We start from the raw sequence: 230,686 nt of genomic DNA on the forward strand, positions 1-230,686 counted from the left end.
GGTTTTTAAAATACCCTCCCAACAAGAAATTCCAACTTCCGAAAATATTTGCAAACTCACCTTCGTAATTTATATCAAAACTATTTGTGGCAAAATAATAGCCTGCACTTATGCGGTGCTGCTGCGAGAAGGGGTTTCTTTGGAAGCCATTAAAGGTTAGTAAATACGAAGGACCAATTTTAAAACCATCATCTGGATTGTACCCTACCGTTGGAAGAAACAAATGAATGCTTTGTTTTTGTTTTTTATAATCGTAAGTGTTAAAATCATAATTATCGGTAAACTTAAATGTAGCGCCACCTTTTTCCTCTATTGTATTTTTCTTGCTTTTTTGGTCATAAATTTTCACTTTTCGGCCATTTGCAATTTTATAGGTGTCATTATTTTGCCCTCCTATGATTCTTAAAAATATAGGGCGATCGCCTTTTCCTTTTACTTCGAAAACGTCATCATCATCCAATCCATACACCCAAATTGAATTGGTTTCGTCTGCATAAAAAGTTCTGTCAACCATTAGACCGTCCTTTTTTCCGTCTTTAATACGGTAAGTCTTTATATTGGTTTTTCCCTCTGGCAAACGGGTTATTTCAAAGTAATCATCTTTATCTGTTCCGGTAATTGTTTGGAGTTTTGCAAGATATTCATAATACTCTTCCGCTATTTCAACAAGGTTGTTCCGCCTCCCTTTCAGTTTTTTTATTATTTCCGCAGCAGTTTCATCCTGTACTTCCTTAGGAAGATCGCTGAAAGCCTCTGCAATTACTTCATCGGTAATACTTTGCTGTACAATTGCTGCCTCTTCCAGCCACGCTTGCTTTCCATTGTTCTGAATTAAGGCGTGATCCAGTTTTATACCGGCAGCATTAAACCATTTCGTGTGTTTCAATTCCTCATCGTAAACCTGAAATTGACGTGAAGTACTAAAAACAGTCCTTGCCAAATCAAACAGCCCACCGTCAAAATATGAATAAACCTGATCGCGATCGCGAGGGATAGGTTCAAAAGTCACCGTTCCGTCTTCATTGTCGTGTTGTGTAAAACGCCACTGATCGTTATGACGGTCCCAATCGCCTACAAGCATATCAAAAACACGCGCGCGTATGTACGCCTTTTCGTTTAGTTTGTATTTTTCATCCTCTCGCAATTTTGCCAATAAATCGTCAGTACTTTCCATATCATCGGGATAATTGAAAATAGGTCCCGTAAAAGTTTCATCGGGCCTTTCCACAATCATATAAAGTTCATCTCCATAATCAGCATTAAAATTTCCTAGAGCCTTTTGCTTTGGAACATAAAAAAGCTTTGGTTTGGTATGCAATATAGCTGCGGCTTCTGCCAGCTTAGGTATCGTAAAGGCTCCGTAGGGATGTGCAGCCGTATAAAAGTCGAGAATTAAATCTTCGGGGATGGTATTCAAGAAATCATTTTCTATTTCCTTATCCTTAATAATAACTGTTTGTAAAAATTGTACGGCGCTCTTTTTTAAAGCTCTCATATTATAGGTTCTGCCCTCCTTATCTTCCAAACGCAAAGAGCGGGTTTGATGGCCTCCCCCTGCTCTAATTACCTTTAATCCTCCGTAAAGTGTATCGAGCAGCACTGTTTTTGCCGTAACTCCGGTGCCATACAATTCTCTGTAATGCTCGCCCCATAAAGCTTTGTAAAAACCCGTTTTATCTACCATTTCATCCGTATATACCTGCGATTTTACGGTTTCGGGAAACTTTTCATGCAGGGTTGAAAAATCGTACGTTTCAATAGCGGGGAAAATTTCCTTTTGAAACATCAATTGGTAATTTCCATCGTCTTCAGATTTAAAAAATTCTACTTGGGAAGCGCCATTTTTGCCAACCTCCAGCTTTGCGAAACCTTCGTGTCCATATACAAATTGTCCATACTGACCAAGAGCGGCAGCAGTAGCGCCAGAACCGGCACCAGATACAATTTGTTTTACCGTGCCGTCATCATTGTATTGTAGTGACTCATCATGACCAGAAACAAATACAAGACGATCCAAATCTTTGGTGAGCACTTTCAGACGGCTCATTAAGACGTTATACCGCTCGTTGTATCGGTCTTGCTTAGAGATTGCGCCTTGGATTTTCACTTGTTTTATTAAGGTGCTAAAAAAATCTTTGTGGATTGCGGGATATTTACCGCCGTGCTCGCCATACGTAATCAAAGGGTGGTACATTGCAAAAACAATTGTCTTTGTAGCGTTCTTCTTCAATTCACCTTCTATTTCAATAAACAATTTCTCACGGGTTTTGATATCGCACTTATCGTTCATTTTAGAATTGTTATCCCAATCTTCCAAAAACCATTGGGTATCTAAGACAATCAGATGCACATTATCATTAATATCGATACTTTCCAGAGGACAACCGTTATTTGGCTGTAACACATCGGCATCGTTAAAACGTGCTTTAAGAAAATCCTCTTCAAGTTCTAAGCCGTCCACACCACCTATCCAGTCACGATTACCGGGCAGTACCACAACCTTTCCCTTAAAGTCTTTCAATGCGTCAACCTGCATTTGCATTCCCTTAGTTGCCCGTGCTTTTGCAGCTTCATCCTTTGGCGGCATTCCTGAGGGATAAAAACTATTCCCCAAAAACAATACATAGCTATCTTCAGAATTGTTTTCTGCTATATAATTTTTTAAGGATTGAAGTGATTTCGAAGTATTTTCACTTGATTTTCCAACATTACCTATAAGATAAAAAGTCTTATCTATATTGTTTTTGGAAAGTGGTTTCGGAACTTCTGAATTGGGGTTCTTAAATTGTGGATTGTAGCTTGCACAAGCTGAAAAAAGCGCAGCGGCAACAAAAGTTATAAAGATGTTAATTTTATTCATATTTATTTATGTGCGTTGATTTTTTACTACTTTGGATATCTAAAAAAAATTTATGAGCAAGATTGTTGAAGCTGCAGATAATTTTATCTTTCAACTGTTTAAGGACAAGCTTCCAAGCACTTTCGTTTATCACAATTATACCCATTCAAAACGTGTTTATAAAAGTATAAATGAAATTATTGAAAACTCCCAATTTGATGTTAAAGATGCTACAATACTGCGTTTGGCGGCTTTGCTGCATGATACGGGCTATATAATTGGACGGGAAAACCACGAAGAGGAAAGTGTAAAAATTGCGCGTAAATTTTTAAAGGAGCACAATGTTGATGATGATATAATAAATGGGGTAGAAAAGTGTATTCTTGCCACAAAATTTAAGGATACAACTCCACAATCAAAACTTGAAAAAGCAATTCGAGATGCTGATTCATCACATTTTGGCAAGGACTATTTTGAGGAAGCCAGCGAGTTTTTAAGACAAGAGTATTTGTTCCAAAAAGTCCATAACTATACCTCACGGGAATGGTTGGATGAAAATATAAAAGTTTTGGTAGAGAACCATCAATTTTATACCGAATATGCCCTAAAGGAATGGCAACCCGTAAAGGAGGAAAATCTTGCCGATCTGCTAAACAAACGAAAAAAAAGAAAGGAAAAAATCCAAAAAGAACGTGTAAAGGCAAAGCTAAAGGCACAGTATAAAAATGATAGCCCAGAAAGGGGTATTCAAACTTTCTACAGAACAGCTTTAAGAAACCACATGAAATTGAGCGATATTGCTGATACAAAAGCGAATATTATGCTCTCGGTAAATGCAATTATCATTTCGTTGGTACTTTCCAATCTTATCTCAAAATTGGACAATAACAATTACTTGATTATTCCTACCGCCATTTTTGTACTCTTCAGTGCCATAACTATGATTTTAGCGGTAATCGCTACCCGCCCAAACGTTACCCGCGGAGAGTTTACCAAAGAAGATGTGGCTAATAGAAGTGTGAATCTAACCTTCTTCGGAAATTTTCATAAAATGGAATTGGAACAATACGAATGGGCCATTGAAGAACTACTAAAGGATAGAAACTATGTGTACAAATCACTCACAAAAGATTTGTATTTCTTAGGAAAGGTACTGGATAGAAAATACCGGATTTTAAGGCTTACCTACACAATTTTTGTAGCCGGAACTATTATTTCGTTGATTTCCTTTGCGGTTTTCTTTTATTTGGAAGTATAATTACTCCTCGATCTGTGAAATTAGATCCTCATAGGTGTAATATTCTTTAACCTTGTCGTTATTTTTGCTGTACAGCACCTTTACGCGCAAAGCCTTTAAACCAGTTACCCCTTGTAGATCTTCAAGTTCAAGAATTTCGATTTCTGTATCTATCATTTTTTGATGTTGCAGAAAACTCAAATATTTCAAATACTCTTCCTCGTCTTCTTTTTGGGAATAGATAATTGCTATTTTTCCAGGTTCAGTAATACGATCTTCAGTGCCTTTAATATTTGCTTTATCTACGCGCTTTTTTACAACTTCATAACGTGCATTGTATGTTCCATCAACGTCAAAACGTTTTTCATCCATTCGAAAACGAAGTGATAATGAGCCATTGAAAACCAAAATCATTGAAGCTACGCTTAGGCTCATGGGCAGTGAGTCCTTAAAACGATAAAAACTATTCTCCATTTCGCACATAACCTGGAGCTGCCACAGTTTTAAGTTTTTAAGGTATATTTTATTGAACGACCGTTCTTTTGTAATAGCTTCACCAATATATAAATTATGCTCTACCCCATCGGTTTTGAAACGCTCAAAATAATGTGGATACATTTTTTGGGCCTCCTGTTGCTTGCGGTCTAAAATGGCGGCAAGCCTTTTATTTATTTGCATTACAGACTCATCATAATCTTTTCTGAATTTATAAACAAAGCCAGTGTTTATGTCTATTAGCTTGTAATATTCATCTACCCATTCCTTATAGATATCATTTTTCTGTCTAATATGTTTTAACAAAGGGATGATTTCGGAAGAAATAAAATTCATAATCTTCCGCTCGGTATCTACCTGCAAATTTTCTTCAATTTCTTTTGAAAAATTTGCAATACTAAACATCATCTGATCAAATATTGGAAGGGAAGTTTGATTGGAAAGTTTCTTTAAAAGCCCATCAATATAACTTAACTGAAGTATAAGATCCTGCTTTGTGGCCTCGTTTCGAGCCTCTGAAGATCCTTTTATATCTGTTTGCCCATACAAGGGATAAATATCCTCAAAAACTATTTCCTTAAAAAAGGTAGGGTTTCCTTCAGTTATAGTATTTAAATAACGTTTTGCTTCTTTGCGGAATTTCCAATGCACACTGCTGTGGATGGCAGTACATTCCTCTTGAATTATAAGTTCAAGCTCATTCTCAAGGTTTTCTTTTGAGCGTACAACAGAGTCAACCAAAAAAGGCATAATATCGCGCAGCTTATTGGCATTAATTGTATTTAAGTCATTGGCATTGGGCGAAACCAATTCCAAAACTCCTAAAATTTTATCATCGTGTACAATAGAAGCAAAAATGGCGCTTCTCATACCCTGATCCAGCATTTTTTTATAGAGTAGGTTTTCCGGATACATTTCGTGATACCGTTGTGCATCGGTTATGCAATAAAATTCCTTCTGCTTAAAAAGGGTATAATAGGAAGCACTACAAAGTGCGTCCTTGCTTAATTGAGACTTGTTATTATTGAGAATAAAACTGGTAATTTCCTTAAACAAAGTTCTTTCAAAAGATTCGGTTTCCTCATTATAGTCCGTAAAACCGATCATCAATTCTTTCAAATCAAATATGGAACGGAAAATACGACTGAATTCCGTATTCTCAAAACCACCGTTTTTTTCCAATCGCAATAGATTCGACTTAAAATCTGAAATAGAAACATTTAGTGTAACATCTGTCAAGGACGCAATTACAAAGCCATTGAAAATCCAACTTTCTGGAGGAAATTTTTCTTTCCAAACAGAAACATCCTCAAAACTTTCCAAAAGTTCATTAATATCCTCCTCGGTTATATCTTTAGCCTTATCGGTTTTTTGAATTTCTACAAAATCTGCATTATAGAGCAACCTATAGTTTTTAATCATTCCACGCTCATCTGGAATGTTGTAATAGTAGGAACGTCTAAAATCAACTTTCCTATCATAATAAGCCCCTAGAATAATACTGCAGCCCATGATATAAAATTGATCTTCATCAAAATTTATGATGTCAAGTTTAAAATCAGAACCGGCGGCTTCAATTATATTTTTATAGCGTTGTGTACTTTTAAAGGCTACGTCTTGGAATGGAATGGTTGCAAATTTAATTTCATTTTGGCCCAATGCCGATGGAAACAATGGGTTCATAATTATATTTATCTGCTTTGTATATTCTGATAGCTTATTAAAATCGCTAATACCCTCAGATAACTGTGGAAATTTTTCTTCAACTGAAAGAATTTCAGCAGCAAGATTTTTCTCTCCTTCAGTTTCGGGCGTGTTTTTCTTGTAGGCATCAAAAACTTTTTTGAAACCTATTTTTAATTTTAATGGAAAATCCCTTTTCAATTTCTTCATAAGAAGTTATTTATTGGATAAAAGTAAAGGTTAATACCGCCATAATATGTTAATAAATAATAAAAAAATAGCTCATTTCGCACATTGAGAGAATAAACAGCTATTTTTGCCACAATCTTAAAAAAGACAAATTTATGAGACTGATTTTAGCTTTACTTTTAACAATTTCATTAATCTCCTGCAATAAAGATACCAATTCATATAAGCTGGAAGGCGACGCGATTGGCTTTGCCGATGGTACTGAAATGTATCTTTACACGCTGGAAAACAAGCAACCTAAATTACTGGATACCATTACAATCAATCAAGGAAAGTTTTCTGCAACCTATCCCAACAAAGAAAACTCAAGTCTTAATTTCTTAAGAGTTAACGAAGTACAAGGCTCTGTCCTATTTTTTCCTGAAAATGTAGATATGAAGGCAACTATTTACAAAGATAGTATTCAGGCTTCACGCGTATCTGGTGGTAAACAAAATGAAGCTTATACTGAATTTGTGAATAAAATGACTGCTTTCAATAAAAGAAAACAAGAAAGCATGGAGCGTTTTCGCGCCGCAAAACAGACAAATGACACTGGGGCAATTGCTCAGATTCAAAGCCAAAATCTAAACATCCTGGCAGAAGAGACAGAATACAAAAAAGAATTCCTAGAAAACAACAATAACACTTTGTTTGCAGCAATGCTTATTTCCGAAATGGTTGGCAGGCAAGATCTTACTCCGGCGGAAGCCTCTGCTTATCTTGAAAAGATGGACGCTAAGGTAGCTTCAACCGAAATTGTAAAAGATTTAAAAACTAATCTTGAAGCAATGAAAAAAGCAGAAGTTGGGAACGCAGCTCCCAATTTCAGTGCTCCAACCCCTACGGGTGAAATGATGTCTTTAAAAGATGCGCTGGGTAAATACACCATTATTGACTTCTGGGCATCTTGGTGCCGCCCTTGTAGAATAGAAAATCCAAATGTGGTAAAGGTTTACAACCAATATCACGATAAAGGTTTAAATATTATAAGTGTCTCTTTAGATAAAGAGGGACAAAAAGACAAATGGCTACAAGCAATACAAGATGACAAAATGGATTGGTACCATGTATCCAATCTTCAATTTTGGCAAGATCCTATTGCGCAACAGTACAGCGTTAGGTCTATACCCGCAACCTTCCTTTTGGATGAAAACGGAATCATTATAGACAAAAACCTTCGTGGCGAAGCTTTGGAAGCAAAAATTGCTACGCTTTTAGGCGGAGAATAACCAGTAAAATTTAAAACTTTAAAAGCCTCAGTTTAAAATTAAACTGAGGCTTTTTATTTGGAAAAAATATTTCTTAATTCAAAAGAAAGCTAACATTCACCGTTGTTTTGATTTCCATTTCTCCAAGGGCAATCGTTTGGTCTCCGCCGCCCGATGAAGAATCCATCATTGCCATTTTGTACATAGGCTGCGGTCCGCCAGAATTACTGAATTCACTAATTGAAACTGCTTTCCCAACTGTTTGGTTTAAAACTGAAACATATTCCTGTGCTTTCATTTTAGCGTTTTCAACCGCTTTTTTTCGTGCTTCGCTTTTTAAGGACGCTTCTTTTGAAGAAGAAAAGCTCACACCGTCAATCCTGTTAATTCCAGTATCAATCAAGCCTTTCATTACTGCCTCATATTTTTTAAGATCGCGCAGCTTTACCGAAAGCGATTGATTGGCGGCAAAGGTGTAGGTTTTGCTGTTATGGTCATAGTTTTTGTTGAGGTTCATATATTCGGTGCGTACATCTTTATCGGCTATGTCCATTTTCTTCAGAAATTTTAAAACCTCGCTGATGGTTGCATCGTTTTGTTCTTTGAGTATTTTGGTGTTTTCTCCGGTGTTTTCCACACGAATGTTGATGGTAACTTCATCTGGAACCACGCGAACAATCCCTTCGCCAGTAACGTCAATTGTGGGTGGTGGTAGCGTGTTTTGTGCCATAATGGTAGTTGTTGTTATTGCTAAGATTAAAAGTGTTTGTAAGGTTTTCATAGTTTTTTAATTTTCAAATTTTTCCTAATTTATGAAGAATGAATAAAAGAATTAACGGGATGGCCAACAAAACCACAATCCATAAGCTTGTTTGAAACAAATAGGGTGCAAAAACAAGTGTTAACACATAACCGCCAATTGCCCCACCAATGTGGGCGTCGTGGCCAATATTTCCCAATCTTTTTTTCATTCCGTAGATTGAATACAACAAATATGCCATTCCAAAAAGCCAAGCTGGGATTGGGATTGGGATAAAGAAAAGATAAAGTCCCATATCAGGAAAAAACAAAATAGCAGAATACAATACGCCCATTACCGCACCACTCGCCCCTATTGCGCTGTAATGGTATTCGTCTTTGTGGAAGTAAAAAGAGAGCAGATTTCCAATCAGCAGACTCGCTACATAGATTATCACAAAATAAGTTACCCCAACACTCATGATAACCACAGGTGCAAAAAAGTAAAGCGTAAGCATATTGAACAGCAAGTGAGAAAAATCTGCGTGTAGAAAAGCAGAGCTAAACATACGTATCTGCTCGCCACGACGTATTCCCGCAATGTTGAATTTATATTTTTCAAAAAATGAAAAATCATTGAAGCCTTTCATAGAAATAATTACATTGGCGGCAATGATTACGATTGTTGCTATATCTAAGTTTTGCATTGAGGAATAGAGGTTATTGGATTATTATTTTATAATGAATTTTGAATTCTAATTCTTGCAATAAAATTAGTTAGTTTTGTGCTAATATTTTCTATGCAAAGATTGCTTTATATACTGGCTTATCCAATTCTTTGGCTTCTTTCCATCATGCCGATGCGCATTTTGTACATAAAATCCACCGCCCTGTATGTCTTGGCTTATTACATTATTGGCTATCGCAAAAAAGTAGTGAAGGATAATCTGGCGTTGGTTTTTCCCGAAAAAACACAACAAGAAAGAGACCGGATCGCACAGCAATTCTTTAAACATCTTTGCGATATAATTTTTGAGACCATAAAGGCCTTTACCATTTCCGAAAAGGAAATCCGCAAACGTTTTGTGGTTACCAATGCCGAAATACTCGACCAATACTACCAAAACGACCGAAGCATCCTTCTAATGGCAGGTCATTATGGCAATTGGGAATGGAGCGGAATTCTCAACAAATTGATGCAGCATCAAGCCCACGCCGTTTACAAGCCTTTGGGCAGCAAGCAATTTGATGCGCTTGTGAAAAAAACGCGGGAACACTTTGGTGGCATCATTGTGAGCAATAAAAAGATTGTAGCCGTCCTTTTCCGAAAGTGGAAAAAAGGCATAAAAACGCTCACCTACATTCTTTCCGACCAAACCCCAAAAAAGGGTGCTTTTAAACACCGCGACACGTTTATGGGAATTGATGTGCCCGTGTTTACCGGAACCGAGGAACTGGCAAAAAAGCTCGACTTTTCAGTACTTTATCTAAAAGTTGAAAAAGTGAAACGTGGGTATTACACCGCCACTTTTGTTCCTTTGGTTGACAATCCAAAAGAATATCCAGACTTTCAAATTACCCGTATGTTTTTTGATGCTTTGGAAGCACAGATTCGCGAAAAACCCGAGTATTATTTATGGTCGCATAAACGTTGGAAGCTGAGGAATGTTTAAGGATATTGGAAATAAATTATCTTTATGGGATAACGATGATAAAAAACTATCGATATCATAGCTATTTATCCGTATATCGACGATAAAATAGTTTATATAACAAGTTAGCAAAAAATTTTACCGACATTTATAATAAATAGATTGTGACTATTATTTATCATGTTAATAAATTACTAATATGGCATTAGAAAAGATGAAAACTAGATTTCTGATTACAGTTGTTTTACTATTAATATCAGTTTTATATGTTCAAAGTCAACATGTATATATTAATGCAGAATTTATTTCCATTGATGAGAATGATAAGAAAGTTACGCATATTGAAATGGTAAAGACTAAATATAAAGTTTTAAATGTCATAGAGGGAAGTTATGACAAAGACACAATATCTTTTTATGCTCATCCTTCCTCTATTCCCAAAGCTAAAAGCGTGTTATTATATTTGAACCAGGAAAAAAATGGTGAGTACTCCTTTTTATTATCCACTGATTTGAAAACCAAAGAACAAGTTAAATTTTATGTGTTCGTGGGTGAAAAAGTATCACTAGAACCTTTCGAGCCTCAATCATTCATTCGCGACAATGCTTTTAAAGCTAAATACAGAATTATTGAAAACGTATACGGATCATATCCATCGGAATTAATAGAATTTGAGGTATACGACCATTATGGTAAACCCGCATTTGGTCATTTCGATTATGTTTTATTATATGTAAGTGAAGGTGAAGATGGTAAACTATATCATGAAAAGTATCAATATTCAGCTGTTTACAAGACAGTTGATGGAAGATGGGCTGGACCTCTTGATAGTGAGTATAAGCATGCATATAATTCTGAGACTAAAATTAAGCCTGAGAAAATTAAATTTCTAAAAGAAGTAAAGTTCTCAATTAGTAATTATAGTAAAGAACAAGTAAATACTTTTTTCCCAGAGCCATTTTTTGAGATTGACACTTCGACATCTAAGGCTACAGCAGTGATGGGTAATTATGTTGATGAATTGTTTATTCTTAAACTTAACGGTACATTGAAAGCAAGGGGTTTCACTGATCTTTTAGAAAAATGATGCATAAAAACTTTTGCTAATACGCGTATAAAACATATAAATTATACTGTAAGAAAATTTCACCTGTAAACTTATTTAATACAATTCGGCAACCGCTTTAATCTCCCCAATAATCATATCAGCCAAAGCATCTGCTTCTTCTTGGCTTTTTGCTTCGGTATAAATTCTTATTATAGGTTCCGTGTTTGATTTTCGAAGGTGCACCCAGTTTTCGGGGAAATCTATTTTTACGCCGTCAATCGTGTTTATTTCCTCCGCAGCATACTTTGCTTCCATCGCTTTTAAAATGGCATCAACGTCCAACTGTGGGGTTAATTCAATCTTCTTTTTGCTCATAAAATAAGCTGTGTATTTTTTCCGAAGTTCGCTAACGGCAATTTTTTCTTCCGCCAAAAAGCTTAAAAATAAAGCTATTCCCACCAAACTATCGCGACCGTAATGCAGCTCTGGATAAATAATTCCGCCATTTCCCTCACCTCCTATCACGGCATTGGTTTCCTTCATCAATTCAACCACGTTTACTTCGCCCACAGCACTGGCAGTATAAATTCCGCCGTGCTTTTCGGTAACATCGCGCAACGCACGGGAGGATGACATATTTGAAACGGTGTTCCCGGGATTGTTTTGCAAAACATAATCGGCAACCACTACCAACGTATATTCCTCGCCAAACATTTCACCTTTTTCATCTACAAAAGCAAGTCGGTCCACATCGGGATCGACCACTATTCCAAAGTCGGCGTGGTTTTTTACAACACTATCCATCAAATCGCCCAAATGTTCTTTCAACGGTTCGGGATTATGCGGAAATTGTCCGTTTGGAGTGCAGTGCAATTTTACGGGTTCAACGCCCAAAGCTTCCAAAAGCAAAGGCACGGCAATTCCACCCGTTGAATTCACGGCATCCACAACCACTTTAAATTTGCTTCGCTTAATGGCATCGACTTTCACCAAAGGAAGATTCAAAATTTCATCAATATGTAAATCTATATATGCATCATTTTTATGGATTTCACCCAGATTATCTACTTCAGCGAATTCAATGTTTCCATTTTCGGCAATATTAAGGATTTGTTGTCCGGATTCGGCATTTAAAAACTCGCCTTTATTGTTCAGTAATTTAAGGGCATTCCACTGTTTTGGGTTATGACTTGCCGTTAAAACTATTCCGCCATCGGCGTGCTCCAAAGCCACCGCCATTTCAACCGTTGGCGTGGTTGAAAGGTTTAAATCAACAACCGTAATGCCCATTCCCACGAGGGTATTCATCACCAATTGCTGGATCATTTCGCCAGAAATACGGGCGTCACGGCCCACGACAACTTTATAGCTTTCTTTATTACGTTGCTGTTTTACCCAAGTTCCATAGGCCGCGGCATATTTTACGGCATCAATTGGAGTTAGGTTTTCGCCCTGCGTTCCGCCAATAGTTCCACGGATTCCAGATATAGATTTAATTAATGTCATTTTCTGAATTTATTTTTCAATTTTAAAAAGTAAAGCTCAAAGTAGGTGTAAGATAAATGAGCTATCAAAAGTGTGCCTGCGAAGGTAAGCAGGTGCAATAAAAATATGGTTAAAGTTTCATTAAGGTTTTGAAGAAATTCCAGTTTTAGGAACAAAAATACAACAGCGTTTAAAACAATGGCGTGAAACATATAGATTCCGTAGGAAATACTTCCGAAGTGATGCAATATTTTATTGTTTACTTCCACTCCCCGATTGTTGAAAGCCAATGAATGGATAAAAAATCCGAAAAGGAAACAAGTGAACAATGCTCGAAGCCACATTGGTTCAAACATAAACCAATCGGTTGCAAAATAAAGTAATGAAGCAATACTGATTATTATAGGGAAAACTGCAGAACGTTTCAAAAACTCCAACTTTTTCTTTTCTTCCAGAATAGCAATCACCCCACCTGAAAAGAGATAGAAAAATACAAAAGTGTATTTCCGTAGCACTTCAAAAACATCGGACCAATAAAGGATAAAATAGCCAAGCAGCAAAAGGCTTAAAACGCGTAAAATCCATTTCACATTTATAAAAAATAATAAAGGTGCAATCACGAGGTAAAATTGTTCCTCAATCCCGATGGACCAGAGAATCTCAAGTATTCCACCCGGTTCGTAGATTTTTGCAAATACATTGGGAAGGAAAAAAACATTATAAAAAAATGCTTCTTTCCAAGCATAATTTATTTCGAAAGGAATATTCAAATAAGGCAAAAACACGTTATAAAAAAACAATCCGAAGCCCAAAACGAGATAATATAGCGGAAAAATCCGCAGAATTCTTCGAACGTAAAAATCTTTGATTGAGAACGCATCCCGGATTTTTGCGCGATAAATTAACCTGATTATCAAAAATCCACTCAATACAAAAAACATATAAACCGCCTCAAGACCGCGATGATAAATAGGAAGCCCATCAAAATATGGCAATCCCTGATTGACGGAAAGTTGTGGCAAGTGAAAGAGCAACACGAAGGATGCGAGAAAAAACCGCAGTGGGTCCAAATTGGGTAATCGGTTCAATTTTCAGTTTTTACAGTCCAAAAATACATATATTTATTGAATGAATTTTTTAGCCCACATCTATCTTTCCGGCAATGATGAAGAAGTTATAATCGGTAATTTTATTGCCGACGGCATCAAAGGAAAACGGTACCAAAAATTCCCTCCTTTAATTGCAAAGGGAATTTTACTGCACCGTGCCATTGATACTTTTACCGATGCCCATCCTACCGTACATCAAAGCACGGCGCGGCTTCACAAAAACTACAGCCACTACAGCGGGGTGATTGTGGATATTCTTTACGATCATTTTTTGGCGAAAAACTGGAGCAACTATTCTGATGAGCCATTAGCAGATTATGTAGAGAATTTTTATACCTTGCTTAGGAAAAACTTCACAATTCTTCCTGCGCGTATCCAAAAAATGATGCCCTATATGATTGCTGATAATTGGTTGCTGAGCTATGCTACCGTGGAAGGTATCAGTAAAATTTTGGCACAAATGAACGTGCGTACCAAAGGCATTTCAAAAATGAACTTGGCCGTTGTGGAACTTGAAGAATATTACGAAGAATTTGAAGCTGAATTCACCTCTTTTTTTGAAGAATTGATTGTCTTTTCCCACGAAACACTTGACAGCCTATGAAACCCACCCACCTTATATTGATCGCATTACTGTTTTTCGCCTGCAAAGAAAAACCGAAAGCCCAAGCCAATATTGAAAAACCAAAAACCGAAAAAGCAGCAGTAATTGCAGACAGCGCGATGGTAGTTTCAGCACGGGCGGAAGCTTCACAAATCGGTACTGAAATACTTAAAATGGGCGGAAATGCATTTGATGCAATGATCGCTACACAAATGGCACTTGCCCTAACCTACCCCAATGCTGGCAATCTTGGTGGTGGCGGATTTATGGTTTACAGAAGCCAATACGGCGAAATTGGCACCCTCGATTTTCGGGAAAAAGCCCCGTTGGCGGCCACTAGAGATATGTATTTGGACAAAGAGGGCAATGTAATTGCTGAAAAAAGTACGGATGGTGCCCTGGCGGTAGGTGTTCCCGGAACTATTGCGGGGATATTTGCTGTTCATGAAAAGTTTGGGTCCCTTCCCATGGAAATTCTCCTAAAACCCGTAATAGACCTTGCTAATAAAGGATATTCAATAACCCCCAAACAAAAAGCCCGTTTTGATGAATTTAAAGAGCAATTTAAAAAAATAAATGGGGAACCTTCCATTTTCACTGAAGTTTATGAAGAGGCAGATACACTAAAAAATATAGCGCTTGCAAATACACTTTCGCGAATAGCGAAAAATGGACGTGCAGAGTTTTACGCAGGAGAGACCGGAAAAAAGATGATCGATTATATTCAAAAAAAAGGAGGAATAATAACACAGGAGGATTTAGATGCATATGAGGCTATTTGGAGAGAACCTCTAGTTTTTGAGTATAAAGATGTTAAGCTCATTTCCATGGCACCACCCTCTAGCGGAGGCATTTGTTTGGCGCAAATCTTAAAAATGATTGAGCCTTACCCAATTTCTGAATATGGGCACAATTCCACAAAATATATACAACTTTTGGTTGAGGCCGAAAAAAGGGCTTATGCTGATAGAAGTGAATATTTGGGCGACCCTGATTTTATCGATATTCCTGTGGATTCGCTATTGTCTGAAAATTATCTCTTAAAACGAATGGAAACCTTTTCACTTGAAAAAGCAACTCCTTCCGAAGAAATTAAGCCAGGAAAAATAGGTACCGCCGAAAGTATGGAAACCACTCATTATTCCATCGTGGATAAATTTGGAAATGCGGTTTCAGTCACTACAACACTTAATGCTTCGTACGGTTCAAAGCTCTATATTTCGGAACTAGGCTTCTTTTTGAATAACGAAATGGACGATTTCAGCGCCAAGCCCGGTGTTCCAAATATGTTTGGGCTTATAGGAGGAGAGGCAAATGCCATAGCTCCACAAAAAAGAATGCTAAGCTCAATGACCCCTACCATTGTTGAAAAAGACGGAAAATTACTAATGATTTTGGGCACTCCGGGCGGTTCTACGATAATTACTTCGGTGCTACAAACATTTCTTAATGTTCATGAATTTAAAATGAATATGCAGCAAGCTGTGGATGCGCCAAGATTTCACCATCAGTGGTTGCCGGATGTGATTTTGTTTGAAGAGTTGGGTTTTTCCAATGAAACCATAAGTAATCTTGAGGCAAAAGGATATTCTTCCTCCACAGAAATATTGCCACAAATAGGCTACGTAGATGCTATACTGGTATTACCAAACGGAAAACTAGAAGGCGGAGCTGATAGTCGAGGCGATGATACAGCTGTAGGCTATTAATTTAACTTATTATTCACGCTTAATCGAAATGTTGTGCATTATATCGAAAGGTGTATATTTGGGAAATAAAAAAGGTTAGATTTGAGGGAATTAACCAAGGATTTTTAAAAATTTAGATTGAGACTTTTTGAAAAAACTATTTATTTCTTCTACTGTAGAAACCTATATAATCTTTTCTTTATCTCTTGTTGCAGAAATTAATCGTTTCACATTTCTGAAATAATTCTCTTGTTTTAAAAATCCTCGTTTTATTATCTTTTCGCCGTTTGGCGCTTTGTAGCCTATGAAAAGTAAATCTTTTTTAAAGGATTTGTACTCCATTATCGCTTTTGTGATAAGTGGGGCAATCTGTGCAGGGCTTATTTTTCTACTTTATGATAAATACCTAAACACACTGGGTTTTGAAGAAAATTTAAAAAAACTTACGTCAATTTATATAGGCATCAGTGGTTTTTTATCGGCGATTTTAATGGTTTTTTTGGCGGCCTCTGCCATGAGACAAAAGTCATATAAAGCCAAAATTATCCATAAAATAAGCAAGACAACACAGAAAATGCACAATTTCCGCAATATTGCTGAAATTTTGTTCAACTCAAATATTTGGCTTCCAGGACTGAAGGAATATATGGAAAAAGACTATGCCGATCTTACTTATTTTGACGTTAAGGAATTTTACAAAGGAAAATCAAAACTGGCTATTGAATTTCTACAGGAAACGCATCATTACGGCGAAACCGAAAACCTTTATTTGGAATTGAAGTCATTGTTGATGACCAATCCAAAAGAAAAACACATTCCCGAAACCATAAATTACCCTATGTTTTATGACAATGGTATCATCGAAAAATGGGTGGAACACAAATGCGGTTCAGGGCTGTGGTATGTTTTTGGTTATAAATTCGGAAATTATAAAGAGGCTTTAAACTTGGAAGCTGTTTTTGAACGTCATAGAGAAAAAATTCTAACTCTTGCCAACACCATAAATCACGAAATGTTTGAGAATTCTTCATTTAATGAAGTTTTCTTTTCAAAACTTTGGGAGCATTTAACGAAAGATGTGATACCCAAACTTTCGCAATTCCAAAACCACATAGATAAAAGGACTCCGCGTTTAATATATTACTTATACATAGTCTTTTTGCTGTTAACTGTCTTCGGCGTTTTGCTTCCACTTACTTATTTAATGCTCAGTTTTTCAGTAGTGGCCATAATAGTTGGCTTTTCCATTGTAATAAGCACTATATTCTATGTTGCCGTTACATTTCATATTTTTCTTTCCAAAGAGGTAAACCGTTAATAAACCGTCCATTTATTTATTAAAAATTAACACCTCCGTGATGCCATGCATTCTTTATTTTCCATTCTATTGAGTACCTTTGCAAGCTATGCTGAAAAATGAGGATTTTATTGAAGTTTTGGGCGCCCGCGTCCACAACTTAAAGAACATTGACGTTCGCATTCCAAGAGAAAAATTAGTAGTAATCACAGGGCTTTCCGGCAGCGGGAAATCCTCATTGGCGTTTGATACTATTTATGCCGAAGGGCAGCGCCGTTATATTGAAACTTTTTCGGCTTATGCACGCCAATTTCTCGGTAGTTTGGAACGCCCCGATGTAGATAAAATTGAAGGGCTTTCGCCCGTAATTGCCATTGAGCAAAAAACCACGAGTAAAAGCCCGCGTTCCACAGTAGGCACTATTACTGAAATTTATGATTTTCTTCGCCTTTTTTACGCGCGCGCAAGTGATGCATACAGTTACAATACCGGCGAAAAGATGGTCAGCTACAGTGATGAGCATATAAAGCAACTTATACTCGAAGATTTTTCCAATAAAAAGGTAAGCATCTTGGCTCCAGTCATTCGTTCCCGTAAAGGGCATTACCGCGAACTTTTTGAGCAGATCGCAAAGCAAGGTTTCCTAAAAGTACGTGTGGACGGCGAAGTGCGCGATATTGTAAAGGGAATGAAGGTGGACCGGTACAAAACCCACGATATTGAAATAGTAATTGACCGCTTAAAAGTTTCCTCAGAAAGTGATAACAACAAACGCCTCTCTGAAACCATAAATACCGCGATGTACCACGGCGATGATGTGCTGATGGTTTTGGATAACGATACAAATGAAGCCCGCTATTTCAGTCGTTCCTTGATGTGTCCGTCATCGGGTATATCATATCCAAACCCAGAGCCGAATAACTTTTCGTTCAATTCCCCAAAAGGAATGTGCCCCAACTGCAAAGGCCTTGGGAAGCTTTATGAGGTAAATTTAAACAAGCTTGTTCCGAACAAAAAGCTTTCCATAAAACAAGGTGCCTTGGCCGCGCACGGACCGCAAAAAAACAATTGGGTTTTTAAGCAGCTTGAACTGATTGCCGAACGCTTTAAATTTAAATTGAGTGATCCTTTTGAAAGTATTCCTCAAGAGGCTAAGGACGTTATCTTTTTCGGCGGAAATGAAAAGTTTGATGTTGCATCAAAAGAACTTGGTATCACCCGTAGCTACAAAATAGACTTTGAAGGCGTTGCCACCTTTATCCAAAATACTTTTGACGCAAACGAAACCACTTCCCTAAAACGTTGGGCAAAGGAATACATGGACAAAATTCCGTGTCCGGAATGCGACGGCTCACGGCTTCGGAAAGAATCGCTTTACTTTAAAGTAAACGGAAAAAACATTGCTGAACTTGCCAATATGGATGTGGTTGAACTTGCGGAATGGTTTGCCAATCTGGAAAAAAACCTTTCGGAAACACAACTTAAAATCGCTTCGGAAATTATAAAGGAAGTGCGCTCCAGACTTCAGTTTTTGGTTGATGTGGGCTTAACCTATTTAGCTTTGGACCGAAGTTCCAAATCACTTTCGGGCGGTGAGGCACAGCGTATCCGTTTGGCAACGCAGATTGGCTCACAATTGGTGGGCGTTCTTTATATTTTGGATGAACCTAGTATTGGGCTTCATCAGCGTGACAACGAACGCTTGATCTATTCCTTGAAGCAATTAAAGGAAATCGGCAACTCAGTAATCGTGGTAGAGCACGATAAAGATATGATTGAAAGCGCCGATTATGTAATTGATATTGGCCCCGCTGCAGGAAGGCACGGTGGCGAAATAGTTTCGGAAGGCACTCCTGAGGAAATTGAAAAACACGATACCCTTACGGCCGCGTATTTAAACGGAAAAAAAGAAATTGAAATTCCCAAAAAACGCCGAAAAGGAAACGGAAAAAAACTGATCTTAAAAGGCGCTACGGGCAACAATTTAAAAAACATTACGGTTGAGTTTCCTTTGGGAAAAATGATTGGGGTAACGGGCGTTTCCGGCAGCGGAAAAAGTACGCTCATCAACGAAACCCTCTACCCTATTCTCAACGCACATTTTTTCAACGGCGTAAAAAAACCGATGCCCTATAAAAAGATTGAAGGTCTCGAAAATATTGATAAAGTAATCGACATTAACCAATCACCCATAGGTAGGACGCCGCGAAGCAACCCGGCGACCTACACGGGTGTTTTTTCTGAAATACGCAATCTATTCGCCAAAACACCCGAAGCGATGATTCGTGGCTATAAACCGGGCCGTTTTAGTTTCAACGTTGCCGGTGGGCGTTGCGAAACCTGTAAAGGAGCTGGTTTACGTGTTATTGAAATGAATTTTCTACCCGATGTTTATGTGGAATGTGAAACCTGCCAGGGCAAACGTTTCAACCGCGAAACTTTGGAGATTCGTTATAAGGGAAAATCTATTTATGATGTTTTGGAAATGACAATCAACGAAGCTGATAGTTTCTTTGAAAACATTCCAAAAATCCACCGAAAAATTAAAACCATAAAGGATGTTGGCTTGGGGTATATTACCTTGGGGCAACAATCCACCACGCTTTCAGGAGGAGAAGCACAACGAATTAAATTGGCCACAGAGCTTTCAAAGAGAGATACCGGCAATACCTTTTATATTTTGGACGAACCCACTACTGGCCTTCATTTTGAAGACATTCGCGTGCTGATGCTTGTTTTGAACAAATTGGTTGGTAAAGGAAACACGGTTTTGATAATTGAGCACAATCTAGACGTAATCAAAACCGTTGATTATATTATAGACATAGGCCCTGAAGGCGGTAAACAAGGTGGAAAGGTAATGGCCTTGGGAACCCCCGAAGAAGTAGCCAAGGACAAAAAAAGCTATACAGCACAATTTCTTAAAAAAGAATTACATTGAGCCCTAAAAGGAACTTGAAATTTTAAGTACATAAAACTAAAACTGCAAGAAATACTGAATATTAAATAAATGAGAGACGAACAAATACCTAAAAACTGGAATCAAGTAAAAACAAATGACTCTTGGGCCATCTTTAAAATCATGGGAGAGTTTGTGGGCGGATATGAAAAAATGAGTCGTATTGGGCCGTGTGTTTCCATTTTTGGATCTGCCCGTACCAAACCAGACCATAAATACTACAAACTTGCAGAAAGCATTGCTAAAAAGATTACTGAAAATGGTTACGGCGTTATAACCGGCGGAGGACCGGGAATAATGGAAGCGGGAAATAAAGGCGCCCATTTAGCCGGTGGGACCTCGGTGGGATTAAATATTACACTTCCTTTTGAACAACACGACAACCCTTACATTGACAGCGATAAAAGTATCGATTTTGATTACTTTTTTGTAAGAAAGGTTATGTTTGTAAAATACTCCCAGGGCTTTGTTGTAATGCCCGGAGGCTTTGGAACCTTGGATGAATTTTTTGAAGCCTTAACCCTTATCCAAACACACAAAATTGATAAATTCCCGCTAATACTTGTTGGAACAGAATTTTGGGGAGGTCTTTTTGAATGGATAAAAACAACCCTTCTGGAAGCCAATAACAACGTAAGCGCAGAAGATTTGGATTTGGTGCATTTAGTTGATTCGGAAGACGAAGTGCTTCAAATTTTAAATGATTTTTACAACGAGTACAATTTAAGTCCGAACTTCTAATTTTTTAAAATTTCAGAATGCTTAAAAATATATTGACATTGGTTTTTTTTATTGTTTCGCTCTGCGTTAGCGCGCAAGGAACCATTAAAACAATGTTTTACAACTTACTTGAATTTCCCTCTGCACAACCCAACAATAGGGAACAGATTTTAATGGAAATCCTTAACGAATATGAACCAGACCTTTTTATGATTTGCGAGCTGGAAAGTGAGTATGGCGCCGATTTAATTTTGAATACTTCCCTAAACGATGAAGGTGCTAATTATTTAAGGGCTCCTTTTGAACCTAGCCACTCTGGCGATCCAGACCACCAACAAATTTTGTTTTACAGAAAAGGTATGTTTTCTTTGGAAGCTTCCGCAGTTATTCCCACGCAAGTGCGCGATATAAATCATTATACACTAAAGCTCAGTACTGCAGATCAACAATCAGACCCTATTTTTATTGAAGTTTTTGTAACGCACCTTAAGTCGAGCCAAGGAAGCAGTAATCAAACATTGCGGTTAGATATGGTGAACCAGTTTACCAATAGATTGGAAACTTTGGATCCCAATTCATTTGTAATTTTTAGTGGTGACTTTAATTTTTATACCGCAAGCGAACCAGGATACCAAGAATTATTGGACCCTACAAACGCTATTGTGATGGTTGACCCCATTGACCGTCCGGGCTCTTGGAACAATAACATTAATTTTCAGGATATACATTCACAAAGTACGCGAATAAGTTCTGGTCCATTTGGTGCAGGAGCTGGCGGCGGACTTGATGACAGGTTCGATTTTATTACCGTTTCAGAAAACATGCTCAGCGACCCGAAATTAAAATACATAGAAGATACTTATAAGTCTTTCGGAAACAACGGCAATTGTTTTGACAACAGTATAAATAGCCCAGACTGCACGGGAGATTTTAGTCAAGCATTGCGCGAAAATCTTTACAATATGAGCGATCACTTGCCTATTGTGATGAATCTGGAAACAAATAAGGAAATTGTTTTAAGCAACGATGACTTTTTAACCCAAACTTCTATTTTTATTGAAAATACAATGGTTTCTAAACATCTCAATATTCAAGTGGGGCCAAACTTTCCGAAAAATATTACGTTTGAAATTTATAACACGCTTGGACAGAAACTTTTGGTATTTAATTCAGAAACATCCCAGCATCTTTCAATTGACGTTAGCCAACTCACCAATGGAGTGTATTATTTAAAAACAGACCTTCCAGCCTCACGAATGCTAAAATTCCTCAAAACTTCTTGATGCCCAAAAGGATACTATATTTACTCTTTCTTTGTTTGGCAATCCAAGCAGCGGCGCAGCACACTGTAAATATTGACGCTACACTGGTGCCGATAAAAAAAACGCTTTCAATTAAGCAGGAAATAACCTATAAAAATACATCAGCAGATACCTTAAAAGAACTCTACCTCTTTGATTGGGCCAACAGTTTTTCGACAAAAACGAGTCCTCTGGGGCAGCGGTTTGCAGAAAACTACAACAGCTCCTTTCACTTTGAAAAAGATGAGGATAGAGGAAAAACAACCATAGAAAAAATATATGGAAATACTCAAGTTCCGTTACAATGGCAGCGCGGCGATGATGTAGATATTTTAAAAATTATTCCAGAAAAACCATTGCTGCCAAACGATAGTTATACTTTCAGTTTAGAGTATGCGGTTAAACTTCCCGATAGTAAATTTACGCGGTATGGAGTAGATAAAAATGGTGATTACAAGCTTAAATATTGGTACATATCACCTGCGGTTTATAATGGTGAATGGCAGGTTTACAGTAATAAAAATACAGACGATTTATTTTTAACACCATCGGAGTTTTCGGTAAAACTACATCTTCCAAAGAATTATACGATTGTTTCAGATTTGAATATAATTGAGGAGAACATTTCACAAAACACAAAATCAATTACTCTCTCGGCCGAGAAACGAACTAACATAACTGTTTACCTCGAAAAGAATTCAACATTTGAAACTATCGAGACAGACAAACTGAAAGTAATTACCAACTTGCAGAATAGTAAGGTGAACCCACCGGTACAAGCTTTAATGATTGATAGGATCGTGCATTTTTTGGACGAAAGGCTTGGCCCTTATCCTTTCGAGAAAATGGTTATCAGTGAAACCGATTATAAAACCAATCCAGTTTACGGCCTAAACCAACTGCCGCGTTTCATCAGCCCATTTCCCGATGGTTTTGAGTATGATATGGAACAGCTTAAAACCATCACAAGACGCTATATTGACAATACGCTGATAATGGACTCCCGCGATGATTATTGGCTTCAGGATGCATTGCAGATTTATTTGATGATGGAATATGTGGATACCTATTATCCTAAAATGAAGATAATAGGCAATCTTAGCAATTGGTGGATAATCCGTTGGGCGCATGCAGCAGAACTTGAATTCAATGACCAATACCCTATTCTGTATTTGAATATGGCGCGTAACAATATTCACCAAGCATTGACTACGCCCAAGGATTCTTTGCTGAAATTCAATATGAATATTGCCAATGGTTATTATGGCGCAACGGGTTTACGATATTTAAACGATTATTTGGGCGCTGGTATTTTGAACAGCAGTATAAAAGAGTTTTATGCTGAAAATAAATTGAAATCCATTAAATCATCTGATTTTGAAAGCTTTCTTTCAGAAAAAACCGAACTTCCCATAAATTGGTTTTTTGAAGATTTTGCCGATACCCGCACTACAATTGATTTCAAAATAAAAAGGGTAGTAAAGCAAGGAGATTCTTTAAAGGTATTCATAAAGAATAATAGAGAAAATGAATTGCCCATATCGCTTTACGGTCTTAACAAAGATGAAATTGTCTATAAAACCTGGACAAAACCTGTAGACAGCATAAGCACGGTAACCATTCCTGCAAAAAACATTCGAAAATTAGCCCTCAACTATGAAGGCAGAATTCCCGAATACAACAGAAGAAACAATTTTAAAACCGTTAATGGCCTTTTAAACAAACCGTTGCAATTCCGGCTTTTCCAAGATGTGGAGGATCCAAATTATACCCAGTTTTTCTTTATGCCAATTTTTGAGTATAATCTTTACGACGGTATTTCGGCAGGATTGCGGCTATACAATAAAACAGTATTGCCCAAGGCAGTGCATTATAGTTTGGAACCACAATTCGGTTTTAGATCAAAAACCCTTGTGGGGAGTGCTTCCATAAGCTATACCCAAACTATGGACCAAGGAAATCTGTATGCCATGCGCTATGGTTTTTCCGGAAACTACTATTCCTATGATCGCGGTCTTTTTTACAAACGCTTTACACCCTACATCACTTTCGCTTTCAGAAATGATGATTTAAGAGACAACGAAAAACAATTCATCAACCTTCGGAATGTGAATGTATACAGAGATGAAAACCCCAATGACCCAGACCAAGAGCCCAATTACAGCGTTTTCAACATGCAGTATGTATATTCCAACCCCAATCTTATCAACTATTTTAGGGGCGTTGCTGATTATGAGATTTCCTCAAAATTCAGTAAACTTTCCGTAGATCTAGAATATCGTAAGCTTTTTTTGAGCAACCGTCAATTGAACCTTCGCTTCTATGCAGGAGTTTTTCTGTTTAATGATACCCGTGAAGACGAAGATTTTTTCAGCTTTGCTCTGGACCGTCCAAATGATTATCTTTTTGACTATAATTATTACGGAAGAAGTGAGGACTCCGGACTTTTCAGTCAACAGCTCATCATAGCCGAAGGCGGTTTTAAATCTCAATTGGAACCGGCCTATGCCAATAGTTGGATAACTACCGTGAATGCAAGCACCAATATTTGGAAATGGATTTATGCCTATGGCGATGTAGGTCTTGTTGGGAACAAAGACCGTGGAGTCAATGCTGTTTTTGACAGCGGAATCCGCGTAAGTTTGGTAGCCGATTATTTTGAGGTTTATTTCCCGATCTACTCAAACTTAGGTTTTGAACCAAATCTGCCACATTACGATGAAAAGGTAAGATTCATTATTACTTTAAGCCCGAAGACCTTACTGGGCCTTTTCACACGAAGGTGGTACTAATGATTAAACCAATTTATAATATACTATTTCAACAACTCCACGACTATAAAAATGCAATTACTAAACAACTGGCGCATCATTATACTTCTCTGTCTAACTTTGGGTCTTGCCCCTTTTCTACCTGAACCACACATTTGGGGCAAAATAAAATGGATTGCAGGCGGTGCCGAAGGAATGCAGGGAGCCGACTGGTTTGATGTTTTATTGCACGGTTTTCCATTTATTCTATTGCTTAGGTTGTTGATTATTAACGTAGTTCCCTCAAAAAAAGATTAAACTGAAAATCCATCGGTCTCCAAAAACCAGCTGTGGATAACTAAGCATTGCGAAACACCCTCAATTTCGCTATTTTTGAAAAACTAAAACCCATTGAAATGCAGACAGACCCAAAGACCAACGGCGAGATTTCCTTTGACGATTTCAAAGAAACAGTTTTAAACGATTACAAAATAGCTGTAACCAGCCGTGAGTGTAGTCTGTTGGGGCGCCGTGAAGTACTTACCGGAAAAGCAAAGTTTGGAATTTTTGGCGACGGAAAGGAAGTGCCGCAACTAGCTTGGGCAAAGGCGTTTCAAAATGGAGATTGGCGCAGTGGTTACTACCGCGACCAAACCTTTATGATGGCTATTGGCAAACTTACCATCGAGCAGTTTTTTGCAGGGCTCTACGCCCACACAGATTTAAAAGCTGACCCCATGAGCGCCGGCAGACAAATGGGCGGCCACTTTGCAACCCACAGTTTAAACGAGGACGGCAGTTGGAAAAACCTTACCCAACAAAAAAATAGCAGTGCCGATATTTCTCCCACAGCAGGACAAATGCCCCGTTTATTGGGCTTGGCACAGGCTTCCAAAATTTTCAGGAACGTAAATGGCATTGAAAACAAAACCAATTTCTCAATCAATGGTAACGAAGTTGCTTGGGGAACTATAGGAAATGCCAGCACCAGTGAAGGTCTTTTCTGGGAAACCATTAATGCTGCGGGCGTATTGCAAGTTCCAATGGTAATGAGCGTTTGGGACGATGAATACGGAATCTCTGTTCACGCGAAATACCAAACTACCAAAGAGAACATTTCAGAAATATTAAAAGGATTCCAGCGCACCGAAGAAGAAGATGGCTATGAAATTATCCGGGTAAAAGGATGGGATTACCCAGAACTTATTGAGGTTTACAACCGTGCATCAAAAATTGCGCGTGAAGAGCACGTTCCTGTTTTAATTCACGTACAGCAATTAACTCAACCACAGGGCCACAGTACCAGCGGCTCCCACGAACGTTACAAAAGTAAGGAACGCTTGGAATGGGAAGCAAAGTACGATTGCAATCTTAAAATGCGTGAGTGGATGATAGCAAGCGATATTGCAACCGAAGAACAACTTGCTGAAATAGAAAAAGATATTAAAAAGAAGGTGCGCGACGGAAAGAAAGCTGCTTGGGAAGCTTTCGTAGCTCCTCAAAAAAAAGAGCAGGAAGAGGCAGTTTTATTACTGGGGAATTTAGCCGAAAATAGTGCAAACAAAAATTTCATTGTAAAAATAAAGAATGAACTGGCATCTGAAAAAGAGCCTCTACGTAGAAATATCCTCGCTTCAGCACGTAAAGCATTGCGCTATGTAGTGGGGGAAAATTCTTCCGAAAAGAAACAACTTCAGGATTGGATCGAGAATTACTTCGAGACCATTCAACCTAAATACAGCGCCCACCTTTACAGTGAAGCAAAAGAAAATGCCAAGACCATAAAAGAAGCCCTTCCCTCTTACGCAAACGATGCCGAGGAAGTGGATGGAAGGGTAATTATCCGTGATAACTTTGACGCCATTTTCAGTAAACATCCTGAGGTATTAATCTTTGGTGAAGACAGTGGCGAAATTGGCGATGTAAACCAAGGCCTCGAAGGAATGCAGGAAAAATATGGCAAGCTACGTGTAGCCGATGCCGGAATTCGCGAAGCCACCATTCTGGGCCAAGGAATTGGGATGGCAATGCGTGGCCTCCGCCCAATTGCAGAGATTCAATATTTGGATTACATTTTATATTGTCTTCAAATCATGAGTGACGATTTGGTAACCGTTCGTTACAGAACAAACGGCACCCAAAAAGCCCCTTTAATAGTCCGTACCCGTGGCCACAGGCTGGAAGGTATTTGGCACAGTGGCTCGCAGATGGCAGGTTTGATTCATTTATTGCGCGGAATGTATGTTCTAGTACCTCGCAATATGACCAAAGCTGCGGGTTTTTATAATACGTTATTGGAAACAGACGAACCCGCATTAGTTATTGAATGCTTGAACGGGTACCGTTTAAAGGAAAAAATGCCAAACAATCTTGGCGAGTTCAAAACCCCTATCGGCGTTGTGGAAACTATTAAGGAAGGAACCGATATTACTTTGGTTTCCTACGGAAGCACATTGCGTATAGTAGAAGAAGCTGCCAAGGAGCTTCAGCAAGCTGGTATAGATGCCGAAATTATTGACGTACAGTCCCTTCTTCCCTTAGATATCAACCATGACGTGGTAAAAAGTGTAGCAAAGACCAATCGCCTACTAGTTATTGATGAGGATGTGCCAGGAGGTGCTTCAGCTTATATTTTGAACCACATAATGGAAGTGCAGGGTGGTTATAAGTTTATGGATAGCAAACCCCAAACGCTTTCGGCGAAAGACCACCGTCCACCCTATGGCACTGATGGTGATTATTTCAGCAAGCCTTCCGTGGAAGATGTTTATGAAAAGGTTTATGAAATTATGCACGAAGCAAACCCCTCTGAGTTTCCCAAGTTAAGATAACGCTAAAGTCCTGTTATTCTTCCCCTAAGCTCCGTATCTTATAGCATATTTAAAAAAAATATGACTATGAGAAAAATTACTATACTACTATTAAGCTTTTTAATAAGTACAATCACGTATTCGCAAGATGTTAATAATAATGTTCGCTACATACCAGAATCACAAGTTCCACAATCCGTTTTGGACCGTCAGGGAGAATTATTTCCTACCAACTTTGTTTCCGAATGGCAGGTGCAAGAAATGGACGGGATGCAGGATGCGCAAAACATCGGCTATATTGCCAAATTTGAAGAAGACGGCCGTCCGGGTTTTTCGGCTTCCTACCTTCCTAATGGTATTCTGATCTTCAATTCTGAATTTATGCCCAGTGAAATTATTCCCGCAGAGGTTAGGCTGAAGGTAGATAAGGAGTATAAAGATTATACCATTCGCCATGCAGACTTTATAACCTTTTACAACCCGAAACGTGAGATCTATATGATAAAACTATTAGATGACATTAATGTTATGTACGCGTTTTATAATACTGCGGGCAATGAAATTCCCAAAGATTCCCTTCCTGCGGAAATTTTATTATTAATGAATTAAAGAAGAATAAATCATTCAATACTATAAATAGATACAATACAATTCAGTGTAAAATCATAAAATATTGCACTTTACCGAATATTCAATAGTTTAAACTATTAATTACCATTTATTCAATAAATATTTGGAAGTCTGCAATTAATTACTTTAAATTAGCAATTCAATTATAAAATATAACAAGTTTATGTCCTTCATCAGTTTAAATAATAATAATAACGAGCTGCCGTAACAAAAACTTGTCGCGATATATAGCCCGTCAGGTTTTTTACCTGGCGGGTTTTTTTTTACATCCCCTTGCCCCCTTCAAAAAGGAAATTATCAAAATTCATTTTGAATTTTGAAGGCAAACTCCCTCCCTTTGAAGGGAGTGCTGGGAAGAGATGTCAAACAGAGTAACTATTAACCATTAACCATTAACCAAATAACTTTTCAATTATGTGTGGAATTGTATGTGCATTCAAACTTAAAGAGCCCTCAGAGGCTCTCAGACTTCAGGTGTTGTCAATGGCAAAATGTATCCGTCACCGCGGACCGGACTGGAGCGGAATTTTCAGTAACGACAAAGCTATTATGGCACACGAGCGGCTTGCGATAGTTGATCCCACTTCCGGAAAGCAACCGCTTTTCAGCAGTGATGGTAATCTGGTTTTGGCCGCCAATGGCGAAATCTATAATCATATGGCGCTCCGAAAGCAATTCAAGGATTATGAGTTCCAGACCAAAAGCGACTGCGAGGTAATTCTTCCTTTATATAAAGAGAAAGGTGCCAGCTTCCTCGATGAAATGAACGGCATTTTCGGCTTTGCACTCTACGATATTGAAAACGACAACTACTTTATTGCCCGCGACCACATGGGCATTATTCCACTATATATCGGTTGGGACCAAAACGGAACCTTTTACGTAGCTTCCGAATTAAAAGCTTTGGAAGGCGTCTGCACAAAAATAGAACTTTTCCCGCCCGGCCATTATCTGGATAGCCGTGAAGGCGAGCTGAAGCGCTGGTACTCCCGCGATTGGATGGACTATGAAAACGTTAAGGACAACGCTACCGAAATCGCCGAACTCCGCAAAGCCTTGGAAGCAGCAGTACACCGTCAATTGATGAGCGATGTGCCATACGGAGTTTTACTTTCCGGCGGCTTGGACAGCAGCATCACTTCCGCAATCGCAAAAAAATATGCCGAAAAACGTATTGAAAGCGAAGACACCGAAGGCGCTTGGTATCCACAGCTTCACAGTTTCGCTATCGGACTTGAAGGCAGCCCCGATCTTGCAGCAGCGCAAAAAGTGGCAGATCATTTAAAGACCGTTCACCACGAAATAAAATTTACCATCCAAGAAGGCATAGACGCCATTCGCGATGTGATTTATCATCTTGAAACCTATGATATAACCACCATCCGCGCCAGCACACCTATGTATTTAATGGCCCGCGCTATCAAGGCAATGGGTATAAAAATGGTTCTTTCGGGTGAAGGAGCCGATGAAATTTTTGGCGGCTACCTCTATTTCCACAAAGCCCCCAATGCAGAGGAATTCCACAAGGAAAACGTACGCAAGTTGGACAAACTACATATGTACGACTGTCTCCGCGCCAACAAATCCCTAGCCTCTTGGGGAATTGAAGGCCGTGTACCCTTTCTCGATAAGGAATTTATGGACGTAGCCATGCGCATAAACCCGCAAGACAAAATGATAAACGGCGAACGCATGGAAAAGTGGGTATTGCGAAAAGCCTTTGAAGACATGCTCCCCGAAAGCGTTGCCTGGCGACAAAAGGAACAATTTAGCGATGGTGTGGGCTACAGTTGGATAGACACCCTAAAGGAAATGGTAAACGAAAAAGTAACCGATGAGCAATTGGCAAACGCCAAATACAAGTTCCCCATCCAAACCCCCACCAGCAAGGAAGAGTTCTATTACCGAAGCATTTTTGCAGAACATTTCCCCAGCGACACCGCTGCACTAAGCGTGCCCAGTGTACCCTCGGTGGCGTGCAGCAGCCCCATTGCATTGCAATGGGATGCCAGCTTTAAGAATATGAACGACCCAAGTGGCCGGGCAGTTAAAAATGTCCATACAGATGCTTATGCAAAATAGTAAGTAGTAAGAAATTAAAAACGCCAGCGAAACACATAGCTGGCGTTTTTTTTTTGCGCTTTCCACAACCTTTCGTTGATAACTTCCTGAAACCTATTCTTTAACAACTTGGGTTTTGGGGTATATTTGAAGGGAAACCATAAAATTTGTTATAAGAATAAAGGCTATATGGTTTTTATCCAAATGTTAGGCAAATTATGAAAAGACCCAAGAAAAATAGCATTGATTTATATATCGATCTGTTGACTGCTAATTTTTCGAAAATCAATAATTTTCACCTTTTACAAGAAACCGAAGAAGGCAAACATCTTTTCGATTTAATAGTAAAAACAAATGCGGATTTAAATAGCTTACAAGGCCTTTTTTTAAATTATTACATTCCAGCAGCAAATAAATCCATCGTTGAGAGTTGGAGTCAAATCTCAAAATCGACATACAAACATTTGTTAAATCTGACGAAGGATGATTTGAAAGATAATCTTTACGAAACAATTAGACTAGGTTACGTAGGTCTATTCCATAAATACGAAGCTTATCTAAAAGCTCTAGTAAAGGCAACAGATTTTTTGTTGCAAGAAATAAATGATATGAGTGATTTATTAAGTATTAAGGATTATTGCAAAAAAGAATTCGGAATTGATATTTACAAATCACACCATCACTTTTATATAACCAGCCGTATAAGTTATATATCTAACTGTATCAAACATTATGATAGCCACCCAATTAAAAAACCTATTCACCAAGATTTTATAAATTCGGATAAATCTAAAAAAATTGAAATTTCAAAGGAATGTTTTAAAGCAGATATTGAAGATATGAAAAAGCACTGTGAACTTTTACTATCCCAAATAATGATTATAGGTTTTAAACAAATATTAGATCACGAATTTTATAAATCAAAGGATGAAAATTTATTAAATAATGATATCAAAGAAAAATACTTGAAAGCATTTGGGAATTTTCAATTAGTATTATCAGATTTTATTAGACCGAAATCATACTTCTCCAGCTAACGCCCCTGTACAACATATACCAAAGACCTAAACCTCACCTCACACACAAAACTTTCATATTTTCACCCCATACTTTCACAAAGCAGCTTCTTACTTTCATATTTAATACAATAACTTTCATAAAATACTTTTATATTTTAAATTTTACATTTATCATTTTAACTTTCTATTTTTATACTTTCATATTATAATATTAAACTTTCATATTTTCTTTTCATCTTTTCAAATTTTCTTTTCATACTTTCAAAAACACCCTTGCAACTTTCCAAATAAAACAATAATTTAGTAAAACAAAACCCAAGCAGTATGATAACACTAAACCTAGAACAAGTATTCAAGGCCCGTGGCATAGACAAAGGCTATTCATTTATGATAAAACACGGCATATCAAGCAGCGCAGCGGGCAACCTACTCTACAGAGCGCCCCGCGGCATCCTCTTAAAACATATAGAAATACTTTGCAAGCACCTAGTCTGCGAACCAAGCGATCTCTTCGCCTACACCCCAGAAAAAAATGAGACCCTAAACGAGAACCACCCCCTACAAAAACTCATCCGCGACCAAGCAGAGGCCAACCTAAAACAAGCCATCAGCAACCTAAGCTACCAAGAGCTCATAGCGATTACAAAAAACATAAACGATCTCAAAAAAGAAGACAAATCACATTAATTTTAAAAAACAGCCTTAAAATAATAATTAAAACTTCCGTATATTTAAGAAAACTAACAAATACAAAGCACTATGGGCATGTTTCACTATTACGAATTCAAAGAATCAGAAGTCTTCATCTTTGATAATTTCCTTGTGAACCAAATCAAGGAAGGTGTTACTGTAATCCCGGCCCACAATGACAAACTGCGCAAAGTGGTGGACGAACATTTTGCAAACAAAAAAATGGTCTATATCTCAAATAGATATTTTAACTACGCAGTAGATCCCCTAACCTATCTCGAAACCTCAAAAATCCACAACCTCGTGGCTATGGCTATAGTGGCTGATACAACAATGGCAAAATCAAACGCCAAATTGGAAAGCATGTTCTACAAAAAGAAATTTGAAATCTTCGATACCCTAAGCGAAGCAATGGCCTGGGTTCAAAAAGAATTGGTAGATAGCGAAATTCCCAAAGAAAGTTAACTTAAAATCGACAACACATGTGAACCCTAAGGCAACCACTTCTTATCAAAATTAGGTTTCCGCTTTTCAAGAAACGCATCCCGCCCCTCTTTCGCTTCGTCCGTCATATAGGCAAGGCGCGTAGCTTCACCCGCAAATACTTGTTGCCCCACCATACCGTCATCGGTAAGGTTCATGGCAAACTTCAGCATCTTAATGGAAGTTGGGCTCTTCGCAAGAATTTCCTGCGCCCATTCAAAAGCGGTGTCTTCCAATTCATCGTGCGGAATCACGGCATTCACCATCCCCATCTCAAAAGCCTCCTGCGCAGAATAATTTCTTCCGAGGAAAAAGATTTCACGAGCCCGCTTCTGCCCTACCATTTTAGCTAAATAAGCACTTCCGTAGCCACCGTCAAAACTGGTAACATCGGCATCGGTCTGTTTAAAAATAGCGTGTTCCTTGCTCGCCAAGGTTAAATCGCAAACCACGTGCAGACTATGTCCGCCACCCACAGCCCAACCCGGGACCACACAAATAACGGCCTTCGGCATAAAACGAATTAACCGTTGTACATCAAGAATATTTAAACGGTGGTAGCCATCATCACCCACATACCCTTGGTGGCCACGCGCTTTCTGGTCGCCACCGCTACAAAAACTAAACACCCCATCTTTCGAGGAAGGTCCTTCGGCAGAAAGCAAAACCACACCAATGGAAGTATCTTCTTGTGCATCGTGAAAAGCATCCAGCAGTTCGGCAGTGGTTTTAGGCCTAAAGGCATTGCGTACATCAGGTCTGTTAAAAGCAATACGGGCCACGCCATTTGCCTTTTTATAGGTTATATCGGTATATTTTTTAGCTGTTTTCCAGTTGGGTGAAGACATAATTATTATTTTAGCGTAAATATATGAAATCAAAATATTAAATAAAGCAATGTCCCGCTCGAGCGCAGTCGAGAGGTCATTCTAACTTGTAACTTAAATAAGGTCTCGACTGCGCTCGACCTGACATAAACAATGAAACATTTACTTTTCTTCTTCATAATACTTTTCACAGTAACACTTTCCGCTCAAGAAGCCTATAAATTTACAACCATTACAGACCTTGAAACTACTCCCGTTATAAGCCAAGGCATAACCGGAACTTGTTGGAGTTTTTCTGCTTCATCATTTTTAGAGTCTGAAATTATTCGTCTTACAGGAAAAAATATTGATTTAAGCGAAATGTACCAGGTGCGAAACACCTACCCGTTAAAAGCTGAAAACTTTATTATGCGCCAAGGAAAAGCGCAGTTCAGTGAAGGTGGCTTAGCGCACGATGTAATGAATTCCGTAGAAAAATATGGTTTGGTACCCGAAGCGGTTTTTGATGGTTTGGATGCTGGAGAAACAACCCATAACCACGCCGAAATGGTTGCAGTTTTAGAAGCAATGCTGAAAACATACGTGGACAATCCCGGAAGAAAACTGAGCAAAAAATGGCGCGCTGCAATTGAAGGGGTACTGGATGCCTATATCGGGAGAAACGTAACCAACTTCACTTACGAAGGGAAACAATACACGCCACAAACCTTTTTGTCAATGACCCAAATACAGCCTGCAGATTACGTGAACCTTACCAGTTTTACCCACGCTCCATTTTATTCAAAATTTATCTTGAACATCCCGGACAATTGGAGCAATGGCAGCTTTTATAACATTCCGTTGGATGAAATGATGGCTACTATTGATAATGCTTTGGAAAACGGCTTTACTGTAGAATTGGACTGCGATGTGAGCGAAAAAACCTTTTCCTCAAAAGATGGCGTAGCGGTTATTCCGCAAGAAACGAAAAATAATATTAAAGCCTTGCAGGGCGTTTACCCAGAAAGAAAAATCACACAGGAATACCGTCAGCAAGAATTTGAAAACTATGATACCACTGACGATCACTTAATGCACATAACCGGAATGCTCCGCGACCAAAACGGAACAAAATATTACAAAGTAAAAAACAGTTGGGGAACAGACGAAACGCGCGTAGCCAACGGCGGATATGTATATTTTAGCGAGGCCTATATGCGCTTAAAGGCAATAAGCATTACGGTTCACCAAGATGCAGTACCTAAAAATACCGCCAAAAGCTTGAGTTTATAATAACCAATCTTTCGCAACGTTTTGAATTTAGATTGGGTTTAAACTTGGCCTAACTTTTGTTACCTTTGTCCTGATGAAAAAATTGCTATTTCTTCTTTTTCTATTTCCACTGATCGCCTCGGCACAGTTGGATTTTGAGTCCAATAAACTAAAATTGGACTTTGTAAACTTGCCAGAAGTTGAAAGTTTAATGAGCACTTCGCTACTACCTTCCAATTCAGGCTTTTCGAAAAAGATTTCAAGCAAGCTTCCTTCATTTAAAATGAATAAAAACAATTATCGGGAACCGGTAAGTATGTATGATGCGATGGCAGCTAGTGAAAACTACGTGAAATCTGACATTCAAATTTCTTTAGACCCTAAAGAATATGGTGTTTATGGCAATAGCAGTTACAATGCTGACGGTTCAACCAAAGTAAAGAATATTGCTTACAAAGACGCTTCCCGTGGTTTTCTTTTTGCCGACTCCTGTCCTCCCTACGGCGTGTGCCCCCGCTGCGCTCCGTACCGTATAAACGGTTATTAATAATTTATGACTTTAGTGTTAAGATATAAATAAAATCAATTTTATTTTATTTAGTTAGGATTCCTTACTATATTTGCTAAAGCAATATTGCTGTTAAACTTAAATCCTTATTAATTATGAAAAAGTCTGTTTTTTATCACGCGGGTTGTCCCGTATGCGTAAACGCCGAAAACGAAATTCTCGAATTGTTGGATCCCGCTACGGTTGAGGTGGTTCATCTTGGTGAGCAAAAATCACAAATTCCACAAGCCGAAAATGCAGGTGTAAAATCCGTTCCAGCATTGGTTACTCCTACTGGTAATGTGTTACACATTAACTATGGCGCCTCTATGGCCGATTTAAAAAATTAATTAACCATAAAGGTTTTCTACTGAAAGCCTTTGTATTTAAATAAACAAAGATGAAAAGATCAATATTTATAATAGCAACACTTTTGCTGGCAACTATTGCCCACTCACAAAATTCAGAATATGGTAATGATGATTTAAAAATTATAAAAGCCGAAGTTACATATCATGCTGGTTTAGATGTCTTAGTTTGGGAAATAACGGTAGCCGGAAATGCAGGCGCCACTACTCCAAGTCCTGCCGGTAAAATGAACGGAGCTCCTGTCTTGGGATATGTTTTCCCTACTTCGTTAAAGTCTACAGATGTTGGGTTCAGTGAAACTGATGGAATTGTAGCCTTGGCCCTTACCTCCCACCCAGATTTTGATGACACTCCACTATGGGACGAGAATATGGATAGTAAATATGACAATGATGGTGTAATCTGGCATCCACATTGGGTTGTTTTGGTTGAAGATAAAAGAGTTGAAGGAGGACTTGCTGTAAAGCAGTTTAAAAAAGACGATTCAACGGTAAAACTGCCACCCACCAACCCTGGAATGCCAATGTATATGGACTCTCCCGGCTATGGGGTCAAGGCAATAAACAATACTATTAAAGTTGTGGTTCCAAAATACAGAATGAACAATCAAACCAGTTTCAATTATGATGGCGTCGCTGCGTATATGCAGGTAAATACTGAAAATATGGACAAGCCAATGCTTGGCGTGTATAAAGTTTACAGTGTAGCTAGCGGTAATTTATCATTACCTTATACCGTTAAAAACAATTGATTATGAAAATAGCAGTTTGGGACACTTATGTGGAAAGACATAATGGATCGCGAATGCATTTCGATATTTTAGTTTGTGAAGAGATGCGGGATGAAAAGCGAATTTATGGTTACGGTAAACAGTATTTAGATAGCAAACCGTTTAAAACTGAAGCATTCAATTCAAAAAGATGTAATTTTTGTCATATTGAAAACGCAACGCCAGAAATAGAAGCAGCAGTCCGCGATAAAGGTTTTTATATTTTGGAAATGGAAAACTGTGCCTAAAAGATTTGAAAAAGTAATTAGGAATACTAACTTTGCCTGTTAGGGTATACCCCCTAACAGGCTTTATTATGGAAAAAAGTGTTTTCGATACTTCCTTTCAGCAAGAAAGTGTGAGCAATAAAATAGTAGTTGGTCTTGAACGGATTTCAGAAGTTTTCCGAACACTTCTTTGGGCCGAAGCAAAAAAATCTGGCGTGAGTCCAATACAGATTCAAATACTAATTTTTATTGCCTATCACAAAAGTTCACTTTGTACAGTTAGTTATCTCGCTAAGGAATTAGATGTTACAAAGCCCACCATCAGTGATGCCGTGAAATCGTTGGAGCAGAAAAAATTAATTTTAAAGGATTATTCAAAAGCCGACAGCCGAAGTTATTTAATAGCTCTCTCGGAAAAGGGAAAAGAATTGGTTACAGTAACCGAAAATTACGCAAATCCGCTAAAAAAACAGTTTGACACTTTTGATGCAGCCCAACTGGAAACTGTTTATGAAACCATTGTAAAGCTTATTTACAATTTGAATAAAGCTGGAATAATCAGCGTGCAGCGGATGTGTTTTGCCTGTAAATTCCACGCAAAACAAGCTGGGGGCGATTATTGCGAATATCTTCAAAAACCATTAAAAACCGAAGCCATTCGCGTTGACTGCCCCGAATTTGAAGAAAAACCTAACTAAATCAGTTCTATTCCGTCCTCTTTAATTACAATCTGCTTGTCTTTATAAAGCGTTCCGATTGCCTTTTTAAAACTCTTCTTGCTCATCCCCAACATATTTTTTATTGTGTCAGGGTCTGATTTGTCGTGAATAGGCAAAAAACCTCCGGCAGCTTCCAATTCTTCCCGAATAAAGTTTGCATTAGGCTCAATGCTTTTATAACCTGGGGTTTGCAGAACGATATCAATCTTATTGTCGGGACGAATTTTTTTAATGAAAGCCTTCATCTTATCCCCAGTGCGAATGTCTTCAAAAATATCTTCAATATAGATCAATCCTTTGTGTAGCCCATTAACTATAACATTTGCGCCTTTTTCGGTTAAATGCGTAACCAATATATCTACTTCCTGAAAAGGTTCTACGGTCAGGGTTTCATTCTGAAGAAAGTGATTCGTCTTACTGCTGCCCACCAAACGGTTGGTTTTTTCATCAATATATAAATAGACAATGTACCAATTGCCCTTTTTCATAGGGCGGGCCTGCTCCTTAAAAGGAACAAAAAGCTGCTTTTCCAAGCCCCAGTCCATAAAGGCGCCATATTCGGTTACGTCGCTGCAGTGTAGATATCCAAATGTATTTAATTGCAGAAAAGGATCCAGCGTTGTGGCAATAGGTCTTTCTTCGTTGTCAAGGTAAATAAAAACGCTAATCTCATCGCCTATTTCATATTCATCTGGTTTGTATTTATGTGGTAAAAGCACCACGTTTTCATCACCATCACCCAAATATAGACCTGGTTCGGTTTCCCGAAGAATCTCCAAAGTATTGTAATCACCTAATTTTATCATAGTGGCAAAGGTACTGTATTCTTGTCAAAAAAAAATTAGCAACACGTATATACAAATTAAACTTAAAATGTAAATTCACACTGAAAATGGAAAAAATTGCTCCACATAACCTTCCTTCAGGTTTTCAGTTAAAGAAAAAACTGGAAACAGATATTGGCGTTATTTATTTTTATGATACGGTTGTCGTTTTTGAAGCAAAAGAAGGCATTGTTATGTCATATAAAACCGGATTTTCCATTTTGTTGAAAGGCCTTAACTACCTTGGTTCCAAACGCTGGGTGTATATATCAAACCGTGTCCATTCTTACTCTATCAAACCCATGGACTACAAATACCTTAACAAAGTACCTACATTACGCGCCGTGGCAGTTGTGAATTATAGTGAAGTGGGACACACCAATGCAGAACTAGAATCCAAGTTCTGCAAGAAACCATTTCATATGTTCGATAATTTATCGGAAGCCGTTATTTGGGCAAAAGGGTATTTATAAAATAAACTTGAAATAATCCAAAAGCACTTTATCATTTACATTCGAAGGTGTGAAAATTTCCAGCAAAGCAGGCTCTTCCTTTATATTGAAAAATTTTTTTAGTCTTATCTCCAAGTCTTCTTTTGCGTGAATTGTTTCGTATTTAAAACCATACATTTCCGAAAGCTGTTTTGCGCTTAGGTTGTGTTTTGTTTCAAAATATGTATCAAAAAGCTGTGTGTTCTTTTCGCCAGGCAGGATTCTGAAAATACCACCGCCACTATTGTTCACAACTATTACTTTGAAATTTTTTGGGATATAATTATTCCAAAGCGCATTGCTGTCATAGAAAAAACTAAGATCGCCCGTTATGAAAACAGTAGGCAGTTTTGAAGCGTAAGCCGCTCCCACTGCAGTACTCGTGCTTCCGTCTATTCCACTGGTGCCTCTATTGCAGAAAACTTCGGCAGAAGGTGGAATCTCAAAAAGTTGGGCGTAACGAATCGTTGCGCTGTTGCTCAGTTGCAACTGAATATTTTGTGGAAGGTTGTGGAATATTTCACAAAAAACAATAAAATCCGAATAGGGAATTTCGCTTTCGTATGCTTGGTGCCGTTGCAATCTGTATTGTTTTGTTGCAAGCCAATGTTTTTGGTAATCACTTTCAACCGCAGTTGTCTTCGGAAGAAATTTCACAAAGAAATTATTGACAGTAGTTTTGAAATGGTGCGTCAATACAAAATAAGTATCAAAGGCTTTTTTGGTATCTACGTGCCAATGCTGTTTTGGGGGAAAACTGCGCAAAAATGCTTTAATTTTTTTTGAAACCACCATTCCGCCAAAAGTGAGGAGAATATCTGGTTGCAATTCTCTAAAATCTTCGTCCCTTAAGGGCGCGATAAGTTGGTCTATGGCTGTGATGAAGCTTTCATTATGAAGGTTGGAAGTGGTTTCGGTCAGTACCAAAACACTTTCATCCTTGGCCAGTTGTTCCACAAAACGCTGTTCCACACTATTTGGAGGTAAAACACCCACTAAAATCATTTTACGTTTGCTTGGGTTCCATTTGGATAAAAAAGGTTCCAAATCTTCCTCTAAAATTTCTCTATCCAAACGTGCCGCTACATTTTGCGGCCAGACCATTTGGTTCTCCGAAGTGTGGTATAGAGGTTCGGAAAAGGGAATGTTTAAATGAACGGGGCCGTTCAGCTCGATTGCCGTATTTAAGGCAACATTTATTTCGGTTTCATTTTTAATCTGAAAGTCATCACCTTCAATGCAATTTGCACTGTAAAGAATGTGGTTTTCAAAAACATTTTCCTGCCTGATAGTCTGCCCATCGCCAATATCTATATAGTTTTTAGGCCTATCTGCCGAAATGACAACTAACGGAATATCGCTGTAAAACGCTTCGACAACCGCGGGATAATAATTGAGCAAAGCCGAGCCAGATGTACACACAACGGCAACGGGTTTTTTTAGTTGTTGCGCAATTCCCAATGCGAAAAAGGCGGCGCAACGCTCATCTACTATGCTAAAACATTTGAAATCTGGATGTTCTCCAAAACTAATGGTAAGTGGGGCATTGCGCGATCCGGGAGAAATAACTATATGGTCTATACCCTTGTCCAAACATAATTGAACAAGCGTTTGTGAGAGAATCTTATTTGAGAATTTCATGCTTCGCAAAGGTACAAAGACGCCGAAAATTATTACAGCATAGGCTGCAATACTTGCAGCATGGTCTGCATTTTATTTTGTGTTTCCTGCCATTCGTCACTCGGTTGCGAACCAATAGTAATGCCACCACCCACAAAAATACGGGCAGTGTTGTTTTCTATTTTCATACAGCGTAGATTTACCATTAGCGAGGCTGTTGCTCCATTTTCTCGTATGGGCCCTAAAAATCCAGTATAAAATTCGCGGTCGTAGCTTTCATTTTCATGGATAAATTCCTTGGCAAATTTTTGTGGTGTACCGCAAACGGCGGGTGTAGGATGAAGAGCAGCAGCTATTGTAGTCAAGGTAGCTTTTCCATTTTTTAGAATTCCAGTTATATCTGTGCGCAAATGCAATAATGAGCCAGCTCTATGGGTATGTGGATTGGAAACTTTCAAAACCGAAGTTACACGTTGCAAGCTATTGGTTATAGCATCTGTTACCAATTGCTGTTCATCAAGCTCCTTTGGGCCCCAAACCACCGGTACTTTATCAGTTAAAGGCTGTGTGCCCGCCAATGCCATTGTTTTAAAAGAATCCTTTTCTACCTGTACTAAAGTTTCTGGTGTGGCACCGCACCACAGTCCTGTCTGCGGGTGATACCAAATATATCGAAAAGCAGTAGGGTATATTGAGAATAATCGATTTAGAAGTAATTCAACCGAAAAGTCCTTTAAGGGAAATTCCTTAAAGCGGGAAAGAACAATTTTGTAAGCTTTTCTTCTTTTAATCTTTTCAATTGTTTTAGCCACCTTTTCTGAGTATTCTTTTTCTTCCGCAGCATTTTTAGCAATTAGGGTTTTAGCTGATTCATTATCAGAATTTAATATTTCACTCTCAATTTTTTCGGAAACATTTTCAGGAATAAAAAGCGCATTGCCATCATATTCAAAAGGTGCCAAAACAAAACCGTTCTGAGTCATTTCTGTTATGGTAAAACGTGTTTGATCTTTTTGAAGCAAAGCGAAAACTTTCTCTTCTAGTGGTAAGGAATAAACCACAAAGGGCAAGTTTTCTTTTAGTTGTTTTGAAATTTTTTCGGTCAGTAGGCTAAAGTCCATTATTGGTGTTTGGGTAAGGTAAGGGTGGTGAGTTTTACGAGCGAGACAAGAGCACCGTCTTCGTTCAGTATTTTTATCTGCCAAAGCTGGGTTGTTCTTCCTTTGTGAACAATGTTAGCGTGGGCATAAACATAGCCATCACGGACGCTTTTTACGTGGTTGGCTGCAATTTCAATTCCACGGATTACGATATCTTTGGTATTCAAAAACATAAAAGCCCCAGCACTACCAACACTTTCTGCCAAAGCCACAGAAGCGCCGCCATGCAACACACCATCTGGTTGGTGAACCTTAGGGGTTACAGGCATTCGGGCTACTAAAAAATCTTCGCCTACTTCGGTGAATTCTATCCCCAAGGTTTCCATCAGGGTATTTTGGCACATTTTATTGCACGCTGCCAAAATTTCATCATTGGTGTACTTCATTGTATTGGTTTACATTTGTAAAAATACAAAATTGAAGTTAACAATATGAGTACCCAAAAAGAAGCCGCCTACACCTCTACAAATACCTACCGAACACTCAATAACTTAACCGAAAAGACAAAAAATGTTTGGATGGTTTTCCACGGAATGGGCTATTTGAGTAAATATTTTATTAATTATTTTTCAGAATTGGACGCTGATGAAAATTACATCATTGCTCCCCAAGCCCCTTCAAAATACTATCAGGGAAAAGATTTTAAACACGTGGGTGCCTCTTGGCTCACGCGTGAAAACACCATGACAGAAACCCAAAATATTTTGAATTATGTTGATGCCGTTTATAAAAAAGAATCGATTGAAAGCTTCCCAAATTTAATCGTGATGGGCTATTCTCAAGGGGTTTCCATAGCTACACGGTGGGTGGCGAGCCGAGAGATTCAGTGCAATAAATTGATTCTGCATTCGGGTGGTATACCTGCGGAATTGGAACCTTCAGATTTTGAATTTTTAAGTCCCAATACACAAGTAATCTATCTTTATGGCAATAAGGACCAATACATTACTGAAGCACGGGAAACCGAAGAAAAACTGAAGGGAAACAAACTTTTTCAAGATCGATTAAAAATTGAGGTTTTTGATGGTATTCACGAGGTAAACAGAGAATTATTGCTAAATATTTCAAAATAGCATACTGTTTATTGTGTATTTCATCGAATAATTTTGTGTTTTAGCTTCTTTTGTGTTTCTTTTACTTCGCTTTAACAACCAAATAGCCCCAAACTATGAAAAAGGCAACATTAACCTGCATATGTATGTTTATCGCGTCCATAGTTTTCGCACAGGTAAGCAAACAAGAAAAACAAGTTCTTTTAGATCTTTATACCGCTACCAATGGATTGGAATGGAACAAACAATGGAACGTGGAGCAACCTGTGGAAACTTGGTACGGAGTTACGGTTGAACACAATAAGGTAACTGGCATCAATTTATTGTTCAATAATTTAAATGGTACATTGCCGTCCTCCTTGGGACAATTAAAAAATTTGAAAAAATTGGAGTTGTCGTTTAATCCTATTTCGGGAACCATCCCTGTGGAATTGGGCAATCTGGGACAATTAGAGGTTCTAGCAATAAACGGCACTGCCATTAATGGAAACATTCCGGAGTCTTTGGGCAGGCTTTCTAATTTGAAGCAGCTGCACCTAAGCAGTAACCAATTGAGCGGAACGGTGCCCGAAAGTTTGGGAAATCTTAGGCAGATTGAAGTTTTTAATGTGTTTGATAACGATTTGTATGGCGCTTTACCACAATCATTGGCAAGTTGTCCAAATTTGAAGCAGCTTATGGTAGCAGAAAATAATTTTAACAATCCGAGTGATTTTTCAGTGATATTGCTGTCAAATTCTGGAGCAAAAATAGATTTACTCAATAACTCCCCACAAATTGAGCCCGCGCAGTCCATAATAGCTGTAGAACGGGACGAAAATGAAGATTAACACTATTCTATTTCCTCATTTCCAAGCGGCCTATAATGGGCCGCTTATTTTTTAAACACGGTTAAAAACATATTTTATCGATAAAAAACATTGTGTTTTTGAAAAATATTAGTAGATTGCCCCCGGTCTTTGAACCAAGTGGCCCCCACCCACTCCAAAGACCTTAAAGCTTAATATTTGGTTAAAAAACAAGCTTTTAAATTGAGCGGCTCTTTTAGAGTCGCTTTTTTTTTCTTTAAAATGGAATGTGTTGTTTTAAAAATCTAAATAAAAATTTAATTATTTTAGATTAGAACTAACATACGTAAAATTCATGGCCATGGTAAAGACAAAAGTCACCGTGCAAAACACGATAAACGCTGCGCCCAAAAAGGTTTGGGAATACTGGAACCAACCCGGGCACATTACTAAATGGAACTTTGCCAGTGACGATTGGCATTGCCCAAAAGCCACAAACGACCTACGTGTAGGCGGAAAACTTTGCTCACGAATGGAAGCCAAAGACGGCAGTTTTGGGTTTGGTTTTGAGGGAACTTATTATGAAATAGCACCTCAAAAGAAAATAAGTTATACTCTGGACGACGGCAGAAAAGTAACTACAACTTTTCAAGATTTAGGCGAAAAAACTAAAATAACCACCACATTTGACGCAGAAACCGAAAACTCTGTGGAAATGCAACGTGAAGGCTGGCAGGCTATTTTGGACAATTTTAAAAAATACACTGAAAATAATTAAATATCCAGTTTTCACTAAGGACTATCTATCTTCTCTATTAAACCAATAAATTACTATGCCTCCGGTCAAGAACATCAATAGACTATACACCGCAGGTACTATTGCAAAAGCGGAATTATGAAGCAACACTACCGCAATTGTAATCGCGAGCGTACCGTTTTGAATACCCGACTCAATAGCTATGGAGCGTGCTGCCTTTTTTCCCAAACCAAATAATTTTGCCGAAAAATAACCCAGTACCATGGTGGCCACATTTAAAACCAATGCAGCAATTCCTGCCTTTTCAAAAAAGGAAACAAAGTTGGTTCTTTCCTTAATGACTAAGCCAACAATAATCAACCCCAAAACTACGCCCGAAGCAATACGCACGGGCTTTGCCATGTTATCTGCAAAATGCGGACGATACTTGCGCACCCACATTCCTATTATAATAGGTATGACTACTATTACAAAAATTTGAACTATAGTTGAAAGTACGTTGAGTTCAACCACTTGCCCCACCCCTAAGAAATATTCCAGGGCAAAATTCACAATAAACGGAATCGTTAAAATGGTTATCAAGCTACTGAAGGCCGTAAGCGTTACCGAAAGCGCCAAATCTGCCTTTGCCAAATGCGAAATTAAATTTGATGTAGGTCCGCCGGGACAGGCCGCCAAAATCATAACCCCTATCGCTATTTCGGACTGCATGGGGAATAGCCACGTAATTCCCAGACCAATGAGCGGTAACAGCATCAATTGATTGGTCAACCCAATAAAAATAGCTTTCGGATAGCGAAATATTCTTTTAAAATCGGCCATGTGCAAGCTAAGTCCCATTCCCAGCATAATAATGATAAGCGCCCCGGCAAGGATGATGGTAGAAATAGTATCCATACATTTTTATTTTAAGGAAAGATAATCAAATTGTCTTAAGAAAGAATAGTCAAGCCGCAACTTCAATATGTTGCGATTTTGAATTATAAGTAACGTTTAATGAATATAGTGTCTGTTCAAATGAAATGTTTAAAAAAGAATAAATAAATTATATATAAGTCGCTAAAATTCACTACTTTAAACACTCCAAATCTTCTCCTCAGCATTATAGCCTGTATTTAACCATAAACTATATATTATGAAAAATTATGCATTTGCCTTACTGTGCGCATTTATGGTCTTCGCGTGCGAAAAAGAAGGGGAACCAGACCAAATAAAGAAGCAGCAACTACAGCAACAGTATCAAAACGGAGCTGAGAGAGCTAGAAAAGTGGATGTATGCCATAATGGACACATTATTAATGTAAGTACTAATGCCGCTAAAGCTCACAAGGCACACGGTGACGCTATAGATTTAGATGGCGATGGGTATTTTGATCAAGAAAATTCATGTTCAAACTTAATAGATTGTAATGATAAAGATCGTGATGTACAAGGTACATTTGATTGGTCAGGAAGTGGAGTTGATACAAATGGAAACGTCTATAATTTGTTGGTACAAATGGCTTGCGACTTTTCCGTCGGTACAGTGGATTATGAATATTGTATTGGATCCCTCACCTTGGTTTCACAGGTTGGTAACACGTTTACCTATTCCGAAACTGTAACCACAGGCTGTGTGGATAACTGTATAGTAACGTTGGTAGTAAACAGTAATGGATCACTTAATTTTACCGAAGATTGTGGTACTAGTGGAATATTGACCGCTCATTTACCTAGCAATTAAAATACATTCATTTTGTAAAGAAAAAAACCGCAATCCAAAGGTTGCGGTTTTCACATTAATCTATTTCTAAAAACTTATTTTACTTCTTCAAAATCTACGTCCTCAACGTCGCTGTTTTCAGCGCCGCCGCTTGTGCTTCCCTGCTCTGCTCCTGCTCCGGCATCACCGGTTGGGGCACCCTGCTGGTCTGCCTGGGCTTTGTACATTTCTTCTGAAGCAACTTTCCAAGCTTCGTTAATCTTATCCAAAGCTGGCTGAATATTGCTCACCTCTTTGGTTTCGTAAGCTTTCTTCAACTCTTCCAAAGCTTCCTCAATTGGCTTTTTCTTATCATCAGATAATTTATCGCCAAACTCTTTCAGTTGTTTTTCAGTCTGGAAAATCATTGCGTCTGCTTCGTTCAGTTTTTCAACTTTTTCCTTCGCAGCCTTATCGCTTTCGGCATTTGCCTCGGCATCGGCCTTCATCTTTTTGATTTCCTCTTCGGTCAAGCCGGAAGAAGCCTCAATACGGATATCCTGCGTTTTGTTGGTAGCCTTGTCGGTAGCGCTTACTTTAATGATACCGTTGGCATCAATATCGAACGTCACCTCAATTTGTGGCACCCCGCGCTGTGCTGGTGGAATTCCGTCTAAGTGGAAACGACCGATTGTTTTGTTGTCGTTCGCCATTGGGCGCTCCCCTTGCAATACGTGGATTTCAACACTGGGCTGATTGTCGGCCGCAGTAGAGAATACCTGACTTTTCTTGGTAGGAATGGTAGTGTTGGCCTCAATCAATTTGGTCATTACACCACCCATAGTTTCAATACCAAGTGAAAGTGGAGTTACATCAAGAAGAAGTACATCTTTCACATCTCCGGTCAATACACCACCTTGAATTGCGGCACCAACAGCTACAACTTCATCTGGGTTTACTCCTTTGTGTGGTTTTTTTCCGAAGAATTTTTCAACGGCTTCCTGCACTGCAGGAATACGGGTAGAACCCCCAACAAGAATTACTTCATCTATATCGCTCTTGCTCAAACCAGCAGCTTTCATTGCTTTTTCACAAGGCTCGATAGTTCTTTTCACAAGTGGCTCAATCAGTTGCTCAAACTTTGCGCGTGTCAACGTTTTTACCAAGTGCTTTGGTCCGCTGGCAGTAGCCGTAATGTAAGGCAAATTGATTTCGGTTTGTGTTGAGGAAGACAATTCAATTTTTGCTTTTTCAGCAGCTTCCTTTAAACGCTGGAGCGCCATTGGATCTTTCTTCAAATCAAAATCTTCTTCTTTTTTGAATTCATCAGCCAACCAATTGATAATTTTTTGGTCAACATCATCACCACCCAAGTGGGTATCACCATCAGTAGCCAATACTTCAAAAACGCCGTCCCCCAATTCTAGGATACTAACGTCATGCGTACCACCACCAAAGTCAAATACCACTACTTTTTGGTCGGTTCCCTTTTTATCAAGACCGTACGCTAGAGCTGCCGCAGTGGGTTCGTTGATAATACGTTCCACTTTAAGACCGGCAATTTCACCGGCTTCCTTGGTTGCGTGGCGCTGGCTATCGTTAAAATATGCAGGAACGGTAATTACCGCACGGGTAACATCTTGTCCTAAATAATCCTCGGCGGTCTTCTTCATTTTCTGAAGAATCATTGCGCTCAGTTCCTGTGGGGTGTACATGCGTCCGTCAATGTCAACACGGGCGGTATCGTTATCACCTTTTACCACTTTATATGCTGCGTGTTCCGCTTCACTCTTTGATTCGGAATATTTGTTCCCCATAAATCGCTTAATGGAGCTGATGGTCTTTGTAGGGTTGGTAACAGCCTGACGTTTTGCAGGATCCCCTACTTTAATTTCGCCACCTTCCACAAATGCAATTACGGAAGGAGTTGTTCTTTTTCCTTCGGCGTTAGGAATAACCGTTGGCTCGCTACCTTCCATCACGGCAACGCAGGAGTTGGTTGTACCTAAGTCGATTCCAATTATTTTACTCATATCTATTGTGTTATATATTTAGTTAATTCAATTTTTATTTTACGGAGTGTATAAGTCAATGATTATGCCAGCGGAAGGATTATGACAGGATGGCAGAATTTCGAAACAAGAATTATTTAGTATTTTTATTTTCGACAAAAATTGAACCTTTTTGAAAAATTTACATAATACCAAGAGCCCTATAATAGTAGGTATTGCAAGCGGTCTATATCCTTTTCTTTATAACTATTATTCAAATTTTACGCTGGTTGATTCTCTAGCCCAGCTATTGTTTTTTATCGCTTTCTTTTTAGTGATCCCTATCATTATCAATTTTTTATTAAAAATTTTTTCGAAAAAAATAACATTCGCTGCTAAACATTATGACTTACTGTTGACCTTCTCAAATGTGGTAGGTTTTGCCGCGCTCCTTACTTATAGTATTATTGGACCGGTGAAGAAGATAATTCTTTTAGTCATGATACTTATGTTTGGGTTTTCCTTTCTTTTAAAAAAGCATCTAAACAAAGTAATTATTCTTGAATATATACTCGCATTGATTGTAGCAATCCAATTGGCTGTTTATGTTGGGAATAATATTAATCTTTCTTCGGGATGGAAACAACTGCCAGATAATATTTCAGAAGTTACCTTTAAGAAAAGGCCAAATGTTTATATTATTCAGCCAGATGGTTATGCCAATGCCAATACCTTAAAAAGTGAGCCTTACCATATTGACAATAGTAACTTTGAAAGTTTTCTAATCGAAAAAGATTTTAAGATTTATCCCAATTTCCGAAGTAATTATACCAACACAATTACCTCCAATAGTTCCATGTTTGCGATGAAACATCATTATTATAAAAATCCGAAAGGCAACACAAAGGAAGCCTATGAGTTACGAAAAAGTATAGCCAGCAATAATGTCGTGGTATCTGTCTTTAACAAAAACAACTACAAAACATCGCTGATCATTGAATCTCCATATATTATTGTCAATAGGCCAACGTTAGGTTATGATTATTGCTCCATTCCATATAAAGAACTTTCATTTTTATCACGAGGGTTTGACATGGCCTTGAATAGCCTTGATGAAATGAAAAAAGCTATTAAAGAAAATAGAATTCAAGCTAACTTTTATTTTATTGAAAAAATTCTTCCGGGCCATATTTCCGTCACAAAAAACCAATCCAAGGGCAAAGAGGAAGAAAGAAAAGTGTATGTTGAAAATTTTGAAAAAGCAAATCTTTGGTTGCGCGAGATGATTGCCCTAATAACCAAAAATGATCCCTCAGCGCTTGTAGTAATAGTCGCTGACCACGGAGGGTATGTGGGTTTAAACTACACGAGCGAACGTCATAAAAAAATAACTGACCCTAAGCTTATAAACTCAATATTTGCTTCCACGCTTGCCATAAAATGGCCCGACAATGAAACCCCGAGGTTTGATGATAAACTGAAGACAAATGTAAACCTGTTTAGGGTGTTGTTTTCATACCTAGCAGAAGACAAAACTTATCTCAATAATTTTGAGAAGGATGAAAGTTTTTTAATTGTGGATGAAGATGCCCCGTTTGGAGTTTATAAAGTAATTGATGAAAACGGAAAAGTTGATTTTAAAAAAGTTGATTTTTGAGTTTCAACTCTCTCCCCAACTTTTAACAATTCTTTCCACTGCGTAGTGTAGCGCGGGCTTCGTTCTTTTTTAATGAGTTCCCATTCAATAACTCGTGTGCCCACCAAACCTGAAGAAATAGTTGCTTTTCCAAATTTCCGGTTGATGGCATCAAAGGTTTCTATAAGTTTTAAGTTATTTAATTTAGAAGGTTGGTGAAACAGATTTCCCTGCACATAATCCTGCGGAATAATTCCCGTAAGGTTCACCCCTACTTTTTTGTAGCGATAACCGGGTTTATAAATTTCTACCAACGCTTTTCGGGCAGCGGAAATAAGGTTGAAGGTGTCGTTCGTAGGAATATCCAAAGTTACCGTTCGGCTATCGGAATATTGCTTGTCCACATTACTGTGATAATTGGTAATGATAAAAACCTGAACATAGGTAGCGCAGGATTTTTGGGCGCGAAGCATCTCGCTCACTTCGCTTATGTAATAGGCGCAGGCTTCCTCAATACGTTCTAAATCGGGCAATTTTATACCGAAAGATTTTGCGGTACCAATTCCTTTTTTGGGCGGCGGTTGCATTACGAATTCATGGCACGGCTCGCCTCTTAGTTCGCGCCATGTACGTTCACCTACCACGGTCATTTCCTTTCGCACCCATTGCAACGGAAGTTGGGTGAACTGAAAAGCATTAAAAACCCCTATATTTTTCAACCGTTCTGCGTGCTTTCTGCCGATACCCCAAACATCACCTATTTTGCACCATTTAAGCGCTTCTATTCTTTTTTCTTCGGAATCGATTACAAAAACGTGGTTGTTGTCAGGAATTTTCTTCGACATTCGGTTTGCCAGCTTTGCCAGCACTTTTGTTGGCGCAATCCCCACACCTACTGGTAACCCCGTGTTTTTTGAAATGGTTTCTTTTATTAAATGCCCATAATCGTTTAGCGAAATATTTCTCATCCCAGATAAATCTGCAAAAGCTTCATCAATACTATAAACTTCCACCTTTGGAGAAAACATCCCGAGAATGTTCATCACCCGCTGCGACATTTCGCCATAAAGGGTATAATTTGAAGAGAAAAAGTTCACTTTATGGGCAATCAATTGATCCTTTATTTTGAAAACGGGCTCAAACATGGGAATGTCCGTAATTGCTTTAGCCTCTTTGTTTGCAGCAATAACACAGCCATCGTTATTACTGAGTACCACGACAGGCTTCCCCAAAAGGTCGGGACGAAAAACCTGCTCACAGCAAGCGTAAAAACTATTGCAATCTACCAAGGCAATCATCGGGCGTAATGGATTATATAAGTGATAATTCCCCAAACGGTGAACTCTTCCGTTTCCTCAGAAAAACCAAAAGGAATACGCTGTATTTTAAATTCCCCTTCTTGAACCACCAATGCCAAAGCGTCAAAATTTAGAGCTAATGATCGATCAATAATCAATACATCTTTATTGAGAATGTTGTGTTCCTTAAAAGCATTTCCGTCAACCCTTACAAAAAAAGTTGCGTCTCGATTAACAAGTAATTCTTGGTTCAAATCGATGGTCGGTTCGAGATAATGCGTGGCGGGACTTGCAAAACCAGTCTGTTTTGAAACACCCGGCTCGTGCCTGCTTTTTACTTTTGTGAGTTTTCCTGAAGTGAAAATTTCCATAGTCCAAAAATAGGAATATTTCCTACTTAATGGAATATTTCCAGTATAAATTATGAACAATTCCTCACTTCCCTTTAGCAAGATCCCTTAAAATTTCTTAGGTTTGAATTAAGAATAAATTTATGGAAAGTATCAGTGTTTTTGACATGTTGAAGATAGGAGTTGGCCCATCCAGCTCCCATACCTTGGGGCCTTGGCGTGCCGCGTTACGGTGGATTGGTGAACTGCAAGAGAAAAAGCAATTTGAAGACGTAGCAGAAATTTCGGTGGATTTGTACGGCTCCCTTTCGCTCACGGGAAAAGGGCACGCAACCGATATTGCAGTAATGCTTGGCCTTTCAGGCTTTGACCCTGTAACTTTTCCTATTGAAAACATTGAAAAAGAAATTGATTTTATCAATTCTGAAAATAAGTTAAAACTGAACGGCGAAAAGGAAGTACCCTTTTTTCCGAAACAAAACATAATCTTCAACCGGAAGTTTTTAGAATTTCACCCCAACGGAATGACTTTTAGGGCCACGTTGAAAGATGGTTCCAAAAAATCTTCTTCTTTTTATTCAATAGGCGGCGGTTTTACCGTAAAAAAAGAGCGAAAGCGTAAAAAAATAAAACTGGCAAAATTTGCGCAATTTCCCTTCCCTATTGAGAAAGGAACAGAACTTTTGGCATACTGCAAGGCTGAAGGCAAAAGCATTTCTGAAATTGTTCTTGAAAATGAAAAATCACTTAGAAGTGAAGCCGAAATAAACGACGGCTTAAAGAAAATTTGGAATGTAATGCTGGATTCCATGTACGTTGGCGCGCACACCGAAGGTACGTTGCCCGGTGGATTGAATGTAACCCGCCGTGCTTTTGAGATGAACAAGAACCTTATTGGCAATCATAAATACTCAAATGCCGAAGAATGGATTGGCGCAATACGAAACACGGAAGTAAAGTTCCGCCAGATTTTAAAATGGGTTTCGTGTTTTGCCCTCGCGGTGAACGAAGTAAATGCATCGTTGGGCCGTGTGGTTACAGCACCAACCAACGGAAGCGCGGGCGTAATTCCTGCCGTGATGATGTACTATATGGTGATTGAAAACCACGATGCCAATTTTGAGGATGTTCGTAAATTTTTGCTTACCGCAGGTGAAATTGGAAGTATTTTCAAAAAAGGTTCTACCATTTCTGCTGCTATGGGTGGTTGTCAGGCAGAAATCGGTGTTTCTTCTTCAATGGCTGCGGGAGCTTTGTGCGAGCTGATGGGCGGAACACCGGAACAATGCTTAATGGCTAGTGAAATTGCAATGGAACATCATTTGGGAATGACCTGCGACCCTATTGCCGGTTTGGTGCAAATTCCCTGTATTGAACGTAATGCAATGGGTGCCATAAAAGCAATAAATGCCTGTGAAATGGCCTTGGATAGCGATCCCTCCAAAGCAAAAGTACCGCTCGATAAAGTAATCGCTACAATGTGGGAAACTGCAAAGGATATGACTTCCAAATATAAAGAAACGAGCGAGGGAGGTTTGGCAGTACAAGTAAATATTAGCGATTGCTAAAATTTTATATACAACCTTCCTTTCTTCGGGAATCGATTAAATGAATTATTTTCCAACCCTCATCAAACTTTGCAAGGGTGAAACTATTGGCTCCACAATGTAAGAAAGTTTCGTTTAACCAAAATTCATAAGGTGTCCAAACGTGCGCAAGGTTTCCGTCAATCTCAACTTTATAATCCAGTAAACGCTCGTCCCATTTTTGATCAGCTGGGCGATTGGCTATAGTACTTAAAAATCCGTTCGGGTCATCACTATTCAATTTATGCTGACCCCTTTTATCTGTGTAAGCCGTCTGCATTATCATTTCATCGGCCATTACAGATTTCATTAAAAGGGTATCTCCTTTATGAAATCCTTCAAAAAAAATATTGACGACTTTGTGCGCATCTGCTTCCGAAAACTGGTTTTGTGCAAATGTTGAAGTAAAAACCATGCTTGCAAAAATGATAACCAATAACTTCATAGTTGTTATTTAATGAGTGTACACCAAAATTAGTACTTTTACCCACCAATTTGTTACAGTTATGAGTACAGCCAAAAAAGAGTACAAACGTATTACCACCAAAACTTTGGTGGACATGAAAAAGAAAGGTGAGAAAATCTCAATGCTTACGGCCTACGATTTTACAATGGCCAAGATCGTGGACAGCGCCGGAATAGATGTTATTCTGGTGGGCGATTCGGCTTCAAATGTAATGGCTGGCCATGAAACAACTTTGCCCATTACATTAGATCAAATGATTTATCATGCAGCTTCTGTGGTTCGCGCTATCGAACGCAGTTTGGTTGTGGTTGATTTACCTTTCGGAAGTTACCAAAGCGATCCAAAAGAGGCATTGCGTTCAGCAATCAGAATTATGAAGGAAAGTGGCGGTCACGCTGTAAAGCTTGAAGGCGGGAAAGAAATAAAGGAATCCATAAAACGAATTCTAAATGCCGGAATACCCGTAATGGGCCATTTGGGTTTAACGCCGCAATCAATTTATAAATTTGGAACCTATACCGTTCGCGCCAAAGAAGAAGAGGAAGCTGAAAAACTAATTTCTGACGCATTATTGCTTGAAAAGGCAGGTTGTTTTGCTGTGGTTTTGGAAAAAGTTCCCGCCAAGCTGGCAAAAGAAGTGGCCGAAAGAATAAGCATTCCCGTAATAGGCATTGGAGCTGGAAATGGTGTTGATGGACAGGTTTTGGTAACTCACGATATGCTTGGGATGACCCACGAATTCAACCCACGTTTTTTAAGAAGGTACCTCGATTTATATACTGAAATGAAAAATGCCTTCAGCCAGTATAGCGCTGATGTAAAAAGTGGCAATTTTCCAAATGATAGTGAACAATATTAAAATCTGATTTTTAGATTCTTAGATAATTTTCCTTTTAGAAAAATCAAACAATCAAACATACATAGTACCAAAGACAATCTTCAAGTTCTGTTTGAAGACAATCATCTAATCGTCGTAAATAAGCGTCCGGGAGATATTGTACAGGGCGACAAAACTGGAGATGCCCCCCTTTTGGAAGTTGTAAAGGAATACATTGCCGAAAAATACAATAAACCCGGAGCTGTTTTTTTAGGAGTTGTTCACAGATTAGACCGTCCCACGAGTGGAGTCGTAGTGTTTGCGAGAACTTCTAAAGCATTGGCACGTTTGAATAAAATGTTTTCCAAAAGGGAAACGGAGAAAATATATTGGGCAATAGTGAAAAATCCTCCCCCCAAATTGGAGGATACGTTAATGCATTTCTTAAAAAGAAATTCAAAACAGAACAAATCATACGCTCATATTAAAGAAGTACCGGACAGCAAAAAAGCAATACTCCATTATAAACTTCTGAAAAAACTTGACAATTATTATTTACTGGAAATAACTTTGGAAACTGGCAGGCACCATCAAATTCGGTCACAGCTATCGGCTATTGGGTGCGCCATAAAGGGAGACTTGAAATATGGTTTTGACAGAAGTAATTCAGATGGCAGTATTCATCTTCACGCTAAAAGATTGACTTTGACCCATCCCGTTCAAAAAGAAGAAATTTGTATAGAAGCTACCCCTCCAGTTGATGCCGTATGGAATGCCTGTAATTAAAGCTGAATTAAGTTTCTTTTCAAAGCAAAAATAACAAGCCCTACTCTATTTTTTATTTTAAGTCGTTTGAACAAATCCTGACGGTACCCGTCAATAGTCTTTGGGCTCAAATCCATCATAACGGCTATTTCCTTATAGGTCAACTCAGAACAAGCTAATTTTATAAAAGTAAGTTCGTTTTCCTTAAAGTCGAAAATTCTTCCTTCCTCATCGGGAGTTAGGGAATGCAGCAAGGTTTCAGATACCTTTTGGGAGTGATAATATCCTTTTTCGCTCAACTCTTTAAGGGCTGTGTTCAAAATTTCGGGGTGTATGTCTTTCAGCAAATATCCTTTTACCCCTCTACGCAACATTTTAAGGATTGTGTGTTCATCATCCTGCATGGAAAGTGCCAACACTTTTATTTCAGGATGGTGCCGCGTGAGCCATTCTGCCGTTTCAAAACCGTCCATCACGGGCATATTTATGTCCAAAAGTATTATCTCTGGCAAAACATTACTGTCCTCAATTTTTTCCTGGAGGTGTAATCCATTTTTAGCGTGAAATATAACTTGGAAGTGCGGAAATGAATTGATAAGTTTTTCCAATGAACGTGCAAAAAGAGAGTGGTCGTCCACTATACCAACTGTATGATTTGTTTCTGGTCTCATTTTGTGCTTTTATAGGGATAACTTAAGTATAATTGAGTGCCTTTTCCTATTTCGGAAACGATTTTGTATTCTGCATTTATCAATTCTGCCCTGCTCTTCATAGTTTCCATACCTGAGCTGTCAGTTTTCAAAGAGGTATCGAAGCCAATTCCATCGTCATTTGCTGAAATATCCAGCGTTTTTTCTTTATATTCTAAATGTACGAATAATTTTGAAGCTCGGGCGTGTTTCAATACATTAGAAAGAAATTCCTGCAGAATCCGGAAAATGATAATTTCGCTCGCGCTATTTATAGGAATTATGTCGCCAGTTATTTTTAGGGAGGCGTCGAGATAGCCCAAACGCTTAAATCGGTCAAGCTCCACGTTCAGCGAAGCAAGTAGCCCATTTTTTAGAACCACATCGTTATTGAGCACCTTGGATAGGGAACGTATTTCCTGAACGGATTCTTGCACTATGCCCTTTGTTTCCTGAATTTGTCCATGGTAAGTTTCCGGAGCGGAATTCAACAATACATTAAGCTGGATATTGGCCACGGAAAGCAATTGGCCCACATTATCGTGCAGCTCCCAAGCGATGTTCTTTAGGGTTTGTTCTTGTATCTCTATTTGTGAATCTGCTAATTCGCGTTGGTAACGTTTTTCTGCTTCATAACGTTCCTTTAAAAATTTGTTTTTTCGGCGCTGAAAAGCAACAACGAAAACAATTGCAAAGACCGCAAAAAACAACAGTACAGCAATAAAATAAACTATTAAAAGCTTTTCTTGGGGTAGTAGGGGTTCTCTGTCCGATAGCATATTAAAAATCCAGCAATGTAGATGGAATACAACAAATAGTTAGTCCCAAAGATAACCTGTTTATATAGATTCACAAACCCAGGGTCAATAGTATTGCTGTAATAAGAACTATATATAAAAAATGGAGTGGTACATAGATGAAAAAGCAACCCTCCTACTGATATATAAAATGGAAGGCTTTTTTGTACTTGCAGGATTTGATCACTTTTCAACAATTCCAAATAATAAAATGCAATACTTAAGAAAACAAACAAAGTCCCGAGAATATTGGTTATAGGCATAAACTTAATGAAGAAATCCCCTGAAAACACTATTTCCAAAATACTGAATATCAAAAAAACTATTGAAACCCTATTAATAATAGTTACTGATTTTTTAGCCGATAAATACCACTTAAAATAGTTTACGTAGAACAAATAACTAATTACTGTATAAATATTCGCCCACCAATAATTTGATTCAAAAGGGGTTCCCTTTAAAAAATACAAAAAACCATTCTCAACAAAATATGCGTACCAACCAAAAATCTCAGAACACACAGTAATACCTAAAAACCAAACCAGGTATAAAGTTGGTTTGGAGTTATTTTTTTGATAATAAATAAGCCCGGTTAGAAATGCTAAAAATTCTACTAGGTGTACAAAGAAAAGTGCTAACACTATTAATAGTTTTTTGGAGGAAATCCACCAATACTGTTGTTTAAAGGCTCTAAACTATAATCATTTGCCACTCCTTGAGTAGTGCCCAATGTAGGAGCCAAAAAGACCGTAGCTTTATCAGAGGTTGCGTTATCATACGCTCCAAAATAAATACGAATTCCTGGATTCATACTTCCGGAACCAGCTTTCACATAGGCCAGAAACTCTTCAAGCTCTGCAACGCTAAACAAAAATTCACGAGTATCTCCCGATCCCATGGCACGTTCAATATCAACAGCGCGTGTTGCTACCCAGTTATCCTGTAATTGCCTTGCTGCGGCAACAGTAATACAATTTGATGGTTTTGACATAATTAAATTGGTTTTAAGGTTAATTGGCAGCAATGTAGTAAAAACAATCAAAAAAGTGCTTTTTGTAACGAATAAACAGGGAAAATCCCCTTTCCGTATAGGATTTTTCCTATAACCAAACAGGGGTTTTCCCTATGAAAAATACAGTGAAAACCCCCTTGAAAATTCAGGTAAAATCCTGTTGTATAGACTTTTATGTTTCAATACATTTGGGTTTATAAGAACAACCAACTGATTCCTTGCAAAATGATTTACGAAACGCTAGAAATAGTAAAAGATCAAGTTTCAAAATATTTGGAGCAAAAAACTACGGATGCAAATCTGGTGGTTCTGGAAAATGTTTCAAAACATGAGGATCCCGACATAAATACTATGAACGATAAAGTGGTGCTTTCGCTTTTAAACATTGAAGAGGAAATCTCACTAAAAAACAATCCAAATATCAAAGTTAAAAACGGGGAAACTATTTACAAAAATGCACCAGTAAACCTAAATGTTTTTGCACTCTTCTCGGCAAATAGAAATACATATACGCGCTCGCTAACCGCTATTTCCGTTATTATAGAATTTTTTCAATCAAAAAAAATATTTACACAAGTAAACACTCCATTGAATCCGGCCATTCCCGCATTGGAAAATATAAAAGAGTTTCGTTTTATTTCAGAACTCTACACGCCAACTTTTGAGCAACTAAATTATATATGGGGCACTTTGGGCGGAAAAGCCCTGCCCAGCGTACTCTACAAAATAAGCATAGTAAAAATTGAAAGCGATGCCCTTCTTGAAAAAGGCACTCCTATCACGGAAGTTTCCGGAATTCTAAACAACATAACTTAATGAGCTTCACTACAACATATCGCAAACTGTTCAGTGTAAACATATACCATAGTTATTTTTTGGATGATGGCAATTTGGCTTTTGACAGTAGCCCGGTATTGAAAGAAGCTCAGCTTGTCAATTATAATTTTGAGGATTTCTGTAAAATTATTCCTTCCGAAAAAACCCAGGAACTCTTTAAGGGAAACAAGCTCGTTTTTAAAACAACTTCAAACGGCTTTACGATCTTTTCAAAAGCAGAAGAAACGGCTCCAAATTCGGGAATATATAGACCATTGGTAAACCTTTCGCAAGCTACAGTCTTTGATTTTTTGATTTATGTGAAGGATGCACTCTTTGAAAATTATTCAACTGTGAATTCAAAACCTCTTATTCCCTACTATCTCTCGAACAAAAAACCTGTTACAGAGGGCGTTTCCTTTAACTATTTAGATTTGGAAACTACTACTCTGCCAATTGAAGATTTCACAATAAACCAAGCAAGTTATGGTGAAATACGAACAAATCTTTCCGAAAAAGAAAAGATTGGACTCTTCGGAATCATTTCATTGGAAATGGCTGGAGACGAGACTGTTCCGTTTGATGGCAATTCCCGAAATATCTTAAACGTAAACGGAACCATTCCCGCAAATCCAAAAACATTTAAACTTCAAATAAAAAACCGCAGTACTATTTGGAATTATCGCAATGCAACAGACAGTAGTCTGCTGCATTCCACAGATCCTGCTGAACTGCCGTTAGTAAAAAATGGTATCATCGGTTACAGCTTTGGCGGCCAGGAACGTCCATCTGCATTTCCTTCGAGACTTCTGTTTGAAAAGGATGGCGGTGGAAATATAATTAAAACCATTTCAGAAATATATATTAATCAATAACAGAAACTATGGCAACAACGTACAAAACACCCGGGGTCTATGTGGAGGAAATATCGAAGTTTCCGCCATCAGTGGCACAAGTGGAAACAGCAATTCCGGCCTTTATTGGCTACACACAAATTAGTGACACTACCGTTCGCAACAAACCGAAACGTATTGTTTCGCTGCTGGAATACGAAACCTATTTTGGAAAGGCACAAAACGAGGCAAATATTACAGTAACAATCAACGATACTATAAACAGCGGGCCACCAGTCCAGCTTTTAGACCAAAAGTTTAGCGTGGCTATGGGTACAACCAGTCCGTATGTAATGTATTATGCCATGCGCATGTATTTTGACAATGGCGGGGGGCCTTGCTACATCTGTTCCGTGGGTGATTATACTAGCGGCACTGTAAATCAGCCTTTGCTTTCGGCAGGTTTGGACGAACTGGAAAAATTTGACGAACCCACACTATATGTATTTCCAGATGCTATGGCCGTTTCCACAGCCTCAAGTTACTATTCGCTTATTAATAGGGCTTTAATGCAATCACAAAAACTGAAAGATCGTTTTGTTATTATTGATGCATTCGCAAATAATAGTGATAACATTCGCAACACAGCTTCCTTGGGCAATGGTGTTGATTTATTAAAATATGGGGCTGCCTATCACCCTTTCCTAAGTACTGCTTATAGCTACGCATATGATGATGCAGCCGTTACATTGGCGCATAATGTAACAGATGAAACAAATACTACTTCAGCAGGCGCTTATGATACTAAAGCATTAAGTGAACTTGCTGATAGTGGTGATACCGATTTCAACTTAATACTTTATAACAAAATAAAGACGGAACTGGAAAAACAGTACGTTACGCTTCCGCCAAGTAGCGCAATGGCTGGAATCTTTGCGCGCGTAGACAGTAATCGCGGTGTTTGGAAAGCACCCGCTAATGAATCTGTAAGTGCTGCTGTAGAGCCAACCATCAAAATAACCCACGAGGCACAACAGGATTTGAACATTCACACCTCGGGAAAATCTATAAATGCACTTCGATCCTTCACTGGAAAAGGCATTCTCGTCTGGGGTGCACGCACCCTTGCCGGTAATGACAATGAGTGGAAGTACGTACCCGTACGTCGTTTTTTCAATATGGTTGAAGAATCTGTTGAAAAGGCTACGGCACAATTTGTTTTTGAACCGAACGATGCAAACACTTGGGTAAAAGTACGCGCGATGATAGAGAATTTCTTAATTCTTCAATGGCGCGCCGGTGCCTTAGCTGGGGCAAAACCAGAGCAGGCCTTTTACGTTCGCGTAGGCTTGGGTGAGACCATGACCGCAGATGATATTTTGAACGGAATTATGAATATCGAAATAGGAATGGCTGCAGTTCGTCCAGCAGAATTCATCGTATTGAAATTCTCACACAAAATGCAGGAAGCGTAGTCTTAGTTGGCAGTTTTCAGTAGCAGTGAGCAGTTATTTCAAACGGAACACAAAACACTTAACATTTAACCATTAACATTTAACACATAGCAAAATGGCAAATACATATCCATTAGTAAAGTTTCATTTCTCAGTAGACTGGGGAGGAACAAACATAGGTTTTACCGAAGTCAGCGGACTGGACGTTGAAACCGAAATGATCGAGTACCGCCACGGTGCCAGCCCGGAATACAGCAAAATAAAAATGCCGGGGATGCAAAAATACAGCAATATCACATTGAAGCGTGGTTCGTTTGCTAACGATAACGAATTCTATCAATGGTGGAATACCGTAAGCCTTAATAAAATTGAGCGTCGCGACATTACCATTTCATTGTTGAACGAGGAACACGCACCCGTAATAGTATGGAAAGTTAAAAATGCCTTTCCCATTAAGGTGCAGTCAACCGATCTGAAAGGCGACGGCAACGAAACTGCTATTGAAACTTTGGAAATTGCCCACGAAGGTTTAACCATTCAAAACGGTGATTAATGAATAATCCGTACCCTCCCGTAAGCTTCCATTTTAAGGTGGAATTTAACGGAATTTCCTCACAGGATAAAGACGTTCAGTTCCAATCTGTTTCAGGGCTTTCCGTAGATATTGAAACCGAAGAATTTGCCGAAGGAGGCGAAAACAGGTTCAAACATAAGTTTCCGGTACGATCCAAATTTCCAAACCTTGTTTTAAAACGTGGTATGGTAACCGACTCACAGCTCATAAAATGGTGTCGCGACGCTATTGAAAGTTTTGACTTCGCGCCTGTGGATCTAACCGTGAAACTGCTGAACGAAAACCACGAACCCTTGGTAACCTGGAATGTAGTTCATGCCTACCCTATAAAATGGGATGTTGCGGAACTAAATGCCGAACAAAGCAAAGTAACGATTGAAACCATAGAGTTAGCGTACAACTATTTTACACTCGTATAAAATGCCCATAGAAATTAAAGAACTTCACATAAAAATAAATGTGAACGGTACTGAGCAAACCAATGCCTCTCCTGATAAACAATCGGGAGGCAAAATGGATACTATTGTAAAAACTTGTGTTGAAGAAATAATGCGAATTGAAGAACGCAAAAATGAACGGTAATGAAAGGAGAACTCAAAAAACTGAAAATCATAGCCTACCGCGATAATAAATTTACCCAAATCGTGGGCGATGGTGTATTTTCATCTTTGTTGAATCCCGAAAAATATGCTTTCAAATACAAAATAGAATACACCGAGGCCCAAGGTCAGGGTACCAGTGCAACACAACCCAAGTTTGTACGCTCGGTACCTGAAGGTTTAAACCTTGAGTTTCTCTTTGATAGAACCGGAATCATAAAAGGAAATAGTGATGACTTAGGTATCGGCATTGTTGCGGACATTGAAAGATTTAAAAGAATTGTGTTTGATTACAATGGCGATGAACACAAACCAAACTATTTAATGATAGGTTGGGGTACACTTCTTTTCAAAGGGATCCTAGCCGAAATGTCCATTGAATACAAACTTTTTTCACCGGAGGGTGTGCCATTGAGGGCCGTTGTAACAGCAAGCTTCAAAGGGGTGGTAGAAGATAGTTTGAGAGTAGCGCGCGAAAACAACAACTCGCCAGATTTAACACATGTACGCATTGTGAAAGATGGCGATACACTTCCGCTTATGACTTTCAAAATATATGGCGATTCAAAATATTACCTGCAGGTAGCTGCGGCCAATAATCTTACAAATTTCAGAAGGTTACAACCCGGACAACAAATCATTTTTCCGCCAATTGAAAAAGTATCTTAAATATGAACAACAGCAGAACCATAGAAACCGTGCGTAGCGCAGATTTGGTCACCTTCAAAATATTGATTGAAGGCACAGAACTTTCTGCTGTTCATCAAGTAAAAAATATTTCGGTTGAAAAGGAAATTAACCGTATTCCCTTTGCTCAGGTCGTCTTTTTAGATGGCGAAGCTGCATCACAAAATTTTAATTTAAGCAATGAAGATTTATTGGTTCCCGGAAAAAATATTGAAATAAAGGCAGGTTATCACAACGATGTAGAAACCATATTTAAAGGAATTATCATAAAACATAGTATTAAAATTAGGGAGAATAATTCTGTTTTGATTGTGGAATGTAGAGACGAAGCTGTGAAAATGACCATCGGTACAAAAAGTAATTTTTATTACGAAAGTAAAGACAGCGATATTATTGAGGAAATAATTGGGAAGTATGGCTTGCAAAGCGATATAGAAACTACATCTTTCACAAATAAAGAAATGGTGCAATACCGTACTTCTGACTGGGATTTTATGATGACCCGTGCCCAACTCAATGGTCAAATATGCACAGTCGATGATGGAAAAATAATAATTTCAAAACCTGATTTATCCCAAGACGAAGTGGAAACGGTCGCTTTTGGCGCTACCCTACTCGACTTTGATGCCGAGATGGACGCAAGGAATCAGTTCAATTCCATCACTGCATACGGTTGGAATCCTTCGGAACAGGAAATTGTGGAAGCAGAAGCTACTGATCCAGGAATTTCTTTAAACGGAAATATTTCAACTTCAGATTTGGCAGAAGTCATCGATCACGAAAATTTAGAATTGAAACACGGCGGCAATTACAATTCAACCCAATTACAAAATTGGAGCGATGCAAAAAGTCTTTTTCAGCAACTTTCAAAAACCCGCGGACGTGTAAAATTTCAAGGAATTCCAACAGTAAAACCCGGAACCATGCTGAAGTTGGAAGGCGTTGGCAATCGTTTCAACGGAAAAATATTTATCAGTGCCGTACGTCATGAAATTGTAAACGGTAATTGGACCGTTGACGCCGAATTCGGGATGAACCCAAAATGGTTCAGCGAAACCTACGATATTTCAGAATTGCCTGCTGCTGGTATTCTTCCAGCAGTTAGTGGTTTGCAAGTTGGGGTTGTTTCACAATTGGAATCGGATCCTGACGGCGAGGACAGAATTTTAGTAAAAATACCAATAATTGACAAAGACGAACAAGGCATTTGGACACGTATAGCAACCTTGGATGCGGGAAATAACCGAGGATCATTTTTTCTTCCTGAAATTGGAGACGAAGTAATTGTAGGTTTCGTAAACGATGATCCAAACCACGCCGTAATTCTCGGAATGCTTCACAGCAGCGCAAAACCTGCTCCATTGACAGCTTCCGACGACAATCACGAAAAAGGATTTGTAACCCGAAGCGAACTGAAATTGATTTTCAACGATGAGAAAAAATCAATCATTATTGAAACTCCGGGAGGTAAAAAAGTAACCATCGATGAAGATGCGGGTGTTATAAAAATTGAGGATGACAATAGAAATATAATAACAATGGGTAACGGCGGAATTGCAATGGAAAGTGGAAAGGATTTCAGCATAAAAGCAACCGGCGATTGCAACATTGAAGCGATGAACGTAAATGTAAAAGCCAATGCCCAATTCAAAGCCCAAGGCAACGCTGGCGCGGAAGTTTCAACAAGCGCCATCGCAGTTTTGAAAGGATCTTTGGTTCAAATAAATTAGCCCCCTAATCCCCCAAAGGGGACTTTTTGAAACTTCCTGCAAGATTCAAATCTTGTAGTTTTTATAAAAAAAATAAATGAATTTAAAACAAACAATTAACTAATAACTATTAACCATAAACCAACTTATGCCTCCAGCAGCCAGAATAAACGATATGCACATCTGCCCGATGACAAACCCAAACGGAAGTCCACATGTTGGTGGACCAATCCTTCCAGCGGGAGAACCAACCGTTTTAATTAGCGGAATGCCCGCGGCAAGAGTTGGAGATATGGCGACATGCGCAGGACCGCCGGATTCAATCATTATGGGTTCGTCATCTGTATTGATTGGCGGAATGCCAGCGGCCCGTTTGGGAGACAGCACAGCACACGGTGGAAGCATTGTTTTGGGAGAATTTACGGTCTTGATTGGTGGGTAACGCACTTCGACTGCGCTCAGTGTAATAAGTGTTGGATGACGGATGTCGAATGACGAAAATAAATAATAGAAATAGAAAATAATTAATATGAATACATCAGAAATATTTTTAGGTGAAGGATGGAGTTTTCCACCCCATTTTGACAAAAAAACCGGTGAATTGATAATAACCGCAGGCGTAGCCGATATCAATAAAAGCCTTGAGATTCTTTTGTCTACACGTTTGGGCGAGCGAATTATGCTTCCAGATTATGGTTGCAATTTGGAAGAACTTTTGTTCCAACCACTTGATGTTACCCTGAAAACGTATATAAAAGAATTGATTGAAACAGCAATCCTCTATTACGAACCTAGGATCACCGCACAAAAAATATCGCTGGACACAACTAACGAACTAAACGGCGAAATTTTGATAAACATCGAATACATTGTCCGTATTACAAATTCATGGGCAAATATGGTATTTCCATTCTATAAAACCGAAGGAACTGAAGTATAAAAATAATGGCAAAAAACTGTGAAAATAAATTCCTGATAAACCATAAGGGCACCGAACAAACCCAAAGGTCAATCAGCGCCATGCTTCCAGAAAATTTGAAGTTGAACGATTTTTCAACGGAAGACTGGATGAAATTTGCTTACAATTTTGCTTCGGAAGTGAACTATTTTTCAGTTGAAAACGCTACAGTGCCATCGGGAAATTGGGAATCATTTCTTATCGAAAAGGATAAAATAAAAAGTTTTCTTTCTGAAGCTGAAAATTCCAATAACCTCTCCCCGCACCTCACCCTTTTTGTGTGTTTTCTGAAATTGCTTGAAATTTCCAATTCACATTTTAATACGCTTACCAAAAGACATCTCGATTTCTATTACAACGAAATTCTTCAAATTGATAAAAAAGCTCCGGTCGCAGATAGTGTTCATCTTATTTTTGAATTGGCCAAGAATTTTTCTACATCTAAAGTAGATGAACACACGCTACTGGAAGCTGGAAAGGATACTTTCGGAAAACGCATTCAATACACAACCGACAAAGAAGTAGTTGTAAACAAGGTACAGGTTGCTGCTTTAAAAAGTGTTTACCATCATAGAAAAGCCAATAATTTAAATCCGGATGAATTCAACGGACTATTTGCTGCACCTGTGGTAAATTCCGCAGACGGCAATGGCGAACCGTTTAAAAACGATACTAGTAATTGGCTACCGTTTGGCTATCCTTTCCACTTTAGGCCCGAATTGCCTCTACAGACTCCGAACCTTGGATTTTCAATAGCAGCACCAACGCTAAATTTAGCAGAAGGCAAACGCATAGTTCAGGTAATATTCAATCTTGAAAAATCAATTCCTGTTTTCAACATTCCACAGCTAATTGATTGTTTTGACATTTTTGCAACGGGTGAAAAAGGCTGGTTGGGACCTTTTAAAATTTCGGCTTCTGTCAATGGATTTGCTTCTTCCGTAGGAAATAAAACAATTCAGCTTTGTTTAAAAATTGATAAAACCGAAGAAGCGATTATCCCATACAACAAAGAAATTCACAAAGAAAATTTTGAAACCCAACAACCCGTATTTCGCTTTTTGCTTAAAACAAAACTACCCGAATTCAATATCGGTTATCAACTTTACACAGAATTGCTTCAGAAGAAAGTAAAAAATGCAACCGTAAAAGTTTCGGTTTCGGAAGCTGAAAATCTCCAGCTGAAAAATGATTTTGGAATACTTGCGGCAGACAAACCCTATTTTCCTTTCGGAACGCAGCCTATGGAACGCTCGGCATTTTACATTGATTATCCCGAAATGTTTAGTAAAAGATGGGAGACCGTTTCGCTTCACGCTTCTTGGCTAAACACGCCGGCCGATTTTAAACAACATTACATAGCTTACAGAAGGGACGATACCAATTTCAATCTTTCGCCAAATCTGTATTTTCAAACACTTTATTTCAATTTTAATACGGTAACCAAAAAATATGCAAAACCTGCTGGGCTTACTTTCAATCCAACCTCAAGCCCGAGCAATCTTTACGTAACCGGAAACGATTATTTTAAGGCGAAAGTTTCCGTTGAAAACAATGAAAATTTGGTAACCGTAAACGGTGCCTTTCCGCTTTTTACCAAAAATGGGGAACTTTTCGAAAGCAATCTTTCCATCAATAATGCAAATTACACAACTGGGAAAAACGGGCCGATAAAACTATCGTTGAACCAATCGTTTTTGCACGCACTGTTCCCAAAGGTTTATGCGCTCGCGCTTTCCACGGAAGAAGATACCGTGCTTCCCAACGAACCGTACACCCCAATTATTGAAAAAATTGAACTAAGCTATACCGCGAGCCAAGAAGTGGAATTTGGTGTTTCACAAACCGCAAATCTTGAAAAGATACAATTGTTTCACGAGCATCCTTTTGGGCAGGCGGAGACTTCCGAAACATTAATCCCAACGTACTGTGCTGGCGGTGAACTTTACATCGGCCTTGAAAATACCGAAGCATTGCAGCAAGTGCAACTTTTGTTTCAATTATTGGAAGGAACCGAAAATCCATTGGCGGAAGCTTTTTCTTCTTCTGAAAAAATTTCGTGGGCGGTGCTTTCAAACAATTTATGGATGGAACTTACCGGCGATTATCTGTTGGGAAATACAACGGATAATTTCCTAAAAACAGGAATTGTAACCATCACAATTCCGCGTGAAGCTACCGAAAACAATACGTTGTTGCCTTCGGGAATGGTTTGGCTGCGCGCAAAAAGTCCCAAAAGCTTCGATGCGGTTTGTAGGTTTATAAACGTCCACGCACAGGTTATTACGGCAACTTTCGTAAACAATGGCAATGAACTTTCGCACCTTAAAAACGGTCTGCCTGCCGAAACCATCAGCAAACTTACCGAGCGCGATTCCGCAATAAAAAGTGTTTTGCAACCCTACAATTCCTTCGGCGGAAAACCCGAGGAAAGCGATGAAAGTTATTATCGCCGCGTGAGCGAACGGATTCGCCATCGCGACCGCGCCATTTCACTGTGGGATTACGAGCATTTAATTCTTGAAAAATTCCCGGAAGTGTATAAAGTGAAATGCTTAAACCACACAAAAGGCAACGATTTTCACGCGCCCGGAAATGTTACGGTAGTTGTGATTCCTGATATTAAAAATAATAATGCCTTCGATATATTTCAGCCGCGATTGAGTACCGCAAAGCGAAACGAGATTCAAAATTACATCAACGAACTGAATACGTTTTTCGTCTCAGCGGAAATTATAAACCCCGATTACCAAGAAGTTGAGGTTACGCTCGGTGTGAAATTCAATGCAGGTTTTGACGAAAATTTCTATACAAAACAAATTGAGGAAGAAATCAAAAAATACCTTTCGCCCTGGGCATATTCGGAAACTTCCGTGTTGAATTTTGGTGTTGCCTTTCACAAAAACAAACTCATTTCCTATTTGGAAAACCAGCCATACGTTGACTTTTTGGACGATGTGAGTGTGAAGCACAGAACCTCTGAAACTTCAGCATATATTGAAAAAACGAACGTAATTCCATCGAGTCCGAAAGCAGTTTTGGTCTCGGCAAAAAAGCATTTTATAACCGCCGTGCAATCAAAATGCAGTGAACAAACCCCTAAAAAACCAACCGTATGTCTTCCGTAAAAACATACAGCACCATCGAGAAGGACACTTCCACTCAGGACGACCTTGACTTCGAATTCCTTAGAAAAAAGGGAATCGAATACATTGAGGCTTTGGGTAGCGGTCTGTGGACGGACTACAACGCCCACGACCCGGGAATCACGACTTTGGAGGTTTTGTGCTACGCGATTACCGATTTGGGCGCGCGGCTTTCCCTTCCGTTGGAGAATATTTTGGCAGAGGAAAACAACCCGAGTTTTTTGAATGAGCAATTTCTGACCGCTGAAAACGCACTGCCCATAAAACCAGTAACCGCGCTGGATTACCGAAAATTGTTTATCGACATTGAGGGCGTGAAAAATGCCTGGCTGAAAAAGCACGAAAAGAAAATATATGCCAACTGCAAGGAAAACAAACTTTCCTACAAACCTTTCGAAATAAAGGAAAAGTATAAAAAGGAATTTGTTTTAAACGGATTGTACGATGTTTTGGTGGAATTGGACGAACTGGATTCTGAAATTTTCAATACCGAAGCGAAGCGAAACAAAGAAATAAAAAGGCTGAAAGAAGAGGTTAGAACGATTTATCACGCACACCGAAATCTTTGCGAAGATGTAATTGAAATTGAGGAAGTTGAAAACCATCCCGTTGCCGTTTGCGCCATTTTGGAACTGAAACCCGAAGCCGATGAGGACAAAGTGCATGCCGAGATTTTATACACCATTGACGAATATCTGTCGCCTTCCCTCCGCTTCTACTCTTTAAAGGAAATGCTTGAAAAAGGCTATGCGCCCGATGAAATCTTTAACGGTCCATTATTAAATAACGGATTTATTGATACTGCTGAATTGCGCAAAACAGAACTTCGAAAAGAGGTGCGATTGACCGATTTGATTGATTTGATTCAAAAAATTGAAGGCGTTGATGTTATCCGTGACATCACTATTAATAATTGCGATGGCAAGCCCGAAACCAAAAAAATCTGGAATCTCTGCATTCCCGCAGGAAAAAAGCCGAAACGCTGCGATAAAAGTTCGTTCAGCTATTACAAAGGATTTCTTCCGTTGAACATTAACAAAAAAGCGGTAGCCGATTATTTGGAAACGATTTATGATGAAATCGAAGCCAATATTCTCGACACAGCTTCGCAGAAAAAATCGTTGGAACTGCCGGTTGGACGGTTTTCCGATGTTGGCAATTACAGTACGATACAAAACGATTTTCCTGAAGTTTACGGTGTTGGGGAATTGGGCGTAAAAAGCACGGCAACCATTGCAGACCGCGCAAAAGTGAAACAACTGAAAGGATATCTGCTCTTTTTTGACCAGATTTTCGCAAGCTATTTTGCGCATCTAAAAAACGTAAAGGATATTTTTTCAATCAACGGAGAGCTTGACAAAAGTTATTTCACGCAGATGGTTGACAATGTAAAAGACCTTTCGGAATTGGTCTCTGCCAATTATTCATCCGATTCAACCATTACGGATATTTTGTTCTCCGACCTTGACAATAAAGTTGCCCGCAGAAATCAAATTCTCGATCATTTGCTTTCCCGTTTTGCGGAAGGTTTCAGCGAGTACGCTTTTTTGATGAAACAACTCTACGGCAGCAATACCGACGCTGCGGTTATCAAAACCAAGGAAGGTTTTCTTCAGCAATATGGGATGATTGGCTGTGAACGTCCGCTGAGTTTCAATTATTTTGAACAGGAAGCCGAAAATTTGTGGGATACCGGGAATGTTTCGGCATTTCAAAAACGCATCGCGCTTTTGAGTGGCAACCCAAATTATTTCCGAAGAAATTTCTCTGACGACCCGTTGGAAATTTACGAGGAAATCGACACCGACGGCATCATTGAATACCGTTTCCGTTTCCGAAGCAAAAACAAGGAAATCCTTTCTTCCTCCAGCAAGCATTACCACAATTTGGCTTCGCTTTACAAGGAAATTTTAAATGTAAAAAATTACGGCCGCTTTGCTGAAAACTATGAGATAAAAGTGAATACCGCCGGAAAGTTTTACTTCAACCTTACCAATCCGAACATTCCCGATACAACCGATGAAGGCCACGTGATTGCCCGAAGGATTTCGAGTTTTTCAACTCAATCGGCCGCCGAAAATGCAATTGCCAAAACCGTTGAATTTGTAAACACGCTCGATTTCAACGAAGGAATGTATGTTATTGAACACATTCTACTTCGTCCCGATGTTACAAAAGACATTGCTCCCGAGAATACCTTTTTACCAATCTGTACAGACAATTGCGAGGGTTGCGAAGGCATTGACCCCTACTCTTTCCGGGTTTCCATTGTTTTGCCGGGATGGACGGAACGCTACAGCAATGTGGATTTCCGAAGGTTTTTGGAAGAACTGATTCAAAAGGAATTGCCTTCGCATATTATGGCTAAAATCTGTTGGATTGGTTACCCAAAAAGTTACGATACCAAAGGCGAGGAAAATGAAATGGTGGAATTGGAAGAAGCTTACAAAGCTTGGCTATTGGCAAAAACCGATATGGGCCAAAAACAACCGACCACAAAACTGAAAAGGCTCATCAAAATAATGAGTACGCTGCATACCATTTACACGCAGGGAACGCTTCACGATTGTGATGATGACGAAGAACAACAAGATATTATCCTGGGCAGGACCAACCTGGGCAAACTTTAAAATACCAAAGTTATGGGCACTAAATTAATGGAAATTACTCCACAGTACCGCTCCTTCGTGGACGACCAAGTACTGACCTCCGGGCAGTTGAACGAATTTATAGAATATTTTGAGGACCAAGACCGCTTAACGCGCGTATGCCTTGTGGGCATTGGCGTGGCCTGTGGTTTTAAGGTTTCCGTGAATAATCAAAACTCACTTGTAACCATCACGCAGGGTTGCGGCGTTACGACCGATGGTGATTTGCTGAAACTTCAAAAAAGTATTAAAAACTCTTCTGATACCTCTATTGTCTTGGAAAGCATCAAGTATTCGCATTTTCGCGATTTTGAAGATGATAAGGCTAAGTACAAACACTTCAGAAACGGCAATGCAACTATCGATTTGTGGGAATTGATTCCACAGGAAAAGGTTGATTTGGAAGCGGGACATCTTCCAATTAATTCACAATTGCTCAATGAAAAAGTTGTCGTACTGTATTTGGAAAGTTTTCCGAAAGAAGCAGATATCTGTACCACCACAAATTGCGACAATCAAGGGCAGCTAAATATCCAAAATCTTCGGGTGTTATTGATTGACCGGGAAGATGTTGAAAATATCGTAAATGCAAAGGATGCCATTTTTACGAAGCACAACGTTTACGAGGCATTTACAAACCTTCCGCTAACGGCTGTTCCGAAGGTAATTTTAAACGATAGTAATGCAACTTCATATACAAAATTGACCGCTGCTTTTAAAGCTGCAATTACAACTTCAAAAAACGGTTTGCACTCCGCGTTTCAGCAATTGTTCCAAGGTTTTTCCGACGTTTTGGATATAAAGGACGGAACGTCGAACACGATGTTGAACCAGATAAATAATTTGGATGATTTCAATACCAATGAAAAGGTTCAATACCGCTATGATTTGGTACGCGATTTAAGCGATACCTATAATGAACTGGCAGAGATTCTTTTAAAACTGAAAACCGAATGTTGCCCAAATATTGAGGCATTTCCGAAGCATTTGTTGCTGGGCGCACTTGCTTCCGAAGAAATTTATCCCGAATTGCGCCACGATTTTTACCATTCACCCACAAACAATGAATACGCCAAATATCTAAAAACGGCGAAAAGTTTGGTTCAGCGATTGGTTTTGGTTTTGGACAATTTCAATCTTTCCGATGAAAGACAGATTGCCATTACGCCTTCAAAAACCTGCGGAAAATTGGGCGAAAAAGCCATTCCCGTTTATTACGAAGTTGATGCTGAAATGCTCACCGCTTGGGATTTCAACAAAACCGAAAATTACAAACAGCGGTTCAACGTAAGCTTTCACAAAGAAAATCTCGCGCCGAACAGTTGGGTGCAAAATCCATTACAATTTGAGTTGGATTGCAACGATTTTTACAGGATTGAAGGACATTTTGGTCATCCCGCGCAGGACAGCCGCAATGCAATAAATAATTTGAAGAATGACTACGCTTTGGATTTTGACTGTTTGCTTTTTGATATTCAAAAAGATGCGCAGGCTTTTACTTCTTTTTTAAGGGAAAACCCTTCAATTGCCCATAAAGCGGGAGTTCCCAAAGGCGGAACCTTCGTGTTGGTTTCCGAAAGGGAAAATGTGGTGGCCGATTTTTGTATTTCGAATAAAGTCAGCACTGCTTCGGACGGTTGCTGCTCTTTGATGGAATGTACCTATCCGTGGATCAGCTCGCTAAAATATATGAACAACCTTTCACGAAGTTTGAAAGGAACGCAGAGCCGCAATAAACCGATGCCGCAAAATTATGTGCTGCAGGTTATTGAATACAGGATTAACGGCGAACCGCTAATTAATAGAACGACTACAATTACAATTCCTTTAAAGGAAATATTCTTGAGAAGGATACACGCAGTGACCGAAGCGTTAAATAAAAAATTTGACAAAGGTGTGGTTTTCGACTTTAATGAAAGTCAGAAAAGGCTGGTCATTACGCGTGCGAAAGAAGACACTTTCACCATTCGCCTTCGGGAGATTTCACAGACAAACAACAATGCCATTTATACATACAGCAACAACGGAATGTTCCGAAACAATCGAATTTTTAGGCCCGATGCGATGCGTTGCCGTGATTTGAGAAATTACCGCGAGGCCTTCTATCAAAAACTGCACGCACTGATTGCACCAGTAAATAAAGATGATGATTACGGAACCTACGATGAAAAGTGGGCAAAATGGAGTAAACTCACAGAGCGATTGGTTACCAATCCTATAATAATTGAAGCAGGATTGACCCGAATGGTTACCTCTTCAGCACAGCTGCCACAAGAGATTAGAACCATAATCGGCAACTTAAAACGCGATTTAAACCAGGCGACTGGAACTGGCGTCAATCTACAGTTCCGATTGGACGGCGATTGGGTAAACGGCACTTGGGTAAACAAATTTATGCTCGACCACCACAGACGAAACAAGAAAAACACCCACGATGATATTGTGCTGTTCGTGAACCTGCGGAAATATCTTCACAATGAAACAGGAGTTACAAATCTGTCCATTTACATCACAAATTTTGAATACTCAAGCGTTTTGGACGCCGCAATGGCAAAATACAAAACCGTGGCCGATTTCTATTTTGGAACGCCAACGGGCGAAAATGCGATAAGTATATGAGAAGTTTGGCTGAAAATAGCGCAAAAAAAGAAGGGTATCAGTCGGTAAAATTGTACAATCCGAATGATACCCTTATGGGTCTAAACACTAAAGAACTAGCACTACAAGTAAGACAAAAGACCGACGAAAGTAAACCTAGCGAACGAACTAAAGTACAAACTATAAAAGAACTTGAACTAAAATATACACAACCCAGTAATTCATCTCTGAATCGAACCATAAATATAAGTCTAAAAAACTAAACCACAAATGGTTGCGCGAAAAAATATCATAAAAAAAGTGCAAATTGGGGTAAATACCCCTTCGCTTGCCCATGGTATGCAGCTAAAAGATGGATTGGGCGATTTTTTTAAGGAAGAAATCCTTCCGGAAATGGACAGCTATTTCAATTCACTTCAAAAAAACACTTCAAAAATTATTCGAATTGAAAATATTTCCTTGGTAATCTCGATTAAAGAAAAGGATTCTTTGAAAGACCTCAAAATATTAATTATCAAAGAATTAAAAAGAACGATTAATAAAGAAAATATTTTAAGCCCGGAGTGGAATGATTTTAAAACCACGTCGCCTGCACAAAACGAGGCCGAAGCATTTCTTCATTTTCTAAAAACAGGAACACTGCCGTGGTGGTTTGAGCAAAAGCCAAATATATGGAAAGGTTTTTTTGAGGAAACAATTTCCAAAAGTGAAACATTAAAAGCACTGAAAAACCTTCTTTCAAAAGCAACGATTCGGAAGCGATTGATTTATCAATTTGATAATAACCAGTTGTTCAAAATTGTAAATACAATCTTAGAAAAAACCGAAACAGGTCATTTGAAATACAAAGTTTCCCAAAAATTCAGAAACCAATTTTGGGAAGCTGTGGTTTTATATTCAATTCGAAAAAGCGCGAAAGAAGTTGAAAAAATATTCCGAAATATTCCTTCCGAGGAAGTTTCGAAATTGCGACAAATTTCAAAGGAAAGTTTCGGTTCAGATATTTCTTTGAGCACAAAAAATCTTCAAAAGGAAACGGTTGAAACTGAAGTTTCCCTTAAAACCGAAAAGAAGCAAAAAGAGATAGATACTACTACATCTATAGAAGAGACTGAAACAAATAAAGATGGTATTTTGGTACAAAATGCAGGATTGATTTTACTGCATCCCTTCCTAAAAATGTTTTTTGAAAAAATGGATTTTCTTTCGGAAAAGACTATCAAACCTGAAAAAATGGATGAAGCTATCCACGCACTCCACTATTTGGCAACGGGAAATGAACAGGCGTATGAGTACGAACTTGTTTTTGAAAAATTTCTTTGTAATGTTCCTCTTCACCACCCAATTAACCGTCATATTTTGCTGACAAAGGAGCAAAAAATGGCCTGTGAGATATTGCTGGAGGCCGTGCTTGGCCATTGGACGGCGCTGAAAAGCAATTCCACCGCAATTCTTCAAAACGAATTTTTGCAACGGGAAGGCAAACTCACGGTTTCAGCAGAAAAACAACAGCTTTATATTCAACGCAAAACCCAGGATATTCTATTGGACAAACTGCCGTGGAATGTGCATTTGATCAAAATTCCGTGGAAGGAAAAAATCCTGTTTGTAGATTGGTAAAATTATGAGAGCTTTTTCAATAAATAGCGCCCAAAACGGAAAACCAAATTCCTTGCAGCCCACAAAAGGCAATACGCCTTTTTTTGCGGCACAGGCCAAGCTATCTGTGGGAAAAGCCGACGATGCTTATGAAAAAGAAGCCGATTCCGTAGCCGATAAAGTGGTGCAGCGAATGGAAAATGGTGCCTTCCGTGCTTCGAAAACTTTTTTTCCACCAGCAACAATTCAGAAAAAAACCGACGAAGAAAATACGGAAATCCAACAAAAGCCGCTTTCCGATTCCATAACCCCGTTGGTCCAATTAAAGAGCGTTGAAGACGAACAAATCCAAGAAAAATGTGAGGAATGTGAAAAGGAGGCCGCTATTTCAAAAGCCTCTGAAGAAGATGGGATTTCCAAAATCCAAAAAAAATGTGAAGCCTGCGAACAGAAAGAAGAAAACATTCAAAAAAAATCCTCCAAAAGCAGCGCTGCTTCAACTTCAAGTATTGAAAATACTTTAAAAAGTACAAAAGGCAGTGGCACTCCCCTTCCCAAAAATTCAAAAGCACAATTGGAGAAAAGTTTTGGGGCAGATTTCGGCAATGTACGCATTCACAACAATAGTACCTCCGTACAAATGAGCCGCGCTTTGGGAGCGCAGGCTTTTACAAATGGCAACGATATTTATTTCAATTCCGGAAAATTCAATCCTTCCACAAAATCTGGAAAACACTTATTGGCACATGAGCTTACGCACGTACTTCAGCAAAATAAGGGCATTCATAATAATATTCAGCGGGTCTGCGAAAATAGCCCAGTCACAATTCCCTCAACGGGTATGAACGGATGTTCTACTGAGACATCACGCCCAACCCATCAAAATACTGAAATAAATTATGTAGTCGGAAACTGGGCCATAGACGCCCAAAGCAAAGCAGCGCTTTCAGCAATTGCGGCAAAGTGGCACGCCGACGCACGCAATGACACTGTACGCATTGATGGCTTTGCGAGCTGTGATGGAGCGGCTTCAACCAATTGGCGTCTTTCCTGCGATCGCGCAAATGCCGTGGAAAACGAACTGAAAAACCCTAGCGATGGAAGTGCTGGTATTCCTTCAATCGCAACCTTTAACAAATTTGCACACGGTGAAACCGAGGAATTTTCAGCCATAGATTCAACCCAAAACCGAAAAAGCCTAGTAACACTTCAGCCAACCGCTGGTGCGCTCCCGGCCGTAATGCCAACAGCGGGACCAAACGATTTTCAGATTACGAGAATACCTGCTTCTTCGCAGGACAAGATTTTTTTCGCAGCGGGAAGTGCCATTCTTACTCCTGGTGGAATTGCCGCAATTGATGCCTTAAAGTTGACAACACCCACAAATGTAAGGCTGATTGGCTTTGCAAGCATGGAAGAGCCCACCACCCTTGCGCAGGATAGAGCCAATGCGGTTTTGGCAAGATTACAGCAGAATCCAAACGCCATAAGCGTTGTTTCGGCTATTGGAAATGCCGCGGCCACTTCAACACGAAGTGATTTTGCAAGTGCGAGAAGCGTTGAAATCCTAACAGGAACGGCTACTCCCACAACCTTGGATTGCGATGCAATAGTTGTGGGAAGCAATCCTCCACAAAAAGTAAATCCGCCTACCCAGCCCTGTGCAACGATGGATCCCGATACATTGACAGCTTTTAATACCGCATTGCCCATAGCCAATGACGCAATGACTGCAGCCATAAATGCTACAAATGCAACACACGCAGATTTTAACCCAAATTTAGTACAGCAATTTTTCGGAAGAAATGATGCCGCCATTTTAGCAACACTTTCAAGCAATTTGTTAAGATTGCAAGCGCATGTTGCAGGTTTGCCCGCAATTACAAATTGTGGCGGCCAATGTGATACCGGCGGTTGTGAAAATGGGCCAATAGCATATAATAATGGTGTCGATTCTGCTTCAACCATGACTTTATGCGTTCCTACCTTTAAAAGTTTGAACACCAATGATGCCGCTAGAAATCTAATTCACGAAAGCGCCCACGGAACCACACCTTTGGGTGGCGCGGGAGCTCCTACCGAAGGAACAAAAGACGTGGCTTATAGGCACGAACGGATGATGTTCCAACTTTCGCCTGAAGACCGTTTACGAAATTCAGACAGCTATGCACTTTTTGCGCTTTTCGCAAAAGAAGTACAGACTACAGGAAATGCAAATGCGGTGCCGGCCGGAATAAGCACGCCGTACAATGATACTTTTATAGGGATAGATGCTGCGGATGAAGACCCACTGAAACTTGCAATTGCACAATTGGAGAAAAGATTGGCCTGGGCAACAAGCCATTCGGGGCAACTCTTCGGGGAAGCACAATTAGTACGCGATGGCTCCCAAACCTGGGCCGCAACTTGGGCCAATGCATATATGCACGAAGCTGCATTGCGATTTCCCGTAAATGATCCTTCCGTTCCGCCAAACCAACCAACTTTGGACGATATGGTGAAATTAGCCGCTATCGTTGAAAAATATAAATTGATGCGCTTTGCCGTAAAAAGAGACTTAACAGTCTTTGGCCTTGCCGTTGGTGTAGTGTCTTGGATGGGTGGAGCCTCCATTGCAGGCGATACGCTGTTTATAGGTCCAGACTTTTTCCGGGCTGATCCGCGGCAGCAGATATCATTGCTTTTGGAAGCCCTCGCCGCTTCAACACCCGGCGTGGAGGCCGCTTTTATACCGGCCTATGTATCCTTTGCGGAATTTATGCATGACAATGCCTAAATCAGAAAAATAATTAAGATGACAAAGTATAAATCATTTCTGAAAATTGAAAAAACCGTTTCACTGCCCGTTGCTGTTGAAACGAATGCCGTTTTGGTTTCTTGGAAGGAAAGTCTTTTCATCTTAACAAATTCAATTGCAAAGAGAGAAACTTTTGTATTTAAAATGAGTGATTCTTTCACTTTTGAAAAAATTAAAACCCTTCCCATATTATCGACATCTGCTTATATTTTTGAAGGCCAAATAATTGTTTCCGGGAGTGATAATGATGGAAAAGCCATAATTGTAGCTATAAATTTTTCTGGAGAAATTCTTCAAAAAGTACCTTTAGAAATCACTCCCAGTATTTGGCCCATGGTTGGCGGCACGGACAAAATATATGTCGCTTGGCAGGAAAAAGCTGATGAAATAAAGCGAGGCATCTTAAATTTTAATAATTCTGAAATAGAACAAATTCAGCAAATACCAGTTGAAAATCCGCCAGCAAAACTCATCGCCGTCCCGAAAACCCTTTTCGCGATTATTTCAGAAAAAAACAAAACGATCGTAATTGATTTGATTACAAATGAGCAACATTTCTTAAATATTTCACAGTCTATAACAGTTGGGCAAGCAAATGAAGATATTTATTTCGGATGGGCAGAAAACGACAGGGTCTGTTTAAAATTTCAGCATAGTGACGAGAAATATTGTGTTGCTTCAAAAAACGCAAATATCGGAAAACTACAGGCGGTTTCCAGGAACGAGGCTACGCTCTGGCTACAAAAACAGGAAATGGACATTGATGGAAATTACCAATGGAAATCTGCAATTATTCAAAAAGATGTTGAAGATTTTGAAATCGATAATTTCATACACACAGTTGGCGCTTGGAACGGGATGCTCGTCGCCGTGCAGGAATCGAAAATAATTTTCCTCAAAAAACAAACAATTTAATACATGAAATCATGAAAAAAGACAAATACCTAAAAGAGCTCACCATTAGCGAGACCCAAAAAAGACACGGCGACAATACTAAAAAAGATGTGATGAAAATACAGTCTTGGCTTTCACTCTATGCCATTCAAAACCCCGAAAGTGGTACTGTAACCGGAATTGACGGCGATTTTGGCCCAGCAACCGAAAAAGCGGTCAAAAATTTTCAAAAGGCAACAAATAGCAGCCAGACCGGGATTGTTACCCCGCAACTTTTTGAAAAACTCTGCGAAGGCATGAAAGATGCTTTTGAAAGACCATTGCTGTCAACCACGCTAAGAAATGCAATGGTAGAAGCGGCTGAAAATCATTTAAGGAATGCCCCTTTCGAACTCGAAATAAAAGGACAATCCAACAGTGGCCCGTGGGTTCGGGCGTATATGGACGGCCACGACGGTTCGCCTTGGTACTGGTGCATGGGCTTTGCACAAACAATTTTAGACCAGGCCGCCAGCGCACTCGGAAAGGATTTCCGCAGCTTAATGCCGCTTACTTACAGTTGCGATACCGTTGGGACTACAGGTTTGAGCAAAGGGTTGTTGACGCGTTACCAAACGGTTCGCAACAATCCTTCGGTGATGAAACCGGGTGATTTTTTTCTTTTGCAAAAATCTAGATATGATTGGACGCATACAGGTATTATCATTTCCGTGGGCAACGACGTGATTGAGACCATTGAAGGCAACACTAATCAAGCGGGCTCACGAAACGGAATTGCTGTATTAAAAAGAACCCGAAATTTCAGAAAATCGAAACTAGATGTTTTCTCCATCGAGCCATTGGTATAGTTTATTATTATTTCAAAAGAAATTTTTTAGATAATTATCTTTAAATTAGAAGCTTATATCTTTTTTCAATGAAAGAAACTGAAGAAAAAAAATCGTGCATTACAAAGCTGATTGGTGTTGTGCATCATCTTTTCAAATCTTTCAAAAATTTTTTTAAGTCTTCTATTTTAAGCCTTTTGGTCATTTTGATCATTCTTTTGTTGTTAACCCAAATGGATCAGGCCTTCACTATGATGGTCGATTTGATAGAGACCAAATGGGTTTCCCTGTTTTTGGCATTCTTTTTCATTAACGGGCTGGCTGTTGCGCTCTCCCACTACCCCATTTACACCTATTATGCAGCTGATCTCAACAACAGTGGCGATTATACAAACTGGCACGCAAAGCACCCTTTAAACTGGTGGATTTTTAAAAAATTTACGGTCTATACATTTACGACCGATAAGAGCTCCGGTTACAAACCCGATAACTGGGCCAATTATTTCCGTTATTCCACGGGCATTTTGATACACATTGTTTGGATACACTTCATCATCAGCAGTTTTAAGCCAACCTTCATTTTTGAGGATTTCCCTTTTGATAAGGTGAAGATTATTATTTATGTGCTGCTTCTCGTCCCTTTTGTACTTTATATCTATTTGAAGGAAAAAATCACCAGGTACGAAAGTGAAAAAACCACCGAAGAACTTCCTGAAAAGCTAATAAAATTCTACCGAAAATTGGCCCTTTGGTACCTAATCATTGCTATCCTGTGCGTTGTTCTGCTCATAAATACGCTTACTTGGGGCAATTTCAGCCCGGGAGGGTTTATAATGCTGCTGTTGACCAGCTATGCCTTTATGTTCAATTACATTTTTTTCAGATTGTTGCGCTCCAAATTCAGTTTGATTTTAGATACGTTAACCAGCGCCAAATATCTTCCCGTACGGATATTTTTTGAAAAAATCCACTTTTTGGAAAAATCCGAGAACTATCTGTTAATGTTTTATTTGAACTTTTTAGTGGCCGCAATTTTTCTTTTCGTTCTCACAATGGCCAGCATTTTGGGATGGCCACTGATGAATGGCGTTCCCATTTTGCTCGCCTTCTTCTACTTTTACTATTTTGTATCGGCAAGTCTGGGCAAGTACTTTTTTGTTGCCAGAAAAAAGCAATTGCTGAACACCAAAAGTTATCGTGCCTTTTTGGCAATTAGCCTGATATTGATTGTGCTCATAATTATTACGAATTGTACAAATACCGAAGTCACCACCCACGAACTGGATTTAGTTGAAAACACAAAGACCGAAATACCCGAAGCAGTATTTTTGGATAGTCTAAAAGCAAAAAAGGACAACACACTTTTCTTTATAGCTTCACACGGTGGCGGGTTAAAAGCAAACGTTTGGACACTTAATGTGCTGAACAAATTACAAACAAATACAGAAGGAAAACTGTTGAAACAAAGCATCGCCTTTTCGGGCGCTTCGGGCGGTTCGTTAGGTTTGGCGCTCTATACGGGGCTTTTTAAAGAAGATGCTTTGGATACGCTTCGCATTAAAAAAAAGATAGATTCCCTCGCAAAACAAAATTATACCTCGCTGGATTTAACGCTAACGTTCGGGCTGGATACCTATCGAAAGCTGTGGCCGTTTAGCGAGCGAATCGGCTTACGCGACCGTCCTTATTACGCAATGGTGAAATATCAAAACAACATCCAAAACACGCCTTCAAAACATCTTTCCAAAGTCTCCTTTCGCGATTATTGGAAAGAAGCTTTTCTTAAAGACGGCTACTTTCCGTCGCTCATTATGAATACCGCCGGCCAAAAAGGAAACCGTGGCATTCTGTGGTCTGTGAGACAAAGAGATTTCAACGCAATTTTTCCCTATGCAGAAAATCTGGCCGATTTGGCGGGCAATAAAACCATTCCTTTTTACCAAGCGGTTTCCACTACCAACCGTTTCCCTATTTTCAGTCCGGCCGCAAAAATAAAGGGGCACGGCCATTTTATCGATGCGGGGGCGATTGACAATAGTGGACTTTTGGGATGTTTGGATTTGCACCATTATTTACTTCACAATCAGGTTTTGGGCGATAAACAAATTGCTTATGTTGAAATTATAAATAGCAAAAGTTTGTATGTGAATTATTTGGTTGAAAAATTCAAAAAAGAAAACAAAATCCTCCACATCCACAAAAACGAAAACGAGTCGGATAACATAATCGTCGATTTGGAAACGGGGCTCAATCTTGATAAAATCCCCAACTACCTCAGTGATTATTTGACCAATTGGGAAGAAGCCGCCGATGGAAAATTGCGTTATTTCAAAATTTTTATGCCGCACAAAGTTTCCATTGATGATGTGGAAGCGTTTTTTAAGGGCACGATTACAAATTCCGAAACCCGCAAAAAACTTGAAGTTTTTCTGCAAAAGGAAAACAATTTGATACTTTCCTTGACAGAAAAACCAAACAAATCCTTTTTTGACCCTTGGGAGTTTTACGAACCTACCCTTTCGCGGCATTTAAGTATAAGCAGCTTAAATTATATCGATGCCATTTTAAAACATCCTTTGTTGGAAGAGCAATTTTCAGAAATCGAAAAAATAATCAATACAAAAACCAAGGAAAAAAACAAAAATCCAGAAATAGCTTTTTAAATAATATTTTATACAGATGAAAAATGCATCCGAAATAGAACTAAATAAAATCTTTGCTTTTTTGGAAGCGGCCATCTCCTGGCGAATAAAAAATCACAGTGCAGATTTTGATATAGAAGCACCCACATTGGATTTAAAAAAACTGGGGAAATCAAAATTGGGCGAATTTTTAAAAGAAGAAAACATTTCACAGGCAGAAGCAGTCGTTCTTCTTTTGGCCCTCGCTCCTTCCATTTATCCGTCAATGTTGCTCGACGTGGTTTCAAAGGAATTCCCAAAGGGGATCGATTTTGTTGAGTTTGGCGGTGTAAAAGGGCAAAATCACCGCGGCATACTTCCCACGGGCGAAACCGTTCAATTTATTTTGGGAGGCTCCGATTTCACAAAAAGAATGGAGTGCATGGACTACTTTTCGGAAGCACATTTCTTCAACAAAAAAAATGTGCTATACCTCGAAAATGCACCTTCGGGAGAACCTATGATGAGCGGAAAATTGGTGCTTTTCCCAGAAATTATCCACAAGCTCACCACGGGAGAGGTGCCGCCACCAAAATTAAGCACCCAATTTCCGGCTGAAAAACTTGAAACCCAATTGGAGTGGGATGATTTGATTTTAAGTGAAAAAACCTTGCAACAAATAAAGGAGCTTGAAACGTGGTTGCAACACAATGACCATCTTTTCAAAAATTGGGGAATGGAGAAACGCTTGAAAGCAGGCTACCGAGTGCTTTTCCATGGACCAGCGGGTACGGGAAAAACACTGACCGCAAGCCTTTTGGGAAAATACACCCACATACCCGTTTATAGAATCGATCTTTCAACAGTGGTTTCAAAATACATAGGCGAGACCGAAAAAAACCTTTCAAACCTTTTCAACAAAGCCGCGCATAAAGACTGGATTTTGTTTTTTGATGAGGCCGATGCCATCTTCGGAAAACGAACAAATGTGCGAGATGCCCACGATAAATATGCAAACCAAGAGGTTAGCTATTTACTGCAGCGCGTGGAATCGCATCCCGGATTGATTATTTTGGCTTCCAATTTTCGGGATAATATTGACGAAGCTTTTACGCGAAGGTTTCAATCCATTATCGCTTTCGAAATGCCCGGCGCAAAGGAACGGGCTATTATTTGGAAAACAAACCTTCCCGAAAAGCTGAAAATTTCGAAAGAAATTGATTGGGAAGAAATTTCAAAAAAATACGAACTCACTGGCTCCAATATTTTAAACATCATCCAATTTTGCTGCCTGCAGGTTTTAAGTGAAAAATCTGAAACACTTTCACTTAAAATTTTACAACAGGGAATTAGACGTGAGTTTTTAAAGGAAAACCGCACACATTAGCCTATTTTCCGTGTAGCGTATTTAATGCATAAATAGCGAAACTGCCCAGCCAGTGGCCGCCTTCGTAACTATCACCCACTAAGTTTGGATAGGAATACGCCACGTGTTCATTGGCCAAATTTTCAAGATGTTTGTATTTCGGGTACCGTTTTGCCAAACCATAAAAAACCCAAGCCCTACTAAAGTTCAGGCCGTCCAAATGCACTAATTTGCCATCAGTACGGTCGCTTACCTCCCCTACTTTTAAATGATAGTTTTTATCAGCAAGTTGAGGCATAAATTTGTCCAACCATTTTATAAACTCTTCCCCATCGGAATATTTTGCCTTTGGTGATAGTACGCGGCGCATGATGTCAATTTCTTCCAAACAAGGCGAAAGAAAATCATAGCCGCTGGGTTCCCAATTAATAGGACAGTTTTCATCATTCATATAAAAATCTCGGGCGCGCTTTTCAATTAATTGTTTTAATTCCAAATCGCCCATCGTTTCAGCGTAGTCATAAGCGAAAGTCAATCCAAAGGCTGTATTGGTATGCTCGCCCACTCGGATTGGGTAATTCAGTTTTGGAAGAAATTCTTTGTAACGAAGCACAATAATATCTGCCAATGGTTTCAGGTTTTGTTCCAAATCCTTCGCCATTGGGTCGTCCCACTTGTGTAATTCTTCGGAAAGTTTTAGGAGCCAAGCCCAACCGTAGGTTCTTTCAAAGGATTTATTGATGGGTTTTTCAAAAAAGGCAAGCTCGGTCGCCACATTTTCGGCCGTGATTTTTTCTTTCAGCAATTTTCTGACTTCTTCTGCCTTTTCCATTTCTGGAAATTGTTTCAGTAATGTAACCATAGACCAATAGCCATGGACGGCGCTGTGCCAGTCAAAACATCCGTAAAAGATAGGATGTACAGCAATCGGTTCCACCAAATCTGCTTTACTTTCCAAAGTTTCGCCCGGCTTATAAGGATATTTTGTGCCTACGCAATGCAGTGGAAGCTCAATAAGTTTATTGGCTTCAGCTAATGTAAAGGTTGGTTCGGGAAACGTTTGTATGTAAGTTTCCTCCTTTTTGGAAATCTCTGTGTTTTCTTTTTTGTCTTTACAACCAAATAGAAAAATTCCGAAGAAAAAAATAAGGCAGTAGTTTTTCATCTTTATAAAATATTTGATAAAGTGGAAGACCTGCCTTGCAGGCAGGCAGGTGGAATGACCCAATTATCCATCTTAGGTGGAATTGCAATTTTTAAAGGGCATTTCATAAAAGTGAAGAATTTAGATAAAGATAAAAAAATAAAAAACCACAAATTCACAAATAAATTTTGATTCGTGAATTCGTGGCAAATAAATTTCTAATACTAACTATTACATTTTCACATCCTCAAGTTTCACTTCCTCTCCATTTTTGTCGAGAAGCTTCACTTCGTCAAAGCCCATATCCTTAAACTGCGCAAACTGCGTGGCAGCATCACCAACCACCAAATAAGCCATTTTGGAAGCGTCCAAATATTTATTGGCCAATTCCTTATGTTGCTCTAATGTCATATTTTTCACAACGGCTTCTTCCTTTTCAATGTAATTTGCCGGAAGGTTGTATTCGTTGATTTCCTGCAACATTCCCAAAAGTGAACCCTGTGTCTCAAAACGACGGGCGTTTGATTTTATGAGCGCATTCTTCGTAAATTCAAGATCTTCGGGAGAAATGCCTTCTTTGTATTTTGAAATTTCATCCCTAAAAATTTGAACGGACTCTCCTGTGGTGTTGGTTCTAACGCTTGATGAGGCTGTAAATGTCCCTGGAATTTTACTTCCGCTGAAATTGGTTCGGGCGCCATAGGTATATCCTTTTTCCTCACGCAGAATTAAATTTACGTTTCCTGAAAAGGAACCGCCCAGCTTATAGTTCATTACTTCCGCAGGATAAAAGTCATTATCTGTTTTCGGCAAAGCTATATAGCCTACGTTTATAACAGATTGCTTGGCATTCGGGATATCTACAAAGTAAAGGGAAGCCTTATCCCGATTATTGGCAACTGGATATTCAGGAATAGCAACCTCCTTTGCAGCCCAACGCTCTTCTAAACCTTTCAAATCTTTCAAAACCGCGTCTTTGTCAATTTTTCCAACTACTTGGAATGAACTGATGGAAGGCGAAAAATTCTTGTTGTAATATTCCTTTAAATCGTTCATGGTTATTGACTTCACAGATTCCACCGTACCCATTGTTGGGTAACTAAAAATATGGTCATCCCCATAAAGAATTTTATTGTAAACACGATTTGCAACTACATTTGGATTTGCATCCGAACGTTCAATTTGATTTATAGTTTTGGTTTTAATACGTCCCAATTCCTCTTCGTCCCAACGAGGTTCCAAAAGGATTTCGGTTACCAAATCCATTGTTTTATCGAAATTACGCGTCAAGGTATTGCCTCTAATTACGATAGATTCATCCGTAGTGTACATATTAATGCTTGCACCCAAAAGATCAATGGCTTCCTCCAATTCCTCTGGGGTTTTGTTTGCGGTACCTTCCATCAAAATATCGCTCATTAGGTTGGCCACACCGTTCTTTTGCATATCGTCGAGTAAATGCCCTCCTTCAATCACCAAACTGAAGTTCACGGTTGGAATTTCGTTCTGTTCAATTCCAGAAACTTTCAATCCATTCTCAAGATTTGCATTCCAAACTTCGGGAATTGACAATTCAGGAGCTGTACCTTGTACAGGTGGTTTTGAACGGTCAAAGTTAGAGGGGGTTTTTGCTATTTTCGTATTAGTTTCTTCAATTGTTTTGGCAACGTTTTCCTTAATTTCCTCTTCAACTACTTTGGCTTTTTCTGAATTTTCTGCAATCAATTCAAGTTGTCCTTTCGGAACGAAACTGGTCATCACGTAAGGTTTATCTTTTATATATTTATTGTAAACTCGCAATACATCTTCCTTTGTAACTTTTTTGATGTTTTCTATGTCTTGAGTGATGAATCCTGGATCACCAGTGAATACGTTATATTGCGCTAATTGAAATGATTTTCCCAACACGCTACTAATTCCGTTGTAGAATTGGGTCTCCAATCCTGCTTTAATCCTTTCAATGTCGCGGTCGGTAACACCTTCTTTTTCAAAAAGCGCAAAGGCTTCGTTAATTCCGCTTTCTATGGAATCTAGGTCAACACCATTGTTTGCCGTAATTGAAATTTGAAAGTCTCCAGCCAATTCATTTGAACTATTGTATGCAGTTGTTCTCGCTGTTAAATCTTTTTCTTTCACCAAGACTTTATATAATGGCGCCTTCTTTCCCTGGGAAAGTATTTCGCCCAAAAAGTCTAAAGCGTAAGCATCTTCAGTATATTGTTCCAAAGTGGGCCAAACCATATTCAGTTGTGGCGCGGTTGCAAAATTATCTTCATGATAAAGCCTTTTGGTTTCTGAAAGTGTTACTGATTGTGGCTTTAGCGGCTCTACCTCTTGGCGTCTTTTAATTTCACCAAAATATTTTTCAATCATTTTTTTGGCTTCGGCAGTATCAAAATCACCTGCTAAAACCAGAGTTGCATTGTTTGGTCCGTAAAAGCGATCGTAAAATTCCTTTACGTCTTCCACGGTTGCATTTTGAAGATCTTCCAATTCTCCAATTACCTGCCAATTATATGGATGCCCTTCAGGATATAAGTTTTTGTCTATCACCCAACTTGTGTGTCCATAAGGATTGTTGTCAACTCGTTGACGTTTTTCGTTTTGAACTACTTCTTGCTGGTTGTAAAAAGCAGATTCGGTTACTGTGTTTATTAAAAAACCCATGCGGTCGCTTTCCAGCCACATCACGGTTTCCATTGCGTTTTTTGGAACTATTTCATAATAAATTGTTCCGTCTTTCCAGGTTCCGCCGTTAAGCGTACCCCCAGCGTCCTGAATTGTTTTAAAAAATTGATCCTGTGGTACATTTTCAGATTCCTGAAAAAGCATATGCTCAAATAAGTGAGCAAAGCCGGTACGACCTGTTTTTTCTCGATTGGACCCTACGCCATATTGAATGGCAAGCGAAACAATCGGGTCGCTTTTGTCTTGGTGAAGAATTACATCAAGACCGTTTTCGAGTTCGTACTTTTCAAATTCTACTGAAAGTTTGGCATTATCTTCAGTTGTTATTTCCTGTTTTGTTTTACAGGAAAAGACAATCAACGTTGTTAAAGCCGTTGCTAAAACACTGATTTTAAACGTGTTTTTAAACATAATGAATTAATTTTAGGAAAGTTTTAAAGATACTATGAGAAGCTAGTTTTACTCTTAAAAAAAAGTTAAAACAAACCTTTAAATTATGAGCAAACAACAACTTACCCAAACCACCCATCCCGGTCCAAACTTCTATATTGAATGGCTTCAGATATATGGTTGCCGTTTATTGTTTCGGTAGCTTCCAAATCGGCAATGGTGCGTGCTACTTTTAAAATCCGGTCATACGCACGTGCGGAAAGATTTAAACGCTCCATAGCTGTTTTTAAGAGTTGCAACGAAGCTTCGTCAAGTTTGCAAAATTGCCGAATTTGCTTCACCCCCATTTGTGCGTTGTAGTGTACCTTTTCAAATTCCAAAAAGCGGTCCGATTGTATTTTTCGGGCATTTGTAACCCGCTCCCGAATAACAATGCTGGATTCGCCCCGGCGTTCGTCACTTAGTTTTTCAAACGGAACTGGGGTTACTTCTATGTGAATGTCTATCCTGTCCAAAAGTGGTCCCGAAATTTTGCTCAAATAACGTTGCATTTCCGCAGGTGAAGACATTACCGGTGCATCGGGATCGTTAAAATAGCCGCCGGGACTTGGATTCATACTCGCTACGAGCATAAAACTGGACGGATAAGTTACTGTAAACTTTGCACGAGAAATGGTTACGTCGCGATCTTCTAAAGGCTGTCGCATCACTTCCAAAACACCACGTTTAAATTCAGGAAGTTCATCCAAAAACAACACGCCGTTGTGAGCCAAGCTTATCTCGCCTGGTTGTGGGTATTGTCCGCCACCAACTAGGGCAACATCTGAAATTGTATGATGCGGACTGCGGAAAGGACGCGAAGTCATAATGCCCCCTTTTTCCATTGTACGACCCGCAACGCTATGTATTTTAGTAGTTTCAAGACTTTCCTGTAAAGTCATCGGTGGCAAAATACTGGGCAAACGTTTGGCAAGCATAGTTTTTCCCGAACCCGGTGGCCCAATCAAAATAATGTTGTGACCACCCGCTGCTGCTATTTCCATGCAACGTTTAATGGATTCCTGTCCTTTTACGTCGGCGAAGTCAAATTCGGGATGTTCCAAATGCTCGTAGAATTCGGCTTCCATATCTACTTCGGTCTTTTCGAGTGGAATGTTTTTGTTGAAAAAACCGATCACTTCCTTTATATTTTCAATTCCGTAAACTTCAATACCTTCAACGATTGCTGCTTCCTTTGCGTTTTGCTTCGGAAGAATAAAGCCTTTAAAACCTTCTTCCTTTGCTTTCAGTGCAATTGGCAACGCGCCTCTAATGGGTTGCAGGTTTCCATCCAAAGACAATTCGCCCATAATAATATATTCCGAAAGTGGATTTCGCTCTTCAATTTGTTCCGTGGCAACGAGGATCCCCATCGCCAAAGTAAGATCGTAGGCAGAGCCTTCCTTCCGAAGATCTGCAGGCGACATATTGAGAATCAATTTCTTTCCGGGAATTTTGTAACCGTTGTTCTGTAAAGCGGCAGCAATACGAAAATTGCTTTCACGTATAGCGTTATCGGGAAGGCCAACTAAATGATACCCTATTCCATTATCAACATTTACTTCAACAGTAATGGTTGTAGCCTCAACGCCAAATACGGCGCTTCCATAAACTTTTGTAAGCATAATTCTGTAAGTATAAACGGGGAGTTTATAACTGAAAGATATAAAAAATGTGGGAAGTTTGAAATGTGAAGTGCGAAGTTTGTAGCTATTTTTTAAAAAAAAATTCCATCAAATTAGCTGTTGAACGATTTTCTATCGCTAAGAGATTTCTATGTTCAATAGCTTTTAGAGTCCCTTTTGCAACGGTTTTACCCAGTTCCACACCCCATTGATCGAAACTGAAAATATTCCAAATAATGCCTTGAACGAAGAGTTTGTGTTCGTAAAGTGCAATAAGGCTTCCTAGGTTTTTGGGCGACAATTTTTTTATTAGAATAGTATTGGTGGGTTTGTATCCTTCAAAGGATTTAAAAGAATTTTCAACATGCTTATGATGCGTTCCTTCCCAAAGTGCTTCAGTTTGTGCGAAAAAGTTAGCCATTAAAATACTGTGGTTTTCAATATTTCCGTGAAGTGATTCGCTAAAACCTATAAAATCAGTTGGAATCAATTTTGTGCCTTGGTGCAAAAGTTGAAAATAAGCGTGCTGCGAATTACTGCCCACATTGCCCCAAACTATCGTCCCCGTTTGGTAATCTATTTTTTTGCCATTTCGGTCCACACTTTTACCGTTACTCTCCATTATCGCCTGTTGCAGGTATGGAACTAGTTTGTGTAGATATTGTGAATATGCAACTACCGCCTCACTTTCCGCTTTAAAAAAATTATTGTACCAAATTGAAAGTAAAGCAAGTATCACGGGAATATTTTTGGCAAAATCTTCATTTTTAAAATGGTTGTCCATTTCGAAAGCACCTTTCAGCAATGCTTCAAAATTCTTAAAACCAATAGCACAGCAAATGGAAAGTCCCACGGAACTCCAAAGTGAAAATCTGCCACCAACCCAATCCTGCATCGGGAAAATGTTTTCTTTGGAAATCCCAAAGTCTTCTGCGCCATCCACATTTGCCGAAACAGCTACAAAATGTTTTTGAATGGCTTCATTCTTTCCTTTTTTCAGAAACCAATCTTTCACTAACATAGCATTTGCAATGGTTTCTTGGGTAGTAAAGCTTTTTGAAACAATTATAAAAAGTGTTGTTTCAGGGTTTAAACCATTGAGTATTTCAGCTATTCCATCGCCATCAATATTTGCAATGAAATGAATCTTTAAATGGTTTCTGTAAAACTGAAGTGCTTCCGTAACCATTTCCGGACCCAAATGACTTCCGCCTATACCGATGTTTACAACGTCAGTAATCGCTTTTCCTGTAAAACCTTTGTGTGAACCATTTATTATTTCTTCGGAAAAACTTTCCATTTTTTGAAGTGTCGTTTTCACTTCCGGTTTCAGGTTTTCAAAATCGCGCAGTGCTGTATGCAATGCAGCTCGGTCTTCGGTCTCATTTATTTTCTCACCTGAAAATTGTTGTTTGATGGCATCATTCAACTTTACTTCCACAGCAAGTTTTAATAAAAGAGAAAGGGTTTCATCGGTAATTCTGTTTTTTGAATAATCTATATAGAAATCCTGCCATGTAATCTTAAACTGATTTGCTCGATTGGCATCCTTTTCAAAAACATCTTGCATTTCCAACTCTTTCATTTCTTGAAAATGGGTTTCAAGTGCCTTCCAAGCCTCGGTTTCTGTAGGATTTATTTTGGGTAAAGACATTCTGATTTACGATTGACGATTTTAGATTTATGAGTTATGAATTTTGCTTTTATAATAATCTATTAGCCCATCTATTGGGCGTTGAACGATATTTCCAAGCTTAAGATTGTGTCCTGCAAAACATTCTTTTATAATTTCTTCTGAAAAATGTGCAATGGAGCCAATAAAATGAACTGGAACTTCGTGCGCTTTTTCATAACAAAGAATGCGGCATTCAATAAAATTTGAAATGCCTTCTTTTATCAGCGCGTAAAAGTATGGGTTTATTTCTTTCTGCGTAAAAATGAATTGGGCAAAAGACGCTAAATATGCATTGGGATTTGGCTTTTTGTAGAGATTCATTTTTATAACGTCTGCCTCCAAATTGAATTTTTTCTCAAATTCATCAGCAATTTCTGTAGGCATTCTATGGTAATAAAAATCGCGGATCAATCTTTTTCCGAAGTAATTTCCACTCGCTTCGTCCATCAAAATATAGCCCAAAGCTGGGATTGGCGCGTGAATTTCGGTGCCGTCAAAATAACAACTATTACTGCCCGTACCCAAAATGCAAACAATTCCTGGTTTGGTGGTTACGGCAAAAACCGCGGCTTCCATATCTTCGGAAACGTTGACTTTCGCTTTTATAAATAGTGCCTCCAAAACTTCCTTTAAAATACTTCGCGGCGTTGCGGTACCGCAGCCTGCTCCATAAAAATCTAGAATTTCAACACTATTGAAAACACTTTTTAAATCTTCATTTGAGGCAATGCGAAGCAACAATTCCTCTTTTAGAACCACCGTAGGATTAAGACCTGAAGTAGCTGTTTTAAAGACAAGCTCGCCAGAATTATCCAACAATACCCAATCACATTTTGTAGAACCGCCGTCGGTTATTAGGGTCATAATTTATAAAGTTGCAACGTGAGCGGCCAAATCTACCAGTTTTGCGGAGTAGCCGTATTCGTTATCGTACCAAGCCACTAACTTAAAGAAATTATCATTAAGCGCAATGCCGGCGTTGGCATCAAAAGTACAAATATGCGGGTCTGAAACGAAATCCTGCGAAACCACTTCGGCTTCGGTGTAGTTTACGATTCCTTTATATTCGTTTTCTGAAGCTTTTTTGAATAGTGCTTTTATTTCTTCATAGGACGCGGGTTTTTCAGTGCGAACCGTTAAATCAACCACCGAAACATCTGTGGTTGGTACGCGAAAAGCCATACCTGTAAGTTTGCCCTTCAACTCTGGTATTACTTTGGTTACCGCAACAGCAGCGCCTGTAGTTGTTGGAATAATATTGCTCAAAGCACTTCTTCCCATACGGTAGTTCTTCTTTGATGGTTGGTCAACCGTTGATTGAGAGGCCGTTACGGAATGGACCGTCGTCATTAATGCTTCAACTATTCCGTATTCGTCATTTATTATTTTTGCCATCGGAGCAAGACAGTTCGTGGTACACGAGGCGTTTGAAACAATCGTATCAGAAAATTTTACATCTTTATGGTTGACGCCCATCACAAACATAGGTGCCGTTTTTGAAGGTGCGGAAATAATCACTTTTTTGGCACCAGCTTTTAAATGTGCCGAAGCCGAATCTACTTCTTTAAAAATCCCGGTACAATCGATAATAATTTCGGCATCTACATTGTCCCATTTTAAGTCTTCGGGATTTTTTTCTGAAGTAACCCTTATTTTGTTGCCATCTACTATTAAGTTTCCTTTTTTTACTTCAATAGTTCCGGGATATTTGCCGTGAACGGAATCATATTCCAATAAATAGGCCAAGTGATCTACTTCCAATAAATCGTTTACCGCTACTATTTCTATATCATTTCTTTGTGATGCTATTCTGAAGGCTAGACGCCCAATTCGGCCAAAGCCGTTAATTCCTATTTTCGTTTTCATTTAATATTTTTATTTTTTATTGTTAAATTGAAATGATGTCTGCCACGCGAATCAAATCTTCATCTATTTCATTACTTCCCTTTATTGCTTCTGAAAAAGGAACAGAAATTACTTTATTGTGAACTATACCAATCATCACATTAGTTTCACCGCGCAAAAGTGCATCAATAGCACCAACGCCCAAACGGCTTGCGAGCACACGATCATAACAACTCGGGGAGCCGCCCCGTTGTATATGGCCAAGTACGGTAACCCTAACTTCATATTCCTTTAAATTTTCTTCGATATATTGGGCAAGGCCAAAAATGTTTTTACCAATTTGGTCTCCCTCGGAAACCACAACGATACTTGAGGTTTTTCCAGATTTTTTACTTCGACTCAACGATTCCAGTAAACGTTCTCGTCCCATATTCTGTTCGGGAATAAGGATTTCTTCAGCTCCTGCTCCGATTCCAGCGTTCAAAGCAATATCACCAGCATCGCGACCCATTACTTCAACAAGAAAAAGACGATTATGTGAATTTGCAGTATCCCGAATTTTATCAATCGCTTCCACCACAGTATTTAAAGCAGTATCGTACCCGATGGTGTAATCTGTTCCATTGATGTCATTATCTATTGTTCCCGGTAGGCCAACTATAGGAAAGTTAAATTCCTTAATAAAAATGGAAGCTCCCGCAAAAGTACCATCGCCACCAATAACGACCAAGGCATCTATATTTTCGTTTTGAAGATTATTGATAGCTTTTTTTCTACCTTCTTCAGTTCTAAATTCCTTTGAACGGGCAGATTTCAAAAAAGTACCGCCACGATTGATGATGTTTTTTACAGACCGCGCATTCAATTCTTTAAAATCACCTTCAATCAAACCTTGCAAACCACGATAAATGCCCACGCATTCAACGTTATGATAGGCACATGCCCTAACCACTGCCCGAATGGCGGCGTTCATTCCCGGGGCATCACCCCCACTGGTTAGAACCCCTATTTTTTTTGGTATATTCATAAATGGAAAGTTACTATTATTGTTTACAATTCAAAATGATTTTAATCACAAAAAAATACGTGTAAGTACGTATTGTGGAAATTTATTTCCTACCCTATATTTGAATCATAGAATTAGTGGATAATGCACAAAGCAATATTTTTTGTGGGGATAGAAAATATTCTTAGTGCACTTTAAAGTTTACTAAGTTAGGTTTGTTAAAGAATCCCGGCCTTTGGTCGGGATTCTTGTTTTACTGTATTATGCTTTCCAAGTAATTTTCAAAATTTTCTTTGAATCTTTAGTTACTTTGAAACGGTCATCCATACGATGCCCAATTACCCAAACTATTTTTTCGTCACTTAAAAGCAGCCAGACTTTTTCCTTTTCGTTTAAAGGGATTTTTTCGTCTTTGAAAAATTTGCTCAATTTCTTTTTTCCTTTCATTCCAAAAGGTTGAAAACTATCACCGCTTTTCCATTTTCTAAGCCTTAAAGGGAAATTTAGCTTTTCAGAAGCAACATATATTAAGTTTTTCTCGGTTTCGCCAATGTATTTTGATGTTTCAATTCTTAAATTTATCGGAGAATTTATTTCTTCCTCCAAAACTAAAAATTCTTTATTATTATTTCCGAAATCAATTTCGGTAAGCACCAATTCTTCACGGTTTTTTATAAGTCGGTGCGATTTTGAAAAAAGCTGTTTCCCCGTTTGTGCATCTAGTAAATTTGAAACATCTTCCCATTCCGTAAAGCCGAAGCCGTTTAGCAATTCATAAAGCAAAGCGTCTGTATGCGGCAGTTCCTTAATTTTTTGAATATTGATTTTATATGAATTTACAGCTTCGGTAACAACCAGATTGTAAACCAAAGCCATATAATCTTCTATAAGATTTTGTGAAGCTTGCAGGTTTTGCTGTGCTCTTTGAAAGTTTTTTAGAACCGATTCATTGATGTTCTTGAATTGGGACAAAACTTCCAAACGCAATTGATTTCGAAGATAATCAGTCTTTAGATTGCTACTGTCTTCGCGCCATTTTAAATTATTCTTTTCAGCATACTGCAGGATTTCATCTCGTGAAAAACCTAAAAGCGGTCTAATGATTTTATTATTCTGCCTTGGAATTCCTGTAAGTCCATTCAGCCCCGTTCCCCTCGAAAGATTGATAAAAAAAGTTTCCAGATCGTCATCCAAATGATGGGCTGTTAAAAGAAAATCGTATTTAAAATCCTTTAAAATTTCGGCAAACCAAGCATAGCGCAGATCGCGTGCCGCCATTTGGGTGGAAATTTTGTGTTCTTCAGCAATTTTTTTTGTGTCAAAAGTTTCAGCAAATACTGGAATGTCCATGCTTTTTGCCAAACCGATCACAAACATCTCATCGCCATCGCTTTCCTTTCCACGTAATGAAAAATTGCAATGCGCCAAAGCAATCTCAAAGTCCAATTCTTTCATCAAATATGTCAAAACTACACTGTCAAGCCCACCGCTACAGGCTATGAGGATTTTTTTTTCTTCTAAAAAAGAAAATTGGGTTTCAATATTTTTTCTAAAACGATTTAGCAATCTGAATATAATTTAAAAGAAATTAATTATTATTCCAGCAATAACAGCTATTCCGAAGCTTAGCATTGTTCCAATAAGCACATATTCCGTCTTTAGGGTTTCGTTATTTCCATAACGGAGAATGGATTTTGCAGCAATCAAAAATCCAACCGCTGAATATTGTGAAACTATGATGAAAGTGAGGGTTAAAATACGTTCTAAAACGCCAATTACCTTTCCGGCATTGGGCATTTCATTGTCGCTGGAAACTTGTATTTCGGTAGCTTTAAAAACCTCTCTTATAAAAATGTTTGCAGGTTTTAAGCATACTAAGTATCCTGTAATTATGAGTAAATATTTAAAATTTATTGAAAAATCAAATGGAGGGTTGATACCGTGCCATTTATCAAATAAGACAACTACTAAGGTAAGAATTGCCAAATGGGTAGCCTGGTCTATAAAAAAAGCATATCGTCCAAAATGCCTACTATTGTTGAGATGGCGTTTAAAACCATCTATTAAAAAGTGGGTTATTGCAATTATTCCGGCGGCCAATGCGAAACTTAGCTGCAACGAAAATAACCAGGCCAATAAAAAGCACGCTAAACCGTGCCAATATAAAAAGGAACTTTTAAACCCGATTGTGTTTTTCTGTTTTGCCAATTTATCAGTTTGGAAAAAGTAATCCAAACACAGATGTGCAATAAATTGGAGTAGCAATAATTCCTTTAGTTCCATAAACTTCTATTTTGAAATCACCATTTTAAAATAGTTTACCGCTTCATCAATGGCGTTCCAGCCTACGCTGGTAGAGTGCTGGTTTACGGCAGATTGCCCTATGCCAAGACGCTTGGCTATTTCATCTTCTTGATTGTTCATTAATTTAAAATACAAAACTTCACATTGCCGTGAGGTTGCTTTGCTCAAAAGAACATCCAGCAAGGCAAGTAAAGGTTGGAAATTTTTATTTAAATTTTCGTTTTTAGACGCAAAAAACAAGGTGTTTTTTATAACAATGCGTTCTTTATTGTAAGTTGTTTCGCCACTTATTTCGCGACCCGATAGGTAAATGGCCTCACCATCTATAACGCCTTCTTCGGGTTTGTAACGGCTCAGTTCGCCATAACCAATAGCAAGTCTTATTCCGTGGGTTTTGAATTGTTTTATCCTGTTGTCTTCACTTGTGTAAGCCTTCATTTTAATGGGAATTGCCTTTACAAAGCTTTTTATGGCCAAGGCCACTTGCAGTCCTTCTGGGGCATTCGGAACCACACACTCCAAATAATCGCCTTTTATAATGCGGCCATACACATTAAATTCCTCCTTCAAGCTTTGGAGCAAGATGTTTAAATTTTCTTCCACAAATTTGCGGTCTTGGGTATGCAAACCTGTTGATGAAACAATATCGCCAGATATTACCGAATAGTTCATTTTATTAGAATTTATTCAAATATACAAGTTTATTAGCTTAAACACTAATAAATATACTTTATAAGTATAAAAGCTAATAAACAGCCTTTATAAGCTTTAGAACTCATAAAGGACTATTCAAAACTTCACGCATAGCCTTTGCTTTCAACAAACATTCTTCGTATTCTCTCTCGGGGACGGAATTTATAGTAATGGCACCACCAACGGAAAAACTTACATATTTAGTAGAAGAATTATAGAGAATACTTCTAATGACAACATTAAAATCAAAATCTCCCGAAGGAGAAAAATAGCCGATAGCACCGCTGTATAAGCCACGTTTGGCGTCTTCTGTTTCTTCAATAATTTGCATTGCAGAAATTTTTGGCGCACCCGTCATGCTGCCCATTGGAAAGGTATTTCTTAAAATCTCAACGCTGGACGTAATTTGAGCCACGCTACAAGTGACCGTGGAAATCATTTGGTGCACTTGTTCAAAAGTATAAATAGTGCAAAGTTCCTCAACGGAAACACTCCCTTTTTCAGCAATACGGGAAAGGTCGTTGCGAACCAAATCTGTAATCATTATATTTTCACTGCGTTCTTTGGGGTCTTTAGCCAATTGTTGCGCCATTTTTAAATCGTCCTTTTTATTTTTTAAACGCTTTGCAGTTCCTTTTATGGGCTGGGATACAACAGTGGTTCCCGTTCTTTTTAAATAGCGCTCGGGCGAAGCTGAAAGCGCAAAAATATCGTTCAGCTTTAAAAAAACCGAAAAGGGAGGTTTTGAAATTCTATTAAGCTGAATAAACGCTTCCAACGGATTGATTTCAGTATCTTCGGAATAAAATTCCTGACATATGTTCACTTCATATATATCTCCCCGTTTTATGTGTTCAAGCACCTCTTCCACTTTCTGAAAGTAGCTGTCTTTAGAGGTCCGGATGTTTATTTTTGTATTTTGCTTTGGGGCAGATTCTTTGGGGTGCTGATTAATTTTAGAAATGGTTTGGAAATCATTATCCATTTCATCGGCAACCATATTCAAATAATGCAATTCAACATTATCTTCGGAAAAAAGAAAGATTTTTTTTGGTTGAAAAAAATAAAGGTCGGGAAAACCTAAACCATCAAAATTATTGGAATCCAGCTTTTCCACATCGTTTTTAAGATCATAAGTAAGATATCCAAAAATCCAGTCTGCCGTAGTGGTTTGGTAATCCTTTAATTTATCAAAAGCATTATAGGCATCAGTTTTTATGGAGGTAAAAGCATCGACTGCCAGAATTGCCTGATAGGTTTGATGTTTTTGTGAATAATTGTTGCTGTCCATCCAAACAACGTCATCAAACTGTTGCGCCCATTGGAGCAGTTGAGTTTTAGAATATTCAGTTAAAGAAAAGGGATATTTCTTTACGGTGCGCATTATTGTTCAATTTGATGCACGAAATTTTGAAGAACATCCGTAAAACCCAGTAATAAAACTTCGTTGGAAATAGAATTGGTTTCTTCCGAAAAGTTTTCCGAATACGAAGGAAAACTAAAGCTTTCAATAATGGTTGCTCCAAATCTGGGAAGTACATTTTTTGTGTATTCCAAAGCAGAAGCAGCGCCGCGTTTTCCGTTGGAAGTACTCATCAACAAAACCTTTTTATCCTTTAGGAAATTTCGATCCAAACGTGAAAGCCAATCAATTGTATTTTTAAAATATGCCGAAACAGTACTGTTATGCTCGTTAACGGAAATAACCAGCGCATCGGCTTCTTTGATTTTATTATACAGCATTCTTAATTCCACAGAATAGCCTTTTTCGTTCTCTAGATCCTCACCAAACATGGGGAGTTTATAATCTGTTAATATAATTACTTCAACCTTATGTACCGCAACTTGCGTGGCGGCAAAACTGACGAGTTTATGGTTAATGGATTTACTACTGTTACTTCCGGCAAAGAATAAAATTTTTTTCATCTGCCAAAGTTATTGAAAAGTGGGATGTAAAAAAACCCGCGTCAAACAAATTGACGCGGGCTCTCAAAATTTATTAACCAGGAATTATTGTTTCACAATACGCTTCACAATGCTTGTATCTGCTGCATTTATTTTCACAAAATACATTCCTGTGGCAAGACTTTCCAAAGAGAAATTGGTTTCCATTCCTACTTCTTTTAAGTCTATTGTTTTAATCACTCTACCTTTTACATCTGTAATAACAGCGTTATTAAGCTGAGTAGTAGTTCTATTCAACAAGGTAAGTTCGCCTGTTGTTGGGTTTGGATACAATAAGATATTGTTATAAAATTCATTATCTCCAAGTCCTAAAATTTCATCTACAGTAACTGTGAAAGTACAGGTGTCTTCATTACCGGCACCATCAGTTGCAGTCATAGTCATTGTTGTTACACCGGGACCTACCATTGTACCAGCTGCAGGATCTTGCGTAATTACAGGATCTGGGCAATTATCAGTTGCTGTTGCATCACCAGTATAATCTGGCAATGTAAACTGCTCTCCTTGGTTTACTTCAACAGTAACATCTGCAGGGCAAGTTATAACTGGATCTTCGGTTTCAGCTATAACCTCTGCTATCGTACGTTCGCCAGGACATCCTGGAGTCCCTAAGTTGATATCGCTGTTTGGTGTTCCAAAATCAGCAGCTTCACAAGTTCCAGACCAATCAGCAGCTGTGTTTAAATCGCCAACTCTTCTGAAAGATCCCGAAGAACAATCTATTGATAAATTAGCTCCTACTCCAGTCCAGTCTAAATCAGCGGCAGTAATATTGAAACCAGATATGGTTACATTGAACCCAGCAATCTCTGCAGCGCTGAAATTCCAGAAAACAGAGTCAACTACTTCTCCACTTGGATCAATTATTAATATCCATCCTGTTCCAGAGTTATCCCAGAATAAGTTATTTCCCCAGTATCCAGAACCGCTATCGTCATTCCAATCCATAACTGAATTGGCGCCCATACTGCTCAAGTTCTTTACAATTGTGTTTACAGCGTTAATATCTGCATAAGGAGTATCACTAACGGCAACTTTATATCCTGTATAGTCTTTAGCTACACCCACGTTTTGAATCTCAAATCTATCTGGTGTTTCTAAATTAATTTCTGAAATAACCAATTGTGATAATGGGCCTGGAGCACTTTCCTGTGCATAAACGTCTATAGACCCAGTAGGTGTAAAGGTGTATGATTCACCTTCAAAAAGGAAGTTTCCTCCTGTTGGGGCATCAAACCATCTAATTACGTTGCTAGGATCATTAAGAGTAGCCGTAACGGTTACCGGTTCTCCCACACAAAAGTCTGTTACGCCCGTAGTAGTCGGTCCAGCCGGAACTGCAAGTACTTCAATTGTATCAGTTGCTGAAGAAGCCACAGAGCATGGTCCAGAAGGAACATCGTAAGTTATGGTGTGTACACCTACACCAGCTACTGAAGGATCAAATGTAAAGGTAGAACCATTTCCATCATCAGTTACTCCTGGGCCACTGTAAGTACCACCGCTTGGGCTACCGCCACCTAAATCAGTAAGAACGTCAGAAGATGCGCAAACTTCTTCAAGAACTGACAATGTAGCCGTTTGTGAAGGAGTGTCAAAAGCTTGTGTTCCATCACTTCTGCTACTAGAAGAACCTTGACTAGCACTGTAGCCTAAACCTCTCTTTGCAAATGCGTCCCAAAGAAGGCACTCATTCGCTCCACCATAGATTGCTTGGTCTGCGGCAAAAATTGCATCCCGACCGTCCACAAAACCTGGACTACAAGGTTGTAGTTTCATACCTTCAGTAACCAAAGCCAAAGCTTGAATGTTACCAGCATCTTGGCTTACATCTCCAGTAAAATTATAAATATCTGCGTCAAAACCGTGTTCGTCTATCAATGCCCAGGTTACTTCCCATAACATTTCAGCCCAAACTGAACCTACTCCATGAGGTACGGCCGCAGTCTTAATAAAATCATACGTTTGTGGGTTCACACCCATATCAGTACTGTAAGGATAGTCACGAATACCGGCACCTCCTTGGCCTTGGCCAAAAAGATATGTACCAACAGCTCTAGAGTCGGTTCCTGTGTCACCTGGTTCAATAGTCAATAATACACCAAAGAAATCACTCCAACCTTCTCCCATTTGTTCTGCATTTTGTAAACATCCAGAAGCTCCTGGGCCACCCGTTAAACGGTTTGAAATACCATGGCCATATTCGTGAAGAATTACCAAGTTGTCATAATCGCCATCTTTATCACCACAAATGTACATTTGCATTGTTGGGTTTGAACCGTCTGGAGGCGTACCGAAGTTTGCGTTACAAGTTCCAGAACCATCTTGGGCTTCCGCATTTACAGAGTCACTTCCAGCGCCTCCGTTTCCGTAGTTGTTTTCTTGAAAGTTACCGCTTATTTCATCAAATCCATATTGGTACATAATGTCGTGAAAAACATTATTCATATAAAAAAGGTTTGTGATTGCAGAATCCTCATATTGGTTTGCATTGGTATATGTTTGACTGAATGGATATCCGGTAAACTCTAGATCTGCACCAGCATTTGGCTGGTATCCCGGATTGTTTCCATCTTCATATGCATTTACATTGTTTCCTCGAGTTGTGGTATATTCAGCACCAGCAACGCCGTTTGTATCATGCCATCCGTATGGTGAAGCGGTAGCATTTGCAGGTTGAACCTCAATGGTGCGAGCTCCGTAATATGGGCTTTCAAGGGGCAATGCAAATACTTCATAACATTCCGTACATGCTGCAGTATTATCTGCTACAATCTCATCGTAATTTGGAATGTCATATAAGTTTGCGTTAAAATTCATTTCTTTCGTGTCGTTGCTGTGATCGTGATGAATTGCACAACTTACCATCCAGTTGGCTTGGTTAGCTATTTCGCCTGTATTGGCATCAATTCTTAAACTCCACCAGTCTTGTTGACTTTTTTCTTGAATTGAAATATCCCAAGTTAAAACCAACTCATTATTGTCGTTTATAGCATACATCAGCCTTGCGGGTATGGGACTTAAGGAGATTCCGCCGTCGCTCAATAATGTTTTTCTGTCAACTCCCTCTGCCCCTTGCAATACTGAAAGAGAACCGGTAAGTGAATAATTCAAATGTCCAGCTGCTGCTTGAACAGCCTGAATAGCCGTAAGTGCAGGAGAACTTGAACCTTTTCGCTTTTGAGAAGTGTTTTTAATAAATTTACTGTCTTTTGAAATTACACGTCCATTTGACGCAAGATGGATACTAGATTCAGTACCATAAATTTCAATTCCATTAAGTAGCTGTCTAAAGTAAACGTGCTGAATACCGCTCGTTCTACTTTGGGTTTCGCTCGTTACTTGCCACTGTGCATCCTGTGGCAATAAATCATTTTGCTCTACATAATGATTTAGTTGTTGGTCGATTGCTCCTGAAAAATTCTGAGCAACCATTGTGCCCGAAAAGACGAGCAAGATTGCCAGGAATAAACTCCGGGTAACTTTTTTCATTTTTTTGATTTGTTTAGATTAATATTAGACTTAAGATGGTTAAGTTCTGTAAAGCTATTAAAAATTAATTTTTTCACAACTTTTTCTTAAAATTCCATTGAAATTTAACACAATACATCCATCAAGTAAACAATTTTCTAGGTGCAGGTTAACAACAAAGGGTCTTCTCAATAATTTCACTACATTTACTTTCAAAAAAAAATGTGCCATGGAGCAACCCAATGATCTCATTATAGAGATGCAAAACGGGAACGAGAAAGCTTTCTCCCGATTATATACTATGTATAGCGAAGCCATTTACGGAATAATATACAGTATTGTATTAGATGAAGAAACAGCTGAAGAACTTTTGCAGGATGTCTTCATTAAAGTATGGAACAACGCCAGTTCATATTCTGTAAATAAAGGCAGGTTTTTCACATGGCTTCTAAACATTGCACGGAACACGGCAATTGATGAAACCCGATCAAAAGCATTTAAAAACTCCCGAAAAAACCTAAGTACGACAAATTTCGTAGATATATTATCATCCTCCGATAGCTTAAACAGAAAAACAAATACAATTGGCATTAAAAAATTTGTTGACTCGCTCAAGCCTGCATGTATAAAAATAATAGACCTTTTATATTTTAAAGGATTTACACAAGCGGAAGCTTCAAAAACATTGGAAATACCATTAGGAACATTAAAAACACGAAACCGAACCTGTATCAATGAATTGCGGGTAATGGTTTTAGGATAAAATATTATGAACCCCGAAGAATTAATAGCATCAGGAAATTTAGAACTCTACGTCTGCGGTGCCTTACCGGAAGATGAAGTCTTGGAAGTACAAAAGGCAATTCAGGATTTTCCCGAAGTAAGACACGAAGTAGAACTTATCGAACAATCTTTATTGCATCTGGCAGAGACCGTAGCACCACCAGTTCAAGCAATGAGCTGGACCGCTATATTGAATGCTATAAGAAATGACAACAATACTGAAGAAAGCAAAGTAAGATCAATTAACTGGCCTGCAATAACTGGCTGGGCGGCAGCAATTCTATTTATGGGCGGAATCATGTGGATGCTGAAACAAACCAATGATCTAAATAACTCAATTCAGGTAACAACCACAGAGAATACGGTTTTACGTGAAGAAAAATCAAAAGCTGAAAACGAATTGGCTGAAAATAATGAAGTTCTTGAAGTTTTAAGATCAAAAGATTATCAAGTTTATACACTTCCGGGTAACCAAGCAGTTGCTCCCGAAGCATTTGCAAAGGTCTATCTTAACAAACAGGAAAACATTGCATACATAGATACCAAAGGACTCCCTACTCCGCCACGAGGTAAGGTGTATCAAGTGTGGTCACTTAAAATGGAACCGCTTACCCCCACAAGTATGGGTTTAATCTCAACAGAAAATGAAATGGGTGAAGGCATTTTTAAGTTTGTGAATTTCCCAGATGCTGAAGCTTTTGGGATTACCCTAGAACCAGAGGGCGGAAGTGAAATGCCAACCATGTCCCAGCTTTACACCTTAGGTGTGATAAGTATTTAAGAAAAAGATTAATCATAAAATCTGGGCTACTTCCAGATTTTTTTTGTGCATAAAATAAAAGCGTCCGCCAATGGCGGACGCTTCAACTAACAAAAAAACTCTGAAAACCGGATCAACCGGTTTTGTAAAATCTATCAATTTCTTGATAGATAACCAACCTCAACCATATTTACGTAAAATGGCAGGGTTTGGTTTTCAAATAATTATAATTTTTCGATTTCTTTAGCTTTTACTGGGCCTAATTCATAACTCGCACCTAAAAGTTCTTCTTTTAAAATAGCAACTTTCTTATCCATGCCATTAGCTTTATAAACCAATGCCGAATGAAAAAGAGCCTTAGGCTCTTCTGTTTTGCCTGCTACATACTCCTCTATTGTTTTTAAGGCAGCTTCTTTATGGCCCACTTTTAATTGTGCATACGCCAACAATTGATAGGTTTCGGGAGTAGCACGATTGTTAATTTCCATTGCAGCCAACTTCAATGCTTTTTCTGGATTGTTTTCAGCGTATAGATTAATTAAATACGTATTGTACATTGCTCCGTAATAAGGGTTTTCCACTTTTTTTAAAAACAACTCATATTGTTTTTCTTCTTCGGAAATATTTTCATTGTAAGCTGCTATTTCAGCTTTTAAAAGATGGTAATCTGGTGCTTTATGGTTGACCATAATAGAATCTAAAATTCTATTGGCTTCTTCTGTATTTTTTTCAGCAGAATAAACCATCCAAGCTAATTGCTTTTTTACGTAATGGTTGTCCGGCTCAAGTTCCAATGTTTTTAAGTAACTACTATAAGAGCCCTTAAGGCGGCCGGCGTGGCCATAAAAATCACCCAGATTACTGTATATCCACGATTTTAAACCTGAATTGTCACGTTCTTCGGCAATTTGTTTGGCTTGTTCCAGATATTTAATTGCCGCATCGAGATTACCATTGTGGTCGCTCCATTTTGCTAAGCGAATTAAATAATTGAAATCTTTTGGGTTTTTAATTTTTCCAAGCAGTGTATCAGCGCTTTCATAATTGCCCAATTCCATCGCCACATCAAAAAGCATCATTTCTGTTTCTTTTTTATTATCAGGATAGGTATATGCACTATCCAATAGTAACTGTGCTTCCTTAAAGCGATGCTGAGATATATAATTATGGGCAAGGCTACGCAGATAAATATCCTTGTTTCTGGCAGAAACATTATATGATTTTTTAATCAATTCTTCTGATGTTTTCAATTCTGAAATATTGCCCGTACTCCCGAAAAGCGCAGCATGTATTCCAGCTAACCGCGACATTTCCATCAAACGTGTGGTATCATCATTAAAACGATTTTGCCAGAACTCCAAGTCTTTCTGCACAGCATCTTTTGATGGAGTATTTGCAGTATTTAAATATTTATTATAGTCTTTGCTATCTGTAATTTTTTCCGTCTTTTCCTGACATCCAAAGAGAATAACAACCATAATTATTAGTGTGGTGAGTTTTTTCATAAGTTGAATATTAAATTTTGTTTGGCTTTTAATTTAGTAAAACAAAAAAGAGAACACTGGGGTTCTCTTTTTTGAGTTTAAATTAGGTCTATTAAAATGGTCCAGCCAAGTATGGGAAGCTACTTGAAAATGCAACATCATTCGTTGGCACTCCATCCCTTGTAAGCCCTGGGTTTTCATCACCCATTGGCCCACCAAAAATCAATAATAGTGATACATCTATAACATCATCACTCAAGGCTCTACCCGTAAGTATTTCTGTTCCGTTAAAATAGGTTGTGATTCCAGACTGCGCCAACCAAAGCACATCATTAGCGAGTACAGTTGTAAAAGTTGGTGCATCTAGACCTAAGGCATTACTAGTGTAGCCTGGATTTAAGCCCATTAACTTAGTTTCAAATTTTTCCTGAAAAGCAGCTTGCATCTGCGAAGGTACCGTTACGTTAAATGCATCTTTAAAACCATCAGTTCCAAAAACGGTGTTTATACCGGGACGGCCCATTTGGTCTTCTTGTACATAAGTTCCACTGAAATCAAGTACTAGTCCGCAAGGCTCACAATCGGGGCCACCGCAATCTACTCCTGATTCTTCCCCGTTCATAATTCCATCGGTACAGGTTTCCTGTGTTATTACGTTATCGTCATCATCTTTACACTGCACAAATAAAAGTGATGTTGAGATTGCAGCAAAAAGGGTTATATATTTTAATGTTTTCATCTTTTTTATATTTATTAAGGTTAGCAATTCTTATTGTTTTCTTTTGGCTTCTACCCATACGTTGTACATAGGTGTTGATGCCGCAAATGGATTTACACCAGTAGCACCACCAGGCAACATAGATTTTGGAAATTCTACCACAACGCTCAAAACATTAGTTCCGGCAAATGTGTCCATCCCAGGGTTGTTAAAGCTTGAGGCCGTTCCAGAAAGCACGGCATTATACTGATTAAAGTCAAAGAAGAATGGATCTTCGCGCGGTCCTGCAAAAAACTTCATTCCATCTTGCTCGGTAGTTTGCACGTCATCTTTGGTAGAAATTTTTACGCTCCTTCGTGTTGAAGTTGCAATTGTACTTTCCAAACCTTGCATTGCCGGAGCCGAAGGACCAAAGAAATACATAGAGTCACCTCTTTTAATTGCTTGAATCACATAATCTTCCTTAAGATCATTATTGCTGTCAATATTAAATTCTAATAATACCGTTTCATCAAAAACAGCTTCATCTGTAGGTTGGCCCGGAGGCAATAATCCCTGGACATTGGCAACAAATACAAAGTTGCTAGAGTTCTGTCCCTGAAAGGCGTAAAAGTCTGTAATATCTGCTGTAGTCCCTTGAACTGCTGGTGCGTCAATATGATCTGCGGATATTAAAAATATCGATAGTACGGCTACGCCTATTCCACCGATTACTGCAAAAAGTTTTGATTTTTTCATCTTTTTTGTTGGTTTATATTATTTATTTTTAATTGTTCGCTTATACTTACGTTTAAATGTAACTGCATGGTTTTTAAAAGTACGTTAATCTTTTGTTAACGTGAAAAACACTAGCTTTGACAGCTCTAAAATTACTCAATTATTTATACCATGAACCCCTCTGCCCCTGATTGGATATTGAAATTTTTAAATCTTTTCGACAGGAACGAACTCATTACTTCTTTTGAAAACGATCAACAATTTTATAATTCTTTAAAACAAACTGGATTTATTTACGGAGTCTCTGTAGCTGCTCTGCCAAAGAAGAGGCTTGGAAATTTGAAACTTACAAAAGAGGAACTCGCAAAAATAAACCTCTTTCACTCCTTACTTTTTTCTTTTTTTGAAAAAAATAAAAATGCGACAAATAAAGATGCAGTAGCAGATATTTTATCTTTTTACCAGCAGATGGAAAAAAGGAAAACAAGCTTTTTTCAGAAATTTTCACTTTCACAACGCCCAGAAAATACTTTAGAGCATATCCTTTCTACAAGATTGCAGGAAGCCAATACATTGTTGAAAAAAAATACGGTTTCATTATTAACCTATGCGCTTTTATACCTAGACGTCTTAGCCTATAAACAGTGGCAGGCAGACCCTGCGTCTGCAAAAAAATATTACAAGCAATTGGAAACCGTAATTTTAACTGGATGTTTCTACACCTTAAAGTCTAAAAAGAAAAAAACTAAGTACGACAAACTTCTCATTGAACTTTTTGAAACTTCTTCGCAATATATAATTGATGAAACCGAAGGTGGTGCTGCAACTTTTTTGGAAAGTCTAAATTATTTGAAGAGTAGCCAAAATTCTTTAGAAAAAAATTATCTGCTGGACCTTTGCTGCCTTACCGTTTGGGAAGATTTAAAGATGGACGAAATAGAACATCAATTTTTACAACAGCTCTTGGTTACACTTGATTATCCTGAAGCTGAGCTTCAGAAAAGTCTTTTGGCCCTCAACACCTTTTCAAAAAATTATACCGAAAAAATCCTGCTGTTTGAATATTCGCACCCAGTGAAACAGTTTTACAAGCAATCTGCCTCTACTGTAAAACTGTTGATTATAAGAAACAAAGACCGCTTAACACGTGAACTGGAAGAAAGCGGTGAATTGATGGTTTTGCTTGGGCAATCCACTCTGCGCGATCTTTCTGCAGAAGAAAAATCGAAAGTGAAAGAACAGTTATTGGATATTTGTAAAACCATCCCATCACTTACAATCTTTCTCTTGCCTGGTGGAACGGTTCTTTTACCCCTATTGGTAAAATTTATTCCGAAGCTTTTACCTTCCTCCTTTCAAGAAAATAGAATTGAATCTTCCAAAAAGAAAGGATAACTACTCCAGCCAAAGTTTAAAATCTTTTACCCTTTCACGAGCAACGATTACTTCCTGTTCCCTATAACTATTTAACTTCAATTGAAGCCGGGAATTTGTGTATGCTATTATATCTTTTATTGAATTAATATTTATGTAAAATTTTCGACTTATCCTAAAAAAGGTTTCTGGGGAAAGCTCCTGTTCCAGTTGCTCCAAAGTAGTTTCCAAAAGATAATCACGGCCATCCACCGTGTGTGCATACGTACCTTTGTTTTCAGAATAGATACACTCAATTTCATCTACCGAAATCATTTTAATGTGCTGCCCTATTTTTGTAGTAAATCGCTTTTTATACTCGCGCTCCATAGGGTTTACGAGCAATTTTTTAATATCCTCAAAATTGAGCTGCACATTTTTGTGGCTCGGTTTGAAGAATTTATACTTTTTAACTGCAGCCTGCAGTTCGGCTTCGTCAATAGGCTTTAAGAGATAATCGATACTATTCAGCTTAAAAGCCTGCAGTGCATATTCGTCAAAAGCAGTGGTGAAAATAATGGCGCTGTCTACTTCCACCGTATCAAAAATTTCAAAGGAAAGGCCGTCGCTCAGTTGAATATCGAGAAATATCAAATCTGGATGCTTGTTGTTTTGAAACCATTCCACGGCTTCTTCTACACTGTGCAGCATTTGGTTGACAACTACATCTTGTTTTTCAAGCATCCGTTGAAGGTAACGTGCAGAGGGTTTTTCGTCTTCGATGATCAGTACGTTCATTTGGTTGGTTTCTCGTTTCTGGTTGCAGGTTGCAGGTTGCAGGTTTCTGGTTTCTGGTTTCTGGTTTCTGGTTTCGATTTCTAAAGGTCTTCCTCTAAAAATTGCTTTATTTTTTTCTCCTCCCAGCGTTTTAGAAAGTTATTATTCACATTCATAACAAAGAAAACGTACAGGGCGTGCGACACCAAACCGATGCCCCAAAAAATAGCGGTAATGTAATTGCTCCAATGTGTAAAGTTTATTTCCTTAGCATTAAAAACATTGGCCGAAACAAGTATAATCGATATGTTAACAATTATATATACCGCCAAGTGACTGTAAAATCCCTTTAGGGTCTCTACCTTTTTTTTCGCCTTCAAATAGGCCAAGCTTTTTTTGGTTTCCATTGCTTTATAAGTTTTATTCTTCTTTCATGAATTTTTTAAACTGTCGTTCTTCCCAGTTTTTATGAAGGAAGATTTATATTGAAACTTTCGCCGCGTGAAATAGTAGTCCGATTCCCCAAAAAAATGGAACTATTAAAATATTCCAATCAACCCATTCCACAAAATTTTTATCATTTGATTCAATTTGAAAAAACTCCAGAACATTTCCTCTCACAATAAATAAAGCTATGTTTACAATTACATATACTATTAAATGCTTGTAAAATCCTTTTAATGCTTCTACCCTTCTACGGGCCTTTCTCCATTTTATGCTTTCAGAATACTCCATTATTTCCAATTATTTTTAGACTTTTGTTCTTCCTCTTCCATAAACTGTTTCATCTTTTTTTCTTCCCAGTCCTTACCTATGAAAGGTGCCCATCTAAATGTTTTTATGGCCTGAAAAAAGATTCCAATTCCCCAACCAAAAGCTGCCCATAAAAACCACGGATGGCGCAGTTCGTTTACATAATAATTAAGTCCCGCCAGAGCAGCAATAAAGACTATGTAAAACATTAAACTTGTGTAGAATTTCTTAATTTCTGCCACGCGTTGTTTGGCTTTAAAATATTTGTTGTCTTTATGATTTTCGGTTTCCATAATTGTGATTTTTTATATTATTTCATAAAGATAGCACTGGTTGAATTCTTTCAAAAAAAGAAGAAACCCAACTGTAGTTTCTTAGGGACGAACTGTATTCTATTCATCTTCGTCCATCAACTCACGTATTTTGCGCTCCTCCCAATCTTTTCCGAAAAATGGATTATAGTTAAAGGTTTCGGCAGCGTGGCCCATAACTCCAAAGCCCCAACCCACTATGGGAAAAAGCGCCCACGGAAAGCCGGCTCTCGAAATATAATTCAGGTATATAAACACGGGGGCCATCAAAATGTATAAAGTCAAGTGAATGTAAAATCCTTTTAGCTTTTCCACACGCTTTTTTGCGAGTTTGTATTTTTTTTCTGAAATAAATGTATCTGGTGTATTCATAATATGAAGGTTTTCGCCCAAAATGGGAATTGCTATACTGAATTCTTTTCGATTTTCGTTAATTATTACTGGGCGTTCCGTCAATAGTGCATATCTATCACGAATGTTCCGCAAACCAACGCCCGTGCTCTCTTTTAAAACCTGCTTTGGCTGACTGTTGTTGGTAACCACCAAATTGCCATTTTCTTCTTTAATTGTTATGTACAATTTTTTTGAAGGCATAACCTGATTATGCTTAACCGCATTTTCCAACAAAAGTTGAAGCGATAACGGGACTACTTTTGCTTGTGGGTTCTCCAACTTTGAAGGTGAAGTAAAAACAATACTATCCTCAAAACGTACCGCCAATAGCGACATATAAAGCTCCGCAAATTTCAATTCCTCTTCCAGGGTAACCAACTCCTTGTTTTTTTGTTCCAAAACATAACGATACACTTTGGAAAGCGAAGTAGTAAAACGTGTAGCGGCTTCGGGATTTTCTTCAATTAGGCTGGTAAGTACGTTTAAACTGTTAAAAAGAAAATGTGGATCCAATTGGTTTTTAAGGGCATCAAATTTTGCCGAAGCTGTTCCGGCAATTATTTTCTGTTCCTTTACAATAGTCTGTTGCTTATTTCTATAATAGTAAACCACGTAAAATACAGTGGTGACCACAACCGAAATGATAAACGATATATAGTAATACTGCATCTTTTCGGCAGCAATAAATGCTGAAAAGCCTTTTCCGTCTATTATGACTTCTGTTATAAATCGAATAAATAATAGTGCCAAAAGTGTAACCAGAATTCCTCCCAAAAGTCCTTTTAAAAGATTTTTTGTCTGAAAAACCTGGTTGGGGAACAATTTCAATAAAAAAACAAAATAATACGCATTAACCATATACAGTATTACGGAATACAATTGATTGTAAAGGAAGGCAAATAGAATATCACGCCAGTTATCATATTGGTATCCATTGGCATATTGAATCAAACCGAGGATGATGAAAACCAGGGCTCCCACGAAAAATGCTTTTCCAAATTCTTTTAAAATGCGCATAAATATTTTCCTTTTTTATACCTACAAGGTCTTAAAGACCTTGCAGGAGGATATGGAGTATTCGCGAATTGGCGGCAAAATTTTAATTACAGCTTTCTGCCTGTACTTGCTTAGCCCGTTCTTCACCATAAGTTGGGTAAAATTCACCCGCTGGTTTAAAGGTAGCAAAAAGATCTATGGCGCGCTGAATGTCTTTACAGTAGGGTTCAATGGATTGCCCAAAATATTTTGCGCCGCCCATATCCCATTCAGCTTTTGCTAAAATAATACGTGGATTATCTGGAGCAAGCGCCAAGGCTTTATTGTAAAGTTCCGAAGCTTTCGCGGAATAGGTCATTCCGTACTGTTGTCCATCATAAACAATCCAAGCGGTATATAGTTGTGCCTGTAAAACCAGTAAATCTGGGTTTTCTTTTGAAATTGCGGTAGCATCATTGATAAAATCCTGCGCTTTGTCCAATTGAGCTTTCAATTTAGTTCCGTCCTTTTCGGTAAAACTGTTGATTACGTTAATCTGCGCCACGTAATACGGTGGCAACCAATTATCGGGTTCGGCTGTTGCAATACGTTCAAACACGTTTGCGGCTTCCCACGATTTGTTTTCCTGCCAAAGCTGAAAAGCTTTTCGCATTCCCTGTTGATATTTAGTGGGTTCAGCGGCTGTATTAACTGCTGAATCTGTTTGTCCCTGCATAATAAGGGCAGTAAAAAAGATCATTAAATACGTGATTACATTTTGCATGGTTTCAAGATTTTTAGTTAGTATAAATTGTTATTCAAATTTCTTTTAAAATATTCAGCTTTAAAAAATTGATAACCCGAACTGTTGAATTTTATAGCTGAATTGTAAGTTTGACTCCGCCATTATAAATTATCAAGCTGATTGTCCTTTCCATCATCGCTGATGGTCCAGAAAAAGCCCACAAAAAAGAACTGATCTGCGGCAGGAAGTAATTCTCTGCGGGCAAAGTTTCCATTTACATCCGGAGCATTGGCATATTGATAGCCATTTACATTTTTAAAAGCAAAAACATTATTTACGGAAACATATAGAATCTTTTGTTGTGAAAGTAAATATGCCCAGTTCAAGCTCACACTGTTATAATCGCGGGCTTTATTCTGAAGAAAACCGGGCGTGTTCAAATCGGTATAGGTTCTTCCGCTGCCGTATTGATAACTGAACCCAATCTGGCTTTTCCAATCGTTAATCCAGTATTTTCCAACTACCGAAAGGTTATGGGTATTTGCAAAACTCGGCGTGGCGGCAACGGGGTAATTTTTATACTTCCGTTCGGTGTCCAAATAGGAATAACTTACCCAATAATCTATGTTTCTAAGCGTCTCATTGTCTCGCCAAAATAAATCAAGTCCTTGCGCAAAACCATCACCATTGTTTAGAAATGTTGTGTATACGTCAGGAATTTCGTCATTATATGTAACAAGATTGGTATATTGCTTTCTATATATCTCAGCACGAAAAATTCTATTATTGGCTGAATATTGATAGTTCATAATATAGTGTTGGGTATGCTGCGCTTCCAGATTATTGGTGAATTTCAGCACTTCGCTTTCCGGCTGCTGAAAGAAATCGCCATAGGCTAATGAAAGCTGGCTGCTCTTCCCTGTTTTATAGGCAAAGGAAATTCTTGGCGAAACCGTAAACTCTTTGAACAATTCACTGTATTCACCACGAACGCCCAGTTTTAAGGCTAGCTTTCGCGAAAAAATAAAATCTGCCTCCGTAAATGCTGCCGAAATATTATTGTAGTAGCCTAATTTTGCGGCAAAATTTGGTTCGTCATAATCTTCGTTGAAGTCGGTCACAAACTGTTCGGCCCCAAAATTTAACTTAAACCGATTGCTAAAGCGTTTTTTCAACCTCAGCTTTAGGTGTGCTGAATTTTCAATATCTTTTATATTGGCTTCGTCAATGCCAACCTTGGTTTTTCCGAAAGTATAACTTCCACCGCCAAAAACAGTCCAGTCATTTTCAAGCATTTTACTGTAACTGGCATTGGTATAAAAATTTTGGTTGTTGAGTTTAAATCGCGTTCCCTCGGGCTGGTTTATGTCTTCTTGGGTAAGCTCAAAATCGGAAGTGTCAAAAGCACCGTAAACTTTTAAGAGACCATCCCCAATTTTCTGACGAAAAACCGCTTCACCCGAAGCTGTTTCAAAAGGTTTTTTCCAATCATTTCTATCTGGCAAAAGCGCTATGTAAGGCGCTAAATTTATATAGGTAGTGTTAACGCTCAACGAGCTTTTTTCCCACTTTTCAGTATGGCCAAGACCGCCGCCCACGCTCATAATGGCAATGTCAGTCTTTCGTTGCGCTGGTTCGTCTATAGTGTTCAAAAGTAATACGGACGATAATGCTTGTCCATATTCCGCAGAGTAACCACCCGTGGAAAATGTAATTCCATCAAACAAGAAAGGACTGTAACGTCCGCGTGTAGGCACATTGTTTGTTGTAGGCGAATATGGCGTAAAAACCCGTATGCCATCAATGAAAATCTGGGTTTCGCCAGCATCGCCCCCTCGTACAAAGAGGCGTCCGTCTTCTGCAACGGTCGTGGTTCCCGGAAGGGTTTGTAATGCGCCCACAAAGTCTCCCAATGCACTTGCGGTTGTAACGATATCCAAAGGTTTTAAAACAGAAATTTTACTGTTATCGCCCGCAGAAAAGGAACCTGCAGAAATTGTTACGGTATCTAGGGAATTCACATCATCACGAAGCGTAATTTTCAAACCTTTCATTTTTGAAACATCATCAATGATTTTTGAAGCCTCAAAAGAAACATAGGAAATGGTCAAGGTTTGTGTGCCGGTTTCAGAAGTTTCAAATGAAAATTTTCCGTTTTCATCGGAAGTACTTCCATCGTAAGTGCCTTCTAAATACACATTGGCTCCAAAGATTGGTTTGCCGCTATTATCGGTAACGATTCCGGATACCGTATTTTGGGCAAAAAAGAAAAAAGGTGAAAGGAGCGCTAAAATGGTAATGATTGAAATTTTCATAGATCGGTTGGTTTTTATTTTTAGGTCAAAGATGAAACTTCAAGGTATCATTTCAGAAAAAAATAAACCGAACTGTAAAAAATGATGTCCCAATTGTAGTATTTCATTATAGATATTTTTTTGGATAAAACTTACTCAACAAATTCCAAAATATCTCCTGGCTGACATTCCAATACCTCGCAAATGGCCTCTAAGGTGCTAAAGCGCACCGCTTTTGCTTTTCCGGTTTTCAAAATGGAAAGGTTGGAAAGCGTAAGCCCTACTTTTTCGGAAAGTTCGTTTAATGACATTTTTCGCTTGGCCATCATCACGTCCAAGTTTACGACTATTGGCATAATTAAATTGTTAGTTCATTTTCGTTTTGTATCTCTACTCCTCTTTTAAAGACCAATGCTATTATATAAATGACACCCGCAAAAAATAAAAACTGTTCTGCGCCCCAGTCTATTTGTAATGTAAACCCTTGCTTCATGATACGGTTTGCATAGTTTTCCGCAATTATGGCCACAACACCAATACTTAAAGCATAATGGCTCATTTGTGTAATTAGCGAAGCGGTCTTTTCATTAAAGGGATAACTTAAATCAAATTTCATAAAAAGCTTTATCACAAGATAGGCAAGATAAGCTTTCAGTGCCGACAGCGCTATCAAAAAGCTGGCTATGCCAATATAATATTCTACGTTAAAATTGTACACATCTAAAAGATCCAGCCCCATATAAGTATCTGCTGCGCCACCGGAATTTATAAAGAGGGTTACAAAAAGAGAGACGAGCAAAGCCCCGGTCTTTATGCACAAACCAATGAATATTATCCAAAATATAATATTCATCACTTTCATTATAATATTTGTTTTCATTAGAGATATTTTTATAATTACTTTACGAAAGTAAATAAATATTTATTGATTAACAATAAATATTTTGTAAAATTTAATAAAATAATTTTCCTGATTAAACATTCATTCTTTGTCACAGAAAACCAATTTTTGTAAATTTCAAAATAAAATCAGTCCTACTTTTTTATGCAAAAAGAAATGGAAAATTGTATCTTCGGAATAAAAGAAAAGTAATGGATGATTCTCAAAAAGTTGATGCTTACATTAATAAACAAACCAAATGGAAGGTAGAATTGCAAAAGCTCCGCGAAATTATATTGCAAACAGAATTAAAGGAAGAAGTAAAATGGAGCAAACCCAACTACACTCTTAATGGAAAATTAGTAGTAGGAATTGCCGATTTTAAAAACCATATGGCGCTTTGGTTTCACCAAGGTGTTTTTTTAAAAGACAAGCATAACAAACTTCTTAACGCACAAGAAGGCATCACCAAAGCACTACGGCAGTGGCGGTTTGAAAAGGGTGATGAAATTGACCCTCAAATTGTTTTGGAATATATAGAAGAAGCTATAGCCAACAGCAAGTCTGGAAAGGAATTAAAGCCCGTGAGAAAAAAAGGTGTCTCAATCCCGCCTATTCTTGAAAATGCCTTCAAGAAAGATACTTCATTAAAAAATCATTTTCAAAAACTCACTCCCGGCAAACAGCGAGAATATGCCGAACATATTGGGCAAGCAAAACGGGAAGCTACCCAACAGAGCAGATTGGAAAAATGCATTCCTATGATAAAAAATGGGGATGGCCTTCATGACAAATACAAAAACTGCTAATGGGTTTAAAACCTAATTTTGAAAGATACACTACCAGACAGCTGTGGTTTTATACGCGACGGGCTTTTTGGATTTTGATAGCGTGGGTGATAATTTCGAATGTTATGTTTTTTTACGAATTCATTACTCTAAAAAGCAACGGAGTATTGAGTTCTAGTTACGATTTTTATTCAGCAGTAATGGCAAACCTTATTGTTGCCATTTCAGCAGGGCTCATAGGCGGCATTGTAACCGTAAATTTAATGGAACGTTGGCTTAGGCGTTTGGTTTTTTGGAAAGCCCTTCTTTATTTAATAATCGCTTACACCGTCACCGCTTTTTTGGTAGGTGCCATTGGTGCATTGTACATAACGAGTGAAGACTTGGGGGTTCCATTCTATACCTTGGAAGTGCTTCAGCAAACAATTTCCTTTTTTGGCACATGGCTTTTTATAAAGAATTATATCATTTGGCTATTCATAGTTCTAATTACGCTTATCGTTTTGATGGTAAACGACAAATATGGTCCTGGAGTGTTTCCGGATTATTTAATAGGAAGATATTTTAGGCCCAAACATGAACGACGTATTTTTATGTTTGCCGATATTAAAAATGCCACGGGAATTGCCGAAAGTTTGGGAGAGGAAAAGTATTTCAATTTTTTGAAAGATTTTTTTAGGCACATAGCTCCCGCCATAGTACAAACCCGCGGCGAAGTTTATCAATATGTTGGTGATGAAGTGGTTGTGTCTTGGAAAATGAAATGGGGCCTAAAACGCGGAAATGCTATACAATGCTATTATAGCATGAAAAAGATAATTAAATATAAAGCTCCCAAATACTTAAAAAAATACGGTGTGGTTCCCGAATTCAAAGTGGGTCTTCACTACGGCACGGTAATGGTTGGTGAAATTGGGCAAATAAAGCGCGATATCGCTTTTTCTGGTGATGTTTTGAACACAACCTCACGTATTCAGGCCATGTGCAACGAACTGGATGTCGAAATTTTAGCTTCAAAACCATTTGCCGATATTGCTTATAAATTACCAAAAGGCGTTACCAAAAAAGAACTGGGGAAAGAAAAGCTTCGCGGTAAAAGTGAAGAGATTGCAATGGTAACCTATGAAAAATTATAATACCCAAAGACTATAATAAATTATTTATGAAATGCCCATTAACTAATTACGAACCAACCGAAGATGATTAATTACGGCATTACATCTTCCATTTTATTAAATATTATACAGATGAAAACAGACAACTACACAAAAATCATTTTAACAATCATCGCTGTTTGCCTCACCATAAATGTGATGAGAGACTTTGAATTTATTCCGTCCGCTTACGCAAACGAAATCGAAACACTACCCAGTAAACCTTTCACGGAAGTGATGGACGTACGCTTGGTAGACATTAACACTTATGACGAACTAAACGTTAACCTTAAAAGTGTTGATACCTATGATGAAGTGAAAGTAAATCTCAAAAAGATTGAAACCTCGGATGAGCTGGACGTTAACATTGATGAAATCGGTGGCAGTTGGGTTTCAAATGGTGGGCCTATCCCGGTAAAGGTTCAATAAACGGAAGGCTGTAGGCTATATTTATATATAACCCAACAGCGGTTAGGTTTTTTTAAAAGGACGAATAATCAAGCGTGCGGCGCGATCATAATTGATGTAACTATACGTCCAATTAAAAAACGTTACTACCCTATTTCTGAAACCCACCAAAAACCAAAGATGAACAAACATCCAAAGAAACCAGGCTATTGCGCCGCCGAAGTATAATTTGCCCATATCAACAACCGCCTTATTGCGTCCTACGGTGGCCATGGTTCCTTTATCAAAATATTCAAAAGGCTCCATTTTTTCACCTTTTAGCATTTTCCTGAAATTTTTCCCCAGCTGTTTACCCTGTTGAATGGCAGGCTGTGCAACTTGCGGATGCCCTTTAGGGTATTTTGTAGATTCCATTAAGGCAACATCCCCAAGTGCATAGATATTTTCAAAACCTTTTATTTTATTAAATCCATCAACTTTATATCTATTGGCTTTCTCTATTAATGCCTCACCATCTATTCCTTTTATAGGAGCGCCAGTAACTCCAGCAGCCCATATAAAGGTTGCCGTTTCAAATTTTTGACCGTCTTTGGTAGTAACTGTTTTCCCATCATAATCACTGATAAATGTTTCCAGATGGATTTGAACACCAAGTTTTTCTAAAAATTTATGCGCCTTTTCCGAAGCCTGCTTGCTCATTGGCGGTAACACCCTATCCAATCCTTCAATAAGGTGTACGTTCATTTCTTCCTCTTCAAGCTCGGGATAATCGTTCTCAAGAATTCCCTTTCTGAATTCTGCCAAAGCTCCCGCAAGCTCCACGCCAGTAGGCCCAGCCCCTGCAATCACAAAATTCAGTAGTCGCTTTCTTTCCCTTTCATCTGTTGTTATATCTGCCTTTTCAATATTCTGTAGCATCAAACTTCGAATGTTAAGTGCTTGCGGTACTGTTTTCATGGGCATGCTATTTTCTGCGATGTTCTCATTTCCGAAGAAATTGGTACGCGTACCCGTGGCAATTACCAAATAATCATAATTTAAACTTCCGATGGAAGTTAAAATACTGTTGTTAACCGTATCTATTCGTTCCACTTCTGCCATTCTGAAATGAAAATCCTTATTATCCCTGAAAATTTTTCGAAGTGGATATGCTATGGAATCTGGCTCTAATCCAGCCGTGGAAACTTGGTATAGCAATGGCTGGAACGTATGGTAGTTGTGTCTGTCAAAAAGTACAATTTGTATCTTCTCTTTTTGAAGCTTTTTTATGAAAGAAATACCAGCAAATCCGCCACCTATAACTACAATTCGGGGCAAGCTGGTTTCGGGAATATTCATCTGTTTATTTTATACCCTAAATTTAGGCATTGTAATGAGAGTTCGTTTAATTTTTATGATTTTTGTAACAAACCTCTCTTCGTAAATACTAATCAAAAGCTAACAAACTACCATTGAACAAAGAGCTAGAACATAGTTTTGTGACCCAACTGGAGGAGAATCAAAACATTGTACATAAAATCTGTAGGTTATATACCAATGACAGCGACGCGCATAACGATCTGTTTCAGGAAATAACCATTCAACTTTGGCGCGCATACCCAAAATTTCGGGGCGATTCCAAATTTAGCACTTGGATGTACCGCGTGGCACTTAATACGGCAATAACGCTTTATAGAAAATCAAAAAGAAGTATAAAAACACAGGATTTTGAAGGGGTCAGTTTTAAAATTTCCTCAGAACCCTATGATGATACAACCGAACAACAATTGAAGCTTATGTACAGTGCCGTGAAAGATCTGAACGATATTGACAAAGCATTGGTTTTTCTCTATCTGGAAGACAAAAACTACAGGGAAATCTCTGAAACCCTTGGTATTACAGAGGTAAATGCTAGAGTGAAAATGAACCGGATAAAGGAAAAATTACGAACCATTTTAAATCCGTAACCCACAATGGATGAACTGGAACTATTAAAAAAACAATGGCAAAGCAGTGAGCAAAAGCTTCCGAAGCTTACCTATGATGATATTTACAAAATGTTGTTGAAGAAATCCTCTTCAATCGTAAAATGGATATTCTACATAAGTATTGCCGAAATTCTTTTTTGGACCCTCCTTTCCTTCATGGTACCGGAATCGAGCACCAAGTTTAGTGACGATATTGGTCTTCATAATATTTTGGTGGGCGTAAACGTGCTAAACTATACGGTATTTGGAGTTTTTATCATTCTTTTTTACCGAAACTATCGCAAAATCTCAACCACAGATTCTATCAAAGACTTGATGAAGAATATTCTGCGTACACGAAAAACGGTCAAGTATTTTGTGATTTACAACGTAACAGCTTCAGTTTTACTGATAATAGGAATTAATTTTTACTACTATTTCAACCAGGATATTGTATTCCAGTTTATGACGGAAGATTATGGTATCACGAACATTTCACAAGAAAGGTTTATGAAAATGTTTTTTGTGATCCAAATACTTTTCGGAATCGTGATGATTGGTTTTATCCTTTTATTTTACAGAATTGTTTACGGAATTCTTTTAAGAAGGCTGTACAATAACTATAAAGAACTAAAGAAGATAGAGTTGTGAAAAAAGCCGCAGTAAAAAGTTATGATACCCTTTAAAACTACTGAAAACTGCCACTGCGACTGAAAACTCATTTAATAACGCCACTGACGCTCTTTGTTGAGTTCTTCTTCGCTTTGTATTGCAGAAGCAGGTATTACTTTTAGAAATGATGGATGCTGCTCAATGGCATATTCCAGCTTTTCCACGATTTGTTCCATTGTCTCGTTATCGTAATCAATATCAAGCGGTGGTTTGATTTCCATAGATTGAAGAATACCCCTTTTCTTTATCCGAAGCCCTTTCTTATCAAACGATCTTCTGAAACCATCAATTACAACGGGAACTACTACAGGTTTGTTCTTTTTGATGATATGTGCAGTTCCTCTGCGGATGGGTTTCCAAGGTTTGGTAGTTCCCTGCGGAAAGGTAATCACCCAACCGTCATTTAGCGCTTTGGTAATATTGCTTACATCGCTCATCTTCACCTGCTTGTTTACTTCTTTTCCTTTTTCACGCCAGGTGCGTTCAATACTTACAGAACCAGCATAGGCAAGGATTTTTGGCAATAAACCATCCTTCATTGTTTCCTTTGCCGCTACAAAATAAATATTTAGTTTCGGGTTCCAGAGATATCCAATATTTTTAATGCTATCCTCACGGCCGTGCAGGCTTGCGTTAAAAACATGCAGCATAGCCGCAACATCTGCAAAATAGGTTTGGTGATTGCTTACAAAAAGTACATTTCTCTCTGGAAGCTCTCTAAGAATCTCGCTTCCCTCAATTTTTAATTCATTAAAGCCTTTAAATCTTCGGTGAGTTAACAGACCAGCTATCCGTATTAACCAGAGTTTTAAAAAAAGTATATGCCCAAAAGGGTTTTTTTTGAAGAGACTCATTTTTCAGTAATCAGTATTCAATATTCAATGGTCAGCGCTCAGTCTGCGGTAAGAAATGGCTTCATAAATTTGAACTTTGTAACACCTATCAACTACCGTCTACCTACTACCGACGTAGGAAAGACAAATATACTAAAATAAGCCATTACAGCACTTTTTTAAGCAATTCGCGCACTTCGTTGAGCATCATTGCGGTAGCGCCCCAAACTATGTGTCCGTTCAATTTAAAAGCTGGCACTTCAATGCTTGTGGCGTAGGACGTGGAGAGGGTTTGGGTGGTTACGTTCACATCGTCCATAAAGTCGCGTAGGGTTACTTCTATCAGTGCTTCCACTTCTTCTTCCTGCGGAATAAACTTTGGTGATTGTGCGGTTATTCCCAAAAAGGGTTGCACAAAAAAATTGCTGGGTGGAATGTAGATTTCAGTAAGCGCTTTTAATACTGAAATTGCATTCCGTGAAACGCCAACTTCTTCTTCGGTTTCACGCAAGGCGGCATCCTGTATGGAGTTATCTTCTGCTTCAAGTTTGCCGCCGGGAAAACCCACCTGTGCAGAGTGAACGCCTTTGTAAGTTTTCCGAAGGATTAAAATCAAGCGTGTTTCAAAATCTTCCGAAGGGTAAAAAAGCGACATCACCCCTGCCCTCTTTGCGGTATTCTGGTGGCGGGCAATGCGTTTCAGTTCCTGCAAGCGTTCCATAGGTGCCATTTTAAATTGGACCGTTTCGCCGGGAAGTTCCATTTTTGTTACTTTTACAATCCGTTTTTCAAAATCGCGAAAATCCATTTATGAAGAAGTTGTTTATTTATTGCCTGGGAATTGTTCTGTTCTTTGGAAGCTGTGAAGATAAGAAAAAGGCTTACGATGCCGATGGCTCTCGGGACAAAAACGAAATAGAAACAAAGACTGAGGCTAAAACTGAAACCGAACCTGATGCCATTTCAGAATATCCTGAAATTACGAACGATAATGTGGTTTCCTTTTTAACCGAATACGGAAAGGAAAACCCGGAAACCAAGGTCTTGATAACCACCCGGTTTGGCGATATTGAAATTGAACTTTACGAAGACACGCCAATGCACCGCGCCAATTTTATCTATTTGGTGAAACAAAACTATTTTCACGAAACATTCTTTCATCGAGTGGTTCCAAATTTTATAATCCAGGCCGGCAATAGTGATTTGGTTTCAACGCAGAAGAAACGCGCGGAGTTAGGAAAGGAATATTTGCTTCCCGCAGAGATAGTTCCAGGCCGCTTGCACGAATACGGAACGGTTTCGGGAGCCAAGGAATATCGTGAAAACCCTGACAATAGAACGGCACCGTATGAATTTTTTATTTTCTTGGGACCAAAATCTTCAACAACCCATTTAAACGGTAAATACACCATCTTCGGAAAAGTGACCAAGGGGATGGACGTGGTAGACGAAATTTCAAAAGTGAAGGCGGACGATGGCGACTGGCCGCTGAACAATATTTATATTAGCGCGAAGGTAATTGAATAGAAAATTCCAAAAATCACTGGAAGTTTCAGAAATTTCGGAATTTATCCAATTATTCTTTAATAAATTTCTTTGTGAAACTTTTTCCGTTTAAAGTTATTTGAGCAAAATACATCCCTGCGCTCAACTGTGAAACATCAATGGATTTTGAATAAACTTCTTTTACCAAAAATCCTTGAGTAGAATAGATTTTTACGTTTTCAATGTTTTCGGTTGATTGGATATTCAACATATTTTCTGCTGGGTTGGGGAATAATTGAAAATCTATGGTTGCTAAGTCTCTGATATCTAATAGACAATTTTCACTATACCTAGCAATTTCATCTTTGCACCAACCAAAATAGTTCTGTTGTTCGCAAACTTGACTATATGCATAATTTACGTCATCAACTTGAATGCATGTGAGCTGATTGTTATAGGCTAACATCCTATCCATATTAATGTTGTTTCCGTTTTTGATATTTAATGATTTTATTTGATTATCGAAACAGTATAAACCTACAAGATTGCTCTGTAAAGACAAATCCAATACCGTAAGATTGTTATCATAGCAGGATAATAGTTCCAACGCTGGATTTTGCGAAAAATCCAACTCTATAATATTATTCATGGCACAATCCAAACTCATTAAATTAGGGTTTTGTGATACATTAATCTCGGTAATGGTATTGCCAACACAATACACAATTTCAAGCAAAGGGTTATGGCTAAAATCGAGAGTGGTTAGTAAATTAAAGCCACAATAAACAACTTCCAAAGCCGAATTTCCAGTAAAGTCGAGTTCTGTAATTTGGTTTTCAATACATCGAAAAACTCTCAAAAGTGGATTGTTCAATAAGTTTATGTTTGTAAACTTATTACTGTTTAAAACCAACTGATTAAGCTTACTGTTATGGCTCACATCTAGATTGGTAAGTTGATTGACGGCCGCCCCTAATGATTCCAGATTTAAATTTTGGGTTACGTTAAGACTAGTCAACTGATTATTGTTACATCTTAAAGTTATAAGTGCAGGATTTTGGGCAAAATCCAAACTTTGAATATCATTATCATCACAATCAAAAAACTTCAATTTTGTATTCTGCGATAAATCCAAAGAAGATAAATTATTGATTTTACAACTTAACCATTCTACGTTTATAAAGCTTTGTATTCCCTCTAGTGAGGCAATATTTTGATCGTTAAGGTATAATTGATATACCGCTTGTGCTTCAGAAACTTGAATTTCTCCGTCATTATTGGTGTCAGCGTCCCCATCCCAAATACCATCATTATTAAAATCTGCACAATACGTGGTTAACAGTGCATTTTTAAAATTCGCATCAGGAATATTCACAATCTGCGCATTAGTAAAACCACAGACTAAAAGAAAAAGAAAAATGTAAAGTTTTTTCATATAAAAGATTTTGGGCGAATTACTTTTGGCGGCAATATATTATTTTTCCTACTAATTTCTAAACTCATAAGCCTTTAAACACTTAAACTCACAACTCATCCTTCCTATAAATACTCGGCAAGGAAAGATTGAAATATACCGCTAGCAACCGAACTATAATTACAATTGAACCAGAGATTATAACTATAAAATCTTCAGAAATTGGAGTATTGTGCAATAAGAAATATGCAGAAGCTCCCAAAATACAGGCCGTTGCATAAATTTCCTTTCTGAAGATGATGGGGATTTCATTACAAAGTATATCGCGCAGCACACCTCCAAAACAGGCTGTCATTGTTCCTAGAGCAATACAAATTATAGGATGAAAACCTGCCGCGATGCCCTTCTCTACCCCAACGATAGTGTAGAGTGCAATACCAATAGTGTCAAATAAAAACAGTGAACGACGAATGTAACCTAGCCTTTTTCTGAAAATAACTGCAAAAATTGTAGAACCAAAAATTACATAAACATAGGTAAGGTTGCGCATCCATGCTACGTTTGCATCAATAAGAATATCGCGCAATGTTCCACCGCCAACAGCCGTTACAAAGGCAATTATCAAAATTCCGAAAGGGTCCAAGCGTTTGTTGAGGGCGGTAAGTACCCCAGAAATGGCGAACGCGATGGTCCCTAAGATGTCTATGAGTAATATCAGCTTCACATGTTCTGTGTAAAATGGTTATAGTCGCGCAAAACGGTATCTATGTATTGTTTATCGTATAAATCTGAAGACGTTTCCAAAACGCTTTCCACTTTTTTCCGAAGCGCGTTCAAGGTTTTAAAATCATTTGATTTAATGGCGATGAGATAGGTTTCCTTTATAAGACGGGCATCTTTATCGGTCAACTTGGTTACGTTCAAAAACTTGGGTTGATAGTCGTCTGCAATTTCTTCCAAAATGGTATGACTTATTTTTACTTTACTTTTTGTACTTATTACAACCGTTCCTGCAGCGTGGTCGCCAACGCGTTGTCTCTTGTCTGAAAAAATAATGGAAAGCAAGCCAATGGAACCCAAAAAAATCCAGATATCTACCAACCGGAGCATCCACAAAACCATATAATCGCTCCAGCGCGCGGGACTTCCGTCCACTTTTACCACGCGGGTTTTCATCGCCATTTTTCCTACGGTCCTTCCGTTGAAAAGGATGTGCATATAAAGCGAATAGAACATTACCGGCAAGAGCAACAATTGCTGAAGCCCAAAAACAGTCCAATTATCACTGAATGCCATATTCATTGCCTCGGTGGCCAATTCTACGATATAGAAATACGCAAAAAACAGGAAAAGGTCTATAAGAAAAGCCAAAATACGCTCGCCCACACTTACTATCTTATAATCCAGATTTACGTTTTGGGTAGTATTGATTTCTAAGTTTGCCATGTAAAAGCAAGTGGTTATATTTATCGAAAATTTAAGAAGATGCGCGAAGCGGCATTCGTCAAGCAAAATAAGGAAAAATGGATTGCATTTGAAAAAGCAATCACACTTAATTCAAAAATAAGTCCAGACCAGCTTGCGGACCATTACATTCAGCTCACTAACGACCTTGCCTATGCGCAAACTTATTACCCTGATAGCAAGGTACTTCAGTATTTAAATTCGTTGGCTTCACAAGCGCACCAAAAGATTTACAAGAATAAAAAAGAAACCAAAAACCGCATTGTGAGCTTTTGGAAATACGAGTTTCCGCTGTTTTTCCGCCAGCATCAGCGTATGTTGCTCTTTTCATTTTTGCTGTTCGCTACAGCCACGGCAATTGGCGCCATTTCCGCAGTAAACGATGATTCATTCGTTCGGTTAATACTTGGCGATGGTTACGTAAATGAAACCTTGAATAATATTGAAAAAGGCGACCCGACCGCTATTTATAAAAGCGGAAGTGAAATAGGTACCTTTCTGGGAATTACCATCAACAACATTCGCGTGGCGTTTTTGGCGTATGCCTTTGGCGTGATTACCTCTTTGGGAACGGCCTACATATTATTCAGCAATGGCGTGATGCTCGGGGCCTTTTTCACCTTTTTCTACAACCGCGACCTTCTTTTCGAAGCCTCTAAGAGCGTTTGGTTGCACGGTACCATTGAGATTTCGGTAATCGTAATTGCGGGCTGTGCGGGAATGGTAATGGGCAACAGCATTCTTTTCCCAAAAACATATTCACGGAAAGTTTCATTTTTGAAAGGCGCAAAGGACGGTCTTAAAATTGTAGTCAGCACCATTCCCTTTTTCATCATTGCCGGGTTTATCGAAGGGTTTATAACCCGTTACAGCAATATGCCCGTTTGGTTGGCAATGACCATTATTTTTACTTCCTTGGCGCTTATTATTTTTTATTACGTTATTTATCCAATTATCCTCAACAAAAAGCATGCAAGACAAACATATTCAGCTTAAACAGCAACGCGATGTAGGCGAAATGATAACAACCTACTTTGAGTTTTTTAAACAGAATTTCAAACCATTTTTAAATATCTTCATCAGCTATAACGGTCTTTTTATTCTGGGCTTTTTGGGCGTAAGCTATTTAATGGTTACAGGTTTTATAGGTGCCTATAATGCTTCCAACACCTATGGAATTGAAAGTGACAATTCCGGTTATTTTATGATGTTAGGCTTGGGGTTTATGGGCTTTTTTATTCTCTACATAATTACAGCCGTGCTAAACTATAGCCTTGCTGCTGTTTACGTAATGCAGTACGAAAAAAACAGGGGTGCTATTGTAGAAAAAAAGAAAGTCTGGGAGACGGTAAAACAAAACCTCGGAAAAATAATCCTCTTTATAATCTTAATGGTCTTTGGTTACGTGATCGCAATGATAGCTGGAATTATCTTAGGTTTTATACCTATAATTGGAACCTTCGCATATTATCTAATTGTTTTGGCCTACACCAGTTGGGTGGGTCTGTCTTTTATGGCAATGATAAATGACAACAAAGATGTAACAGATGCTTTCGGGGAAGGCTGGAAACTTATGAAAAGTTTCTTTTGGAAAAGTGTGCTCTCAAATCTGGTCATAGGGATGTTGCTCGGTATTTTGATGATGGTTGTAATGATGGTTCCCGGCATTTTGATTGGCGTCTATGCCTTTCACTCTTTGGATACCGGCGTAGATCTAGCCAATTCGGCAGGAGCCAACGTGGTTTGGACGCTTGCCCTATCACTATTATTGATTCTTTATACCCTCAACCAGTCTATGATACAATTTGTGAACGGAATTCTATACTACTCCCTTCACGAAGAAACCTATAACGAAGCCACGCGCGAGCGTATCGAAAACATTGGCGCCGGTGAATAAATTGCTTTTTATATCTTTTTTCCTTTTCAATTTCTTCTCTGCCACAGCCGCAGATGTGGACAGTCTTACTGTGGCCGTTGACAGCAGTAAGCTTGCACCTAAACATTTCCCAGAAAATTTAAGTGAGAAATATTCCGGAAACGATTTCGATTACGACACAATGGAAGGCGAGGCAGAAAACTATTTGGGTCGCGCAATTACTTGGTTTTTCAATAGAATGGGTGAGTTTTTTGGTATCCATCTTTCGCCAGAAGCCTACCAAATCATAAAAATCATAGTGTACATTTTGCTTATCGTTTTCGCCATTTATATTTTGGTGAAATTGCTCGTGGGCGATAATGCCTCGTCATTTTTCAGCAGAAAAAGCAAAATGGTAGCGCCGCTCAATATTCAGGAGGAACACATTGAAAATATAGATCTGGACAGCTACATAAAAAATGCCCTAAAGGAAGAAAATTACCGTTTGGCGATTCGCTATATGTATCTTAAATCACTGAAATTACTGTCGCTGAACAACATCATCGATTGGCATTTTGAAAAAACCAACAGTGATTATTACCGCGAAATTGAGAATATTACCTTAAAGGAAAACTTCAAAAAAACCTCCTATCTCTACGACAATATTTGGTACGGCGAATATGCGCTGGACAAGACCGGTTTTGAAAACGCCGAAAAAGATTTTGAACGACTGAACCAAAACCTGAAAAATGTTGGATAAACGTTCAAAAAGGGTACTGTGGATTTTCGGAATCGCGTTGCTGGGCATCGTGATTACGGAGCTCGTGCGCCCAAAACCTATCGATTGGCGCGTCAGTTACACTTCGGCTGATAAAATTCCGTTCGGCGGCTTCGTGCTATGTGAGGAAGCCCCTTCCCTATTCAAAAATGCCGAAATAGAAAAGATTGCCAAAGACCCCTACGAGTTTTTGACGGACAGCACCTATGCGCAAAATTCGGCCTATATTTTTATCAATGACGAAATATTCTTTGATGAAAGACAGACCGATGAAATTTTAAAATATGTAGAAAACGGGAACACAGTGTTTATCGCTTCCCGCAACATTGGTTACATGCTGCGGGATTCCCTGGGCATCGAATCCACGGCCAATTACAATATTTTGGAAGAAGAAATTCGCCCGAAATTCTTCTCGCCATCGTTAAAACAAGATTCACTTCCTGCCTTCAAAAAAGGGGTTTTTAAAGCTTCCTTTAACGAAATTGACACCTTAAAAACCACGGCCCTGGGATATTATGAAAATGCCGAAAGTGCATTGGGAGATTTGAATTATGTGAAAGTAAACTTCGGAAAAGGACAGTTTTTATTGCACAACCTACCCGAAGCTTTTTCAAATTATTATCTGCTAAAAGGTAACGAACAATACGCCGCCAACGTACTTTCATACATTGATACCGATAAAATTTATTGGGATGAGTATCTAAAATCTGGACGAAAAGTCGTGGAATCGCCCATGCGGTTTGTTTTGGACCAAGCGCCGCTCACTTGGGCATATTATGTTCTGATTGGCGGATTATTGATTTTTGTACTTTTCAAGGGAAAAAGGGAACAGCGGATTGTGGAAGTTATTGAGCCGTTGGAAAATACTTCGGTTGAATTCACCAAAACCATTGGCGACCTGTATTTTCAGCATAAAGATTACAGCAATATTATAGCGAAGAAGATTACTTATTTTTTGGAAACCCTTCGCTCAAAATACTATGTGAACACAAATGAAATTACGGAAGATTTCATCAAAAAATTGGCCCTGAAAAGCGGAAATACGTTGGAAAAAACCCAGAAATTGATGCACTTAATAAAACATTTAAAAGAAAAATCAGTCCACAGCGAAGCCGATTTGCTGGAACTCAACAAGCAAATAGAAGCATTTAGACTATAAAATTATGGAAGAAACACAGGAAAATCCGTTGGAATTCAACGCGCGAATCGATTTAAAAAATCTGCAGGAAGCCGTTCAAAAAATAAAAGCCGAACTCGGAAAGGTAATCGTTGGGCAGCACGATATGCTGGAAATGCTCATCATTTCAATACTCACCGACGGCCATTCGCTTATTGAAGGCGTACCGGGCGTTGCAAAAACCTTGACCGCAAAACTGTTAGCAAAAACCTTGGCGGTAGATTTCAGCAGAATCCAGTTCACGCCAGACTTGATGCCGAGCGATATTTTGGGAACTTCAATCTTCAACGTAAAAACAAGCGAGTTTGAATTTAAGCAAGGTCCCGTTTTCTCAAACATCGTTTTGATTGACGAAATAAACCGTGCGCCAGCAAAAACACAGGCTGCACTTTTTGAAATTATGGAAGAGCGCCAAGTAACCATGGACGGTACCGAATATAAAATGCAACCGCCATTTTTGGTTTTTGCAACCCAAAACCCTGTGGAACAGGAAGGAACTTACGCCCTGCCCGAAGCGCAATTGGACCGTTTTCTTTTTAAAATAAATGTGCCCTATCCCACTTTGGAAGAAGAAATCCACATTCTTGAAAACGAGCACCATCGGAAGGATGCTTTCGTCTTGGATAGCGTGACACAAGTACTGAACGCAAAACAAATTGCCGAATACCAACACACCATTAAACAAATAATTATTGAAAGCAATTTGCTGAAATACATCGCAGCAATTGTGGACAATACGCGAACCAACGCAAATCTATTTTTGGGTGCCTCACCACGTGCGTCCTTAGCAATTATGAACGCTTCCAAGGCTTTGGCAGCAATAAACGGTCGCGATTTTGTAACCCCAGACGATATCAAAAAAATAGCCCCTTCGGTACTAAGACATAGAATTATGCTAACCCCAGAGCGCGAAATGGAAGGAATAACGGCAGATAAAGTGGTGCAACAGATCATTGAAACCATCGAAATTCCGCGATAGTATATATAAATGAGGTTGTAACCTGCAATTCAAGAACTAAAAGATCTGATTATCGAAGGGAAAAATGTAATTATTGAAGCAAAAGATATAATTAAAGAAGAGCAGGACCTCATTATGACAGCAAAAGATGAAATTCTGGCAGTGCAAGAATTAAATCGGAGGGTGAAAGACTCAATTCGGAAGGTGCAAGACCCAATTCCGAAGGTGAAAGACCCAATTCCGAAGGTGAAAGACCCAATTCCGAAGGTGCAAGACGTAATTCGGAGGGCGCAAGACCCAATTCCGAAGGTGAAAGACCCAATTCGGAAGGTGCAAGACCTAATTCCGAGGGGAAAAGACCCAATTCATTTAAAACCTGAAACCTGAAACCTGAAACCAGAAACAAATTTTAAAAAGTGAAGAAATTCCTTAAAAGCCTATACCTAAAAAAACGATTTTTCAGCGTGCTGTTCTCGCTGGCGGTTATGTTTGTGTTTTCTTACTTCTTCCAAGAATTGTTTGGCGTGGTTAAGCTTTTATTTTATTTGCTTTTGGTGCTTCTTGTTTTCGATATTTTCTTATTGTATCGAAATAAAACTGGAATTCAGGCACAGCGAATACTGCCCGAAAAGCTTTCCAACGGTGATGATAATTCCATTGAAATTAAGGTTGTAAATAGGTTTCAGTTTAAAACTTCCGTAAAGATTATTGACGAATTGCCCATTCAATGGCAGATTCGCGATTTTAAGATTGAAGCTATTTTGAATGCTTCCGAAGAAAAGAAATTTACCTATCAAGTGCGGCCAACGGAGCGTGGCGAATACCACTTCGGAAATCTGAATATCTTTTCCTCTACGGTTTTGGGATTGGTTGCCCGAAGACAACAGTTTTCCGCGGAAGCGATGGTGCCAAATTACCCTTCGTTTCTTCAGCTAAAAAAGTATGATTTTATTGCTTTTACGAATCGACTAAAACTTTTCGGACTTAAAAAAATCCGAAGAATTGGCCATACCATGGAGTTTGAGCAAATAAAGGATTACACTTCGGGCGACGATGTGCGGAACATAAACTGGAAAGCCACCGCAAAACGAAACAGCTTGATGGTGAACCAATTTCAGGATGAAAAATCGCAGCCGGTTTATTCGGTAATCGATAAAGGAAGGGTAATGAAAATGCCTTTCAACCAATTGAGTTTGCTGGATTATGCAATTAATGCTACGCTTGTTATTTCAAACATAGTTCTCAAAAAACACGACAAAGCGGGTATGTTTACCTTTTCCCGAAAAGTGGACGACCGTGTCATCGCGCAACGGCGAAGTGCGCAAATGCACCTTATATTGGAAACACTTTACAACGTGGAAACCGATTTCTCGGAAAGTGATTTTTCGAGATTATATGTTGATGTGAAGCGACATATCAAGCAACGAAGCCTGCTTTTGCTCTTCACAAATTTTGAAACGATGGATGCGCTGCACCGTCAGTTGCCGTATTTGCAGGCAATCAACAAAACGCATCTTTTGGTGGTTATATTTTTTGAAAATACGGAACTGAAATCCTTTATGCACAAAAAGGCCACCACCACCCATCAAGTTTTTGAGAAGACAATTGCTGAAAAATTCATTTATGAAAAGAAGCTAATCGTAAACGAGTTACATAAATACGGCATCCAATCCATTCTTACCGCGCCAGAAAACCTTACGGTGAATACCATCAATAAGTATTTGGAAATAAAGGCGAGAGGGCTTCTTTAAATTTTCATTATAAATTATATTGATTAAATATGTAAATTTGCATAAATATAATTTACAATGACAATCACCCAACTTAAATACGTTTTGGCAGTCGCCGAACAGCAGAATTTCACAAAAGCCGCCGAAAAAACATTTGTTACGCAACCCACGCTAAGTATGCAAATTCAAAAACTGGAGGAGGAATTGGAAATCCAGATTTTTGACCGAAGTAAAAAACCAATTGAACTTACGGGCGTCGGTAAAAAAATTGTGGAGCAGGCTCGAAACATTGTCAATGAGTCCGAACGCATGCAGGATGTGGTGGACCAGGAAAAAGGCTTTATTGGCGGCACTTTCAAACTCGGCATCATTCCTACCGTAATGCCTACGTTGCTACCTATGTTTCTGAAAAGCTTTTCAAACCGTTACCCAAAGGTGCAATTGAAAATTGAAGAACTGAACACAGACGAAATCATTACAAAAATTAACGATGGCTATTTGGATGCCGCCATTGCAGCCACTCCGCTGGAACAGGAAAAAATAAAAGAAAGACCCATTTATTATGAACCATTTGTGGGCTACATTCCGGAAAACCATCGTTTGGCCTCAAAGGAAAAGTTGGAAACCAATGACCTTGACATTGAGGATATATTATTGCTGGAAGACGGGCATTGTTTCCGCGACGGAATAATAAATCTGTGCAAAGCCTCTAAAAACAACAACCACGATAAGTTCCAGTTGGAAAGCGGAAGTTTTGAAACCCTTATAAAACTTTCAGATGAAGGTTTGGGGATGACGCTTCTGCCCTACTTACACACTTTGGATTTATTACCATCCCAAACCAAAAATCTAAAGTATTTTAAGGAACCGTCACCAGCACGAGAAGTGAGTTTGATTTATAGTAAAAGTGAACTTAAGATGCAGATTATTAATGCGCTGCACGATATTATTTCTGGTGTAATTCGTGGGGCAATTGCTTTTCAGGATGTGAAAATTATAAGTCCGACTAAAAAGTAGCACTTATTCAGAGGTCAGTATTCAGTGATCAGTGAAATAACTAAATAACCCATTAACTATTAACTATTAACTAAAAAATCCCGCCAGAAAAGGCGGGATTTTTTTATGGGTTTAGATAAATTAGACATTGATTTAATTGGGGGTTCTGCTTGATAAGCGAATCAATCCAGACTTTAAGTTCCTCTACTTCGTAAGGAAGTAATCTGGTTAACGCTTTTTTCAACTCCTTGCAAAACAAATTGACGTCAAAACTTACTTTTGAAAGTACAGCTTTGGTGTAATCAAACATTGCTCTTGCCATAGCTAATTGAGGTTTAGTTAAAAATTTAAGTAGGTAGATTTTTCTCGATAGGCAGAAGATATTTTGTATTAATGCGTTTTAAATATAACTATTTTTTTTCAATTAAATTCTGTTTGGGCTTTAATTCATTCTGTTAAAAAATTGTTAACCGCAATTAAAAGCTTACAAACCCTTAAAAGATTGCGTATTAAATCATTTAATCTTTAACGTCCATTCAAATTCAAAAGTAGAAACTATATCCCCAGTAGTATCCCTTCCCTCAGATTTCATACAAATTGTCTTGCCTTCGCCAGTAGCAATAGTTTTTTCTATTGCATGATTTATTAAAGCACCATCAATACAAGTGAACAGTATTCGCCCTCTCGCCTTTTTGGAAAAGGTAGCTCTATTATTGGCCACCAGCATTGAAATATTTTTGTTGCTTTCCTTAATTTTAGCCATAACCATTGCCCCTGTACTAAGTTCTGCAGCCATCCCCTGCACCGCCCAAAATATAGATTTGAACGGGTTTTGATTTATCCATCGGTGCTTCACCGTCGTTACGCAAGTGGTTTCAGAAATTGATTTCACACGCACGCCCGTAAAATATGCTGAAGGCAATTTAAACAATAAAAAAGTGTTGATTTTACTTGGGCTCAGATTCATTTTGACTTAAATAATACACGAAGATATTCAATATATTCTACACTTCCTATTTGTTAAAAATATGTTAATTATAGTACTATGCGTAACATAATACCTTCTTTTAGACATATATTTGCATAAGAAAATAACAAGTAATGGAAACTACAATCTCAGAAAACCAAAAAAACGTAAGTGCATTTATACACTTATCTACCTTTTTAAAATACTTTTTCCCGTTCGCGAATTTTATCGCACCATTATTGATTTGGACATTCAATAAGGAAAAGGCTTTTGTGGACGAGCACGGAAAGCAGGCAATCAATTTTCAATTGAGTGTTTTGGTATATACCATATTAATAGGATTGATATGCCTTCCCTTCTTTATCATTTTCGCAACGGATTTTATTTCCTTGATTGAGACCATCGATCACAATGCAGGGGAATTTTCAATAAACAATATCCAGAATTTGTCAGGTTACATATTACTGTTCGGATTGGCCATTTTATTGCTTCTGGCATTGTTTGTTTTTGAACTTTATGCCGTAATCAATGCATCCATTCACGCTTCGCGAGGGCAATTATATAATTATCCATTTAGTATTCCATTTATAAAAACCAACCTTAAAAACCCTATTCAAAATGAGCACATTAGTTAGTTACCTATTGGCCGCCATTTTACAATTTATAGGTGTAAGCATGCCCACGGAACAGGAAACTGTTAGCGCATTGACTCATCAACAATGCGAAGAAACCACTAGTGTGCTCCCCTATTCATTCATCATCAATAGCGAACAAGAATTAAAAACAAGTAAAGAACAATTATGAAAATCGAAAACACAAAAGCACAGATGCGAAAAGGGGTTTTGGAGTTCTGTATTCTTTCCGTTTTGAAAGACGGCGAGGCATATACTTCAGACATTCTTGAAACCCTAAAGGACGCAAAAATGCTTGTCGTGGAAGGCACAATCTATCCGCTGCTTACAAGACTGAAAAATGCGGGGCTGCTTTCTTACCGTTGGGAAGAATCTACCAGCGGACCACCACGCAAGTATTACGAACTTACCGATACCGGTAAACTATTTTTAACCGAATTGAACGATACCTGGGCAGAACTGCAACAGGCCGTGAACAAAGTAACCAGCGAAAAAAACACAAAATGAACAAGACAGTAAATATAAATTTGGCAGGCACTTCCTTTCACATAGATGAAGATGCCTTTGGGAAACTTTCGCGCTACCTAGACGCCATCCGCAAATCGTTGAAAGGAGCTGACGGTAGTGAAGAAATTATGCAGGACATTGAAGCCCGCATCGGCGAACTTTTTTCCGAAAAAATTGAAAGCCCTTCACAGGTAGTCACTTTAAAAGATCTTGACGAAGTGATTTCAGTGATGGGACAACCTGAAGATTATGAAGTTGACGACGAGATTTTTGAGGACGTTCCTCCGTCTTCGGGAGCATATTCTAAATCGCGGGCAAATGCTTCACACAAGCAACTTTTCCGTGATGTGGACAACAAATATATTTCTGGGGTATCGTCCGGAATTGGACACTACATCGGCATAGACGCAATTTGGATCAGACTCTTATGGATACTTTTGGTCGTAGCTGGAATGGGCTCCCCCATAGTAGTGTATATCCTGCTGTGGATATTGGTCCCGCCAGCGCTCACCACTTCGGAAAAATTGAAAATGACGGGCGAACCGGTGAATATTTCAAACATAGAGCGAAAATTCAAAGAAGGTTTTGACAACGTTGCCGATCGCGTAAAAAACGTGGATTACGACAAGTACGGCAACAAAGTGAAAAGTGGCGCATCCAGTTTTGCCGATGGCTTGGGAAACGTAATCATGACCCTGTTTAAAGTATTCGTCAAGTTTGTTGGCGTGCTGATAATCGTCGTTTCACTTTTTACGATTATTGGGCTTGTAGTAGGGTTTTTCACCTTTGGTTCAATTGATTTTTGGGGCAATTCAGAATTGACCGAGTATATCGCGCTGGTTGATACAACCAATGTACCTCTGTGGTTGATTGCTTTGCTATCACTATTTGCCGTTGGTATTCCGTTTTTTGTATTGTTCATTTTAGGATTGAAACTTTTAATTAGCAATCTGAAATCGATGAGCTCTACCGTAAAAATCCTACTGATTGTAGTTTGGGCATTATCGGTAATTGGTTTGGCGGTTTTGGGAATAAAGCAGGCAACCGAACAAGCTTACGACGGGAACTTCATAGAAGAGCAAACCCTTGCAGTACGTACCGGAGACACATTGCGAATCGCGATGCGCGCCGACAAACAATATAGTTATGAAGTGAGCCGTGAACATGGTCTTGAGTTAAAATACACCGAAGATGATAAACGGGTAATTTATTCGAGTGATATTCTATTAAACGTTGAATCCACAAAAGATTCCATAGGCAAGATTGTAATTGAAAAAGCTGCCGAAGGCAACAATAATTTGGATGCAAAAAAACGTGCGGAAGCAATAGAATACAACTATTCTTTTGAAAATAACAGTCTGATTCTCGACGGTTTCTTCATCACAGATACCAAAAACAAATACCGCGACCAGCAAATTGAAATAACAGTCTATGTACCCGAAGGCACGATAATTTATTCTGAAGAGAACGCAAATTCCTATTATGGATATAATTCAGAATTTGATGAGTTGAGCAATTGGGACAATGAAGCGCACTATTACAGAATTCTTAAAAGCGAAGTGCAGTGTCTTGATTGCAAAGCAAAGGAAGAAATGAAGGAAGAAGCGGACTCAACCGAAAACATCAATTCCGAAATGATTGTTGACAGTGTGAAAACAATCAAAAATAAAAATTGGGAGGAAGAGGTAAAGGAAGGCTTCAACAATAGAAATAGCGCTTCGGTCAATACCAGTGAGACGCTTACAATTACAATAGATTAAAAACCAAAAACCAATCGATATGAAAACAACAAATTTTATAATCGCAATGGGGGCAGCACTTATTTTGAGCGCCTGTAACCTAAATATTACTACCGGGGAAAACGGCAACGGAAAGGTAGTTACCCAAGAACGGGAAGTGACTTCAGATTTTACGGAAGTACGCGGCAGTGCCGGGCTTGACGTTTACCTTACCCAAGGAGATGAAAACAAAATTGTAGTGGAAGCCGACGAAAATTTGCTTCAATATATTGAAACCGATATTGAAGGCGGAAAGCTCCACGTTACCACTTCTGAAAATATTGGGCGTTCCAAAGCCAAAAAGGTTTATGTTACCTTCAAGGAACTCAACACGGTGGAAGCCAGCAGCGGCGCCGACGTTACAGCGAATTCTGTAATAAAAAGCCAAAATTTGAACCTAAAAAGCAGCAGCGGCGCAGAACTGGAAGTAGAAGTTTTTGCCCAGGAACTAATAGCAAAATCCAGTAGCGGTGCCGATTTAAAAGTTTCCGGAAAAGCGTCGTCTCTCAATGCCGACGCCTCCAGCGGAAGTGAACTGGACGCAAAGGAACTCTTGGTGCTAAATTGCAATGCCGAAGCCTCCAGTGGGGCCGAAGTAACCGTAAACGTACAGGATAAATTGGAAACACACGTTAGTAGCGGTGGCGAAATAAATTATTATGGAAACCCTGTTTCCGTAAATTCAAATAAAAGTCATTCGGGCAGTGTGCATAAAATGTAAAGCTATCGACAATACTTCATTTTAAAAATGCCCCGAATTGCCAAAAAGGCCTAACAGTTTGCTAAAACTTTGTTAGGTCTTTTGTGATTTATAAAAATTTTAAGAGGTTTTCTCTACTAAAATTACAACTTTGGTAAAAACAAAAAAAATATGAAAAGATTATTTATAGTATTAGCAATCACAATATTTGCGGCTTGTAACTCAGATGATGACTCTGGCAATGTAAATACCAACGAATTTGAAAATATTAAAACCACTTTGCCACAAGGTGAATGGGAGGTTAGTAAATTAATAGATGGCCAATCAGACCATACAGTAGACTTTGAAAGTTTTGTTTTCATTTTTAATGAAGATGGAACGGTAGTAGCACAGAATGATCTCTTTACAGAAAATGGAACTTGGGCTTATGACAACTCTTCCAGTAGTAGTGAAGAACTGGTTTTACAATTTAGCCAGCAAACTCCTTTTGACCAAATCAATGACGATTGGGATATTGTATCTGTAACAAATTCAACCATCGAACTTTCAGATGTTAGTGGCGGAGATGGCGATATTGAATTATTGACGTTTACGAAATTATAAACGGACTATACAAAACAAAAAAGCCGCAATTTCAGCGGCTTTTTTAAATTTAAGCAGATTATTAGGCCGTTACTTCCGTTTCAATTGTAGCAAGATAACGTTCCGCATCAAGCGCAGCCATACAGCCAGTTCCAGCAGCAGTTACGGCTTGGCGGTATTCTTTGTCCTGCACATCGCCACTTGCAAAAACGCCGGGTTTGTTTGTTTTAGTAGATTTTCCTTTAGTTATCAAATAACCCGTATCGTCCATTTCAAGTTGCCCTTTGAAAATTTCAGTATTTGGCTTATGCCCAATCGCAATAAACAATCCAGTGATTTCTATTTCTTTCTTTTCACCTGTTGCGTTGTTTACCATTCTAAGGCCTTCCACTACTTGCTCACCCAAAACCTCATCTACTTCGGTGTTATAGAGCACTTCAAGATTTTTGGTGTTGTTAACGCGGTGCTGCATCGCTTTGGACGCCCGCATATAATTTTTTCGCACAAGCATGGTTACTTTGTTGCAGATGTTTGCAAGATAAGTGGCTTCCTCGGCAGCGGTATCACCTGCTCCTACGATTGCCACATCTTGTCCTTTATAGAAAAAGCCATCACAAACGGCACAGGCCGAAACACCCCCGCCACGCAATCTTTGTTCGCTTGGCAAGCCTAAATATTTGGCAGTAGCACCAGTGGAAATTATTACGGTTTCGGCTTCAATTTTCGTGGAGTTATCAACAGTAATTTTATGAATACCGCCTACTTCATCGCTAAACTCAACGGCTGTAACCATTCCAATTCTTACCTCCGTTCCAAAACGCTCTGCTTGTTGTTGCAATTGAACCATCATTGTTGGGCCGTCAATTCCTTCGGGGTAACCGGGAAAATTGTCAACTTCAGTTGTTGTCGTCAATTGTCCGCCAGGCTCCATTCCCGTGTACATTACAGGTTTTAAGTCGGCACGTGCGGCATAAATGGCCGCAGTATATCCCGCTGGACCTGAGCCAATGATAAGGCATTTTATTCTTTCAATTGTTTCACTCATGATGTAATTACTTCAATATTATTTTCCAATGGTAAAAATAACAACTTTAGAAAGAATGTGCCTCTAAAAGTTATTAAGATTTCTTTTCGTTTAATTTATCAATTAATTTAAGTAACAACAATAATAAAATTCTATTTGTCCAACTTTATAATTTGGTTATTTTTGCCGTTCAATTTCGGAATTATAAATTCTGATATTCAAAATCGGGATGTGGCGCAGTCTGGTAGCGTATACGTCTGGGGGGCGTAGGGTCGCAGGTTCAAATCCTGTCATCCCGACATTTTAAAGAGAGCACTGAAATCTTCGGTGCTTTTTTTTTAGGCTAAACAAAACCGAAATATTTAGGTTCTTTATTTATTTCAAGTGATAAATGTCATTTTATAGAAACCAAACCAAAGGTAATTTTGCGCCAAAGAATAAAGTGATGCAAAACAGTTTAGTATCAAAATACAACGTTCCCGGCCCGCGCTATACAAGTTACCCCACAGTTCCATATTGGAAAAACGACGATTTTTCCTTGAGCGAATGGAAAAAAGGAGTAATCAAAAGTTTTTCTGAAAGCAATAGAGAAGAAGGCATAAGCCTTTATATTCATCTTCCTTTCTGCGAAAGCCTTTGCACTTTTTGTGGCTGCAACAAACGCATAACCAAAAACCACAATGTAGAAACGCCGTATTTAGAATCTGTTTTAAAGGAATGGCGACTTTATCTTGAACTTTTCCCCACAAGGCCCATCATTAAAGAATTGCACCTAGGCGGTGGCACACCTACCTTTTTTTCTGCCGAAAATTTAAAATTGCTCATTAAAGGAATTTTTAAGGATGCTACTATGGCCGAAAATCCTTCTTTCAGTTTTGAAGGCCATCCCAACAATACTAAGGGCGATCATCTACAAACACTGTACGATTGTGGTTTTACCCGGGTAAGTTATGGGGTGCAGGACTACAATCCCACCGTTCAAGTAGCCATTCATAGACTTCAGCCATTTGTTAATGTGAAAAACGTAACCGATACTGCGCGCGAAATTGGCTACACTTCCGTAGGCCACGACATTATTTTCGGGCTTCCCTTTCAGAAAAAGGAACACGTTATTTATTCCATAGAAAAAACCAAGGAATTGATGCCAGACCGCATTGCCTTTTATAGCTACGCCCACGTGCCGTGGATAAAAGGCAATGGCCAGCGCGGCTTTAAAAAGGAAGATTTGCCCAGTGCTTCCGAAAAGCGCGAAATGTACGAAACCGGCAAAAAAATGCTGGAAGAGGCTGGTTATATTGAAATCGGGATGGACCACTTTGCCCTTAAAACCGATAGCCTCTACCAAGCCGTGGAAAGCAAAAAACTGCACCGCAATTTTATGGGCTATACCGATAGCAAGACCCAACTCATGCTGGGGCTTGGCGTCTCTGCCATTGGTGACAGTTGGTACAGTTTTGGTCAAAATGTGAAAAACGTAGAGGAATATCAGGAATTGGTGGAACAAAATATTATTCCTGTATATCGCGGACATATCCTGAATGCTGAGGATTTAATTATCCGCGAACACATTCTCAATATGATGTGCAAGCTGGAAACTTCTTGGGAAGAAAAGGCAATGCAATTTGAGGAACTGCCCGAAGCACTTTCCAAACTCAAGGAAATGGAAGACGACGGCCTGGTAAAAATAGGTTCCAATCAACTTCAGATTACCGAAAAAGGAAGGCCTTACGTGCGAAACATCTGCATGGCGTTTGATGTGCTCCTGCAACGAAGCCAGCCCGAAACACAGTTGTTTTCAATGACGGTTTAGTCAATTTTACAAAAGATTGAGTTTTTTTTCATTTTGTGACTTACGTCATATTTTACCGCAAACACAATCCTGACCTTTGTATCAGAAATCAAAAAAAACATTTTATGAAGGTTTCAAAAAGTGTGTTTCTCTTCCTACTGATACTTAGTTTCACCAAGGGATTTTCACAGTTTACCATTGACGCCGAATTGCGTCCCCGCTTTGAATACAGGCACGGTTACAAAACCCTCTTTCCAGATAATGCAGACCCCGCGACCTTCGTTTCGCAGCGCACGCGATTGAACTTCGGTTACAAAACCGAAAAGCTTCATTTCTATTTAAGTCCCCAGGACGTGAGGGTTTGGGGCGATGTGCCACAGCTGAACGTTGCAGACGAAAATGGATTTTCATTGCACCAAGCCTGGGCAGATGTCTTGTTGATTTCAGAGCTTTCCCTAAAAATTGGCCGCCAGGAAATTATATACGATGACCAGCGTTTCTTCGGAAATGTGGGCTGGGCACAGCAAGGCAGAAGCCACGATGCCGCTATTTTAAAATATGAACCCAGCTTTTTGAAGTTTCATTTTGGCGCGGCATACAATCAGGATGGGGAGGCCTTGACTGGAAATATCCTTACCACAAATACCTATAAAAGTCTTCAATATCTATGGTTTCACAAGGAGTGGGAGCAACTTTCGGCGAGCTTCCTATTTGTGAACAATGGCTTGCAATATATAGACGAAATAGACGAATCAAAAAACGATACGCGCTATAGCCAAACGGCGGGACTTCATTTAAAGGCTAATTTGAGTAAATTCAATTTTGCCTCAAATCTTTACTATCAATTCGGGAAGGACGTGGCAAATAATGATTTGAGCGCTTACCTCCTTTCACTTGAAGCAAATTATTCCGCATTGGAAAGTTTAAAAATTGGCTTAGGCGGTGAATTGCAGAGCGGAAATGATTACGGCGCCCCTTCCGATGGAGAAAACAAAGCTTTTAACCCATTGTATGGCACTAATCATAAATTTAATGGGTTTATGGATTACTTCTATGTAGGCAACCACATCAACAATGTTGGCTTGCTGGACTTATATGGAAATGTGAAATATGCTTTCAATAAACAGTCTAACGTTCAATTGGCGCTTCATCAGTTTTTCGCTGCCGCGGAAATAGATGACAATACGTCAAAAGATTTGGGCTTTGAATTAGATTTGGTAACTTCGCACAAATTGAGCCAATTCGTGGGTATCCAAGCTGGGTATTCACACTTTTTTGCGGCAGAAGGTATAGAAATCGTAAAAAATAATTTTGACAAGAATACAAATAATTGGGGTTGGGTAATGGTGACCATAGACCCTGTACTATTCACTTGGCAAAAACCAGAAACTGATAATAATAACCAATAAAACAACCACATTTTAAAAACCGAACCTATGAAATTAGTTATCAAACAAAAATTAATTACCAATATGCTTCTGGGCCTTGGCGCGGTGGCATTTCTTTCGGGCTGCGTGAACGACCAGTCAGACAAAAAATATAACGACACGGTGGAAATTCCCGTAAATCAGGAAATGATAGCGGAGCTAACTTCGCCACCAAACGTGCCAACGCCAATAGGAAAGCGTATGGCAAAAAAACTGATCGTTGATTTGGAAATTCAAGAACGCGAAGGCGAAATGACCAACGGAGTAAAATATGTTTATTGGACTTTTGGCGGAACCGTTCCGGGAAGTTTTATCCGTACCCGCGTTGGCGACGAAGTAGAATTTCACCTAAAAAACCACCCAGACAACAAACTTCCACACAACATTGATCTTCACGCTGTGAATGGTCCTGGTGGTGGGGCAGAATCTTCGTTTGTGGCTCCAGGGCACGAAAAAGTGTTTTCATTTAAAGTTCTTAATCCAGGCCTTTATGTATATCACTGTGCCACTGCACCGGTAGGGATGCACATTGCCAATGGAATGTACGGACTTATTTTGGTAGAACCAGAAGGTGGTTTGCCTCCAGTAGATAAAGAATACTACATTATGCAAGGTGACTTCTATACCGAAGGTAAATATGGAGATCGAGGCTTACAAGCGTTTGATATGCAGAAAGCCATTGATGAAAATGCCGATTACGTAGTATTTAATGGAAGCGTAGGCGCAATGACCGGAGACAATGCAATAACCGCGGAAGTTGGCGAAACAGTACGTCTCTTTGTAGGTAATGGGGGTCCCAACCTGGTTTCATCATTTCACGTTATTGGAGAAATATTTGACAAAGTTTATGTGGAAGGTGGCGATTTAGTGAATGATAATGTACAAACAACTTTAATTCCTGCGGGAGGGGCTGCAATTGTGGAGTTTCGAGTAGATGTTCCAGGAACGTTTATACTTGTTGATCACTCTATTTTCAGAGCTTTCAATAAGGGCGCCCTTGCGATGCTTAAAGTAGAAGGCGAAGAAGACAAGCGAATTTATTCTGGTGAAATCCGTGATGGTATTTATCTACCAGAAGGTGGCGCAATTCAATCTATGCCAAACGGGTCTAAAAAGGAACCAAAAGAAGAAATGAAAGCCTTAAGCCTTGAAGAGCGCATGACATTCGGTAAAGATAAATATATTGCTACTTGTTCAGCCTGTCACCAAGCAAATGGCCAGGGAATTGAAGGTGCTTTTCCTCCTTTGGCAAAATCTGATTACTTAAATGCTGATGTGGACAGAGCTATTGATATTGTATTACACGGTAAGACCGGTGAAATAACCGTGAACGGCAAAAAATACAATAGTGTAATGACAGCCCAAGCGCTTAGCGATGAAGAAGTAGCAAACGTACTTACATATGTCTATAACAGTTGGGGCAACTCTAAAAAAGAAGTTACCCCAGCAATGGTACAAGCCGTTAGAAATAAATAATAAAAATTGTTGAAATTGAAATTTTATAGCCCTGCCCTTTTCTTAGTCTTTTCATTATTATTTTGCGAGGTCGCAGCCCAAAATGATAATATGGCTTTAGTAAAGGGCGGGGTTTATCTTCCTCTTTATGGCGCCGAGGACCAAACTGTAAAGATTGATCCTTTTCTAATGGATGTATATCCCGTAAGCAATGCCGAATATTTAAAATTTGTGGAAGAATACCCACAATGGAAAAAAAGCAATGTCAAAACTTTATTTGCGGACAAAAGTTATTTAACAAACTGGAAGGATGATAAGACCTACCAAGGGCTTCCAAATGCTCCCGCAACAAATGTTTCCTGGTTTGCAGCGAAAAAATATTGTGAATGTCAAGGCAAACGGTTACCTACAATGGACGAATGGGAGTTTGCTGCTATGGCCAATGAAAAAGTGCAGGATGCACGAAGAATAGAAACCTACAACCAGTTTATCCTAAACTGGTACGAAACCCCAAAAACCTTTAAAAACCCTATAGGCGAAACCTTCAAAAATTATTGGGGAATCTACGATCTTCACGGTTTGGTGTGGGAATGGACTTTAGATTTTAATTCGGTATTAATATCGGGAGAATCCCGAAAAGACGTTGACAAAGATTCCAACCTCTTCTGTGGAAGTGCGGCAATAGGAGCTTCAGATTTAATGAATTATGCCGCTTTTATGCGCTACGCCTTTCGGGGAAGTATGAAAGCGCGCTATTCTTCCCAAAACTTAGGCTTTCGTTGTGCGAAGGATATTGAAAACTAAAAAATAGCAAGATGAAATATTTAAGATATATCGCAATTATAATTGCATTGGTGGGTTTATTTTCATGCAATAACAATTCAGAAAAAGATGCTGAAGCCATTACAGCTTCTAAAGTAAAAAAGGCAGAGAATGAAGCTATTCCGGAAATGTCCATCTATAACCTTCCCTCCCATTGGACCAACCAAAATGGCGAAGAAATTGAACTGAAAGAGCTGCAAGGAAAGGTAGTAGTTATGGTTATGATCTATACAACCTGCAAAGCTGCTTGCCCACGTTTGGTGGCAGATATGCGCAATATTGAAAAACAAGTGCCCGAAGAAAAGAAGGATGATGTACAATATGTTTTTGTGAGCATTGATCCAGAAACCGATACTCCTGAAAGACTAAAAGCTTTCAGTAAAGAAAATGAAATGGAGGATGAAAAATGGCTCTTTCTAAGAGGTACTGAAGCAGACACCCGCGAATTTGCAGCTGTGTTGGCAGTTAATTACAAAGAAATTTCACCGATGGATTTTTCACATTCAAACATTATAAGTGTTTTTGACCACCAAGGCGAAATGGTACACCAACAAGAGGGTTTGGGTGTTGACAATAAAGAAACGGTACAGACCATCATTGATTTAGCGAGATAATCAGATCTTTATTAAAAAAGTTGAGCAGAAGGGTTTGATTACTCTTCTCCTTTCTTTTTTCCTTTCATCACAAAGTTTATTACCATCACGCTTAGCACAACACATACAACTGCGAAAACGATTATTATTGCGGTACCTACGCCCCAATTTGCCAAGGGAAGAATTGTATTTATCATAATTTGAATATTTTAATGGTTATAGATTGTTTTGTTTTCTGAAATCACAGTATGACAGTTGTAATTGGCATCTACATTTTCCGTCATTGGTTTTGGTGATATATATGGAATGCCAAGCCCCAAACCACGAACTATAAAAAGGCAACCTATAATTACTACAAATACAGGAATTGCACGACGGATGCGCTGGCGTACCTGTCCGTTTAAAAAATTTCCAAGATAAATGGCCGAAGTCATCAATGGAATGGTTCCCAAGCCAAAGATTGCCATATACAAACTACCCTGAAGTGCATTGCCGGAAGCAATGGCTCCAAAAACCGCCATATAGACCAGACCGCAAGGCAAAAAACCATTTAAAAAACCAATGGTCAAAAAAGTATCTGGCGTTTTCTTTTTGAGTTCCTTTCCGAGTGCCGATTTCACTTTGGAAATAATTCTATAAATAGGTTTTGAGAAATTGTATTTATTGAATTTCTTCTGTGGAATGAAAATAACCGCAAGCATCAAAACACCTATCAAAATGGAGAGTTGCTGCTGAAAGCCGAAAAGGTTCAAACTTTTACCCACCAAACCAAAAATCAACCCAATAATACTGTAAGCGATTATTCTTCCGAAATGATAAAGTGAAATCTGTCCAACTTTCTTCAGATTATTGCTTCTGTCAACGGGCAATAAAAAAGCAATAGGCCCGCACATTCCCACGCAGTGGAAACTTCCCAATAATCCGAATATGAGGGCGGTATATAGCATTTCTTTGTTTCTGGTTTCTGCGTTAAGCGTTACGCGTTAAGGGTTAAGGGTTAAGGGTTAAGGGTTAATTTAATACATTTTCAAAATTTGAATGAAACCTAAACTTTTAAACTTCTCAACTCATCCACTAATAAACTATTTCATTTTTATATAAATAATCCTTTCCATCATAACTCCATTGTACAATTGTGTTCCATCGTCCGGCTACCAATCGCTCATCGGGGATCAAAAGTCTGTTGGACGAAAGCTGTAAAGGTTCTTGAAAATCAAGTTTTTTATTGGAGGGCCTATATAGAAAAACGGTGCCCGTAATCTTGGAATAGTCCAGATTTTCGGGAAAGGTTAGCATCCAACCAGCTTCGGTTTTTTCACCTATAATATTTACCGCTAAAGAATTTGAGTTTGTTCTGTCATCAATTTCCTTTTGATAGACCAATTCCTTCTTATAATACTCTTCGGTAACCAAATCGTAATCATACTTTTTATCGGTGCTTATTTTTATTACGAAAAACAAAATGAAGCCTATAAAAAGTACCATCCCAATCACCAATCCTGTTCCCCAATTTATTTTCATAGCTTATTTCTTTAGTATTGATTAATTATAACTTCTAGGCCCCAGAAAGGTAACGCTGGTGGTTTCTATCAAATTCTCTTCACTATACACCTCAATTACTGCCCGGTTCTTGTCACCGCTTAAAGCAGCATTGTTTATTTCGATAAAAAGTGTTCCCTCGACTAGGCCTTGTGCGGGAACTACAATTTCGCCGTGCTTGACGGTACGTATTGTTCCTTTTGGCGATTTCAACTTAAAGTGAATATTTTCAATATTTTTTGTTGTTTTGTTAAGCAGTTTATAAGTAAAAACATTACTGATAATGTTGTTCTCCTTGTGCTCATAAAGTTGCCCTGGAAGTCTTAAAATATTAGCCTCCACATCACTTCTTAAAAACAGCATTCCGGTAAGCACTCCAATTAGAATAACCAAAACTGCCGTATAACCTTTTAAGCGTGGTGTAAATTTGAAAGGTGCCTTTTTTTCAATATTTTCTTCACTTGCATAGCGGATCAATCCTTTTGGAAGGTTTACCGCTTCCATGATACTATCACAAGCGTCAATACATGCCGTACAGTTTACGCACTCCAGTTGTGTACCATTCCGAATATCAATACCCGTAGGGCACACGTGCACGCATTGAAAGCAATCTATACAATCTCCCTTTCCGGAAGCTTCGCGATCTTCATTCTTTTTAAATTTTGCGCGGCCTACTTCCTTTTCCCCGCGCTTATGGTCATAAGCTACGACAATGGATTTGTTGTCCAGCAACACGCCCTGTAATCTTCCATAAGGACAGGCTATAATACAGACTTGTTCCCGGAACCAAGCAAAGATAAAATAGAATACTCCTGTGAATATGAGTAATGAAATTAAGGTGCTTATGTGCGCCAGAGGGCCTTCAAGTACGTACTGTATAAGACGGTCACTTCCTATTAAATATGCAAGAAATATGTTTGCAATCAAAAATGAAATGACAAAGAAAATAAACCACTTTAATACTCTCTTCTTTATCTTATCAGCATTCCAAGCTTGTTTGTCCAAACGAATTTGTGCGCCCCTATCGCCATCAATCCAATATTCAATTCTTCGGAAAACCATTTCCATGAAAATGGTCTGGGGACAGATCCATCCGCAGAAAATTCTTCCAAAGGCGGCCGTAAAGAAAATAATGAATACCACCATAATGATCATCATAATCACGAAGAGATAAAAATCCTGCGGCCAGAATGGAAATCCAAAAATATTGAAACGGCGCTCCAAAACGTTGAAGAGCAGAAATTGGTTCCCGTTAATCTTCACAAACGGTGCTACGAACAGAAACGCAAGCAAGATATAGCTTACATATTTTCTGTATTGATACAGTTTTCCGGAAGGCTTTTTTGGGTAAACCCATGCTCTCTTGCCTTCTTCATCGATGGTGCCTATACTATCGCGGAAACGTTCGTTTTCGGGGGTATCCAAAATTTAATTTTTAATGGTTCCTATATATATAAAGTTACTTTCCATCTGCCTGTAAATCATCAATAACCGGATCGTTGGTCATTTCAATTTTAATGGTAGTAGAGTCTATAACTTTTACATCTACGTTATCAACGGGGGCATTTTCATCTACCCAAATGTCTCCTTCAGGCTCCTTGGCATCCACCGGATTGGTGCCGTGAAGCGTCATAACATAACTTGCCACTTGGGCCGTTTCGCTTGGTTTAAGGTCGGTCTTCCAAGCAATCATCCCTTTTCCGGCACGACCACCTTCGCTTATGGTATGGAAAATATTCTTTATACCACCTCCTAAAATCCAATAGTCATCGGTAAGGTTTGGACCTATACCTCCTCCTCCAGTATCCTTATGACAAGCTACACAATTGGCGATATATATACTTTTTCCTGCCTCAATATCGCCCGCATCGGTAAGTAATTCTACGGTATTGGCATCAATAAGGTCTTTGTTGTTCTTTTTATATTCATCCACTTCAGCCTTTGCCTGTGCTATTTCTATTTCATATTCCTCGGTTTGGTTTGTACCGTCAAAAATATGATAGCGCACTAAATATACAACCGCAAAGATGATTGTTGCATAGAACATATAGACCCACCACGGCGGTAAGTTGTTATCCAACTCTCGAATGCCGTCGTAATTATGATCCAGAACTATTTCCTGTTCTTTAGCCACTGGTTTGGCGTCTAACATTTCCTTGTATTTCTTCTTAAACCATCCAAAACGGTTCTCTTCGCGGGCTTTTTCGGTAATTAAATAGCGTTCTTTGGCTTCATCGTTTAAGCCATCAAATAAAATGCGTTGAAGAGCAGCTACTACAATTTCCAGCGCAATCGCGAACAAAAACAACATTCCTAAAACAGCCCAGATGATGGGGTATTTTACGATGGCCCATTGGTCACCGGAATCAATGATAAATTCCAAGAGAAAAAAGGCGAGTATGATAAAGCCGATTACTCTTAAATATGATGCTGTGGTTTTCATAGTTGTTCTTCGTTTTGGTTGTTAGTATCTAGATCCAAGGGTATATTGCTTACTTCGTTAATATGTTCTTTTTTAGCGGTGATTACCCAATAAAAAAGTACTACAAAAAAGATGAAGAATATCAATAATGAAATCATTGGATATATTTGAACATTATCTATGTTCTCGAGATTTCCTTTTACAAATTTCAACATAACTATTCGCTTTTTGCTGAAGCATTTTCAGCGTTATCTACTTTAATATCTGTTCCCAATCGTTGCAGGTAAGCTATAATTGCCACAATTTCACGGTCCTTCATTTCTACGAAATCTTCACCGTTTTCCTCAGCGTACTTTTTGCTAGCTTCATAAGTGGCAACAAAATCTGGATCGCTGTAAAGGTTCTTCTCAATTTGGGTGCCTTGCTCGTCCATCCATTGTTGAGCGCGTGCTATTTCCTCTTCAGAATAAGGTACTCCTAAGGTAACCATAGTCTTCATTTTATTTTCTGTATTAGATTTATCCAATTCTGAATTTATCAACCATTTGTAGGAAGGCATAATAGATCCCGAAGAAGTGCTCTGAGGGTCATACATATGGTTCAAGTGCCAGTTATCGGAATACTTTCCGCCTACACGGTGTAGATCCGGTCCGGTACGTTTACTTCCCCAGAGGAAAGGATGGTCATACACATATTCTCCAGATTTGGAATATTCGCCATAACGCTCTACTTCACTTCTGAAAGGTCTAACCATTTGTGAATGGCAACCCACGCATCCCTCACGGATATATATATCACGTCCTTCCAGTTCTAAAGGAGTATACGGCTTCACGCTAGTAATTTTCGGAACATAGTCATCCACCATCAAGGAAGGTATGATTTGTACCATTCCACCAATCAAAATGGCGATTGTAGCGTAAATGGTCAATTTAACAGGACGGCGTTCAAGCCAAGTATGCCAGCCTTCACCTGCTGTCTGTCTTTTGGTTACAGGTACAAGTGGTGCAGCTTCGGCCAGTTCATCAGTAACCTTACTACCTCTTCTTGCAGTTATTACTACATTATAAAGCAAAATGAAAGCCCCGGTAATATAGAGCGTACCTCCAATGGCTCGCATCCAGTACATTGGTATAATCTGGGTAACGGTCTCAAGGAAGTTACCGTATGTTAAAGTACCATCGGGATTGAATTGGTTCCACATAGAAGCTTGCATAAAACCTGCTACATACATAGGAAGGGCATACATGATGATACCTAGTGTTCCAATCCAGAAATGTGCGTTCGCCAATTTAATGGAATACAATTTCGTTTTGAAAAGTCGGGGCACTAACCAGTAAATCATACCAAAGGTCAAGAATCCGTTCCAGGCAAGAGCACCAACGTGAACGTGCGCAATAATCCAATCGCTAAAGTGTGCAATGGCATTTACGTTTTTAAGGGAAAGCATAGGCCCCTCAAAAGTTGCCATACCGTAACCGGTAATAGCAACAACCATAAACTTCAATACTGGGTCAACCCTTACTTTATCCCAAGCGCCGCGTAGGGTCAAGAGTCCATTTATCATACCTCCCCAAGATGGAGCAATTAGCATTACCGAGAATGCTACCCCCAAATTTTGAGCCCATTCTGGAAGAGCAGAGTATAACAAGTGGTGAGGTCCAGCCCAGATATAAATAAAGATTAATGACCAAAAGTGTACAATGGAAAGTCGGTAAGAATATACTGGTCTGTTGGCCGCTTTCGGCACAAAATAATACATTAAACCAAGGAAAGGCGTAGTAAGGAAAAACGCTACCGCATTATGCCCGTACCACCACTGTACCAGTGCATCCTGAACGCCTGAGTACATTGAATAACTTTTCAATGCTCCTACGGGAATGGCCATACTATTAACAATATGCAGTACCGCCACAGTTACCCAAGTTCCCAGATAAAACCAAAGCGCAACATACAAATGGCGCTGGCGTCTTTTCACCATTGTCATTATCAGGTTTATACCAAACGCCACCCAGATTACCGCAATGGCAATATCAAATGGCCACTCCAATTCTGCATATTCCTTTGAAGTGGTGTACCCCAACGGCAGTGTAATGGCGGCACCAACAATAATGGCTTGCCAACCCCAAAAATTCAGGTTGCTAAGAAAGTCACTCCACATACGCGCTTTCAACAAACGCTGGGTAGAATAATATACCCCAGCAAAAATAGCGTTGCCCACAAATGCAAAAATAACCGCGTTTGTGTGCAAAGGCCGTAAACGCCCGAAACTGAGCCACGATATCCCGTCGGTTAGGTTTGGGAACAAAAACATAAAGGCCAGCAATAAGCCCACGCTCATACCAATGAGGCCCCAAAAAATGGTCGCATTGATGAATTTTTTGACAATCTGGTTGTCGTAGTAAAACTGTTCTGTTTGCATAGTGTTAATAGAGTTATTTTTCTGGATTGGTTTTAATTTCTTTTGAAGTATTCTTTTTATTTGAAGGACCTTCTTTTACCAGTTCATCATCAAAAAGCATACGCACGGAAGGAGTATAGGTATCATCATACTGGCCCTTTTTTACTGAAAAGATAAACAGCACAAAAAATATGAGCGCTACAAAAACACTGATTGCCAATAGCATATAGATTATGGTCATACCTGATAATTAGTATTCAAAATTATTATTGCAAAGGTCCTTAAAATATGACATTTGTCAATTTTACTTATTTATATCCGTTCTTAATTTCTTTCCCACAAATTGGGTTGCAACTGTGGTGAAAACAACAATGCTTATTGAGCTTAAAGGCATTAATATTGCCGCAACTACCGGTTTTAAATGTCCTGTAACAGCAAATGCCAAACCTATTAAATTGTAAAATAGCGAAAATAAAAACGCCCATTTTATGATTTTCACACCTTTAATGGAAAGATTTAAAAAATCGCCAATTCTGTGAAACTGTGAAGCATCCAAAATACCATCACAGGCTGGTGAAAAAACGTTTGTATTTTCTGAAATCACAAAACCTACATTGCTCTGTTTTAGCGCTCCTGCATCGTTCAGACCGTCTCCAATCATAAGCACCTGCTTTCCTTTTTGCTGAAGGGTTTTTATAAAATTCAACTTGTCGTCCGGTTTTTGGTTGAAATATAGTTTCGTGCCTTTGGGCAGTAATTCTTCAAGCCGTTCACGCTCGCCTTCGTTGTCGCCCGAAAGGACAACCACATCTTTATTGGCACCCAATTGTTCAAAAATTTCGGCAACACCTTTTCTGTACTCACTGTTAAAAATGTAACAGCCTTTGTAAACTTGATTTGCACTGATGTGTACCGTGGTTCTATTTTTTACTTCGAAAGTCAATTCATCAGAATACCCCACAAATTCATAGGATCCCACTTTTATGGAATTGTTTTTAGCAGTTGCGGAAATCCCCTTCCCTACTTCTTCTTCAAATTCATCCAAGGTTTGGATATTATTTTTGTCGAGCATATTGTAAAGCGAGCGACTCAAAGGATGGCTCGATGCCCGAAGTGTACTCGTGAGCAATTGCTTTTCTTCCTCTGAAAGCGCAATGCCTTCATAGCTAATCATATTTTTTTGGTTGGTAGTGAGGGTTCCCGTTTTGTCAAATACAACGGTGTCCAGCTTCGCCATTTGTTCGATTACTGAGGCTTCCTTCAAATAGAGTTTTTCCCTTCCGAAAATGCGCAGCACATTGCCCAAAGTAAATGGCGCGGCAAGTGCAATGGCGCACGGACAGGCCACAATTAAAACCGAGGTGAACACATTAAAGGCTTTGGAAGGATCGACCACAAGCCAAAAAATGGTAGAAATAAATGCTATGGTAAGCAGAACGACCGTAAATCGTTTGCTGATACTGTCCGTAATCGATTCAAAAAGGCCGGTTTTATCCTTGCTGAAAACGTCGTTGCTCCACAGTTGGGTAAGGTAGCTTTGGGCTACGGGTTTAAGAACTTCCACTTCCAAAATACCGGCTTGTTGCTTTCCGCCCGCAAAAAGTTTGTCGCCGCTTTGTTTTGTAATAGGTTCTGCTTCACCAGTTACAAAACTGTAGTCAATAAGCGCATTCCCTTTAATTAATATGGCATCCACTGGTAATATTTCATTGTTGCGAATAAGCAAGCGGTCGCCTTTTTTTACGGTGTAAACCTCAGCTTGTTCTTCTACGGTATTTCCATCAGCATTTTTGAAAAGTCGTGTAACGGCAATCGGGAAGTATGATTTGTAATCGCGTTCAAAGGAAAGATAGCTATAGGTTTTCTGCTGAAAAAATTTCCCCAATAATAAAAAGAAAACCAAGCCAGAGAGACTGTCAAAAAAGCCTGTGCCCAAGTCGAATACTATGTCTATCGTGCTTCGTATAAAAAGAACCGCAATTCCCAAAGCTATGGGGACGTCTATATTTAAGATTTTGGAACGAAGCCCCTTGTATGCCGAAGTAAAATACGCACTCCCTGAGTAAAAAACCACCGGTAGTGAAAACGCAAACATCAACCAACGGAAAAACGGCTTAAACTGGTCCAGCCAGAATTCGGAAGGCTCAAAATATTCAGGAAATGAGAGGAACATAATATTTCCAAAGGCAAATCCCGCAATGCCCAGTTTGTAGATCAGGCTTCGGTTGATATATTTTTCTTTTTTTTCGGAATCCTCCAGCGAAATATAGGGTTCGTAACCTATTCGGCTTAAAAGAATCACTAAATTTTTAAGCGAATTCTCTTCAGCAGAAAAAGTAATCCGTACCGTTTTTTCGGGAAAGTTAACTTGTGAGGATGTAACGGTAGGATTTAGTTTATTCAGATTTTCCAATATCCAAATGCAACTGCTGCAATGTATCGACGGAATTAAAAATGAAACAATCTGGGTAGTGCCATCGTTAAATTCCAGTAACTTTTCAACAATGGCCTCATTGTCGAGAAAATCGTATTTACCGGCGATTTCCTTTGGGGAAATGCCCGGGGTTTTTTCAAGATCGTAATAGTAACTTAAATCGTTGTCGTGTAGAATATCAAAAACCGTCTTACAGCCGTGACAGCAGAAGGATTTTTCCTCATGTTTAATTTCAACGTCCAAACACGCATCACCACAATGGAAACAGTTTGCCATCAATTAAAAAATTGCTCGTTATACCTGTTGCAAAGGTTGAAAGAGATTTGGTTTCGCCAAATGACAATTATCAGCTTTTACCTTAATTATCGCAGGTTTTTCACTTCAAGCAGAAAGATATAAACTTTTAATGTTTCTGAAAAATAAAATTCCCACCGCAATGGGGAACGCGCAGCTTAAAATGGTAAGCAACCAATAGTATTCCGCAACGAATGGCAAACCTAGCCAAAGTGCGCAGGCTTTATAAAAAATGAGCACTTCCGTGCTTAGGAATGCAAACATATAGAGCCAAAAAAAGCTTTTGGGCAACAGTATTAATTTAAAATATTTCATAAAAGCGAGCATTGCGGTAATTACGATTCCCAAAAAAACCATATGTAGATACCCAATTACAAAATCCTTCAACCGAAAAGCTAAGTCGGCCAGATAGGGAAAAGCCGAGAAAAGCTGCATAAACAGTTTTAGAACAAATAGAATACCGGCAAATTTCAAAAGAAACAAACAGCTTGGGCCAAATTCATTTTTTAGGAACTGAAAATTTATTTTTAACATTGAATAGAGTTCCGAAAATGCCAATAGCTGCGCCACGGCTCCAGCCAATCCTAAAACATAAATTACCGTGGGCGGGACAAACCAAAGGAACGATAGAAAGACAGTGAACAGGACGCCAAAATTCAAGAGAAGAAAAAACGATTTGAGTTTTTCAGGATTAAACTTGATTCCCTTTTCTTCAAAAACGTAAAACAAAATACCGAGCAAAGCGATAATGAACCAACCATTATACTGAAAATGGAGATAGAAATAAATGGAGGATTTATACCAAATGGACTCCGGCCCCAGAGTCGCCATCACCCCACCGATCGCCCAGGGACCAATACTGGAAATAACCAAATACCATAGGGCGGTTTTTATAAGCTTCCAAGAAAAGCGTTGCTTAAAATGCGCCGGAATATGCTTCATCGCAAACCAGGCAAACCAGTACGAAGCAAATAGAAACAGCGTAGAAAAAATAATGGAATACAAGGCATAACCCTGAATGGGAAAGGTTATGAGCATCCCTACAATGCAAAGATTCGTAAATATATAAATGCGTTTATAATGTTTTGTCTTTTCTGCTTTTGAAAGAAATACTTTATAAATTAAGGTTGTCAACCCCAAATAAATCCAACCGAGCAGAGCCGTATGCGAATGCGCATGTAGAATATATTTATAATTGAGCGAGATGGGCGTTACGAAAAAAAAACGAAGTTGAACTCCCATCAGCGCCACGAGCAGAAAATAGAAAAGCCCAATGGCTATGTGTTTTCGTAAATCCATCAAGGTTCAAAATTAAAAAAACAGTCCGGATTTTTGGCAGCAAACATTCAAAGTTGCCAATTTTCCGAACTGTCCTAAAAACCAATCAAATAAAAATCAAGATTTGGGGCTGGGGATAATCTTAAACGAAGGTTAATCTTTCTTTAATTTCTTTTCCAAGTTCAAGGCTTTTGGGAAAAGAATATTATTTTCCAAATGAACATGCTGATGCAAATCCTGCTCAAATTCATCAAGTTTGGCATAAAAAGCACGGTAGGTATTGCAAGCACCCTGTGGTGGTGTGAAGTTATTGCTCAACTTTGCAATTTGACGCAATATTTCGCCAGCCTCCTCGTGTTCAGCTTCCATCATTTTTATGGGATTCTCAACAGTTCCAAAATGAATTGCGGGAATTTCCTCTCCATCGCGTTCAGCTTTTACCAATTTTTTTATGAAAGGAAAAAGTATCAACTCTTCCTTTTTCATATGCGAAGCCAACTCCTGCACCACTTGTTTTACCAAAGCCTCAATCTGTCCGAGCTCTGTGTAATGATGTCCATGTACATGGTTTACTCGCTGCGCATATTGAAGTAGCATAGGGCTATTTTCTTCTACATAGGTATGGTGTACGTTAATTATGTGGTCTGTTAGAAAATCCAGTTTCCAACTGTTATAATCTTTTGCTCTATCCTGCACTGTGTCTAGACTCAATAGTTCTGCCATCAAAATAGCGGGATCTATCTTAGCTTTTTCACAGGCTCTCTTAATGCTAACTCCACCCCCACAGCAAAAATCAATGCCGTGCTTTTTGAAAATGTGGGCTGCTTTTATGTTTTCCGTAACCACATCGGCTACTGTTTTTTCTTGAAGTGTTGTCATGGTAAATATCTTTTTATGAATAATATGGGGCAAATTTCAGCATAAATTCACACCCAAAATATGACCTAAATCATAAAAGGATATTTTTATCTTAAAATAGACTTAATAAGGTTAATTTTCCCAGAATGGATCAGAATATTCAGGTGGTGTTACATTTTCAGAATGGATTTCTGAAATTTTTTGGAGTTGACTTTCGGTGGCTACTTTTTGGATTTCATTAAAAAGAATACGCTCCTCAAAACGGATATGCGCATCGAGCTCTTCCTCCAACTGGCTTAGGGATTTTTCAGGATTTTCGTTTTCCTTAAAAAGGCGCTCTATTCGCCTGTGTTCTTTTAAGGCACGGACAATTAACTCATTGTCTTCATTCAAAACCGTAAAAACATGCTTTTCCTCGGCTTCAAAATGAGGCTTTATTTCTTCCTCAAAAAACCAAGCGGCATATTTTTGAAGTCTTTCGGGAGCAATATTTTTGCTGAAACCCTTGCGCAATTTCCAACTGAAAAGTAGCCCAAAATGATGCTGCCGGCTTAAGGGCTGTAAGGCAGTGTGTCTTTTAATCGGTTTTTTCTTTTCCATTATTGAACGTATTTAGAGCCTGAGTTTTCACGCATATAATTTATTTTAAACTGAAACATCTCGGCCATTTTAGATGAGCGCCATTTTGCTTCCTCGGCCACTTCACCCGTAAAATTTTCATCGATGGTTTCAAAGAATAATTGTAACCATCGGTCAAAGTGCTCTTTATCAATGGGCATTTTTGCATGGGGCGGGAAAGGGCTGCCGTAATAAGTATGCTCACTCAAAAGAACGGTTTGCCAAAAGGTATACATTTTTTCAAGATGCTCGGGCCAGCGGTCTTGGATTATATTGTTGAAAATATCCTTCAATAGGATATCTTCCCGTATTTTTCCATAAAAGGAATCTACCAAATGCTTTACATCATTCAATTTCATTATATCCGTCGTCATACTTCTGTCTTAAACTTTTAAAAATGTTTGGCCTTCTTCCAAATTACTGGCAAGATCCATCACCAACGTATTCTCGCACATTTGTCTTAAACCGTTGCGTACGTCCATAAATTGATCGTGTACGGGACAGGGATGCTCCGAGGAGCACTCGCGTAAGCCGAGACTACAACCGTTAAATATTTGATCGCCATCTATTTCAGAAACAATATCGGCCAATCGCAGGGTCGAATTCTTTTCTAAATAAAACCCACCGTTGGGCCCTTTTTTGGATAAGATTATACCCGCACGTGCAAGTTGTTGGCAAACCTTGGCAGTAAATGGTTCCGGTGAGTCCACTGCTTTGGATATTTCTGAGATATTTGGTCGCAAATCTTTTTGAGATTGTTTTGCTATAAATAGAACGGCCCGAATACCATATTCACAAGCTTTTGAAAACATATAGATTTATTTTCTTCAAAAGTAAGTAATAACAATATTATTCAAGGATAAATCTATCTTAAAAAACAGCACTCTTTCATCCACCCTAAAAACAGCAAAATTATATCTTTAGCTGTGAAAACGCATTCGCGCCTCACGTTCCAACGCTTCCCGATGATCGGGATGTGCAATTGAAATAAGCGCTTTGGCTCGTTGCTCAATCCCTTTTCCGAAAAGATTCACTACTCCATATTCGGTTACCACATAATGAACGTGAGCCCTGGTGGTAGTAACGCTGGCACCTTCCTTTAAAAAGGGGGTGATTTTGGAAATGCCTTTATTGGTGATTGATGGCATCGCAATAATAGGCTTCCCTCCTTCCGAAAGCGAAGCACCACGAATAAAATCCATCTGCCCTCCAACTCCAGAATACTGGTACATTCCAATACTATCTGCACAAACCTGTCCGGTCAAATCAATTTCAATGGCACTGTTAATTGCAGTTACTTTTGGGTTACGGCGAATTATTGCCGTATCGTTTGTATATCCAGCTTCCTTAAAATGAACTATTGGGTTATCATCAATAAAATCGTATAATTTTTTGGTACCCATGGCGAAACAGGTTACTATTTTACCCGTTTTTATTTCTTTGTCCTCGCCCGTGATTATTCCCTTTTCAACCAAAGGAAGTATGCCATCGCTGAACATTTCGGTGTGGATTCCCAATCGTTTATGGTTGCCCAGGTTGTGGAGCACCGCATTTGGAATATTGCCGATGCCCATTTGAAGGGTGGCGCCATCTTCCACCAACTCAGCCACATTTCTACCGATGGTCGCTTCAATTTGGGAAGGTTCCCCTAAAATGGAAGCATAAATGGGCGTATCTATTTCTACTCCAAAATCAATACTATTTATATGAATAATTCCGTCGCCGTGGGTTCTTGGTACATTTGGGTTGATAAGGGCAACCACATGTTTTGCAGTCTGAATTGCGGGCAAGGTGACATCAACCGAAACACCCAAAGAGCAGTACCCGTGCTTGTCTGGCGTAGAAACTTGGATAAAAGCCACATCTAATGGAAGGATATTTCTTCTGAAAAGCCAATGGATTTCACTTAGAAATACTGGAATATAATCGCCGTGAATGGTGTTCACGCCTTTCCGAACGTTATCGCCTACAAAACAGCTTGAAAGCTTAAAAGCGTCAGTGTATGGAGCCTGGGTATATTTGGCTTCGCCGTGGGTATGTATTTGTATTATTTCAACATTGTTCAATTCTAGATAGCGCTCGCATAAAGTGTCTATCAACAAATTTGGAGTCATCGCAGCTCCCTGAAAAAATACACGATTATCAGATTTTACTATGGATACGGCCTCTTGTGCGGAAACGATTTGCATAATTTTAATTTTTGTCAAAGGTTGGGAATCTAAACTGTTCCTGAAATGACTTTGGTCAGATTTTTTGGAAATTGAACTTTTGAGCCACGACGGTTGAAATTACGACTATTGGAAGCACAACGGTTAGAAACCCGAGTAATAGTAATTATTCTTTTTGTCGTGGGTCTTGTAGCGAAGCGGTCGTGGGTCAAATCGTCGTCTTGATTCCTTTTACGCTTTTACACTCAGGGTTTCCAAAATATCATTAATTATTGAAATTCCCTTATCATTATTATACCAAAGCTGTAGCATTTCCTTAAAGGCGTCGTCTATTTTTCCGTGATGTTCCTTGTAATCGGTAACCAATTTTGTCGCGGCCTTAGAGCGCGGACCAAAAGTATTTATTACGTTGAAGTCCGAATCGAGAATAATAACCACAGGTATGGATTGGGAGCCATTGGTAAGAAATTTATCCATCAACTCCGGATTTTCATCGCGAAGCACAATCTTCAAATCGATGTTTTCTAAAAGTTGTGCAATTTTATTCAAAAACGGAAGCGTTTGCGCGGCATCACCACACCATGGTTCGCTGATTACGAGCCAAGTTTGTTTTTCTGAAATATTCTTGAAAACCTCAATTGCTTCTTCAGAAATTTCAGCGGTTTTGTCCAAACGCTTTGTTCGACTAAAATTCAGTTTTGTATAATCAATTTTTTCTTGGGTTTCTTCGCCAGTAGTTCGGCCTTCCGCCACCAGTTTTTTAAAAAGCAAGTTGTATTGTGTATAATCCATTGCTTTGTTTACCGAGCTTTCTATCAAATTTTTCATCTTATTTCTTTTACTTTTATATAATCTTCATTAAAATATCCACCACGGTTTTCCTTTCGTTTCAGGGATTGCTGGATGATCAAATGCGCCACATTTACCATATTCCGAAGCTCTGAAAGTACCGTGTTTAGTTTGTGTTTCTGATAAAGCGCTTCCGTTTCAAAATACAATTTTTCAAGTTGAAGGGATGCCTTTCTTAAATCTTCACTTTCTCGCACCACCCCGGCAAATCTTCGCATTAATTCTTGTAATTCTAAGGTTTTTTGCTGAAGTGTTTCAGAATCCTTCAATAAAACCGTCCCAGCATCATTCCATTCCGGAATGGCTTTGGTCGTCTGTGAGGGCTGATGTTTACAGAGATATTTAAAAATACGGTCTGCATAGACCAAAGCTTCCAACAACGAATTGGATGCCAGCCGGTTGGCGCCGTGCAAACCGGTGTACGAACATTCGCCACAGGCAAAAAGATTTTTCACCGAAGTCTTTCCATCCATATCCACAACCACCCCGCCGCACAAATAATGCGATGCGGGAACCACGGGAATCCAATCTTTCGCAATTTTTATATTCTTCTGCAAACAAGTTTCATATATGTTTGGAAAATGTTTTTTGAAATCTTCGATATTCAAATGTGTACAATCTAAGAAAACACAGTCATCGCCCGATTTTTTTATTTCAGAATCTATGGCACGCGAAACAATATCACGGGAAGCCAATTCGCCCCGTTCATCATAATTCAACATAAACCGTTCGCCATTTTTATTCCGAAGAAACGCTCCAAAACCACGAACTGCCTCAGAAATTAAAAACGAAGCGCCATTATTCCCGTCGTAAAGCGCGGTGGGATGAAACTGGATAAACTCCATGTTTTTGATCCTCGCCTTTGCCCGATATGCCATGGCAATACCATCGCCCGTTGCTACTTTGGGATTGGTGGTATGGCCGTAAACCTGCCCCATTCCGCCCGAAGCGAGTGTGGTGCAGTCTGCTTTTATGGTAAAAATATTCCCCGAAATTTGGTCCAAAACATAAGCCCCGTAACACGAAAGATTTTCAGTTTTATTTTCTGAAAAATGATGCTCCGTAATCAAGTCTATTGCGAAATGATGCGGCAGCAACATAAGATTCGAAAGTTGATTGGTACGTTCCAAAAGCGCACGCTCAATCTCGTTGCCCGTTGTGTCTTTATGATGGATTACCCTAAATTCTGAATGGCCTCCTTCCCTACCTAAATTGAGTTCGCCATTGGCATCGGTATCAAATTTGGCGCCCCATGCCATCAGTTCGCGCAATCTTTTTGGGCCTTCTTTTATGACCATTTCCACAACCGCTCTGTCGCATAGTCCGTCACCCGCAATCAGCGTATCCTCAATGTGTTTTTGAAAGGAATCTTCCTTTAAATCAAAAACCGCCGCCACGCCGCCCTGCGCATATTTGGTGTTCGATTCCGACTGGTGCGCCTTGGTCACCACCGTGATTTTTTTCTTTGGAAATTCCGCAGCAAGTTTCACTGCAAGCGTCAAACCCGCAGCGCCCGAACCGATAATCAAAAAATTGGTTTCCATCACTACTTCGATAATTCCAGCATTCGCTCAATGGGCAGAATTGCTTTTTTACGTATTTCTTCGGTAACTTCTATTTGTGGATTTTCATTCAGCAGACAGTCGTATAATTTTTGCAAAGTGTTCATTTTCATAAACGCACATTCGCTGCATGCGCAGGTGTTGTCTTCTTCCGCAGGGGCTGGAATCAGTACCGCTTGCGGTACTTCCTGCTGCATTTTATGAAGAATTCCAGCTTCAGTGGCAACAATAAATTTTTCCGAAGGATGCTTTTTCACATAATCAATCATTCCCGCCGTGGAACCGATATAGGTTGCAGTTTCCAAAATATGGCTCTCGCTTTCGGGGTGGGCAATTATTTTTGAACCCGGATTTTCTTTGTATAATTTCAGCAGTTTATCCATCGAAAAGGCTTCGTGCACAATGCAAGCTCCATCCCAAAGCAGCATGTTCCGCCCAGTTTTCTTCTGAATATATTTCCCCAAATTTTTATCGGGCGCAAAAATAATCGGTACGTCCTTTGGCACCGAATTCACTATTTTTTCGGCGTTGGAAGAGGTGCAAATAATATCACTCAAGGCCTTTACTTCTGCAGAACAATTCACATACGTTATTACCACGTGGTCCGGATGGGCGTCCACCAATTTTTTAAAAGCAATGGGCGGACACGAATCTGCCAGCGAACAGCCCGCCATTAAATCGGGAAGCAAAACTTTTTTAGCGGGGTTCAAAATTTTGGCCGTTTCCGCCATAAAATGCACGCCAGCAAAGACGATCATTTCGGCATCGGTTTCTGCTGCTTTTTGCGAAAGCCCCAAGCTATCGCCCACATAATCTGCCACTTCCTGAATTTCGGGCACTTGGTAATAGTGTGCGAGAATTACAGCATTTTTTTGCGTTTTAAGCTCTTTTATTTTTTGATGTAAATCCATCGGTACTTATGATTTTATTTTGTGAAGCAAAACTTTGAAAATAGGCGTCGCTACTATTAAAAGCGAAATAAATATCCCAATTCCAAAGATGAAAAACGAAATATAGTACGGCACGATTGAATCCTGCATTTCCGCAAACGATCCTTCCTTTGAAACGTACATCCAGTAGCTGCGTTTAGCACCGGCAATTATCAATGAAACGAAAAAGATAAACAGCGAGATATTGAAAGCAACAAACCCACGCTTAACCCATTTGGTATCGGTTTTTAGCTGTGGCCGCACATAATGCGCAATAAAAAACAAGGCCGAAAAAAGTATCGTTGTATTAATGCCAATGGTAGTGCCCATGGAATGTGCCACGGTAACGTGCGTGCCGTGGGTAAAGAAATTAATGGCGGGAATGGAGAATAATAGCGCCAAAATAATGTTGATAAAAATCCAAAAATCGGTTGCCAACAAAAACCTGTATGCCATGGGGTGATTTTCCTTTTCAATCTTTAAAACCGAACGTTTCCAATTGTAAATTATCGATGCAAGCACAATCCACTCCGTCATACTAATTGCGTAAGCCACATACCGAATCCACGGTTGGGTTGGCAATAAATAGGTATGGTGCGCCCAGCCGAACATTAAATTCGTCAACCCCAAAAAGTAAAAGAAAAACGCAATTTTATTGGTGGCCACATCGGTATCCTTTTTGATTTCGGACATCAGATAAATTGAAATACCGTAAACCAGCATATTCCACGAGCCCGTAAACGAACCGGTCGATTTCCACTGGACGGCAAAATCTTTTATAAAATTCAACCTAAAAAAATCGAACAGCCAAAAATGTGCCTCCATTAAATGATAGCACATAAAGACGATGCCCGTGCCCCACATCCAGTAATAGACAGGCCAGCCCTTCATATTGGTGTAGAGCGTTTTAAAATAGTTGATTGCGAAAAGTACCCAACCTATCAAAATTGGAATCATTAAAATAGGTTTAAATGCGAAATATTCGCGGCCCTCGGTATAATCGAAAGCGAAAGAAAAATAAATGGCAACGCCCGTCAACAGGAAAAGTATAAAATGAAGCAACTGGAATTTTGGTGAAAAGAGCTCAAACTTCTCAACCGAAGCGATAAAAAAATAAATACTGCCCGTGGCTGCAAGCACAATCCAAGAAGTTTCAGAAGTTACGTGAAATGGTCGAAGTTTGGAAAAGGGCACCGTTTCCTTTAAAAATTCTGGCAACAAATACTGAAGTGAAGCTGTAAGCCCAAAGAGCATTCCCAAAAAGAGGGCGGTGAGCGCAAACAACAAAAACAGGAGCGGCACTTTATTCTTCATTTCTATATTTTATTTTCACCCAGCCCGTTGCTTCAATTTCGGCATCGTAATTTGGGTAAATTCCCGTTTCATCTACTTGTTTTAAGTATTGCACCAGCGCCTCTTTCTCCTCTTCCGTAAAGTGGAATTGTGGCATACTTTTCACACCACTGTTCAAAAACGCTTTTATATAATTTGCACCTTTGCCTTCGGCGGAATATACGTTTGTTAAATCCGGACCCAAATAGCCACCCAAACCGTACAATTGATGACAGGACCAACAACGGTTGCTTTGGAACAGTTGCTGGCCTTGTACTGCCACAGGGGATAATTTTTCCACGGCCACGTACCCATCGGTATTATAGATTATATAATTATAAAAACCGAAGAGGGCGAGCAGAACCGCCATAATAAAAATATAAGGCCTTGGATTGGAGACCATTTCAAATTGAATTATTTGGTCGTAAAAATACCCTATCACTCTTGCCTGAAATATGATAAATATCAGTTTTTAGGACTAAAACATCTTTTAATTTCGCTTTTGGCGAACCAATGTTTTTCCTAATATTTTTATTTTAAAATCATCTTTATACAAAATGGTTAACAAACAACTTCTTAACCCAAAAAGCATCGCTATAATCGGCGCTTCCAACGACTCCACAAAACCTGGCGGCAATATGCTGAAAAATATAATTTCAGGGAATTTCGGTGGAGAATTGTATGTTGTTAACCCCAAGGAGGAAAAGGTTCAGGGCATAAAAAGTTATGCTGAAGTAAATGAAATTCCCCAAACCGACCTTGCCATTCTTGCCATTCCCGCAAAATACTGTCCCGAAACTGTAAATATTTTAGCTGAAGAAAAGAATACGAAAGCTTTTATAATAATTTCCGCAGGTTTTGGCGAAGCTGGTGAACAGGGAAAAAAATGGGAACAGCAGATAGTTTCGACGGTCGATTCGGTTAATGGTTGCCTAATTGGTCCAAACTGCATTGGGGTTATAACCAAAAATTATAAGGGTGTTTTTACCGCCCCGGTGCCGCCTTTCAATCCAAAAGGCTGCGACCTTATTTCGGGTTCGGGCGCAACGGCGGTTTTTATTATGGAGGCGGGAATGTCGCTAGGCGTTACTTTTGCCAACGTTTTTTCCGTCGGGAATGCCGCACAGACCAGCGTTGAGGATATTTTGGAATATATGGACGATCATTTTGATGCTGAAAAAGATCCGCTTATAAAATTGCTTTATTTGGAAACCATTTCCAATCCGCAAAAATTGCTGAAACACGCGTCTTCCCTCATAAAAAAAGGCGCGAAAATAGCGGCCATAAAAGCAGGAAGCACCGCCGAGGGCAGCCGTGCCGCCACTTCGCACACGGGCGCCATTGCCAGTAGCGATATGACGGTGCGCGCCCTGTTCAACAAAGCTGGAATTGTGTATTGCAGCAGTAGAGAACAATTGTTGAGCGTGGCGGCTATTTTCAACTATAAAAAATTAAAGGGGAAGAATATTGCCATTATCACCCATGCAGGTGGTTCGGCGGTAATGTTGGCAGACCAGCTTTCAAAAGGTGGATTAAAAGTTCCCGAAATTTCAGGACCCGACGCAGAAAAATTAAAATCGTTTCTTTATCCCGGTTCCTCAATTGCCAATCCCATAGACTTTTTAGCAACCGGCACAGCCGAGCAGTTGGGCATCATTATAGATTATTGCGAGCATAAATTTGATGCCATAGATGCTATGGTGGTGGTTTTTGGAAGTGCTGGCCTCTTTGATGTTGAAAATGTGTACAACGTATTAAGCGTAAAACTCGAAATCTGCAACAAACCAATTTTTCCCGTTTTGCCTTCCGTTGTAAATGCACAGCGCGAAATTCAATCATTTCTAAAGAAGGGGCACATTCATTTTCCCGATGAAGTGGTTTTGGGAAAGGCGCTTTCACAAGTTTATAATACGCCCGACCCGCAATCTCAAAAAATATCACTGCCAAAAATTGATGTTATAGGCATTAGAAAAATCATTGATGCCGCGACTGACGGATATCTATCTCCCAAACAATCTGTAGCTTTATTGGATTCGGCTGGCATTCCGCGGGTTCATGAAATTGTAGAAAATTCAAAAGAAAAATTGCTTGCAGCTATGGAAGCAACAGACTTTCCCGTAGTGATGAAAGTGGTTGGACCGCTCCATAAAAGTGATGCGCAAGGCGTGGTTTTAAATATAGCCAACGAAACTGAAGCCGCCGAAACTTTCGATTTACTGATGAAAATAGATTCGGCCACTGCCGTAATGGTGCAGCCGCAACTGGCGGGACTGGAACTGTTTGTGGGCGTAATGAAGGAGCCCGGTTTCAACCACACCATTCTATGCGGTTTGGGTGGGATTTTTATAGAAGTGCTGAACGATATTTCGGCGGGTTTAAGCCCTATTTCAAATAACGAAGCGCAGCAAATGGTACAATCGCTTCGCGGGTATAAACTCATTCAAGGTGCGCGGGGCCGAGAGGGCGTTGACGAAAACCAGTTTGTGGAAATCATCCAACGGCTTTCGGCTTTGGTGGAGGCCGCCCCGGAAATTACCGAAATGGACATCAATCCGTTGATTGGCACCCAGAAAAATATAGTTGCCGTTGATGCTCGGGTGCGGGTTGGGTAAAGTTTTATTTATAAAAACTTTATAATCTTAAAAGTACGTATATACGCACTTGCACTAAAACTTGATGTTTACCGTACTGATTACGATGTATATACGCATTTTTTTTGGTAAATTGCATATATACAATAGTTGGCAACAATCTGAAAAAATATATAACTTCAAAAAAATAAGAATTCATTTTCATATATCGGGGATTATAGATATGTTTGCGCTATGGATTTGAAAACAGCGACAGAAATCGGTAAATGTTTATCTAACCAAACCAGGTTCCAAATATTGGAATGGCTGAAGCAACCAGAAAAACACTTTCCACCCCACGAAACACTAAAACATTTTAATGATGGTGTTTGTGTTACCTATATTCAAGAAAAAGCTGGACTCTCCCAATCCACTATTTCAACCTATCTAACCAATATGGAAAAGTGTGGCCTTTTAATATCGACAAGACACGGGAAATGGTCATATCTGAAAAGGAACGAAAAAACAATTAAACAGTTTATGAACTTTCTGATGTAAAAAAATTTACTAATACATATCTACATTTCGCAATATAACAAACTATGAAATTATTCATTGATATTTTAGGTTGGTCAGGTTCAGGATTCATAATCTTTGCCTATGCCCTAACCCTAATTGAAAACAAAAAATATTTGGGCTTTGGCAAATATTTGAATTTGCTTGGGGGACTTTTAATAGCCATAAACTGTTATTACTACAATGCAATTCCACCATTTGTAACCAATTTACTTTGGAGCGTGATTGCAACTTTAACCATTTACAAATCAAGAAATAAAAAAGAAAATTGCACCAAAACTCAATGTTTAACTTAATAAAGGAATAATGAAAATTTTAATTATTGGAGGAAGCGGAACAATAGGAAAAACTGTTGTTTCACACTTTAAAGAAGAAAACGAAATTTTAATAGCTGGACGAACCAATGGAGACGTGACCGTTGATATTGTTGATAGTAACTCAATAAAATCAATGTTTGAAAAGATTGGTAAAGTGGACGCTATAATTTGTATCGCTGGAGAAGCCAAATGGGCAGATTTTAATGAACTTACCGAGGATGACTATTATATTGGATTGAAGAGTAAATTAATGGGACAAGTCAACCTTGTACGTATAGGACAGCATTATTTAAATTCGAATGGCTCGATTACTTTGTCAACAGGAATTTTGGCAGACGACCCAGTTGTAAAGACCACAAGTGCCGCTATGGTTAATGGCGGAATACACAGTTTTGTAAAAGCAGTTGCCCTTGAAATTGAAAACGGAATTAGAGTAAATGTCGTTTCTTCTGGAATGGTCGAAGATGCATACGAAAAGTACAAAGACTATTTTCCAGGACACAATCCTATACCGATGAAGAAAGTAATTAATGGATATGTTAGAAGTGTTAACGGAAAAGGAAATGGCGAAATAATTAGAATTTACGACTGAATATAGCCAGTTACCAACAACGCATCCTATGAAAAGCACTAATTCCGTTCTTCAAAAGCAATACTTTTCGTGATTATTTAAACCGCCCAAACCACAACCAGCAAAAGCGTCAAAAACGCCACAAGCAGTACCTTCCAAAAAGCATTAGCCTTTTTAAGTTCCATAAAAAAGAATGCCACACCTATAAATTTCAAAAAGGAAAGCCCTAAAATGATTATTGCAACATAGGGAAAATCCAAATTGGCGAACACCGCGGAAAGGAGGGTCAAGCCAATTAAAACAAGCCAAGTGATGTTAAAAGTGCGTTCCATTTTTAAAAAAGTAAATAGATTATGGGGAAGAGCAACAGCCAAATCAAATCGCACATATGCCAAAAGGCTGCGCCCGATTCGTAATCAGCAATTTTGAGAGTTTCGGGTTTTTTGCTGAGGGTTCTTCCCAAAACCAGCAAAATAATAACCCCCACCACCACGTGTATTACGTGAAAAAGGGTGAGCATCCAATAATATTCAAAAAATGCATTGTAACCCACCGTCAATCCTACTTCAATCTTATCGACGTATTCCACGGCTTTCAGAACCAAAAACAGCATTCCGCCGAGAATGGTCAACCGAAGAAACAACTTGCTTTTGCCAAAATTTCCCAATTTCAGAAAATGCACCGACTGCGCCATGCACCAACCGCTGCTGAGCAGAAAAACGGTGTTTATGGCGCCATAAGCCGTGTTTAGCAACAGGCGGGATTCGTGAAAAAGTTCGGGCTCTGCCCTTGCGTTCAGCGCCATAAAAACCAAGGCAATCCCGAAGGTTACCAATTCCAAATAAATAATAATCCATATCAGGATTCCTCCCGGTGGGTAAAAAATATTTCTGTAATCTATTTTGGCCGTACTTTCCATTTTAGCTTTGGTGCTTTATTTTGTCGTAGAGTTTTACAAGCGATTGCAGCAATTCAACGGGCGTAGTCAAAATCTGGAAATGGTTCTGCCCAAACATCTGCGGCAAGTAATATTTTGCCTGTGCTTCGATTGCCAACGCATACGAATTGATATTCCGCTGGTTCAGCTCGCGAAGCGCCTGCTTCACATCGTTGATGCCGTATTTGCCTTCGTACTTGTCGTAATCATTAGGTTTTCCATCAGAAATCAGGATAACCCATTTGTTTTTGGTGTCGCGCTTGTCCAGCAAAGCTCCGGAATGCCGCAACGCCGTACCAATGCGTGTATAGCCACTTGGCTGCAATGCTCCCACTTTGTGTTTTGCCTTTTGCCACGGTTCGTCAAAATCCTTTAAAGTTAAATAGGAACTGTGGTTGCGGGTTTTGGAATAGAAACCAGCAATAGAAAAATCTACGTTGAATTCCTCCAAAATTTCTCCAAAAATGATGGAAACCTGCTTTTCCACATCAATTACCCGATTGTCCGCGGCATAGCCATCGCTGGAAAGGCTGCTGTCTAAAAGCATCAAAATGGAAAGGTCTTTTTCCTTTTTGCGTTTTGATAGGTAAATATTTTCCGAAGGCGTGTGGCCCGAATGAACGTCCACATATAAATCCGTGAGTGCATCGAGGTCAAATTCTTCGCCCTGCAGCTGCCTGCGTTGCTGCTGGTATTTATTATTTACCGAAGTGAGCATTTTCCGAAGCCCCATCAAAGTCGAAGCGTGTTCCCGTAGGGTATTTCTATAATAATCAGAATCGGTTTCAGTCTGTGTTTGCGGATAAACTTTGCAAAAATCTGGTTTGTAAACACGTTTGGAATAGTCCCATTCGTCATACAAAATGTTGTAGTTGGCATTTTCAATTTCAGCGCTTTCTGAAATTGTGGTATTTTCAATAAACTCCGCCTGATATATGGAATGCGTGGGGTCGTCCACCCGCACGGTCTGTTTCATATTTAAATCTTCGAGCGCGTTGGCGTGGTCGTTCAGCTCGTCATCGCCATCAAAATCGCGCCAGCCGCCCTCCCACTCTTCCGCGGTTTCGGCCTTTTCAAAATTGTGGGTGAGCACGTAATCTTCTTGCGCTTTTTTGTCAACTTCAATGGATTTAATCTCCTCCACCGCATTAGCCTTCAAAATAGTATTTATCTCTTCTCCGATAGCAGATTTTACTTTTTCTGAAATATTCTGAAGCACTTTTTTCTTCGGAGTTTCTGGAGAATTTTCCATCCATTTCCCATAGATGAAGTAATAGTCGGGCGGATTTTTTTCCGAAGTATTTTCTTCAAAAAGCAATTTCAGTTCGGTATAAATGGTTTCAGTTCCCGGGAATTGGCTGAAAATCTCCTTTAAGACTTTTTCAGAATTTTCTTGTGAAATTTGCCGGGCCGCTTCCAACGTATGTTCTTCGCCCAATTCATAATTAAGCTGAAAACTTTTTTGAATTGAAAGATAAAGCGTCCTAAAAATATAAAAAGCCAGATTTTTTTCTGAAGTATCAGAACCCGAAAACCGTTCGGGTAAAAAGAAGGCGTTGTTCTTATAACCGCCCTCCTGCTCTGCCTCAAAAATTTCGATGGGATGGCCGGTTACGGCGCGGGCCACCAAAGTAAGCCGAGACTTTATTTCACTAAGCTTTACGGTGTGCGCAATGGCTTCCCTCGCACTTTTTTTTCGGTGTTTTAGGAATTTTGCAACCTTGGCAAAGATAAACTCATCGGGTTCAAACATGGCTTTTGGCTTAAATCATCAAATCGCAGAGGTCGGTGAGTGCTTGGGTAATTTCCGCGTCGTCGGTCAACGGTTCCACTATGGCTACTTTTACCGAAAGCCGCTTCGGAAGGCCACTGTTTATAAGCATTGCCGCGTCCACCAACAAACGGGTGGAAACGGTTTCGGTAAGCCCCAACTCGGTGAGATTGCGAATTTTATTGGCGATGTTCACCAGTTTTTTTGAAGTGTCTTTATACAAACCAGTTTCGGTTGCCACAATTTCGGTTTCATCCTTTGCAGTGGGATATTGAAACGAAAGCGCCACAAAACGTTGGCGGGTAGAAGGTTTTAATTCTTTAAAACCCTTTTGATATCCGGGATTAAAGGAAGCCACGAGCATAAAATCCGGATGGGCTTTTACGGTAATTCCCAGTTTGTCTATATAAAGTTCCTTTCTATGATCGGTGAGTGAATGTATTGCTACCACAACATCTGGGCGGGCTTCGGCGATTTCATCCAAATAGAGAATTGCACCTTCCTTTACCGCTTTTGTCAACGGGCCGTCCACCCAAATAGTCTCCGCTCCTTTTATGATGTAGCGCCCAATAAGGTCTGTGGAAGAAGTTTCCTCATGGCAGGAAACCGTTAAAAGCGATTGCCCTAACTGATGCGCCATAAAATCCACAAACCTAGTTTTTCCAGTTCCCGTGGGGCCTTTCAGCAAAATGGGCAATTTATTTTTGAACGCGTGCTGAAAAACTTCCACCTCCCGCGAAATGGGTTTATAAAAAGGTGTTTCCGAAGAAAGCTCTGTTAATGGTTTTATATTGATAGTATCTGTAGTGGACATAATGCTAAATTTTTAAATGTCAGTTCGAGTGCAGTCGAAAACGCTAAGTTTCCTACTGCTAATTAGATCACGACTTTAGTTTATCCTGAGTCTGCCGAAGGGCTCGACCAGACAAACAATTTATTAAAAAGGCCCGAAACTTGGTTCTGGTTGGGAATGACTTAAAACTGTTTTATATGAATTAATTCCCAGGTTTTCAGGTATAAGAGCGTAACCCATTTCAGGCCTTTAATTTATTATAGGTATGTACTTTCCACGGTTTCCAAAGCTTCATCTGTTGGGCGACCGTGCTTATAAAAATCATAGATATAGGTTAAAATACCTACGGCGAATAGACTGGCGCAGATAATCAACACTACAAAGTGGATGCTAATTTCTTTTTGAACCGCCATAAATTCCATCCCAAATTTCCGTTCCAAATAAACCTGTGCCACCCCAGCTACTCCAAAGGCCATCGTCATCCCGATCATCCCTATATTGGCTGTCCAAAATGCCACGCGGCCACGCACGCCATCATAAAATTTACGTCCCGTCATATTTGGAAGGCTGTAGCTTATAATTGCCAAAACAATCATGGCGTAAGCACCCCAAAACGCTAAGTGGCCGTGCATCGCGGTTACCAAGGTTCCGTGGGTATAAAGGTTTGTTTGTGGCAGAGTGTGTGCAAATCCTAAAAGTCCCGCACCCACGAAGGATACAATTGCAGCGCCCAGCGTCCAAAACAAAGCTATTTTGTTGGGGTGTTTCTTTTCACCCTTGCGGTACATATTTACTGCGAAAAGTGCCATTGCAAGAAAAGCCAATGGCTCCAGAGCTGAGAAAATTCCACCAACGATAAGCCAGATTTTATTCACACCAATATAATAGTAGTGGTGCCCGGTACCCAGTACTCCGGAAAGGAATGTGAGACCCACGATTACGTAAAGCCATTTTTCGATAACCTCACGGTCAACACCTGTTAACTTTATTAATAGGAAGGCAAGGATACCGCCCATGATAAGCTCCCAAACGCCTTCAACCCAAAGGTGAACAACCCACCAGCGGAAAAAGCTGTCGGTTACCTGGCTGTCAAACGGTAACATTCCGGGAATGTATAACAAAGCAGCAAACAAAAGCCCCATAGTAAGCACAAGTGCCGTTGTGGTTTTTCGTTTTCCTTTGAAGAGCGTCAAGAGTATTAATGCCAAAAACAATAATACATTTAAAACTACCAAATAGTCGAGCTGGCGTGGAATTTCCAAAAACTTACGGCCTTCCCACCAGTTAAAGTGATAGCCTACAATTGCTGCAACACCCACGGCTGCAAGTGAAATAAGCTGCACATACGCCAACTTTACGCTAACGAGCTCGCGTTGGGCCTCTTCGGGGATAATGTAATAGGCAGCTCCCATAAATCCGGAGAGCAACCAAACTACAAGCAGGTTGGTATGAACAGCACGCGCTGTGTTAAAAGGAATAAATTCGTGCAAGCCATCCATTCCGATTCGGGCGAAACCCATAATAAAGCCATAGGTTATTTGAAGTACCAGTAAAAGCATAGAGAGTGCAAAAAACCAGTACGCTACTTTTTGAGATTTATATTTCATCAGTATAAAATTTTATTTTTGGTTAGTTATTGGTTAGTTGCTTGTCTTTTGCCAACGGCGACACAATACGGTCAAAGCCATTTAGGTCTATCTCCCCAATCCAATTAAAAAAGGCGATGACATCCATAGCTTCTTCTTCGGAAAAACCGTAGGCTACCATTTTGCGATCGTTTGGTGCCCAAGGCACTGGAGTCATAAGCACTGCTTTTACGTAGCCTTCGCCACGGCGTTCAATTACCTTGGTAAGTTCGGGTGCATAATAGGCGCCTTCCCCAAGAATGGTGTGGCAGCCCATACAGTTGTTCTCTTCCCAGATAACCTTGCCGCGCACTACTTGTTCGGTAATGTTTTCATAGTTGGTTTGGTCGTTGCCATCGCTAAATGAATAAATGGTAAGGCCAATAAAAATCAGGAATGTTACGAGCGTTCCGCCAAGGAAAAATGCCCGTGCTTGTTGTTTGCTTAACATATTGGTCAGGTTTTAAATTGTTTATTTAAGACATATATATCTTAATAGCAAAATAAAAACATTCACAAAAAATGATTTATGACCATTATCATATTTAGAGAAGTTATTTTCGAATTTTTTAAGAATAGGTACGATGGAAAAATGCAAGATTTCAGCTTTATTACTTCATAACGGATTTAAAATTTAGAATGTTTGTAAGAATCCTAAAGGCGGAGAAAGATATTCGGAAACTATTTCTATTTCCGTGTGAAGACATTATTGACGGGCAAAGGCTTATGTAGGGATACTGAACTTATTCTCACAATTTATTCAAGTATAGAATAAATCGCAAGACCTTAAATTCACTCGACATAACGGCTAAAATATATCTAAATGAAAATACCCATTACCTCTACCCCAACTGCAACTGCGATTCCTGAATTTTTAAAATTTCGTTTTGGGCTTCCTTTAAATCATGCTCAAATTGTTCGGTATTGTTCAAGGTATAAGTAGTGGCCAAATGATAGTAATGCGCGATGCCATCGAGAAGATTCGCACTAAATTTTTCCCATCCTTTAAAATCGCGGGCAGTTGGCGAGAAGGTACTCTTTATCTCTTTTTTCAGATAATCAATGTACAGCCTCAATTCGGCAATAAACATCATTGGTCTATGGGGTTGTTGCATTACGTTTTTACGACCGTAAATATGGTCTGTCATTTCACGTAAGCCTGTAACTTTTGAAAAATTCACAATATTCGGCCCCGGACAAATTGTTACCGTAGTTAATTTTTTAAGAAATGGAACATCATAATTTATGGCAGCCGAATTACTCAAGCCGATACAAAGACATTCCTTCGCCAAAACATCTTCCCGTTGGCGCTTCAGCTCCTCTTTGGAAAGATTAAGAGTTCCCAATTGTTCCAGTTTCAACTTTTGATACTTGCTTGAAGCGGTGCAAATTGGCTCTTTGGTAAATTCGGTATTTGAGACCAATAGCTTTTCAGTACACGGACTACCGGGCTTATTTTTTGCTATCCGGTCAAGTCGTTCTTTTTCAGCAGTGGTTCCCTTTAAATAGTTAAACTGTACTCCCAAAGGTGATGCCTTGCTGCGAACCACATCTTTTTCTTTTGATTGGCAGAGCAGCTTAAGTGTGCTTTCATCAACCGTGGTAGCTTCGGGACATAGTAAAAATGGCGTGCCCCAGCCAGTGCCATCCATTTGGTAAAAATCTCGCAATAAATTATCTTCTTCATTTGTTCCAATACCACCCTGTACCGTAATTTTAATGGGATGCGGCTGCTCAAAAGTGGGTTTGCCCTTGGCAATTAATGCAGGATTGTAAAGTTCAAAAAGACTGTCCTGCAATTCCTGTTTATTCTCCTTAAATTCCTGAAGTATTGGCCCCATAAGCAAGCCTTGGGTAGCAAAAACGTGTCCGCCACAATTAAGTCCGGACTCAATACGAAACTCACTCACCCAGATTCCTTTTTTTGCCAGATATTTTCCCTGGATCAAAGCCGAACGGTAATCGCTAACCTTTATGACTACTTTTTTATGAAAACAGCCCCATTGGTATGCATCAAAGTCTGAAAAGCTTTCCATATAATTATAGAGCCGCGGATTCATTCCTGCAGAAAAAATAAGGGACGAATTGGTGAGTTCGCTCTTAGCATACCCTTTTAGCGCCGTTAAAGCATCAGATCCGTTTTCAATTATATCTTTGTTTTTATCTAGATTTTCCTTGTCAACTTTGGTCATTATATTTACTTCCACCGAACCCGGAACCACGAGTTTACGTAGAAAATTTTCCAACATTCCCTTCTTTTCAGGATTGGAGGTAAATAGCCATTCATGATACTTTTCCTTTAGCATGCTTGTATCGGGTAGCATCTCAAAATATTTTACCAAATCTGAACCTGCCTCGAAAGTAGAAGTTTTTATCTTATCCATTTTTGAAGTAACAATGCGCTGCATCAGGTTTAGATAATCTGTAATGCGCCGCGCCCGGTAATCTTCATCTTTTATGGTTATGGCAATGTACGGCTCATTGTTTTGTTGGTAGTAGTATTTCCGCATTACTTCCAAAATATTGTCCTCAATAACCGAAATTGCTGAGTTTATGCCAAAACATGCCACTTTTATGGGACTATCTATGGTGTATGAAATCCCCATAACAGGGATGTGGAAGGTGTGCGGACTGGTGCTTTGCATTTAAAAAGAATTTGGATTGAAAATGCGGTAAAGGTGATGATTCAAAAAGTTTTATAGTATGACCAAAGTCATAAAAAATACATTTTAGTCTTTTTAAAACACAAGAAATGTCATTCTTATTTTAAAAATCCTTCCGTTTCGCAATTCGCCAAATAAAGAAAGTAGGTACCACTACCCAAACTATTAACATTGCTGACGATAGCAACAACCCAAAGTTGGTTCCAAAGAATTTCTGAAACACGGCGCCGGTATAACCCAAAAGTGCTGAAATATCCAGCTTTAAAAGTATCAAAACCCGCGATAAATCTACTGGATTTAGCATGGTGGCGATGAGCGAAAAATTATCTAATGGATAGTCTTCAAAATATAATAGTGACATTAAAAAGATTCCGTCATAAATTACGGCCATAAACAGCCAAAGCAGGATGGCGTACCCGAAACCCTTGATTTTGTTTTCGTTGGAAAGCGCTATTACAAAAGCTAGTGCCGTAAAAATGAAGGTCAAAAACGCACCGGTTACAAGCAATAATGAAAAATCCCAAATAGCGTTACTGTTAAAAATTCCGTAGAAAACAAAGGGCATTCCCAGCCCAATTACCAAACTCATAGACAGTGAGGTGGCAACCCCAAAATACTGCCCCAAAAAGATGGAGCTCCGCTTTACGGGCTGTGCCAAGAGCAGTTCGGTAAACTCGCGGGAGTTGTAATAATACATCACCCCAAAAATAGTCCCGATAAGCGGCACCAAAATAATGATTACGTTCATCAGCGTTATCACAGCCTTTGAAAGGTCGTTGTTCAAAAATAGAAGCACCACGCCGAGCAATAAATAGAACAGAAAATAGACGTAGCTCCAACGGCTTCGCATTAAATCGTAAAAACTGTATTTTAATATTTTAAGCATAACTTGAAGATAAAATGGAGGCTATGGCGTGTTCAAAATCGGGTTGTTCTGTCTTTGCTTTCAAATCTGGAATACTCCCTTTAAAATATATTTTTCCTTCCAAAAGAAAAACAATCTCGTCGGCAATTTCTTCCACAAAACTTAAGATGTGCGAGGTAACCAAAATAGTCTTGCCTTTTTCCCTTTCGGAAAAGATTAAATTCTTTAAACGCAAATGCGAAATTGGATCGAGGCCGCTCGTAGGCTCATCGAGGATTATCAAAGGACTGTCAAACATAAAGGTGAGTACTAAATTCACTTTCTGTTTAGTACCGCCTGAAAGGTTAGCCAATTTTTTATTGAGAAAGGGCTGCAGTTTAAAAAGCTCGATCAATTCCTGATCTTTGGTGGCTTTTGAATCGCGCAAATCTTTGATCATGGCAATGAGTTCGCTTACCTTTAGGTTTCCGGGAAAGTTGGCTATTTGCGGCAGATAATCAATTTCATTTCGGTATTTGTAATTGTTTTTCAACGCTTTACCATTTATGGAAATATTTCCCGAATCGGGCAAAACCATTCCCAGAATACATTTAATGAGCGTGGTTTTTCCTGAGCCGTTCGGCCCCAAAACGGAGAAAATTCCACCTCGCTCTATGTTGAGATCAATGCCCTTGAGCACTTCGTTCTTCCCAAATTTTTTATATAAATCCTTAACTTCTATCATGGTCTATGGGCTTCATTTTTGGGTTTTCGTCCACCAAATTATCTGGTGTGAAAACAGGGGAAACTTTTTCGGAAAAATCAATAATATCTATAAAAAGACTTCGCATTAAAATAATGGTTTCGGGGGTGCGGTTTACAATGTAAGTAAAGAGTTTTACTGGGCGATAAGGCACATCGCCAATTCCGTTTCGGTTAAGGTCGTAACCTGTGTAATTGCTCCAATAGTTATTGTCAAACTCATTATCGTTCATATTACTGTTATATGAAATATCGAAGGAATTATAGAGAAAATTATTTTCAGTAAAAGCGTTGGCATAACAGGCACCCCGAACCTTTATGGCCCAACCGTTGCTAATGAAATCATTGTTTTTATAGGTTACCCTGTTACTGCCCTCAATATTTATTCCTACCGTATTCTCCTTAAAGATATTGTTAGAAATGGTGGCATCGTTTATTTCTTTCAAAAGAAGACCGAAGGCTGCCGTGCCCCAGTTTTCCTTGAAAATATTGCTGTTCATTTCTATAAATTTTGAAAACATCACGGCTACTCCGGCACCGTTGTTCTCAAAAGTATTGTACTCATAAATATCATTGTTGCTGAACATAAAGTGTAGCCCATAACGCAGGTTGTTTTTACTAAGGTTGCGAGTTATTTTTATATTGTCTGAAAATTCCAGATAAATGCCATCGCGAACGTTCTGGACATTGTTTCCACGTACCTCAACGTCATTGCAGTACCACAGTTGGATACCGTTGCCGGAGTTATATTCGTTTACGGCATCACCCTTAATGGTATTGTTCAATACTTTGCCATTATTGGATCTTTCCAAATATATTCCGAAGAAAAGTTTTTCGAGCTGAAGATTTTGGATGAGATATCCATTCTTTTTGATTACCCGAATAGCGGCATAATCTGAGGTATAGCTGGTGCCTACGTTTATAATCTTAAAACCGTCCACCGTAACATTATCAGCTACAATTTTAATGATTTCACCTTTGTCCTCTCCATCAATGGTTGGCAGGTTTTCGCCGAGTAGGATAATACTTTTATCAACTATAATATTTACCTCCTTATAAATCCCTTTTTTTACCAAGACGGTATCGCCATCGGCAGCCAAGTTTATGCCTTGCTGAATAGTTTTTACATCACATGTATTGCAAACGGTTATGGTTTTGGCCAAACTGGTTGCTGTGGCAAAAAACAAAAAAGTGAGAGTAAATATGTGAAGTATTTTTTTCAAAACTGAAGCAAAATTAGACAATACAAAGCCATAAAAAAAACAGCTTTGAATTAAAAAAGATGGAAGATACTGAATTTAATGGATAAAAAGGAATTTGAATTTTTTGGTGCTTTTTACAATTTCTGAGAATGTTATTATCAAAAAAATCTATAAGAAAGACCTCAGTAATCTCCCTTTTGTTATAAATAAAAAGTGAAACTTTCTGAGGCCCTAATTTTCAAAAACATTATAGCTTTAAGTGTTTTTGGATTTCTTCCCAAGAATATAATTCTCCGGTAAATTTCTCCTGTGCCTTTAAACCTACCTTTTCATTTTCAAAAGCTGAAAGGTTGGCACCCATAGGGCTAGAAATTTGATCGCTAATAAGATATGATGCCGTTGTAGCATCCATCAATTGTCCTGGCTGATGGAAATCTGCAACCAAATACAATGCAATTTCTGTATCTTTCATATCATCCTGTAACGAATGAACCATACATTCAATGGCATCATACTTAAAGGCTTTACCTTTAGTGCTTACAACCTGCGATGCATGCTGACGGTCCACAATAGTCATTTTGCAATAATGGCAAGTGTCTGAGCCGTATTCTATATGTTGCGGGCTCACGTTGCAGGAAACAAGCAAAGCGGTTATTATACCCAAAAAGATGAAATGTTTCATTATGCTGTACTGTTTTAACAAGTTGATTATTTTTCTATTTTATTATATTCTTTCTTTCCAACAAAGAAAGCTACTACGGTAAGCATCATCCCTACAAAAATCATATATGCTCCCGCTCCTGGCCAAGAATCTACATCAAAATTCAACATTTTTTGATAACCCAACAAGGGTGGTTTATAAGTCATTGGGGTTCCATCCGGATTTTCAAGTTTCATGATAGCCTTGGGGTCTAGATCGGTTCCATAATCAATCAACCATAAGTTAAAGTCGTACATACCCATTATTCCAAGTATGGACATTACCAAAAACCAGCCCAAGAACCATTTGTAGCTCAATTTTCCTAAGAAACCAAGCAACCCTATTATTACTCCCAGCGCAACCATTATCCCTATTACGATAGGAAAAACTTCAAATTCCCACATATCCTCTACTTTTGGAATTGTCTTCATTCCAATATAGTGGTTAAGGCCATCAATATTTTGAATGTCAAATTCCTCTACGCCCTGAATTCCCTGGATATAGATGTCCATTCCCAATGGGTCTGGATACTGGGGCGCACCCAGCATAATATTCCACAACGGGAATTTAAAGAGACCCAATAGCAGCAAGGATCCAATTATCATTATTATTCCTGCTTTTTTCATTTTTTTGAATTTTAATTCTTAAACGTCCGTGCGGTTGGTTTTCGGTTTAAGTCTTCGTGCAGATGGTGTGGGGTTGGTTTTGAGATGTATGAAGTGTAATCACTTCTACAATTTTTTTAAAAGACGGGGGAAAATCAACGAACCCCCGTCTTTCCTTTGAAAATACCATCAATCACTAATCTAGTATTTCCACAACTAAAAACTTCTTAATTAATCTTCACCCAAGGACCAACTAAGCTCCATATTGGAATTTGCTGGGCTCACGCGAACGTAACCTTGCATTTCCTGGTGAAGTGCAGAACAGAAATCTGTACAATAGAATGGCCATACTCCCACTTGTTTTGGTTCCCAAACCAAGGTTTTGGTTTGTCCAGGCATTATCAATAATTCAGCGTTATTTGCGCCTATCATTGCAAATCCGTGTGGTACATCAAAATCCTGTTCGTGGTTTGTAATATGGAAGAATACCTTGTCACCCACTTTTACACCCTCAATATTATCTGGCGTAAAGTGACTTCGTATGGTAGTCATATAAATATGAACTTCGTTGCCTTTGCGCTCTACACGTGCATCTGCTTCAGAAAGTGTGGCATAAGGGTTTGTATTTTCTGACAATTTGTAAAATTGCTTAGCATTTTTCTTCAATATATCTGCAGCAATACCAGCAGCATAATGTGGTTCCCCATGGGTTGGGAAATCTAACAGCAATTCCATCTTGTCCCCGGAAATATCAAACAACTGTGCAGAGTGTTCCAGTTCTGGTCCTGTTGGCAAGTAACGGTCTTTTGTAATCTTGTTCATTGCAACAAAATATTTACCGAAAGGCTCACGTGAGTTTCCACCAGGAATCATGCCGTGACCCACAGAATAAAATACTGGTTGGCGGTCCAAAACTTCCCAAGTTCCTAGTTTCCATTTTACTACTTCAGAAGAAATAAAGAAGGTGGTATAAGCATTTCCTTTGCCATCAAACTCAGTGTGTAATGGGCCTAATCCTGGTTGTTTTACAGTACCTGCCAATACATCCTCAAATTTTAAGATAGGAATTCCATAAGCTTCGCCATCAAACTTTTTATTTTCAATAGCATCAATCATTTTAGTGAAAGAGTGTACTGTAAGGTCAGCAGAAAGTTTACCGTTACCTATTATGTATTCTCCAGTTGGATCTACGTCACAACCGTGTGGAGACTTTGGTGTAGGAAGAAAGAAAACTGCGCCGGGAACTTTGGTAGGATCTACAGTTAGCACCTCTTTTTCCATAGTTGATGTGGCCATATGCGTATTATGATCATATACGTTATGCGCATAGTTAGCCGGCATTTTTGTTCCGCCTCCGTTATTTACATATTCTTCAATTACTTTCCAGTTTACAGCCGCAATGAAATCCTTGTCATTTTGTGATGAATTTACCTCCATCAATGTATTTGCTTCCTCAGTATTATAGGTAGTAAAGAAAAACCATCCGTGAGATTTGTCACGTCCAGGGTGTGAAAGGTCATAGTTAAAACCTGGCATCATCAATTGAAATTTAATGCCCATACGACCAGTTTCCTGATCTACACTCACGAATGAAAGTGCGCCTTTAAAGTTACCTTTGTAATCTTTTATCGGCATATCACGTTGTGGCACTGGTACAGAGAAACGAGTTCCAGCTACAACGTATTCGGTATTTTCGGTAATGAAGGAAGAACTGTGGTTTCCTGCACTATTTGGCAGCTCGATAATTTCTACAGTTTCAAAAGTTTCCAAATCGATTCGGGCAATACGGGGCGTATTATTTCCATTTATAAAAATCCATCGTCCGTCCAATTTCCCGTTTGTTTGTGAAATATCAGGGTGGTGGGAATCGTCCCAAGGCACAAAACCAAATGAGGTGTTGAACATAGGCAAGGTTTCTTCTGAATAGCCATAACCACTGGTAGGGAATTGCGAGAATACCGGAATTTCCTTGAACATACGTCCAGATGGAAGCCCGTAAACGGTAAGGTTACCACTATACCCTCCAGAGAAGAATGCGTAATAATCATCGTGTTCGCCGGGTGCTACGTAAACTTTTTCAGCGGCGTTGGTGGCCAAACCACCCTGCCCCTTACTTTGTTTTTTGTTATCACCATTATTACAGCTTACCAATCCGGCAACCATAACAAGGGAAACTAAAATATTAATTGTTTTTTTCATTGTTCTATTGTTTTAATTTAAGTTTTTCAATTGTTTAGTTTGCAGGAAGTATTACTTTATCCACTACGTGTATAATCCCGTTTCCGGCCTCCACGCTTGCAATGATCTTTGCACCACCAACATAAACATCATCTCCATTTACTTCGACGGTTACGTCTTGACCACCGGCTTGTCCCAATTTTTTAAACTTTTTCAAAAAGTCTTTGGAGTAATTACCCGGAGTAACGTGATTTTTCAAAATGCTTGCAAGCTGATCTTTATTTTCAGGCTTTAGCAAATTTTCAACAGTTCCGGCAGGTAGCGCTTCAAAAGCTGCATTTGTAGGCGCAAACACCATCAAGGGACCTGCGTTTACCAATGCATTTTCAAGATTGGCTGCTTGAACCGCCGCCACAAGTGTAGTGTGGTCTGGAGAGCCAATTGCAACTTGAAGAATGTTTGGAGTAGATTCGTCCCCTTCAATAAAGGCTTGACCTTGTCTTTCGGAACTTACACTTGTAGTTGCTGAATTATCTACAACAGTTCCATCTCCTTCGGTTTTAGTTTCGTTTTTGCAGGCCGAAAACACGAGCAGTGCAGCCGAAACAAATAGTAGTTTAATTGCTGTTTTCATCTTGATTGTGGTTTTTAACCCTTGCAGGACCATCACAATCCTGCAAGGGGGTTGGTTGCTTAAGTATATATTAAAGTGTTCTAAAATATTCCAATACTTGTCTTGCCTCTTCCTCTGTCAAGTTCTGGTTTGCCATAGGCGATCCGTTGAACTCAATCAAAAGCGCTTTCGCTAGCGGGTCATTTTTGGTCATTTCTTCAGGATTCAAGATCATGTTCATAATCCACTCCGGAGTACGTCTTTCCAAAATTCCTGTTGGGGCAGGACCAATAAACTTCTTGTCTGGTTTATGGCAAGCCATACATTTAGTTTTATAAACTTCCATTCCTTTGGCAGCCATTGCCTGGTCAATTTCGGCTGCAAGCTCAACATTTTTAATCGGCCCAATACCCTTATTGGTAAGATCAACTGTTTCTGAAGGTTTCACATCAGAGGCTGCGCTTGTGGTACTGTCAGCAGATGCTTCGGTTGCAGCTGGCTTTTGGCCAATCTGAATATCGTTACTTTTCTTTTCTTCTTTTCCGCCACAGCTTATCAAGGTTACAATTGCTAATGCGGCTAGTGATTTCATTATAATTTTCATAGTTGTTAAGATTAATTTACGTGACAAAATTAGTACTCAAGGAATAGATATAATATGATTTTTGTCATATACGAGATAATTTAATCTCTTTTTTTACTTCGAAATAGGCTACTTAAAAACCCCCTTCCAAGTACAAATATCTATGTACTTTACCGCTTAAAGTATGAGGAAAATCATTTTAGATATCACGTCTAAAAATTAATTTTGAAGAAATTCAAAAAAAGATGAATAACATACTCTTGCCCACAGATTTTTCAAAAAACTCCAAGAATGCAATTAAGTATGCCCTGAAGTTTTTTGAAGGTGAAAAATGTACATTTCACATTCTCAATTCGCAAAAACCTTCTGGCTATATAACTGCCGATGTACTTTACGGCGCTCCCGGCACATCGGTCTATGAAGGCATTTTGAATGACAATAAAAAGGAGCTTGAAAAAATGGTCCAATTTTGTAAATCAATTTCTGAGGGAGAAGATTTCACCTTTGTTCCAAAAGTAGATTTTGACAATATTGTTGATGCTGTAAACCAAGCTGTAGCGCTAAACAATATTGAATTAATAATAATGGGGTCCAACGGTGCAACAGGTGCTGCAGAAGTTATTTTTGGAAGTAACACCTTGAAAATTATACGAAACGTTGATTGTCCCGTTATTGTGATTCCCGAAGGTTTTGCTTTTGAAAAAATTAAATCGGTTTTGCTATCGCTAAATTATCAATATGATGTAGCAAACAAATCGCTCAAAATCATTTCGGAAATAGTAAACAAACACAACGCCTCATTAAAAATTCTTGAAATAGAGGAAGAAAGTATAGAGCTATCCTCACAAAGAAACCATACTGAAGAGGTTTTCAAAGAAATAGGATTTGAACGTTTTTCAATTAAAAATATACCTGCCTCAATGGCCATTAATGCTTTTGAGCAGTTAATTCCCGTTCAACTTCACGCCATGATTGTGGAGCGCAAAAGTTTTTTTGATCGTTTTATCTTTGGTTCAGAAACCTCAAAAATAAATTATGGTTCACTTGTACCACTTTTGGTACTTCACAAGTGAATTATTTCACAATAAAATTAGAAGATTATTCCTTTTAAGCGTTTGCACAATTGTTTTTACATAATCACGAATGGTGGATGCAGCTCCCGGCGGATTGACAATGTCTATCTTTCCTCGCCAGATTAAATCACGCTCCTTGCCGGGGCAGAGACAATACAAAGAGGTTTCGGTATTATAAACTGGGTAGTCTTCAATCTGCTCATTGCCATACACAGGCCTATTTTCATTATAATAATCACTGAATGACTCAAAGGATTTTGCAAGATTTCTATAAGATTGCCCAATGGTTACCTTGCTTTCCTGCCCCGTAACTTTTGAAAAAAGCACCGCATCAAAACCTGCATTTAAAAGTTCATTTTCTATGCTTTTTAAATTTTCTTCCGTTTGATTGTTTTCTGAGAAGGTACTTTCAAAATATTCAACACTTTTTACGGTAATCACCCCTTCGGCTTCCAAAGCTTGCGAAAGACTATATTCAAATTGGCGCTGCAAAACTGCGTCTGGTGTTAACCCAACCACCAAAACTTTATTGGCCTGAAAATTTGGCGCTTCTGTATTTATGTATTCATCAACCAAACGGCTGCTGGAACACCCGGAAAGTAACGTGACAAAAATTGTTATGACCAATAATTTTTGCATACTATTATTTTTTAAAAAGTTAATTCTTCTGAAGGATATGTAAATATACGCTTCTCTTTTTCTAATTATTAAGTAATTACAAAAGAGGCAATAAACTTAAGGTATTTCTTCACTTGTAGGAATGATATAAATCAATTATCCACAAAAAACTTTTAAACTTATTTCTAAAATTAGTTTTAGTAAAAGTAAATTATCTATCTTTGTTAACCAAATGGTTAAACCATAAAGTTAAAAAATGGCAAAGACAAATAAAAATCAGGATACGGAGGGGCAAATACTGAACGCTGCCGAAAGCGTATTCCAAAAGAAAGGAATGGATGGCGCGCGTATGCAGGAAATTGCAGACGAGGCGGGCATTAACAAAGCGATGCTGCATTATTACTACCGAAGCAAACAATTGCTTTTTGAAGCGGTTTTCAGCAATGCCTTTTCTCTTTTAGCACCACAGCTCAATAAAATTCTGAACGATGATTCCTCCATTGAGGACAAAGTGAAAAACTTCACACACAATTACATCACTTTTATATCAAAGCATCCCTATCTGCCCAATTTCATAATTCAGGAATTGAATCGGAATCCTAAGTTTTTTGAGAAAATCCAACAAAACGCAGCTTTTCCAACACTGGAAAAATTTAAAAATCAAGTGAACGAAGAAGTGGAAAAGGGCATTCTGAAACCCATAGATGGGGAGCAACTTTTTGTAAATATTATTTCGCTGAATATTTTTCCTTTTGTGGCAACACCCTTAATAAAAGGGTTTTTGAAGATTGACGACAAGGCTTTCAAAAAAATGATGGAAGAACGAAAAGTCTCTGTTTCTGAGTTTATAATCAATTCCATAAAAAAGTAAAAAATGAAACGGCTTCTCTTTACAATCTTCAGCCTCGCCCCCCTACTCCTTTCTGCACAGCAAGTTTTGACTTTGGAAGAGTGTTATTCGCTTGCTGAAAAAAATTACCCTTTGTCGAAGCAAACCGCTTTATTGGAAGCAAAAACAAATTCTGAAATCAAGGTTTTGGAAAAAGAAAGGCTGCCCAAATTAGACCTGAACGCACAGGCCACCTATCAATCAGATGTTATTGAGTTTCCGTTGCAAATTCCAAATTCAAATATTGAACCGCCCAATAAAGACCAGTATCGCGCCACGCTGGATGCAAACCAATTAATTTATAACGGCGGAAATATTTCTGCAAATGCAAAATTGAAAACTGCCGAACTTGCAGCGCAACAACAACAAATTGCGGTAAATCTTTACACCTTAAAGTCGAGGATTAATCAAAATTATTTCAACGTTTTACTTTTTCAAGAACAGGAAAAGTTGCTGCTTTCAAAAATGGAACAGCTCGAAGCACGATTAAAAGAAACAAGTGTTGGAGTAAAATATGGCGCGGTCCTCCCCGCTTCCAAGCAGCTATTGAAAGCCGAACAACTGAAACTGGAACAGCAACTTTCGCAAGTAAATTTCGACAGGGAAAAAGCGTTGAAAAACCTCTCCTTGTTGATTTTTCAGAATTTGGACAACACTACAACTTTAACAAATCCAGAGATTTTGGTTACGGCAGCAACTGAATCACAGCGACCTGAATTGGAACTTTTCAATTTGCAGGAAACGCAATTGGAAACTTCAAAAGAAGTGATTTCTAAAAGCAATTATCCAAAATTATTAGGTTTTGCGCAGGCTGGTTACGGCAATCCGGGATTGAATATGCTTGACAATTCTTTTCAGGATTTCTATATGGTTGGCTTGAAATTGAACTGGAATATTTTCGATTGGGGAAAAACGAAGAAGAAAAAACAAGCCATTGATATTTCAAAAGAAATAGTTTCCACCGAAAAAGAAACCTTTTTGTTGAACAACGAAATGCAACAAAAAGAAGCAGAAAGTGACATAAATAAATATGAAGTAATGTTAAAAAAAGACGAAGAAATTATTGGATTGCGTGAACAAGTTTTACAGGCCACGACTTCCCAATTGCAGAATGGCGCAATCACTTCTTCGGAATACATCACAGAACTGAATAATCTTTACGAAGCAAAAATTGACCAACAATTGCACGAAGTTCAATTGGCGCTCGCAAAGGCGAATTATAAAATAATCAAAGGAAATTAAAAAAGTGACCACGAATACACGAATATTATATCATTTTTTATGCAACAACCTGCTGGCAGGGCATTGAAAAAATTACAGCTAACCTGCGAAACACCTAAAATTCGTGTGTTCGTGGTAAAAAAACATATAGATGAAAAAATCAATTGTTATTATAACAGCAGTCCTAATTGGATTTCTTTCCTCCTGTTCCAACAGCGAAAAAGCCGATGGCTATGGCAATTTTGAAGCCACTGAAATCACAATCTCGTCCGAAGCAAACGGAAAACTGGAATTTTTGAATTTGGAGGAAGGACAAATTTTGGAAAAAGGAACAGTCGTCGGACTCGTGGATACCCTTCAACTTTATTTAAGCAAAGAACAACTTCTTGCTTCAAAGGAAACAGCTGCATCAAAATCTGGAGGCGTTTGGTCGCAAGTGAGCGTTTTGAACCAACAATTGCAAACGGCAAAAACGGAGCAACAGCGTATTCAAAATATGTTTGCCGAAAACGCTGCCACCCAGCGCCAATTGGATCAAGTCAACAGTCAAGTGGACGTTTTGAAAAAACAAATTCAAAATGTGGAAACACAAAATGCACCTATCGTAAATGAGGTAAAATCCATTGATGCGAAAGTTGCTCAAATTGAAGAACAACTTTCAAAAAGCAGTATTATCAATCCAATAAATGGAACTGTATTAACGAAATATTCAGAGCCAGGCGAGATTGTTTCCTTCGGAAAACCGCTTTATAAAATTGCCGATTTGGAAGAAATGACGCTGCGTGTTTACATAAGCGAAACGCAGCTCCCAAACATTAAAATAGGACAGCAAGTAACCGTAAAAATCGATTCTGGTGAAGCAATGAAAGATTATGCTGGAATCATAAGCTGGATTTCAGCTTCGGCAGAATTCACCCCAAAAATAATTCAAACCAAAGAAGAACGGGTAAACCTTGTTTATGCCGTGAAAGTGATAGTAAAAAACAACGGCAGCCTAAAAATTGGAATGCCTGCGGAAATGTGGGTAGATAGTCATTAATCGGTAGTCGGTAGTCGGTAGTCGGTAGTCGGTAGAGAAAATAAAAAATTATGGAAACAGTTGGATTTATTCTGTATGTTGCAAATCAAGCTCGGAGCATGGAATTTTATAAAAAACTGCTCAAAACAAGTCCCAGTTTGAACGAGCCGGGGATGACGGAATTCAATCTTTCTGAAACCGTGAAACTGGGGTTGATGCCGGAAAGCGGGATTTCAAACATTATCTGTCCGGCAATGCCGCATCCTAAAAATGCCAATGGTATTCCTCGTTGCGAATTGCATCTAAAGGTTAAAAACCCCGCAGATTATATGCAACGGGCAATGCAATTGGGCGCAAAAAATATCAGTGAATTTCAAACACGCGATTGGGGCGACACCGTGGGATATATAGCCGACCTGGACGGTCATATAATTGCTTTCGCCAAAACAACAATAAACTCTACTATAAACACGTAAAATTTAATATTATGAAAAAAACAATCTTAACAACAGCAATCATTTCAGCATTATTAATAAGCTGTAACGAAACAAAACATAAACAGGAAAGTACTGATATCGTTGAAACCACCGAAGGAGTACACGAACACGATATGGAAGAAATGGCCGAAGAAACCCATTCCCTGAACAACGCTTGGGTAAACGAGATAAAGTTAGACAACGGCAACAAATGGGAAGCCAACCTGGAAACAACTGAAGGGGTGGACAAAATGCTCAGTTTGGTAAAATCCAGCGCCCCCAAAACCGTGGAAGATTATCACGCACTTGCTTCAAAACTGAACGAGGATAAAAATGTAGTAGTTAAAAAATGTACGATGGAAGGTCCTTCGCACGATAACCTGCACGTTTTTCTACATCCGCTTATCGAGAAAATTGAGGCTCTGGGAAAAGTTTCAAATACAGATGAAGGCGCTGAAACTTTAGCAAGCATCAAAGAAAACCTAGAAGGTTATTACAATTACTTTCAATAAAATATTCTGAATCATGGAAAAACATAATTATAACATAGATATCACATGGCGCGAGGACCGGAAAGGAATGATGTGCTCGCCAGAATTGGCAGAAGGTAATACGCATTCAGCAAATTGCATTGAAGTTGCTACACCTCCCGAATTTCCAAAGGGAATGCCTAATATTTGGTCGCCCGAACATCTTTTTACAGCAGCAGTAAGCAGTTGCTTGATGACTACTTTTTTGGCAATTGCTGAAAATTCAAAACTGGATTTCACAGGATTCAGCTGTAAATCGAAAGGTGTTTTGGAAAAAGTGGACGGCAAATATTTAATGACGGAAGTAATTCTACAACCCATCGTAACCATTAAAGATGAAAAAGATCGGGAACGAGCAGAACGCATCCTCCAAAAATCGGAAGCGGCTTGTTTGATTTCAAACTCAATAAAATCGAAGGTTACAATGGAAGTTACCGTCAAAGTTGAAAATTAAGGGAAAAGTTACGGAGTTATTGGGTTACTCAGTTATTAACACTTCAGAATAACCCAATAACTCAGTAACCCAATAACTTAATAATTTAATAACAAAAGAAATGAGCATTTCCCTAAGCAATATCAGCAAATCCTATAAAAAGGTAAAAGCAGTTCAGGACATTTCGTTTGATGTGAACCCGGGCGAACTCTTTGGCCTAATCGGGCCAGATGGCGCCGGGAAAACCACCATTTTCAGGATTTTGACCACGCTGTTAATTGCCGATGAAGGGACTGCCACCGTTGCCGGATTTGATGTTGTAAAAGATTATAAGGCCATTCGAAAGGCAGTGGGCTATATGCCCGGGCGCTTTTCGCTTTACCAAGATTTGACTGTAGAGGAAAACCTGGCGTTTTTCGCCACTATTTTCGGAACTACGATTGAAGAAAATTACGATTTGATTGAAGATATTTACGTTCAAATTGAACCTTTCAAAAATCGACGCGCAGGAAAACTTTCTGGCGGAATGAAACAAAAACTCGCCCTCTGTTGCGCATTGATTCACAAACCTAAAGTGCTTTTTCTGGACGAACCCACGACCGGCGTTGACCCGGTTTCGCGAAAGGAATTTTGGGAAATGTTGAAACGTTTACAGAAAAAAGGGATTACCATTTTGGTTTCAACTCCATATATGGACGAAGCGGCATTATGCGACAGGATTGCCTTGATACAGGGCGGCAAGATTTTAAAAATCGACACACCCGAAGCCATTGTAAGCCAATTCCCGAAAACCATTTACAATGTGGGCGCAGTTAATATGTACAAATTGATCCAATCGCTGCAGCAATACGAGCACGTATATAGCGTCTTTCCCTTTGGCGAATTTGTGCATTATACCGACAAGAGGGATTTATTTGAAATAAGTGATTTGCAATCCTATTTGGAAAAAGAAGGCCTAACAGCTATTCACATAGAATCTACCAAAGCAAATATAGAGGATGCCTTTATGGAATTAGCGCGGTAATGAAAGAAGAAAATGTAATAGAAGTCAATCAATTAACCAAAACATTTGGTGATTTCACAGCTGTAAACACTATCAGTTTTGAAGTCAAAAAAGGTGAAATCTTTGGGTTTTTGGGAGCGAACGGCGCAGGAAAAACCACGGCTATGAAAATGCTGATAGGAATCTCAAAGCCTTCCTCGGGCCAAGCTACTGTTGCAGGGTTTGATGTGTATTCCCAGCCCGAAAACATCAAAAAAAACATAGGCTATATGAGCCAAAAATTCGCACTTTATGATGATTTAACAGTAAAAGAGAACATTACATTTTTTGGAGGTATTTATGGTTTGTCCAAAAAAAAAATTAAGGAGAAAAGGGAAGAATTAATTTCTGAATTGGGGCTGGAAAATATCAGTAATAAATTAGTTGGCTCCTTGCCTTTGGGCTGGAAACAAAAGCTTTCATTTTCGGTTTCACTTTTGCACGAACCAAAAATTGTTTTCTTGGATGAGCCCACTGGCGGCGTTGACCCCATAACCCGAAGACAGTTTTGGGAAATGATCTATAAGGCCGCCGACCAGGGCACCACTATTTTCGTAACCACGCATTATATGGACGAAGCCGAATACTGCGACCGTGTTTCTATAATGGTGGAAGGAAAAATAGAAGCTTTGGACACACCAAAGAAATTGAAAGAACAATTTAAGGTAGACTCTATGAACGATGTGTTTTTGAAATTGGCTAGAATCCCATCCCCGACCCTTCCCAAAGGAAAGGGAAAAAATACCGATTGCAATTAAAAATTAACAACGAAATAAGTTCTCCCCTTTGGGGAGTTAGAGGGGAAAATGAAACGATTTATAGGTTTTATAAAAAAGGAGTTTTACCATATCTTCAGGGATAGACGGTCGTTGTTCATTCTTTTTGGGATGCCCATTGCCCAAATATTGCTTTTCGGGTTTGCTATCACCAATGAAATCAATAACGTTGATATTGCCATTTTGGACCATTCAAAAGATACTACCACAGAAGAAATAATTAATAAGATTTCAGCTTCAAAATATTTCACCATTAAACAAATGATTGTTCGGGAAACCGATATTGAAACAGCTTTCAAAAAAGGAAAAATAAAAGCAGTTTTGAATTTTGAAAAAGATTTCAGCAAAAATCTTATAAAAGAGCAGAAGGCTACCATTCAAATAATAACTGACGCCACCGACCCAAATACTGCAAATTCGATCACTAACTATATCAATTCAATACTTCAAAACTATCAACAATCTAAAAATAAAGATATAGTAATAGAGTATCAGATAATTCCGCAGACACGGATGGTTTACAATCCAGAACTTAAAAGTGTTTTTATGTTCGTTCCCGGCGTTATGACTATTATTTTAATGCTGGTTTCGGCAATGATGACCTCAATCTCCATAACGCGCGAAAAGGAATTGGGAACAATGGAAATTTTATTGGTTTCACCTTTAAAACCCTTTCAAGTTATTATCGGGAAAGTGGTTCCGTATATTTTTCTATCTGTTATAAATGCAGCGGTAATAGTTGTTTTGAGCATTTTTATATTTAAGATGCCAGTTCAGGGCAGTCTATTTTTATTGGGTACAGAAAGTGTTTTGTTTATAATCACATCATTAGCGTTGGGAATTTTAATCTCAACCATCGCAGAAACTCAACAGTCTGCAATGATGATTTCGTTGATGGGTTTGATGCTTCCCGTAATATTACTTTCTGGATTTATCTTTCCAATATCCAGTATGCCAGCACCATTACAAGTAATCAGTAACATCATTCCTGCTAAATGGTTTATCATCATTATAAAGGGCATCATGCTGAAAGGCGTTGGAATGGCATATGTCTGGAAAGAAACGCTGATTTTGATTGGAATGACCCTTTTCTTTATTGGGTTAAGTGTGAAAAAATATAAAATACGCTTGGAATAATGAAGACTATCGGTTACATAATACAAAAAGAATTCAAACAAATCTTTAGAAATAAAGGGATGTTGCCAATCATTTTCATCCTTCCAATTCTCCAATTGGTTATACTCTCCAATGCAGCTACTTATGAAGTAAAAAACATAAAATTCGCATACATAGATTACGATCATACCTCATCCTCCCGCGCATTGATTGAAAAGTTTAATGCTTCTACTTATTTCGATGTATTAACCGATTTTCCCTCACAAGAAAAAGCGAGCTCTGCAATGTTAGCTGGAGAAGTTGATGTGGTGATGGAAATCCCAAATCATTTTGAACTAAATCTCCTAAAGGAAAAAACAACCAATTTATCCATCACTATTAACGCTATTGACGGTGCCGCTGCCGGAGTGGAAAGTGGTTATGTAAATCAAATTGTCCAAAGTTTTAATAAAGATGTGAAAATTAATTTAATGGATAAATCTAAGAAAATTGGACGGCCCGTTACGATTGAGAGCATCCCTTCCTTTTGGTACAATACTACTTTAGATTATAAAACCTTCATGGTCCCAGGTATTTTAGTGCTATTGGTAACTATGATTACCCTATTTCTCTCTGGGATGAATATTGTTAGAGAAAAAGAAATAGGCACTTTGGAACAAATCAACGTGACCCCCATTCGCAAAAGTCAGTTTATTATCGGGAAATTATTTCCGTTTTGGGTAATTGGAATGGGCTTGCTAACTATTGGGCTGATACTTGCAAAAGTAATTTTCAATGTTCCAATGTTAGGCAGCATAATACTTCTATACGCATACACTTCCATTTATATTTTAGTGATTTTAGGAATGGGGCTACTAATTTCAAATTTCACCGACACCCAACAACAGGCTATGTTTATCGCTTGGTTTTTTGTCGTGATTTTTATTTTAATGAGCGGCTTGTTTACACCAATAGAAAGCATGCCAAAATGGGCACAGATAGTTACGGAATTTAACCCTATAAAATATTTTGTAGAGATTGTACGCATGGTTATGCTGAAAGGCTCCGGCTTTATGGATATTTTACCACAGCTGTGGAAAACGCTGCTATATGCAATTATAATGAACGGTTTGGCGGTTTGGAGCTATAAAAAAGTAAATTAATGGAAAATAACATCAAATATCATTTACAAAAAAGCGAATCGCCATTCCTTCGGGGGCCCCTTTCAAGGTTTAAAGAATTGGGGTTTGCTTTAAGGGTGTTGTACCAATTTGTACGTGGTTTTCGGAAAATGCACTTTATCGGACCCTGTGTTACTGTTTTTGGCTCGGCACGGTTCACTCCAGATTCCAAACACTATCAAAATGCAGAAAAAATTGGAGCTGAACTTTCAAAATTAGGGTTCACTATTATGACAGGAGGTGGTCCGGGTATTATGGAAGCCGCCAACAAAGGCGCTTTTGAGGCTGGCGGCTATTCTGTGGGAGTGAATATTATTCTGCCTTTTGAGCAAAAACCAAACCCCTATTTGCACAAATGGATAGACATTCCCTATTTCTTTGTTAGAAAGTTTTTATTGATGAAATATTCTTATGCCTACGTAGTAATGCCTGGTGGAATGGGAACTTTAGATGAACTCTTTGAAGCAATTACATTGATACAAACTAAACTAATCGAAAATTTCCCTATTGTTATTTTCGATTCTGAATACCACAAAGAGCTTTGTCACCACATTCAATCAATGGCAGATAACGAAAGCATTAGCCACGAGGATATGAAACTACTTTTCGTAACCGATTCTGCTGAAGAAGTTGTAGCGCATATAAAAATTCACGCCATTAAAAGATTTGGATTGGTGAAAAAACAATACAAACCAAAATGGTGGTATGGTGAAAACCGAAGAAAATTTTAAATCGTTGAATCATGAAAAAAAATAAAGTATTTAGATACGTTATTGCAGTTCTACTAATTGTATTTGCATTGCTCACACTTTTTTTGAGCAGTTCCGTAATATTTGATTGGTTCGGAATACGTGCAAAGGAAGACAATTATGTGCCTTTGGTGGTTTGGGCAAATTTTATGGTAAGTCTTTTATACCTTTTGGCTTCCTACGGGTATCTTTTTTTAAAAAAATGGTCATTATCTGTTATGCTAATTGCGGTCATAATACTCGTTCTGGCATATATTGGGCTGTTCATTTATATCAATAATGATGGCCTGTATGAAAGCCGTACCATTGGAGCTATGCTTTTTAGGATTTTGGTTACATTGTTTTTTGCAGGAATGATATACTATGGTTTGAAGAAAAAAACATGACTCATACATTCCACATCGTAGTCTTTCTATTGTGCATTGTCAGCAGTTTTGCGCAACAGCAAACAGATACAGTCCCTCGACTATATCTTGTTCAAATTGCCCACATTAATCAAAGCGATAGCTATATAACATTTCCAACGGACGTCGGAAATATTGAGCCGCTTATGTTCGAGGCCAACCTCAACCCCAATTTTGTGGTCAGAAAAAGGGCAGATTCAAGAATGATGATGGTCCTAACACCTCAGATTACCATTAGAATGTTTAATGAAGAGTCGTATCCTGTGAAAACGCCAAGCTATATTCCACAACTCTCTTTGTATTATCTCTTTGGCTACCCGGAATTGGCCCATCACACCACTATGTTTGCAAGAATAGCACATCATTCCAATGGCCAAGACGGTAATTTTTACAATAGCGATACTTCCATAAATTTACAATCTGGAAATTTTGCAACCAATTTTCTTGAAATAGGTTTCATTGACACTTCTTATGGTTCTCAGGTAAACGCAGTAAAATTCTTTAAAAGTTCTTTGGAAATCCATCCCAAAAGCTGGATGCTTGACGAGTTAAAGGGACAATATAGCGGGCTGCGATGGCACAATTCGTTTTTTGCCTATAAGCTTCCACTGGATCGTCATTTTTTCAGTAAGAAAAGAAAGGCAAACTTTTCATTAAAAATTGAAACCACTTGGATGTTTGATGAAATTAACGACTGGAAAATCTTTGATACAAAACGTTTCAGCGGTGCTTTCACATTTTATTATCATCCAAAATTTTTGGAAGATATCGGTTTTTTTATCAAGTTTTATCACGGTTTGGATTATTATAATATTTACTTTCAACATCAACTGGATATTATTCGTTTCGGTTTAATGACTGAAATTTTACGATTTTGACTTGATTTATTATGAAAAATGACAGCATAGAAATAAAGAAATTCAACGGAGAAATTGAAACATTCAATGCGGAAAAGTTGAAAACTTCGCTAAGGCGATGCAAAGCCTCAGAAAGTGAAATAGACGAAATTGTGGAACAAATAATGCCCACGCTATATGATGGTATGCCTTCCAAAGAAATCTACAAAAAAGCTTTTTCCCTTTTAAAGAAACACAATCGCACTTCAGCTTCTAAATACAGTTTGAAGCGCGCAATTTTAGATTTAGGCCCAACAGGCTATCCTTTTGAACAGTTGGTAAGTGCCTTGCTGAAGCATCACGGCTATAGTACGCAAGTGGGCATTATTATGCAAGGTGAATGTATTACCCACGAAGTAGACGTTCTGGCCGAAAAAGATGGTAATACTTATACGGTTGAATGTAAATTCCATGCAGACCCCAAGGCCGTTAGCAATGTTAAAGTCCCGCTATACATAAACTCCAGGTTTTTGGATATTCAAAAATGTTGGAACAACGACTCAAAAAAAGCATCTCATTTAAAACAAGGCTGGTTGGTAACTAACACGCGCTTTTCAACCGATGCAATTGATTACGCCAAGTGTGTGGGGCTACATTTATTGAGTTGGGACTATCCAAAAAACAACGGCATAAAACAGAATGTGGACAAGTTTGCCCTCTACCCCATCACCACCTTAACCACATTGACAAAAAATGAAAAACATCTCCTCATTAAATACAATGTAATCCTTACCAAAGAGCTTTATAAAGACTCTCATTTGTTGGATAAAATTGGAATTTCTACACTGAGAAAGGAAAAAGTTTTAAACGAAATAAAAAAATTATGTGACTTATAATTGCTTATTATGGAAAAAGAAACCATTCATAAACAAGAAAAATTGGAGCGCTATGATGCCCGAGGTGTGCAAACTTTATTTAAAACCCTCTCTCGAAATCACTACAATCTTCTAAAAATGGTTGACAATAAAGCTAGGATAGTGCTAACGGTAAATTCTATCATAACGTCACTACTTTTAGGTTTGTTATTTGTAGTTCCCAAATCGCAGAAAGTTCCGTTGGAAATAGGCACTCGAATTTTGATAATCTGCAGCTTGCTATCAATGATCTTCGCACTATTCAGTATGGTGCCACATCGATATTTTGGATCATCTTATAAAAAAAGTGGTTACAAAGGAACCTTATATGCCGAAAATTTTGCAAAACTGTCGCTAACTGAATTTAAAAACGAGTTTAAACGAATAATGAAAAAAGGCCAAAATATTTATGACGAAATGATAATCGATTTGTATTTTTTAGGCAAAATAATCACCCATAAACAGCGACTTCTATTTGTTTCAGTCATTATCTTTTTAATAGGGTTAATAACCGCTATTATCTATACCCTTCTCAATGGAGTAGTTGCATTTGCATAAAAATTTTAAATCACAATCTCCTTTATTTCATATAACATCGGAATGGTTACATTCCATCCATAGGTATCATGCAATTTCACCCGAAAAGCATCCTGCGCCGTAGGCTCGCCGTGAATTAGAAATACTTCTTCGGGTATATTTTTTATTTTGCTCGTCCAATCCAAAAGTCCCTGCTGGTCAGCGTGGGCTGAAAGACTTTCTATATGATGGACTTCAGCTTTTACGGGATAGTATTTTCCAAAGAATTTCAACTCATACGCACCTTCCAAAAGTTGTCTTCCTCGGGTTCCTTCGGCTTGGTAGCCTACCAATAAAACGGTCGTATTTGTCTTATCAATCATCTGTTTCAAATAAGTAAGAACCCTTCCGCCGGTAACCATTCCACTACCTGCAATAACAACTTTCGGCTGCGGATTGTCAATGGTTTCCCAAGTTTCCTTATAGGAAGTTATTATATTCATCCGGTTGTTCATTGCGTTAAAATCCTTCATCGGCAGTTTGTGCCAATCCGGAAAATTTTGAAATACCGAAAGCACGTTATTACCCATCGGACTATCAATAAAAATTGGGATGTTTGGAATTTTATTTTCGTTATACAATTTCCAAAGTAAAAACATCAGCGTCTGTAAGCGTTCCACCGCAAAGGAAGGAATTATCAAATTGCCGCGGTTGTGAATGGTTTTCGTGATGAGTTCAACCAATTTATCCGTAACGCTTTCCTTTGGATGCAATTTGTTTCCGTAAGTGCTTTCCATAAAAAGATAGTCTGCCCATTGCGGTTTTTCGGGTGGATAAAGCAGTAAATCGTGCTCCCTGCCAATATCTCCGGAAAAGACGAAAGTTTTGCCGAAAATTTCCAGCTCGATAAAAGTAGCGCCGATAATATGCCCGTTATACCTGAAACGATATTTGATGTTTTTCGAAAGTTCAAACCATTCATCTCTTGCATTAGATTGAAAAAATCCCAGCGTCACTTCGGCTTCCTGCACGCTATAAAACGGTTCGGCGGGTTTGTGTTTGGAATAACCTTCTTCATTTGCTTTTTCCGCTTCCTCCTCGTGGATTTTAGCACTGTCCAACAAAATTATTTTAGTGATTGCAAGTGTTGGGGCAGTTCCAATAATTTTTCCGCGGAAACCTTGTTTTACCAATCGCGGCAGATAGCCTGTATGGTCCAAATGGCCGTGGGTTAAAAGTACTATATCTATCGTTGAAACATCTATAGGCAAATACTCCCAGTTCTTTTCGCGCAATTCCTTTAGACCCTGAAACATGCCACAGTCTATTAAAATATTCTTTTCAGAAGTTTCAATTAAATATTTGGAACCCGTTACGGTTCCCGCTGCGCCTAGGAAATGTATTTTTATTTTCTGCATAACTGTTCAATCTCATTTAATATCCTCTCTTTTCTTTTTTCTGAAATTCCCAAATGGTCCAAATAGAAGTGATCATTTATCAATTGTTTGCAGAGCACTACATCACGGCTGAGCAAAAACTGTTTCTCTCGCTGACTTAGTAAGGTGGAAACGGTAACAGGATATAGTCCCAAGCGGTCTATACGGTCCTTGATTCCGTTATCTTTAGGAAGATCCCAGCTTAAAAGGTAAAGGCCCACACATTTGCCATAGGTCAAGGCGTCTTCGGTAAAGCGGGTATTGGTAACAACCCAACCTTCATTTGGTTTTTCCCCATTGTTTTTATCACCGTAAAAATTGAGGATGTCGCGATAGCGGGAATGGATATAGAGTGGAACTTTTACATCGCAATTACGACCTTCATCACTATGGAATTTACATTCAGCCACAATATACTGACCGTTTTTATGCGCTACCACATCTACTTCGTGGGTTACGCATTTTCCCTGTAAAAACTGCCCTGTCTTTACTTCATAACCACTGTAAAAAAGGATTGCCCCAACAAATTTTTCAAAAGGAAAACCTGTGGGACCAAGCTCGTAAATTGCTTTTTTCAACTTATATTTTGAAGCGTAGCCTTTTTTCTTTTTTTTGAGAAGCGCAAAGGCACGATTGTAGATTTCTTTAGTTGAAATACCCTGATAAAGCTCATCGCGGACGTTATTTGCAATTTCGTTGACCAATGCTTCGTCCGCGCCGCTTTTCCGTAGCGAGCCTTTTAGTTTTTCAATTGAAAACTTCGCCTTTTGGCCTGAATGTTTTATTACTTCAATATCCTGATGATTTTTTGACATTTTGCTCAATTTCTTAAATCGTGCATCGCCAAAAGTGGCACGTTACTGTGCTTGCCGAGTTCTTTGACCATCGGATTTGAAAATACACTTCCAAAGAAATTGTGCTTCTTGTTTACAATGGCAATCATCTCGCTCTGTCGGCTTTGCACGAAACAGCGTACGCCGTCATTAATCTCGATGTCGTATAGGGTATGATGGGTGTAATCGGCAGCTTCCAGAATTTTTTCCAACAAAGCTTTATTTTCCAGTTGCGATTTTGAAAGATTTTTTCCTTTTTGAATATGCAAAATACGGATTGGGGAGTTAGTGCAGCGTGAAATTTCTACTAAAGTAGCCAATTCCTTTTCTTTGTAATGTGTTCTAAAGCTAGTGGGAAATACAATTTCATTCGGATCTTTGAATAACACATTTGAAGGAATGGCAAGCACTGGGCAATTTCTAATTTTTTCCATTGCATTTACTGCGTTACTGCCCAAAATAACGGTTTTATTGTCCGTCTCTCCTTGGGTTCCCATAACTACCAATTCTATGTCCTGCTTTTCCACAGTCTTTTTCATCACATCGAAGAACGAGCCAAATTCACTCATATATTGAAATGTGTGGTTGTCATTTTCTTCATAGAAACCCATTTGCACCTTCAGCTTCTCCATGTCCTTCTCTGAAGCTTCCTGAACTTTTTTTAGATCTTTTTCCGTAGGTTCAGGACTCAATAGGTTTTCTTTTGAATACCCTGAAAGGTAATAGGTGTGCAATATGAAAAACTCCACATATTCCCTCTTATAGAGCTCCATGGCATATTTTATTGCATTCCATGCGTTTCTTGAAAAATCTGTGGGTATTAATATTCGCTTTTTCATTTTTTGAAATTTTAGTTTTTAATAGGAATTACCAAAGTAGGTGTATGCGTGTGCTTCCCTACCCTACTAACTACTGGCTCGCGGAAGAGTTGCTTTAAAAAAGCATGTTTGTGGTACACCAAGGCCAATAAGTCCATTTTATTGCTATCAATGAAGTTGTGCAGTGTTTTTGAAATATTTTCCTTTTTAGGTATGAAATGGAACTCTGTGTCATATTCAGTAAGGTCATTTCGGTATTGTTCAAGATTTTGTTGTTGTTTGGCATCCAATTCATTTTCACTCCCCACGTGTAGCATATGTATATTTGAATTGTACTGTCGCACCAAACGAACGATTGGTCTCAATTTTGAAAGTTGATAGAAATCATTGTAGTCTGTCGCGAAAGCTATATTTGTGGGAACAACAAAATCAACTTCCCTAGGTACGATGAGCAGCGGACACCCTTCTAAAGATTTGGTTATTTTTACAGTTGTACTTCCCACCAGAACATCTTCGGCACCCGTGCGGCCCTTGCTGCCCATTACCACGAGATCTATCCCTTCCGTAGAAACCAATTTATTAATGGTCTTTGATAGAGTGGCGGGGGTGGAAATGACTTCAAAATTGTGTGCAACTTTAGAGGAATCAAGTTTTATTTTATGAACCAGTTGTTCTCCATCCTCATCTGATTGACGATATAGTTTTTCAATTATATTTTCAGAACGTCCAATATCCACACGGCTTGTTAGCTTACCTACTTCTTCACCAAAGGAATGGAGAATTGTAATTTGCAGCGCTTCATCACTAAAGAGTTTTGTAACATAAAACAAAGCAGCATAAGCGTTTTTTGAGAAATCGGTTGGAACAAGAATTTTTTTCATTGTCAATATTTTTAAAGGTTTATCTCGGTAGATTTTGAAGTACTAAAAAAGGAATGTCTATTTTGAGCCCTATCTTTTCAATGGTAGACTGGTAGAGTATGTTTTCCAAATAGGAATGGCGGGTATTTACCATGACAAGCATATCTATTGGGTTTTCAATGATAAAGGTATTGATGGCTTTTGTAACGTTTGTTCCAGAAACTTGATGAAAATTGGTTTGGTTATCACAGAAAGAGACTTCCAGAAATTTTTTGTTATCCTGCTGTCGCAATGAGAGTGACGGAAATTTTGAAACGTAAAGGAAATCCATTTTCGAAACAAAACATTTTGCAATATTGCTCACCAGTTTTAACTCGCGGCGTTTGTACGGCAATTGATAATCGGTTGGGAACAGTAGATGCTTCGGGTGCACATCACCATAAACAGCCGGAATAGCAAGCACTGGGCATTTTACATATTTTATTACCTGAAGTGTGTTGCTGCCAAAAGTAATTTTTTTATCGGCAGTTTCGCCCTTGGTGCCCATAACCACTACATCTATATTTTCCTTTTCCACCCAATCATTTACCGAATCTACTAAAAGGCCAAACTCTGCAATGGTGTGTAAATTGTGTTTTGGATTAGGGGAAAAACCGATAATTTGTTTCCGAGTTTCCTCTAGATTATCCTTTGCTTTTTGAAGTGCCTTTTGCTGTAATTCCTCAAAAACCGCATCGGCTAATCGGGCCTTATCTTCATAAACCGAATCGGAAAAAGCGTGAAGCAAGTATAGTTCTGAACGTTCATATTTAAAAAGCTCGGTAGCATATTTAACAGCATTCATTGAATTTTCAGAGAAATCAGTTGGGATGAGTATTTTTCGCATAGCAAACTCTTTAAAATAATTACGTAAAGATAACCATTACAGTAGAGTTAAAATATGACAAATATCAATTAACATCCTGATTTTTAAGGAATCATTAAGAGCAGACCAACTATTTATTTCGTAATTTAAAACTAAAAAGTTATGAATTTTTCTGCTATCACATATCTTGTAATAACCACCTTTGTTCTGGTAACAGTTGCTGTCTTTGCCACTATGGATTTTCCGTTTAGTTGGGTATTTTATTTAACTGTCTTTGGTCAAGCTTTTTTAATATTCTCAGTCTTTAAGGTTTTAAAAGATAATTACACCACCACTAAAACCTTTGAGGATTTTTATGAGGATTACCCAATTGGTCGAGAAGAATGAATTTGTAATGCCCCAATTTCAGTAATAGCCAAATTTAACTACTATTGATAACTATTCATGAAGTACCAAAAAGGGCACATCTGCAGTGTAACTAACAGATTTTAGCGTAGGACGCAATAAAAGTCTTTGTATAAGATTAAGGTTTTTGGCCACGATGGAAACAAGACTAATTTCCCAGGTTTCTACAAAATCCTGAATGCCTATTTCCAAGTCTTTGTTTTCAACAAAATGGAAACTGTGCTTTTTATCTTTGAAAAAGTAATGTAAAAACCCTTTGTTGTCAGTTTGTGATGCGGTAAGATCACTATTTTGCGCTTTTATGTGAAGCACTCGCAGTGGTGAACGGTGCAAATCCAACGTTTCAGAAAGCGAAGAGATTACCTTGTTGCGGTAAATGCAATTATAATCCGTTAAGAAAGCAATGTTTTTAATGCCATTGAACCTTGCATGTTCGGGAATTACAAGTATGGGACATTTTACCTTAGTAATTACATCACAAGTGTTGCTTCCCAATTCACTTCTATTGGATTTTGAAGTGCCCTTGGTGCCCATTAAAATATAGTCTATTTCCTTTTCAGCCACTTGCTTCCTAATGGCTTCCACCAAATTCATGTTTTCCTGCAGGGGAAGGAATTTATGAGCTTGGTTCTTGGACTGAAACTGGCATGTCTTTATTTCTTCCTTTAATAAAACGGAAGTACTCTGGACTGTCTGCATCTCAGCCTCAAAATCTGAAAACCTGTGTTGTTCTTCTTCTTTGTAATCTGAATTTTTAGGTGAGACATGAAGAATATAAAAATTAACGGCAACGTCAGAAAAATATGTCAGCGCATACTTAATGGCGTTGTGTGAATTTTCAGAAAAATCCGTCGGGATCAATACGTTCATCATAGCATCATAATCTTACCGACAAAATTATCTTTATATGTCGGTACAGAAAATGATAAAAATCAGCTTTAAGAAAAAATGACCTGGGATATTAGTTTATATCACGAAGACCATCCAAATCTACGATGCGAATATCGCGGCCTTCAATTTCAATAATACCATCTTTTTTGAAATCTGAAAGGGTTCTTATCAAGCTTTCGGTAGCAATTCCGGCAGTTGTAGCAAGGTCATTGCGTGAGATGCGAAGGGGCGCATCCGGTTTTTTGTCCATAATCTCCACAAATTGAAGAATGGTGCTGGCCGTTTTTTTCCGAACGGAGCTGTAGGCCATTTTAACCAATTGCTGCTTTATTTCAGAAAGATTATCGGTTAAAAGATTCATCAATTCTAAGGAAACATCTTGGCTTTTTTTCAGAATATCCTTCACATAGGTTTTTGAAATTCCCACAACTTCAGTGTCTTCCACAGCTGTAGCGGTTTCATTATAGGGAATGTTATCGTCAAAAGAAGTGAAACCCAAAAAGTCATCGGCTTTGTATAGCCCTGTAATTAACTCTTTTGCATTGGCGTCCATCGTATGTGTTTTCACAACCCCTTTCAAGATTAGGAACATACTGTTGGAGTGGTCACCTTTTTGGTAAACGGTTTCTCCTTTTTTATAATTGGACACTTCGCCTTCATCACAAAAAAAGTTTTTCAACTGGTTCAGGTTCTGTGGGTTTTCATCACCCTCATCGGTCTCCGCAACTTTATTGTTCTTGCGCATTGCCAAAATACTCGCTTTTGCCAAACGGCTTTCTACGGCACTTAACAACTCCTCTTCGTCAAATGGTTTGGTAAGGTAGTCGTCCGCCCCCATATCCATACCTTTGCGAATTTCTTTGTGCTCCGTTTTTGCCGAAAGAAAGATAAAAGGGATATGCTTCGTTTTTTCTTCCGAAGCTACACTTTCAAGTACTCCATAGCCGTCAATTTCTGGCATCATTATGTCACAAACAATGATGCTCGGGTTTTCCTTTTTTGCTCTTTCAATGCCAATTTTACCATTGGGTGCGGTAAAAACGGTATAGCCGGAAAGCTCCAAAAGTTCAGCTGTATTTTCTCTTAATGCGGTATCGTCTTCAATAAGAAGTATTGTCTTCATGCTAATTTGTATTGTTATTTGTGGGAAAGGTAATTGTAAACGTACTGCCTTTGCTCTGTTCGCTTTCAAAGGTAATTTTACCACCAAGGCTTTCCAAATGGCTTTTTACTATATTTAGACCAATACCGGTGCCTTGGTCCAGCAGGGCGTTTTCGGCACGGAAATATCTGTTGAAAATATATTTCTGTTCCTTTTCAGGAATACCCATACCTTCATCTATAATTTTTATACTCAAGGAATCTTTTTGTGGAATTACCACTACATCTATAACTGTGTGTGCTGGCGAATATTTTATGGCATTGTTTATAAGATTGGTAAGTGATAATTCAAGGATCTTTTCATCAAAATTCACCAAAATATCGTCTATGTTCTGTGGATAATTTATACGCTGGCCATCCTTCAAAAGCATATTTGCGTTATAAATCACTTCGTTCACTACTTTGCTCAGCGGGAAGACATCAAATTTATAAGTAGCCTTGCCAGACTCTAAACGTTCAATAGAAAGGAAATCGTTCAAAATATTATTCAGGTATTTCACTTTATTTTGAATAGTTCTTAAATGCTTTTCGCGCTTTTCCTGATGCTCTGTCTCTGTATATTTCCCCACAAGGGTAGCTGAAGTAAGAATACCGCTTAAAGGCGTCTTGAACTCATGGGAAACCAACGAGAGGAATTTCGTTTTCAATTCGTTGAGCTCTCTTTCTTTTCGAAGCGATTCCATGATTTTATATTCTGCTTCCTTGCGTTTTGAAACTTCCTCCTTTAACTCTTTTATTGTTTGCTTAAGTTCTTTGGTTCGCGCCTCCACTTTTTGCTCCAAATGCAGGTTGAGCTCTATAATTTCCTTTTCTTGGGTTTTCCGAACGGTAATATCGGTTACTAGCGCCATTACATATTTACTGCCATAAATTTCAAAGGGGTTCAAGCCCGCTTCCACCGGAAAAACGCTACCGTCCTTGCGCCGGCCGTAAAGATCACGCCCGTGGCCCATTTGGCGCGGATCGCTCTTTTCCAAGTATTCCTCAACCTGTTCGGTATGGCTGTGCCTATACTCTCGAGGAATCAGCAAGTTTATATTTTCTCCCAAAAGTTCCTTTGCTTCATAACCAAACATGCGGTCTGCAGCTTCATTTGAGGTCACAATTTCCTGGTTTTCGTTAACTATCACAATACCTTCCGATATTGCTTCGGAAAGAATCTTAAAAATATTGCCTTTTTTTCCCTCAAAAACCTTCATCCCCCAAAAGTAAGGATTTTAAACAGTTTTTTGGAACTGATTTTTATCATAAAATTTCGTTTGAAAACTATTTAGTTTTACACCTTTAAGAATCATTAAATTAAAGAATATGGGAACCGTTGATAAACCTCAACTCCTGTTTTATCAAAAAATGGGCGAACTTTTTTACGCCATTGCCGCGGCGGACAAAGTGGTGCGGAAAGCAGAATATGATATTTTGAAAAACATTGTGGCGGAACAATGGAAAAACCTGGACGATTATGAGGATCCCTTCCATTCAGATGCCGCATACCAGATAGAAGTTGTATTTGATTGGTTTGACTACGAACAGCTTGACGCAAGCGATTGTTTTGAGAGTTTTGCAGATTATAAAAAAGAGAACCCCAAGCTTTTCACCAAAGAACGAAAGGATCTAATCTGGAAGACAGCAAACGCTATTGCCAGTTCCTTTGCAGGAAAGAACAAAAGTGAAGTGATTATGCTTGCAAAATTAAAAATGCTGTTGGAAAATTAATATACATAATTAAACTTTCGCTTTTATCACTATCATTCTTTCCCTATTTTTATGATTTAAAACCCCAAAAAACATGAAAGTTTTTCTTCCAATTTTATTTTTTTTCACATTAATCGCCTGTAAAAACGATCCCAAAAAGGAGGAGGTTGATACTTCTACCCCTATCAATAATCAAGAAGAAATTGTTGATTCCCTAAAGGTTTCTGATAAAAATCTGGAAACGCAGCAACAAACCCTTATTATAAAACGAAAGGAGTTGCTTGAGAAAAAAGACTCAAAAGAAGAACTTGAGAAACTACTGATTTCAAAATCATTTTTAAAGGAAGGCGATTGGTACACCCTCGATTTTAAATATCCATATCTAAACGAAAAAATAAGGCCTCAGTTCGAAAATTTCAACGAATACATCAGCAAATATTACCTGGATGCCAAAGGAGTTGAAAAACAGATTCTGGAAGAAAAGCGGCTCTGCGACTCCCTAGGAATTCCAAAACAAAACGAATTGCGAACAGTTGATTATAAAATCTACAACCTAAACGACCGCCTTATCAGCGTGCTTTTTTACAAAGAAAACCATTACACAGGCGCAGCCCACGCAGCCTATACGTTTGATTGTTTGAACTTTGATCTGGAACGGGCCGTTTTTATGAACTACGAAGATTTTTTTAACAGCGGTTCTGAAGAGGAACTTCGCGAAATCTTAAATACACTTTTAAAGGAAAAAATAAATTCGGGCGAAATGTATTACGACTGTTGGGCTATTTCTGCCGACGATTTCTTTGACGCAAAAAACAATTTCGTAATAAATGATGATGTAGTAGAGTTTTATTTTGACGACTGCGTAATCTGCCCATCCTACACAGGAACCTATTCCATCAAAATTCCGCTGGAAATGCTAATGCCTGTTTTACGAAAGTATAAAAAGAACCCATTGCTTGGTTGAAATAAAAGAAAACAGATTAAAACCGACAACAGATAACCGACAACTCTTCCAATGAAAAGCAACTTCAAAGACATAATCAATTCCAATACTCCCGTATTGGTTGACTTTTTTGCAGATTGGTGCGGCCCCTGCAAAATGCTTGCCCCCATCCTAAAACAGGTGAAAGACGAATTGGGCGATGCCGTAAAAATCGTAAAAATAGATGTTGACAAAAACCAACCCTTGGCCGCGCAATTCCAAGTGCGCGGGGTGCCAACGATGATTCTATTCAAAAACGGCAAGCAACTTTGGCGACAAAGTGGCGTCCTGCAGAAAAACGATTTGGTTTCCATCATCAATCAACACAAAAATTAATGGAACTGAGCCATTACATAGACCATACCCTCCTAAAAGCCTCTGCTATTCCGAATGAAATTGTAAAGCTCTGTAATGAAGCAAAAAAACATAACTTTTACGCGGTTTGCGTAAACAGTTGTTACGTTTCATTAGCTGCAAATGAATTAAAGAACAGCGATGTAAAAGTAGCTTCAGTAGTTGGATTTCCTTTGGGTGCAAATAATCTTCAGGCCAAAGTATGTGAAGCAGAACAATGTATAATTGACGGTGCCGATGAAATTGATATGGTACTAAACATAGGTTTTCTTAAAGCTGAATTGCACAAGCAAGTTCAAGAGGAAATTGCTGCCGTGAAAAAAGCAATTGGTAGCCAAACCTTAAAAGTAATCCTTGAAACTTGCTATTTAACAGATAATGAAATACAGATAGCTTGCCAGATTGCGAAACGGGCGGGTGCCGATTATGTAAAGACCTCAACAGGCTTCGGAACAGGCGGCGCAACTGAAAATGCAGTAAAAATAATGGTTGAAGAAGTGGGCGATAGTCTAAAAATAAAAGCCTCTGGCGGAATAAAAGATGCCGCTACCGCCAAAAAATATATAGAAATAGGCGTTAACAGAATTGGAACCTCTTCGGGAATTGAAATTGTAACCGCCGCCAAAAATGACAAAGATGAGCACACATATTGAAGCAAAAAAAGGTGAGATTGCAGAATCGGTTTTACTTCCCGGCGACCCGATGCGCGCCAAATGGATTGCGGAAACTTTTCTTGACAATGCCAAATGCTATAACGACGTACGCGGCATGTTGGGATATACTGGGACTTTCCAAGGAAAACCTATTTCAGTACAAGGCACGGGCATGGGCATTCCTTCAGCGTTGATATATTGCCACGAACTTATTAACGATTACGGGGTGAAAAATTTAATTCGCGTTGGTTCAGCTGGAAGCTATCAAAAGGATATTAATATTCGTGATATCGTTATTGCAATGGCAGCCTCTTCCACTTCGGGCATTAACAACACCCGTTTTGTAAATTGCGACTACTCGCCCACTGCCGATTTCGATCTGTTTATGAAAGCCGCACTTTATGCCAAGGAAAACAATATTCCCATAAAAGCAGGCAATGTGCTTTCCAGCGATCAGTTTTATGAAGATGACTTCAACAACTATAAAAAGTGGGCAGATTTTGGAGTGCTCTGCGTTGAAATGGAAGCCGCCGGACTTTATACCATAGCGGCAAAATTCAATGTAAAGGCTTTGGCTATTTTAACAATCTCCGATTCATTAGTTACAGGTGAAAGTACAACTGCCGACGAACGTGAGGGCAGTTTTTCAAAAATGATTGAGATTGCGCTCAACACCCTTTTGTGAAATAAAAAAAGCAGAAACCCATCTACGAAATTTCTGCTCTTTCATCGTTAATTGATGTCGATAGCAATTAACTAAACTTTAAAAGTCATTACCGGCAAGTCAGAATGGTTTACTACATCTTCGCCTATACTTCCAGAAAAGAAATGTGCCAAACCTTGACGGCCTTGCGTAGGCAATGCAATAATATCGGCATTACTTACTTGGCTGTAGCCAAAAATTCCAGCTTCTACAGAATATTCATTGTACTGTGCTACTTTGTTCAGTGTTTCAAGTGGGTTTGCCTCTCCTGCGCTTTTCAAAAACCCGAGGATTCTTTTTTCAATTTCACGGGTGCTGCGGAAATCGCCTGCTAGGTTTACATAAAGCGTTTGCATCTCTATCCCCAAAGCATCAAACATTTTTTGGGCGCGCTTGTACGGTCCTATTGAGTTTTCCAAAAAGTCGCAGGCGAACACCCCAAATTCTGGATTGAAATTTTCATGACGGTGCTTTATTACCAAAACAGGTATTTCGGAAGTGCGCACTACTTTTTCTGTGTTACTTCCTACGAAAACCTCTTTTAAACCGGAACTTCCGTGAGATCCCATTACTATTAAATCTGCTCCAAAATCTCGGGCCACATCATTCAATTCACTAAAAATTTTATAATTGTGGACCGCATCGGTAACCGTAATTCCTTTTAGGTATTCTTTGTCAAGGAATTCGGCAAAACGCTTTTCTGCAAGTTTCATATAAAACATCGCCTCAAAAACTTCCTTGCTTTCATCGCGCGTTAAAACTGCGTCACTAAGACCCATCATATGTACCGCAACGATTTCGGCATTTTGCTTTTTTGCAATGTTAGCAGCTACTTCCAACGCATATTCTGAATGGTCGGAAAAATCTACGGGGACTAATATTTTTTTCATCTGTACTGGTTTTTAGTGTGTTGTGAATTTTGCCTTGCGCTTTTTAAGCTGTTTTTCAAGGTCTGAAATTGTTTCTTTTGCGGCCGCTTCAAAAGTTGCCTCTTTTGATGTTGCAAAAATTTTAGGTCCCGGAAGGCTCAGTTCCATTTCACATATATTGCCTTTGCCGTAAACGTTGTTTTCCAACTTAAAACTTACATCGGCTCTAATAAGCCACTCATACTTTTCTGCAAGTTTTTGAAGTTTTTTTTCAACATATTCGTTCATCGCCTCACTGGTGGGCATTTTCACATACTGAATGTTTATAGTCATGATACTCTTAATTTTTTTATACATCTCAAATATATCCAGAATTTGTGGGTTTTAAAATGACTAAAGTCATATTGTAATGGTATTCATAAAAAATCCCACTTACAATTTTCTGCAGCGGGATTTGTATAAATAGTTTTTTTGATGAGGAACACTAAGCGCAACAGCTCTCTCCTTCGTCCTTTACGCCAAGTTTTTTAAGGATTTTTTCCATCAAGCACCATTTTGTAAATGATGATTGTAGCAAGTTGGCACCCACAAAACCTGTAAACCACAACCAATTTATATTCACATAAACAGCCAAAATAAGGCTGATCAAAATAAAAGTTCCGGCAATTGCCCTAATATATCTGTTAATCATAATTATTTAATTTAAGTTCTTATAGAGTTTATTAATATTTAGTAGTGAGTGGTGAGAATTAATAACTTATTACTGAAAACCCAAAACAGACAACAAGCAACAGAAAACCGACAACTGATAACTGATAACTGATAACTGTTAATTGCTTAAATGCTCCGCTCTATGGGCACCACCACCGCGTGAATTGGGTTGTTGGTCTCCAACGTTTCATTGAATTGAACCACTAAGCTGAAAAACAAATCAATCTTTTCATCTTCAGTAAATGAGAAAAACATACTGCTGTCCGCCCCTCCTTTTTCCGATGGAAACCAACTGGAATTCATCATGAAAGACGAAGCATTTTTATAGCCTTCAATATCAGAGCCGCTGTAGCTCTCAATATTCGCTTTTTTGAAAAGTTGCAGCACGTCTTTTTGATATTCGTCCACAACGGTTACAATTAGTAGTTTCATTGGTTCATTTTTTATTGATATTATATTTTTTATTAAAACAAATCTGTTCTTTATTCTTATGTCTTATGTCCTAAAGCGCAGCGGTCTTAAGTCTATTTATAGTTTTTCCGCTCAATCATATAGTAAACCAATGGCACAACTAGTAGCGTCAGCACCGTGGAAACAATAGTTCCACCCATAAGTGAAATGGCAAGCCCTTGAAAAATTGGATCGAAAAGAATTACAAATGCTCCAATAACAACAGTTCCTGCCGTCAATAATATTGGGGTGGTTCGCACCGCGCCAGCTTCAATTACGGCCTGTTTTAACGGAATTCCTTCCGCAGTTCTAAGGTTGACGAAATCAATCAACAATACCGAGTTCCGTACCATAATTCCCGCAAGTGCGATCATCCCAATAAAGGAGGTTGCGGTGAAAAACGCCCCCATAATCCAGTGGCCAAGTACAATCCCGATTAAAGATAATGGTATTGCAACCATCATTACCACAGGCGCTTTAAAGTTTTGGAACCAACCTACAATCAAAATGTAAATAATTATGATTACTCCCAAAAAAGCAATTCCCAAATCGCGGAATACTTCCAGCGTAATCTGCCATTCACCATCCCATTTCACGGTAAAGTCGTCTTCGTGCTCGGGCTGTTGCAAATACAATTCGTTCATTTTGTAACCAGCTGGTAGTTCAATATTATTCAGCTTATCGGTCATTCCTAAAATAGCGTAAACAGGACTCTCGAGTTCTCCCGCCATATCGGCCAACACATAAACCACACGTTTTTGGTTTTTGCGATAAATGCTTTTTGCACGGGTGCTTTCCTGGATGTTTACCAAATCGCCCACAGTGACCATATTGCCCTGTTTGGAAGCAATCTTTAACTGCGAAATATCCTGAATGGTCGATTTTTCCTTTTCATCCAATGCAAGCAAAATCCCTACTTGTTTGGTAACGGTTTCGTCATACAAATTGGTAACGGGTCTATCCGAAAGCGCCATATTCATCGTATAAACAATCTGTTGCGGCGCCACGCCGTAGCGCATTGCCTTTTCTTTGTCTATTACGAATTCGTATTCTATTTGGTCGGCTTCCACCATCCAATCCACATCTACTACATCTTGGGTTTCGTTTAGAATGTTCTCAACACTTTTTGCAACTGCAATTTGCTGGTCATAATCCGGCCCATATATTTCAGCAACTATAGTAGAAAGCACAGGCGGTCCCGGTGGCACTTCTACTATCTTCACATTGGCGCCAAACTTCTTTCCTATTTCTTGAATACGTGGACGAATCAATTTTGCTATATCGTGGCTCTGTTCGCTCCGGTCTCCCTTTCCTACCAGATTCACTTGTATATCGGCCATATTGCTTCCGCCACGCAGGTCGTAGTGACGTACCAAACCGTTAAAGGTTATCGGTGCCGAAGTACCCACATAATTTTGATAATTCACTACCAGCGGTTGTGTGGAAAGGTATTGTCCAATTTCGCGGGCAACCACTGCGGTGCGCTCCAAGGTGGTTCCCTCGGGCATATCGATCACTACCTGCATTTCGTTTTTATTGTCGAAAGGCAGCATTTTCACGGCAACCGATTTTGTAAAGAACATCATTACAGAACCCAAAAGCATTACAACGGTAATTCCTAAAAACAGCCAACGCGTCTTTTTGTTTTCAATTAAAGGCGTTTCCATTTTTGAATAAATCCTGTAAATGAATGTACTTTCCAAAGGTTTTTCTTCTTTTGGAGTTTTTCCTTTCTTCTCTTTTTCTCTTAGGAAAATGTAGCCCAAATAAGGTGTTATCGTTAAAGCCACAAACAATGAAAGTATCATTGCAATGGAAGCTCCAATTGGCATTGGAGACATATATGGCCCCATCAATCCCGAAACAAAAGCCATTGGCAATACCGAAGCGATTACCGTAAAGGTTGCCAAAATGGTTGGGTTTCCTACTTCGTTTATGGCGTAAATGGCAGCCTGCTTAAAAGGCAAGCGTTTCATCTTGAAATGCCGGTGCATATTTTCGGCAATTATAATAGAGTCGTCCACCACAATTCCCGTTACAAATACCAAGGCGAAAAGTGTAATTCTATTCAATGTATAATCAAGCAAATAATAGCTCAAAAGCGTTAGTGCAAACGTAATTGGTACTGAAAGAAATACCACCAAACCACCGCGCCAGCCCATTGCGAGCATTACAATCAAGGTAACGGCAAGGATTGCCCCTATTAGGTGCATCAACAATTCCGAAACTTTTTGGGAAGCGGTTTCCCCGTAATTTCGCGTGATTTCCACGTGAACGTCATCTGGAATTAAATTGCTTCGCAAATGATCTACTTTATCAATAATCACATCTGCAATTTTCATTGCATCGGCGCCTTTTCTTTTTGCTACCGAAATGGTCACGGCTGGATATTCCGAAGGATACTTTGAAATATTATCACTTGCGCCCCCAAACCCAAAGGAAACATATTGCCTCGGAATTTCGGGACCGTCAAAAATAGCTGCAACTTGCTTTAAATAAATAGGCTGGTTCTGCTGTACCCCAACAACCAAGTTTTCAACATCGGTTGCGGATTTTAGGAAATTTCCGGTGGTAACCAAAAACTCCGTATCGTTCTTATCAAAACTGCCCGAGCCCATTTGCTGGTTGTTTGCCTTTATCATTTCGGCAACGCCCAAAAAGTCCAAACCACTTGCTGCCAGTTTATCTTTATCCAATACCACCCGCAACTGTCTGTTTCTACCCCCTATTTTCTGGGTAGCGGAAACTTGGTTTACTTCTTCAATTTCCTGGGTAAGCTCGTCTGCAATCTGTTTCAGTTGAAAATCGTCATAATTTTCGCTCCATAGCGTTATCCCCAACATCGGAACATCATCAATAGCACGGGGTTTTACAAGCGGCATGGTAACGCCCGGGGGCATTTGGTCCATATGCTTGTTCATTTCGTTGTAAAGTTTCACGAAGGAACGCTCAATATCCTCACCCACATAAAACTGTACTATTACCATTGCCCCTTCATTTGAGGAAGTGGAATACACATATTCAACTCCCGGAATGTTGGAAACCAATTTCTCTAAAGGTTTTACCACCCTAGATTCTACCTCGGTTGGCGAGGCGCCCGGATAGCCCACAAAGATGTCGGCCATAGCCACATCAATCTGCGGTTCTTCCTCGCGCGGTATTAAAAACGAGCTCCACACGCCTACGACCATAAACACGATCATCAACAGCACCGTAAGCTTTGAGCCTATAAATAACTTGGCAATTTTGCCTGCTAATCCGTCCTTCATGATTATTGTTTAATGGTTATGTTTGCACCGTTATAGAGCTTTCCCTCGGCTGAAACTATATAGTTTTCATCTGCGGCCAAACCCGAAAGTACTTCCACATTATCTCCGAAAGTTCTTCCCAATCGCAACCAACGAAGCATTGCTGTATTGCTTTGGCTCACCGTGTATATCCCTGTTAATTGTCCGCGTTTTACAATAGCTTGCTGTGGCACTAAAACCATACTCACATCCGTTTTCTTTTCTATGGGGAATTGTACCGTAGCGTACATACCCGAAAGAATATCTACCTCTGTTTTGTCCAAAACCACTTTTACCAAATATTGGCCGCCAGTGTTTTTGGCGGAAGTACTTACTTCGGTTACTGTTCCCGGAAGTGTTTTATCAAACGATTTTACAATCACCTGTACTGCCGTTCCCGATTTTATTTTTGAAATCTCACTTTCGGGCACTGAAGCGGTTACTTCAAAATTGCCCGGACCCTCTACTGAAACTAAAGGCATTCCTGGGTTTGCCATATCGCCAGCTTCAATATTCTTACTTGTTACAACTCCATTAAAAGGCGCACGAAGATTTACATAGGCAAACTGCGATTGCACTTCGTTCTTCATCTGTTTTGCGCCTTCCAATCTGGCTTTTGCCATTTCGTAGCGGGCGCGTTGGTCGTCAAGTTCCTTCTGGCTTGCACTATTTTCTGCAAATAAGTTTTGAAAACGTTGGTAATCTTTTTCAGCATTGTTAAAAGCCGCTTGCGCTTCCGTAATTCCAGCGCTGGTCTGCGCCTGCTTTGCTGAAAGGTCTGAATTGTTGATGCTAACCAACAACTGTCCTTTTGTAACTTTTTGGCCCACATTTACGTGAACCTTATCCACAAAGCCCATCATTCGCGTACTAAGCGTAGCGCTGTTTGCCGCTTCTATCTTTCCGCTAGCGGTTAAAAAAGGGGTATTGTTTTCCGCAGTTACTGAACTTACCGTTACGGGTACTGCAGGAGTTTTAACCGTGTTTTTCTCTTCAGAAGAGTTATTGCAGGCAGTAAAACTAAGTACTGCCGAAAATAGTAGTAGTGTATATATTTTGTTCATCGCTGATTAGTTTTTTGTTAAGAATTGTAAATACGCCAAAGCATAATTATGCTGAAAAACGGTGTTAAAATACTCCAACTGTTTTTGTGAATATTGCGTTTCAGCACTCAATAAATCTGTGGTTTTTTCAAGACCTTCCTTAAATCTGTTGGTGCGGATTCGCAATGCTTCTTTTGATTGCTCCAATGCCAATTCAGTCAATATTAAATTGTTTTGGGCATCTTGGAACATACGTTTTGCTTTGTTCAGCTCCAATTGGCTTTCGGCTTTATATTGCTCCAATTCCAAATTTGCCTTATTAAATTCGGCCTTGCTTTTTTGTGTTTTTCCGAAACGCTTTGAACCCTCAAAAAGATTCCAAGTCAATGCTGCGCCGAATAAATAACCATTGGCATCTGCTTGAAAAATCTGGTTGTCATAAAGCTCATAGCTTCCAAAAGCATTCAGTCTTGGCAGAAAAGTCATTTTATCGGCTTTGTAATTTTGTTTGTAGGCTTCGGCAGCAAACTCCATTGCCTGTATGTCTGCTCGGGAATTGGAAAAGGTTTCAGCGGAACTCAATTCCGTAGCAACCCTTAGCGAATCCGTTGGTTTAAATACTCCCGAAACCGCTTCGTTCATCAACACAGCCAAATATTCCGAAGCATTTTTAACATTGCTTTTTGCGTATTGCAGTTGATTTTCCACTTCGGTAACCCGTACCTGTACCGCCAACACATCGCTTTGTTGCAGATAGCCCTGCTTAAAACTGTTGTTTGCCAATCGGAGGTTTTCGTTGGCCGCACTAAATGCTTTTTCTAAAACTTCAACACTTTTATAGGCTAATTGCAATTGCATATATGCCTTTTCGGTTTCAAGGGAAAGGTAATCGCCCGTCCGTGCTAATTGCATTTGGGTGGCATTCCACTTCGCCTTTGCAGCTTTTCTTTGAAAAATACCATCAACGTTTACAAGGGGTTGCTGAACTTCAATCTTGGTAGCGAACATATTTATCTGGGAGGGATCGTTCAGTGTATTTGGATTAAAATCTGCTTGCGTAACTATTTCCTGATTCAGTTTAATACCGAAAGCCATCAACGGATTAGTTGTAGCCATTCCGGTATGCGAAGCAGTAATATTTGGAAGAAAAACCGCATTGGTTTGGTTATAATCTCCTTTAGCCGCAAGCACCTGTTGCTCCCCTATTTTTAGCTGATTGTTTTGTGTACTAACCTTTTCCAAAACCTCAGCTTTGGAAATTGGGATTGTTTCCTGAGCAAAAACCAGTGCGGGCAAGAAACCGAGAAATAGAAAAAACTTGTTGATCTTCATTTTTTAAATTAATTTGATGCAAACATAGTTCAGAATTTAACAACGGTCAGTAACTAATGTTACCAAAGAAAAAGCACCTCTTTCAAGGTGCTTTTCACTAACCAAATAATCTGCACTCTTTAGGAACGAACCAACCAAGAAACGCTCCTAAACACTTTTGTAGCTTTCGCTAATATCTTCAATACAATTTTATGTTTTCATTCTAATCAATCATTGGAACCACGAACAATTCTTGAGATTATTCCCTTATCATTTGTGAATTCAGCAATTAGCAGTCCGCCAATATGTATGGCAATAAATGCCACTAGATAATAAATGCCCAGCACGTGAATTTCTTCCATTGGCTTTTTTAAATCTTTGGGTCCTAATTCAATTACAAGCCCTGGAACCAAAGATATTACCACACATACGTAAAAAACGATGTACGCCCATTTCTGGAATTTTTGTTTTATTGATAGGTTTTTAGCTAGCGGATTTTGAAGCTTCATCGTTCCAAAAAACGGCAGTATAAAACGCAAACTAAATAAACCCGTTAATACATAACCCAAATAAATATGCCAGTTCCACATTGGCTTTCTTATTTGCTTTGCCAGATCGATAAGCTGCTCCTGTGATAATGTTTGATCAGTACCGCTAAGGTACGTTTGAATGATTTCTGCCATATTGTATTTATTCATCCAAGTCAATCTCAAAAAAATAGTGATCAACAACAGCAGGAATGTAATTGCAATAGCCCAATGTATAACTCGGTAGGTTTTTGAATATTTTACAGTTTCCATAATGGTAGATTTAGGCTGAAACGCTAAGGTTTCTAGATACTTTTAATGACCTTGGTCAATTTTTCCCGAACATCTTTAGCAATATCGGCCAAAGAATTATTTTCTACCGCCATCATTGAAGCCGCGGGATCTACTGCCGAAATTTCAATAACTCCAGCTTCGCGTTCTTGCACAATAACGTTACAGGGCAACATGGTACCAATCTTGTTTTCGGCTTGCAGGGCTTGGTGTGCCATTTGCGGATTGCAGGCGCCTAGAATGGTGTAATTATAGAAGTCGGCGTCCAGCTTTTTTTTCAAAGTGGCTTTAATATCTATTTCGGTTAACACCCCGAAACCTTCTACTTTTAAAGCTGCAGTTGTTTTTTCAATGGCATCTTCAAAACTTGTGTTTTTTAATGTGGTGCTTATATAATATTTCATAGCTTAATTGTTTTAAATGAATAACTTAATTCAAATTTAAGTCTTTAAATTGGATTGTTCTGTAACAAAGATTACACAAGGCGAATCTTATTTATTTTCTTTGAAATGTAAGTCACAAGCTGTTAATTATTCTTTAATTCCGGTGCTTTGTAACCAATGTTACACTCTAACGATCTTAAATTCTTAAATTTGCTTTTAATGAACGCAAAGAACTTAATAGTCTTTTTTTTAGCGGGACTTTTTTTGATGAACCTTACACTTTCACAATCCAGTGAATTGCTGCAAGTTTTAACGGGAAAAGCGGTTACTGTTGTTCATCCTTTTTGTAAAAAAGCGAAAAGCAATTCAAATAAAACTACTTCCTTTAAGGTAGATAATTCGGCAGCGAATTCCTTCGAGATTTCAGCAATTTGCACGACAGTTTTCGACTTTAAAACTACTTCTTTTACCTTCGTTACTGCCGAAGATAATTTTAAGGCTTATGTTTTTGCAGAGCCACTTCACATAAATCTTTTTGCAGAACGTTTTTATATTCCTCCACGAGTTTAACTCTCTTCTTTAGTTAATTTATTCTTATTGGCGAACCCATTAGATTTTGAACATTCTAAATCTATTCCTCGACCAATAAATTACACATTACTTATTTAAACTTTATAATTATGACTCCAATTATAACGGTGAGCAAGCGTTCTGTACAATTGCTCCGTATTATGGTGAGCGGAATATTTTTAGTAGCTGGCTTCGGTCATTTAATCAATATTGAAAAAACCGTTCAGCGCATTGAAATGGCAAGTTTCAAAGGTTTTGCACTCTTTTTCGGAAACTTGGAGCTTATGGTAATTCTTTCTGGCATTGTTATGCTAATAGCGGGAATTAGCCTTCTAATAGGTTTTAAAACACGTTGGGCTGCCATTGTACTGCTGCTTATTCTGCTACCTATTACAATAACAATTCAAGTGGGACAAATTACCAGTCTTGGCCCTTTATTTAAAAATATAGCCATTGCTGGCGGTCTTTTGTTCTTTATTTTAAACGATATACAAACTTTTAAAAAATAAATATTATGAAAACTATGCTTTCAACCCTTATATTATCTGCCTTTTTCATCTTTGGAAATACGCAACAATCTTTTTCACAAGAAACCGAAACCCACAATTATGTAGTACTCACAAAAAAAGTAGCGCAACTAAAACCCATTCTACTCGCTGCAACAGCATTAGCAAAAGAAGACGGCGCCAACTTTGGCAAATTTGAAATCATTGTCTGCGGAAAGGAAATAGGCAATTTAACCGATCTTGAAAAGCTACAACCACATTTAGAAGCAGCCGAAAAAGTTGGCGCCAACATCATTGCTTGCGGTTTTTCACTCAACAAGTTTCATGTTGATGCTAAAAAACTTCCGAAGGATATAAAAATTGTGGACAACGGAATTCTCCACAATTTAGAACTTCAGAAAAAAGGCTATTTAAGCTTAGAACTTTAATACATAAGAATTATGAAAAGAATCATTCAAATATTTATTCTGGTATTAAGCCTCGGCGCAATGGCGCAAAAAGCTAGTGAACCAAAGGATTTTATGGTGCTCACCACCAAAGTGGAGCAATTAAAACCTATTCTCCTCGCTGCCGATGAATTAGCTACGGACGGTAATTTTGAAATAGTGCTCTACGGAAAAAACGTTGCAGACATACTCAAACCTGAAACCGAAAAATTTATCGGCTGGGCAGGAAAGTCTAATGTGAAGGTTAATGTTTGCAAAATGTCTTTAGACCGATTGCAGATTAACCCGAATACACTTCCGAAGGAAATAAACGTGGTTGACAATGCTTTTTTGTACGCCTTCCAACTTCAAAAAGCGGGATATAAAATTTTAAACTTATAAAACAGTAAAAATGAAACTTAAAAAATCATTCAAATATATAATTCCTCTAATCGGTCTTGTAGCTGTATTAGCTTGGAAAAGCCCGTCAATAATAGAGAAAAGTGAATTCAACAGCCATAAACAAGACACTTTAAAAATTACGATTCTTCAAACGGCAGACATTCACGGGCAAATGGACCCGCACCCCGAATTGTTTTGGGAAAATGAAGAAATTGTCTTCAAAGAACGCGGCGGATTAGCCCAAATAAAAACCTTGTTTGACAGAGAACGCGCTAAAAACCCCGGTAAAACCTTTATCGTTGACGGCGGCGACTTGATACAAGGTAGCGGTTACGTAGCGTTTTCTGAAGGAGAAGTTATGGCAGATGTGATTAAAAACATGAATTACGACCTACTGGTTCCCGGTAATTGGGAGGTGATCTATGGGAAAAAGAGAATGCTGGAAGTCTATAAAAAATTTGATACGCCAACTATTGTTCAAAATATGTTGCACGAAGATTCAAACGAGAATCTATTTCCATCGTATATGGTGAAGGAGATTGCTGGTATTCGGCTTGGTTTCGTTGGCATTAACGACCCACAAGTTCCTGTTAGACAAAACCCTATTTTTAGTAAAGGCATCAATTTCACCGATGTTGATAACAGTGTAAAAACATTGATAGACCGGATAAAAGTTGAAGAGAAAATAGATGTAATGTTTCTCATCACCCATATTGGCATTTACAAGCAAGTTAAGCTGGCGAGCAGTCCGATAGCTGAAAATGTAGATTATATTTTGGGCAATGATACCCACGAGCGTGTGCGCAAACCTATACAGGGCAAGTACGCAAAAGTTACTGAACCCGGTGCTTTTGGGTCGTTTGTGGGGAAACTGAATTTGTATTTTGTCGATAATAAATTGGTGAAAGACGATTACGAATTGATGGATGTAGATCCAGAAATTTATCCCGCAGACCCCAAAATACAGGCCATTGTAGATAAAAATAAAGCGCCGTATAAAGAAAATCTGGAGACTATTGTGGGTTATACCAACACACCAATGTACAGATATTTAACCGTTGAAAACCCAATGGACAATTTAATTACCGATGCCGCTCGATGGAAAACTGGAGCCGATATAGCTATCAGTAATGGGTTTAGATTTGGAAATCCCATAGTGCCGGAAAACGGAAAACCAGCGCCAATTACCCGCGCTAATCTTTGGAATCTGATGCCTGTGAATGAACCAGTAAAAACAGGCAAAGCTACCGGGAAACAAATTAAAACGTGGCTAGAAAAAGAAATGCACAACGCATTCGCCCAAAATGCTACCGAACGCTTTGGGGGTTGGTTGGTCCGATTTTCGGGGATGAAAGTAGAATTTCACAGTCAGAATGAAAAAAACCAACGTATAAAATCTGTTGAAATTAACGGCGAACCAATTGACGAAAACAGGTATTATACAATTTCAGCCTGCGAGCGCCCGGGAGATCCCGAAGATTTGCTTTGCAGAATGCCGAATGTGATAGATGTGGAAACTAAAGATTACACAATTCACGAAGTGGTGGAAGAATATTTAAAATTACATTCGCCTATTAGTCCAGGAATGGATAAGCGCGCGTATTGTGATTATTTAGGTGAAAAATCCTTTTCAACCGTGCCTGGCACCGATTACATTTTTAAATAAATAAAAATCCAAAAACAAGTTTTTAAAGGCGCTCACTTGTTAGTTCGAGCGCAGTAGAGAACTAAAAACATACAATTATGAATAAGAAACTTAAAAAACATATCATAGAATACGGACTCTTCGGAATAATTATTCTTGGAATTTACTTTTCAGGGTTGCATACCGAGATTATTGGTTTCGCGCAACGTGGCTTGTTAGCCACTGGTGTAATGAACCCCAATGTAGAACAAATTGAAGAGAATTCTGAAGCCAATAAGCTAACTGCAACTAAAGCCGATTTCAACTTGCAATTGATGAATTCTAAAGGCGAACGGGTTTCAATGGAGCAATATAGAGGGAAAGTAATATTTATCAATTTCTGGGCTACGTGGTGCCCTCCCTGCGTTGCTGAAATGCCAAGTATAAACAAAATGTACAACGATATTGACAAAGATAAAATTGAAGTGCTAATGGTTTCTTTTGATCAGAAGTTTGAAAAAGCTATTAAGTACAAAGACAAAAATAATTTCAATTTTGAAGTTTACGCCCCAGCCGCGGCAATACCGAAAATGTATGATTCGCCCAGCATCCCCACTACTTTTATTATAAATTCTAAAGGGGAGTTGATTTTTACACACAAAGGCATGGCCGATTACAACCGTCAGGATTTTAAAGATTTTTTAAAGACTCTTTAACAGCTTGTGCGCGATTGCATGCGGGGTGCTGGAAGTTGGGCTAAAGCCCAGGTCTCTACCTCTATTTAATTACCACGAGCTAAAGCACGTGGCAATTGATTTTGCCACATACTTTAGCTCAATATTTAGTGTTGTTAAAAGCTTTAGCTCATTTTAGTATTGCCGCGAGCTGAAGCTCGCGGCAATTGTTTTACTTATTAGCAGGAGTAATCATAATATGCGCGCGGTGCGTGCCGGCATCCATCAACCACGGCATTCCGGGGGTTTGTGGTTTTGTGGGTAAGCCTGTGCTTTCACCTGTCATATAAGGTTTGTAGATTACGTAGCGGATTCTGCTTTTTAAAAGCTCGCCGGTTTCGGTGTTTAAATCCTTTTCTTCCCCCGCCAAAACATACACCATAGAAGGCTCCGCTGGCATTTTCAACGTCCCTTCCTTAATTTCCTTCTTTCTAATTTCTTGCTTTTGCTCGTTAGATTTACCTTCGGCAATCAAAGCTCTACCACGCGCCATAAAGGGTTCCAGTTCGGCGCCATAACAGGCTACACTTATGCCTTCTTTTTTGGGGTCGTCTGCCAAGCAGACCATGCCGTTAGTCCCTTCTCTTAGGGTGATGAGTTTACCCTCATCGTTATAGCCGAGCACGGTCGCGGCATCGCGGTACATTTCAGGCGCAGCGAGAACTGCTGTTTTAACTTGAATGTCTTTGGGCAGAATTTTGTCCTGTGCTAAAGCCGAAATACTTATCATAAATACGAGTAAAATCGCTAGTTTCTTCATAATTGCATGTTTTTTTAAATGAAGGCTTAAGATACGGAATTTTACAAAATTACAGTAAATCATTATCACTCGACGCCCCAAGTAGCTAATTAGGGAAAGTTAAGGGAGCAGTCTGTATAAATATAAAAGTTTGGGAGGGCTAAAACCGAAAGTGCTATAAATGGGTAAATCTGTTGCTCAAAAGGACATGAGCGAAAAGCTCCAGCTGATGTTGGGATCATTTTTAAAGTACGCTATCAAAACAACTCAACGAATAGATTGCCGTTTCCGGAATCCTCCAATTGGTCGCGGTATTTGAATATGCCACATTATCTACCTGAACACACTCCAAAGCGCTATTCTGAAGCCCAAAAAAGAATATCAGGATTTTATCGTTATTGTTATTGGCAACATCAACCGTTTTTAAGCTGTAATTGCACATGGCCCTAATGCTCACAAGATTTGTGTTATCGCTAAGGTCTAAGTGAGTAAGCTTGGTTGTTCTTATGTCGAGGTTCTTCAACTTTACATTATAGCTAAGGTCTATTTTGGTAAAGGGATTATTTCCACAGCCGAGAAATTCTAAATTGAGATTACCGCTTACATCCAGCGTGCTTAACTTGTTATTAGCGCAATTCAATCCTACTATATCCACAAATTTTTCAATACCGGTCAAGCTTTGAATACCCTTAAACGATACATCTATTGTACCCTTAAATGCATTGGCTTCCTGAAAACTGATTTCGTTGTCCTTATTGGTGTTGATCTCAAAATTGTTTAATACCAGTTCCTTAAAAATCAGGTCTTCAAAATAAACAAAGGGTCCTTCGCCAATAGTGTATTTAAAATATTGTGCTTGTTCTTGTTCTTGCGGAATTGGATCTATTGGTAAATTGTCCTCGGAGCACGATATTACTATAAACTGCGCTACAAAAAATAGAAGTATTATTCTTATGAACTTCATAGCTTTACTTAGGTTGGGATAGAACATTTTATATTGGTTCAAGCATATACTATTATAAATATAAGAACTATATCTTAGTTTCCTTTAAAAATATTCCACAAATATATATGCTCATCCCAAGAAATAGAAAGCGATTGCATCGGCTTCCCCATTGCACTTTAAATCCTTTCGTATTCCTCATTGGCAATTTTAATCCGATCCTGTCCTAAAATAATAACAGGTTCTTCCTCCCCATTCAGATACTTCAGAATAAGACCGGTGCCTTTGTAATAAACTGTACCCTCCTGGTCATCATAGATCACTTCTTCTGAAATGGCGTATTTCCTAAATATTCCGTATCCATGCCCTGAATTTCAAAATGTCTCATTCATCGTTAGGGTTTTGCTGTCACGTATCTTTCAATTCGGTCAAAAGTATAATCTCAAAATCTATACCCCTACCGCATTTACTATAAAAGCGTTAAAACATTGATAAAGCAGTTTTATGTATGCACAACGATTTTTATTTTTAGATCAATAATTTAATCAAAATAAAACGTGCCCTTAATTCATCAGTGCTTTTAATAATTCAAAACAAGTAGCCAATCCTGGATTCCGGAGCAGTTAAATTTCACAAAATTATGTTACGATGGACAACCTATTAAATATCTCACTTTCCGGCGCCTATACAATTGTGCTAAGCTGCCTGGGAATATACCTATTGGTAATACTTTTTACCCGCATCTTCGGAAAGCGCAGTTTCTCTAAAATGTCCAGTTTCGACTTCGCAATGACCGTTGCCGTGGGTTCGCTCATTGCAACCACCGTATTGTCCAGTACCGTTTCCTTGGCAGAAGGAGCACTCGGCCTGCTCGCCATTTATTTTTTTCAGCTTACCGCAGCTTTCTTTAGGCGCTATAAACCCTTTAGAAAAGCTATAGACAATACCCCTTTACTGCTAATGGAAAAGGATATTATTCTGTATAACAACTTAAAAAAAGCCCGAGTAACCGAAGGCGATTTACGTGCCCAATTGCGGAAAGCAAATGTTAGCGACTATTCAGAAATTGAGGCGGTAGTATTTGAAACCACAGGCGATATTACCGTCTTGCACAGTAAAAACATCAACAACAATCTAAAATCGTGGCTCTTAACCGATGTAGCCGTATAAATATGGAAGACCAAATAATAGGCTTTATTGCAGGAATACTAACTACCGTAGCCGTATTGCCACAGCTAATAAAGTCGTGGAAAACCAAAAAGGTGATGGATATTTCGCCTTTTATGTTTGTATTGCTCTTGGGCGGCATTGGCCTATGGGTGGTATATGGAATTATTAAAACAGATTATCCCATTATCCTTACTAACGGAATTTCATTTTTACTAAACCTATCTATGTTGGTAATTATGTTGCGCTATAAGTCGGAAGATTAACACTATTGCACTCCGCTAGCTTAATCTTGTTAAAAAGGCACTAAATAGCTACTAAGAAAATATTAAATACATAGCCTGCACAAAACATATTTAATATTTTTCAAAAAAAAGCTATGGAACCATCAGTACATTCTCCCACCACCGATATAATTACGCGCGACTTTAAAGACTTTATCATTGCAGATAACCACCCGTGTATTATGGCGAATACGGTGTTTTCTATGGAAAAATTCCATCTAAAGGTTTATGATCAATTGGGAAGTAAAACTACCGCCCGCACCTTGATAACCGATTTAGAAAATTATATTTCGGCTTACGATTTTAAAAGCAAGGATTTTGAATCGTTTATCGCTGTATTTCCAGAAGATGAACCCGTGAGCGAAATTGAATTTGAAAACCTGTTATGGCGTCAATTACAGTTTCTTCACGATCGAGATACCGAGGCGTGGGATGCCACCGTAAGCAAAGATCCCGAAGATCCCAACTTTAGTTTTAGTATTGCGGGGAAAGCGTTTTATGTTGTGGGGCTACACCCAAAAGCAAGCCGAAAAGCTCGTAGAGCCCCCTACCCAACGCTTGTATTTAATTTGCATCACCAATTCGAAAAATTGCGCGAAATGGGGGTATATACCAAAGTGCGGGATAAAATTCGGGAACGCGATGCCCAACTACAAGGCAGTATAAACCCCGTATTACAGGATTTTGGAAAGGAAAGTGAAGCGCGACAATACAGCGGACGTAAAGTAGAGGAAAAGTGGAAATGCCCATTTCACCATAAATAATATTCCCCTTATATAAATGGAACCAGTAACTACAATCGAATTTATTCTAAATACGGTTATTGCAATGATAGCCGGAATTTGCGTGGGCATTGAGCGACAGATGAAAGATAAAAATGCTGGACTTAAAACCAACGCCTTGGTGGCTGTTGGCGCTGCCATTTTTATGGGAATATCTTTTCAATATATTCATGTTGAATACGTAGATTTAAGCCGAATAACAGGGCAAATAGTTGTGGGCGTGGGATTTTTGGGCGCCGGAGTTATCGTTAAGCGAAAAAAGGAAATCTCCGGACTTGCCACCGCGGCTGCTATTTGGTGTAGTGCCGCCCTAGGGTGTTTGGCGGGAATGGGAATGTATATTGAACTGGCCGCCAGTACGCTAATTATTGTTATAATCAATTTGGTGATGGGGTATTACAATAGAAAGATTTATAAGAATAATCACAAAAATAAAATTGAAAACTAAAGTGAATATGATTCAGCAAATAGCGCCGCAAACGGGAGTTGCCTTTACCCTAAAAAAAGGCGAACAATTACAGGTAATCGATCCGCAGGGAATGCAGGTTAGCGATATGGTGCTTTTTAACCAGCACGATATCCGCGAAAAGATTTCCTCGGGGAAAACTTTAGATTTTGAAGAATCCATTCTTATAAGCAAAGGCAACTATTTGTGGAGCAACCGAAGTCGTAAAATGATAAAACTGTTGGAAGACACCAACGGTCGTAACGATTTTCTGTTGGCGCCCTGTAGCCCCGAAACCTTTCAGATTATGTATAACAACCACGAATATCACCCCAGTTGCTTTGAAAATCTATATACAAATTTAGCGGCCTACAATATTTTGCCAGACGACATCCCCACGGCCTTTAATATTTTTATGAATGTACAATTTAACAGTAAGGGCAAGCTCTCGGTACTACCTCCTATGAGCCAGCCAAATGATTATGTGTTATTTGAAGCGCAAATGGACCTAATAGTGGGTCTCACCGCCTGTTCTGCTGAAGATAGTAATGGTGGAACCTTTAAACCAATTCACTATAAAATTATAAGCCATAAGGATAATGCTGAGAAAAGTAAAAGCTGATTTAAAAGATTATGCACTTTTAAAAACCGACTTTACAATATCGAAAATAATAAAACCTCAATAGGCATTTCCCCAGAAATGGTATATAAAACCGTGTTGTAATCCCCTTTGCCTTGTCGTACGTATTTGCCGTCAAAGGTGTAAAGCACCGTATTGTAATCGCCTTTCCCCTGCCGTATATATTTTCCGTCCCAAGTGTATAGCACTGTATTGTAATCGCCTTTCCCCTGTCTTAAATACTTGCCATCCCAAGTAGCCAACACCGTATTGTAATCGCCTTTCCCTTGCCGTATATATTTATCGGTAAGGGTGTATAATACGGTACTGTAATTCCCTTTCCCCTGTCTTAAATACTTGCCATCCCAAGTAGCGATTACGGTATTATAATCTCCCTTCCCCTCTCGAATATACGTTTGCCCATTAACAATCAACGGAACCATCAATAAAAAGCAAATCACAAACCATTTCATAGTGCAAAAAGTATTCATTCCTAATATGAATTATTAAAAAAGACTAAAAATATAATAATTATATAGTTAAAACCCATACTAAACCCAATCCCACCCCAACAAACCTTTAAAAACAATTCGAGAATTCGTGGCAATAAACCCCCGCTCCAATCCATTCAGCTTCCATCAAAATACGTGCATTCGTGGCAAAAAAACCCCAGCTCCAATCCATTCAGCTTAATTCAAAATTTGTGCATTCGAGGCAATAAAAAAGCATTAGTGCGCATTCGTGACAATAAAACTCCGCTCCAATCCGATCAGATTCCAATATAATTCGTGCATTAGTGGCAATAAGAACATTAGTGCGCATTCGTGGCAATAAACCCCCGCTCCAATCCATTCAGTTTAAATAAAATTCGTGAATTCGTGGCAAAAGAACCCCGATCTATTCCATTCAATTAAAAAAAAAATTCGTGAATTCGTGGCAAAAAAACATTCGTGAATTCGTGGCAAAAAAAAGCATGCGTGGCAAAAAAAGCATTCGTGGCCAGAACCCCACCCTAAATTTCTAAAATTCTAACCCTCCAAAACCACCTCCAATTCCTCCCCCAAGGCTTTCAATATCTCATCCATAAGTACTCCCTTTTCTTCAGTCACTCTGTTTAATCCGTGATGGAATCTGCTGTTGTAATCCACCTCCTTAAAAAAAGCACCCCCACTCAGCTTTTCAAATAAATAGGCTATTTTCCCAAGCTTGGGTTGCGCATATAGGCATAACATCCACAGATTATAAGCAGAAAGATAATGCGGTTGATAGGATAGTTTTGCAAACACATAGGTCCTAAATAATCTAAGGATAGCATTTGAAAATAATTCATATACCCCTTTCTCCATTCTCCTTTTCTGCCCCTTCCCTTAATACAAAATAATTACAAATCGTGCCATTAGTGGCTTTATACATATAATCCAGATCGCCGTAATTGGCTTTATACGGATGTTCCCAATGCATAGTAAAGTTTTGTTCTTGGTATGTATAAACCCGGTTTTCAGGTATCATTATATTTTTAAAAAAGTCTTGATGAATAAAGTTGCGCTCTTGAATCCATATTCGGCTATGCCCTATAAGGATTACATTATAGGCATCATTATACCTAGCCATTACAGCTTGTTGCATACTATTTAAGATTTCCGTACCAAGCCCCTTCCCTATTAAAAGCAAATAATAATAGGTTTTTGATGCTGTTTGGGTTTTGTGGAAGCAGAAAATTTCTTCCGTCTGTTTTATTTTGTTTATTTGGGAAATAACCTGAAGTAACTGTTGGTCAACAGTATTTATTATGGGTGTTGTATCTCCGGTTTCATCTGTTGATTTATTGGCTTTTATACGCTTTTTTAGCTCCCCAAAACGATCGGAGACCATCGCGTACAATTGTCCTTCCACCTCATTGATTGCTGTATAGAGTTCCCAGTTAATATAAATTTCATCTGCTTCCTTAGCCGCTTCCTTGGCTTTTTCCAGTTGCGCAATAAGATAATAGGTCTCACCATTTTGCTTAACAAACAGTGCTTCAATAGACGGTAGGTATTGGACTAGGTATTTTATTCTTTGGGTTGGCGTATTAAAGAAACGGTGCCCTATGTATAAGTTTTCCAAATAGGTAAGGTGATGCTCAAAAATGGAAATGTAGGTTAAAAATACACTTGTTCAGGCCTCAAGGTCATAAAACTTATTCGCTAACGTCATCAGTATATCATGCTGATGAAAGTATTCATGGTCATATTTTTTAAAGCGCTTTTTAAAGCTTTTCCAAGTTGTTGACAGTTGTTTTGTAAAGTCTGGGTTTTGATAAAGCAACCCACTCTTGGTACAATAACTAGGAATAAATGGATTACCATTTTTATAGGCAAACCGCATTTGGCGGGAACCTAGTACATGAAACAGTACCTGCCGATCCTTTAAGGCCAAACGCAGCCATTTTCTGCTTTCAATAACATCCATATTCACACCATCAATTGCAGTAATTATAAGGTGGGGTGGCGTTGTGGCAGTGGCGGGATAAAAGAAAATGTTCTCTATAGGAAGTTCCTTTATTAACTGCTGTAGTTTTAAACCAATTGCTTCTGGCAATGATTCAAATGATAGCTTATTGATTGTTTCCATACCATACTTTTTAAGGCTTACAATAACAAAGCTCTTTTATAGTATGGGCATATTCAAGTTTGAAAAAGGGTATTTTAGAAGTACGAAGCTCAATCAACAAGGGATGTGGAGTTTAAGCACTGATGTCACGGCGACCTCAATCCTAATTTTAATTGCGCTTTGCATATTAAAATTGAATCGGTCACCAATTAAAATTTGGTTTTCCAATAATCAAACCAGATAATTTGTCCAACTAAAAGGGATATTTTAGAAGGCACTACACACCAATTTATCAAAATAAATATTAAATTTGATACCTGTCAGTTCGCACAACAGACAACCCACAACCGAAAACAGACAACAGACAACCCACAACCGAAAACAGACAACCCACAACAGACAACCCACAACAGACAACAGTCAACAGACAACCGAAAACCCACAACCGACAACCGAAAACCCACAACCGAAAACCCACAACCGAAAACCGAAAACCGAAAACCGACAACAGACAACAGACAACCCACAACCGAAAACCGAAAACCGACAACCGACAACCGACAACCGACAACCGAAAACCTCAACCCCAACACTAGAACTTAGGCTATAAATTTTGTGTGTCAGGAATATTGACCATAAAATGTAAACAAATTTGTTTATATTTGTAGTGTGGATACGCTACTAAAATACAAAGGCATACACCCAGGTATTGTTTTGGAACGTGAATTTAAAAAACGTTCCCTAAAACAACGCCCCTTTGCAATTGCTATAAATGAGCATCCACAAACCTTGAATGCCATTACGAAAGGCAAGAGAAGTCTAAACACAGCTTTGGCGCTTAAAATTGAGGAAAAAATGGGATTGGAAGAAGGTATCTTGGCAATCCTTCAGACCTATTACGACATCCGTATAGAAAAAGAAAAACAACAAACTGAAACCCCTAATCTTGCTTTATTGCGCAATTCACTTTTTTGGGATACAGCTATTGAACATATCGATTGGAAAAAACAATATAAAGCAGTTATTAAAAGAATATTTGAACGTGGTAATGAAACTGAGAAAAGCGAGATTATTCGTTTCTATGGTAAACAGAAAGTAGATGATGTATTGAATTCAATAAGCAGAAAACCCTATACACTTTCCGCCAAGTAAATTTTGAAAAATGCTACACACAACACCGTAAACAATTTACTTCGCGAAAGCTTATTACAGTTAATGAGCGCTGAAGTATTTTGTAGCTTTAGACTAGTGGGTGGTACTTCCCTTAGTCTACAAATAGGCCATCGGGAGTCTGTCGATATTGATCTTTTTAGTGATGTTCCCTATGGCACAATAGATTTTGAAGGGATAACAACATATCTACAAGGGCATTTTCCTTATGTTGACCACTTAGATATAGCTCCTGCAATCGGTAAATCTTATTTTATAGGTAAAAATGAGAATAATGCTGTAAAGCTTGATGTTTATCATACTGATACTTTTATAGAACCCCT

The 230,686-nt window shown here is 38.8% G+C and carries 232 protein-coding genes and 1 tRNA gene (2 of these 233 only partly in view); 120 read left to right on the forward strand and 113 right to left on the reverse strand.

What is annotated here, in order from left to right:
• Positions 1–2,860: the 5' portion of a phosphoesterase gene (locus AC58DT_RS00265; protein ID WP_497214727.1), read on the reverse strand. Its footprint begins 818 nt before the window's first position; only the first 2,860 of its 3,678 coding nucleotides appear in the window; the start codon lies at positions 2,858–2,860; its stop codon lies beyond the left edge, outside the window.
• Positions 2,861–2,912: 52 nt separating this feature from the next.
• Here AC58DT_RS00265 and AC58DT_RS00270 point away from each other — a divergent pair, with 52 nt between their 5' ends.
• Positions 2,913–4,097, forward strand: a complete 1,185-nt coding sequence (locus tag AC58DT_RS00270; protein WP_497214730.1) for a Pycsar system effector family protein — start codon at positions 2,913–2,915, stop codon at positions 4,095–4,097.
• Here AC58DT_RS00270 and AC58DT_RS00275 read toward each other — a convergent pair whose 3' ends face one another.
• On the reverse strand, positions 4,098–6,464 hold the full coding sequence (locus AC58DT_RS00275) for a GAF domain-containing protein (RefSeq protein ID WP_497214731.1): 2,367 nt from the start codon (positions 6,462–6,464) through the stop codon (positions 4,098–4,100).
• 134 nt (positions 6,465–6,598) lie between these two features.
• On the opposite strand from AC58DT_RS00275, the gene AC58DT_RS00280 reads away from it, so the two are divergent.
• Positions 6,599–7,714 carry a redoxin domain-containing protein gene (locus tag AC58DT_RS00280; protein WP_497214732.1) on the forward strand — a complete coding sequence of 372 codons (1,116 nt, stop codon included), beginning with the start codon at positions 6,599–6,601 and terminating at the stop codon, positions 7,712–7,714.
• Between the two features lie 73 nt (positions 7,715–7,787).
• On the opposite strand, the gene AC58DT_RS00285 is transcribed toward AC58DT_RS00280, so the two are convergent.
• Both AC58DT_RS00285 and AC58DT_RS00290 read right to left on the reverse strand, forming a co-directional pair.
• Entirely contained in the window at positions 7,788–8,474 is a 687-nt protein-coding gene (locus AC58DT_RS00285; RefSeq protein ID WP_497214734.1) for an SIMPL domain-containing protein, read from the reverse strand.
• Positions 8,475–8,487: 13 nt separating this feature from the next.
• Positions 8,488–9,138 (reverse strand): rhomboid family intramembrane serine protease, encoded by a 651-nt coding sequence (locus tag AC58DT_RS00290; RefSeq protein ID WP_497214737.1) that lies wholly within the window; start codon positions 9,136–9,138, stop codon positions 8,488–8,490.
• Positions 9,139–9,231: 93 nt separating this feature from the next.
• Between AC58DT_RS00290 and AC58DT_RS00295 the strand changes: the two genes are divergently transcribed.
• Positions 9,232–10,104 carry a lysophospholipid acyltransferase family protein gene (locus AC58DT_RS00295; protein ID WP_497214738.1) on the forward strand — a complete coding sequence of 291 codons (873 nt, stop codon included), beginning with the start codon at positions 9,232–9,234 and terminating at the stop codon, positions 10,102–10,104.
• 178 nt (positions 10,105–10,282) lie between these two features.
• Entirely contained in the window at positions 10,283–11,170 is an 888-nt protein-coding gene (locus AC58DT_RS00300; protein WP_497214739.1) for a hypothetical protein, read from the forward strand.
• A 75-nt stretch (positions 11,171–11,245) separates the two neighbouring features.
• Here AC58DT_RS00300 and glmM read toward each other — a convergent pair whose 3' ends face one another.
• Both glmM and AC58DT_RS00310 read right to left on the reverse strand, forming a co-directional pair.
• On the reverse strand, positions 11,246–12,637 hold the full coding sequence (gene glmM / locus AC58DT_RS00305; RefSeq protein WP_497214740.1) for a phosphoglucosamine mutase: 1,392 nt from the start codon (positions 12,635–12,637) through the stop codon (positions 11,246–11,248).
• On the reverse strand, positions 12,634–13,704 hold the full coding sequence (locus AC58DT_RS00310; protein ID WP_497214741.1) for an acyltransferase family protein: 1,071 nt from the start codon (positions 13,702–13,704) through the stop codon (positions 12,634–12,636). The genes glmM and AC58DT_RS00310 overlap by 4 nt, the downstream gene beginning before the upstream one ends.
• Positions 13,705–13,744: 40 nt before the next feature.
• On the opposite strand from AC58DT_RS00310, the gene AC58DT_RS00315 reads away from it, so the two are divergent.
• The 14 genes from AC58DT_RS00315 to AC58DT_RS00380 all read left to right on the forward strand — a co-directional run bounded on the left by AC58DT_RS00315 (position 13,745) and on the right by AC58DT_RS00380 (position 32,719).
• Positions 13,745–14,329 (forward strand): acyl carrier protein phosphodiesterase, encoded by a 585-nt coding sequence (locus AC58DT_RS00315; protein WP_497214743.1) that lies wholly within the window; start codon positions 13,745–13,747, stop codon positions 14,327–14,329.
• On the forward strand, positions 14,326–16,038 hold the full coding sequence (ggt, locus tag AC58DT_RS00320; RefSeq protein ID WP_497214744.1) for a gamma-glutamyltransferase: 1,713 nt from the start codon (positions 14,326–14,328) through the stop codon (positions 16,036–16,038). The genes AC58DT_RS00315 and ggt overlap by 4 nt, the downstream gene beginning before the upstream one ends.
• A 283-nt stretch (positions 16,039–16,321) precedes the next feature.
• The gene (locus AC58DT_RS00325) at positions 16,322–17,335 is read left to right on the forward strand and encodes a hypothetical protein (RefSeq protein ID WP_497214745.1); all 1,014 of its coding nucleotides are present in this window, start codon (positions 16,322–16,324) and stop codon (positions 17,333–17,335) included.
• Between the two features lie 88 nt (positions 17,336–17,423).
• The gene (gene uvrA / locus AC58DT_RS00330) at positions 17,424–20,255 is read left to right on the forward strand and encodes an excinuclease ABC subunit UvrA (protein WP_497214746.1); all 2,832 of its coding nucleotides are present in this window, start codon (positions 17,424–17,426) and stop codon (positions 20,253–20,255) included.
• A gap of 69 nt (positions 20,256–20,324) precedes the next feature.
• Positions 20,325–21,014, forward strand: coding sequence for an LOG family protein (locus AC58DT_RS00335; RefSeq protein WP_062618898.1), 690 nt, complete (start codon positions 20,325–20,327; stop codon positions 21,012–21,014).
• A 17-nt stretch (positions 21,015–21,031) separates the two neighbouring features.
• Positions 21,032–22,276, forward strand: a complete 1,245-nt coding sequence (locus AC58DT_RS00340) for a T9SS type A sorting domain-containing protein (protein ID WP_497214747.1) — start codon at positions 21,032–21,034, stop codon at positions 22,274–22,276.
• Positions 22,276–25,086, forward strand: coding sequence for a gluzincin family metallopeptidase (locus AC58DT_RS00345; RefSeq protein ID WP_497214748.1), 2,811 nt, complete (start codon positions 22,276–22,278; stop codon positions 25,084–25,086). The genes AC58DT_RS00340 and AC58DT_RS00345 overlap by 1 nt, the downstream gene beginning before the upstream one ends.
• A gap of 51 nt (positions 25,087–25,137) precedes the next feature.
• Positions 25,138–25,362, forward strand: a complete 225-nt coding sequence (locus AC58DT_RS00350; protein WP_497214749.1) for a hypothetical protein — start codon at positions 25,138–25,140, stop codon at positions 25,360–25,362.
• Positions 25,363–25,460: 98 nt separating this feature from the next.
• Positions 25,461–27,875, forward strand: coding sequence for an alpha-ketoacid dehydrogenase subunit alpha/beta (locus AC58DT_RS00355; protein WP_497214750.1), 2,415 nt, complete (start codon positions 25,461–25,463; stop codon positions 27,873–27,875).
• Positions 27,876–27,941: 66 nt separating this feature from the next.
• Positions 27,942–28,463 (forward strand): hypothetical protein, encoded by a 522-nt coding sequence (locus AC58DT_RS00360; protein ID WP_497214751.1) that lies wholly within the window; start codon positions 27,942–27,944, stop codon positions 28,461–28,463.
• A gap of 435 nt (positions 28,464–28,898) precedes the next feature.
• Positions 28,899–30,566 (forward strand): asparagine synthase B, encoded by a 1,668-nt coding sequence (asnB, locus tag AC58DT_RS00365; protein ID WP_497214752.1) that lies wholly within the window; start codon positions 28,899–28,901, stop codon positions 30,564–30,566.
• A gap of 197 nt (positions 30,567–30,763) precedes the next feature.
• Complete coding sequence (locus tag AC58DT_RS00370; RefSeq protein ID WP_497214753.1) at positions 30,764–31,582, forward strand: hypothetical protein; 819 nt, start codon at positions 30,764–30,766, stop codon at positions 31,580–31,582.
• 306 nt (positions 31,583–31,888) lie between these two features.
• Positions 31,889–32,251: a helix-turn-helix domain-containing protein gene (locus AC58DT_RS00375; protein ID WP_497214754.1), complete on the forward strand. Its 363-nt coding sequence runs from the start codon at positions 31,889–31,891 to the stop codon at positions 32,249–32,251.
• 78 nt (positions 32,252–32,329) lie between these two features.
• Positions 32,330–32,719: a hypothetical protein gene (locus AC58DT_RS00380; protein WP_497214755.1), complete on the forward strand. Its 390-nt coding sequence runs from the start codon at positions 32,330–32,332 to the stop codon at positions 32,717–32,719.
• A gap of 26 nt (positions 32,720–32,745) precedes the next feature.
• On the opposite strand, the gene AC58DT_RS00385 is transcribed toward AC58DT_RS00380, so the two are convergent.
• Positions 32,746–33,585 (reverse strand): 1,4-dihydroxy-2-naphthoyl-CoA synthase, encoded by an 840-nt coding sequence (locus AC58DT_RS00385; RefSeq protein ID WP_497214756.1) that lies wholly within the window; start codon positions 33,583–33,585, stop codon positions 32,746–32,748.
• A 132-nt stretch (positions 33,586–33,717) separates the two neighbouring features.
• On the opposite strand from AC58DT_RS00385, the gene AC58DT_RS00390 reads away from it, so the two are divergent.
• The 6 genes from AC58DT_RS00390 (at position 33,718) to AC58DT_RS00415 (ending at position 37,425) form a co-directional block, all read left to right on the forward strand.
• A complete protein-coding gene (locus tag AC58DT_RS00390) occupies positions 33,718–34,836 on the forward strand; it encodes a C1 family peptidase (RefSeq protein WP_497214757.1) in 1,119 nt (372 codons plus the stop codon).
• Positions 34,837–34,909: 73 nt separating this feature from the next.
• Positions 34,910–35,362: a hypothetical protein gene (locus AC58DT_RS00395; protein ID WP_497214758.1), complete on the forward strand. Its 453-nt coding sequence runs from the start codon at positions 34,910–34,912 to the stop codon at positions 35,360–35,362.
• 116 nt (positions 35,363–35,478) lie between these two features.
• Complete coding sequence (locus tag AC58DT_RS00400) at positions 35,479–35,712, forward strand: thioredoxin family protein (protein WP_497214759.1); 234 nt, start codon at positions 35,479–35,481, stop codon at positions 35,710–35,712.
• 50 nt (positions 35,713–35,762) lie between these two features.
• Positions 35,763–36,482 (forward strand): hypothetical protein, encoded by a 720-nt coding sequence (locus tag AC58DT_RS00405; protein WP_497214760.1) that lies wholly within the window; start codon positions 35,763–35,765, stop codon positions 36,480–36,482.
• Between the two features lie 2 nt (positions 36,483–36,484).
• Positions 36,485–36,748, forward strand: coding sequence for a DUF2024 family protein (locus AC58DT_RS00410; protein WP_497214762.1), 264 nt, complete (start codon positions 36,485–36,487; stop codon positions 36,746–36,748).
• 68 nt (positions 36,749–36,816) lie between these two features.
• Positions 36,817–37,425, forward strand: coding sequence for a MarR family winged helix-turn-helix transcriptional regulator (locus AC58DT_RS00415; protein WP_497214764.1), 609 nt, complete (start codon positions 36,817–36,819; stop codon positions 37,423–37,425).
• Here AC58DT_RS00415 and AC58DT_RS00420 read toward each other — a convergent pair.
• Positions 37,422–38,252, reverse strand: coding sequence for a CvfB family protein (locus AC58DT_RS00420; RefSeq protein ID WP_497214765.1), 831 nt, complete (start codon positions 38,250–38,252; stop codon positions 37,422–37,424). The genes AC58DT_RS00415 and AC58DT_RS00420 overlap by 4 nt on opposite strands.
• A gap of 86 nt (positions 38,253–38,338) precedes the next feature.
• Here AC58DT_RS00420 and AC58DT_RS00425 point away from each other — a divergent pair, with 86 nt between their 5' ends.
• Positions 38,339–38,743, forward strand: coding sequence for a hypothetical protein (locus AC58DT_RS00425; RefSeq protein WP_497214767.1), 405 nt, complete (start codon positions 38,339–38,341; stop codon positions 38,741–38,743).
• On the opposite strand, the gene menD is transcribed toward AC58DT_RS00425, so the two are convergent.
• Genes menD through AC58DT_RS00440 form a run of 3 tightly spaced genes read right to left on the reverse strand, consistent with a single transcriptional unit; the run spans position 38,738 to position 41,927 of the window.
• On the reverse strand, positions 38,738–40,402 hold the full coding sequence (menD, locus tag AC58DT_RS00430) for a 2-succinyl-5-enolpyruvyl-6-hydroxy-3-cyclohexene-1-carboxylic-acid synthase (RefSeq protein ID WP_497214768.1): 1,665 nt from the start codon (positions 40,400–40,402) through the stop codon (positions 38,738–38,740). The two genes, AC58DT_RS00425 and menD, sit on opposite strands and share 6 nt — an antisense overlap.
• A gap of 32 nt (positions 40,403–40,434) precedes the next feature.
• Entirely contained in the window at positions 40,435–41,502 is a 1,068-nt protein-coding gene (locus AC58DT_RS00435; RefSeq protein WP_497214769.1) for an isochorismate synthase, read from the reverse strand.
• Positions 41,502–41,927, reverse strand: coding sequence for a PaaI family thioesterase (locus AC58DT_RS00440; protein ID WP_497214771.1), 426 nt, complete (start codon positions 41,925–41,927; stop codon positions 41,502–41,504). Before AC58DT_RS00440 ends, AC58DT_RS00435 begins: the two co-directional genes overlap by 1 nt.
• Positions 41,928–41,972: 45 nt before the next feature.
• Between AC58DT_RS00440 and AC58DT_RS00445 the strand changes: the two genes are divergently transcribed.
• From AC58DT_RS00445 to AC58DT_RS00455, 3 genes are all read left to right on the forward strand, one after another.
• Positions 41,973–42,614 carry an alpha/beta hydrolase gene (locus AC58DT_RS00445; protein WP_497214773.1) on the forward strand — a complete coding sequence of 214 codons (642 nt, stop codon included), beginning with the start codon at positions 41,973–41,975 and terminating at the stop codon, positions 42,612–42,614.
• Between the two features lie 95 nt (positions 42,615–42,709).
• Complete coding sequence (locus AC58DT_RS00450) at positions 42,710–43,423, forward strand: leucine-rich repeat domain-containing protein (protein WP_497214775.1); 714 nt, start codon at positions 42,710–42,712, stop codon at positions 43,421–43,423.
• Between the two features lie 319 nt (positions 43,424–43,742).
• The gene (locus tag AC58DT_RS00455) at positions 43,743–44,159 is read left to right on the forward strand and encodes an SRPBCC family protein (protein WP_497214776.1); all 417 of its coding nucleotides are present in this window, start codon (positions 43,743–43,745) and stop codon (positions 44,157–44,159) included.
• A 21-nt stretch (positions 44,160–44,180) separates the two neighbouring features.
• Here AC58DT_RS00455 and AC58DT_RS00460 read toward each other — a convergent pair whose 3' ends face one another.
• Positions 44,181–45,035: a bile acid:sodium symporter family protein gene (locus AC58DT_RS00460; RefSeq protein ID WP_497214777.1), complete on the reverse strand. Its 855-nt coding sequence runs from the start codon at positions 45,033–45,035 to the stop codon at positions 44,181–44,183.
• Between the two features lie 274 nt (positions 45,036–45,309).
• Between AC58DT_RS00460 and AC58DT_RS00465 the strand changes: the two genes are divergently transcribed.
• Positions 45,310–45,861 (forward strand): hypothetical protein, encoded by a 552-nt coding sequence (locus AC58DT_RS00465; protein WP_497214778.1) that lies wholly within the window; start codon positions 45,310–45,312, stop codon positions 45,859–45,861.
• A 74-nt stretch (positions 45,862–45,935) separates the two neighbouring features.
• Here AC58DT_RS00465 and dnaK read toward each other — a convergent pair whose 3' ends face one another.
• The gene (gene dnaK / locus AC58DT_RS00470; RefSeq protein WP_497214779.1) at positions 45,936–47,852 is read right to left on the reverse strand and encodes a molecular chaperone DnaK; all 1,917 of its coding nucleotides are present in this window, start codon (positions 47,850–47,852) and stop codon (positions 45,936–45,938) included.
• A gap of 151 nt (positions 47,853–48,003) precedes the next feature.
• On the opposite strand from dnaK, the gene AC58DT_RS00475 reads away from it, so the two are divergent.
• Positions 48,004–49,467: an alkaline phosphatase family protein gene (locus AC58DT_RS00475; RefSeq protein WP_497214780.1), complete on the forward strand. Its 1,464-nt coding sequence runs from the start codon at positions 48,004–48,006 to the stop codon at positions 49,465–49,467.
• Here AC58DT_RS00475 and AC58DT_RS00480 read toward each other — a convergent pair.
• Together AC58DT_RS00480 and AC58DT_RS00485 are read right to left on the reverse strand one after the other, a co-directional pair.
• Entirely contained in the window at positions 49,413–50,744 is a 1,332-nt protein-coding gene (locus AC58DT_RS00480) for a Y-family DNA polymerase (protein WP_497214781.1), read from the reverse strand. The genes AC58DT_RS00475 and AC58DT_RS00480 overlap by 55 nt on opposite strands.
• Positions 50,741–51,196 (reverse strand): S24 family peptidase, encoded by a 456-nt coding sequence (locus tag AC58DT_RS00485; protein ID WP_497214782.1) that lies wholly within the window; start codon positions 51,194–51,196, stop codon positions 50,741–50,743. Before AC58DT_RS00485 ends, AC58DT_RS00480 begins: the two co-directional genes overlap by 4 nt.
• Positions 51,197–51,237: 41 nt before the next feature.
• Here AC58DT_RS00485 and AC58DT_RS00490 point away from each other — a divergent pair, with 41 nt between their 5' ends.
• Positions 51,238–52,662, forward strand: coding sequence for an L-serine ammonia-lyase (locus AC58DT_RS00490; RefSeq protein WP_497214783.1), 1,425 nt, complete (start codon positions 51,238–51,240; stop codon positions 52,660–52,662).
• Positions 52,663–52,666: 4 nt separating this feature from the next.
• Here AC58DT_RS00490 and AC58DT_RS00495 read toward each other — a convergent pair whose 3' ends face one another.
• Positions 52,667–53,125 (reverse strand): nuclear transport factor 2 family protein, encoded by a 459-nt coding sequence (locus AC58DT_RS00495; RefSeq protein ID WP_497214784.1) that lies wholly within the window; start codon positions 53,123–53,125, stop codon positions 52,667–52,669.
• 61 nt (positions 53,126–53,186) lie between these two features.
• Between AC58DT_RS00495 and panB the strand changes: the two genes are divergently transcribed.
• Entirely contained in the window at positions 53,187–54,005 is an 819-nt protein-coding gene (panB, locus tag AC58DT_RS00500; protein ID WP_497214787.1) for a 3-methyl-2-oxobutanoate hydroxymethyltransferase, read from the forward strand.
• A gap of 57 nt (positions 54,006–54,062) precedes the next feature.
• The gene (locus tag AC58DT_RS00505; protein ID WP_497215317.1) at positions 54,063–54,749 is read left to right on the forward strand and encodes an RluA family pseudouridine synthase; all 687 of its coding nucleotides are present in this window, start codon (positions 54,063–54,065) and stop codon (positions 54,747–54,749) included.
• On the opposite strand, the gene AC58DT_RS00510 is transcribed toward AC58DT_RS00505, so the two are convergent.
• From AC58DT_RS00510 to AC58DT_RS00520, 3 genes are all read right to left on the reverse strand, one after another.
• On the reverse strand, positions 54,746–55,399 hold the full coding sequence (locus tag AC58DT_RS00510; protein WP_497214788.1) for a response regulator: 654 nt from the start codon (positions 55,397–55,399) through the stop codon (positions 54,746–54,748). The two genes, AC58DT_RS00505 and AC58DT_RS00510, sit on opposite strands and share 4 nt — an antisense overlap.
• Positions 55,396–56,196 carry a sensor histidine kinase gene (locus AC58DT_RS00515; protein ID WP_497214790.1) on the reverse strand — a complete coding sequence of 267 codons (801 nt, stop codon included), beginning with the start codon at positions 56,194–56,196 and terminating at the stop codon, positions 55,396–55,398. Before AC58DT_RS00515 ends, AC58DT_RS00510 begins: the two co-directional genes overlap by 4 nt.
• Before the next feature lie 661 nt (positions 56,197–56,857).
• Entirely contained in the window at positions 56,858–57,205 is a 348-nt protein-coding gene (locus AC58DT_RS00520) for a hypothetical protein (RefSeq protein WP_497214793.1), read from the reverse strand.
• Between the two features lie 246 nt (positions 57,206–57,451).
• Here AC58DT_RS00520 and AC58DT_RS00525 point away from each other — a divergent pair, with 246 nt between their 5' ends.
• The 19 genes from AC58DT_RS00525 to AC58DT_RS00615 all read left to right on the forward strand — a co-directional run bounded on the left by AC58DT_RS00525 (position 57,452) and on the right by AC58DT_RS00615 (position 83,373).
• Positions 57,452–58,042 (forward strand): Pvc16 family protein, encoded by a 591-nt coding sequence (locus AC58DT_RS00525; protein WP_497214794.1) that lies wholly within the window; start codon positions 57,452–57,454, stop codon positions 58,040–58,042.
• Positions 58,042–58,917, forward strand: coding sequence for a hypothetical protein (locus tag AC58DT_RS00530; protein WP_497214795.1), 876 nt, complete (start codon positions 58,042–58,044; stop codon positions 58,915–58,917). Before AC58DT_RS00525 ends, AC58DT_RS00530 begins: the two co-directional genes overlap by 1 nt.
• 8 nt (positions 58,918–58,925) lie before the next feature.
• Entirely contained in the window at positions 58,926–60,350 is a 1,425-nt protein-coding gene (locus AC58DT_RS00535; protein ID WP_497214796.1) for a phage tail sheath family protein, read from the forward strand.
• 94 nt (positions 60,351–60,444) lie between these two features.
• Entirely contained in the window at positions 60,445–60,882 is a 438-nt protein-coding gene (locus AC58DT_RS00540; protein WP_497214797.1) for a phage tail protein, read from the forward strand.
• Positions 60,882–61,322 (forward strand): phage tail protein, encoded by a 441-nt coding sequence (locus AC58DT_RS00545; protein ID WP_497214799.1) that lies wholly within the window; start codon positions 60,882–60,884, stop codon positions 61,320–61,322. Before AC58DT_RS00540 ends, AC58DT_RS00545 begins: the two co-directional genes overlap by 1 nt.
• A gap of 1 nt (position 61,323) precedes the next feature.
• Complete coding sequence (locus AC58DT_RS00550; RefSeq protein WP_497214800.1) at positions 61,324–61,485, forward strand: DUF5908 family protein; 162 nt, start codon at positions 61,324–61,326, stop codon at positions 61,483–61,485.
• Positions 61,485–62,171 (forward strand): CIS tube protein, encoded by a 687-nt coding sequence (locus tag AC58DT_RS00555; RefSeq protein WP_497214801.1) that lies wholly within the window; start codon positions 61,485–61,487, stop codon positions 62,169–62,171. Before AC58DT_RS00550 ends, AC58DT_RS00555 begins: the two co-directional genes overlap by 1 nt.
• A gap of 2 nt (positions 62,172–62,173) precedes the next feature.
• On the forward strand, positions 62,174–63,919 hold the full coding sequence (vgrG, locus tag AC58DT_RS00560) for a type VI secretion system tip protein VgrG (RefSeq protein WP_497214802.1): 1,746 nt from the start codon (positions 62,174–62,176) through the stop codon (positions 63,917–63,919).
• A gap of 127 nt (positions 63,920–64,046) precedes the next feature.
• On the forward strand, positions 64,047–64,340 hold the full coding sequence (locus AC58DT_RS00565) for a PAAR domain-containing protein (RefSeq protein ID WP_497214803.1): 294 nt from the start codon (positions 64,047–64,049) through the stop codon (positions 64,338–64,340).
• An 87-nt stretch (positions 64,341–64,427) separates the two neighbouring features.
• On the forward strand, positions 64,428–64,838 hold the full coding sequence (locus AC58DT_RS00570) for a GPW/gp25 family protein (protein WP_497214804.1): 411 nt from the start codon (positions 64,428–64,430) through the stop codon (positions 64,836–64,838).
• A 5-nt stretch (positions 64,839–64,843) separates the two neighbouring features.
• The gene (locus AC58DT_RS00575) at positions 64,844–67,984 is read left to right on the forward strand and encodes a baseplate J/gp47 family protein (RefSeq protein ID WP_497214805.1); all 3,141 of its coding nucleotides are present in this window, start codon (positions 64,844–64,846) and stop codon (positions 67,982–67,984) included.
• Entirely contained in the window at positions 67,972–70,632 is a 2,661-nt protein-coding gene (locus AC58DT_RS00580) for a baseplate wedge protein (RefSeq protein ID WP_497214806.1), read from the forward strand. The genes AC58DT_RS00575 and AC58DT_RS00580 overlap by 13 nt, the downstream gene beginning before the upstream one ends.
• Positions 70,633–70,644: 12 nt before the next feature.
• The gene (locus AC58DT_RS00585; RefSeq protein ID WP_497214807.1) at positions 70,645–73,269 is read left to right on the forward strand and encodes a hypothetical protein; all 2,625 of its coding nucleotides are present in this window, start codon (positions 70,645–70,647) and stop codon (positions 73,267–73,269) included.
• 249 nt (positions 73,270–73,518) lie between these two features.
• Entirely contained in the window at positions 73,519–74,868 is a 1,350-nt protein-coding gene (locus AC58DT_RS00590) for a contractile injection system tape measure protein (RefSeq protein WP_497214808.1), read from the forward strand.
• A gap of 4 nt (positions 74,869–74,872) precedes the next feature.
• Positions 74,873–77,623, forward strand: a complete 2,751-nt coding sequence (locus AC58DT_RS00595; protein WP_497214809.1) for an eCIS core domain-containing protein — start codon at positions 74,873–74,875, stop codon at positions 77,621–77,623.
• An 18-nt stretch (positions 77,624–77,641) separates the two neighbouring features.
• On the forward strand, positions 77,642–78,559 hold the full coding sequence (locus tag AC58DT_RS00600; RefSeq protein ID WP_497214810.1) for a hypothetical protein: 918 nt from the start codon (positions 77,642–77,644) through the stop codon (positions 78,557–78,559).
• 11 nt (positions 78,560–78,570) lie between these two features.
• On the forward strand, positions 78,571–79,386 hold the full coding sequence (locus AC58DT_RS00605) for a peptidoglycan-binding protein (protein ID WP_497214811.1): 816 nt from the start codon (positions 78,571–78,573) through the stop codon (positions 79,384–79,386).
• 68 nt (positions 79,387–79,454) lie between these two features.
• Entirely contained in the window at positions 79,455–82,028 is a 2,574-nt protein-coding gene (locus AC58DT_RS00610) for a hypothetical protein (RefSeq protein WP_497214812.1), read from the forward strand.
• A 16-nt stretch (positions 82,029–82,044) separates the two neighbouring features.
• A complete protein-coding gene (locus tag AC58DT_RS00615) occupies positions 82,045–83,373 on the forward strand; it encodes an ATP-binding protein (RefSeq protein WP_497214813.1) in 1,329 nt (442 codons plus the stop codon).
• A 1-nt stretch (position 83,374) separates the two neighbouring features.
• On the opposite strand, the gene AC58DT_RS00620 is transcribed toward AC58DT_RS00615, so the two are convergent.
• From AC58DT_RS00620 to AC58DT_RS00680, 13 genes are all read right to left on the reverse strand, one after another.
• Complete coding sequence (locus AC58DT_RS00620) at positions 83,375–84,517, reverse strand: DUF2891 domain-containing protein (protein WP_497214814.1); 1,143 nt, start codon at positions 84,515–84,517, stop codon at positions 83,375–83,377.
• Between the two features lie 210 nt (positions 84,518–84,727).
• Positions 84,728–87,595: a M16 family metallopeptidase gene (locus AC58DT_RS00625; protein ID WP_497214815.1), complete on the reverse strand. Its 2,868-nt coding sequence runs from the start codon at positions 87,593–87,595 to the stop codon at positions 84,728–84,730.
• Positions 87,596–87,696: 101 nt separating this feature from the next.
• Positions 87,697–89,238, reverse strand: a complete 1,542-nt coding sequence (locus AC58DT_RS00630; RefSeq protein WP_497214817.1) for a YifB family Mg chelatase-like AAA ATPase — start codon at positions 89,236–89,238, stop codon at positions 87,697–87,699.
• Positions 89,239–89,323: 85 nt separating this feature from the next.
• The gene (gene pgi, locus AC58DT_RS00635) at positions 89,324–90,892 is read right to left on the reverse strand and encodes a glucose-6-phosphate isomerase (protein ID WP_497214818.1); all 1,569 of its coding nucleotides are present in this window, start codon (positions 90,890–90,892) and stop codon (positions 89,324–89,326) included.
• A 27-nt stretch (positions 90,893–90,919) separates the two neighbouring features.
• The gene (locus tag AC58DT_RS00640) at positions 90,920–91,777 is read right to left on the reverse strand and encodes an N-acetylglucosamine kinase (RefSeq protein ID WP_497214819.1); all 858 of its coding nucleotides are present in this window, start codon (positions 91,775–91,777) and stop codon (positions 90,920–90,922) included.
• A gap of 3 nt (positions 91,778–91,780) precedes the next feature.
• On the reverse strand, positions 91,781–92,779 hold the full coding sequence (gap, locus tag AC58DT_RS00645) for a type I glyceraldehyde-3-phosphate dehydrogenase (RefSeq protein ID WP_497214820.1): 999 nt from the start codon (positions 92,777–92,779) through the stop codon (positions 91,781–91,783).
• A 22-nt stretch (positions 92,780–92,801) separates the two neighbouring features.
• Entirely contained in the window at positions 92,802–93,785 is a 984-nt protein-coding gene (gene pfkA / locus AC58DT_RS00650) for a 6-phosphofructokinase (RefSeq protein ID WP_497214821.1), read from the reverse strand.
• Positions 93,786–94,025: 240 nt separating this feature from the next.
• A complete protein-coding gene (tilS, locus tag AC58DT_RS00655; protein WP_497214822.1) occupies positions 94,026–95,330 on the reverse strand; it encodes a tRNA lysidine(34) synthetase TilS in 1,305 nt (434 codons plus the stop codon).
• A gap of 12 nt (positions 95,331–95,342) precedes the next feature.
• A complete protein-coding gene (locus tag AC58DT_RS00660) occupies positions 95,343–96,047 on the reverse strand; it encodes a DUF3307 domain-containing protein (RefSeq protein ID WP_497214823.1) in 705 nt (234 codons plus the stop codon).
• A 6-nt stretch (positions 96,048–96,053) separates the two neighbouring features.
• Positions 96,054–96,740: a fumarate hydratase gene (locus AC58DT_RS00665; RefSeq protein ID WP_497214824.1), complete on the reverse strand. Its 687-nt coding sequence runs from the start codon at positions 96,738–96,740 to the stop codon at positions 96,054–96,056.
• Positions 96,741–96,843: 103 nt separating this feature from the next.
• The gene (gene pabB, locus AC58DT_RS00670) at positions 96,844–98,145 is read right to left on the reverse strand and encodes an aminodeoxychorismate synthase component I (RefSeq protein ID WP_497214826.1); all 1,302 of its coding nucleotides are present in this window, start codon (positions 98,143–98,145) and stop codon (positions 96,844–96,846) included.
• On the reverse strand, positions 98,145–98,687 hold the full coding sequence (locus tag AC58DT_RS00675) for an NADPH-dependent FMN reductase (RefSeq protein ID WP_497214828.1): 543 nt from the start codon (positions 98,685–98,687) through the stop codon (positions 98,145–98,147). The genes pabB and AC58DT_RS00675 overlap by 1 nt, the downstream gene beginning before the upstream one ends.
• 84 nt (positions 98,688–98,771) lie before the next feature.
• The gene (locus AC58DT_RS00680; protein ID WP_497214830.1) at positions 98,772–102,218 is read right to left on the reverse strand and encodes a M36 family metallopeptidase; all 3,447 of its coding nucleotides are present in this window, start codon (positions 102,216–102,218) and stop codon (positions 98,772–98,774) included.
• A gap of 208 nt (positions 102,219–102,426) precedes the next feature.
• On the opposite strand from AC58DT_RS00680, the gene AC58DT_RS00685 reads away from it, so the two are divergent.
• Positions 102,427–102,960 (forward strand): RNA polymerase sigma factor, encoded by a 534-nt coding sequence (locus tag AC58DT_RS00685; protein WP_497214832.1) that lies wholly within the window; start codon positions 102,427–102,429, stop codon positions 102,958–102,960.
• Positions 102,961–102,966: 6 nt separating this feature from the next.
• On the forward strand, positions 102,967–103,761 hold the full coding sequence (locus tag AC58DT_RS00690) for an anti-sigma factor (RefSeq protein WP_497214833.1): 795 nt from the start codon (positions 102,967–102,969) through the stop codon (positions 103,759–103,761).
• A gap of 203 nt (positions 103,762–103,964) precedes the next feature.
• Here the strand turns inward: AC58DT_RS00690 and AC58DT_RS00695 are convergent, their stop codons facing one another.
• The 3 genes from AC58DT_RS00695 to AC58DT_RS00705 form a co-directional block, all read right to left on the reverse strand.
• The gene (locus tag AC58DT_RS00695; protein WP_497214834.1) at positions 103,965–105,245 is read right to left on the reverse strand and encodes a tetratricopeptide repeat protein; all 1,281 of its coding nucleotides are present in this window, start codon (positions 105,243–105,245) and stop codon (positions 103,965–103,967) included.
• Positions 105,246–105,336: 91 nt separating this feature from the next.
• Positions 105,337–105,963, reverse strand: coding sequence for a DUF4331 family protein (locus AC58DT_RS00700; protein WP_497214835.1), 627 nt, complete (start codon positions 105,961–105,963; stop codon positions 105,337–105,339).
• A gap of 30 nt (positions 105,964–105,993) precedes the next feature.
• Complete coding sequence (locus AC58DT_RS00705; RefSeq protein WP_497214836.1) at positions 105,994–106,680, reverse strand: DUF4331 family protein; 687 nt, start codon at positions 106,678–106,680, stop codon at positions 105,994–105,996.
• A 150-nt stretch (positions 106,681–106,830) separates the two neighbouring features.
• On the opposite strand from AC58DT_RS00705, the gene AC58DT_RS00710 reads away from it, so the two are divergent.
• Positions 106,831–108,054, forward strand: a complete 1,224-nt coding sequence (locus tag AC58DT_RS00710) for an LETM1-related biofilm-associated protein (protein WP_497214837.1) — start codon at positions 106,831–106,833, stop codon at positions 108,052–108,054.
• Here the strand turns inward: AC58DT_RS00710 and AC58DT_RS00715 are convergent, their stop codons facing one another.
• The 9 genes from AC58DT_RS00715 to AC58DT_RS00755 form a co-directional block, all read right to left on the reverse strand.
• The gene (locus AC58DT_RS00715) at positions 108,055–108,810 is read right to left on the reverse strand and encodes a LytR/AlgR family response regulator transcription factor (protein ID WP_497214838.1); all 756 of its coding nucleotides are present in this window, start codon (positions 108,808–108,810) and stop codon (positions 108,055–108,057) included.
• An 80-nt stretch (positions 108,811–108,890) separates the two neighbouring features.
• Positions 108,891–109,196: a 2TM domain-containing protein gene (locus AC58DT_RS00720; RefSeq protein ID WP_497214840.1), complete on the reverse strand. Its 306-nt coding sequence runs from the start codon at positions 109,194–109,196 to the stop codon at positions 108,891–108,893.
• A gap of 73 nt (positions 109,197–109,269) precedes the next feature.
• Positions 109,270–109,524, reverse strand: coding sequence for a 2TM domain-containing protein (locus AC58DT_RS00725; protein WP_497214841.1), 255 nt, complete (start codon positions 109,522–109,524; stop codon positions 109,270–109,272).
• On the reverse strand, positions 109,524–109,835 hold the full coding sequence (locus AC58DT_RS00730) for a 2TM domain-containing protein (RefSeq protein ID WP_497214842.1): 312 nt from the start codon (positions 109,833–109,835) through the stop codon (positions 109,524–109,526). Before AC58DT_RS00730 ends, AC58DT_RS00725 begins: the two co-directional genes overlap by 1 nt.
• 99 nt (positions 109,836–109,934) lie before the next feature.
• Positions 109,935–111,263, reverse strand: coding sequence for a 2TM domain-containing protein (locus AC58DT_RS00735; protein WP_497214843.1), 1,329 nt, complete (start codon positions 111,261–111,263; stop codon positions 109,935–109,937).
• A gap of 82 nt (positions 111,264–111,345) precedes the next feature.
• On the reverse strand, positions 111,346–112,005 hold the full coding sequence (locus tag AC58DT_RS00740) for a tetratricopeptide repeat protein (RefSeq protein ID WP_497214844.1): 660 nt from the start codon (positions 112,003–112,005) through the stop codon (positions 111,346–111,348).
• 122 nt (positions 112,006–112,127) lie between these two features.
• A complete protein-coding gene (locus tag AC58DT_RS00745) occupies positions 112,128–114,281 on the reverse strand; it encodes a TonB-dependent receptor (protein WP_497214845.1) in 2,154 nt (717 codons plus the stop codon).
• 131 nt (positions 114,282–114,412) lie between these two features.
• Complete coding sequence (locus tag AC58DT_RS00750) at positions 114,413–114,616, reverse strand: helix-turn-helix domain-containing protein (RefSeq protein WP_202335678.1); 204 nt, start codon at positions 114,614–114,616, stop codon at positions 114,413–114,415.
• 2 nt (positions 114,617–114,618) lie between these two features.
• A complete protein-coding gene (locus AC58DT_RS00755) occupies positions 114,619–115,140 on the reverse strand; it encodes a DUF2975 domain-containing protein (protein WP_497214846.1) in 522 nt (173 codons plus the stop codon).
• A 212-nt stretch (positions 115,141–115,352) separates the two neighbouring features.
• On the opposite strand from AC58DT_RS00755, the gene AC58DT_RS00760 reads away from it, so the two are divergent.
• The 3 genes from AC58DT_RS00760 (at position 115,353) to AC58DT_RS00770 (ending at position 117,511) form a co-directional block, all read left to right on the forward strand.
• Positions 115,353–115,949, forward strand: a complete 597-nt coding sequence (locus tag AC58DT_RS00760; protein ID WP_497214847.1) for a YdeI/OmpD-associated family protein — start codon at positions 115,353–115,355, stop codon at positions 115,947–115,949.
• Between the two features lie 146 nt (positions 115,950–116,095).
• Positions 116,096–117,064 carry an adenylate/guanylate cyclase domain-containing protein gene (locus tag AC58DT_RS00765; protein ID WP_497214848.1) on the forward strand — a complete coding sequence of 323 codons (969 nt, stop codon included), beginning with the start codon at positions 116,096–116,098 and terminating at the stop codon, positions 117,062–117,064.
• A 111-nt stretch (positions 117,065–117,175) separates the two neighbouring features.
• On the forward strand, positions 117,176–117,511 hold the full coding sequence (locus AC58DT_RS00770; RefSeq protein ID WP_497214851.1) for a hypothetical protein: 336 nt from the start codon (positions 117,176–117,178) through the stop codon (positions 117,509–117,511).
• A 42-nt stretch (positions 117,512–117,553) separates the two neighbouring features.
• Here AC58DT_RS00770 and AC58DT_RS00775 read toward each other — a convergent pair whose 3' ends face one another.
• Positions 117,554–118,828 carry an NAD(P)/FAD-dependent oxidoreductase gene (locus tag AC58DT_RS00775; RefSeq protein WP_497214852.1) on the reverse strand — a complete coding sequence of 425 codons (1,275 nt, stop codon included), beginning with the start codon at positions 118,826–118,828 and terminating at the stop codon, positions 117,554–117,556.
• Positions 118,829–118,941: 113 nt separating this feature from the next.
• Here AC58DT_RS00775 and AC58DT_RS00780 point away from each other — a divergent pair, with 113 nt between their 5' ends.
• Positions 118,942–119,436 (forward strand): RNA polymerase sigma factor, encoded by a 495-nt coding sequence (locus AC58DT_RS00780; protein WP_497214853.1) that lies wholly within the window; start codon positions 118,942–118,944, stop codon positions 119,434–119,436.
• A 6-nt stretch (positions 119,437–119,442) separates the two neighbouring features.
• Positions 119,443–120,087 carry a DUF8845 family protein gene (locus AC58DT_RS00785; RefSeq protein WP_497214854.1) on the forward strand — a complete coding sequence of 215 codons (645 nt, stop codon included), beginning with the start codon at positions 119,443–119,445 and terminating at the stop codon, positions 120,085–120,087.
• Positions 120,088–120,158: 71 nt separating this feature from the next.
• Here AC58DT_RS00785 and AC58DT_RS00790 read toward each other — a convergent pair whose 3' ends face one another.
• Together AC58DT_RS00790 and AC58DT_RS00795 are read right to left on the reverse strand one after the other, a co-directional pair.
• Positions 120,159–120,962, reverse strand: coding sequence for a lysophospholipid acyltransferase family protein (locus AC58DT_RS00790; RefSeq protein ID WP_497214855.1), 804 nt, complete (start codon positions 120,960–120,962; stop codon positions 120,159–120,161).
• A 145-nt stretch (positions 120,963–121,107) separates the two neighbouring features.
• Entirely contained in the window at positions 121,108–121,749 is a 642-nt protein-coding gene (locus AC58DT_RS00795) for an NUDIX hydrolase (protein ID WP_497214857.1), read from the reverse strand.
• Between the two features lie 2 nt (positions 121,750–121,751).
• On the opposite strand from AC58DT_RS00795, the gene AC58DT_RS00800 reads away from it, so the two are divergent.
• Complete coding sequence (locus tag AC58DT_RS00800; protein ID WP_497214858.1) at positions 121,752–122,468, forward strand: peptidylprolyl isomerase; 717 nt, start codon at positions 121,752–121,754, stop codon at positions 122,466–122,468.
• A 49-nt stretch (positions 122,469–122,517) separates the two neighbouring features.
• Here AC58DT_RS00800 and AC58DT_RS00805 read toward each other — a convergent pair whose 3' ends face one another.
• From AC58DT_RS00805 to AC58DT_RS00815, 3 genes are all read right to left on the reverse strand, one after another.
• A complete protein-coding gene (locus AC58DT_RS00805; protein ID WP_497214859.1) occupies positions 122,518–123,861 on the reverse strand; it encodes a T9SS type A sorting domain-containing protein in 1,344 nt (447 codons plus the stop codon).
• An 88-nt stretch (positions 123,862–123,949) separates the two neighbouring features.
• Positions 123,950–124,564, reverse strand: coding sequence for a trimeric intracellular cation channel family protein (locus AC58DT_RS00810; RefSeq protein WP_497214860.1), 615 nt, complete (start codon positions 124,562–124,564; stop codon positions 123,950–123,952).
• Positions 124,561–125,286, reverse strand: coding sequence for an RDD family protein (locus AC58DT_RS00815; RefSeq protein ID WP_497214862.1), 726 nt, complete (start codon positions 125,284–125,286; stop codon positions 124,561–124,563). Before AC58DT_RS00815 ends, AC58DT_RS00810 begins: the two co-directional genes overlap by 4 nt.
• A gap of 39 nt (positions 125,287–125,325) precedes the next feature.
• On the opposite strand from AC58DT_RS00815, the gene AC58DT_RS00820 reads away from it, so the two are divergent.
• Genes AC58DT_RS00820 through AC58DT_RS00840 form a run of 5 tightly spaced genes read left to right on the forward strand, consistent with a single transcriptional unit; the run spans position 125,326 to position 130,093 of the window.
• Entirely contained in the window at positions 125,326–126,300 is a 975-nt protein-coding gene (locus AC58DT_RS00820; RefSeq protein WP_497214863.1) for a stage II sporulation protein M, read from the forward strand.
• Positions 126,275–127,201, forward strand: a complete 927-nt coding sequence (locus tag AC58DT_RS00825) for a hypothetical protein (RefSeq protein ID WP_497214864.1) — start codon at positions 126,275–126,277, stop codon at positions 127,199–127,201. The genes AC58DT_RS00820 and AC58DT_RS00825 overlap by 26 nt, the downstream gene beginning before the upstream one ends.
• Entirely contained in the window at positions 127,194–127,919 is a 726-nt protein-coding gene (locus tag AC58DT_RS00830) for a hypothetical protein (protein WP_497214865.1), read from the forward strand. The genes AC58DT_RS00825 and AC58DT_RS00830 overlap by 8 nt, the downstream gene beginning before the upstream one ends.
• On the forward strand, positions 127,909–129,096 hold the full coding sequence (locus tag AC58DT_RS00835; protein WP_497214866.1) for a DUF4350 domain-containing protein: 1,188 nt from the start codon (positions 127,909–127,911) through the stop codon (positions 129,094–129,096). The genes AC58DT_RS00830 and AC58DT_RS00835 overlap by 11 nt, the downstream gene beginning before the upstream one ends.
• Before the next feature lie 4 nt (positions 129,097–129,100).
• A complete protein-coding gene (locus AC58DT_RS00840) occupies positions 129,101–130,093 on the forward strand; it encodes an AAA family ATPase (protein ID WP_497214867.1) in 993 nt (330 codons plus the stop codon).
• Between the two features lie 112 nt (positions 130,094–130,205).
• Here the strand turns inward: AC58DT_RS00840 and AC58DT_RS00845 are convergent, their stop codons facing one another.
• The gene (locus AC58DT_RS00845; RefSeq protein ID WP_497214868.1) at positions 130,206–130,478 is read right to left on the reverse strand and encodes a hypothetical protein; all 273 of its coding nucleotides are present in this window, start codon (positions 130,476–130,478) and stop codon (positions 130,206–130,208) included.
• Positions 130,479–130,488: 10 nt separating this feature from the next.
• Here AC58DT_RS00845 and AC58DT_RS00850 point away from each other — a divergent pair, with 10 nt between their 5' ends.
• Positions 130,489–131,823, forward strand: coding sequence for a DUF58 domain-containing protein (locus tag AC58DT_RS00850; RefSeq protein ID WP_497214870.1), 1,335 nt, complete (start codon positions 130,489–130,491; stop codon positions 131,821–131,823).
• 57 nt (positions 131,824–131,880) lie between these two features.
• Positions 131,881–132,819, forward strand: a complete 939-nt coding sequence (locus AC58DT_RS00855) for a hydrogen peroxide-inducible genes activator (RefSeq protein WP_497214871.1) — start codon at positions 131,881–131,883, stop codon at positions 132,817–132,819.
• A 103-nt stretch (positions 132,820–132,922) separates the two neighbouring features.
• On the opposite strand, the gene AC58DT_RS00860 is transcribed toward AC58DT_RS00855, so the two are convergent.
• Both AC58DT_RS00860 and AC58DT_RS00865 read right to left on the reverse strand, forming a co-directional pair.
• A complete protein-coding gene (locus tag AC58DT_RS00860; protein WP_045079953.1) occupies positions 132,923–133,120 on the reverse strand; it encodes a hypothetical protein in 198 nt (65 codons plus the stop codon).
• 192 nt (positions 133,121–133,312) lie between these two features.
• Positions 133,313–133,765, reverse strand: coding sequence for a DUF4442 domain-containing protein (locus tag AC58DT_RS00865; protein WP_497214872.1), 453 nt, complete (start codon positions 133,763–133,765; stop codon positions 133,313–133,315).
• Positions 133,766–133,899: 134 nt separating this feature from the next.
• Between AC58DT_RS00865 and AC58DT_RS00870 the strand changes: the two genes are divergently transcribed.
• The 6 genes from AC58DT_RS00870 (at position 133,900) to AC58DT_RS00895 (ending at position 137,985) form a co-directional block, all read left to right on the forward strand.
• Positions 133,900–134,400, forward strand: coding sequence for a DUF4870 domain-containing protein (locus tag AC58DT_RS00870; RefSeq protein ID WP_497214873.1), 501 nt, complete (start codon positions 133,900–133,902; stop codon positions 134,398–134,400).
• Complete coding sequence (locus AC58DT_RS00875; protein WP_497214874.1) at positions 134,384–134,569, forward strand: hypothetical protein; 186 nt, start codon at positions 134,384–134,386, stop codon at positions 134,567–134,569. The genes AC58DT_RS00870 and AC58DT_RS00875 overlap by 17 nt, the downstream gene beginning before the upstream one ends.
• On the forward strand, positions 134,566–134,904 hold the full coding sequence (locus AC58DT_RS00880) for a PadR family transcriptional regulator (protein ID WP_202335656.1): 339 nt from the start codon (positions 134,566–134,568) through the stop codon (positions 134,902–134,904). The genes AC58DT_RS00875 and AC58DT_RS00880 overlap by 4 nt, the downstream gene beginning before the upstream one ends.
• Positions 134,901–136,664: a PspC domain-containing protein gene (locus AC58DT_RS00885; protein WP_497214875.1), complete on the forward strand. Its 1,764-nt coding sequence runs from the start codon at positions 134,901–134,903 to the stop codon at positions 136,662–136,664. The genes AC58DT_RS00880 and AC58DT_RS00885 overlap by 4 nt, the downstream gene beginning before the upstream one ends.
• A gap of 19 nt (positions 136,665–136,683) precedes the next feature.
• Positions 136,684–137,403, forward strand: a complete 720-nt coding sequence (locus AC58DT_RS00890) for a head GIN domain-containing protein (RefSeq protein ID WP_497214876.1) — start codon at positions 136,684–136,686, stop codon at positions 137,401–137,403.
• Positions 137,404–137,553: 150 nt separating this feature from the next.
• Positions 137,554–137,985 (forward strand): hypothetical protein, encoded by a 432-nt coding sequence (locus AC58DT_RS00895; protein ID WP_497214877.1) that lies wholly within the window; start codon positions 137,554–137,556, stop codon positions 137,983–137,985.
• 61 nt (positions 137,986–138,046) lie between these two features.
• Here AC58DT_RS00895 and trxB read toward each other — a convergent pair whose 3' ends face one another.
• A complete protein-coding gene (gene trxB, locus AC58DT_RS00900; protein WP_497214878.1) occupies positions 138,047–139,009 on the reverse strand; it encodes a thioredoxin-disulfide reductase in 963 nt (320 codons plus the stop codon).
• 204 nt (positions 139,010–139,213) lie between these two features.
• On the opposite strand from trxB, the gene AC58DT_RS00905 reads away from it, so the two are divergent.
• The 6 genes from AC58DT_RS00905 (at position 139,214) to AC58DT_RS00930 (ending at position 145,095) form a co-directional block, all read left to right on the forward strand.
• Positions 139,214–139,287 (forward strand) — tRNA-Pro (locus AC58DT_RS00905).
• 146 nt (positions 139,288–139,433) lie between these two features.
• A complete protein-coding gene (gene hemN, locus AC58DT_RS00910; protein WP_497214879.1) occupies positions 139,434–140,798 on the forward strand; it encodes an oxygen-independent coproporphyrinogen III oxidase in 1,365 nt (454 codons plus the stop codon).
• Between the two features lie 104 nt (positions 140,799–140,902).
• Positions 140,903–142,186, forward strand: coding sequence for an alginate export family protein (locus AC58DT_RS00915; RefSeq protein WP_497214880.1), 1,284 nt, complete (start codon positions 140,903–140,905; stop codon positions 142,184–142,186).
• Between the two features lie 27 nt (positions 142,187–142,213).
• Entirely contained in the window at positions 142,214–143,680 is a 1,467-nt protein-coding gene (gene nirK, locus AC58DT_RS00920; protein WP_497214881.1) for a copper-containing nitrite reductase, read from the forward strand.
• Positions 143,681–143,770: 90 nt separating this feature from the next.
• Positions 143,771–144,463, forward strand: coding sequence for a formylglycine-generating enzyme family protein (locus tag AC58DT_RS00925; protein ID WP_497214882.1), 693 nt, complete (start codon positions 143,771–143,773; stop codon positions 144,461–144,463).
• 11 nt (positions 144,464–144,474) lie between these two features.
• Positions 144,475–145,095, forward strand: coding sequence for an SCO family protein (locus AC58DT_RS00930; protein WP_497214884.1), 621 nt, complete (start codon positions 144,475–144,477; stop codon positions 145,093–145,095).
• 38 nt (positions 145,096–145,133) lie between these two features.
• On the opposite strand, the gene AC58DT_RS00935 is transcribed toward AC58DT_RS00930, so the two are convergent.
• The 20 genes from AC58DT_RS00935 to AC58DT_RS01030 all read right to left on the reverse strand — a co-directional run bounded on the left by AC58DT_RS00935 (position 145,134) and on the right by AC58DT_RS01030 (position 164,125).
• On the reverse strand, positions 145,134–145,271 hold the full coding sequence (locus AC58DT_RS00935; RefSeq protein ID WP_497214885.1) for a hypothetical protein: 138 nt from the start codon (positions 145,269–145,271) through the stop codon (positions 145,134–145,136).
• 12 nt (positions 145,272–145,283) lie between these two features.
• A complete protein-coding gene (locus AC58DT_RS00940) occupies positions 145,284–146,021 on the reverse strand; it encodes a sulfite exporter TauE/SafE family protein (RefSeq protein ID WP_497214886.1) in 738 nt (245 codons plus the stop codon).
• Between the two features lie 127 nt (positions 146,022–146,148).
• On the reverse strand, positions 146,149–146,595 hold the full coding sequence (locus AC58DT_RS00945) for a FixH family protein (protein WP_497214887.1): 447 nt from the start codon (positions 146,593–146,595) through the stop codon (positions 146,149–146,151).
• Between the two features lie 21 nt (positions 146,596–146,616).
• Positions 146,617–148,038 carry a cytochrome c oxidase accessory protein CcoG gene (gene ccoG / locus AC58DT_RS00950; RefSeq protein WP_497214889.1) on the reverse strand — a complete coding sequence of 474 codons (1,422 nt, stop codon included), beginning with the start codon at positions 148,036–148,038 and terminating at the stop codon, positions 146,617–146,619.
• A gap of 34 nt (positions 148,039–148,072) precedes the next feature.
• The gene (locus tag AC58DT_RS00955; protein WP_497214890.1) at positions 148,073–149,056 is read right to left on the reverse strand and encodes a cbb3-type cytochrome c oxidase N-terminal domain-containing protein; all 984 of its coding nucleotides are present in this window, start codon (positions 149,054–149,056) and stop codon (positions 148,073–148,075) included.
• A complete protein-coding gene (locus AC58DT_RS00960) occupies positions 149,053–149,250 on the reverse strand; it encodes a CcoQ/FixQ family Cbb3-type cytochrome c oxidase assembly chaperone (protein ID WP_497214891.1) in 198 nt (65 codons plus the stop codon). Before AC58DT_RS00960 ends, AC58DT_RS00955 begins: the two co-directional genes overlap by 4 nt.
• Before the next feature lie 2 nt (positions 149,251–149,252).
• Positions 149,253–151,454, reverse strand: coding sequence for a cytochrome-c oxidase, cbb3-type subunit I (gene ccoN, locus AC58DT_RS00965; protein WP_497214893.1), 2,202 nt, complete (start codon positions 151,452–151,454; stop codon positions 149,253–149,255).
• Between the two features lie 13 nt (positions 151,455–151,467).
• A complete protein-coding gene (ccoS, locus tag AC58DT_RS00970; RefSeq protein ID WP_497214894.1) occupies positions 151,468–151,674 on the reverse strand; it encodes a cbb3-type cytochrome oxidase assembly protein CcoS in 207 nt (68 codons plus the stop codon).
• A 63-nt stretch (positions 151,675–151,737) separates the two neighbouring features.
• Complete coding sequence (locus AC58DT_RS00975; RefSeq protein WP_497214895.1) at positions 151,738–154,143, reverse strand: heavy metal translocating P-type ATPase; 2,406 nt, start codon at positions 154,141–154,143, stop codon at positions 151,738–151,740.
• A gap of 105 nt (positions 154,144–154,248) precedes the next feature.
• Entirely contained in the window at positions 154,249–155,460 is a 1,212-nt protein-coding gene (locus tag AC58DT_RS00980) for a hypothetical protein (RefSeq protein WP_497214896.1), read from the reverse strand.
• A gap of 132 nt (positions 155,461–155,592) precedes the next feature.
• Positions 155,593–156,318 carry an iron-sulfur cluster repair di-iron protein gene (ric, locus tag AC58DT_RS00985; protein WP_497214897.1) on the reverse strand — a complete coding sequence of 242 codons (726 nt, stop codon included), beginning with the start codon at positions 156,316–156,318 and terminating at the stop codon, positions 155,593–155,595.
• 111 nt (positions 156,319–156,429) lie between these two features.
• Positions 156,430–156,897, reverse strand: coding sequence for a hemerythrin domain-containing protein (locus AC58DT_RS00990; RefSeq protein WP_497214898.1), 468 nt, complete (start codon positions 156,895–156,897; stop codon positions 156,430–156,432).
• A complete protein-coding gene (locus tag AC58DT_RS00995) occupies positions 156,897–157,289 on the reverse strand; it encodes a group III truncated hemoglobin (protein WP_497214899.1) in 393 nt (130 codons plus the stop codon). Before AC58DT_RS00995 ends, AC58DT_RS00990 begins: the two co-directional genes overlap by 1 nt.
• A 9-nt stretch (positions 157,290–157,298) precedes the next feature.
• Positions 157,299–157,727 (reverse strand): RrF2 family transcriptional regulator, encoded by a 429-nt coding sequence (locus AC58DT_RS01000; RefSeq protein ID WP_497214900.1) that lies wholly within the window; start codon positions 157,725–157,727, stop codon positions 157,299–157,301.
• A 108-nt stretch (positions 157,728–157,835) separates the two neighbouring features.
• Positions 157,836–159,104, reverse strand: coding sequence for an acetyl-CoA hydrolase/transferase family protein (locus tag AC58DT_RS01005; RefSeq protein ID WP_497214901.1), 1,269 nt, complete (start codon positions 159,102–159,104; stop codon positions 157,836–157,838).
• Between the two features lie 210 nt (positions 159,105–159,314).
• Positions 159,315–159,911 carry a thioredoxin family protein gene (locus tag AC58DT_RS01010; protein WP_497214902.1) on the reverse strand — a complete coding sequence of 199 codons (597 nt, stop codon included), beginning with the start codon at positions 159,909–159,911 and terminating at the stop codon, positions 159,315–159,317.
• Positions 159,908–161,476, reverse strand: coding sequence for an L-aspartate oxidase (nadB, locus tag AC58DT_RS01015; RefSeq protein WP_497214903.1), 1,569 nt, complete (start codon positions 161,474–161,476; stop codon positions 159,908–159,910). The genes AC58DT_RS01010 and nadB overlap by 4 nt, the downstream gene beginning before the upstream one ends.
• Positions 161,477–161,478: 2 nt before the next feature.
• Positions 161,479–162,405 carry a quinolinate synthase NadA gene (gene nadA / locus AC58DT_RS01020; RefSeq protein WP_497214904.1) on the reverse strand — a complete coding sequence of 309 codons (927 nt, stop codon included), beginning with the start codon at positions 162,403–162,405 and terminating at the stop codon, positions 161,479–161,481.
• A 6-nt stretch (positions 162,406–162,411) separates the two neighbouring features.
• A complete protein-coding gene (locus AC58DT_RS01025) occupies positions 162,412–163,737 on the reverse strand; it encodes a cbb3-type cytochrome c oxidase subunit I (RefSeq protein WP_497214905.1) in 1,326 nt (441 codons plus the stop codon).
• Positions 163,727–164,125, reverse strand: a complete 399-nt coding sequence (locus AC58DT_RS01030; RefSeq protein WP_497214906.1) for a c-type cytochrome — start codon at positions 164,123–164,125, stop codon at positions 163,727–163,729. Before AC58DT_RS01030 ends, AC58DT_RS01025 begins: the two co-directional genes overlap by 11 nt.
• Before the next feature lie 187 nt (positions 164,126–164,312).
• Here AC58DT_RS01030 and AC58DT_RS01035 point away from each other — a divergent pair, with 187 nt between their 5' ends.
• The 4 genes from AC58DT_RS01035 to AC58DT_RS01050 all read left to right on the forward strand — a co-directional run bounded on the left by AC58DT_RS01035 (position 164,313) and on the right by AC58DT_RS01050 (position 167,810).
• Positions 164,313–166,367: an acetate--CoA ligase family protein gene (locus AC58DT_RS01035; protein WP_497214907.1), complete on the forward strand. Its 2,055-nt coding sequence runs from the start codon at positions 164,313–164,315 to the stop codon at positions 166,365–166,367.
• Positions 166,368–166,580: 213 nt separating this feature from the next.
• A complete protein-coding gene (locus AC58DT_RS01040) occupies positions 166,581–166,883 on the forward strand; it encodes an ArsR/SmtB family transcription factor (protein ID WP_497214908.1) in 303 nt (100 codons plus the stop codon).
• Positions 166,884–166,927: 44 nt separating this feature from the next.
• Positions 166,928–167,197, forward strand: a complete 270-nt coding sequence (locus tag AC58DT_RS01045) for a CBU_0592 family membrane protein (protein WP_497214909.1) — start codon at positions 166,928–166,930, stop codon at positions 167,195–167,197.
• A 10-nt stretch (positions 167,198–167,207) separates the two neighbouring features.
• On the forward strand, positions 167,208–167,810 hold the full coding sequence (locus AC58DT_RS01050) for a short chain dehydrogenase (RefSeq protein ID WP_497214910.1): 603 nt from the start codon (positions 167,208–167,210) through the stop codon (positions 167,808–167,810).
• Positions 167,811–167,887: 77 nt separating this feature from the next.
• Here AC58DT_RS01050 and AC58DT_RS01055 read toward each other — a convergent pair whose 3' ends face one another.
• The 15 genes from AC58DT_RS01055 to AC58DT_RS01125 form a co-directional block, all read right to left on the reverse strand.
• On the reverse strand, positions 167,888–168,121 hold the full coding sequence (locus AC58DT_RS01055) for a cytochrome C oxidase subunit IV family protein (protein ID WP_497214911.1): 234 nt from the start codon (positions 168,119–168,121) through the stop codon (positions 167,888–167,890).
• Between the two features lie 2 nt (positions 168,122–168,123).
• Positions 168,124–168,708 carry a cytochrome c oxidase subunit 3 gene (locus tag AC58DT_RS01060; protein ID WP_497214913.1) on the reverse strand — a complete coding sequence of 195 codons (585 nt, stop codon included), beginning with the start codon at positions 168,706–168,708 and terminating at the stop codon, positions 168,124–168,126.
• 1 nt (position 168,709) lies between these two features.
• Positions 168,710–170,479, reverse strand: a complete 1,770-nt coding sequence (locus tag AC58DT_RS01065) for a nitric oxide reductase activation protein NorD (RefSeq protein WP_497214914.1) — start codon at positions 170,477–170,479, stop codon at positions 168,710–168,712.
• A gap of 10 nt (positions 170,480–170,489) precedes the next feature.
• The gene (locus AC58DT_RS01070; RefSeq protein ID WP_497214915.1) at positions 170,490–171,311 is read right to left on the reverse strand and encodes a CbbQ/NirQ/NorQ/GpvN family protein; all 822 of its coding nucleotides are present in this window, start codon (positions 171,309–171,311) and stop codon (positions 170,490–170,492) included.
• 236 nt (positions 171,312–171,547) lie between these two features.
• Positions 171,548–172,897, reverse strand: a complete 1,350-nt coding sequence (locus AC58DT_RS01075; RefSeq protein ID WP_497214916.1) for a cbb3-type cytochrome c oxidase subunit I — start codon at positions 172,895–172,897, stop codon at positions 171,548–171,550.
• 22 nt (positions 172,898–172,919) lie between these two features.
• Complete coding sequence (locus AC58DT_RS01080; RefSeq protein ID WP_497214917.1) at positions 172,920–173,366, reverse strand: c-type cytochrome; 447 nt, start codon at positions 173,364–173,366, stop codon at positions 172,920–172,922.
• Positions 173,367–173,757: 391 nt separating this feature from the next.
• Positions 173,758–175,560 (reverse strand): hypothetical protein, encoded by a 1,803-nt coding sequence (locus AC58DT_RS01085; protein ID WP_497214918.1) that lies wholly within the window; start codon positions 175,558–175,560, stop codon positions 173,758–173,760.
• A gap of 121 nt (positions 175,561–175,681) precedes the next feature.
• Entirely contained in the window at positions 175,682–176,464 is a 783-nt protein-coding gene (locus AC58DT_RS01090) for an ABC transporter permease (RefSeq protein ID WP_497214919.1), read from the reverse strand.
• The gene (locus AC58DT_RS01095; protein WP_497214920.1) at positions 176,457–177,167 is read right to left on the reverse strand and encodes an ABC transporter ATP-binding protein; all 711 of its coding nucleotides are present in this window, start codon (positions 177,165–177,167) and stop codon (positions 176,457–176,459) included. The genes AC58DT_RS01090 and AC58DT_RS01095 overlap by 8 nt, the downstream gene beginning before the upstream one ends.
• Positions 177,154–178,347, reverse strand: a complete 1,194-nt coding sequence (locus AC58DT_RS01100; RefSeq protein ID WP_497214921.1) for a nitrous oxide reductase family maturation protein NosD — start codon at positions 178,345–178,347, stop codon at positions 177,154–177,156. Before AC58DT_RS01100 ends, AC58DT_RS01095 begins: the two co-directional genes overlap by 14 nt.
• A gap of 286 nt (positions 178,348–178,633) precedes the next feature.
• On the reverse strand, positions 178,634–179,068 hold the full coding sequence (locus AC58DT_RS01105) for a nitrous oxide reductase accessory protein NosL (RefSeq protein ID WP_497214923.1): 435 nt from the start codon (positions 179,066–179,068) through the stop codon (positions 178,634–178,636).
• A gap of 26 nt (positions 179,069–179,094) precedes the next feature.
• Positions 179,095–179,712 carry a hypothetical protein gene (locus AC58DT_RS01110; RefSeq protein ID WP_497214924.1) on the reverse strand — a complete coding sequence of 206 codons (618 nt, stop codon included), beginning with the start codon at positions 179,710–179,712 and terminating at the stop codon, positions 179,095–179,097.
• A 210-nt stretch (positions 179,713–179,922) separates the two neighbouring features.
• Positions 179,923–181,890 (reverse strand): Sec-dependent nitrous-oxide reductase, encoded by a 1,968-nt coding sequence (gene nosZ, locus AC58DT_RS01115; protein WP_497214925.1) that lies wholly within the window; start codon positions 181,888–181,890, stop codon positions 179,923–179,925.
• A gap of 34 nt (positions 181,891–181,924) precedes the next feature.
• On the reverse strand, positions 181,925–182,503 hold the full coding sequence (locus AC58DT_RS01120; protein WP_497214926.1) for a fasciclin domain-containing protein: 579 nt from the start codon (positions 182,501–182,503) through the stop codon (positions 181,925–181,927).
• 70 nt (positions 182,504–182,573) lie between these two features.
• Entirely contained in the window at positions 182,574–183,086 is a 513-nt protein-coding gene (locus AC58DT_RS01125; RefSeq protein ID WP_497214927.1) for a c-type cytochrome, read from the reverse strand.
• Between the two features lie 224 nt (positions 183,087–183,310).
• Here AC58DT_RS01125 and AC58DT_RS01130 point away from each other — a divergent pair, with 224 nt between their 5' ends.
• Positions 183,311–184,138 carry a universal stress protein gene (locus AC58DT_RS01130; protein WP_497214928.1) on the forward strand — a complete coding sequence of 276 codons (828 nt, stop codon included), beginning with the start codon at positions 183,311–183,313 and terminating at the stop codon, positions 184,136–184,138.
• Between the two features lie 6 nt (positions 184,139–184,144).
• Here AC58DT_RS01130 and AC58DT_RS01135 read toward each other — a convergent pair whose 3' ends face one another.
• Entirely contained in the window at positions 184,145–184,777 is a 633-nt protein-coding gene (locus AC58DT_RS01135; RefSeq protein WP_497214929.1) for a putative periplasmic lipoprotein, read from the reverse strand.
• A gap of 235 nt (positions 184,778–185,012) precedes the next feature.
• On the opposite strand from AC58DT_RS01135, the gene AC58DT_RS01140 reads away from it, so the two are divergent.
• From AC58DT_RS01140 to AC58DT_RS01210, 15 genes are all read left to right on the forward strand, one after another.
• Positions 185,013–185,627, forward strand: a complete 615-nt coding sequence (locus AC58DT_RS01140) for a TetR/AcrR family transcriptional regulator (RefSeq protein WP_497214930.1) — start codon at positions 185,013–185,015, stop codon at positions 185,625–185,627.
• A 3-nt stretch (positions 185,628–185,630) separates the two neighbouring features.
• Positions 185,631–186,887 carry a TolC family protein gene (locus AC58DT_RS01145; RefSeq protein ID WP_497214931.1) on the forward strand — a complete coding sequence of 419 codons (1,257 nt, stop codon included), beginning with the start codon at positions 185,631–185,633 and terminating at the stop codon, positions 186,885–186,887.
• Between the two features lie 130 nt (positions 186,888–187,017).
• The gene (locus AC58DT_RS01150; protein ID WP_497214932.1) at positions 187,018–187,905 is read left to right on the forward strand and encodes an HlyD family secretion protein; all 888 of its coding nucleotides are present in this window, start codon (positions 187,018–187,020) and stop codon (positions 187,903–187,905) included.
• A 50-nt stretch (positions 187,906–187,955) separates the two neighbouring features.
• Complete coding sequence (locus AC58DT_RS01155) at positions 187,956–188,360, forward strand: VOC family protein (RefSeq protein ID WP_497214933.1); 405 nt, start codon at positions 187,956–187,958, stop codon at positions 188,358–188,360.
• Positions 188,361–188,371: 11 nt separating this feature from the next.
• Positions 188,372–188,872: a hypothetical protein gene (locus AC58DT_RS01160; RefSeq protein WP_497214935.1), complete on the forward strand. Its 501-nt coding sequence runs from the start codon at positions 188,372–188,374 to the stop codon at positions 188,870–188,872.
• Positions 188,873–188,885: 13 nt separating this feature from the next.
• Positions 188,886–189,344 carry an OsmC family protein gene (locus tag AC58DT_RS01165; protein WP_497214936.1) on the forward strand — a complete coding sequence of 153 codons (459 nt, stop codon included), beginning with the start codon at positions 188,886–188,888 and terminating at the stop codon, positions 189,342–189,344.
• 100 nt (positions 189,345–189,444) lie between these two features.
• Positions 189,445–190,347, forward strand: coding sequence for an ABC transporter ATP-binding protein (locus AC58DT_RS01170; RefSeq protein ID WP_497214937.1), 903 nt, complete (start codon positions 189,445–189,447; stop codon positions 190,345–190,347).
• Positions 190,347–191,123 carry an ABC transporter ATP-binding protein gene (locus AC58DT_RS01175; protein WP_497214938.1) on the forward strand — a complete coding sequence of 259 codons (777 nt, stop codon included), beginning with the start codon at positions 190,347–190,349 and terminating at the stop codon, positions 191,121–191,123. The genes AC58DT_RS01170 and AC58DT_RS01175 overlap by 1 nt, the downstream gene beginning before the upstream one ends.
• Before the next feature lie 48 nt (positions 191,124–191,171).
• A complete protein-coding gene (locus AC58DT_RS01180) occupies positions 191,172–192,278 on the forward strand; it encodes an ABC transporter permease (RefSeq protein ID WP_497214939.1) in 1,107 nt (368 codons plus the stop codon).
• A complete protein-coding gene (locus tag AC58DT_RS01185) occupies positions 192,278–193,399 on the forward strand; it encodes an ABC transporter permease (RefSeq protein WP_497214940.1) in 1,122 nt (373 codons plus the stop codon). Before AC58DT_RS01180 ends, AC58DT_RS01185 begins: the two co-directional genes overlap by 1 nt.
• Positions 193,399–194,148 carry an LOG family protein gene (locus tag AC58DT_RS01190; protein ID WP_497214941.1) on the forward strand — a complete coding sequence of 250 codons (750 nt, stop codon included), beginning with the start codon at positions 193,399–193,401 and terminating at the stop codon, positions 194,146–194,148. The genes AC58DT_RS01185 and AC58DT_RS01190 overlap by 1 nt, the downstream gene beginning before the upstream one ends.
• An 11-nt stretch (positions 194,149–194,159) precedes the next feature.
• Positions 194,160–194,552: a hypothetical protein gene (locus tag AC58DT_RS01195; protein WP_497214942.1), complete on the forward strand. Its 393-nt coding sequence runs from the start codon at positions 194,160–194,162 to the stop codon at positions 194,550–194,552.
• On the forward strand, positions 194,549–195,448 hold the full coding sequence (locus AC58DT_RS01200) for a hypothetical protein (protein WP_497214943.1): 900 nt from the start codon (positions 194,549–194,551) through the stop codon (positions 195,446–195,448). Before AC58DT_RS01195 ends, AC58DT_RS01200 begins: the two co-directional genes overlap by 4 nt.
• Positions 195,449–195,459: 11 nt before the next feature.
• Positions 195,460–196,302 carry an ATP cone domain-containing protein gene (locus AC58DT_RS01205; RefSeq protein ID WP_497214945.1) on the forward strand — a complete coding sequence of 281 codons (843 nt, stop codon included), beginning with the start codon at positions 195,460–195,462 and terminating at the stop codon, positions 196,300–196,302.
• A gap of 9 nt (positions 196,303–196,311) precedes the next feature.
• Entirely contained in the window at positions 196,312–196,878 is a 567-nt protein-coding gene (locus AC58DT_RS01210) for a Pycsar system effector family protein (RefSeq protein ID WP_497214947.1), read from the forward strand.
• Between the two features lie 5 nt (positions 196,879–196,883).
• Here AC58DT_RS01210 and AC58DT_RS01215 read toward each other — a convergent pair whose 3' ends face one another.
• The 5 genes from AC58DT_RS01215 to AC58DT_RS01235 are packed head-to-tail and all read right to left on the reverse strand — an operon-like array spanning position 196,884 to position 201,669.
• A complete protein-coding gene (locus tag AC58DT_RS01215; RefSeq protein WP_497214948.1) occupies positions 196,884–198,254 on the reverse strand; it encodes an MBL fold metallo-hydrolase RNA specificity domain-containing protein in 1,371 nt (456 codons plus the stop codon).
• Positions 198,242–199,087, reverse strand: a complete 846-nt coding sequence (locus tag AC58DT_RS01220; protein ID WP_497214950.1) for an ATP cone domain-containing protein — start codon at positions 199,085–199,087, stop codon at positions 198,242–198,244. Before AC58DT_RS01220 ends, AC58DT_RS01215 begins: the two co-directional genes overlap by 13 nt.
• 5 nt (positions 199,088–199,092) lie before the next feature.
• Positions 199,093–199,944, reverse strand: a complete 852-nt coding sequence (locus AC58DT_RS01225) for a universal stress protein (protein WP_497214951.1) — start codon at positions 199,942–199,944, stop codon at positions 199,093–199,095.
• An 11-nt stretch (positions 199,945–199,955) separates the two neighbouring features.
• Positions 199,956–200,804 (reverse strand): universal stress protein, encoded by an 849-nt coding sequence (locus tag AC58DT_RS01230; protein ID WP_497214952.1) that lies wholly within the window; start codon positions 200,802–200,804, stop codon positions 199,956–199,958.
• Between the two features lie 19 nt (positions 200,805–200,823).
• Complete coding sequence (locus AC58DT_RS01235) at positions 200,824–201,669, reverse strand: universal stress protein (RefSeq protein WP_497214953.1); 846 nt, start codon at positions 201,667–201,669, stop codon at positions 200,824–200,826.
• Between the two features lie 141 nt (positions 201,670–201,810).
• Here AC58DT_RS01235 and AC58DT_RS01240 point away from each other — a divergent pair, with 141 nt between their 5' ends.
• Complete coding sequence (locus AC58DT_RS01240; RefSeq protein WP_497214954.1) at positions 201,811–202,035, forward strand: hypothetical protein; 225 nt, start codon at positions 201,811–201,813, stop codon at positions 202,033–202,035.
• A 51-nt stretch (positions 202,036–202,086) separates the two neighbouring features.
• Here AC58DT_RS01240 and AC58DT_RS01245 read toward each other — a convergent pair whose 3' ends face one another.
• The 3 genes from AC58DT_RS01245 to AC58DT_RS01255 all read right to left on the reverse strand — a co-directional run bounded on the left by AC58DT_RS01245 (position 202,087) and on the right by AC58DT_RS01255 (position 205,304).
• Positions 202,087–202,926, reverse strand: a complete 840-nt coding sequence (locus AC58DT_RS01245; RefSeq protein ID WP_497214955.1) for a universal stress protein — start codon at positions 202,924–202,926, stop codon at positions 202,087–202,089.
• Between the two features lie 88 nt (positions 202,927–203,014).
• Positions 203,015–204,067: a response regulator gene (locus AC58DT_RS01250; RefSeq protein WP_497214956.1), complete on the reverse strand. Its 1,053-nt coding sequence runs from the start codon at positions 204,065–204,067 to the stop codon at positions 203,015–203,017.
• 1 nt (position 204,068) lies between these two features.
• A complete protein-coding gene (locus tag AC58DT_RS01255) occupies positions 204,069–205,304 on the reverse strand; it encodes a PAS domain-containing sensor histidine kinase (RefSeq protein WP_497214957.1) in 1,236 nt (411 codons plus the stop codon).
• A 151-nt stretch (positions 205,305–205,455) separates the two neighbouring features.
• Between AC58DT_RS01255 and AC58DT_RS01260 the strand changes: the two genes are divergently transcribed.
• From AC58DT_RS01260 to deoD, 5 genes are all read left to right on the forward strand, one after another.
• Positions 205,456–205,818: a hypothetical protein gene (locus AC58DT_RS01260; protein WP_497214958.1), complete on the forward strand. Its 363-nt coding sequence runs from the start codon at positions 205,456–205,458 to the stop codon at positions 205,816–205,818.
• A 73-nt stretch (positions 205,819–205,891) separates the two neighbouring features.
• On the forward strand, positions 205,892–206,761 hold the full coding sequence (locus tag AC58DT_RS01265; protein WP_497214959.1) for an RsiV family protein: 870 nt from the start codon (positions 205,892–205,894) through the stop codon (positions 206,759–206,761).
• A gap of 51 nt (positions 206,762–206,812) precedes the next feature.
• Positions 206,813–207,115 carry a thioredoxin gene (gene trxA / locus AC58DT_RS01270; protein WP_497214960.1) on the forward strand — a complete coding sequence of 101 codons (303 nt, stop codon included), beginning with the start codon at positions 206,813–206,815 and terminating at the stop codon, positions 207,113–207,115.
• Positions 207,115–207,786: a deoxyribose-phosphate aldolase gene (gene deoC / locus AC58DT_RS01275; RefSeq protein ID WP_497214961.1), complete on the forward strand. Its 672-nt coding sequence runs from the start codon at positions 207,115–207,117 to the stop codon at positions 207,784–207,786. The genes trxA and deoC overlap by 1 nt, the downstream gene beginning before the upstream one ends.
• Complete coding sequence (deoD, locus tag AC58DT_RS01280; RefSeq protein ID WP_497214962.1) at positions 207,770–208,471, forward strand: purine-nucleoside phosphorylase; 702 nt, start codon at positions 207,770–207,772, stop codon at positions 208,469–208,471. Before deoC ends, deoD begins: the two co-directional genes overlap by 17 nt.
• A gap of 71 nt (positions 208,472–208,542) precedes the next feature.
• Here deoD and AC58DT_RS01285 read toward each other — a convergent pair whose 3' ends face one another.
• The 9 genes from AC58DT_RS01285 to AC58DT_RS01325 form a co-directional block, all read right to left on the reverse strand.
• A complete protein-coding gene (locus tag AC58DT_RS01285) occupies positions 208,543–209,379 on the reverse strand; it encodes a universal stress protein (protein WP_497214963.1) in 837 nt (278 codons plus the stop codon).
• Between the two features lie 12 nt (positions 209,380–209,391).
• Positions 209,392–209,691: a ribosome hibernation-promoting factor, HPF/YfiA family gene (gene hpf, locus AC58DT_RS01290; protein ID WP_497214965.1), complete on the reverse strand. Its 300-nt coding sequence runs from the start codon at positions 209,689–209,691 to the stop codon at positions 209,392–209,394.
• A 151-nt stretch (positions 209,692–209,842) separates the two neighbouring features.
• On the reverse strand, positions 209,843–210,049 hold the full coding sequence (locus AC58DT_RS01295; protein WP_497214967.1) for a YgaP family membrane protein: 207 nt from the start codon (positions 210,047–210,049) through the stop codon (positions 209,843–209,845).
• 146 nt (positions 210,050–210,195) lie between these two features.
• On the reverse strand, positions 210,196–210,501 hold the full coding sequence (locus AC58DT_RS01300) for a hypothetical protein (RefSeq protein ID WP_497214968.1): 306 nt from the start codon (positions 210,499–210,501) through the stop codon (positions 210,196–210,198).
• A 92-nt stretch (positions 210,502–210,593) separates the two neighbouring features.
• Complete coding sequence (locus AC58DT_RS01305) at positions 210,594–213,788, reverse strand: efflux RND transporter permease subunit (protein WP_497214969.1); 3,195 nt, start codon at positions 213,786–213,788, stop codon at positions 210,594–210,596.
• Between the two features lie 2 nt (positions 213,789–213,790).
• Positions 213,791–214,870, reverse strand: coding sequence for an efflux RND transporter periplasmic adaptor subunit (locus AC58DT_RS01310; protein WP_497214970.1), 1,080 nt, complete (start codon positions 214,868–214,870; stop codon positions 213,791–213,793).
• Positions 214,871–214,876: 6 nt separating this feature from the next.
• Positions 214,877–216,181 carry a TolC family protein gene (locus AC58DT_RS01315; protein WP_497214971.1) on the reverse strand — a complete coding sequence of 435 codons (1,305 nt, stop codon included), beginning with the start codon at positions 216,179–216,181 and terminating at the stop codon, positions 214,877–214,879.
• 206 nt (positions 216,182–216,387) lie between these two features.
• On the reverse strand, positions 216,388–216,960 hold the full coding sequence (locus AC58DT_RS01320; RefSeq protein WP_497214972.1) for a cytochrome b/b6 domain-containing protein: 573 nt from the start codon (positions 216,958–216,960) through the stop codon (positions 216,388–216,390).
• Positions 216,961–216,992: 32 nt separating this feature from the next.
• Positions 216,993–217,382 carry a DUF302 domain-containing protein gene (locus tag AC58DT_RS01325; RefSeq protein WP_279447532.1) on the reverse strand — a complete coding sequence of 130 codons (390 nt, stop codon included), beginning with the start codon at positions 217,380–217,382 and terminating at the stop codon, positions 216,993–216,995.
• Positions 217,383–217,580: 198 nt separating this feature from the next.
• Here AC58DT_RS01325 and AC58DT_RS01330 point away from each other — a divergent pair, with 198 nt between their 5' ends.
• From AC58DT_RS01330 to AC58DT_RS01355, 6 genes are all read left to right on the forward strand, one after another.
• Positions 217,581–217,931, forward strand: a complete 351-nt coding sequence (locus tag AC58DT_RS01330) for a hypothetical protein (protein WP_497214973.1) — start codon at positions 217,581–217,583, stop codon at positions 217,929–217,931.
• Positions 217,932–218,041: 110 nt separating this feature from the next.
• A complete protein-coding gene (locus tag AC58DT_RS01335; protein ID WP_279447530.1) occupies positions 218,042–218,440 on the forward strand; it encodes a DoxX family protein in 399 nt (132 codons plus the stop codon).
• A gap of 5 nt (positions 218,441–218,445) precedes the next feature.
• On the forward strand, positions 218,446–218,865 hold the full coding sequence (locus tag AC58DT_RS01340; RefSeq protein WP_279447529.1) for a DsrE family protein: 420 nt from the start codon (positions 218,446–218,448) through the stop codon (positions 218,863–218,865).
• Between the two features lie 12 nt (positions 218,866–218,877).
• Positions 218,878–219,264 (forward strand): sulfur reduction protein DsrE, encoded by a 387-nt coding sequence (locus AC58DT_RS01345; RefSeq protein ID WP_279447528.1) that lies wholly within the window; start codon positions 218,878–218,880, stop codon positions 219,262–219,264.
• Positions 219,265–219,274: 10 nt separating this feature from the next.
• Positions 219,275–220,930, forward strand: a complete 1,656-nt coding sequence (locus AC58DT_RS01350) for a bifunctional metallophosphatase/5'-nucleotidase (RefSeq protein WP_279447527.1) — start codon at positions 219,275–219,277, stop codon at positions 220,928–220,930.
• Positions 220,931–221,007: 77 nt separating this feature from the next.
• Positions 221,008–221,604, forward strand: coding sequence for a TlpA family protein disulfide reductase (locus AC58DT_RS01355; RefSeq protein ID WP_279447526.1), 597 nt, complete (start codon positions 221,008–221,010; stop codon positions 221,602–221,604).
• A gap of 190 nt (positions 221,605–221,794) precedes the next feature.
• Here the strand turns inward: AC58DT_RS01355 and AC58DT_RS01360 are convergent, their stop codons facing one another.
• Together AC58DT_RS01360 and AC58DT_RS01365 are read right to left on the reverse strand one after the other, a co-directional pair.
• A complete protein-coding gene (locus tag AC58DT_RS01360; RefSeq protein WP_497214974.1) occupies positions 221,795–222,382 on the reverse strand; it encodes a hypothetical protein in 588 nt (195 codons plus the stop codon).
• A 223-nt stretch (positions 222,383–222,605) separates the two neighbouring features.
• The gene (locus AC58DT_RS01365) at positions 222,606–223,325 is read right to left on the reverse strand and encodes a leucine-rich repeat domain-containing protein (protein ID WP_497214975.1); all 720 of its coding nucleotides are present in this window, start codon (positions 223,323–223,325) and stop codon (positions 222,606–222,608) included.
• A 627-nt stretch (positions 223,326–223,952) separates the two neighbouring features.
• Between AC58DT_RS01365 and AC58DT_RS01370 the strand changes: the two genes are divergently transcribed.
• The 5 genes from AC58DT_RS01370 to AC58DT_RS01390 all read left to right on the forward strand — a co-directional run bounded on the left by AC58DT_RS01370 (position 223,953) and on the right by AC58DT_RS01390 (position 226,604).
• Positions 223,953–224,474 carry a DUF421 domain-containing protein gene (locus AC58DT_RS01370; RefSeq protein ID WP_342686613.1) on the forward strand — a complete coding sequence of 174 codons (522 nt, stop codon included), beginning with the start codon at positions 223,953–223,955 and terminating at the stop codon, positions 224,472–224,474.
• Between the two features lie 2 nt (positions 224,475–224,476).
• Positions 224,477–224,737: a lipid-A-disaccharide synthase N-terminal domain-containing protein gene (locus AC58DT_RS01375; RefSeq protein ID WP_279447521.1), complete on the forward strand. Its 261-nt coding sequence runs from the start codon at positions 224,477–224,479 to the stop codon at positions 224,735–224,737.
• Positions 224,738–224,850: 113 nt separating this feature from the next.
• On the forward strand, positions 224,851–225,519 hold the full coding sequence (gene gntA / locus AC58DT_RS01380) for a guanitoxin biosynthesis heme-dependent pre-guanitoxin N-hydroxylase GntA (RefSeq protein WP_497214977.1): 669 nt from the start codon (positions 224,851–224,853) through the stop codon (positions 225,517–225,519).
• A gap of 16 nt (positions 225,520–225,535) precedes the next feature.
• On the forward strand, positions 225,536–225,985 hold the full coding sequence (locus AC58DT_RS01385; protein ID WP_497214978.1) for an MgtC/SapB family protein: 450 nt from the start codon (positions 225,536–225,538) through the stop codon (positions 225,983–225,985).
• 7 nt (positions 225,986–225,992) lie between these two features.
• Entirely contained in the window at positions 225,993–226,604 is a 612-nt protein-coding gene (locus tag AC58DT_RS01390; RefSeq protein ID WP_497214979.1) for a DUF1989 domain-containing protein, read from the forward strand.
• Between the two features lie 32 nt (positions 226,605–226,636).
• On the opposite strand, the gene AC58DT_RS01395 is transcribed toward AC58DT_RS01390, so the two are convergent.
• From AC58DT_RS01395 to AC58DT_RS01410, 4 genes are all read right to left on the reverse strand, one after another.
• Positions 226,637–227,092, reverse strand: coding sequence for a 6-fold beta flower protein (locus AC58DT_RS01395; RefSeq protein WP_497214980.1), 456 nt, complete (start codon positions 227,090–227,092; stop codon positions 226,637–226,639).
• A 537-nt stretch (positions 227,093–227,629) separates the two neighbouring features.
• Positions 227,630–227,947 carry a hypothetical protein gene (locus AC58DT_RS01400; protein ID WP_497214981.1) on the reverse strand — a complete coding sequence of 106 codons (318 nt, stop codon included), beginning with the start codon at positions 227,945–227,947 and terminating at the stop codon, positions 227,630–227,632.
• Positions 227,928–228,707, reverse strand: a complete 780-nt coding sequence (locus AC58DT_RS01405; protein ID WP_497214982.1) for a hypothetical protein — start codon at positions 228,705–228,707, stop codon at positions 227,928–227,930. Before AC58DT_RS01405 ends, AC58DT_RS01400 begins: the two co-directional genes overlap by 20 nt.
• A 51-nt stretch (positions 228,708–228,758) precedes the next feature.
• On the reverse strand, positions 228,759–229,214 hold the full coding sequence (locus AC58DT_RS01410; protein WP_497214984.1) for a hypothetical protein: 456 nt from the start codon (positions 229,212–229,214) through the stop codon (positions 228,759–228,761).
• A gap of 289 nt (positions 229,215–229,503) precedes the next feature.
• On the opposite strand from AC58DT_RS01410, the gene AC58DT_RS01415 reads away from it, so the two are divergent.
• From AC58DT_RS01415 to AC58DT_RS01425, 3 genes are all read left to right on the forward strand, one after another.
• Entirely contained in the window at positions 229,504–229,803 is a 300-nt protein-coding gene (locus AC58DT_RS01415; protein ID WP_497214985.1) for a hypothetical protein, read from the forward strand.
• 59 nt (positions 229,804–229,862) lie between these two features.
• Positions 229,863–230,345 (forward strand): helix-turn-helix transcriptional regulator, encoded by a 483-nt coding sequence (locus tag AC58DT_RS01420; RefSeq protein WP_497214986.1) that lies wholly within the window; start codon positions 229,863–229,865, stop codon positions 230,343–230,345.
• A 63-nt stretch (positions 230,346–230,408) separates the two neighbouring features.
• Positions 230,409–230,686, forward strand: partial view of a nucleotidyl transferase AbiEii/AbiGii toxin family protein gene (locus AC58DT_RS01425; protein WP_497214987.1) — the start only. The gene runs 331 nt beyond the window's last position; the window shows 278 of its 609 coding nt (coding positions 1–278); it begins with the start codon at positions 230,409–230,411; its stop codon lies beyond the right edge, outside the window.

The sequence above is a fragment of the Aequorivita sp. CRS11 genome (assembly GCF_059693805.1).

Bases quoted from the DNA above. Each gene is read 5' to 3' on its own strand.
- AC58DT_RS01350 (WP_279447527.1), top strand. From the start codon at position 219,275: ATGAAACTTAAAAAATCATTCAAATATATAATTCCTCTAATCGGTCTT.
- AC58DT_RS00390 (WP_497214757.1), top strand. From the start codon at position 33,718: ATGAAACATTTACTTTTCTTCTTCATAATACTTTTCACAGTAACACTT.
- AC58DT_RS00570 (WP_497214804.1), top strand. From the start codon at position 64,428: ATGAATACATCAGAAATATTTTTAGGTGAAGGATGGAGTTTTCCACCC.
- AC58DT_RS01145 (WP_497214931.1), top strand. From the start codon at position 185,631: ATGAAACGGCTTCTCTTTACAATCTTCAGCCTCGCCCCCCTACTCCTT.
- AC58DT_RS00435 (WP_497214769.1), bottom strand. From the start codon at position 41,502: ATGGACTTTAGCCTACTGACCGAAAAAATTTCAAAACAACTAAAAGAA.
- AC58DT_RS00690 (WP_497214833.1), top strand. From the start codon at position 102,967: ATGAACCCCGAAGAATTAATAGCATCAGGAAATTTAGAACTCTACGTC.
- AC58DT_RS01155 (WP_497214933.1), top strand. From the start codon at position 187,956: ATGGAAACAGTTGGATTTATTCTGTATGTTGCAAATCAAGCTCGGAGC.
- AC58DT_RS01025 (WP_497214905.1), bottom strand. From the start codon at position 163,737: ATGAAGAATAAAGTGCCGCTCCTGTTTTTGTTGTTTGCGCTCACCGCC.
- AC58DT_RS00510 (WP_497214788.1), bottom strand. From the start codon at position 55,399: ATGAGACCAGAAACAAATCATACAGTTGGTATAGTGGACGACCACTCT.
- AC58DT_RS00925 (WP_497214882.1), top strand. From the start codon at position 143,771: ATGGCTTTAGTAAAGGGCGGGGTTTATCTTCCTCTTTATGGCGCCGAG.
- AC58DT_RS00930 (WP_497214884.1), top strand. From the start codon at position 144,475: ATGAAATATTTAAGATATATCGCAATTATAATTGCATTGGTGGGTTTA.
- AC58DT_RS00685 (WP_497214832.1), top strand. From the start codon at position 102,427: ATGGAGCAACCCAATGATCTCATTATAGAGATGCAAAACGGGAACGAG.
- deoD (WP_497214962.1), top strand. From the start codon at position 207,770: ATGAGCACACATATTGAAGCAAAAAAAGGTGAGATTGCAGAATCGGTT.
- AC58DT_RS00545 (WP_497214799.1), top strand. From the start codon at position 60,882: ATGAATAATCCGTACCCTCCCGTAAGCTTCCATTTTAAGGTGGAATTT.
- AC58DT_RS01005 (WP_497214901.1), bottom strand. From the start codon at position 159,104: ATGCAAATCGTTTCCGCACAAGAGGCCGTATCCATAGTAAAATCTGAT.
- AC58DT_RS01335 (WP_279447530.1), top strand. From the start codon at position 218,042: ATGACTCCAATTATAACGGTGAGCAAGCGTTCTGTACAATTGCTCCGT.
- AC58DT_RS00340 (WP_497214747.1), top strand. From the start codon at position 21,032: ATGCTTAAAAATATATTGACATTGGTTTTTTTTATTGTTTCGCTCTGC.
- AC58DT_RS01070 (WP_497214915.1), bottom strand. From the start codon at position 171,311: ATGTCCACTACAGATACTATCAATATAAAACCATTAACAGAGCTTTCT.
- AC58DT_RS01160 (WP_497214935.1), top strand. From the start codon at position 188,372: ATGAAAAAAACAATCTTAACAACAGCAATCATTTCAGCATTATTAATA.
- AC58DT_RS01140 (WP_497214930.1), top strand. From the start codon at position 185,013: ATGGCAAAGACAAATAAAAATCAGGATACGGAGGGGCAAATACTGAAC.
- AC58DT_RS01125 (WP_497214927.1), bottom strand. From the start codon at position 183,086: ATGAAAATTATAATGAAATCACTAGCCGCATTAGCAATTGTAACCTTG.
- AC58DT_RS01300 (WP_497214968.1), bottom strand. From the start codon at position 210,501: ATGAAACTACTAATTGTAACCGTTGTGGACGAATATCAAAAAGACGTG.
- AC58DT_RS01000 (WP_497214900.1), bottom strand. From the start codon at position 157,727: ATGTTTTCAAAAGCTTGTGAATATGGTATTCGGGCCGTTCTATTTATA.
- AC58DT_RS00660 (WP_497214823.1), bottom strand. From the start codon at position 96,047: ATGGAACTAAAGGAATTATTGCTACTCCAATTTATTGCACATCTGTGT.
- deoC (WP_497214961.1), top strand. From the start codon at position 207,115: ATGGAACTGAGCCATTACATAGACCATACCCTCCTAAAAGCCTCTGCT.
- AC58DT_RS00370 (WP_497214753.1), top strand. From the start codon at position 30,764: ATGAAAAGACCCAAGAAAAATAGCATTGATTTATATATCGATCTGTTG.
- AC58DT_RS01150 (WP_497214932.1), top strand. From the start codon at position 187,018: ATGAAAAAATCAATTGTTATTATAACAGCAGTCCTAATTGGATTTCTT.
- AC58DT_RS00575 (WP_497214805.1), top strand. From the start codon at position 64,844: ATGGCAAAAAACTGTGAAAATAAATTCCTGATAAACCATAAGGGCACC.
- AC58DT_RS00815 (WP_497214862.1), bottom strand. From the start codon at position 125,286: ATGGCAAACTTAGAAATCAATACTACCCAAAACGTAAATCTGGATTAT.
- AC58DT_RS01310 (WP_497214970.1), bottom strand. From the start codon at position 214,870: ATGAACAAAATATATACACTACTACTATTTTCGGCAGTACTTAGTTTT.
- pabB (WP_497214826.1), bottom strand. From the start codon at position 98,145: ATGCGCACCGTAAAGAAATATCCCTTTTCTTTAACTGAATATTCTAAA.
- AC58DT_RS01255 (WP_497214957.1), bottom strand. From the start codon at position 205,304: ATGAAGGTTTTTGAGGGAAAAAAAGGCAATATTTTTAAGATTCTTTCC.
- AC58DT_RS01375 (WP_279447521.1), top strand. From the start codon at position 224,477: ATGGAAGACCAAATAATAGGCTTTATTGCAGGAATACTAACTACCGTA.
- nirK (WP_497214881.1), top strand. From the start codon at position 142,214: ATGAAATTAGTTATCAAACAAAAATTAATTACCAATATGCTTCTGGGC.
- AC58DT_RS00445 (WP_497214773.1), top strand. From the start codon at position 41,973: ATGAGTACCCAAAAAGAAGCCGCCTACACCTCTACAAATACCTACCGA.
- AC58DT_RS00770 (WP_497214851.1), top strand. From the start codon at position 117,176: ATGAAAACAGACAACTACACAAAAATCATTTTAACAATCATCGCTGTT.
- asnB (WP_497214752.1), top strand. From the start codon at position 28,899: ATGTGTGGAATTGTATGTGCATTCAAACTTAAAGAGCCCTCAGAGGCT.
- AC58DT_RS01080 (WP_497214917.1), bottom strand. From the start codon at position 173,366: ATGTTAAGCAAACAACAAGCACGGGCATTTTTCCTTGGCGGAACGCTC.
- AC58DT_RS00520 (WP_497214793.1), bottom strand. From the start codon at position 57,205: ATGTCAAAACCATCAAATTGTATTACTGTTGCCGCAGCAAGGCAATTA.
- AC58DT_RS01065 (WP_497214914.1), bottom strand. From the start codon at position 170,479: ATGTTTGAACCCGATGAGTTTATCTTTGCCAAGGTTGCAAAATTCCTA.
- AC58DT_RS01245 (WP_497214955.1), bottom strand. From the start codon at position 202,926: ATGATGAACGTATTGATCCCGACGGATTTTTCTGAAAATTCACACAAC.
- AC58DT_RS00525 (WP_497214794.1), top strand. From the start codon at position 57,452: ATGATTTACGAAACGCTAGAAATAGTAAAAGATCAAGTTTCAAAATAT.
- AC58DT_RS00730 (WP_497214842.1), bottom strand. From the start codon at position 109,835: ATGGAAACCGAAAATCATAAAGACAACAAATATTTTAAAGCCAAACAA.
- AC58DT_RS00450 (WP_497214775.1), top strand. From the start codon at position 42,710: ATGAAAAAGGCAACATTAACCTGCATATGTATGTTTATCGCGTCCATA.
- AC58DT_RS00345 (WP_497214748.1), top strand. From the start codon at position 22,276: ATGCCCAAAAGGATACTATATTTACTCTTTCTTTGTTTGGCAATCCAA.
- AC58DT_RS00605 (WP_497214811.1), top strand. From the start codon at position 78,571: ATGAAAAAAGACAAATACCTAAAAGAGCTCACCATTAGCGAGACCCAA.
- AC58DT_RS00620 (WP_497214814.1), bottom strand. From the start codon at position 84,517: ATGAAAAACTACTGCCTTATTTTTTTCTTCGGAATTTTTCTATTTGGT.
- AC58DT_RS00495 (WP_497214784.1), bottom strand. From the start codon at position 53,125: ATGAAGTTATTGGTTATCATTTTTGCAAGCATGGTTTTTACTTCAACA.
- AC58DT_RS00530 (WP_497214795.1), top strand. From the start codon at position 58,042: ATGAGCTTCACTACAACATATCGCAAACTGTTCAGTGTAAACATATAC.
- AC58DT_RS00350 (WP_497214749.1), top strand. From the start codon at position 25,138: ATGCAATTACTAAACAACTGGCGCATCATTATACTTCTCTGTCTAACT.
- AC58DT_RS00875 (WP_497214874.1), top strand. From the start codon at position 134,384: ATGAGCACATTAGTTAGTTACCTATTGGCCGCCATTTTACAATTTATA.
- AC58DT_RS00290 (WP_497214737.1), bottom strand. From the start codon at position 9,138: ATGCAAAACTTAGATATAGCAACAATCGTAATCATTGCCGCCAATGTA.
- AC58DT_RS01260 (WP_497214958.1), top strand. From the start codon at position 205,456: ATGGGCGAACTTTTTTACGCCATTGCCGCGGCGGACAAAGTGGTGCGG.
- AC58DT_RS00455 (WP_497214776.1), top strand. From the start codon at position 43,743: ATGGTAAAGACAAAAGTCACCGTGCAAAACACGATAAACGCTGCGCCC.
- AC58DT_RS00395 (WP_497214758.1), top strand. From the start codon at position 34,910: ATGAAAAAATTGCTATTTCTTCTTTTTCTATTTCCACTGATCGCCTCG.
- AC58DT_RS00585 (WP_497214807.1), top strand. From the start codon at position 70,645: ATGGGCACTAAATTAATGGAAATTACTCCACAGTACCGCTCCTTCGTG.
- AC58DT_RS00590 (WP_497214808.1), top strand. From the start codon at position 73,519: ATGGTTGCGCGAAAAAATATCATAAAAAAAGTGCAAATTGGGGTAAAT.
- AC58DT_RS01315 (WP_497214971.1), bottom strand. From the start codon at position 216,181: ATGAAGATCAACAAGTTTTTTCTATTTCTCGGTTTCTTGCCCGCACTG.
- AC58DT_RS00885 (WP_497214875.1), top strand. From the start codon at position 134,901: ATGAACAAGACAGTAAATATAAATTTGGCAGGCACTTCCTTTCACATA.
- AC58DT_RS00665 (WP_497214824.1), bottom strand. From the start codon at position 96,740: ATGAACTATTCGGTAATATCTGGCGATATTGTTTCATCAACAGGTTTG.
- AC58DT_RS00295 (WP_497214738.1), top strand. From the start codon at position 9,232: ATGCAAAGATTGCTTTATATACTGGCTTATCCAATTCTTTGGCTTCTT.
- AC58DT_RS01295 (WP_497214967.1), bottom strand. From the start codon at position 210,049: ATGATTAACAGATATATTAGGGCAATTGCCGGAACTTTTATTTTGATC.
- nosZ (WP_497214925.1), bottom strand. From the start codon at position 181,890: ATGAAAAAAACAATTAATATTTTAGTTTCCCTTGTTATGGTTGCCGGA.
- AC58DT_RS01320 (WP_497214972.1), bottom strand. From the start codon at position 216,960: ATGGAAACTGTAAAATATTCAAAAACCTACCGAGTTATACATTGGGCT.
- AC58DT_RS01250 (WP_497214956.1), bottom strand. From the start codon at position 204,067: ATGAAGACAATACTTCTTATTGAAGACGATACCGCATTAAGAGAAAAT.
- trxA (WP_497214960.1), top strand. From the start codon at position 206,813: ATGAAAAGCAACTTCAAAGACATAATCAATTCCAATACTCCCGTATTG.
- AC58DT_RS00915 (WP_497214880.1), top strand. From the start codon at position 140,903: ATGAAGGTTTCAAAAAGTGTGTTTCTCTTCCTACTGATACTTAGTTTC.
- AC58DT_RS00825 (WP_497214864.1), top strand. From the start codon at position 126,275: ATGCAAGACAAACATATTCAGCTTAAACAGCAACGCGATGTAGGCGAA.
- AC58DT_RS00335 (WP_062618898.1), top strand. From the start codon at position 20,325: ATGAGAGACGAACAAATACCTAAAAACTGGAATCAAGTAAAAACAAAT.
- AC58DT_RS00695 (WP_497214834.1), bottom strand. From the start codon at position 105,245: ATGAAAAAACTCACCACACTAATAATTATGGTTGTTATTCTCTTTGGA.
- AC58DT_RS00720 (WP_497214840.1), bottom strand. From the start codon at position 109,196: ATGGAAACCAAAAAAAGCTTGGCCTATTTGAAGGCGAAAAAAAAGGTA.
- AC58DT_RS01205 (WP_497214945.1), top strand. From the start codon at position 195,460: ATGAAAAATGACAGCATAGAAATAAAGAAATTCAACGGAGAAATTGAA.
- AC58DT_RS00610 (WP_497214812.1), top strand. From the start codon at position 79,455: ATGAAAGAAACTGAAGAAAAAAAATCGTGCATTACAAAGCTGATTGGT.
- ric (WP_497214897.1), bottom strand. From the start codon at position 156,318: ATGACAACACTTCAAGAAAAAACAGTAGCCGATGTGGTTACGGAAAAC.
- ccoN (WP_497214893.1), bottom strand. From the start codon at position 151,454: ATGCAAACAGAACAGTTTTACTACGACAACCAGATTGTCAAAAAATTC.
- AC58DT_RS00565 (WP_497214803.1), top strand. From the start codon at position 64,047: ATGCCTCCAGCAGCCAGAATAAACGATATGCACATCTGCCCGATGACA.
- menD (WP_497214768.1), bottom strand. From the start codon at position 40,402: ATGAAATTCTCAAATAAGATTCTCTCACAAACGCTTGTTCAATTATGT.
- AC58DT_RS00800 (WP_497214858.1), top strand. From the start codon at position 121,752: ATGAAGAAGTTGTTTATTTATTGCCTGGGAATTGTTCTGTTCTTTGGA.
- AC58DT_RS01215 (WP_497214948.1), bottom strand. From the start codon at position 198,254: ATGCAGAAAATAAAAATACATTTCCTAGGCGCAGCGGGAACCGTAACG.
- AC58DT_RS01050 (WP_497214910.1), top strand. From the start codon at position 167,208: ATGAAAATTTTAATTATTGGAGGAAGCGGAACAATAGGAAAAACTGTT.
- AC58DT_RS00555 (WP_497214801.1), top strand. From the start codon at position 61,485: ATGAAAGGAGAACTCAAAAAACTGAAAATCATAGCCTACCGCGATAAT.
- AC58DT_RS00935 (WP_497214885.1), bottom strand. From the start codon at position 145,271: ATGATAAATACAATTCTTCCCTTGGCAAATTGGGGCGTAGGTACCGCA.
- nadB (WP_497214903.1), bottom strand. From the start codon at position 161,476: ATGGAAACCAATTTTTTGATTATCGGTTCGGGCGCTGCGGGTTTGACG.
- AC58DT_RS00490 (WP_497214783.1), top strand. From the start codon at position 51,238: ATGGAAAGTATCAGTGTTTTTGACATGTTGAAGATAGGAGTTGGCCCA.
- AC58DT_RS01195 (WP_497214942.1), top strand. From the start codon at position 194,160: ATGAAAAAAAATAAAGTATTTAGATACGTTATTGCAGTTCTACTAATT.
- pgi (WP_497214818.1), bottom strand. From the start codon at position 90,892: ATGTCTTTACCCAAAATAAATCCTACAGAAACCGAGGCTTGGAAGGCA.
- AC58DT_RS01330 (WP_497214973.1), top strand. From the start codon at position 217,581: ATGAACGCAAAGAACTTAATAGTCTTTTTTTTAGCGGGACTTTTTTTG.
- AC58DT_RS00300 (WP_497214739.1), top strand. From the start codon at position 10,283: ATGGCATTAGAAAAGATGAAAACTAGATTTCTGATTACAGTTGTTTTA.
- pfkA (WP_497214821.1), bottom strand. From the start codon at position 93,785: ATGAATATACCAAAAAAAATAGGGGTTCTAACCAGTGGGGGTGATGCC.
- AC58DT_RS01240 (WP_497214954.1), top strand. From the start codon at position 201,811: ATGAATTTTTCTGCTATCACATATCTTGTAATAACCACCTTTGTTCTG.
- hemN (WP_497214879.1), top strand. From the start codon at position 139,434: ATGCAAAACAGTTTAGTATCAAAATACAACGTTCCCGGCCCGCGCTAT.
- AC58DT_RS01230 (WP_497214952.1), bottom strand. From the start codon at position 200,804: ATGAAAAAAATTCTTGTTCCAACCGATTTCTCAAAAAACGCTTATGCT.
- AC58DT_RS00940 (WP_497214886.1), bottom strand. From the start codon at position 146,021: ATGCTATATACCGCCCTCATATTCGGATTATTGGGAAGTTTCCACTGC.
- AC58DT_RS00640 (WP_497214819.1), bottom strand. From the start codon at position 91,777: ATGACCCTAATAACCGACGGCGGTTCTACAAAATGTGATTGGGTATTG.
- AC58DT_RS01265 (WP_497214959.1), top strand. From the start codon at position 205,892: ATGAAAGTTTTTCTTCCAATTTTATTTTTTTTCACATTAATCGCCTGT.
- AC58DT_RS00895 (WP_497214877.1), top strand. From the start codon at position 137,554: ATGAAAAGATTATTTATAGTATTAGCAATCACAATATTTGCGGCTTGT.
- AC58DT_RS00315 (WP_497214743.1), top strand. From the start codon at position 13,745: ATGAATTTTTTAGCCCACATCTATCTTTCCGGCAATGATGAAGAAGTT.
- AC58DT_RS01220 (WP_497214950.1), bottom strand. From the start codon at position 199,087: ATGTCAAAAAATCATCAGGATATTGAAGTAATAAAACATTCAGGCCAA.
- AC58DT_RS00440 (WP_497214771.1), bottom strand. From the start codon at position 41,927: ATGAAGTACACCAATGATGAAATTTTGGCAGCGTGCAATAAAATGTGC.
- AC58DT_RS00705 (WP_497214836.1), bottom strand. From the start codon at position 106,680: ATGAAAAAATCAAAACTTTTTGCAGTAATCGGTGGAATAGGCGTAGCC.
- AC58DT_RS01395 (WP_497214980.1), bottom strand. From the start codon at position 227,092: ATGAATACTTTTTGCACTATGAAATGGTTTGTGATTTGCTTTTTATTG.
- ggt (WP_497214744.1), top strand. From the start codon at position 14,326: ATGAAACCCACCCACCTTATATTGATCGCATTACTGTTTTTCGCCTGC.
- AC58DT_RS00840 (WP_497214867.1), top strand. From the start codon at position 129,101: ATGGAAGAAACACAGGAAAATCCGTTGGAATTCAACGCGCGAATCGAT.
- AC58DT_RS00995 (WP_497214899.1), bottom strand. From the start codon at position 157,289: ATGACGACGGATATAATGAAATTGAATGATGTAAAGCATTTGGTAGAT.
- AC58DT_RS01285 (WP_497214963.1), bottom strand. From the start codon at position 209,379: ATGAAAAAAATATTAGTCCCCGTAGATTTTTCCGACCATTCAGAATAT.
- AC58DT_RS01410 (WP_497214984.1), bottom strand. From the start codon at position 229,214: ATGGAAACAATCAATAAGCTATCATTTGAATCATTGCCAGAAGCAATT.
- AC58DT_RS01385 (WP_497214978.1), top strand. From the start codon at position 225,536: ATGGAACCAGTAACTACAATCGAATTTATTCTAAATACGGTTATTGCA.
- AC58DT_RS00860 (WP_045079953.1), bottom strand. From the start codon at position 133,120: ATGGCAAGAGCAATGTTTGATTACACCAAAGCTGTACTTTCAAAAGTA.
- AC58DT_RS00775 (WP_497214852.1), bottom strand. From the start codon at position 118,828: ATGAATATTCCCGAAACCAGCTTGCCCCGAATTGTAGTTATAGGTGGC.
- nadA (WP_497214904.1), bottom strand. From the start codon at position 162,405: ATGGATTTACATCAAAAAATAAAAGAGCTTAAAACGCAAAAAAATGCT.
- AC58DT_RS01180 (WP_497214939.1), top strand. From the start codon at position 191,172: ATGAAACGATTTATAGGTTTTATAAAAAAGGAGTTTTACCATATCTTC.
- AC58DT_RS00955 (WP_497214890.1), bottom strand. From the start codon at position 149,056: ATGAAAACCACAGCATCATATTTAAGAGTAATCGGCTTTATCATACTC.
- AC58DT_RS01305 (WP_497214969.1), bottom strand. From the start codon at position 213,788: ATGAAGGACGGATTAGCAGGCAAAATTGCCAAGTTATTTATAGGCTCA.
- AC58DT_RS00625 (WP_497214815.1), bottom strand. From the start codon at position 87,595: ATGTTTAAAAACACGTTTAAAATCAGTGTTTTAGCAACGGCTTTAACA.
- AC58DT_RS00785 (WP_497214854.1), top strand. From the start codon at position 119,443: ATGGATGAACTGGAACTATTAAAAAAACAATGGCAAAGCAGTGAGCAA.
- AC58DT_RS00480 (WP_497214781.1), bottom strand. From the start codon at position 50,744: ATGATTGCCTTGGTAGATTGCAATAGTTTTTACGCTTGCTGTGAGCAG.
- trxB (WP_497214878.1), bottom strand. From the start codon at position 139,009: ATGAGTGAAACAATTGAAAGAATAAAATGCCTTATCATTGGCTCAGGT.
- AC58DT_RS01400 (WP_497214981.1), bottom strand. From the start codon at position 227,947: ATGGAGAAAGGGGTATATGAATTATTTTCAAATGCTATCCTTAGATTA.
- AC58DT_RS01190 (WP_497214941.1), top strand. From the start codon at position 193,399: ATGGAAAATAACATCAAATATCATTTACAAAAAAGCGAATCGCCATTC.
- AC58DT_RS00375 (WP_497214754.1), top strand. From the start codon at position 31,889: ATGATAACACTAAACCTAGAACAAGTATTCAAGGCCCGTGGCATAGAC.
- AC58DT_RS01200 (WP_497214943.1), top strand. From the start codon at position 194,549: ATGACTCATACATTCCACATCGTAGTCTTTCTATTGTGCATTGTCAGC.
- AC58DT_RS01120 (WP_497214926.1), bottom strand. From the start codon at position 182,503: ATGAAAACAGCAATTAAACTACTATTTGTTTCGGCTGCACTGCTCGTG.
- vgrG (WP_497214802.1), top strand. From the start codon at position 62,174: ATGAACAACAGCAGAACCATAGAAACCGTGCGTAGCGCAGATTTGGTC.
- AC58DT_RS00750 (WP_202335678.1), bottom strand. From the start codon at position 114,616: ATGCCAATAGTCGTAAACTTGGACGTGATGATGGCCAAGCGAAAAATG.
- ccoS (WP_497214894.1), bottom strand. From the start codon at position 151,674: ATGACCATAATCTATATGCTATTGGCAATCAGTGTTTTTGTAGCGCTC.
- AC58DT_RS00760 (WP_497214847.1), top strand. From the start codon at position 115,353: ATGGATGATTCTCAAAAAGTTGATGCTTACATTAATAAACAAACCAAA.
- AC58DT_RS00710 (WP_497214837.1), top strand. From the start codon at position 106,831: ATGAACCCCTCTGCCCCTGATTGGATATTGAAATTTTTAAATCTTTTC.
- AC58DT_RS00735 (WP_497214843.1), bottom strand. From the start codon at position 111,263: ATGCGCATTTTAAAAGAATTTGGAAAAGCATTTTTCGTGGGAGCCCTG.
- AC58DT_RS01355 (WP_279447526.1), top strand. From the start codon at position 221,008: ATGAATAAGAAACTTAAAAAACATATCATAGAATACGGACTCTTCGGA.
- AC58DT_RS01370 (WP_342686613.1), top strand. From the start codon at position 223,953: ATGGACAACCTATTAAATATCTCACTTTCCGGCGCCTATACAATTGTG.
- AC58DT_RS00270 (WP_497214730.1), top strand. From the start codon at position 2,913: ATGAGCAAGATTGTTGAAGCTGCAGATAATTTTATCTTTCAACTGTTT.
- AC58DT_RS01035 (WP_497214907.1), top strand. From the start codon at position 164,313: ATGGTTAACAAACAACTTCTTAACCCAAAAAGCATCGCTATAATCGGC.
- AC58DT_RS01095 (WP_497214920.1), bottom strand. From the start codon at position 177,167: ATGATAGAAGTTAAGGATTTATATAAAAAATTTGGGAAGAACGAAGTG.
- gntA (WP_497214977.1), top strand. From the start codon at position 224,851: ATGGAACCATCAGTACATTCTCCCACCACCGATATAATTACGCGCGAC.
- AC58DT_RS00675 (WP_497214828.1), bottom strand. From the start codon at position 98,687: ATGAAAAAAATTTTATTCTTTGCCGGAAGTAACAGTAGTAAATCCATT.
- AC58DT_RS00700 (WP_497214835.1), bottom strand. From the start codon at position 105,963: ATGAAAACATTAAAATATATAACCCTTTTTGCTGCAATCTCAACATCA.
- AC58DT_RS00425 (WP_497214767.1), top strand. From the start codon at position 38,339: ATGGAAAAAATTGCTCCACATAACCTTCCTTCAGGTTTTCAGTTAAAG.
- AC58DT_RS01365 (WP_497214975.1), bottom strand. From the start codon at position 223,325: ATGAAGTTCATAAGAATAATACTTCTATTTTTTGTAGCGCAGTTTATA.
- AC58DT_RS00415 (WP_497214764.1), top strand. From the start codon at position 36,817: ATGGAAAAAAGTGTTTTCGATACTTCCTTTCAGCAAGAAAGTGTGAGC.
- AC58DT_RS01390 (WP_497214979.1), top strand. From the start codon at position 225,993: ATGATTCAGCAAATAGCGCCGCAAACGGGAGTTGCCTTTACCCTAAAA.
- AC58DT_RS01130 (WP_497214928.1), top strand. From the start codon at position 183,311: ATGAATAACATACTCTTGCCCACAGATTTTTCAAAAAACTCCAAGAAT.
- AC58DT_RS00360 (WP_497214751.1), top strand. From the start codon at position 27,942: ATGAGAAAAATTACTATACTACTATTAAGCTTTTTAATAAGTACAATC.
- AC58DT_RS01235 (WP_497214953.1), bottom strand. From the start codon at position 201,669: ATGCGAAAAATACTCATCCCAACTGATTTCTCTGAAAATTCAATGAAT.
- AC58DT_RS00385 (WP_497214756.1), bottom strand. From the start codon at position 33,585: ATGTCTTCACCCAACTGGAAAACAGCTAAAAAATATACCGATATAACC.
- AC58DT_RS00790 (WP_497214855.1), bottom strand. From the start codon at position 120,962: ATGAGTCTCTTCAAAAAAAACCCTTTTGGGCATATACTTTTTTTAAAA.
- AC58DT_RS00890 (WP_497214876.1), top strand. From the start codon at position 136,684: ATGAAAACAACAAATTTTATAATCGCAATGGGGGCAGCACTTATTTTG.
- AC58DT_RS01045 (WP_497214909.1), top strand. From the start codon at position 166,928: ATGAAATTATTCATTGATATTTTAGGTTGGTCAGGTTCAGGATTCATA.
- AC58DT_RS00420 (WP_497214765.1), bottom strand. From the start codon at position 38,252: ATGATAAAATTAGGTGATTACAATACTTTGGAGATTCTTCGGGAAACC.
- AC58DT_RS01010 (WP_497214902.1), bottom strand. From the start codon at position 159,911: ATGAAAAATTTGATAGAAAGCTCGGTAAACAAAGCAATGGATTATACA.
- AC58DT_RS00960 (WP_497214891.1), bottom strand. From the start codon at position 149,250: ATGTTGAAATTTGTAAAAGGAAATCTCGAGAACATAGATAATGTTCAA.
- AC58DT_RS01135 (WP_497214929.1), bottom strand. From the start codon at position 184,777: ATGCAAAAATTATTGGTCATAACAATTTTTGTCACGTTACTTTCCGGG.
- AC58DT_RS01165 (WP_497214936.1), top strand. From the start codon at position 188,886: ATGGAAAAACATAATTATAACATAGATATCACATGGCGCGAGGACCGG.
- AC58DT_RS01210 (WP_497214947.1), top strand. From the start codon at position 196,312: ATGGAAAAAGAAACCATTCATAAACAAGAAAAATTGGAGCGCTATGAT.
- AC58DT_RS00515 (WP_497214790.1), bottom strand. From the start codon at position 56,196: ATGCTATCGGACAGAGAACCCCTACTACCCCAAGAAAAGCTTTTAATA.
- AC58DT_RS00680 (WP_497214830.1), bottom strand. From the start codon at position 102,218: ATGAAAAAAGTTACCCGGAGTTTATTCCTGGCAATCTTGCTCGTCTTT.
- glmM (WP_497214740.1), bottom strand. From the start codon at position 12,637: ATGACATTAATTAAATCTATATCTGGAATCCGTGGAACTATTGGCGGA.
- AC58DT_RS01185 (WP_497214940.1), top strand. From the start codon at position 192,278: ATGAAGACTATCGGTTACATAATACAAAAAGAATTCAAACAAATCTTT.
- AC58DT_RS01055 (WP_497214911.1), bottom strand. From the start codon at position 168,121: ATGGAACGCACTTTTAACATCACTTGGCTTGTTTTAATTGGCTTGACC.
- AC58DT_RS00355 (WP_497214750.1), top strand. From the start codon at position 25,461: ATGCAGACAGACCCAAAGACCAACGGCGAGATTTCCTTTGACGATTTC.
- AC58DT_RS00945 (WP_497214887.1), bottom strand. From the start codon at position 146,595: ATGAAAATAAATTGGGGAACAGGATTGGTGATTGGGATGGTACTTTTT.
- AC58DT_RS01030 (WP_497214906.1), bottom strand. From the start codon at position 164,125: ATGGCGGTTCTGCTCGCCCTCTTCGGTTTTTATAATTATATAATCTAT.
- hpf (WP_497214965.1), bottom strand. From the start codon at position 209,691: ATGACTATAAACATTCAGTATGTGAAAATGCCCACCAGTGAGGCGATG.
- AC58DT_RS00550 (WP_497214800.1), top strand. From the start codon at position 61,324: ATGCCCATAGAAATTAAAGAACTTCACATAAAAATAAATGTGAACGGT.
- AC58DT_RS00820 (WP_497214863.1), top strand. From the start codon at position 125,326: ATGCGCGAAGCGGCATTCGTCAAGCAAAATAAGGAAAAATGGATTGCA.
- AC58DT_RS00275 (WP_497214731.1), bottom strand. From the start codon at position 6,464: ATGAAGAAATTGAAAAGGGATTTTCCATTAAAATTAAAAATAGGTTTC.
- AC58DT_RS00280 (WP_497214732.1), top strand. From the start codon at position 6,599: ATGAGACTGATTTTAGCTTTACTTTTAACAATTTCATTAATCTCCTGC.
- AC58DT_RS00630 (WP_497214817.1), bottom strand. From the start codon at position 89,238: ATGCTTACAAAAGTTTATGGAAGCGCCGTATTTGGCGTTGAGGCTACA.
- AC58DT_RS00980 (WP_497214896.1), bottom strand. From the start codon at position 155,460: ATGGATTTACGAAAACACATAGCCATTGGGCTTTTCTATTTTCTGCTC.
- AC58DT_RS00715 (WP_497214838.1), bottom strand. From the start codon at position 108,810: ATGAACGTACTGATCATCGAAGACGAAAAACCCTCTGCACGTTACCTT.
- AC58DT_RS00755 (WP_497214846.1), bottom strand. From the start codon at position 115,140: ATGAAAACAAATATTATAATGAAAGTGATGAATATTATATTTTGGATA.
- AC58DT_RS01085 (WP_497214918.1), bottom strand. From the start codon at position 175,560: ATGCAAAGCACCAGTCCGCACACCTTCCACATCCCTGTTATGGGGATT.
- AC58DT_RS01110 (WP_497214924.1), bottom strand. From the start codon at position 179,712: ATGAAAAAAGCAGGAATAATAATGATAATTGGATCCTTGCTGCTATTG.
- AC58DT_RS01040 (WP_497214908.1), top strand. From the start codon at position 166,581: ATGGATTTGAAAACAGCGACAGAAATCGGTAAATGTTTATCTAACCAA.
- AC58DT_RS00460 (WP_497214777.1), bottom strand. From the start codon at position 45,035: ATGGATACTATTTCTACCATCATCCTTGCCGGGGCGCTTATCATTATT.
- AC58DT_RS01345 (WP_279447528.1), top strand. From the start codon at position 218,878: ATGAAAAGAATCATTCAAATATTTATTCTGGTATTAAGCCTCGGCGCA.
- AC58DT_RS00400 (WP_497214759.1), top strand. From the start codon at position 35,479: ATGAAAAAGTCTGTTTTTTATCACGCGGGTTGTCCCGTATGCGTAAAC.
- AC58DT_RS00805 (WP_497214859.1), bottom strand. From the start codon at position 123,861: ATGAAAAAACTTTACATTTTTCTTTTTCTTTTAGTCTGTGGTTTTACT.
- AC58DT_RS01060 (WP_497214913.1), bottom strand. From the start codon at position 168,708: ATGGAAAGTACGGCCAAAATAGATTACAGAAATATTTTTTACCCACCG.
- AC58DT_RS00465 (WP_497214778.1), top strand. From the start codon at position 45,310: ATGGTCTTCGCGTGCGAAAAAGAAGGGGAACCAGACCAAATAAAGAAG.
- AC58DT_RS00535 (WP_497214796.1), top strand. From the start codon at position 58,926: ATGGCAACAACGTACAAAACACCCGGGGTCTATGTGGAGGAAATATCG.
- AC58DT_RS01325 (WP_279447532.1), bottom strand. From the start codon at position 217,382: ATGAAATATTATATAAGCACCACATTAAAAAACACAAGTTTTGAAGAT.
- AC58DT_RS00865 (WP_497214872.1), bottom strand. From the start codon at position 133,765: ATGAATCTGAGCCCAAGTAAAATCAACACTTTTTTATTGTTTAAATTG.
- AC58DT_RS01175 (WP_497214938.1), top strand. From the start codon at position 190,347: ATGAAAGAAGAAAATGTAATAGAAGTCAATCAATTAACCAAAACATTT.
- AC58DT_RS01340 (WP_279447529.1), top strand. From the start codon at position 218,446: ATGAAAACTATGCTTTCAACCCTTATATTATCTGCCTTTTTCATCTTT.
- panB (WP_497214787.1), top strand. From the start codon at position 53,187: ATGAGTACAGCCAAAAAAGAGTACAAACGTATTACCACCAAAACTTTG.
- AC58DT_RS00285 (WP_497214734.1), bottom strand. From the start codon at position 8,474: ATGAAAACCTTACAAACACTTTTAATCTTAGCAATAACAACAACTACC.
- dnaK (WP_497214779.1), bottom strand. From the start codon at position 47,852: ATGAGTAAAATAATTGGAATCGACTTAGGTACAACCAACTCCTGCGTT.
- AC58DT_RS00580 (WP_497214806.1), top strand. From the start codon at position 67,972: ATGTCTTCCGTAAAAACATACAGCACCATCGAGAAGGACACTTCCACT.
- AC58DT_RS00405 (WP_497214760.1), top strand. From the start codon at position 35,763: ATGAAAAGATCAATATTTATAATAGCAACACTTTTGCTGGCAACTATT.
- AC58DT_RS00990 (WP_497214898.1), bottom strand. From the start codon at position 156,897: ATGGAAAAGAAAAAACCGATTAAAAGACACACTGCCTTACAGCCCTTA.
- AC58DT_RS00325 (WP_497214745.1), top strand. From the start codon at position 16,322: ATGAAAAGTAAATCTTTTTTAAAGGATTTGTACTCCATTATCGCTTTT.
- AC58DT_RS01090 (WP_497214919.1), bottom strand. From the start codon at position 176,464: ATGCTTAAAATATTAAAATACAGTTTTTACGATTTAATGCGAAGCCGT.
- AC58DT_RS00795 (WP_497214857.1), bottom strand. From the start codon at position 121,749: ATGGATTTTCGCGATTTTGAAAAACGGATTGTAAAAGTAACAAAAATG.
- AC58DT_RS01075 (WP_497214916.1), bottom strand. From the start codon at position 172,897: ATGAAATATAAATCTCAAAAAGTAGCGTACTGGTTTTTTGCACTCTCT.
- AC58DT_RS00410 (WP_497214762.1), top strand. From the start codon at position 36,485: ATGAAAATAGCAGTTTGGGACACTTATGTGGAAAGACATAATGGATCG.
- AC58DT_RS00975 (WP_497214895.1), bottom strand. From the start codon at position 154,143: ATGGCAAACTGTTTCCATTGTGGTGATGCGTGTTTGGACGTTGAAATT.
- AC58DT_RS00595 (WP_497214809.1), top strand. From the start codon at position 74,873: ATGAGAGCTTTTTCAATAAATAGCGCCCAAAACGGAAAACCAAATTCC.
- AC58DT_RS00855 (WP_497214871.1), top strand. From the start codon at position 131,881: ATGACAATCACCCAACTTAAATACGTTTTGGCAGTCGCCGAACAGCAG.
- AC58DT_RS00870 (WP_497214873.1), top strand. From the start codon at position 133,900: ATGGAAACTACAATCTCAGAAAACCAAAAAAACGTAAGTGCATTTATA.
- AC58DT_RS00835 (WP_497214866.1), top strand. From the start codon at position 127,909: ATGTTGGATAAACGTTCAAAAAGGGTACTGTGGATTTTCGGAATCGCG.
- AC58DT_RS01225 (WP_497214951.1), bottom strand. From the start codon at position 199,944: ATGAAAAAGCGAATATTAATACCCACAGATTTTTCAAGAAACGCATGG.
- AC58DT_RS01360 (WP_497214974.1), bottom strand. From the start codon at position 222,382: ATGAAGAAACTAGCGATTTTACTCGTATTTATGATAAGTATTTCGGCT.
- AC58DT_RS01170 (WP_497214937.1), top strand. From the start codon at position 189,445: ATGAGCATTTCCCTAAGCAATATCAGCAAATCCTATAAAAAGGTAAAA.
- AC58DT_RS00740 (WP_497214844.1), bottom strand. From the start codon at position 112,005: ATGCAAAATGTAATCACGTATTTAATGATCTTTTTTACTGCCCTTATT.
- AC58DT_RS00880 (WP_202335656.1), top strand. From the start codon at position 134,566: ATGAAAATCGAAAACACAAAAGCACAGATGCGAAAAGGGGTTTTGGAG.
- AC58DT_RS00540 (WP_497214797.1), top strand. From the start codon at position 60,445: ATGGCAAATACATATCCATTAGTAAAGTTTCATTTCTCAGTAGACTGG.
- AC58DT_RS00380 (WP_497214755.1), top strand. From the start codon at position 32,330: ATGTTTCACTATTACGAATTCAAAGAATCAGAAGTCTTCATCTTTGAT.
- AC58DT_RS00725 (WP_497214841.1), bottom strand. From the start codon at position 109,524: ATGGAGTATTCTGAAAGCATAAAATGGAGAAAGGCCCGTAGAAGGGTA.
- AC58DT_RS00615 (WP_497214813.1), top strand. From the start codon at position 82,045: ATGAAAAATGCATCCGAAATAGAACTAAATAAAATCTTTGCTTTTTTG.
- gap (WP_497214820.1), bottom strand. From the start codon at position 92,779: ATGAAAACGAAAATAGGAATTAACGGCTTTGGCCGAATTGGGCGTCTA.
- uvrA (WP_497214746.1), top strand. From the start codon at position 17,424: ATGCTGAAAAATGAGGATTTTATTGAAGTTTTGGGCGCCCGCGTCCAC.
- AC58DT_RS00600 (WP_497214810.1), top strand. From the start codon at position 77,642: ATGACAAAGTATAAATCATTTCTGAAAATTGAAAAAACCGTTTCACTG.
- AC58DT_RS01105 (WP_497214923.1), bottom strand. From the start codon at position 179,068: ATGAAACATTTCATCTTTTTGGGTATAATAACCGCTTTGCTTGTTTCC.
- AC58DT_RS00745 (WP_497214845.1), bottom strand. From the start codon at position 114,281: ATGAAAATTTCAATCATTACCATTTTAGCGCTCCTTTCACCTTTTTTC.